Origin of the sequence: Xanthomonas sp. LMG 8993, assembly GCF_009835065.2 — a bacterium.
GTDB classification, from domain to species: Bacteria; Pseudomonadota; Gammaproteobacteria; order Xanthomonadales; family Xanthomonadaceae; genus Xanthomonas; species Xanthomonas arboricola.
This window is the reverse complement of the sequence record NZ_QVIF02000003.1, coordinates 222,464-453,149: the sequence shown is the minus strand read 5'-3', so window position 1 is coordinate 453,149 and position 230,686 is coordinate 222,464. Positions and strand designations below refer to the sequence as shown.

Annotated in this window: 181 protein-coding genes, 1 other RNA gene, 3 pseudogenes and 1 riboswitch (2 of these 186 cut by a window edge); of the genes and pseudogenes, 127 read left to right on the top strand and 58 right to left on the bottom strand. The window is 66.8% G+C overall.

Translation table 11 applies throughout. The annotated features are described in order from the left end of the window. On the top strand, positions 1-2,358 hold the 3' portion of the coding sequence (locus DYQ94_RS08305) for a TonB-dependent receptor (protein ID WP_126965490.1). 27 nt of this gene lie to the left of the window's left edge; the window shows 2,358 of its 2,385 coding nt (coding positions 28-2,385); its start codon lies off the left edge, out of view; its stop codon occupies positions 2,356-2,358. 577 nt (positions 2,359-2,935) lie between these two features. Here DYQ94_RS08305 and DYQ94_RS08300 read toward each other — a convergent pair. Further along, a complete protein-coding gene (locus DYQ94_RS08300; RefSeq protein ID WP_065032118.1) occupies positions 2,936-4,909 on the bottom strand; it encodes a sigma-54-dependent Fis family transcriptional regulator in 1,974 nt (657 codons plus the stop codon). Between the two features lie 248 nt (positions 4,910-5,157). Then, positions 5,158-6,090: a carbohydrate kinase family protein gene (locus tag DYQ94_RS08295; protein WP_003482735.1), complete on the bottom strand. Its 933-nt coding sequence runs from the start codon at positions 6,088-6,090 to the stop codon at positions 5,158-5,160. 276 nt (positions 6,091-6,366) lie between these two features. Between DYQ94_RS08295 and DYQ94_RS08290 the strand changes: the two genes are divergently transcribed. From DYQ94_RS08290 to DYQ94_RS08250, 9 genes are all read left to right on the top strand, one after another. Next, positions 6,367-7,413: a rod shape-determining protein gene (locus tag DYQ94_RS08290; protein WP_003482734.1), complete on the top strand. Its 1,047-nt coding sequence runs from the start codon at positions 6,367-6,369 to the stop codon at positions 7,411-7,413. A gap of 172 nt (positions 7,414-7,585) precedes the next feature. Then, positions 7,586-8,875 carry a rod shape-determining protein MreC gene (gene mreC / locus DYQ94_RS08285; RefSeq protein ID WP_160955231.1) on the top strand — a complete coding sequence of 430 codons (1,290 nt, stop codon included), beginning with the start codon at positions 7,586-7,588 and terminating at the stop codon, positions 8,873-8,875. Then, positions 8,872-9,357 (top strand): rod shape-determining protein MreD, encoded by a 486-nt coding sequence (gene mreD / locus DYQ94_RS08280; RefSeq protein ID WP_016900812.1) that lies wholly within the window; start codon positions 8,872-8,874, stop codon positions 9,355-9,357. Before mreC ends, mreD begins: the two co-directional genes overlap by 4 nt. A 3-nt stretch (positions 9,358-9,360) precedes the next feature. Next, complete coding sequence (mrdA, locus tag DYQ94_RS08275) at positions 9,361-11,421, top strand: penicillin-binding protein 2 (protein ID WP_039523408.1); 2,061 nt, start codon at positions 9,361-9,363, stop codon at positions 11,419-11,421. Continuing rightward, on the top strand, positions 11,418-12,536 hold the full coding sequence (gene rodA, locus DYQ94_RS08270) for a rod shape-determining protein RodA (RefSeq protein WP_054591925.1): 1,119 nt from the start codon (positions 11,418-11,420) through the stop codon (positions 12,534-12,536). The genes mrdA and rodA overlap by 4 nt, the downstream gene beginning before the upstream one ends. Before the next feature lie 321 nt (positions 12,537-12,857). After that, positions 12,858-14,258: a glycoside hydrolase family 28 protein gene (locus DYQ94_RS08265; protein WP_126965488.1), complete on the top strand. Its 1,401-nt coding sequence runs from the start codon at positions 12,858-12,860 to the stop codon at positions 14,256-14,258. A gap of 405 nt (positions 14,259-14,663) precedes the next feature. Continuing rightward, positions 14,664-15,803, top strand: coding sequence for a lytic murein transglycosylase B (gene mltB / locus DYQ94_RS08260; RefSeq protein ID WP_024940725.1), 1,140 nt, complete (start codon positions 14,664-14,666; stop codon positions 15,801-15,803). Further along, positions 15,800-17,215, top strand: coding sequence for a septal ring lytic transglycosylase RlpA family protein (locus DYQ94_RS08255; protein WP_126965103.1), 1,416 nt, complete (start codon positions 15,800-15,802; stop codon positions 17,213-17,215). Before mltB ends, DYQ94_RS08255 begins: the two co-directional genes overlap by 4 nt. A gap of 259 nt (positions 17,216-17,474) precedes the next feature. Next, a complete protein-coding gene (locus tag DYQ94_RS08250; RefSeq protein WP_016900824.1) occupies positions 17,475-18,680 on the top strand; it encodes a D-alanyl-D-alanine carboxypeptidase family protein in 1,206 nt (401 codons plus the stop codon). A 145-nt stretch (positions 18,681-18,825) separates the two neighbouring features. Here the strand turns inward: DYQ94_RS08250 and DYQ94_RS08245 are convergent, their stop codons facing one another. Further along, complete coding sequence (locus DYQ94_RS08245) at positions 18,826-19,887, bottom strand: lipid A deacylase LpxR family protein (protein ID WP_024939686.1); 1,062 nt, start codon at positions 19,885-19,887, stop codon at positions 18,826-18,828. 290 nt (positions 19,888-20,177) lie between these two features. Here DYQ94_RS08245 and DYQ94_RS08240 point away from each other — a divergent pair, with 290 nt between their 5' ends. The 5 genes from DYQ94_RS08240 to DYQ94_RS08220 all read left to right on the top strand — a co-directional run bounded on the left by DYQ94_RS08240 (position 20,178) and on the right by DYQ94_RS08220 (position 25,826). Continuing rightward, a complete protein-coding gene (locus tag DYQ94_RS08240) occupies positions 20,178-21,161 on the top strand; it encodes a CsgG/HfaB family protein (protein WP_024939685.1) in 984 nt (327 codons plus the stop codon). Positions 21,162-21,288: 127 nt separating this feature from the next. Next, entirely contained in the window at positions 21,289-21,567 is a 279-nt protein-coding gene (locus DYQ94_RS08235; RefSeq protein ID WP_016900827.1) for a YbeD family protein, read from the top strand. Further along, positions 21,555-22,253, top strand: a complete 699-nt coding sequence (gene lipB, locus DYQ94_RS08230) for a lipoyl(octanoyl) transferase LipB (protein WP_126965104.1) — start codon at positions 21,555-21,557, stop codon at positions 22,251-22,253. The genes DYQ94_RS08235 and lipB overlap by 13 nt, the downstream gene beginning before the upstream one ends. A 15-nt stretch (positions 22,254-22,268) precedes the next feature. Further along, on the top strand, positions 22,269-23,282 hold the full coding sequence (gene lipA / locus DYQ94_RS08225; protein ID WP_024939683.1) for a lipoyl synthase: 1,014 nt from the start codon (positions 22,269-22,271) through the stop codon (positions 23,280-23,282). 384 nt (positions 23,283-23,666) lie between these two features. Beyond that, complete coding sequence (locus DYQ94_RS08220) at positions 23,667-25,826, top strand: carboxy terminal-processing peptidase (RefSeq protein ID WP_184429024.1); 2,160 nt, start codon at positions 23,667-23,669, stop codon at positions 25,824-25,826. A 174-nt stretch (positions 25,827-26,000) separates the two neighbouring features. Here the strand turns inward: DYQ94_RS08220 and DYQ94_RS08215 are convergent, their stop codons facing one another. Then, entirely contained in the window at positions 26,001-26,744 is a 744-nt protein-coding gene (locus tag DYQ94_RS08215) for a sulfite exporter TauE/SafE family protein (RefSeq protein ID WP_126965106.1), read from the bottom strand. 175 nt (positions 26,745-26,919) lie between these two features. Between DYQ94_RS08215 and DYQ94_RS08210 the strand changes: the two genes are divergently transcribed. After that, positions 26,920-27,804: a LysR substrate-binding domain-containing protein gene (locus DYQ94_RS08210; RefSeq protein ID WP_126965107.1), complete on the top strand. Its 885-nt coding sequence runs from the start codon at positions 26,920-26,922 to the stop codon at positions 27,802-27,804. A 54-nt stretch (positions 27,805-27,858) separates the two neighbouring features. Here the strand turns inward: DYQ94_RS08210 and DYQ94_RS08205 are convergent, their stop codons facing one another. Beyond that, positions 27,859-28,731, bottom strand: a complete 873-nt coding sequence (locus tag DYQ94_RS08205; RefSeq protein ID WP_126965108.1) for an endonuclease/exonuclease/phosphatase family protein — start codon at positions 28,729-28,731, stop codon at positions 27,859-27,861. Between the two features lie 163 nt (positions 28,732-28,894). Between DYQ94_RS08205 and DYQ94_RS08200 the strand changes: the two genes are divergently transcribed. From DYQ94_RS08200 to gnd, 8 genes are all read left to right on the top strand, one after another. Further along, the gene (locus tag DYQ94_RS08200) at positions 28,895-29,950 is read left to right on the top strand and encodes a bifunctional nicotinamide-nucleotide adenylyltransferase/Nudix hydroxylase (RefSeq protein WP_047124615.1); all 1,056 of its coding nucleotides are present in this window, start codon (positions 28,895-28,897) and stop codon (positions 29,948-29,950) included. A 126-nt stretch (positions 29,951-30,076) separates the two neighbouring features. Next, a complete protein-coding gene (locus DYQ94_RS08195; RefSeq protein ID WP_160955173.1) occupies positions 30,077-31,480 on the top strand; it encodes a nicotinate phosphoribosyltransferase in 1,404 nt (467 codons plus the stop codon). 22 nt (positions 31,481-31,502) lie between these two features. Continuing rightward, entirely contained in the window at positions 31,503-32,603 is a 1,101-nt protein-coding gene (locus tag DYQ94_RS08190; protein WP_065032113.1) for a radical SAM family protein, read from the top strand. Then, complete coding sequence (locus tag DYQ94_RS08185) at positions 32,596-33,660, top strand: DNA methyltransferase (RefSeq protein ID WP_160955174.1); 1,065 nt, start codon at positions 32,596-32,598, stop codon at positions 33,658-33,660. The genes DYQ94_RS08190 and DYQ94_RS08185 overlap by 8 nt, the downstream gene beginning before the upstream one ends. A 73-nt stretch (positions 33,661-33,733) precedes the next feature. Continuing rightward, entirely contained in the window at positions 33,734-34,519 is a 786-nt protein-coding gene (locus DYQ94_RS08180; RefSeq protein WP_160955175.1) for a DUF2242 domain-containing protein, read from the top strand. Between the two features lie 120 nt (positions 34,520-34,639). Beyond that, positions 34,640-35,020, top strand: a complete 381-nt coding sequence (locus tag DYQ94_RS08175) for a glycine zipper 2TM domain-containing protein (protein WP_024939674.1) — start codon at positions 34,640-34,642, stop codon at positions 35,018-35,020. Positions 35,021-35,233: 213 nt separating this feature from the next. Beyond that, on the top strand, positions 35,234-36,526 hold the full coding sequence (locus DYQ94_RS08170) for a hypothetical protein (protein ID WP_160955176.1): 1,293 nt from the start codon (positions 35,234-35,236) through the stop codon (positions 36,524-36,526). 20 nt (positions 36,527-36,546) lie between these two features. Next, complete coding sequence (gene gnd / locus DYQ94_RS08165; protein ID WP_039514966.1) at positions 36,547-37,488, top strand: phosphogluconate dehydrogenase (NAD(+)-dependent, decarboxylating); 942 nt, start codon at positions 36,547-36,549, stop codon at positions 37,486-37,488. A 201-nt stretch (positions 37,489-37,689) separates the two neighbouring features. On the opposite strand, the gene DYQ94_RS08160 is transcribed toward gnd, so the two are convergent. After that, the gene (locus tag DYQ94_RS08160; protein WP_104556025.1) at positions 37,690-38,757 is read right to left on the bottom strand and encodes an oxidoreductase; all 1,068 of its coding nucleotides are present in this window, start codon (positions 38,755-38,757) and stop codon (positions 37,690-37,692) included. A gap of 150 nt (positions 38,758-38,907) precedes the next feature. On the opposite strand from DYQ94_RS08160, the gene DYQ94_RS08155 reads away from it, so the two are divergent. The 5 genes and pseudogenes from DYQ94_RS08155 (at position 38,908) to folK (ending at position 43,927) form a co-directional block, all read left to right on the top strand. Beyond that, complete coding sequence (locus DYQ94_RS08155) at positions 38,908-39,282, top strand: BON domain-containing protein (RefSeq protein WP_024939670.1); 375 nt, start codon at positions 38,908-38,910, stop codon at positions 39,280-39,282. Positions 39,283-39,568: 286 nt separating this feature from the next. After that, entirely contained in the window at positions 39,569-41,380 is a 1,812-nt protein-coding gene (locus DYQ94_RS08150; RefSeq protein WP_065032099.1) for a sensor histidine kinase, read from the top strand. Further along, positions 41,377-41,817 carry a response regulator gene (locus tag DYQ94_RS08145; RefSeq protein ID WP_016900854.1) on the top strand — a complete coding sequence of 147 codons (441 nt, stop codon included), beginning with the start codon at positions 41,377-41,379 and terminating at the stop codon, positions 41,815-41,817. Before DYQ94_RS08150 ends, DYQ94_RS08145 begins: the two co-directional genes overlap by 4 nt. A 3-nt stretch (positions 41,818-41,820) precedes the next feature. Continuing rightward, positions 41,821-43,322 (top strand): annotated as a pseudogene (locus DYQ94_RS08140) (two-component system sensor histidine kinase NtrB). Positions 43,323-43,414: 92 nt separating this feature from the next. Then, positions 43,415-43,927 carry a 2-amino-4-hydroxy-6-hydroxymethyldihydropteridine diphosphokinase gene (gene folK, locus DYQ94_RS08135; protein WP_160955177.1) on the top strand — a complete coding sequence of 171 codons (513 nt, stop codon included), beginning with the start codon at positions 43,415-43,417 and terminating at the stop codon, positions 43,925-43,927. A gap of 12 nt (positions 43,928-43,939) precedes the next feature. Here the strand turns inward: folK and DYQ94_RS08130 are convergent, their stop codons facing one another. Then, entirely contained in the window at positions 43,940-44,677 is a 738-nt protein-coding gene (locus tag DYQ94_RS08130; RefSeq protein ID WP_160955178.1) for a pteridine reductase, read from the bottom strand. On the opposite strand from DYQ94_RS08130, the gene DYQ94_RS08125 reads away from it, so the two are divergent. Continuing rightward, positions 44,676-45,929, top strand: a complete 1,254-nt coding sequence (locus DYQ94_RS08125) for a class I SAM-dependent methyltransferase (RefSeq protein ID WP_184428954.1) — start codon at positions 44,676-44,678, stop codon at positions 45,927-45,929. The two genes, DYQ94_RS08130 and DYQ94_RS08125, sit on opposite strands and share 2 nt — an antisense overlap. Before the next feature lie 32 nt (positions 45,930-45,961). Beyond that, on the top strand, positions 45,962-46,330 hold the full coding sequence (locus DYQ94_RS08120; RefSeq protein WP_202397592.1) for a VanZ family protein: 369 nt from the start codon (positions 45,962-45,964) through the stop codon (positions 46,328-46,330). 224 nt (positions 46,331-46,554) lie between these two features. On the opposite strand, the gene DYQ94_RS08115 is transcribed toward DYQ94_RS08120, so the two are convergent. Further along, on the bottom strand, positions 46,555-48,600 hold the full coding sequence (locus DYQ94_RS08115) for a TonB-dependent receptor (RefSeq protein ID WP_160955180.1): 2,046 nt from the start codon (positions 48,598-48,600) through the stop codon (positions 46,555-46,557). Between the two features lie 313 nt (positions 48,601-48,913). Next, the gene (locus DYQ94_RS08110) at positions 48,914-49,774 is read right to left on the bottom strand and encodes a 2OG-Fe(II) oxygenase (RefSeq protein ID WP_160955181.1); all 861 of its coding nucleotides are present in this window, start codon (positions 49,772-49,774) and stop codon (positions 48,914-48,916) included. 189 nt (positions 49,775-49,963) lie between these two features. On the opposite strand from DYQ94_RS08110, the gene DYQ94_RS08105 reads away from it, so the two are divergent. The 24 genes from DYQ94_RS08105 to DYQ94_RS07990 all read left to right on the top strand — a co-directional run bounded on the left by DYQ94_RS08105 (position 49,964) and on the right by DYQ94_RS07990 (position 84,390). Next, positions 49,964-51,442 (top strand): beta-helix domain-containing protein, encoded by a 1,479-nt coding sequence (locus DYQ94_RS08105; protein ID WP_160955182.1) that lies wholly within the window; start codon positions 49,964-49,966, stop codon positions 51,440-51,442. Positions 51,443-51,521: 79 nt separating this feature from the next. Beyond that, entirely contained in the window at positions 51,522-54,176 is a 2,655-nt protein-coding gene (locus DYQ94_RS08100) for a TonB-dependent receptor domain-containing protein (RefSeq protein ID WP_054591904.1), read from the top strand. A gap of 158 nt (positions 54,177-54,334) precedes the next feature. Beyond that, the gene (locus tag DYQ94_RS08095; RefSeq protein ID WP_160955183.1) at positions 54,335-55,147 is read left to right on the top strand and encodes a type II secretion system protein N; all 813 of its coding nucleotides are present in this window, start codon (positions 54,335-54,337) and stop codon (positions 55,145-55,147) included. Further along, positions 55,144-57,225, top strand: coding sequence for a type II secretion system secretin GspD (gene gspD, locus DYQ94_RS08090; protein ID WP_160955184.1), 2,082 nt, complete (start codon positions 55,144-55,146; stop codon positions 57,223-57,225). Before DYQ94_RS08095 ends, gspD begins: the two co-directional genes overlap by 4 nt. A gap of 4 nt (positions 57,226-57,229) precedes the next feature. Further along, positions 57,230-58,717, top strand: a complete 1,488-nt coding sequence (gene gspE / locus DYQ94_RS08085; RefSeq protein ID WP_237475013.1) for a type II secretion system ATPase GspE — start codon at positions 57,230-57,232, stop codon at positions 58,715-58,717. Beyond that, a complete protein-coding gene (gene gspF / locus DYQ94_RS08080; RefSeq protein ID WP_160955186.1) occupies positions 58,704-59,900 on the top strand; it encodes a type II secretion system inner membrane protein GspF in 1,197 nt (398 codons plus the stop codon). Before gspE ends, gspF begins: the two co-directional genes overlap by 14 nt. A gap of 28 nt (positions 59,901-59,928) precedes the next feature. Then, the gene (gspG, locus tag DYQ94_RS08075; protein ID WP_102583436.1) at positions 59,929-60,393 is read left to right on the top strand and encodes a type II secretion system major pseudopilin GspG; all 465 of its coding nucleotides are present in this window, start codon (positions 59,929-59,931) and stop codon (positions 60,391-60,393) included. A gap of 27 nt (positions 60,394-60,420) precedes the next feature. Continuing rightward, positions 60,421-60,903: a GspH/FimT family pseudopilin gene (locus DYQ94_RS08070; RefSeq protein ID WP_160955187.1), complete on the top strand. Its 483-nt coding sequence runs from the start codon at positions 60,421-60,423 to the stop codon at positions 60,901-60,903. Next, positions 60,887-61,267 carry a type II secretion system minor pseudopilin GspI gene (gspI, locus tag DYQ94_RS08065; RefSeq protein ID WP_160955188.1) on the top strand — a complete coding sequence of 127 codons (381 nt, stop codon included), beginning with the start codon at positions 60,887-60,889 and terminating at the stop codon, positions 61,265-61,267. The genes DYQ94_RS08070 and gspI overlap by 17 nt, the downstream gene beginning before the upstream one ends. Further along, on the top strand, positions 61,264-61,887 hold the full coding sequence (gene gspJ, locus DYQ94_RS08060; protein ID WP_126965125.1) for a type II secretion system minor pseudopilin GspJ: 624 nt from the start codon (positions 61,264-61,266) through the stop codon (positions 61,885-61,887). Before gspI ends, gspJ begins: the two co-directional genes overlap by 4 nt. After that, positions 61,884-62,876 carry a type II secretion system minor pseudopilin GspK gene (gene gspK, locus DYQ94_RS08055; protein ID WP_126965126.1) on the top strand — a complete coding sequence of 331 codons (993 nt, stop codon included), beginning with the start codon at positions 61,884-61,886 and terminating at the stop codon, positions 62,874-62,876. The genes gspJ and gspK overlap by 4 nt, the downstream gene beginning before the upstream one ends. Beyond that, complete coding sequence (gene gspL, locus DYQ94_RS08050) at positions 62,873-63,961, top strand: type II secretion system protein GspL (protein ID WP_126965127.1); 1,089 nt, start codon at positions 62,873-62,875, stop codon at positions 63,959-63,961. Before gspK ends, gspL begins: the two co-directional genes overlap by 4 nt. Continuing rightward, positions 63,958-64,434, top strand: coding sequence for a type II secretion system protein M (locus tag DYQ94_RS08045; RefSeq protein ID WP_126965128.1), 477 nt, complete (start codon positions 63,958-63,960; stop codon positions 64,432-64,434). The genes gspL and DYQ94_RS08045 overlap by 4 nt, the downstream gene beginning before the upstream one ends. Positions 64,435-64,466: 32 nt before the next feature. Continuing rightward, positions 64,467-65,150 carry a type II secretion system protein N gene (gene gspN / locus DYQ94_RS08040; protein WP_102255680.1) on the top strand — a complete coding sequence of 228 codons (684 nt, stop codon included), beginning with the start codon at positions 64,467-64,469 and terminating at the stop codon, positions 65,148-65,150. A 724-nt stretch (positions 65,151-65,874) separates the two neighbouring features. Continuing rightward, on the top strand, positions 65,875-68,583 hold the full coding sequence (locus tag DYQ94_RS08035; RefSeq protein WP_126965129.1) for a TonB-dependent receptor: 2,709 nt from the start codon (positions 65,875-65,877) through the stop codon (positions 68,581-68,583). Positions 68,584-68,742: 159 nt separating this feature from the next. Next, on the top strand, positions 68,743-71,637 hold the full coding sequence (gene galA, locus DYQ94_RS08030) for a beta-galactosidase GalA (protein WP_126965130.1): 2,895 nt from the start codon (positions 68,743-68,745) through the stop codon (positions 71,635-71,637). Continuing rightward, positions 71,634-74,069: an alpha-N-acetylglucosaminidase gene (locus tag DYQ94_RS08025; protein ID WP_160955189.1), complete on the top strand. Its 2,436-nt coding sequence runs from the start codon at positions 71,634-71,636 to the stop codon at positions 74,067-74,069. Before galA ends, DYQ94_RS08025 begins: the two co-directional genes overlap by 4 nt. 109 nt (positions 74,070-74,178) lie before the next feature. Continuing rightward, positions 74,179-75,345, top strand: coding sequence for an acyltransferase family protein (locus tag DYQ94_RS08020; protein ID WP_126965132.1), 1,167 nt, complete (start codon positions 74,179-74,181; stop codon positions 75,343-75,345). 258 nt (positions 75,346-75,603) lie between these two features. After that, a complete protein-coding gene (locus tag DYQ94_RS08015; protein ID WP_016900882.1) occupies positions 75,604-76,326 on the top strand; it encodes a GntR family transcriptional regulator in 723 nt (240 codons plus the stop codon). Positions 76,327-76,372: 46 nt separating this feature from the next. Beyond that, entirely contained in the window at positions 76,373-77,650 is a 1,278-nt protein-coding gene (locus DYQ94_RS08010; protein WP_024940299.1) for a sugar MFS transporter, read from the top strand. Between the two features lie 40 nt (positions 77,651-77,690). Further along, positions 77,691-78,758 carry a LacI family DNA-binding transcriptional regulator gene (locus DYQ94_RS08005; protein WP_024940298.1) on the top strand — a complete coding sequence of 356 codons (1,068 nt, stop codon included), beginning with the start codon at positions 77,691-77,693 and terminating at the stop codon, positions 78,756-78,758. Positions 78,759-78,763: 5 nt separating this feature from the next. Further along, positions 78,764-79,792, top strand: a complete 1,029-nt coding sequence (locus DYQ94_RS08000) for an SIS domain-containing protein (RefSeq protein ID WP_016900885.1) — start codon at positions 78,764-78,766, stop codon at positions 79,790-79,792. Between the two features lie 2 nt (positions 79,793-79,794). Then, positions 79,795-80,949 (top strand): N-acetylglucosamine-6-phosphate deacetylase, encoded by a 1,155-nt coding sequence (gene nagA / locus DYQ94_RS07995; protein ID WP_126965133.1) that lies wholly within the window; start codon positions 79,795-79,797, stop codon positions 80,947-80,949. A 777-nt stretch (positions 80,950-81,726) separates the two neighbouring features. After that, the gene (locus DYQ94_RS07990; protein WP_184428956.1) at positions 81,727-84,390 is read left to right on the top strand and encodes a TonB-dependent receptor; all 2,664 of its coding nucleotides are present in this window, start codon (positions 81,727-81,729) and stop codon (positions 84,388-84,390) included. A gap of 169 nt (positions 84,391-84,559) precedes the next feature. Here the strand turns inward: DYQ94_RS07990 and DYQ94_RS07985 are convergent, their stop codons facing one another. Both DYQ94_RS07985 and DYQ94_RS07980 read right to left on the bottom strand, forming a co-directional pair. Beyond that, positions 84,560-85,792, bottom strand: a complete 1,233-nt coding sequence (locus DYQ94_RS07985; RefSeq protein WP_160955190.1) for a multifunctional CCA addition/repair protein — start codon at positions 85,790-85,792, stop codon at positions 84,560-84,562. Positions 85,793-86,756: 964 nt separating this feature from the next. Then, positions 86,757-88,730, bottom strand: a complete 1,974-nt coding sequence (locus tag DYQ94_RS07980) for a transglycosylase SLT domain-containing protein (protein ID WP_167708423.1) — start codon at positions 88,728-88,730, stop codon at positions 86,757-86,759. 271 nt (positions 88,731-89,001) lie between these two features. Between DYQ94_RS07980 and DYQ94_RS07975 the strand changes: the two genes are divergently transcribed. Then, complete coding sequence (locus DYQ94_RS07975) at positions 89,002-91,881, top strand: TonB-dependent receptor (RefSeq protein ID WP_154831455.1); 2,880 nt, start codon at positions 89,002-89,004, stop codon at positions 91,879-91,881. A 914-nt stretch (positions 91,882-92,795) separates the two neighbouring features. On the opposite strand, the gene betA is transcribed toward DYQ94_RS07975, so the two are convergent. From betA to DYQ94_RS07940, 7 genes are all read right to left on the bottom strand, one after another. Continuing rightward, positions 92,796-94,466 (bottom strand): choline dehydrogenase, encoded by a 1,671-nt coding sequence (gene betA / locus DYQ94_RS07970; RefSeq protein WP_126965079.1) that lies wholly within the window; start codon positions 94,464-94,466, stop codon positions 92,796-92,798. A 156-nt stretch (positions 94,467-94,622) separates the two neighbouring features. After that, positions 94,623-96,095 carry a betaine-aldehyde dehydrogenase gene (betB, locus tag DYQ94_RS07965; protein ID WP_104553707.1) on the bottom strand — a complete coding sequence of 491 codons (1,473 nt, stop codon included), beginning with the start codon at positions 96,093-96,095 and terminating at the stop codon, positions 94,623-94,625. A 40-nt stretch (positions 96,096-96,135) separates the two neighbouring features. Continuing rightward, positions 96,136-98,115 carry a choline BCCT transporter BetT gene (betT, locus tag DYQ94_RS07960; RefSeq protein ID WP_104590627.1) on the bottom strand — a complete coding sequence of 660 codons (1,980 nt, stop codon included), beginning with the start codon at positions 98,113-98,115 and terminating at the stop codon, positions 96,136-96,138. Between the two features lie 136 nt (positions 98,116-98,251). Further along, positions 98,252-98,989, bottom strand: a complete 738-nt coding sequence (locus DYQ94_RS07955) for an endonuclease/exonuclease/phosphatase family protein (protein WP_024940789.1) — start codon at positions 98,987-98,989, stop codon at positions 98,252-98,254. A gap of 49 nt (positions 98,990-99,038) precedes the next feature. After that, positions 99,039-99,854 (bottom strand): thiol:disulfide interchange protein DsbA/DsbL, encoded by an 816-nt coding sequence (locus DYQ94_RS07950; RefSeq protein WP_016902612.1) that lies wholly within the window; start codon positions 99,852-99,854, stop codon positions 99,039-99,041. 91 nt (positions 99,855-99,945) lie between these two features. Further along, positions 99,946-100,596 carry a thiol:disulfide interchange protein DsbA/DsbL gene (locus DYQ94_RS07945; RefSeq protein WP_160955284.1) on the bottom strand — a complete coding sequence of 217 codons (651 nt, stop codon included), beginning with the start codon at positions 100,594-100,596 and terminating at the stop codon, positions 99,946-99,948. 97 nt (positions 100,597-100,693) lie between these two features. Next, positions 100,694-101,491 carry a c-type cytochrome gene (locus tag DYQ94_RS07940; protein ID WP_024939455.1) on the bottom strand — a complete coding sequence of 266 codons (798 nt, stop codon included), beginning with the start codon at positions 101,489-101,491 and terminating at the stop codon, positions 100,694-100,696. Between the two features lie 144 nt (positions 101,492-101,635). Between DYQ94_RS07940 and yihA the strand changes: the two genes are divergently transcribed. Next, complete coding sequence (yihA, locus tag DYQ94_RS07935; protein ID WP_024939454.1) at positions 101,636-102,259, top strand: ribosome biogenesis GTP-binding protein YihA/YsxC; 624 nt, start codon at positions 101,636-101,638, stop codon at positions 102,257-102,259. A 70-nt stretch (positions 102,260-102,329) separates the two neighbouring features. Here yihA and DYQ94_RS07930 read toward each other — a convergent pair whose 3' ends face one another. Together DYQ94_RS07930 and DYQ94_RS07925 are read right to left on the bottom strand one after the other, a co-directional pair. Further along, entirely contained in the window at positions 102,330-103,307 is a 978-nt protein-coding gene (locus DYQ94_RS07930) for an MBL fold metallo-hydrolase (RefSeq protein ID WP_160954916.1), read from the bottom strand. 104 nt (positions 103,308-103,411) lie between these two features. Then, entirely contained in the window at positions 103,412-104,248 is an 837-nt protein-coding gene (locus DYQ94_RS07925; protein WP_102254812.1) for a helix-turn-helix transcriptional regulator, read from the bottom strand. A 291-nt stretch (positions 104,249-104,539) separates the two neighbouring features. On the opposite strand from DYQ94_RS07925, the gene DYQ94_RS07920 reads away from it, so the two are divergent. After that, positions 104,540-105,904: a glutamate--cysteine ligase gene (locus DYQ94_RS07920; RefSeq protein WP_160954915.1), complete on the top strand. Its 1,365-nt coding sequence runs from the start codon at positions 104,540-104,542 to the stop codon at positions 105,902-105,904. Positions 105,905-106,039: 135 nt separating this feature from the next. Here the strand turns inward: DYQ94_RS07920 and DYQ94_RS07915 are convergent, their stop codons facing one another. Both DYQ94_RS07915 and DYQ94_RS07910 read right to left on the bottom strand, forming a co-directional pair. Beyond that, the gene (locus DYQ94_RS07915) at positions 106,040-107,563 is read right to left on the bottom strand and encodes an ATP-binding protein (RefSeq protein ID WP_104608531.1); all 1,524 of its coding nucleotides are present in this window, start codon (positions 107,561-107,563) and stop codon (positions 106,040-106,042) included. After that, positions 107,560-108,279 (bottom strand): response regulator, encoded by a 720-nt coding sequence (locus DYQ94_RS07910; protein WP_087962308.1) that lies wholly within the window; start codon positions 108,277-108,279, stop codon positions 107,560-107,562. Before DYQ94_RS07910 ends, DYQ94_RS07915 begins: the two co-directional genes overlap by 4 nt. Before the next feature lie 137 nt (positions 108,280-108,416). Here DYQ94_RS07910 and DYQ94_RS07905 point away from each other — a divergent pair, with 137 nt between their 5' ends. The 7 genes from DYQ94_RS07905 (at position 108,417) to fghA (ending at position 117,515) form a co-directional block, all read left to right on the top strand. Beyond that, positions 108,417-109,517, top strand: coding sequence for a glycosyltransferase (locus tag DYQ94_RS07905; protein WP_126965286.1), 1,101 nt, complete (start codon positions 108,417-108,419; stop codon positions 109,515-109,517). A 1,123-nt stretch (positions 109,518-110,640) separates the two neighbouring features. Beyond that, positions 110,641-110,946: a hypothetical protein gene (locus DYQ94_RS07900; protein ID WP_237474936.1), complete on the top strand. Its 306-nt coding sequence runs from the start codon at positions 110,641-110,643 to the stop codon at positions 110,944-110,946. Further along, entirely contained in the window at positions 110,886-114,257 is a 3,372-nt protein-coding gene (locus DYQ94_RS07895; RefSeq protein WP_237474935.1) for a PAS domain-containing sensor histidine kinase, read from the top strand. The genes DYQ94_RS07900 and DYQ94_RS07895 overlap by 61 nt, the downstream gene beginning before the upstream one ends. 275 nt (positions 114,258-114,532) lie before the next feature. Beyond that, a complete protein-coding gene (frmR, locus tag DYQ94_RS07890) occupies positions 114,533-114,808 on the top strand; it encodes a formaldehyde-responsive transcriptional repressor FrmR (RefSeq protein ID WP_016902624.1) in 276 nt (91 codons plus the stop codon). A 63-nt stretch (positions 114,809-114,871) separates the two neighbouring features. Further along, positions 114,872-115,981, top strand: coding sequence for an S-(hydroxymethyl)glutathione dehydrogenase/class III alcohol dehydrogenase (locus DYQ94_RS07885; RefSeq protein WP_054591879.1), 1,110 nt, complete (start codon positions 114,872-114,874; stop codon positions 115,979-115,981). Positions 115,982-116,049: 68 nt separating this feature from the next. Further along, on the top strand, positions 116,050-116,625 hold the full coding sequence (gene gfa / locus DYQ94_RS07880; RefSeq protein WP_160954914.1) for an S-(hydroxymethyl)glutathione synthase: 576 nt from the start codon (positions 116,050-116,052) through the stop codon (positions 116,623-116,625). Between the two features lie 59 nt (positions 116,626-116,684). Next, positions 116,685-117,515: an S-formylglutathione hydrolase gene (fghA, locus tag DYQ94_RS07875; RefSeq protein WP_160954913.1), complete on the top strand. Its 831-nt coding sequence runs from the start codon at positions 116,685-116,687 to the stop codon at positions 117,513-117,515. Positions 117,516-118,119: 604 nt separating this feature from the next. On the opposite strand, the gene DYQ94_RS07870 is transcribed toward fghA, so the two are convergent. Beyond that, positions 118,120-119,529 (bottom strand): aminotransferase-like domain-containing protein, encoded by a 1,410-nt coding sequence (locus DYQ94_RS07870; RefSeq protein WP_126965288.1) that lies wholly within the window; start codon positions 119,527-119,529, stop codon positions 118,120-118,122. 128 nt (positions 119,530-119,657) lie between these two features. On the opposite strand from DYQ94_RS07870, the gene DYQ94_RS07865 reads away from it, so the two are divergent. After that, positions 119,658-120,449, top strand: coding sequence for a PhzF family protein (locus DYQ94_RS07865; protein WP_126965289.1), 792 nt, complete (start codon positions 119,658-119,660; stop codon positions 120,447-120,449). Beyond that, positions 120,446-121,372 carry a DMT family transporter gene (locus DYQ94_RS07860; protein ID WP_126965290.1) on the top strand — a complete coding sequence of 309 codons (927 nt, stop codon included), beginning with the start codon at positions 120,446-120,448 and terminating at the stop codon, positions 121,370-121,372. Before DYQ94_RS07865 ends, DYQ94_RS07860 begins: the two co-directional genes overlap by 4 nt. A 40-nt stretch (positions 121,373-121,412) precedes the next feature. Here the strand turns inward: DYQ94_RS07860 and DYQ94_RS07855 are convergent, their stop codons facing one another. Next, a complete protein-coding gene (locus DYQ94_RS07855; RefSeq protein WP_039509881.1) occupies positions 121,413-121,751 on the bottom strand; it encodes a hypothetical protein in 339 nt (112 codons plus the stop codon). 1,007 nt (positions 121,752-122,758) lie between these two features. Here DYQ94_RS07855 and DYQ94_RS07850 point away from each other — a divergent pair. The 6 genes from DYQ94_RS07850 (at position 122,759) to DYQ94_RS07825 (ending at position 130,826) form a co-directional block, all read left to right on the top strand. Beyond that, positions 122,759-122,851 carry a potassium-transporting ATPase subunit F gene (locus DYQ94_RS07850; protein ID WP_006452907.1) on the top strand — a complete coding sequence of 31 codons (93 nt, stop codon included), beginning with the start codon at positions 122,759-122,761 and terminating at the stop codon, positions 122,849-122,851. A 15-nt stretch (positions 122,852-122,866) separates the two neighbouring features. After that, positions 122,867-124,681, top strand: a complete 1,815-nt coding sequence (gene kdpA, locus DYQ94_RS07845; RefSeq protein WP_126965291.1) for a potassium-transporting ATPase subunit KdpA — start codon at positions 122,867-122,869, stop codon at positions 124,679-124,681. 11 nt (positions 124,682-124,692) lie between these two features. Continuing rightward, positions 124,693-126,741: a potassium-transporting ATPase subunit KdpB gene (gene kdpB / locus DYQ94_RS07840; protein WP_024939439.1), complete on the top strand. Its 2,049-nt coding sequence runs from the start codon at positions 124,693-124,695 to the stop codon at positions 126,739-126,741. A 3-nt stretch (positions 126,742-126,744) separates the two neighbouring features. After that, positions 126,745-127,398, top strand: coding sequence for a potassium-transporting ATPase subunit KdpC (gene kdpC, locus DYQ94_RS07835; protein ID WP_126965292.1), 654 nt, complete (start codon positions 126,745-126,747; stop codon positions 127,396-127,398). Between the two features lie 61 nt (positions 127,399-127,459). After that, positions 127,460-130,120 (top strand): DUF4118 domain-containing protein, encoded by a 2,661-nt coding sequence (locus DYQ94_RS07830; RefSeq protein ID WP_039523533.1) that lies wholly within the window; start codon positions 127,460-127,462, stop codon positions 130,118-130,120. Next, positions 130,110-130,826 carry a response regulator gene (locus DYQ94_RS07825; protein WP_016903095.1) on the top strand — a complete coding sequence of 239 codons (717 nt, stop codon included), beginning with the start codon at positions 130,110-130,112 and terminating at the stop codon, positions 130,824-130,826. Before DYQ94_RS07830 ends, DYQ94_RS07825 begins: the two co-directional genes overlap by 11 nt. Positions 130,827-130,839: 13 nt before the next feature. Here DYQ94_RS07825 and DYQ94_RS07820 read toward each other — a convergent pair whose 3' ends face one another. Genes DYQ94_RS07820 through DYQ94_RS07805 form a run of 4 tightly spaced genes read right to left on the bottom strand, consistent with a single transcriptional unit; the run spans position 130,840 to position 134,881 of the window. Further along, entirely contained in the window at positions 130,840-132,225 is a 1,386-nt protein-coding gene (locus DYQ94_RS07820; RefSeq protein WP_126965294.1) for an FAD-binding oxidoreductase, read from the bottom strand. Beyond that, positions 132,222-132,761: a metal-dependent hydrolase gene (locus DYQ94_RS07815; protein WP_024939435.1), complete on the bottom strand. Its 540-nt coding sequence runs from the start codon at positions 132,759-132,761 to the stop codon at positions 132,222-132,224. Before DYQ94_RS07815 ends, DYQ94_RS07820 begins: the two co-directional genes overlap by 4 nt. Before the next feature lie 16 nt (positions 132,762-132,777). Further along, on the bottom strand, positions 132,778-133,146 hold the full coding sequence (locus tag DYQ94_RS07810; RefSeq protein ID WP_046345708.1) for a YraN family protein: 369 nt from the start codon (positions 133,144-133,146) through the stop codon (positions 132,778-132,780). 4 nt (positions 133,147-133,150) lie between these two features. Then, positions 133,151-134,881: a penicillin-binding protein activator gene (locus DYQ94_RS07805; RefSeq protein ID WP_039530705.1), complete on the bottom strand. Its 1,731-nt coding sequence runs from the start codon at positions 134,879-134,881 to the stop codon at positions 133,151-133,153. Between the two features lie 82 nt (positions 134,882-134,963). Here DYQ94_RS07805 and rsmI point away from each other — a divergent pair, with 82 nt between their 5' ends. Both rsmI and rnpB read left to right on the top strand, forming a co-directional pair. Then, complete coding sequence (rsmI, locus tag DYQ94_RS07800; protein WP_039523544.1) at positions 134,964-135,785, top strand: 16S rRNA (cytidine(1402)-2'-O)-methyltransferase; 822 nt, start codon at positions 134,964-134,966, stop codon at positions 135,783-135,785. 164 nt (positions 135,786-135,949) lie between these two features. Then, positions 135,950-136,379, top strand: an RNA gene (gene rnpB, locus DYQ94_RS07795) — RNase P RNA component class A. A 380-nt stretch (positions 136,380-136,759) separates the two neighbouring features. Here the strand turns inward: rnpB and DYQ94_RS07790 are convergent. Beyond that, the gene (locus DYQ94_RS07790; protein WP_126965295.1) at positions 136,760-137,533 is read right to left on the bottom strand and encodes an NRDE family protein; all 774 of its coding nucleotides are present in this window, start codon (positions 137,531-137,533) and stop codon (positions 136,760-136,762) included. 323 nt (positions 137,534-137,856) lie between these two features. Between DYQ94_RS07790 and mraZ the strand changes: the two genes are divergently transcribed. The 15 genes from mraZ (at position 137,857) to lpxC (ending at position 155,616) form a co-directional block, all read left to right on the top strand. Further along, positions 137,857-138,303 carry a division/cell wall cluster transcriptional repressor MraZ gene (mraZ, locus tag DYQ94_RS07785; protein WP_033006748.1) on the top strand — a complete coding sequence of 149 codons (447 nt, stop codon included), beginning with the start codon at positions 137,857-137,859 and terminating at the stop codon, positions 138,301-138,303. Positions 138,304-138,317: 14 nt separating this feature from the next. Further along, the gene (rsmH, locus tag DYQ94_RS07780; RefSeq protein WP_160954919.1) at positions 138,318-139,361 is read left to right on the top strand and encodes a 16S rRNA (cytosine(1402)-N(4))-methyltransferase RsmH; all 1,044 of its coding nucleotides are present in this window, start codon (positions 138,318-138,320) and stop codon (positions 139,359-139,361) included. Next, positions 139,358-139,621, top strand: coding sequence for a cell division protein FtsL (gene ftsL, locus DYQ94_RS07775; protein WP_005991913.1), 264 nt, complete (start codon positions 139,358-139,360; stop codon positions 139,619-139,621). Before rsmH ends, ftsL begins: the two co-directional genes overlap by 4 nt. Positions 139,622-139,760: 139 nt before the next feature. Next, on the top strand, positions 139,761-141,629 hold the full coding sequence (locus DYQ94_RS07770; protein ID WP_160954912.1) for a peptidoglycan D,D-transpeptidase FtsI family protein: 1,869 nt from the start codon (positions 139,761-139,763) through the stop codon (positions 141,627-141,629). An 8-nt stretch (positions 141,630-141,637) separates the two neighbouring features. After that, complete coding sequence (locus tag DYQ94_RS07765) at positions 141,638-143,113, top strand: UDP-N-acetylmuramoyl-L-alanyl-D-glutamate--2,6-diaminopimelate ligase (RefSeq protein WP_160954918.1); 1,476 nt, start codon at positions 141,638-141,640, stop codon at positions 143,111-143,113. Then, positions 143,110-144,603: a UDP-N-acetylmuramoyl-tripeptide--D-alanyl-D-alanine ligase gene (locus DYQ94_RS07760; RefSeq protein WP_160954911.1), complete on the top strand. Its 1,494-nt coding sequence runs from the start codon at positions 143,110-143,112 to the stop codon at positions 144,601-144,603. Before DYQ94_RS07765 ends, DYQ94_RS07760 begins: the two co-directional genes overlap by 4 nt. Then, positions 144,593-145,678 (top strand): phospho-N-acetylmuramoyl-pentapeptide-transferase, encoded by a 1,086-nt coding sequence (gene mraY, locus DYQ94_RS07755; protein WP_016903082.1) that lies wholly within the window; start codon positions 144,593-144,595, stop codon positions 145,676-145,678. The genes DYQ94_RS07760 and mraY overlap by 11 nt, the downstream gene beginning before the upstream one ends. Then, a complete protein-coding gene (gene ftsW, locus DYQ94_RS07750; protein ID WP_016903081.1) occupies positions 145,678-147,057 on the top strand; it encodes a putative lipid II flippase FtsW in 1,380 nt (459 codons plus the stop codon). The genes mraY and ftsW overlap by 1 nt, the downstream gene beginning before the upstream one ends. Then, a complete protein-coding gene (murG, locus tag DYQ94_RS07745; protein WP_160954910.1) occupies positions 147,054-148,319 on the top strand; it encodes an undecaprenyldiphospho-muramoylpentapeptide beta-N-acetylglucosaminyltransferase in 1,266 nt (421 codons plus the stop codon). The genes ftsW and murG overlap by 4 nt, the downstream gene beginning before the upstream one ends. Further along, positions 148,316-149,749, top strand: a complete 1,434-nt coding sequence (murC, locus tag DYQ94_RS07740; RefSeq protein WP_016902185.1) for a UDP-N-acetylmuramate--L-alanine ligase — start codon at positions 148,316-148,318, stop codon at positions 149,747-149,749. The genes murG and murC overlap by 4 nt, the downstream gene beginning before the upstream one ends. Beyond that, positions 149,746-150,702, top strand: coding sequence for a D-alanine--D-alanine ligase (locus tag DYQ94_RS07735; protein WP_160954909.1), 957 nt, complete (start codon positions 149,746-149,748; stop codon positions 150,700-150,702). The genes murC and DYQ94_RS07735 overlap by 4 nt, the downstream gene beginning before the upstream one ends. Before the next feature lie 169 nt (positions 150,703-150,871). Next, a complete protein-coding gene (locus DYQ94_RS07730) occupies positions 150,872-151,708 on the top strand; it encodes a cell division protein FtsQ/DivIB (protein ID WP_102581980.1) in 837 nt (278 codons plus the stop codon). Continuing rightward, the gene (ftsA, locus tag DYQ94_RS07725; protein WP_003485272.1) at positions 151,705-152,940 is read left to right on the top strand and encodes a cell division protein FtsA; all 1,236 of its coding nucleotides are present in this window, start codon (positions 151,705-151,707) and stop codon (positions 152,938-152,940) included. The genes DYQ94_RS07730 and ftsA overlap by 4 nt, the downstream gene beginning before the upstream one ends. Before the next feature lie 293 nt (positions 152,941-153,233). After that, complete coding sequence (gene ftsZ, locus DYQ94_RS07720; protein ID WP_126965299.1) at positions 153,234-154,472, top strand: cell division protein FtsZ; 1,239 nt, start codon at positions 153,234-153,236, stop codon at positions 154,470-154,472. A gap of 232 nt (positions 154,473-154,704) precedes the next feature. Next, entirely contained in the window at positions 154,705-155,616 is a 912-nt protein-coding gene (gene lpxC / locus DYQ94_RS07715; RefSeq protein WP_024938333.1) for a UDP-3-O-acyl-N-acetylglucosamine deacetylase, read from the top strand. A gap of 186 nt (positions 155,617-155,802) precedes the next feature. Here lpxC and DYQ94_RS07710 read toward each other — a convergent pair whose 3' ends face one another. Then, positions 155,803-156,249 carry a DciA family protein gene (locus DYQ94_RS07710; protein ID WP_024938332.1) on the bottom strand — a complete coding sequence of 149 codons (447 nt, stop codon included), beginning with the start codon at positions 156,247-156,249 and terminating at the stop codon, positions 155,803-155,805. Here DYQ94_RS07710 and DYQ94_RS07705 point away from each other — a divergent pair, their 5' ends adjacent. From DYQ94_RS07705 to DYQ94_RS07685, 5 genes are all read left to right on the top strand, one after another. Next, complete coding sequence (locus DYQ94_RS07705; RefSeq protein ID WP_024938331.1) at positions 156,250-157,194, top strand: M23 family metallopeptidase; 945 nt, start codon at positions 156,250-156,252, stop codon at positions 157,192-157,194. Positions 157,195-157,349: 155 nt separating this feature from the next. After that, positions 157,350-160,088, top strand: a complete 2,739-nt coding sequence (gene secA, locus DYQ94_RS07700; RefSeq protein ID WP_126965300.1) for a preprotein translocase subunit SecA — start codon at positions 157,350-157,352, stop codon at positions 160,086-160,088. Between the two features lie 450 nt (positions 160,089-160,538). Beyond that, the gene (locus DYQ94_RS07695; RefSeq protein WP_054591399.1) at positions 160,539-160,907 is read left to right on the top strand and encodes a VOC family protein; all 369 of its coding nucleotides are present in this window, start codon (positions 160,539-160,541) and stop codon (positions 160,905-160,907) included. A gap of 137 nt (positions 160,908-161,044) precedes the next feature. Next, entirely contained in the window at positions 161,045-161,992 is a 948-nt protein-coding gene (locus DYQ94_RS07690) for a Nudix family hydrolase (protein WP_126965301.1), read from the top strand. After that, complete coding sequence (locus DYQ94_RS07685; RefSeq protein ID WP_425518991.1) at positions 161,980-162,507, top strand: P-loop nucleotide/nucleoside kinase family protein; 528 nt, start codon at positions 161,980-161,982, stop codon at positions 162,505-162,507. The genes DYQ94_RS07690 and DYQ94_RS07685 overlap by 13 nt, the downstream gene beginning before the upstream one ends. A gap of 159 nt (positions 162,508-162,666) precedes the next feature. Here DYQ94_RS07685 and DYQ94_RS07680 read toward each other — a convergent pair whose 3' ends face one another. After that, positions 162,667-163,338 carry a hypothetical protein gene (locus tag DYQ94_RS07680; RefSeq protein WP_126965302.1) on the bottom strand — a complete coding sequence of 224 codons (672 nt, stop codon included), beginning with the start codon at positions 163,336-163,338 and terminating at the stop codon, positions 162,667-162,669. Positions 163,339-163,408: 70 nt separating this feature from the next. Beyond that, entirely contained in the window at positions 163,409-164,236 is an 828-nt protein-coding gene (metF, locus tag DYQ94_RS07675) for a methylenetetrahydrofolate reductase [NAD(P)H] (protein ID WP_024938327.1), read from the bottom strand. A 364-nt stretch (positions 164,237-164,600) separates the two neighbouring features. On the opposite strand from metF, the gene DYQ94_RS07670 reads away from it, so the two are divergent. Continuing rightward, positions 164,601-165,578, top strand: coding sequence for an NAD(P)H-quinone oxidoreductase (locus DYQ94_RS07670; protein ID WP_126965303.1), 978 nt, complete (start codon positions 164,601-164,603; stop codon positions 165,576-165,578). Between the two features lie 370 nt (positions 165,579-165,948). Further along, positions 165,949-166,884: a Gfo/Idh/MocA family protein gene (locus DYQ94_RS07665; RefSeq protein WP_126965304.1), complete on the top strand. Its 936-nt coding sequence runs from the start codon at positions 165,949-165,951 to the stop codon at positions 166,882-166,884. 131 nt (positions 166,885-167,015) lie between these two features. Here the strand turns inward: DYQ94_RS07665 and DYQ94_RS07660 are convergent, their stop codons facing one another. Beyond that, entirely contained in the window at positions 167,016-168,386 is a 1,371-nt protein-coding gene (locus tag DYQ94_RS07660; protein WP_024938324.1) for an alpha-amylase family protein, read from the bottom strand. Between the two features lie 382 nt (positions 168,387-168,768). On the opposite strand from DYQ94_RS07660, the gene DYQ94_RS07655 reads away from it, so the two are divergent. Further along, positions 168,769-169,314 (top strand): DUF2058 domain-containing protein, encoded by a 546-nt coding sequence (locus DYQ94_RS07655; protein WP_126965305.1) that lies wholly within the window; start codon positions 168,769-168,771, stop codon positions 169,312-169,314. Between the two features lie 57 nt (positions 169,315-169,371). Then, positions 169,372-169,929: a DUF3228 family protein gene (locus DYQ94_RS07650; protein ID WP_054591395.1), complete on the top strand. Its 558-nt coding sequence runs from the start codon at positions 169,372-169,374 to the stop codon at positions 169,927-169,929. Positions 169,930-170,192: 263 nt separating this feature from the next. Here the strand turns inward: DYQ94_RS07650 and DYQ94_RS07645 are convergent, their stop codons facing one another. The 3 genes from DYQ94_RS07645 to ahcY form a co-directional block, all read right to left on the bottom strand. Continuing rightward, on the bottom strand, positions 170,193-170,498 hold the full coding sequence (locus DYQ94_RS07645; protein WP_126965306.1) for a hypothetical protein: 306 nt from the start codon (positions 170,496-170,498) through the stop codon (positions 170,193-170,195). Positions 170,499-170,514: 16 nt separating this feature from the next. Further along, a complete protein-coding gene (locus DYQ94_RS07640; RefSeq protein ID WP_065032054.1) occupies positions 170,515-170,763 on the bottom strand; it encodes an SHOCT domain-containing protein in 249 nt (82 codons plus the stop codon). 328 nt (positions 170,764-171,091) lie between these two features. After that, on the bottom strand, positions 171,092-172,534 hold the full coding sequence (ahcY, locus tag DYQ94_RS07635; protein ID WP_024938318.1) for an adenosylhomocysteinase: 1,443 nt from the start codon (positions 172,532-172,534) through the stop codon (positions 171,092-171,094). A 31-nt stretch (positions 172,535-172,565) separates the two neighbouring features. Further along, positions 172,566-172,679, bottom strand: a riboswitch (S-adenosyl-L-homocysteine riboswitch). A gap of 190 nt (positions 172,680-172,869) precedes the next feature. On the opposite strand from ahcY, the gene DYQ94_RS07630 reads away from it, so the two are divergent. The 7 genes from DYQ94_RS07630 (at position 172,870) to DYQ94_RS07600 (ending at position 185,660) form a co-directional block, all read left to right on the top strand. Further along, positions 172,870-175,344 (top strand): S9 family peptidase, encoded by a 2,475-nt coding sequence (locus DYQ94_RS07630; protein WP_425518992.1) that lies wholly within the window; start codon positions 172,870-172,872, stop codon positions 175,342-175,344. 399 nt (positions 175,345-175,743) lie between these two features. Continuing rightward, positions 175,744-178,458, top strand: a complete 2,715-nt coding sequence (gene ppc / locus DYQ94_RS07625) for a phosphoenolpyruvate carboxylase (protein ID WP_126965308.1) — start codon at positions 175,744-175,746, stop codon at positions 178,456-178,458. A 124-nt stretch (positions 178,459-178,582) separates the two neighbouring features. Then, positions 178,583-179,155 (top strand): TetR/AcrR family transcriptional regulator, encoded by a 573-nt coding sequence (locus DYQ94_RS07620; RefSeq protein ID WP_102581988.1) that lies wholly within the window; start codon positions 178,583-178,585, stop codon positions 179,153-179,155. Beyond that, positions 179,152-180,189 carry a DUF4105 domain-containing protein gene (locus DYQ94_RS07615; RefSeq protein WP_054591390.1) on the top strand — a complete coding sequence of 346 codons (1,038 nt, stop codon included), beginning with the start codon at positions 179,152-179,154 and terminating at the stop codon, positions 180,187-180,189. Before DYQ94_RS07620 ends, DYQ94_RS07615 begins: the two co-directional genes overlap by 4 nt. Positions 180,190-180,233: 44 nt before the next feature. Next, positions 180,234-182,210, top strand: a complete 1,977-nt coding sequence (locus tag DYQ94_RS07610) for an esterase/lipase family protein (RefSeq protein ID WP_202397511.1) — start codon at positions 180,234-180,236, stop codon at positions 182,208-182,210. A gap of 325 nt (positions 182,211-182,535) precedes the next feature. Then, positions 182,536-183,738, top strand: a complete 1,203-nt coding sequence (locus DYQ94_RS07605) for an OmpA family protein (RefSeq protein ID WP_160954907.1) — start codon at positions 182,536-182,538, stop codon at positions 183,736-183,738. Between the two features lie 695 nt (positions 183,739-184,433). Next, positions 184,434-185,660, top strand: coding sequence for a histidine-type phosphatase (locus DYQ94_RS07600; RefSeq protein ID WP_160954906.1), 1,227 nt, complete (start codon positions 184,434-184,436; stop codon positions 185,658-185,660). 691 nt (positions 185,661-186,351) lie between these two features. On the opposite strand, the gene metK is transcribed toward DYQ94_RS07600, so the two are convergent. Then, positions 186,352-187,563, bottom strand: coding sequence for a methionine adenosyltransferase (gene metK, locus DYQ94_RS07595; RefSeq protein WP_024938312.1), 1,212 nt, complete (start codon positions 187,561-187,563; stop codon positions 186,352-186,354). Between the two features lie 431 nt (positions 187,564-187,994). On the opposite strand from metK, the gene DYQ94_RS07590 reads away from it, so the two are divergent. Then, entirely contained in the window at positions 187,995-188,801 is an 807-nt protein-coding gene (locus DYQ94_RS07590) for a UDP-2,3-diacylglucosamine diphosphatase (protein ID WP_160954905.1), read from the top strand. Positions 188,802-189,034: 233 nt separating this feature from the next. Then, positions 189,035-190,123 carry a metal-dependent hydrolase gene (locus DYQ94_RS07585; protein WP_160954904.1) on the top strand — a complete coding sequence of 363 codons (1,089 nt, stop codon included), beginning with the start codon at positions 189,035-189,037 and terminating at the stop codon, positions 190,121-190,123. 59 nt (positions 190,124-190,182) lie between these two features. On the opposite strand, the gene DYQ94_RS07580 is transcribed toward DYQ94_RS07585, so the two are convergent. The 4 genes from DYQ94_RS07580 to DYQ94_RS07565 form a co-directional block, all read right to left on the bottom strand. Continuing rightward, complete coding sequence (locus tag DYQ94_RS07580) at positions 190,183-191,010, bottom strand: class I SAM-dependent methyltransferase (protein ID WP_160954903.1); 828 nt, start codon at positions 191,008-191,010, stop codon at positions 190,183-190,185. Positions 191,011-191,038: 28 nt separating this feature from the next. Then, entirely contained in the window at positions 191,039-192,037 is a 999-nt protein-coding gene (gene dusB / locus DYQ94_RS07575) for a tRNA dihydrouridine synthase DusB (protein WP_016903835.1), read from the bottom strand. Between the two features lie 466 nt (positions 192,038-192,503). Next, on the bottom strand, positions 192,504-193,460 hold the full coding sequence (locus DYQ94_RS07570) for a ribokinase (protein WP_016903834.1): 957 nt from the start codon (positions 193,458-193,460) through the stop codon (positions 192,504-192,506). 78 nt (positions 193,461-193,538) lie between these two features. Then, positions 193,539-194,837, bottom strand: a complete 1,299-nt coding sequence (locus DYQ94_RS07565; protein ID WP_016903833.1) for a NupC/NupG family nucleoside CNT transporter — start codon at positions 194,835-194,837, stop codon at positions 193,539-193,541. An 869-nt stretch (positions 194,838-195,706) separates the two neighbouring features. Between DYQ94_RS07565 and DYQ94_RS07560 the strand changes: the two genes are divergently transcribed. The 7 genes and pseudogenes from DYQ94_RS07560 to DYQ94_RS07530 all read left to right on the top strand — a co-directional run. Continuing rightward, positions 195,707-196,675, top strand: coding sequence for a potassium channel beta subunit family protein (locus tag DYQ94_RS07560; protein WP_046345736.1), 969 nt, complete (start codon positions 195,707-195,709; stop codon positions 196,673-196,675). Positions 196,676-197,005: 330 nt separating this feature from the next. Further along, positions 197,006-197,245, top strand: coding sequence for a hemin uptake protein HemP (gene hemP / locus DYQ94_RS07555; RefSeq protein WP_024938306.1), 240 nt, complete (start codon positions 197,006-197,008; stop codon positions 197,243-197,245). Between the two features lie 155 nt (positions 197,246-197,400). Further along, on the top strand, positions 197,401-199,632 hold the full coding sequence (locus DYQ94_RS07550; RefSeq protein WP_184428958.1) for a TonB-dependent hemoglobin/transferrin/lactoferrin family receptor: 2,232 nt from the start codon (positions 197,401-197,403) through the stop codon (positions 199,630-199,632). A gap of 5 nt (positions 199,633-199,637) precedes the next feature. Continuing rightward, the gene (locus DYQ94_RS07545; protein WP_160954901.1) at positions 199,638-200,270 is read left to right on the top strand and encodes a ChuX/HutX family heme-like substrate-binding protein; all 633 of its coding nucleotides are present in this window, start codon (positions 199,638-199,640) and stop codon (positions 200,268-200,270) included. 27 nt (positions 200,271-200,297) lie between these two features. Then, positions 200,298-201,221, top strand: a complete 924-nt coding sequence (locus DYQ94_RS07540) for a DUF6607 family protein (RefSeq protein WP_160954900.1) — start codon at positions 200,298-200,300, stop codon at positions 201,219-201,221. A 117-nt stretch (positions 201,222-201,338) separates the two neighbouring features. Then, positions 201,339-201,467: pseudogene (locus tag DYQ94_RS07535) on the top strand (DUF6607 family protein); the annotation flags it as partial. Positions 201,468-201,584: 117 nt separating this feature from the next. After that, positions 201,585-201,713 (top strand): annotated as a pseudogene (locus DYQ94_RS07530) (DUF6607 family protein); the annotation flags it as partial. Between the two features lie 126 nt (positions 201,714-201,839). On the opposite strand, the gene DYQ94_RS07525 reads toward DYQ94_RS07530, so the two are convergent. The 7 genes from DYQ94_RS07525 to DYQ94_RS07495 form a co-directional block, all read right to left on the bottom strand. After that, positions 201,840-202,193: a DMT family protein gene (locus tag DYQ94_RS07525; protein ID WP_160954899.1), complete on the bottom strand. Its 354-nt coding sequence runs from the start codon at positions 202,191-202,193 to the stop codon at positions 201,840-201,842. A 186-nt stretch (positions 202,194-202,379) separates the two neighbouring features. After that, complete coding sequence (locus DYQ94_RS07520; RefSeq protein WP_126965322.1) at positions 202,380-203,264, bottom strand: ABC transporter permease; 885 nt, start codon at positions 203,262-203,264, stop codon at positions 202,380-202,382. Beyond that, positions 203,261-204,100, bottom strand: a complete 840-nt coding sequence (locus DYQ94_RS07515) for an ABC transporter ATP-binding protein (RefSeq protein ID WP_039530624.1) — start codon at positions 204,098-204,100, stop codon at positions 203,261-203,263. The genes DYQ94_RS07520 and DYQ94_RS07515 overlap by 4 nt, the downstream gene beginning before the upstream one ends. Positions 204,101-204,103: 3 nt before the next feature. Next, positions 204,104-205,150, bottom strand: coding sequence for an ABC transporter substrate-binding protein (locus tag DYQ94_RS07510; protein WP_126965323.1), 1,047 nt, complete (start codon positions 205,148-205,150; stop codon positions 204,104-204,106). A gap of 85 nt (positions 205,151-205,235) precedes the next feature. After that, complete coding sequence (locus DYQ94_RS07505) at positions 205,236-206,153, bottom strand: TauD/TfdA dioxygenase family protein (RefSeq protein WP_126965324.1); 918 nt, start codon at positions 206,151-206,153, stop codon at positions 205,236-205,238. A 193-nt stretch (positions 206,154-206,346) separates the two neighbouring features. Then, positions 206,347-208,830 carry an ABC transporter permease gene (locus tag DYQ94_RS07500; RefSeq protein WP_126965325.1) on the bottom strand — a complete coding sequence of 828 codons (2,484 nt, stop codon included), beginning with the start codon at positions 208,828-208,830 and terminating at the stop codon, positions 206,347-206,349. Next, on the bottom strand, positions 208,827-209,432 hold the full coding sequence (locus DYQ94_RS07495) for an ABC transporter ATP-binding protein (protein WP_257998620.1): 606 nt from the start codon (positions 209,430-209,432) through the stop codon (positions 208,827-208,829). The genes DYQ94_RS07500 and DYQ94_RS07495 overlap by 4 nt, the downstream gene beginning before the upstream one ends. A gap of 103 nt (positions 209,433-209,535) precedes the next feature. On the opposite strand from DYQ94_RS07495, the gene DYQ94_RS07490 reads away from it, so the two are divergent. The 3 genes from DYQ94_RS07490 (at position 209,536) to DYQ94_RS07480 (ending at position 212,438) form a co-directional block, all read left to right on the top strand. Beyond that, positions 209,536-210,204: an arylesterase gene (locus DYQ94_RS07490; RefSeq protein ID WP_184428960.1), complete on the top strand. Its 669-nt coding sequence runs from the start codon at positions 209,536-209,538 to the stop codon at positions 210,202-210,204. A gap of 104 nt (positions 210,205-210,308) precedes the next feature. Further along, the gene (locus tag DYQ94_RS07485) at positions 210,309-211,022 is read left to right on the top strand and encodes a response regulator transcription factor (RefSeq protein WP_002811889.1); all 714 of its coding nucleotides are present in this window, start codon (positions 210,309-210,311) and stop codon (positions 211,020-211,022) included. A gap of 144 nt (positions 211,023-211,166) precedes the next feature. Continuing rightward, positions 211,167-212,438 carry a sensor histidine kinase gene (locus DYQ94_RS07480; RefSeq protein WP_065032031.1) on the top strand — a complete coding sequence of 424 codons (1,272 nt, stop codon included), beginning with the start codon at positions 211,167-211,169 and terminating at the stop codon, positions 212,436-212,438. A 235-nt stretch (positions 212,439-212,673) separates the two neighbouring features. Here the strand turns inward: DYQ94_RS07480 and DYQ94_RS07475 are convergent, their stop codons facing one another. Further along, positions 212,674-213,375 (bottom strand): SGNH/GDSL hydrolase family protein, encoded by a 702-nt coding sequence (locus DYQ94_RS07475; protein ID WP_126965326.1) that lies wholly within the window; start codon positions 213,373-213,375, stop codon positions 212,674-212,676. Between the two features lie 318 nt (positions 213,376-213,693). On the opposite strand from DYQ94_RS07475, the gene DYQ94_RS07470 reads away from it, so the two are divergent. The 7 genes from DYQ94_RS07470 to DYQ94_RS07440 all read left to right on the top strand — a co-directional run bounded on the left by DYQ94_RS07470 (position 213,694) and on the right by DYQ94_RS07440 (position 219,039). Then, the gene (locus DYQ94_RS07470; RefSeq protein ID WP_046345747.1) at positions 213,694-214,074 is read left to right on the top strand and encodes a diacylglycerol kinase; all 381 of its coding nucleotides are present in this window, start codon (positions 213,694-213,696) and stop codon (positions 214,072-214,074) included. Positions 214,075-214,337: 263 nt separating this feature from the next. Beyond that, positions 214,338-214,970 (top strand): LemA family protein, encoded by a 633-nt coding sequence (locus DYQ94_RS07465; RefSeq protein WP_046346231.1) that lies wholly within the window; start codon positions 214,338-214,340, stop codon positions 214,968-214,970. A gap of 385 nt (positions 214,971-215,355) precedes the next feature. Further along, complete coding sequence (locus DYQ94_RS07460) at positions 215,356-216,252, top strand: TPM domain-containing protein (RefSeq protein ID WP_184428962.1); 897 nt, start codon at positions 215,356-215,358, stop codon at positions 216,250-216,252. Beyond that, the gene (locus DYQ94_RS07455) at positions 216,252-216,743 is read left to right on the top strand and encodes a TPM domain-containing protein (protein ID WP_126967011.1); all 492 of its coding nucleotides are present in this window, start codon (positions 216,252-216,254) and stop codon (positions 216,741-216,743) included. Before DYQ94_RS07460 ends, DYQ94_RS07455 begins: the two co-directional genes overlap by 1 nt. Positions 216,744-216,797: 54 nt before the next feature. Then, on the top strand, positions 216,798-217,688 hold the full coding sequence (lgt, locus tag DYQ94_RS07450; RefSeq protein ID WP_126967010.1) for a prolipoprotein diacylglyceryl transferase: 891 nt from the start codon (positions 216,798-216,800) through the stop codon (positions 217,686-217,688). Beyond that, complete coding sequence (locus DYQ94_RS07445) at positions 217,685-218,479, top strand: thymidylate synthase (RefSeq protein ID WP_039530607.1); 795 nt, start codon at positions 217,685-217,687, stop codon at positions 218,477-218,479. The genes lgt and DYQ94_RS07445 overlap by 4 nt, the downstream gene beginning before the upstream one ends. Positions 218,480-218,544: 65 nt before the next feature. Next, positions 218,545-219,039: a dihydrofolate reductase gene (locus tag DYQ94_RS07440; RefSeq protein WP_126967009.1), complete on the top strand. Its 495-nt coding sequence runs from the start codon at positions 218,545-218,547 to the stop codon at positions 219,037-219,039. A gap of 207 nt (positions 219,040-219,246) precedes the next feature. Here DYQ94_RS07440 and DYQ94_RS07435 read toward each other — a convergent pair whose 3' ends face one another. From DYQ94_RS07435 to DYQ94_RS07395, 9 genes are all read right to left on the bottom strand, one after another. Further along, complete coding sequence (locus DYQ94_RS07435; protein WP_160955087.1) at positions 219,247-220,200, bottom strand: symmetrical bis(5'-nucleosyl)-tetraphosphatase; 954 nt, start codon at positions 220,198-220,200, stop codon at positions 219,247-219,249. A 28-nt stretch (positions 220,201-220,228) separates the two neighbouring features. After that, positions 220,229-220,612, bottom strand: coding sequence for a Co2+/Mg2+ efflux facilitator ApaG/CorD (apaG, locus tag DYQ94_RS07430; protein ID WP_024938284.1), 384 nt, complete (start codon positions 220,610-220,612; stop codon positions 220,229-220,231). 36 nt (positions 220,613-220,648) lie between these two features. Beyond that, positions 220,649-221,437 carry a 16S rRNA (adenine(1518)-N(6)/adenine(1519)-N(6))-dimethyltransferase RsmA gene (rsmA, locus tag DYQ94_RS07425; RefSeq protein WP_024938283.1) on the bottom strand — a complete coding sequence of 263 codons (789 nt, stop codon included), beginning with the start codon at positions 221,435-221,437 and terminating at the stop codon, positions 220,649-220,651. Positions 221,438-221,552: 115 nt separating this feature from the next. Further along, positions 221,553-222,521: a 4-hydroxythreonine-4-phosphate dehydrogenase PdxA gene (gene pdxA, locus DYQ94_RS07420; protein ID WP_054591371.1), complete on the bottom strand. Its 969-nt coding sequence runs from the start codon at positions 222,519-222,521 to the stop codon at positions 221,553-221,555. A 4-nt stretch (positions 222,522-222,525) separates the two neighbouring features. After that, positions 222,526-223,926: a peptidylprolyl isomerase gene (locus DYQ94_RS07415; protein WP_046345755.1), complete on the bottom strand. Its 1,401-nt coding sequence runs from the start codon at positions 223,924-223,926 to the stop codon at positions 222,526-222,528. Further along, positions 223,923-226,355, bottom strand: a complete 2,433-nt coding sequence (gene lptD, locus DYQ94_RS07410) for an LPS-assembly protein LptD (RefSeq protein ID WP_024938280.1) — start codon at positions 226,353-226,355, stop codon at positions 223,923-223,925. The genes DYQ94_RS07415 and lptD overlap by 4 nt, the downstream gene beginning before the upstream one ends. 126 nt (positions 226,356-226,481) lie before the next feature. Further along, positions 226,482-227,390: a histone deacetylase family protein gene (locus tag DYQ94_RS07405; RefSeq protein ID WP_046345757.1), complete on the bottom strand. Its 909-nt coding sequence runs from the start codon at positions 227,388-227,390 to the stop codon at positions 226,482-226,484. A 37-nt stretch (positions 227,391-227,427) separates the two neighbouring features. Then, the gene (locus DYQ94_RS07400) at positions 227,428-227,985 is read right to left on the bottom strand and encodes a cob(I)yrinic acid a,c-diamide adenosyltransferase (RefSeq protein WP_024938278.1); all 558 of its coding nucleotides are present in this window, start codon (positions 227,983-227,985) and stop codon (positions 227,428-227,430) included. A 1-nt stretch (position 227,986) separates the two neighbouring features. After that, positions 227,987-228,565: a hypothetical protein gene (locus tag DYQ94_RS07395; protein ID WP_104608410.1), complete on the bottom strand. Its 579-nt coding sequence runs from the start codon at positions 228,563-228,565 to the stop codon at positions 227,987-227,989. Positions 228,566-228,834: 269 nt separating this feature from the next. Here DYQ94_RS07395 and ubiH point away from each other — a divergent pair, with 269 nt between their 5' ends. Next, complete coding sequence (gene ubiH / locus DYQ94_RS07390; RefSeq protein ID WP_104608411.1) at positions 228,835-230,043, top strand: 2-octaprenyl-6-methoxyphenyl hydroxylase; 1,209 nt, start codon at positions 228,835-228,837, stop codon at positions 230,041-230,043. Beyond that, positions 230,040-230,686 carry the 5' portion of a UbiH/UbiF family hydroxylase gene (locus DYQ94_RS07385; RefSeq protein WP_160955086.1) on the top strand. Its footprint extends 535 nt past the window's final position, so the window shows 647 of its 1,182 coding nt (coding positions 1-647); the start codon lies at positions 230,040-230,042; the stop codon falls past the right edge of the window. Before ubiH ends, DYQ94_RS07385 begins: the two co-directional genes overlap by 4 nt.

The following is a 230,686-nucleotide window of genomic DNA, read 5'->3' as shown; positions in this document are numbered from 1 at the left end:
AGGTTGCACCATCACGCACTGGCAGGCGCCTGCGCCAGCGCCTTGCTCGCAAGCAGCGCGCTGGCAGTGGCGGCCGATGCGCCGCAGGTGACCTGGCTGGACCGCATCGAGGTCACCGCCACGCCGATCCCCGGCACCACCATCGATGCGGCGCAACTGCCGTACATGGTGCAATCGGCCACCAACAGCGAGCTGTCGCGCGCGCGCAGCAACAACCTCGGCGATCTGTTGCAGCGGCGCTTCGTCGGCGTGGATGGCAACGATGTGCAGGGCAGCGCGTTCCAGAACGACCTCACCTTCCACGGGTTTCGCGCCTCCGCCTTGCCCGGCGCCTCGCAAGGCGTGTCGGTGTATCTGGACGGCGTGCGTTTCAACGAACCATTCGCCGACATCGTCAGCTGGGACATGCTGCCCGAGTCGGCAATCAATGCAGTGACCCTGATGCCCGGCTCCAATCCCTTGTTCGGGCCGAACACGCTCGGTGGCGCGGTGGTGTTGTCTACCGCATCAGGCCTCACCTCACCAGGAGTGCAGGGCGAGCTGAGCATCGGCAGCGGTGCGCGCAAGCGCCTGGATGCCAGTTACGGTCTCGCCAGCCAGGACGGCTGGCATGGCTTCGTCGCGGTGACCGGTTTCGACGAGAACGGCTGGCGCGATGCCTCCGAGGGCCGCCTGGGCACCGTGTTCGGCAAGGTCGGCAAGCAGGGCGAGCAGACCGACTGGAGCCTGTCGGTGCTGCACGGGCGCAGCCGCCTGATCGGCAATGGCCTGCTGCCGGATACGCGCTACACCGACGATGGCCCCGAGCCCGGCCTGTATCGCGCCGACCGCCGCGCGGTGTACACCTCGCCCGATCTCACCCGCAATCGCAATACGCTGTTCACCGCGCAACTGGACCATCGCTTTGATGCGGACACCGCATTGCATGCACTGGCCTACGCGCGCGTGGGCCGCCGCGACACCGTCAATGGCGATATCGGCGAGGACTACGAAGAATTCGTCGAAGAATGCGCCTCCGGCTACGCCGCCGACGGCAGCGCGCTGGATGCCGATTGCGATGTCGCGCGCGCCGATGCCGATGCATTGCCCACCGGCGCGCTCAACACCACCCAGATGCGCCAGGAGGCGCAAGGTCTGGCAGTCAACCTGAGCAGTCAGTGGGGTGCGCATGCGCTCAGCACCGGCGTCACCTTCGATCGTGGTCACGTGCGCTATCAGCAATTCGCCCGCGACGGCTGGGTGCAACCGGACCGCTCGGTCGCTGCCGATCCGGATGCCGAGCGCGCGTTCTTTTCCGGCGTGCGCGGCAGCACCAAGACGCTGGGCGTGTTCGTCGCCGACACCTGGGCGCTGGACGCTGCCACCCATCTCAGTGCCGCAGTGCGCTGGAATCGCGTGGTGGTGGACAACATCCTTTCCACCGCCGACGACGGCGACCGCCCACGCGAGCGCTTCGTCTATGCCAAGGCCAATCCGTCCCTGGGTCTGACCCATCGGCTCGATTCGGGGCTGACGTTGTACGGCTCGGTCGCGCAAAACAGCCGCGCACCGACCGCGATCGAACTGGGTTGCGCCGATCCCACCCAGCCGTGTCGGTTGCCGACCGGCCTGCAGGCCGACCCGCGCCTGGAGCAGATCGTCTCCCGCACGTACGAGCTCGGCGCGCGCTGGGCGCCGTCGGCCAACAGCAACGCCAGCCTGTCGGTGTACCGCGCCGACAATCGCGACGACATTTTGTTCCTGCGTGCACCGGACACCCAGCTGGGTTACTTCGACAACGTCGGCCGCACCCGCTACCAGGGCGCGGATCTGGCGCTGCGTCTGCGCAGCGGCGACTGGCAATGGTCGGCCGGCTACAGCTTCCTGGATGCGACCTACCGCAGCAATGGCGAGCTGCTGTCCGGCGAGCGCGTGATCGCCTTGCGTCCAGGCCTGCGCATCGCCGCATTGCCGCGCCACAACCTCAAGCTCGGCGTGGAATGGCAGCACGATGCGCTGACCCTGGGCGCCGGGGTGCGTGCGGTGTCCGGGCGCGTGGCCAGCGGCAACGAGGATGGCCAGGTCGACAATGCCGACGACGACGAGCCCGCACCCGAGCGCATCGACATCGGCACCGCCGGCTACGCGCTGGTGGATCTGCAGGCGCGTTGGCAACTGGGCGCGCGGCTGTCGCTGTTCGCCCGCATCGACAACGTCTTCAACCGCCGCTACGCGACCTACGCGGCCGTGGCCGAAGACGTGTTCCCCGATGGCGAACTCGCGCGTCCGCAGGATGCGCCGGTGGAAACCGGCCCGGCAAGGTTCCTCGCGCCGGGTGTGCCGCGGCAGTATCTGATCGGGTTGCGTTGGGCGTTATGAGGCTGGGGATTCGGGATTGGAGATTAGGGATTCGCAAGGCGCAAAGTGCAATCGCCAGTCGCCCGCAGCGTTATCTGGATGGTGCCGAGCTGCGCTAGTCGAGGGTGCGGTGTCCTCACCGCTCGCGGGACACGCCGTAAACCCATCCCTGGGGGCTCGGTGGCGGCATCCATGCCGCCACACGGTCCCGCAAGCGGTGAGGACACCGCACCAGACAGTTGATTGGTTGCCTTGTTTAAAACCATGCACACCGACCATCTTGACTGGCCCTTGCCCGCCCACCGTCGCGGGACCTTACGCGGCATGGATGCCGCGTAAGAGCGTACAAGGACGTACTTGCGGCGTGTCCTGCGATGGTGGGCGGGCAAGGGCCCTGCAACCAATCTCGCAGCCAAGCCCCAAATCATCCGCTCCACAATCGCGGCATCGACACGTGGTGCATGCCGCACCAAACAACAGCGGCACCCACCTGATGGTCAAGAAGTGCTCTTGATAAATCGCTCCAAATACCAGCGCCAAGACCCCGCCTTGGCTCTAACGAATCCCCAATTCCGAATCCCAAATCCCCGCCCTCCAATCACCCGGTATCCAGGCCATGCTTGCGCAGCTTGCGATACAGCGTGTTGCGACTGATGCCCAGGGCATCGGCGGTGCGGCTGACATTCCAGCGGTGGCGTTCGAGTTGTTGCTGCAGCACCAGGCGTTCGGCCTGGTCGAGTGCGACGCGGCCGGGCATGTCGTCGGCGGCCACCGCGCCGCCATCGACCAGGCACGGTGCGCTGCCGGCATCGACGATTTCCTGCGGCAGATTCGGCAGGCGGATCACTCCGTCGCTGCACAATACCGCCGCCGTGCGCAGCACATTACGCAACTGGCGCAGGTTGCCCGGCCATGCGTAGCTCAGCAGCTTGTGCATCGCTTCCTCGCTGATGCGCACGCTGTGCTCGCTGGTTTCCTCGCGCAGCAGCGTGCGAATCAGCTCGGCCTTGTCGCTGCGCTCGCGCAGCGGTGGCAGGTGCAGCACCACGCCATTGAGCCGGTAATACAAATCCTCGCGAAACTCGCCGGCCGCCACCCGCTGCGCCAGATCGCGATGGCTGGCGCTGATCACGTGCAGCTCCAGCGGCACTGCGCGTTCGCTGCCCAGCGGGGTGACGCATTGTTCTTCCAGCACGCGTAGCAGGCGGCTCTGCAAGGGCAGCGGCATGTCGCCGATTTCATCCAGAAACAGGGTGCCTCCGCTGGCCTGCAGCAATTTGCCATGGCGGCCTTCGCGCGCGGCATCGGTGAACGCGCCGCGCGCATACCCAAACAATTCGCTCTCGATCAATGCCTCGGGAATTGCCGCGCAGTTGATCGCCACGAACGCGCCGCCAGCCCACGGCGAGCCGCGGTGCACCGCCTTGGCGAATTCCTCCTTGCCGGTGCCGGTGTCGCCGCACAGCAGAATCGACACCCGATGCGCAGCCAGCTTCAAGGCATTGGCCAGGTTGTGGCGCATGCGCGAATCCGAGCCGACATGCTCACCGGGTTGCAGCTCGGTATCCGGTGCCAGCTGCGCCGGCCCACCCACCGCCGGCAGCGCAGCGCGCGCGCGCGGCGGGCGCACCAGTGCGTAGAACCGCCGCCCATGGCAGGCGCAGCGGATCGACCACAAGGTGCCGGCATCGCTGCCGGCGCGATGCTCGAGGGTGTCGAAATCCAGCTGCATCACCTGCGCGATGTTGCGGCCCACCAGCTGGCTGCGATCGATCTTGCCCAGTTGCTCCAGCACCGCCTCGTTGACTGCCAGCACGCGGCCATCGGTATCGATCGCGATCAGTGCCTCGTGCAGCAGGCCGGCGAACTCGGGCCGGCTATGGAAGCGCAGGATGAAGGCATGGCCGAACTGGTTGAGGAAATGCGAGCGCGAGATCTGCGCCGCCGACATGCTCACCAGGGCCACGGTGTGGCGCTGGATCTGCTTGCCGTCCTGCGCGTTGGGGGTGGACGCATCCAGCACCGCCAGCAGCCCGCCATGCGGGTCCAGGATCGGCGCGCCGCTGCACGACAGCGGCAGATGGCGGGTCAGGTAATGTTCGCCGCGGTGCACGCTGACTGCGGTGCGTTCGGCGGCGCAGGTGCCCAGGCCGTTGGTGCCCTGGTGACACTCGGCCCAGCTGGCGCCGCAGAACAGACCGGCCTGGCGGAATTCGCGCAGCAGGGTCGGGTCGTGCACGCTGTGCAGCACGGTCGCCTCGGCATCGGCAAAGATCACGGCGTAGCCGCTGCCGGCGATCTGCTCGTAGAGGTTTTCCATCTCCACCTTGGCAATGCGCAGCACATCGCCCAGACGTTGCTGGCGCTCGCGCACGTGCAGCGCATCGTGCACCAGCGGCTCGGGGGCTGCCTCGGGCAACAACGCGTAATCGTCCAGGCAGCGCCGCCACGAGCGCGACAGTGGTGCGGCAAGCGGCGCGATGTCGCGCAACCGGCGGATCTGCCGGAGCGCATCCGGTTCGATCTCCGGCAGGGCGATGGACGTGGCGGCGACAACGCTTGGCTCGGACATGGGCCAGCGTTCCTCAGTGAGCGCGAAGCGTCAGTAGAGGCACAGATCGGGCCGATGCTCAAACTGCATTGCAGCAATTGCGGTGCCGACGCGCCCCTTTCCTGCGGGAGCGGGGGTGCGGTGAGGGGGCGGTGCGAAGCGTCGTGCTGTTCACACTGCACTGGGCTTCGTCCGTTCCCTCATCCGCCCTGTGGGGCACCTGCTCCCGAGGGGAGAAGGGCACAGCGCTGATCAGCGGTGGTGCCGCGTCAGAGCGCGTAGCCGAACTGCTGCTTGAACTGGTCGTTGAACTCGGCAAAGTCGAACCGCTGGTTCTGCGTGCCCGGGTGCTCCACCTTCAGCGCGCCCATCAGGTTGCCCATCCGCCCGATCGTCAGCCAGTCGTAGCCGCCCTGGATGCCGTAGATCAGGCCGGCGCGGAAGGCGTCACCGCAGCCGGTCGGGTCGACCACGCGGCGCTCGTGCGCCGGCGGGATGTCGTAGGTCTTTTCCGGCGTATGCACCAGTGCGCCCTTGGGGCCCTGCGTGGTGATGTAGGCCTGCACGCGCGAGACGATGTCCTTCTCGTCCCAGCCGGTGCGTTCCTGCAGCAGGTTGGATTCGTAGTCGTTGACCACCACGTACTGGGCCTGCTCGATGAACTGGCGCAGTTCCGGGCCGTTGAACAAGGGCATCGCCTGGCCGGGGTCGAAGATGAAGGGGATGCCGGCGGCAGCGAACTCTTCCGCATTCTGGATCATGCCCTCGCGCCCATCCGGGCCGACCAGGCCCAGGGTCACGCCCGGCACATCCTTCACGTGGTTCTCGTAGCTGCGCATCATCGCGCCCGGATGGAAGGCGGTGATCTGGTTGTTGTCGTGGTCGGTGGTGATGAAGGCCTGCGGGGTGAACAGGTCGTCGATGATCTTCACCCGCGACAGGTCGATCCCCAGCGTTTCGAAGTGTTCGCGGTACGGGCCGAAGTCCTGGCCCACGGTGCCCATCGGGATCGGCGCGCCGCCGAGCAGATGCAGGTTGTAGGCGATATTGCCGGCGCAACCGCCGAACTCGCGGCGCATGCGCGGGACCAGGAACGACACATTCAGGATGTGCACCTTGTCCGGCAGGATGTGGTTCTTGAACTGGTCCGGAAACACCATGATGGTGTCGTAGGCGAGGGAACCACAGATCAGTGCGGACATCGAGTCAGGCCTTTGCGTTGGGAAATACCCGCCAGTTGCCGGGCATGGCAGCGGGACGGCGCGCGCGCCGCGGCGCAAAGGGTAACGGCTGCGACCGATCAGGGCCACAACCGCATGCCATGCCCGGCGTGACCGGCACATGAAAACGACGCCGAAACGGCCGATTTTTCCTTGCCCGCACCGGGGGGGATTGCTAGGCTAGTGGACTTCGTTTTCTGCCCAAAATTTCGCCAGTCTGGCGGCGGGCACGCGACTTACCCAGGAACAACTCCCTCGATGTTCAAGAAACTCCGCGGCATGTTCTCCAACGACCTGTCCATCGACCTGGGCACGGCCAATACGCTGATATACGTACGCGGGCAGGGCATCGTACTGAACGAACCTTCGGTGGTGGCGGTGCGTCAGGACCGCGCAATCGGCGGCACGCGCTCGGTGGCCGCCGTCGGCGCCGAGGCCAAGCAGATGCTCGGCCGCACCCCGGGTCACATCACCACGATCCGCCCGATGAAGGACGGCGTCATCGCCGACTTCACCTACACCGAGGCAATGCTGAAGCACTTCATCAAGAAGGTGCACAAGTCGCGCTTCCTGCGCCCGAGCCCGCGCGTGCTGGTGTGCGTGCCGGCCGGTTCCACCCAGGTCGAGCGCCGCGCCATCAAGGAATCGGCGGAAGAAGCCGGTGCGCGCGATGTGTATCTGATCGAGGAACCCATGGCCGCGGCGATCGGTGCCGGCATGCCGGTGACCGAGGCGCGCGGTTCGATGGTCATCGACATCGGCGGCGGCACCACCGAAGTGGCGGTCATCTCGCTCAACGGCATCGTCTACTCGCAGTCGGTGCGCGTGGGCGGCGACCGCTTCGACGAGTCGATCACCAACTACGTGCGCCGCAACCACGGCATGCTGATCGGCGAAGCCACCGCCGAGCGCATCAAGCTGCAGATCGGCTGCGCCTACCCGCAGGACGAGGTGCAGGAGATGGAAATCTCCGGCCGCAATCTTGCCGAAGGCGTGCCGAAGATGATCAAGATCAACTCCAACGAAGTGCTCGAGGCATTGCACGAGCCGCTGTCGGGCATCGTCTCGGCGGTCAAGCTGGCGCTGGAACAGACCCCGCCGGAACTGTGTGCCGACGTGGCCGAGCGCGGCATCGTGCTCACCGGCGGCGGCGCACTGCTGCGCGACCTAGACCGCCTGATCTCCGAAGAAACCGGCCTGCACGTACAGGTCGCCGACGACCCGCTGACCTGCGTGGCCCGCGGTGGCGGTCGCGCGCTGGAGCTGGTGGACATGCACGGCAACGAGTTCTTCGCGCCGGAGTGAAGCGTTCGGGATTGGGGAGTCGGCATTCGGGATTCGCAAAAGCGGTTCCGGCCCACGGCCCGGTAGGACTGCTCCGCAGTTCCGCGAGTTCACGTTTTAGCCGCATCCGTATCGGGGGCAGCCAACCGCTCCCCGAATCCCCAATTCCGAATCTCCAATCCCGGCCCTGACAGTGCCCTCCTACGCCGGTCCTCCCGTCGCCTCCCGTCCGGGCGAAGTCACCTCCACGCTGCGGCTGCTGGTCTATCTGGTGCTGGCGATCGTGCTGATCGCGCTCGATAGCCGGGGGGGCTGGCTGAGCCAGGTACGTCTGCAGGCCAACCTGCTGATCCAGCCGATCTGGGCGGTGGCCGGGTTGCCGGGGCGGATCGGCTCGCAGGTGCGCGACAACGCCGCCACCCATGCGCAGCTGGTGGAAGAAACCCGCACCCTGCGCAATCAGTTGCTGGTAGCCAATGCGCGCCTGACCCGGCTGCAGACCGCTGCGCTGGACAATGCGCAGCTGCGCGAACTGCTCAACGTCGCCGAGCGCCGCGGGCTGGACGTGCAGCTGGCGCCGATCCTGGATATCGACCTGGACCCGACCCGGCAGCGCCTGCTGTTGGACGCCGGCAGCCGCGATGGCGTGCTGCTGGGCCAGGCGGTGATCGATGCCGGCGGGCTGATGGGCCAGGTGATCGAAGTGACCCCGCTGCATTCGACCGTGCTGCTGCTGACCGACCCCGACCACGCGGTGCCGGTCAGCGTGGCGCGCAACGGCGTGCGCCTGATCGTCTACGGCCGCGGCGACCGGCTGGAACTGCGCGACATCCCGCTCAGTGCCGGCGTGCAGGTGGGCGACGAAATCGTCACCTCCGGCCTCGGTGGCCGCTTCCCGGCCGGCTTCCCGGTCGGCAAGGTCTCCGAACTGCACCCGGACGACACCCACGCCTTCCTGGTCGGCGAACTGACCCCGGCCGCCAAGCTTGATCGCGGCCGCGATGTGCTGCTGCTGCGCGCCGGCAAGCCATTGCGGGTGGTGCCTGGGGCCGGGATTGGGGATTCGGGAGTTGGGATTGGTAACAGCAACAGCAACAGCAACAGCAACAGCAACGGCAACGGCAACAGCAACGGCGTAGCGGCGGCGGCCGGCGCGCCGGTGACTGCAACACCGCGCACGTCTGCGGGCGGTGTTTCCAACGCAGCGACTGATACCGCGCGCCCGACGGCCGCCGCGGCATCGGGCACCGGTACCTCGGCGCCTACCCAGTCCGCAGCGACACCTGCCGCGCCCGGCGCGCAGCCGTCCAGTGCGCCAGCGTCCGGCCGCCCGGCCAGCATGCCCGCCCGCCGTCCCGCATCGACCGCATCCAACGGCCCGAATCCCGATTCCCGTTCGTCCCCGCCACAGGGCGCTGCTTCCAGCCAATCCCCAATCCCCACTCCCCAATCCCGTCCGGCTCCGCAGGAGACGGACCAATGACCCGCATGCGCAACACCTGGATCCTGCCGGCGAGCATCGTCATCGCGCTGGTGCTGGGCCTGCTGCCGCTGCCGGTGGTGGTGCAGCCGCTGCGTCCGTACTGGCTGGCGCTGGTGCTGGCGTACTGGGTGATCGAGGAGCCGGACCGGGTCGGGCTGGGCATCGCCTTCGTGGCCGGCGTGCTGGCCGACCTGCTGTATGGCGGGCTGCTCGGCGAGCAGGCGCTGCGGCTGGTGATCATGACCTTCATCCTGCAGCGCTTCCGCGCGCGGATGCGCTTCTTCCCGGTCTCGCAGCAGGCGCTGGCGATCGGCGGGCTGCTGCTCAACGACCGCATCGTCTCCTCGGCCGTGCATCTGGCGGTGGGCGAGCCGACCCTGCCGTGGAGCTACTGGTGGGCGCCGCTGCTGGGCATGGCGCTATGGCCGCCGCTGTTCGTGTTGCTGGATGCGGTGCGGCTGGGCAAGCGGAGCAAGAAGTAAGCCATGCACGGGCGCCGTCATCCCAAGAACCCGCATGCGGAGGCCGAGCAGTTCCGCCGGCGCGCGGTGCTGGGCTTTGTGATGGTGGTGATCTGCCTGGTCGGGCTGGGCGGCTGGTATTTCAAGCTGCAGGTGCTCGACCACGAGGTCTATGCCACGCGCTCAGAAGCCAACCGCATCAAGCCCAAGCCGGTGGTGCCCGGGCGCGGCATGATCTACGACCGCACCGGCCGGCTGCTGGCCGAGAACGTGCCGGCCTTCCGCCTGGACGTGACCCCGGACAAGGTCGCCGACATGGACGCCATGCTGGCCGCGCTGGGCAAGGTGATCCCGATCGCGCCGGAGGATCTGGAGCGCTTCAACCGCGAGCGGCGCGCGCGCCGCAGCTTCCTGCCGGTCACCCTCAAGCTGCGCATGAGCGATGAGGAAATGGCGCGCTTTGCGGTGGAGCGCTGGCGCTTCCCCGGCGTGGAGCTGGAGCCCTACCTGACCCGGCGCTACCCGTACGGGCCGCTGTTCGCGCACATCATTGGCTACGTCGGCCGTATCGACGAGAAGGACCTGGCGGTGCTGGGCGAGGGCAATGCCGCGCTCACCCACATGGGCAAGTCCGGGCTGGAGCGCTACTACGAGCAGGACCTGCGCGGCCAGGTCGGTTACGAGCAGGTCGAAACCAACGTGCAGGGGCGGGCGATCCGCACCGTCGGCCGGGTCGCGCCGCAGTCGGGCGCGGACCTGCGGCTGTCGGTGGATGCCGACCTGCAGCGCGCGATGGTGGCCGCGTTCGGCGAGCACGAGGGCGCGGCGATCGCGATGGACCCGCGCACCGGCGAGATCCTGGGCATGGTCAGCCTGCCCAGCTACGACCCCAACCTGTTCGTCAACGGCATCTCGCATACCGACTTCAAGATGCTCAACGACAACCCGTCGCGGCCGCAGTTCAACCGGCTGGTGCTGGGCGGCGTGGCGCCGGGCTCCACGCTCAAGCCGCTGATCGCGCTGGCCGGCCTGGACAGCGGCCTGCGCCGGCCGGAAGACCGGGTCCTGTCCACCGGCATGTTCTACCTGCCCGGGGTCAGCCGTGGCTGGGGCGACTCGCACCGCGGCGGCCATGGCTGGACCGATCTGCGCAAGTCCATCGCCCAGTCGGTCAATACCTATTACTACCGGCTGGCGGTGGACATGGGCATCGAGCGCTTCGACCACTACCTGGGCGAGTACGGCTTCGGCCAGCCGACCGGGGTGGACCTGCTCGGCGAGATCGGCGGCATCCTGCCGTCGCCGGCCTACAAGTACAAAACCCGCAAGGAGCGCTGGTATCCCGGCGACACCGTCAACATCGCCATCGGCCAGGGCGACTGGAAGGTGACCCCGCTGCAACTGGTGCGCGGGGTGTCGGCGATCGCCAGCGGGCTGCTGCTGCGCCCGCACCTGGTGCTGGAGCAGCGCACCGGCTTCGATCACCCCTGGCAGCCGATGATCCAGCCGCCGGGCAAGCCGATCAGCCCGAGCGCGGCGCACCTGCAGGTGGTGCGCGAGGGCATGATGGACACCATGCGCCCGGGCGGCACCGGCTATGCGATCACGCCGGGCGCGCCGTATCAGATGGCCGGCAAGACCGGCACCGCGCAGGTGGTCAGCCGCAAGGGCGTGGCCGCGGTGGACCCGCGCAGCCTGCCGCTGCACCTGCGCCACCGTGGCCTGTTCGTCGGCTTCGCGCCGGCCGACAACCCGGTCATCGCAGTGGCGGTGGCGGTGGAGGGCGGTGGTTTCGGTACCAGCTCGGCAGCGCCGATCGCACGCAAGATCTTCGACGCCTGGTTGCTCGGCAAGCTGCCCGCCGGCCTGGAGCCGCTGGACAGCGAGCTTGGCATGACTGCGGTGGGCGTCAACCAGTTCGAAGCCGGCGCCACCGATGCGCGCCAAGCCGGCGATGCGGCCGCGGCCACGCTGGACGAGCTGCCGGTGGTGATCGGCCAGACTGCGGTGGCGTTGGACCCCAACACGCCGGCGCAGCCCGTGGTGCCGGATGTGCCCGATGCGGTCCAGGAGACCGACCATTGAGTGACATCCTGCGCTGGCTGGTGGACATGGTTGCGCGTTTCACGCGCAGCCTGGACTGGGTGCTGTGCCTGGCGCTGGGTGCGCTGATGGTGATCGGCCTGTCGGTGCTCAAGAGCGCGGGCGGCGCAGCCAACGGCGATCATCTGGTGATGGCGCAAGCCGTGCGCTTCGTCATCGGCCTGGCTGCGATGTGGGGCATTTCGCGCATGTCGGTGCTACGCCTGCGCGCCTGGACGCCGTGGGTATACGGCCTGTCGATGCTGCCGCTGCTGGCGGTGTTCGCGCTGGGCACCGGCAAGTACGGACGCCAGTGGCTAGACCTGAAACTGTTCTACCTGCAGCCGGCCGAACTGCTCAAGATCAGCCTGCCGATGATGGCCGCCTGGTATCTGCACCGCATGCCGTTGCCGCCGCGCATCTCCACCGTGCTGGTGACCGGCGTGATCATCGGCGTGCCGACCGCGCTGATCATGCTGCAGCCGGACTTCGGCACCGGCGTGCTGATCGCCGCCAGCGGTGTGTTCGTGCTGCTGCTGGCCGGCCTGCCGTGGTGGTGGGTGGCGGTGGGCGTGGGCGGCGTCTCGGCGGCCGCGCCGGTGGCCTGGTTCTGGCTGCTGCGGCCGTACCAGAAGGACCGCATCATGATGTTCCTCAACCCGGAAAACGATGCGCTGGGCGCCGGCTGGAACATCATCCAGTCCAAGATCGCGATTGGCTCGGGCGGTTTCGACGGCAAGGGCTGGGGGTTGGGCTCGCAGTCGCATCTGAACTTCATTCCCGAACAGACCACCGACTTTGCGTTCTCGGTGCTCAGCGAGGAGTTCGGTTGGATCGGCGTGGCGACCGTGCTCAGCCTGTACCTGATCGTGATCGCGCGCTGCCTGTGGATCGCCGCGCAGGCGCGCGACACCTATTCGCGCCTGGTCGCCGGTGCCACCGGCCTGGCCTTCTTCGTTTACGTGCTGGTCAATGGCGGCATGATTTCCGGGCTGCTGCCGGTGGTGGGCGTGCCGATGCCGCTGATGAGTTACGGCGGTACCTCGGCGGTGTCGCTGCTGGCCGGGCTGGGCCTGGTGATGGCGGTCAAGGCGCACCGCCCGGTGCACGGCTACTGAGCCGGCGCGTTCTGCAGCCGACGCTGACAGGCACTCACCCGTGTCGAAAGAACCAATCACACCTGGCCAGGCGCACTACGCCGCTGGCGACAGGGGCATGACACGCAGCTGACGCTGCGCAAGGCGCGCGCGGTTCTGCGCGCTGCGTTGCAATGACGACCTCCCGGCACGGGGCCGCTTCGCGCATGCGGTATCGGGTTCGCTCGCCTTCTGTGAATGGGCGCGTTGCTCCGTAGAGTCCGATGCGCCGCCGTCCTGCGCGCGGCCGGGTCGCGTTGCAGCTGCAGGTACGCGCCATTCCTCTTCCAGGTGAGCTCTTCCATGAAACTGCCAACCGCCGCGATCGGCGGTGTCTGTCTTACGTTCGCCGCACACGCCGGCGCCATCAACCTTGCCACCGGCGATACGCGCGCGGTCTCCGAGCCGGCGATTCCCGCCACCTGCCAGCCGGTGAGCGCCAGCCACACGCCAAGCGGGCGGCTGTTCGACGCCGCGCTGGAAAGCGCGCCGCCCGACACCAAAGCCATCCAGGCCGCGCTGACTGCCTGCACCGGCAAGAACGGCAGCGTGCTGCTCAAGGCCGGTACCGGCAACGCGTTTCTCAGCGGCCCGCTGACCATTCCCACCGGCGTCACCCTGGTCGTCGATCAGGGCGTGACCCTGTACGGCTCGCGCAATCCGGCCGACTACGGCAGCGGTTGCGGTGTCGCAGGCGCCAAGAGCGGCGGCTGCCTGCCGCTGATCAGCGTCAAGGGCACCAGGTCGGGCGTGATGGGCGTACGCACCGGCGGGCGTCAGGGCACGATCGACGGGCGCGGCGATCTGCCCATGCTCGGCAAGAGCACCACCTGGTGGGAGTTCGGCGAAAACGCCAAGGCTGCCGGCCAGGTGCAGAACAGCCCGGACCTGATCAAGGTGCAGAACTCCAACACGTTCACCCTCTACAACATCAATCTGATCAATGCGGCGTACTTCCATTTCTTCGCGCATATCGTCGATGGCCTGACCATCTGGGGCGTGCGGGTGAAGTCGCCGGCGACCAGCCCCAATACCGATGGCCTGGACCTGGACAGCGTGGTCAACGCCAGCCTGGTCGACAACGATGTAATGGGCGGCGACGACTGCGTGGCGATCAAGACCATTGCGTCCAGGTCCGGCAACATCAGCGTGCGCGACAACCGCTGCTACGGCACCCACGGCATCTCGATCGGCAGCGAGGTGATGTCCGGGGTCAACAACGTGCTGGTCGACAACAACGCCATCACCGCCACCGACGATGCCGGCAACCGCAGTACCGACAACGCCGGGCTGCGCATCAAGACCAGCCTCGCCAAGGGCGGCCCAGTCAGCCTGGTCACCTATCGCAATACCTGCCTATACGGGGTGACCAGCCCGCTGGTGATCAACCCGTTCTATTCGGTGGGCGGCAGCGGCACCAAGCCCAGCTTCGCCGGGGTCGTCGTCAACGGCCTGCGTACCACCGGCGATGTCGGCCTCAAGGGCAAGGGCTGGATCCTGAAAGGATTCGACGCGCAGACGCCGCTGGACCTGACGCTGGCCAATGTGGCCACCGGCAATACCGCGGTCTCCGCCAGCGATGCGCAGATCGGGCTGAGCAACAGCGCGCTCACCCCGACCGGCAGCAACGTCACCACGTCCAGCGTGCAACTTGGCGGCAGCGTACCCACCTGCTCGACTGCGCCACGCTTCCCGGCCCTGTGATCGACCAGGCGCGGCCACCCGGCCGCGCCTGACGGCCGGAGTGACATCAAAGGAAGCAAAACCTGCCACTCATGCGGTCAGATGAAGAGGCCAGAAGCAGGCCCACGGCATGCCGCAAAAACGCAAAGCCTCGCCAGCGCCTGGCCCGGTCCACCAGACAACCCCAGTCGGCACACGAGCACCCCGCACCCCACAATTCCCGAATCCCGAATCCCGAATCCCGAATCCCGAATCCCCATTCCCCATTCCCCATTCCCCATTCCCCATTCCCCATTCCCGCGCAGCGCCCAAACCAATCCCCAATCCCCCCTCCCAAATCCCCGCCGCCCAGAGCGGCAAGTTAAAGCTCTTTCCTTTCATGGTCTTATTGCCAGAAGTTCATCTGTTCTCTGTTACCCTCGGCCGATGATTCGACGCACTCTGACCTGCCTGCTCACCCTCGGCCTTGTCGCCTGCGCGACTCAGCCCAGCCCTCCGACCCCGCCGCCGGCCGCCAGCGCGCCCCCGGCCAAGCCGCCGAGCGCCCCGGTCGCGCCCGTCAGTGCCGCCGCCGAAGCGCCCGCGCTGCCGCCGGTGGACCTGACCCCGGTGCCGTTCGAGATCGCCCGCGCCAACTTCGTGCGCGACACCGCCGCCAAGTACGGCATCGACGCCGCACAGATCGAAGCAGTGCTGGCGCAGGCGCAATTCAAGGACGCCATCGTCACCGCGATGTCGCGCCCGGCCGAGCGGGTCAAACCGTGGAACGAATACCGCCCGATGTTCATCACCCAGGCGCGGATCGATGGCGGCCGCAAGTTCCTGGCCGAGCATCGTGCCGAGCTCAGCAAGGTCGAAGCGGCCACCGGCGTGCCGGCGCAGGTGATCGTGGCCATCATCGGGGTGGAGACCAGTTACGGCAGCAATGCCGGCAAGTACCGCGTGCTGGACGCGCTGTACACGCTGGCGTTTCGCTACCCGCGCAGCGGCGACCCGGCCAAGCTCGAACGCGAAGTGCGCCGCGAGCTGTTCTTCCGCGATGAACTCGGCCAGCTGTTCGCGCTTGGCAAGGAAGAGCAGCTCGATGTCACCACGCTGATCGGCAGCTATGCCGGCGCGATGGGCATGGGCCAGTTCATGCCGTCCAGCTACCGCCAGTTCGCCGTCGACGGCGATGCCGACGGCAAGCGCAACCTGTTCACCGACCACAACGACGTGTTCGCCTCGGTCGCCAACTACTTCGTCAAGAAGGGCGGTTGGGTGCGCGGTGGCCAGGTCGCGGTGCCGGCCACGCTGGCCGCCGGCCACGAGGAATTCAATCCCACCGACTGGTCGCCGGTGTACACGCTGGCCGACCTGTCTGCGCGCGGCTATCACCCGAATGCGCCGGTGGTGGCTGGCAGCACCGCCACCCCGATCACCCTGGACGATGCCAACGGCAAGCAGTACTGGCTGGGCTTCCAGAATTTCTACGCGATCACCCGTTACAACATTTCCAAGATGTACGCGATGGCCGTGTTCCAGCTGTCCGAGGCCATCGCCGGCAAGGAGTTACCCCCGGCATGAACAGCACGACAGGCCCCAAGTGGCTGATCCCGATGGCGCTGATGCTCGGCCTGGCGGCCTGTAGCAGTGCACCGAAGAAAAGCGCCGGCACCGGCGGCAGCGGCGCGATCAAGGGCGTCAAGGTCGACGGCAAGGGGCCGGCGTATGTGGCCACCGGTTGCCCCTCGACCTCGCCCTACGCACCCGCCAAGGAAGACCCGTCCACGCGCGGCGACTACACCGCCGGCGGCCTGTACAAGCCCGGCGTCAAGGACACCACGCCGGACCACGTGCCCAACGTGGCCTGCATCCCCGAACCGCTGGTCACCAACGAGCCGCGCTCGGCGGTGGGCAACCGCTCGCCGTATGAGGTGCTGGGCAAACGCTACGTGGTGATGGACAACCCCGGCGACTATGTCGAACGCGGGACCGCCTCGTATTACGGCAGCAAATTCCACGGCCGGCTGACCTCCAACAAGGAGGTCTACGACATGTACGCCTTCACTGCCGCCCACAAGACCTTGCCGTTGCCCAGCTTCGCCCTGGTGACCAACACCGACACCGGCGACTCGGTGGTGGTGCGCGTCAACGACCGCGGCCCGTTCCACGATGGCCGCGTGATCGATCTGAGCTACGCCGCAGCGGTCAAGCTGGGCATCACCGGCAAGGGCACCGGCAACGTCGAGGTACGCGGTCTGACCGAAGCCGACAACGGCAATCTGCTGGCCAAGCGCCGCAGCGGCCGCGCGCCGGTCAGCACTGCGGTGGCCGCCGCACGGCCGGCCGCCAGCGCCAGCCAGATCGATGGGTTGGTGCAGCGCCTGCCCACCCGCACCGTGCCGGCCGCCGCCCCGCGCGCAGTGGCCGCCAGTGCCGCCGCTCCGGTGGCCGCCGCAGCGGCAGGCAGTGCAGGGGCTGCTGCGGTTCCCGCGGGCGAGCGTTGGCGCTACCGCGTGGCCGATTCGCGCCAGCCCGGCAACGCCGACAACTTCGATGCCTGGATGAAGTCGCAGGGCGTGCGCGTGGCCACCGGCAAGCCGGCTGCCGCCGCGCCGCGGCCTGCCTCGGCTGTCCCGGTGGCGGTCGCGCCAGCCGCCCCGGTCGCGGTGGCGGCAATCAAGCCTGCCGACAGCGCGCCGGCACGTCCGCTCAGGAGCGAACCGGTACCGGTCAAGGCGCCGAGCGTGGCCGAGGCGGCACTGGGCGACATTCTGTTGCAGGTGGCCAGTTTCGCCAGCCGCGAAAACGCCAACCGCGCGCTGTCGCAGCTTGCCTCGGCCGGGATCGCCGGTGCCAGCGTCAGCGACATCGTCAGCGGCGGTCGCACCTTGTGGCGGCTGCGCGTCAATGCGCGCGATCACGCCAATGCCTCGGAAATCGCGCAGCGCATCGCCGGCCTGGGCTTCGGGCGCCCGCAGATCGTCGCCAACTAGCCACGATCGATCCGGCAGCCAAGGCGTCGGTGGGTAGGCCGGCGCCCGCTATCGACAGGTAGTGTCGGGCAGCCGCGATCACGACGCGCCCCATGCAGCTTGCTCGATCGCCCAGTGCGTCAGCCACGTTCGGCGCGTCGTCTGCCCCCATCGCTGAACTGCGCAGGCGCGCGCAGCATCGCGTGCGTCGCCCTGATCGCCGTGGCGCCTTACAATTTCGCATTACCCAGCCTTCGGGCCCGTCAGGAGTCGTTCTTCAATGAAATTCCGCTTCGCCGCCGCTGCGGTGGCCACGTTTGCCTTTGGCCTGGTCTGCGCGCAGACCCCTGCGCCGCAGCCGACGCCTGCCGTTGCCGCTGCGCCGGCCGCCGTCCCGGTTCCGCCCGCACCCGCGCCGGCGGTGTCCAAGTCCTGGATCCTGATGGATTACGCCACCGGGCAGGTGCTGGCCGGTGAAAACATCCACCAGCAGCTGGCGCCGGCCAGCATCACCAAGGTGATGACGTCCTACGTGGTCGCTGCCGAAATCAAGAATGGCAAGGTCAAGCGCGACGACCAGGTCATGATGAGCGAGCGCGCCTGGCGCGAGGGCGGTGCCGGCACCGACGGCAGCTACAGCGGCTTCCCGGTCAACCAGACCGCGCGTCTGGAAGACATGGAAAAGGGCATGGCGATCCAGTCCGGCAACGATGCCGCGATCGCACTGGCCGAGCATGTGGCCGGCAGCGAAGAAGCCTTCGCCTCGCTGATGAACAGCTACGCCGCCAAGATCGGCATGAAGGACTCCTACTTCGTCAACGCGCACGGCCTCAGCGCCGAAGGTCACCATTCCACCGCCTACGACCTGGCGATGCTGGGCCGCGCGATGGTGCGCGATTACCCGGAGACCTATGCCTACAACAAGATCAAGGAATTCCAGGTCGGCAGCATCAAGCAGAACAACCGCAACCTGCTGTTGTGGCGCGACCCGGCGGTGGACGGCATCAAGACCGGCCACACCTCCGAGGCCGGCTACTGCCTGCTGAGCTCGGCCAAGCGCGGCGACCAGCGCCTGGTGGCGGTGGTGATGGGCGATTCGTCCGAGCGCCAGCGCGCCGACGACAGCCTGGCCCTGCTCAACTGGGGCTTCCGCTTCTTCGAAACCCACAGCCTGTACGCGCCTGGCAAGGTCGTGACCAAGCAGAAGGTCTGGAAGGGCCAGCAGGACGAAGTGCAGCTCGGCGTGGCCCAGCCATTGCTGGTCAGCCTGCAGCGCGGCCGCTACAACGACCTCAAGCCCAGCATGGAAGTGGCCAAGAACCTGCAGGCCCCGATCAAGCAGGGCCAGCAGATCGGCACCGTCAAGGTCAGCCTGGACGGCAAGATCATCGCCCAGGCCCCGCTGGTCGCCATCAACGCAGTCGAGGAGGGCGGCTTCTTCAAGCGCCTCTGGGATGCGTTCTGGATGTGGTGGGAATCGGAGTGATCCAAAGAAAAAGCCGGCGAAAGCCGGCTTTTTCTTTGCGGGGATTGGGAATTGGAGATTCGGGATTGGCAAAGGCGAGAGCAGCAGCGAAGCATCAGCAGCCCGCTGTTGCGAATCCCCAATCCCGACTCCCCAATCCCAGCCCTCAAAGCATCCGACTGATCGTGAAACTGCCATACACCGGCGTTTCGCGCTGGGTGTCGAATTCGCGGGTGCGGTGGTAGCGGGCGATGGCGAACTTCCAGCGGCCGTACATCACCGCCAGGCCGTAGCCGACGTCGCCCACGAACGGGCGCTTGTCTACGCTGTGGCTGTTGCGGAAGGTGTTGCCGTCCAGGGTGATGTCGCGCAGCACCCAGCGCGCATCGGTGGTCAGGAACAGATGGCCCGACCAGCCGCTGGCGCGTCCGAGCCGGCTGGGGGCGGTGTTCTCGCCGGCCGGGCGGGTCGGGGTGCTGCCGAAGTCGTCCGGCAGCTTCCAGCCGAAGCGCACCTCGCCACCGGCATTCAGATGCGTGGCCATGTTGCCGACCGCGCCGCCCCAATGCGAGATGAAATCCCAGCCGAAGCCGTCCGCATTGACTGCCGCATCGCCCGGCCAGCGGCGCATGCGCTCGTGCACCAAGTTGATCAGCGGCTCGTTGTGCAGCTGGTTGTCCCAGCCCTGGAATTTTTCGTCGCCCAGGACATCGTGGATCGCATCCTGCGCTTCCTGCGCAAATGCCCACGGGCCGACTACGCCGACCTGCAGCTGGGTGGTGCGCAGATGCGCATCGTTGCGCGCGTTGTAGCCGAAGCTCGCCAGCAGGATGCCCGCATACGGGCGATCGTCCGGGATCACATCGCGGCGGGTGGGATCGGTGGGAGTGAAAATCGCCTGGCCGATCGAGAACACCATGTTCTGCTGGTCGAACTCGCCCGGATGCAGACGCTCCAGATAGCCGTTGACCCAGCGCGCGGTGCGCGGCAGGCAGGGGTCGTCGGTGTAGTCGACCAGGTTGGGCGACACCAGCGTCAGCACCGCGCCGTTGGAATAGCCCTGGTCCTGATCCTCTCCGCCGAACAGGTCGTTGTCGACCCGGAAGTTCACCGCCGGCGGCGTCCGGCTCATTCTGCTGGAATCGCACTGGTCGGCAGCCACGGCCGGCATCGACAGTGCGGAAAGAGAGAGCAGCAGGGCAGCGGACAAGGCGCGCGGTCGAAGCATGGAGGGCCTGGAAAGGTAAGGAGGGGCGATGTTCAGCAAAGGTGCCTGCGGCCGCTGCTGCGCCGCGTGAATGTGCTCCGGGATCATGCCCGAGCCGCCCGGATGCAGCGGCAGAGCCTGGAACACCAGTCCGTTCCATTTGCGGTACGGCGGCCATGAAAAGCCCGCGCGAATCGCATATGATCCGCCTCCGGGGGAACTAGCCCCAAGGAACGGCGGCCTTTCTCAGGCCGTTTCATCACCAACGGATCGCGTTTGCCGACGGCAGCGCAGGTGTCAGGGGAACAAATATGAGCAAGACGATTTCTGTGAGCGCAGCGCTGTTGTCCAGCGTGTTGGGTGTTGCACTGGTCAGTGTCAGCGCGCCGGCCTCGGCCGGACTGAAGGATGCCTTCAAGGGGTCTGCACAGGATCAGCGCAAGGAGGCCGTCGCGCAGATCCCGGTGTGCGCCAAACCGCTGGGCAGCCTGTCGGTGCTCGAGCCGGAGGATGCAGTCAACTGGTGGTCGGGTCAGCAGTTGCCGGCGCCGTCCAAGCTGATCAAGGTATTCGTCAACCGTTCGCGCTGCTTCACCCTGGTAGACCGTGGCGCGGGCATGGCGGCATCGCAGCGCGAGCGCGACATGGCGGCAAACGGCGACCTGCGCGCCCGCTCCAACGTCGGCAAGGGCCAGATCCGCGCAGCCGACTATGTGATGACGCCGGACCTCATTTCGCAGAACCACAATGCCGGCGGCAGCGCCATTGCCGGCATGCTGGGCGGCCTGATGGGCGGCAATGCCGGCAACCTGGTCGGTGGCCTGAACCTCAACAAGAAGACCGCCGACGTGGTGCTGACCATCACCGATGTGCGTTCCTCCGAACAGGTCGCCATGGCCGAAGGCAACGCCAAGAAGACCGACCTGGGCTGGGGCGCGCGTGGCAACGTCTTCAGCGGCGGCGACTACGGCGCCGCCGGTGCCGGCGGTTATGCCAATACCGAGATCGGACAGGTGATTACCCTGGCCTATCTGCAGGCTTACACCGACGTCGTCACCCAGCTCGGCGGTCTGTCCGGCAATGCGGCTGCATCCAATGTGCAGCAGGCTGTGACCGTGACCCGCGCGGGGCGTCTGTTGGGCAATGCCAAGGGCACTGGCGCGGCCGTGCGTACGCTGGAGCCGGGCATGATGCTGTACCCGACTGGCACCAAGGAAGGCGTCATGTGGGAAGTCGAAGACGAAATGGGCAACCGCGGCTGGGTGTCGTCGGCCATGCTGGAACTGTCCAAGTAAGCAGTTGGCCAGACCCACGCTGGGCATGACGCGTACGGCGTGAAACAACGGGGCCCCTGCGGCCCCGTTGTGTTGTCCCGCGCGCGGCGGGCTTGGGTTTGTCCACCATCGTCCCGATAATGGGCGGATGGAAATCAGCACCGACAACCCCGATCACGGCTTCCAGTTTCCCGGTACCTTCGAGCTCAGCGCAATGGGCGCGGCCGAGCGCGGGCTGGAAAGCGAACTTCCGCGCCTGCTCGCCGCCACCGGTGTGGAGCTGCTGGAGGAAAGCATCAGCTGGAAGCATTCGTCCAGCGGCAAATATGTCTCGGTCAAGATCGGCTTCCGTGCCGAGAGCCGCGAGCAGTTCGACGCTGCGCACCAGGCGCTGCGCGACCACCCGGAAGTGAAGTGGACGCTGTAGCGATCCAGGCTGCGGAAAGCCCTGTCCCCGTCCTGCCGGCGCAGTTGCGCGATCTCGGCCGACAGGCGTACGCGCCAGTTTGGCGTGCGATGCAGCGTTTCACCGATGCGCGTGATGAGGCCACGGCCGACGAAGTGTGGGTGGTCGAGCATGCGCCGGTGTTTACGCTGGGCCAGGCCGGCAAGCCCGAGCATGTGCTGGCGCCGGGCGAGATTCCGGTGCTGCAGGTCGATCGCGGTGGCCAGGTCACCTATCACGGCCCCGGCCAGCTGGTGGTGTATCCGCTGCTGGACCTGCGTCGGCTCAAGATCGGCGTGCGCGATTACGTGTGCAAGATCGAGCAGGCGCTGATCGACACGCTGGACGAATGGAATATCGTCGCCGAGCGCCGCGAGGGCGCGCCGGGCGTGTACGTGGGCGGCGCCAAGATCGCCGCGCTCGGGATCCGGGTGCGGCGCGGCTGCACCTTCCACGGCCTGTCGTTCAACGTGGCGATGGACCTGGAGCCGTTCCACCGCATCAACCCCTGTGGCTATCAGGGCCTGCAGGTGACCTCGGTGCTAGACTTGGGCGGCCCCTCCGGGATGGACGCCGTCAAGGCGGTGCTGCTCGATCAGCTGGCGCGCCAGTTCGGTCTCGTCTTGCAGCCTGTCTCCGCGTTGCCCGACCTTTCGCTTCCGGCCTGAGCGCCCGTTACTGCCATGACCCAGCCTATCGCCCGTTCCATCCCCTTGCAGGTCGTCTCCGGCGACACCGCCGCACCTGCGCCGCTGCAGACCGGCGTCAAGCAGATCGGTGGCGACAAGATCAACCGCTCGCCGGTGCAGTTCGTCGATGCGCCGGTGTTGCGCAAGCCGTCGTGGATCCGGGTGCGGATTCCGTCCGGCAATGCAGTGCAGAACCTCAAGGCCAAGCTGCGCGAAAACCGCCTGGTCACGGTCTGCGAGGAAGCCAGCTGCCCGAACATCCACGAGTGCTTCAGCCACGGCACCGCCACCTTCATGATCCTGGGCGAGGTCTGCACGCGGCGCTGCTCGTTCTGCGATGTGGCGCATGGCCGGCCCAAGCCGCCGGATGCAAACGAGCCGGCCAGCCTGGCCACCACCGTGGCCGACATGGGCCTGAAGTATGTGGTGGTGACCAGCGTGGATCGCGACGACCTGCGCGACGGCGGTGCCCAGCATTTCGTCGACTGCATTTCGGCCATCCGGGTCAGCTCACCCAAGACCCGCATCGAGATCCTGACCCCGGACTTCCGCGGCAAGGGCCGCATGGACCGCGCGCTGGAGATCCTGGCGCTCAGCCCGCCGGACGTGTTCAACCACAACATAGAAACCGTGCCGGACCTGTACCCGAACGTGCGTCCGGGTGCTGACTACCAGTGGTCGCTGACCCTGCTGCAGCGTTTCAAGGCGCAGCATCCGTCCATCGCCACCAAGTCCGGCATCATGCTCGGCCTGGGCGAGACGATGGAGCAGGTGCAGGCCACGTTGCGCGACCTGCGCGCGCACGATGTGGACATGATCACCATCGGCCAGTATCTGCAGCCGACGCCGCATCACCATCCGGTGATGCGCTACTGGACGCCGGAGGAATACAAGGCGCTGGAGGACTACGGCAATGCGCTGGGCTTCAGCCACGTCGCCTCCGGGCCGATGGTGCGCTCCTCGTATCACGCCGATCGTCAGGCCGCCGGCGCGGGCGTCGCTGCTTAAGCCAGCCGATCACGCCTGCGCCCACGCTCAGGCGGGCGCGGCCGCCGGTGCTGGCGTCATCTGATGCCGCAGCCGGCCGCATGCCGATTGCATGTCGGCGCGAACTGCTCGCGACCGCCCGCGAGTAGCTCCGATGATTTCGAGCTAGAACGACCCACACGACCCCGCACACCGCGGGGTCGTGTCGTCTCCGGCCGCTGCTCTCGGCTTGCAGGGTACGGTCGCGTTCACAATCCGCTACAGGCCCGGCGCTAGGCTGATTCAGCCAGCGGATGACAACGCCAGCAACTTTCGGCACTGTCATGCTGTCTGATCCGTTCACCGCCTTTCTTTCGTCGGCCCTGTGCCGAGAGCCATTCGATGACCTACAACGTTTCTGCGTCCATGAAGGCCGGCCTGCTGGCGCTGGTGTTGACCACTCCGATGGCATTGCTCGCACGCGCCGACACGGCGTTGCCGGCGGCAGCCACGCCCGATCAGGCCACAGCGACCAAGCTGGTCTATGGCCTGCTCTCCGACAGCCGCTACGCCTACCGTCCGCGCACGCTGGACGAGGCCATGACCAAGGATGTGTTCAAGCGCTATCTGGAAACCCTGGACGGCAGCAAACAGTTCTTTACCCAGACCGACATCACCGGCTTCGCACCGTTGGAAGCGGGCGTGGGCGACGCGCTGCGCGGGGGCAAGCTGGATCCGGCGTTCCAGGTGTTCTCGGTCTACAAGAAGCGCGTCGACCAGCGCGTCAAGTACGCGCGCGACCTGCTCAAGCAGGACTTCGATTTCACCGGCAGCGACAAGTTCGAGTACGACCGCAAGGACGTGCCGTGGGCTGCCGACGACAAGCAGCTGGACGTGCTGTGGCGCCAGTCGGTGATGAACGACTGGCTGCGCCTGAAGCTGGCCGGCAAGAAGCCCGAAGACATCCGCAAGACGCTGGACAAGCGCTATGCGGCGCTGGCCGATTCGGTCAACGAGTTGAAGGCCGAGGACGTGTTCCAGTTCTTCGTCAACGCCTACACCAACGCAGTCGATCCGCATACCGACTACTTCACGCCGCGCACGGCCGAAAACTTCAATCAGCAGATGTCGCTGTCGTTGGAAGGTATCGGTGCGCAGCTGCAGAAGCAGGACGACATGGTGGTGATCCGCGAGGTCATCCCGGGCGGTCCGGCGGCGGTGGATGGCACGCTCAAGCCGGGCGATCGCATCGTCGGCGTGGGCCAGGCCAAGAACGGCGCGATCGAGGATGTGATCGGCTGGCGCATCGACGACGTGGTCGCCAAGATCCGCGGCAGCAAGGACACCCAGGTGCGCCTGGAATACATCCCGGCCGAGTCGGGCATTGACGGCAAGCACCGCACCGTGACGCTGACCCGGCAGAAGGTGCGTCTGGCCGAGCAGGCCGCCAAGGGCGAGACCATCACCCTGCCGGCCAAGGGCGGCGAGCCGGAGCGCCGCATCGGCATCATCAAGCTGCCGGGCTTCTATCAGGATTTCGAAGGCCGTCGCCGCAACGCGACCGACTATGCCTCGGCAACGCGCGACGTCGCCAAGCTGCTGGCCGGCTTCAAGACCGACAAGGTCGACGGCGTGGTGCTGGACCTGCGCAACAACGGCGGCGGTTCGCTGGACGAGGCGATCGAGCTCACCGGCCTGTTCATCGAGCAGGGCCCGGTGGTGCAGGTGCGCGAATCCGGCGGCCGGGTCACCGTCAATGGCGACAGCAATCCCAAGGTGGCCTGGGATGGTCCGCTGGGCGTGCTGATCAACCGCGGCTCGGCATCCGCCTCGGAGATCTTTGCCGGTGCCATCCAGGACTACGGCCGCGGCCTGGTGATCGGTGAAACCAGCTTCGGCAAGGGCACGGTGCAGAACATCGTCGACCTGGACCGCTGGCCGGCGGCGGAAGGCCAGCGCTACGGGCAGGTCAAGCTGACGATCGCGCAGTTCTTCCGCGTCAGCGGCTCCAGCACCCAGCACAAGGGCGTGGTGCCGGACATCGCATTCCCGGCCAGCGTGGATGCCACCGAGTTCGGCGAGAGCACCTACGACAACGCGCTGCCCTGGACGCGCATCGCCGCCGCACCACACACCCAGTACGGCAACTTCGCGCCACTGCTGCCCAAATTGCAGGGCCTGCACACCGCGCGTATCGCCACCGACAAGGAATTCCAGTGGTGGGAAGAGGACGTCAAGCAGTTCCGCGATGAGAAGGCCAAGAAGTACATCTCGTTGAATGAAGCCGAGCGCGTCGCCGAGCGTCAGAAGCAGGATCAGCAGCGCAAGGATCGCCAGCAGGTGCGCAAGCAGCTGGGCCTGCCGCTGGACCCGCTTGCCGAAGACAGCGACGACGGCCTGACCGGCAACGAGCGCGATATCGTCAAGGACACCGCGCGTGAGAAGGCCGCAGAAAAGCGCCCGGATCCGTTGCTGCACGAATCGGCCGCCATTCTTGCCGATGCGCTGGGCCTGCTGTCGCAGGACCAGCCGCTGTCGGCGCAGGTGCTGCCGCAGTCGACCGCGCCGGGACGTTGGGCCGACTGATCGTTCGTCGAACAGCTGGCGACGACATCAGCGTTAAGTACAAGAAACGCCACCGCATCGCGGTGGCGTTTTTATTGGCCGACCCTTTCATGTCTGGCACGACGTCGCGAGCGGATTTGACTGACGATCGATTGCCGGCTGCCGTGCCTGCGTGTCGTGCGACGCCCGTTGTACTTACGCCAGTGCCTGCCAGACACCTTGCAGACCGAGCACCAGCAAGGTGGTGAAAAAGAAACGTCGAAACGTCTCGGCAGAAATGCGGTTGCGCACCCAGGCGCCCAGCCACATGCCGATGGCGGTGGGTAGCAGTGCCCACAACGACGGAGCGATCGCCGCGCGGGGTAGTGCGCCGTGCCAGGCCAGTGCACTGGCAAGCGCCAACGTCGCCACGCCGAAACACCAGCCCAGGGAGCGGATCAACAGCTCGCGCGGTAGTTGCAGGGCGGTGAGGTAGGGCAGTGATGGCAGCACGAACATGCCGGTGGCGCCACTCAGCAGACCGGTGGCCAGCCCGGCCAGTGGCCCTGCCCACGGTTCGTGACGTGCCTGCATCGTCCAGTGTCGACGGGCCAGCCCAAGCAAGGCGTACAGCGCCAGCAGTGCGCCCAACCCGGCGCGGACCAGGCTAGGGTCGGCGCCTGTCAGCACCCCAGCACTCAGCCAGGTGCCCAGCGTCACGGCGGCCAGCAATGGCCACAGACGTCGCAACAGGGGCGCCGTGTCCGGTCCCCAGGCTTGCTGCACGTTCGTCACAAGCGAAGGCAGAACCAGTAAGGTCGCTGCCTCGGCAGGCGTCAGCCACAGACCCAGCAGCCCCATCGCAACGGTCGGCAAGCCCATCCCGGCCACGCCCTTGACCCAGCCTGCCAGCAAAAACACGCCTGCGATCAGATACCAGTGGGTGTGCAATGTCTCCATGCAGCCAAGGATCCGGGCTTGTTCCGCGGCAGACAATGCGTGATTGTTTGATGCAGGCTTCGGCAGCGCCGAAGGCTAAGGCGGGATGCCGCGCGTGCAGAGGCCCCTGGCTTGGCTGGCCTGTCCTGTCGGTGGCGAGCGCATGTCGATGACTGCACGTGCTTGTGGAGCGCTCATGCATCTGGAATTTGTCGATTTACGGTTGTTCATCGCAGTGGTCGAGACCGGCAGCATTACTGCCGGTGCACAACGCGCGGCGTTGTCGCTGGCCGCTGCCAGTGCGCGGATTCGTGCGCTGGAGCTGCAGGTGGGCGCCGTACTGCTGGAACGCGGGCGCCGCGGCGTCAGTCTGACTCCGGCCGGCGGCGTGTTGCTGCGGCACGCACGGCAATTGCAGCGGCAGGCCGAGGTGCTGCAGCTGGAGCTGGGCGGCTACGGTGGCGGTGGCCAGGTGACGCTGCGGCTGGCGGCCAATACCGCGGCGCTGTCGGCATGGTTGCCCGAACGGTTGGCGGATTTTCTCATCGCACATCCGCAGCTGGATCTGGCATTGACCGAGCAGGGCAGCGACGAAGCTGCCGATGCGGTGCGCGAGGAACGCGCCGACATCGCCGTGGTCGCGGGTCATGCCGATCTCAGTGGGCTGCAGGTGCTGCCGTTCCGTGAGGATCGACTGGTGCTGGTGATGGCTGCAGCGCATCCACTGGCCGGTGCCGCGACGCTGCAATTGAGCGAGCTCGCGGGAATGGACATGCTGGGGCTGGCCGGCGACAGCGCCTTGCAACGGCATCTGCGCGTGCACATGAACCGCGCCGGCGTGCAGGTGCGCATGCGTGCAAAGGTACAAGGCATCGACGTGTTGTGCCGCATGCTCGCACAAGGCATGGGCGTGGCGATTCTCCCGCACGCCGCAGTGCAACGCTCATGCGTGCGCGATCAACTGGCCACGGTGCCCCTGGATGCAGCCTGGGCACCGCGGCAACTTTCGATCGTGCTGCGTTGCGAGCCTGCGCCGTCGACCATGCTGCAAGCGCTGGTGGATTGGCTGCAACACGACTGAGCTGCGTAGCGTCAGAGCGGCCGGCATCGTGACAGCGTCACGTCGCCGGCGCGCTCAACGCGGCCAGGCGAATTCGGCCAGCACCGGATAGTGGTCGGACGGCACTACACCGCCGGGACGCTGATCCAGCGTGGAAAAACGTGTCGGTGTCAGGCCACGGAACAGGATCCAGTCGATGCGACGGGTCGGTTGCGTGGTGAAGTCCTGGAAGGTTTTTTCCGGGCCTTGCGGCTCGGGAACACGAGCGCGTGCATCGCCAAGCGTGGCGGTGAGCACGCGGTAGGTGCCCTGGTCAGGATCGCTGTTGAAGTCGCCGGTCAGCACCACCGGAATGTTTGCCGGCAGCGCCGCGATGCGCGACAGGATCAGGCGCGCGCTGTGCTCGCGGGCGGCCTCGTCCTGGTCGCGGTGGGCGAAGTGCGTGTTGAGCAGATAGAAGCGGCGCTTGTCGCTGCGGCGCTCGAACAGGGCCCAGGTCACCATGCGCGGCAGGTCGGTGTTCCAGCTGCTGCTGCCGGGGACCTGTGGCGTTTCCGACAGCCAGAAATCGCCCGATTCCACCAACGACACCGCGCGGCTGTCGTAGAACACGCCCATGTGCTCGTCGCCGTCGTCGCCGCGGCGGCCCTTGCCGAACCAGCGGTAACCAGGCAGTTGCGCAGCCAGATATTGCGCCTGCTCCTGCACCAATTCCTGCGTGCCGAAGACATCCGGGTGCACTTGTTCGACCAATGCCGCCATCGCCGCGCGGCGCACGCTCCAACGCTTGTCGCCATCGGTATCCACCGGCACGCGCACATTGAACGACATCACCCGCAAGGGCGCAGGCGCAGGTGCAGGTGCAGACAACGCAGGCAAGGCGATGCACAGCAGCGCGAGTGCGGCGAACAGGGAACGTGAGATGGCGCGAACGGACAGGCGTGACATGCAGGCGGATTCCTCAAGGACCGATCGGCGAGTCTAATCGGCATGCATGACCGAAATGTCATCGACATACCGCGCCCGCTTGACGTCGTCGCACATCGGCGTAGCATTTGCACCAAGCCATCGGATAGACCGATGGCTGCCTACTCAACCGTGAGGGATTCTCATGGCACCGCAGTACGACTATCTCGTGTTTATCGGGCGTTTCGAGCCCTTTCACAACGGCCACGCCGCCGTCGCCCGCCACGCGCTGGGCAAGGCGAACAAGCTCATCGTGTTGATCGGCTCTGCCGACACGCCTCGCACCATTCGTAATCCGTGGACCGTCGCCGAACGTGCGGTGATGATCGAGTCCGCGTTGCCGGGCGAGAGCCAGCGGCTGATCCTGCGCCCGTTGCGCGACCATCTGTACAACGAAAGCCTGTGGATTGCCGAGGTGCAGCGCCAGGTCGCCGAGGCCGTACAGGCCGATGGCGGCACGCCCGATGCGCGCATCGGGCTGATCGGCATGGACAAGGACGCCAGCAGCTACTACTTGCGCGAGTTTCCGCAGTGGCCGCTGGAAGATGTGCAACATACCGCCACGCTGTCGGCCACCGAGTTGCGCCGCTATCTGTTCGAGGCCGGCGAGATCGGTTTCCACGGTGGGTTGCTGATGCTGCGCGGCAATGTGCCGGCGCCGGTGTACGACATGCTGGAAGCGTTCCGGCGCAACTCGCCGAGCTATGCGCAGCTGGTGGCCGAATACCGTTTCATCGAGCAGTATCGCGCCGCCTGGAAGGATGCGCCGTATCCGCCGACCTTCGTCACCACCGATGCGGTGGTGGTGCATTCGGGCCACGTGCTGCTGGTGCGTCGTCGCGCCGAGCCGGGCAAGGGCTTGTGGGCATTGCCGGGCGGTTTCGTCGGCCAGGACGAAGGGCTGCTGGACGGCTGCCTGCGCGAGCTGCGCGAGGAAACACGGCTGAAGGTGCCGGTGCCGGTGCTCAAGGGCTCGTTGCGCGGGCGCCAGGTGTTCGACCACCCCGAGCGCAGCCTGCGCGGGCGCACCATCACCCATGCATTCCATTTCGAATTTCCGGCCGGTGAGTTGCCCGCGGTGCGCGGCGGCGACGATGCCGACAAGGCGCGCTGGATTCCGCTTGCCGAAGTCATGGCGATGGGTCCGCGCCTGTACGAAGATCATCTGCATATCCTCGAATTCTTCCTGGGTCGCGGCTGAGGCCGACAACGATTGCGTGCCGTCATCCACCAAATGCGTCCGCGCGCAATCCAAGATCGGCTTGAACCGTAGCCTCCCCGCCGGCGGACAGACCGCTGGTTCATTCGACGCGAAGGAGCTTCCGTCATGTATTACCTCGATAACCTGCTGCTCAACACCGACAGCTACAAGGCCAGCCACTGGCTGCAGTATCCACCCGGCACCGATGCGGCGTTTTTCTATGTCGAATCGCGCGGTGGCGTCTACGACCAGACCGTATTCTTCGGCCTGCAGTCGATCCTGAAAGAGGCCATCAACCGGCCGGTGACGCATGCCGACATCGACGATGCGAAGGCCTTGCTGGCCGCGCATGGCGAGCCGTTCAACGAGGCCGGCTGGCGTGACATCGTCGATCGTCTCGGCGGGCAACTGCCGATCCGCATCCGTGCCGTGCCCGAAGGCACGGTCGTGCCCACGCACAATGTGCTGATGACGATCGAATCCACCGATCCCAAGGCGTTCTGGGTGCCGTCGTACCTGGAAACGCTGCTGTTGCGCGTGTGGTATCCGGTGACGGTGGCAACGGTGAGCTGGCAGGTGAAGCAGGTGGTACGCGATTACCTGCAGCGCACCAGCGACGATCCGGAAGGGCAGTTGCCGTTCAAGCTGCATGACTTCGGCGCGCGTGGGGTGTCCAGCCTTGGTTCGGCCGCGCTGGGCGGTGCCGCGCATCTGGTGAACTTCCTCGGCACCGATACCGTGTCGGCGTTGCTGCTGGCGCGTGCGCATTACCACACTCCGGTAGCCGGCTATTCGATTCCCGCTGCCGAGCACAGCACCATCACCAGCTGGGGCCGCGAGCGCGAGGCCGATGCGTATCGCAACATGCTGGCGCAGTTCGCGCGCCCCGGTTCGCTGGTGGCGGTGGTATCGGACAGCTACGACATCTACCGCGCGATCCGCGAGCATTGGGGCACCACCTTGCGCGAGGAGGTGATTGCCTCAGGTGCGACGGTGGTGATCCGTCCGGATTCGGGCGACCCGGTGGATGTGGTCGAGCAATGCCTGCTGCTGCTGGACGAGGCGTTCGGCCATCAGCGCAATGGCAAGGGCTACAAGGTGCTCAACCATGTGCGGGTGATCCAGGGCGATGGCATCAACCCGCAGTCGCTGCGCGCGATTCTCGAACGCATCACTGCTGCCGGCTATGCCGCCGACAACGTCGCCTTCGGCATGGGCGGTGCGCTGTTGCAGAAGGTGGATCGCGACACCCAGAAGTTCGCGTTGAAGTGCTCGGCCGTGCGCGTGGACGGGCAATGGATCGATGTCTACAAGGACCCGATCACCGACAAGGGCAAGCAGAGCAAGCGCGGTCGGCTGACCCTGCTGCGCGACCGTGCCGATGGCAGCTATCGCAGCGCGTTGCTGGATGAAGTCGACGCGCATGCCGACAGCGAAGATGCGCTGGTGACGGTGTGGGAGAACGGCGTCATGCAGCAGGAGTGGACCCTGGAGCAGGTGCGCGCACGTGCCGACGTCGCGCGCCGCTGACGTTCGCCGCGCGGATAGCGGCATGCACGCCTCCCTCGACGAAGACTCGTTGCTGTCTGCATCGCCGCTGTTGGCCGGGTTGCGCGCGGCCGCGCCCAGCCTGCGGCGGCGTGTGCCGCAGCAGGACGAGAGCAGCCGATGGCATGCATTGCGCATCGGCGAGCGCGCGTATCGGGCAGCGTTGCCGATCACCTTGACCCCGTATGCCTCGGTACGGCCATGTTCGGCGCGCTGCGGCTTCTGTTCGGAAAACCTGCGTCAACACCGTGGTGGCCCGGCGGCAGCGATGTTGCGGCCAGGGCCGGACTACTTTGCGCAGTTGCGCGCTGCGTTGCAGCTGCTGCACGGGGTGCCGTTGTCGTACTCCTTGTCCGGCCTGGAGATGACCGACGACCCGGACTGGTTGCAGGACTTGCTGCAGACCCTGGCGACGACGCCCGACGGCCCGTGCGTGGAGCAGCGTGTGCTGTACAGCAATGGTGCCGGCCTGGCGCGCGCGCAGGGGGCACAGTTGCTCGATGCCCTGGTCGACTTCGGCCTGTCGTGGATCGAGCTGTCGCGTCACCACCCGCTGCAGGCCGGCAACGACGCGATCATGCGCTTTCGTCCAGACGAGCCCATTGCCGATGCGGCCATTTTCGCGCGGACGGCGCAACGCATCGCAGCGCGCCTGCCGGTGCGGCTGGTCTGCATCGTGCAGCGGGGCGGCGTGGACTGTGCCGATGGCGTGGCGCAGTACCTCGCGTGGGCGCGTCGCTGTGGCGCCACGCAGGTGATCTTCCGCGAGTTGTCGCGTCTGGACGATGCGTACCGCAACAATGGCACCTGGCGCTATATCGCGCAGCATCGCATCGGCATGGAAAGCCTGTTGGCGGACTGCATGCAGCAGCCGTGGTGGTCGCATTGGCAAGCCGACGGCATGACCGAGGGTTATTACTTCTGGAATCTGCGCATGCGCAGCGAGGACGGCCTGGAAGTGGTGTTCGAAAGCGCCGACTACGCGGCCATGCACGCACGCCACGCCACCGGCGACCTCTACAAGCTGGTGTTCTTCGCCAATGGCCGCCTGTGTGCGGGCTGGGACCCGGATGCCGATGTGCTGTGGGAGCCGGCCGATGGATGAACTCGATCAGCGCAGCTGGTGGACGCCGGCACCGGATGAGCCGTCCTGGGCATTGCCCGAGGATCTGCGCGCAGCCGATCCGCTTGGCGGGCGCGACTGCGGCTGGGTGAATCAAATGCGCCCGTTCGTGCGGCACTTCAGCGTGCCGGGCGCACAGGTGTTCGATCCGTTCTGTGGATTCGGCAGCACGCTGCTGGCGGCGACGCTGGAAGGGCGTGGCGCGCATGGCATGGAGATCGATGCCGCACGTGCGCAACTGGCACGCACGCGCCTGCAGCGGCACGGCGTGCAGGCGCCGGTCGTGGTCGGCACGCTGGTCGACACCGCGCCTGCGGCGGCGATCGATCTGTGCCTGACCAACGTGCCGTATTTCGGTTGCCACTGGCGCGGTGCGGCACTGCCGGGGCAGTTGTATGCCAGTGCCGATTACGCAGGCTATCTGTCCGGCATGCGGGCGGTATTGCATGCCTTGCGCAAGCGGATGCGAGTGGATGGCTTCGGTGTGGCGATGGTGGAAAACGTCGTCGTCGGCGGGCGGGTGATTCCGCAGGCGTGGGATCTGGGGCGGATCCTTGCCAGCCTGTTCACCCTGCGCGAGGAGCGGGTGCTGTGCTACCGGCGGCCGGGCGCAGCGCTGGCGCCTGCAGGCACGCACAGCAATCGCAGCCACGAGTACGCGCTGATCTTCCAGCACTGCCGTGCGCAGTTGGACCTGCAGCAGGCAGCGCTGCTGCTGCAGGCGCTACGCGCAGACGGCCTGCCGGTGCAGGTGCACGGCAGCTACGCGCGCTGGCTGCAGGCACCCGAGTCGGTGCCGGAGGGGCCGGCGGATCTGGACCTGATCCTGCAGGCGGAGCAGCCGCTCTGGGACCGCCTCACCGTCTGGCTGCAGGCGCAGGGATTCGCCTTGAGCCTGTGGGGCGAGCCATGCCGGGCGCCGGTCGCGTTGGCGGCGGTGCGTGCCCACCACTATCTGCGCGCCGAGCGCATCGGCGCAGACGGCGGCCGCCTGCAGCTGGACCTGCAACTGCCAGCGGATGAACCGCCGTTGCCCTGATCGGCCAAGCGACGCCGCGCGCACACCGGTTGCGGCTATGCTCTGTGCCGGTTTTGGATGCCGGAATGTCTCCATGTCTTGTTCTTCCCTGATTGCGCGCGGTGCCCTGCTTGGCGCGCTGGCAACCCTGGCTGGTTGCGGTGGCAGCAAGGGCGACACCATGCTGATGCGTGAGTCGTTCAATTCCGACGACACCTACTCGCGCAGTGTGGCCTCCACCTCGCCGCAGGCCTGCGAGGCCGCGCGCCGGGTGTTGTTGAGCCAGGGCTATGCGGTGACGCGTGCCGATGCCGCTGCGGTGGAAGGCAGCAAGAACTTCCAGCTCAAGGAAGCCGACCAGAGCGAACAACTCAATCTGCGCATTTCCTGCGCCACGCAGGACGGCGGCAAGGCGCAGGTGTTCGTCAGCGCATTGCAGGACCGTTACGCGCTGAAGAAGAGTTCGACCTCGGCCAGCGTCGGTGTCGGTGTGCTTGGTTCGTTGTCGTTGCCGGTCGGCAGCAGCGGCGATTCGCTGGTGCGCGTGTCCAGCACCACGGTGCAGGACGCGGCCTTCTACAAACGCTTCTTCGACCGTCTGAATTCGTACCTGCCCAAGGTCACCGAAGCGGTGCCTGCACCTGCAACTGCTGCTCCGCCACCGCCACCGCATGCGATATCACAAGCACCGGCTCCGGTGCCTGCGGCCGCTCAGGCCAGCGAGGCGGCCACTGCTCCCGCCACGCCAGCAACAGCTGCGCCGCAACCTGCTGCAACGCCTGTCGCACAGCAGCCGGTGGCGCCATTGCCGGTGGAGGCGCAGGACCCACCGCCGACACCAGCCGAGCTGCCGCAAACCGAGCCAGCAAGCCAACCGTGACGAAGCGATTCAGGCTCTGCTCCAGAGCCTGAATAGCCGGTTGCACGCTTCACGTCGCGTTCTCGACCAAGTGGCGAAAGTGCAGCCATGACTCGCCAAGGGGCGAGATGGAGACAGACGATGAAGATGCGCAATTCCCTCGTGGGTATGTCCCTGATCGCGTTGATGGCAACCAGCACACTGGCGCAGGCGCAGACGCGTTCGTACCAGCAGCGTTACACCGAAGCAGATGAGGGCCGCAAGTTCGGCGATGGCACGCGCGTGCGCTGCCGCAATGTCGAAGTGCAGAAGAACTCGACCGATCCCAATCGCATCGGCGGGACAGTTGCCGGCGCGGCCATTGGTGGCCTGCTCGGCAACCAGGTTGGTGGCGGCAACGGCAAGAAGCTGGCAACCGTGGCCGGTGCAGTTGCCGGCGGCGCAGCGGGCCGCACCATCCAGGGCAACCGCCAGCAAGCCAACGGTAACCGTCAGGTCGAGCGCGTCTGCGAACGCCGCTGAACTTGATGCAGTGAATCCTACGAGCCCCGGTCCTGCCGGGGCTTTCTACGTCTGAGGATGCAGCAGCTTGCTGCCGATCTACACCACCTTGTACCGATGAGTGCGTTCCAGAAGCCCCGCCCGCAGCGGTGGACGGGAGTGATGCGGCCTGCGTCAGTATCAGTATTCGCGCCGCACCGACCGCGCCGCCGCCTCTCCGTGCGTCTATGCGCGATGGCGCTGCTCGGTGTGCAGCTGTTGCAGGCTGCCGCGGCCGCGCCGAGCGAGACCGCACGCAAGGCGTCCGTTGACTGTGTGGATGCCTTGCTGCAGAAGCTGGGCTGGAGCATTCGCAGCGCCGCAGTGGGTGCGCCGGTGATCCAGCGCGGCGAGCCGTGTACGCGCGGTTCGCTTGCGCAGGCGCGTGCGGCCGGCGATCTGCAGCTGACGCTGCCGGCCAGCTGGAACGCGCAGCAACGCGGCGCCGCGCTCAGGGCCTTGCTGGACGACAGCGCCACCCAATGCGCATACGCGTTCGAACTCGGTGCGGCGACGCGGCGTGCCACCACGCAGCTACAGGACAACCCGGGCTACCGGTTTTCGGCGCTGCAGCTGGGCTGGATCGGATTCGGCTGGCGTGGCGCGGCCTCGCAGGGCTGGAGCGGCTTTCGCAGTTTCGGGCGCGGCTATCAACCGCGCGGCAGCAATGCGCAGGCGCTGGATGCGTTCTATCGCGGCCAGGTGCGCTCCGAATGCGGAGTGGGGCGGCAGGTGGCCCAGCTGGCCACCCAGCGTGAGTTGTATGGCGATGCCGGATTCGATCAGGTGTTCACCTCGGGCGAGTTGTCGATCGGCACGTTTCTGACCCTGCACGACACCGACAGCATCCTGCTGGGTGCGAATGCCGGCGAGTTTTTCGCCGACGGCAAGGCGGCCAGGACCGCGCAGCTGGGGCGGCAGGCATTTGTCGGCGCGCCGGGGTTTATCGCGCATGTGTTCGACAAATCCTTTCTGGACGACATCCACAACCAGGCCGAAAACTTCGTGGTGGTGGACGTCAGCGATGCGGCGGCGCAGGCGCTGGCGCAGCACGGCGGCTTTGCGCATTACGACGCGCGCAACCGGCAGATCTGGGAGCTGGCCAGGGAGCTGCGCGGGCCGGGCAAGCGTCGCTTCGAGCGGTTGCTGTACGAGCGCGATGCCGCGCTGCGTGCCACGCTCGACCCGCAGCAACAGGCACGCCTGCAAACGCTGCAAGGCCTGCTGGATGACCCGTTCTACCAGGGCTTTCTGGTGTACGTGCATCCCAAGGGCATCAAACCGATCGGGTACCACGTGGCGCGCCTGCTCGATCGCAATCCGCGCACGCCGTATGCCATCGACCTGACCCTGCACAATCTGCGAAGCACCTTGTACTGGCGTTGGATCGACTGGCAGCTGCAACAGTGCGGCGCCGGCACCGCGGCGGAACAATCCATTGAGAATTCCGCCACGCCAGCGTACGCCGGGCGTGGCACCCTGCACTGATCAGATCATGAGGAGCGATTATGGAACTGGGTATGGTGGGTTTGGGCCGCATGGGCGCCAACATGGCCGAGCGCCTGGTGCACGGCGGACACCGCGTGCATGGCTACGATCCTGGCGAAGGTGCGCGTAGCAGTGCGCAGGCCAAGGGCATTGTCACCGCCGATGCGCTGGCTGCACTGGTGTCCGCGCTGCCGAGCCCGCGCGTGGTGTGGTTGATGGTGCCGGCGGGCAAGATCGTCGACGACACCCTGGCGCAGCTGCTGCCGCTGTTGCAGGCCGGCGACATCGTCATCGACGGCGGCAATTCGTACTACAAGGATTCGCAACGCCGCGCCGCGCTGCTGCATGCCAGTGGGATCGCCTTTGTCGATTGCGGCACCAGCGGCGGCGTCTGGGGCCTGCAGGAAGGCTACAGCTTGATGGTCGGCGGCGACGAAGCGGCGGTGACCACGCTGCATCCGGTCCTGGCCACGCTGGCGCCGGCAGCGGACAAGGGCTGGGGCCGCGTCGGCCCGAGCGGCGCCGGCCACTTCACCAAGATGGTCCACAACGGCATCGAGTACGGAATGATGCAGGCCTATGCCGAGGGCTTCGCGCTGATGCAGCACAAGACCGACTTTGCGCTGGATCTGCACCAGGTCGCGGAGATCTGGCGCGATGGCAGCGTGGTGCGTTCGTGGCTGCTGGATCTCACCGCCGATGCGCTGGCGCACAATCCGACCATGGCCGGTATCGCACCGTTCGTGGCCGATTCGGGCGAAGGGCGCTGGACGGTGGCCGAGGCGATCGACCTGGAAGTGTCGGCGCCGATCATCACCTTGTCGCTGATGGAGCGGCTGCGCTCGCGCGACAAGGATTCGTTCACCGACAAGCTGCTGGCCGCAATGCGCAACCAGTTCGGTGGTCACGCGGTCAAGACCACCACGGAAGCCGCGCCGACGATCGGCAGCAAGGACGTCTGAGCGATGCCGATTCCTGCGCGTCTGCATGGCGCGCAGTGCAGGTCTGTTCCATCACGTCTGTGTCTGGCGACTGCCGGCGTGCCCGCTGACTGATGGCAGTGCGCATCGATGCAGTGCCTGGGCGTGGCAGCGCAGAACGCGAGCGCGCCATTGCAGATGCCAAATGTCGGCTGGGCGCCTGCACCGGCGCCCGGCCGTGCATCAGTCGCGTGAAGCTGCGTTCGCGCCTTCCAGCCATTGCACCTGGCCCGAGGCGGCGCTGCGTTGCGCGAGCTCCAGCAGCTCCATCACCTGCACCGCGTCGGCAGCGCTGACCGGTGCCGGGCCGGCGCCGGCCAGGGCATCGCGAAACGCGGCGTAGCACTGGCGGTAGTCGCCCGGCGTGGTGTCGGGTTGATGGGTATGCACGCGGCCTTCGTCGTCGACGCGGGTCAGCGTGCCCGGAAGCGGGTCCACGCCCCAACCGGCGGTACCGGGGCGGCGCCCGGCGCGTAGCTGGTCTTCCTGGGTATCCAGCCCATGCTTGAGGTAACTGCCACGGGTGCCGTGCACGGCAAAGCGCAGGCCGCTGTCGGCCACCAGCGAGCCGGCGTGCAGGATCACGCGCAGCCGCGGGTAACGCAGGGTGACGTGGAAATAGTCGTCGCTGCGCGCCTGGTTGCGCTGGCGCTGCAGGTCCGCGCCGATCGCCTGTGGCGTGCCGAACAGCTGCAGCGCCTGATCGAGCAGATGCGGCCCCAGGTCGTACCAGAGACCGGCGCCGGGAATGTCGCTTTCGCGCCATCGGTCGCGCACCTGCGGCCGGAAGCGGTCGAAGTGCGAATGGAATTCCACCACCTCGCCCAACTGGCCTTCGTCGATCAGCCGGCGCACGGTGAGGAAGTCCGCATCCCAGCGCCGGTTCTGGAACACGCTGACGATGCGCCCGGCCGCCGCCGCCGCAGCGACCACTTCGCGTGCCTGTGCGGCGTCCAGTGCAAAGGGCTTGTCCACCAGCACATGCTTGCCGGCGGCCAGGGCCTGCAACGCGAACGGTGCGTGGGTCTGGTTGGGGGTGGCCAGGACCACCGCATCCAGCGCCGGGTCGGCCAGTGCCGTTTCCAGATCGGCCAGCACGGCGACATCGGGGAAGTCGGCCTGCACCTGCTGCGGCTTGGACGACACCACGCTGTGCAGGGCCAGGCCGGGGGTGCCGGCGATCAGCGGGGCATGGAAGGTGCGGCCGACATAGCCATAGCCGACGACGGCCAGATTGAACGGTTTAGGCATTGAAAACGGTTCATCGCAACGACGGAGGAGGCCTGCATGGTATTGCACCCACCCGTGTGCGCCGGGTTCACAACCCCTGCATCCGGCAGTCACGTGTGCACGACGAGCGCCACTGCAGACTGCGGCCACATTCACAGGAGGGTACATCCGATGAAGAACATCACACATGCACGCAAGTTGCTGGCCCTGGCGCTGTCGCTCGGTCTGACGCTGGGTGCCTCGCAGGCATTCGCTGCGCCGCAGGAGCACGCCGCGCACAAGGATCACGCTGCCGACAACATGAACGAATCCAAGAAGCCGGTGACCGACACCTGGATCACCACCAAGGTGAAGGCCGATCTGCTGGCCACCGACAATGTGTCGGGCACCGACGTCAAGGTCGAGACCAAGAACGGCATCGTCACCCTGACCGGCACGGTTGCCACCAAGGCCGAGCACGACAAGGCCGTGGCAGTTGCCAAGGGCATTGAAGGCGTCAAGAGCGTCAAGTCCACCGGCCTGAAGGTCGTCGCTGCAAAGATGTAACTGCAGCGGTAGCGAATGCCGGGCCAGCCGAGGCGAGGCGGCTGAACCGAGCACAAGGCGCACTCCATGGGGTGCGCCTTTTTTGTTGCCTGCGCGCACGACGGGCACGCCGACGGGCGGCCGGGCGCTCGCGCCATTTTCACGTTTACTGCACTTATGATATGCCCATTCAGCTATGTCGCCGTGGGAGTGATCAGGCTGAATCGTTAATCTCATCCCGAGCCTGATCGGAGACAATGCCGACTTGCCTTCGGGGCCTTGGCAGCGAGCGGATACAGACCTAGCAATGCAGACAACGGTCCAAGAAGACAGATGGGATCGCTGGCGCCTGCCATTACTGGCGGTTGCCGTGTTTCTGATTGTGGTGGTGCCGTCGCTGCTGCTGCAGCAGATGGCGCACAACGCCAACCAGGCCGCGGTGTGGGTGTCGCATAGCCAGGAGGTGCAGGAGACCGCCCAGCGCCTGGAAGCGGCGATGCGCGATACCGAATCTGCGGCCTTGATGCGCTCGCATGGCGTGCAGCGCCCGGCCCTGCTGGAGCGCATGCGGCGCGGCCGGCGCGAGTCGCTCGCGGCGGTGCAGCGGCTGATCGTGCTGACCAAGGACAACCCCGCACAGCAGGTGCGGATGGGGCGTATCCAGAGCACCATCGAGCGGCGCCTGTTGCTGGCCGAGCGGATTGCCGTGACCACCGCGCCGGAGCAGATCCGTCTGCTGATCAACGACATGACCCTGAACAACCCGATCCGCGTGCTGATCGACGAGTTGCAGGACGCCGAGGGCAAGCTGCTGGAGTTGCGCAGTGCGCGCGCCGACACCGAACGCACGCATTACGCGGTGTTGAGCTGGGGCACGCTGGTGGTGCAGTTGCTGCTGCTGGGCACGGTGACCTGGTTGCTGCAGCGGCAGATCCGTCGCCGCCTGGCGGCCGAGCAGGAATACCTGCGCGCCAACGGCCGCGCGTCGTCGGTGCTGCAGACCGTGCGCGAGCCGATCGTGCTGCTGGATTCCGACCAGCGCATCCTGCTGCACAACCCGGCGTTTGCCGAGTTGTACGGGCTGGACGAGCGCGGCAACGAATCGATGCCGCTAGAGGACGTGGGCGATGGCGTCTGGCGCGATGCGCAGATCCATCAGCGGCTGGCCGACGTGTTGCTGCGCGGCCGCGAGTTGTGGGACTACGAACACGAGCAGCGCGCCGCCGATGGCGTGCAGCGCACCATGCTGATCAACGCGCGGCGCATGCCGCTGCCGGACACCAGCGACGAAGACGTGGTGCTGATGACGGTTAGCGACATCAGCCTGCAGAAGGCCTCGCAGCTGCGCATCCAGGAGCTCAACCGGCAGATGGAGGGCAAGGTGGAGCAGGTGTCGGAGGTCAATCGCGAGCTGGAAGCCTTCAGCTATTCGGTCTCGCACGACCTGCGCGCGCCGCTGCGCCATGTGGCCGGATTCTCCGACAAGCTGGCGCGCCACCTGGGCGATGCGGCGGACGAGAAATCGCGTCACTACATGGAAGTGATCAGCAGCTCGGCGCGGCGCATGGCGTCGTTGATCGACGATCTGCTGGTGTACTCGCGCCTGGGCCGCAGCGCGCTGCGGTTGCAGGCGGTGGACATGCAGTCGCTGGTGTCGGAAACCCGCGCGATCCTGGATTCCAACGTGCAGAGCGAGAACACTGGTCACCGTGTGGACTGGCATATCGCGCCGTTGCCGGTGCTGGTGGCCGACGAGAACATGATGCGCCAGCTGTGGATGAACCTGCTCGGCAACGCGGTGAAATACAGCACCAAGCGCGAGGTGGCCAGGATCGAGGTCACCTACACGCCGATGGCCGACGGCGGCCACCAGTTCAGCGTGCGCGACAATGGCGCCGGCTTCGACATGGAATACAGCGCCAAGTTGTTTGGCGTGTTCCAGCGCCTGCACAAGGCCAGCGAATATCCCGGGACCGGTATCGGCCTGGCCAGCGTGCGGCGTGTGCTGACGCGTCACGGCGGCCGGGTCTGGGCCGAAGGCGCGGTCGACGAAGGCGCCACGTTCTATTTTGTGCTTCCTCCTGCGCTTGAAGCGCCCAACCAAGAGTTCAATGTATGACCGCCATCCGTACCATTCTTCTGGCAGAAGACAGCCCGGCCGATGCGGAAATGGCCGTTGACGCGCTGCGCGAAGCCCGCCTGGCCAACCCCATCGTGCACGTCGAGGACGGCGTGGAGACCATGGACTACCTGTTGCGTCGGGGCATCTTCGCCGATCGCGAGGAAGGCCTGCCGGCGGTGTTGCTGCTGGACATCAAGATGCCGCGCCTGGACGGGCTGGAAGTGCTCAAGCAGATCCGCAGCGAGGAGTCGCTCAAGCGCCTGCCGGTGGTGATCCTGTCGTCCTCGCGCGAGGAGAGCGATCTTGCCCGCAGCTGGGACCTGGGCGTGAATGCCTACGTGGTCAAGCCGGTGGACGTGGATCAGTTCTTCAACGCAGTCAAGACGCTCGGCACCTTCTGGGCGGTCATCAATCAGGCACCGGAGCTGGACTGACCCATGCTGCAAGAGGGGGGCAAACTGGAGCAGCTGAAGATCCTTCTGGTGGAAGATTCACCGGAAGACGCCGAGCTGTTGTCCGATCAGCTGCTCGATGCCGGGCTGGATGCGGCGTTCGAGCGTGTGGACAGCGAGCCGTCGCTGCGTGCCGCACTGGATGAATTCCAGCCGGACATCGTGCTGTCGGACCTGAGCATGCCCGGTTTTCCGGCCATCAGGCGCTGCGCCTGGTGCGCCAGAGCGGCGCCACGCCCTTCATTTTCGTCTCCGGCACCATGGGCGAGGAGACCGCGGTCAAGGCGCTGCAGGACGGCGCCAACGACTACATCATCAAGCACAACCCGACCCGTCTGCCGAGCGCGGTGATTCGTGCGATCCGCGAGGCGCGCGCCGACCTGGAACGCCAGCGCGTGGAGAGCGAGCTGATGCGCGCGCAGCGGCTGGAAAGCCTGGCAATGCTGGCGGCCGGGTTGAGCCACGACCTGCGCAACATCCTGCAGCCGTTGCTGATCGTGCCCGACCTGCTGGCCGGACGCACCGACGATCCGCAGCTGCGCCAGCTGGCCAACGTGGTGGCCGAGTGCGGCCGGCGCGGGCACGAGATGGCCGAGTCGATGCTCTCGTTCGTGCGTGGCTCCAACAAGCCGCGCGAGCAGGTGTCGATCGCCAGCCTGTTCCAGGCCGTGCAGATGTTGCTCAAGAGCAGCCTGCCCGACGGCGTGCGCCTGCAGATGGACACGATCCCGCTGGATCTGACCATCGAGGCCAACTACACCGAGTTGCAGCAATGCCTGCTCAACCTGGGCCTGAATGCGATCCAGGCGATGCCGGGCGGCGGGATGCTGACCCTGTCGGCCGATCGCCACGACGGCACGCGCGTGCGCATGAGCGTGGCCGACACCGGCGTGGGCATGAACGAGGATACCCGCGCACGCCTGTTCAGTCCGTTCTTCACCACCAAGGCCGATGGCACCGGCCTGGGGCTGATTTCCTGCAAGCGCATCGTCGAAAGCTACGGCGGCAGCATCGTGGTCGACAGCCGCCTGGGCGAGGGCACGCGGTTCGACATGATCGTGCCGATGCGTGCGGCCGCGGTGACGATTGCCGACACCGAGCCGCCGCTGGCGTTGGGGCATGGGCAGCGCATCCTGCTGGTGGATGGCGAGGCCACGCGTCTGTCGCTGCTGGGCAATGCCTTGTCCAGCCAGGGCTATCAACCGCAGCTGGCCACCGATGGCGCGGCGGCGCTGCAACTGGTGCAGCAGCACGCGATGCCGGACCTGGTGATCATCGACAGCGACATCATCCAGCTCTCGGCGGTGAGCGTGTTGTTGAGCATGCAGGAGCTGGGCTACCACGGCCCGGCGATCGTGCTCGAGGATGTCGGCGCGCCGCTGCAACGTTCGCACTTCCCACCGGATATCCCGGTGCATGTGCTGCGCAAACCGCTGGAAATGCGCCGGGTGTTCCGCGCGGTGGCGCATGCGCTGGAAGCGGCCTGAGGCCAGGGTCTGGCGCGCTGCGGGCGGGCAGGCTCAGATGCGGCACGATTGCAACAGTTGACGCCCACGCTGGCCGCATGCGCGAATAACGCATGACCACCGTGCTTCTCAGCCTAGGCAGCAACGTCCAGCCGACCCACTACCTGCGCCTGGCCGTCGACGCCTTGCGCGCACGCTTCGGCCAGCTTGCCGTCTCGCCGGCGTACCGCACGCCGGCGGTGGGCTTCGACGGGCCGGACTTCGTCAACAACGCCGTGGCGCTGGACACGGACATGGAGCTGGCTGCGCTGGACCACTGGCTGCATGCGCTGGAAGATGCGCACGGCCGCGATCGCAGCGGCCCGCGTTTCAGCGACCGCACACTGGACGTGGATGTGGTGTTCTTCGGCGATTGCATCATCGAAGGCCCCGGCCATCTGCGCATCCCGCGGCCCGAGCTCAAGCATGCCTTCGTGTTGAAGCCGCTGGCCGATATCGCACCCGACTTTGTCGATCCGCTCAGCGGGCAGACCCTGGCCGCGCTGTGGCAGGCGCACCCGCAGCACGGCATCGCGTTCATGACGGTGGCGCTGGACGCGGTCCCGGCGCTGGACGTGGCGCGCTAGCGCCGTTGCAGCTCAACTGAGCCGGCGGCCGCCGTCCACATGCAGGGTGTGGCCGGTGACGAAGCCGGCGTCGTCCAGCAGCCAGCGCACCGCCTCGGCGATTTCCTCCGGCGTGCCGATGCGGGCCAGCGGCGTGCGTGCGAGCAGCGCCTGCCTGGCCGCTGCGGATTTGCCCTCCTCCGGCCACAGGATCGCGCCGGGCGCGACCGCGTTGACGCGTACCTCCGGTGCCAGCTCCAGCGCGAGCGAGCGGGTCAGCATTTCCAGCGCACTCTTGGACGCGCCGTACAGCGGGTGATTGCGCATCGGCTGCTGCGCGTGCAGGTCGGTGATGTTGACGATGGCGCCGCGGTGCTGGCGCAGCTGCGCGGCGGCAGCCTGGGCGATGAAGAACGGTGCGCGTGCATTGACTGCGAACAGCTCGTCCCATTGCGCGGCTGTCGCTGCGCCGAGCGCGGTGGGGTAGAACGCGGAGGCATTGTTGACCACGCCATCCAGGCGGCCGAACGCGGTGATGCAGTCGGCGACCAGCTGCGCCGGCGCCTCCGGCAGGCGCAGGTCGGCGTGCAGGGCCTGCGCGCTGCCGGCGCGCAGGGCGCACAGCTCCGCTACGCGCGCGCCGAGCGCCGCGCCGGAGCGGTGCGCATGCAGGGCAACGCGGTAGCCGGCCGCATGCAGCGTGGTGGCGATCTGCGCGCCAATCCGGCGACCTGCACCGGTGATCAACACCACCTTGGAACTGTCTGTCATGGCGTACTCGCTCGGCGTTGCAAAGGGCTCGGCTATCCTGTGCATTGTCCCCGCAACCGGTGCCCGCATGCACGCCGACCTTCCTACTCCCGATCCGGACGCCCTGGCGCATAGCGATCGGCTGGCCGCGCATCTGCGCGCCGAGATCGCCGCCGCCGGTGGTGCAATTCCGTTCTCGCGTTTCATGGAGCTGGCGTTGTACGTGCCGGGTCTGGGCTATTACAGCGCCGGCTCCAGCAAGTTCGGCGAGGCTGGCGATTTCGTCACCGCACCGGAGCTGGGGCCGTTGTTCGCGGCCACCGTGTCCGGTGCGCTGGCACCGGTGCTGCAGCAGCTCGGGCCGCAGGCGCGCGTGCTGGAAGTGGGCGGCGGCAGCGGTGCATTTGCCGAAGTCACGCTCAAGCGCCTGCTTGAGCTGGATGCGCTGCCGGAGCGCTACGCGATCCTGGAGCCCAGTGCCGACCTGCGCGAGCGTCAGCGCGAGCGGTTGGGACGCAGCCTGATCCCGCCGGTGTTCGATCTTGTGGAGTGGCTGGACGGGCCGTTCCCGGACGATTGGGACGGGGTGCTGTTCGCCAACGAAGTGATCGACGCATTGCCCACGCCGCGCTTCACGCTGCGCGACGGCGAGGTGTATGAAGAAACCGTGGTGCTGGATGCGCAGCAGCAATTCGCGCGCGGCGAGCAGCCGGCCGATGCCTTGCTGGGCGCGGCGGTGCGGCATCTGGAACGTTATCTGGAGCAGCCCTTCGCCGATGGTTATCGCTCCGAGCTGCTGCCGCAGCTGCCTTACTGGATCCAGGCGGTGGCTGGCGGTCTGAAGCGCGGCGCGATGTTGTTTGTCGACTACGGTTATCCGCGTGGCGAGTTCTATCGTGCGCAGCGCGAAGATGGCACCCTGCGCGCGTTCTATCGCCACCGCATGCATGAGGATTTGTATCGCTGGCCGGGCCTGCAGGATCTGACTGCGTCGGTGGACTTCACCGCGTTGGCCGAGGCCGGCACCGGAGCCGGTTTCGAGTTGGCCGGCTACTGCACGCAGGCGAGTTTTCTGCTCGGCAATGGCCTGGATGCGTTGTTGGCGCAGGCCGACACGCGCACCGACGAAGTAGGGCGCATGCGGCTGCGCGAGCAAATCAAGCGGCTGACCTTGCCCAGCGAAATGGGCGAGCGCTTCCAGGTGATGGGTTTTGCGCGCGACGTCGATTTTGCGCCGGCATTCCTGGCGGGCGATCTCACGTGGCGGCTGTGACGCAGACGCTGCGCCCGTTTCATCGGCCGCGGTTGTGGGTGGGGTTATGGATCGCTGCGATCGTGGTGGTGATCGCGGTCTGCCTGGGGCCGCCGCCGGAGATTCCGGAGCTGCCGGATAACAGCGACAAGGCCGAGCACTTTTTGACCTTCGCGCTATTGTGCTGGGGCGCGGTGCAGTTGTTTGCCACGCGCCGCGCGCAGCTTGGTGCGGCCATCGGTCTGGTGGCTTTAGGCGTTGGCATCGAGATCGCGCAAGGCGCACTGACCACCAACCGAAGCGCCGACCCATACGATGCGCTGGCCGACACGCTGGGCATTGCTGCAGGCCTGTGCCTGGCGTGGACGCCGTTGTGTCTTGTGATGTTGCGGATCGACCAGCGCCTGTTCGCGCGGGGTTGAGTTGCGTGTGCGCATGCGTGTACGAATGCGCGTGTGCGCCAGGCACTGCCGTTATCGGGCGGTTTACTTGCGATGGCGCATTGACGCATCGGCAGCGGGTAGCGGGATGTCGTGGCAGCTGCCTGCAGTGTGTGGAGTCCCGGATCCGGCGCATGGCTGCATCGGGTAGCAGCCACGCGTACATCATCGGATGAGACGTCGATCGCAGCCTGTGGATGCGCGGGTTACAGCTTCATGTTCAGGCCAAGATAGAGCTGGCGCCCTGACGCTGGCGAAAACATCGGCTGCGCCTGCGTCCAGAAGAAGCTGTCGTACCACACGTAGGCATACTCGCGGCCGGTGGCATTGCGGACCTGCAGATCCACGCTCCAGGCGGGGTTGATGGTGTATCTGGCGGTGAGATCCAGGATGGCGAAGCCGCCGTATTTGCCGGCCAGGTTGCGCTCCTCCAGATAGTAGTCGCCTTGCGCGCGGCCCTGCATTCCCAAGCGCAGCGCAGCGGTCGGGCGGTACTCGACGCCGACGTTGCTGATGTAACGCGGCGTTGCGGCCACTTCGCGGCCGACCAGCGACACGCTGGCATCGCGGTCGTCGCGTTCGATCTTTGCCTCCTGGTATGCGTGCGATGCCCATAGCGTCCACCTGTCGCCCAGCTGCGCATTGATCTGCGCATCCACCCCACGCCTGCGTGTCTTGCCCAGGGTGACGGTGGTGCCGGTGGCGGGCATGTTGGAGACTTCGTTGGCCGCATCCTGTTGCCACACCGCAATGCGCGCCTGGCCGCCCTGGAACGGGCTGAATTTCATGCCCAGCTCCACGCCGGTATTGGTGGACGGGCGGACGTCCGCCTGCCCGGCGGTGAGGTAAGCCGGCGCCGTGGAGCCGGTCAGCACCTGGAAGCTGCGGCCCCAGTTGGCATAGACGTTGGTGGTCGGGGTGAAGGCGTAGACCAGGCTCAGTTTGGGCTGCTCGATGGTGCCGTAGCGCTGCAGCGGCGCGCGAACGCCGCCGGGCAGTTGGGTGTCGCCGTCGAAGCGGTCCACACGGTAGGCCGGCACGATCTTCAGCGCCTCGGTCGGCTGATAGATCGCCTGCACGTAGGCGCCCCAGTTGTCGAAGGTATGGCGGTCGTCGTTCTGGATGCGTGCCGGCGTGGCATTGAAATTAGTGGGCTCGGCGTAGCTGAAGCGCTCGCGTCGGTAGGCGTTGTCCTGATGCTCGTAGTTGATGCCGCCTTCCAGGGTGAGCGTGTCGCTGCTGCGCCAGGTCAGCGTGTTGAGCATGCCGACCTGGGTCTCGTCCCAGATGCGGCGCTGGCGTGGCGCATTGCCGGTGGGCAGGTCGCTGAAGGTCACCCGGCGGTCGTCGTGATAGCGGTTGGAGTAAAGCTTGGTGCCGAAAAACAGCCCGTCTGCCAGCTTTAGATCCAGATGGACGCCGAACTGGCGCATGTCGCGGTCGTCGCCGTCGTTGCGGTTGCGCAGGTCCGAACTGCGACGGTCTGCCTGCATTTCCGCTGCGGTCATGAAGCCGGGTTCGTCGGCCTGGTTGTGATAGACGCGTGCGGTCAGGCCGATGCGCATGCCGTCGTCGAGGTTGCCGTAGAACCATTTGCCGCCCAACGAATACTTGCTGGAGGTGTCGTGGTCGCGGTAGCCATCGGAGGCCTGCACGCCGACGAAATAGTTCTGCGCAAACCCGTCGCGTTCGCGTCCCACGGCCAGCTGCGCATCGCGGGTGTTGAAGCTGCCGTAGGTCAGGCGCGCGTCGGTGTAACTGCCGCCCTGGCGCGTGCCGAAATTGATGTTGCCGCCGATATTGTGCAGGCCGTAGCGCGGATCATTGGTGCCGCGCACCACTTCGATGTAATTGATTTCCAGCGGGAACAGCATGTCGATGAAGCGCTGGTTGCCACTGTTGACGTTGCTGGGGATGCCGTCGATCAGCGTCTTGATCGCATTGAGGTAACCCTCGCCGTTGAAGGCGCGAAAGCTGACCTTGCCCGATTCGGCGCCTTGCCGGGTTTCGGTGAGCTGGATGCCGGGCATCTGCCCGAGCAGCTCCCAGCTATAGGACACGTTCTTGTCCTCGATCTGATCGGCCCCCAGCACGTCCACCGAGGTCAGTACCTGATGCGCGGTGAGTTGGCCTTCGCCATGCTGGTGGACATCGACCTTGCCGAGCGTCAGCGCTGAATCGGACGACTGTGCGCGTGCCTCAGGGAGCAGCAGAACGGCGCCGACGGCCGCCGCGAGAATGTGGATCTTCATGGATCGGACAGCACCAATGCGAAGTGGGAAACCGAATGTGGCATCTTTTGCAATATTATAACATAAATGACAAATCTTCGATCCGAGCCGCAGGGCGCTCGCGGTGCGCGTGCGCTGCCGGGGGCTGGATCGCGGCAGCCAGAGCGCTTCGCACCGCGCTCAGCGGTGGCTGCGATCAGCAGGATTGGAGGCCGGCAGCAGCTCCGGTGACCAGGCGTGGCTGGCCTGGTGCAACAGGCTTGGGTGGCAGGCGGCAGGGGGGGGCGGTCGCGTCGGTACGTGCCGGCCGCTGATGCCGGTGTTCTGCAGAGCGTTAGCCGGGCATGCGTACCGCGCGTTCGCGTAACCACTTGGTCGCCACCCACTTTTCGCCGGCCAGGACCGGTGCGCCGGCATGCAGGCTGCGTGTCATTGGATGCGGGCGGTCGTAGCTGAAGAACACCGCATTGCCTTTGACGGCGGCAACGTCCAGGTGCGCATCGGGAAAGCGCGTGGCGCCGCCGCGTTCCGGCGTGTTGAGATACATCACCAGCGATGCGACGCGTTGGCCGCCGGCCTGCAGCAACACCGGCGTGCCGGCGGCCGCGGGGTCGAAGTAATCGTAGTGCGGTTGATACTCGGCGCCGGTGGCATAGCGCAACACCTGCAGTCCTTCGCCGTGGTCCACGGGCCAGTCGAGCAGGCGGGCGATGCGTGCTTCGATGCGTTGGCACAGCGCATCCTGCCCCAGCTGCAGGCACATGCTGTGGCTGGTGCGTGCGGCATGCACGATCTGCGCGCCGTTGTCGTTGTCCACCGTGCGCGAACGCGCCAGGCGTGGCTGCGCCAGTGCGATCAATGCCTCGCATTCGGCATCGGACAGGAAATCGTCCAGCACCACCACGCGCGGCAGCAACAGGCTGACCAGCACGCGCACCTGGCGATCGCCCAGGTCCAGCAACGAGGCATCGTTGTGCTGCAGCACTGCCGGCACGCGCACCGGCACCGGCAGGCCATGCGTCTGCGCGTGCTGGTGGATGTGGTCGCGCAGCAGGGCCTCGACTGCATCGATGGCGTCCTGTTCGTTCCAGCCCTGATCCAGGAGCGGCTGTAGCGCTTGTTCGGGCGGCTGGCCGGCCATTGCCTGCGCAATGATCCAGTCGCCCAGGGCAGCGGGGATGGGAGGCGGAGTCATCCTCCTACAGTGCATGTCAATGTGTGGCAGGCATGTGTCAATTGTGTCGTCGTAAGACAAATGAAACAGACAGCCCCTATAAAAGTGACGGGGATCTTGAACGTGCTCGCCACTGCAGTGAGCGGAACGCAACCAATTCTTGACGACTCCTCTTCATACCGGACCTTCCTTGACCTGGAGATCAGCCGCATGTCCGTTCGCAATAGCAGCAAGACACTTCTCATGACCTTTGGTACCGCGCTGGCCTTGTCGGCCTGCGGTGGTGGTGCCGATCGTGTCGCCTCGCCCGGCGAGGGCGCATTTCCGCCGGCACCGACGCCGGCTCCCGCACCGACCCCGGCGCCCACGCCTGCACCGACGCCCGCTCCGGCACCGACCGGCCCGGCCGCCGATTGCCCGACCGGTTTCTCCAACGTCGGCACCATCGCCAACAACACGCTGCGCGCCTGCCAGCTGCCGGACACCATCAACGGCAACCTGGTGGTGCCGGCACGTGCGGGCACGGCGTATTCGATCAGCGGACGCGTCAACGTGGGCACCGACCGCGGCGGCAACGCCATCGCACCGGCCGCCGGCAGCACGCAGGGCATCCTGACCATCGAGCCGGGCGTGACCCTGTTCGGTTCGGCGGGTAGCGACTACATCGTGGTCAACCGCGGTTCGCAGATCTTTGCCGAAGGCAGCGCCACCGCCCCGATCGTGTTCACCGCGCGCCAGGCGCTGGAGGGCCAGGTCAGCGCCAACACCATCGGCTTGTGGGGCGGCATCGTGGTGCTGGGCCGTGCGGCCATCAACAACTGCCCGGGCACCACGGTCTCCGGTACGCCGGAATGCCAGGCGCAGGTGGAAGGTACCAATGCGTTCTACGGCGGCAACAGCGCCACCGACAACAGCGGCTCCATGCGCTACCTGCGGGTGATGTATTCGGGCTTCGAAATTTCGCCCAACAACGAGCTGCAGGGCATCACCCTGGCCGGCGTGGGCAGCGGCACGCGCCTGGATCATGTGCAGATCCACAATAGCTCCGACGACGGTATCGAATGGTTCGGTGGCACCGTCAACGGCAGCCACATCGTGATCACCGGCGCCGACGACGATTCGCTGGATACCGACGCCGGCTGGAACGGCGCCCTGCAGTTCGGCATCGTGGTGCAGCGCGCCGGTGGCGGCGACCGCATGAACGAGTGGAGCAGCCTGCGCCGTCAGCCGTATTCGCGCCCGAAGGTGGCCAACTTCACCTACGTGGGCAATGCGCGCGCCGGTGCGGCGATCATGCTCAACCAGGGCACGCAGGCCGCGTTCTACAACTCGGTCGTCACGCGTACGGCCGGTGGCAGCGGTGATGGCCTGGTGTGCTTCAACCTGGCCGATGCCGACACGCTCGGGACCTTCAACTCGGTGTTCTTCGCCTGCCCGACGGCCTTCGGCAGCGACGCGCGTGCGGCCACCCAGTTCGCGGCCGGCACCAACAACGTCACCAACGGCGTGTCCACGTTGCAGAACACCTTCGTCAATGGCGCCAACGAAAGCGCCGTGCCGGCCTTCCAGGGCTTGAACGGGGTGAGCAGCTTCTTCCAGCAGGTGAACTACATCGGTGGCGTGCGCGATGCCAACGACACCTGGTGGCAGGGCTGGACCTGCGGCCTGACCGCCGATCGTCCCTGCTGAGGCACAGCATCGCAAGGCAGCCAACGCGGCTGCCTTGCGATGCGTCCAGCTTCATTCTTCAGTTGCCAGGGCTCCCACGATGCGAACCTCCGCTGTCGCCCGTCTCTCGCGGACGGGCCTGTCTCTTTCCATTTCCACCTTGCTGTTTTCCGGCGCTGCGCTGGCGCAGTCGACCACCACCGATGCCGGCTCTGCCAGCGGCAGTAGCAGCACCGCCACCAGTGCGCCCAAGCAACTCGACCAGGTCGTGGTGCGCGGCGAGTACATTCCCGAGCCGATGCTGCAGACCTCGGAGGTGGCATCGTTCGTCACCCGTGAGGACATGGAGCGCACCGGCGACAGCAGCGCGGCGGTAGCGCTGACGCGTGTCACCGGGCTGAGCCTGTCGCGCGGCAAGTATGTGTATGTGCGCGGCCTGGGCGAGCGTTATTCGTCGGCATTGTTCAACGGCTCGCCGTTGCCCAGCCCCGAGCCGATGCAGCGCGTGGTGCCGCTGGATCTGTTCCCCAGCGACGTGCTGGCCAGCGTGACTGTGCAGAAAACCTATTCGGCCGATTATCCGGGCGAATTTGGCGGTGGCGTGATCGATCTGCAGTCGATGGCGGTGCCGGACAAACCGTTCCTGTCGCTGACTGTAGGTGGCGGCGTCAACAGTGTCAGCACCGGCGAAAAAGGCCTGACCTATTACGGCTCCGGCGATGACGAATGGGGCTACGACGATGGCACCCGCAAGCAGCCTGCCGCGTTGCGCGATGCGATCCAGAGCGGCCGGCGCGTGGATCTGGGCAGTTTCTCGCGCGAGGACATCCGCCGTATCGGCCGCAGCTTGAACGACGCCAACCTGTATGTGCTGCAGGAAAAGGACAGCATCGCCCCGGACGTCAATGTCGGCGGCAGTGCTGGTTACAGCATGGACGTGGGCGAGGCCAAGCTGGGCATCATCGCGGTGGCCAGCTACGACAACGAGTGGCGCACGCGCACCGGCAAGCAGCAGGACGGCATCTTTGTCGGCGATACGGTCGAGTTCAATTCCAACTACGACTTCGCCACCACCCGCAACAACGTGCGCACCAACGGCATGCTGGGCCTGGGCTGGGAGTACGGCCGCCACACCATCGGCTGGACCACCTTGTATGTGCACGATGCTTTGAAGGTGGCGCGCAGCCGTGCCGGCCGCGATGAGCTGGCCGGTTTCGATGTGCGCGACGACAACACCGAGTGGTACGAGCGCCAGCTGATCAACAACCAGCTGCGCGGCACGCACGCGTTCGGCGAGTACGACGATCTCAAGATCGAATGGCGCGCAGCGGTGGCCAATGCCAGCCGCGATGTGCCGTACGAGACCGGCATCCGCTACGAGTTGCTCGATGGCTATTGGGCGCACGATGCCTCGCGCGTGCAGAACTACACCCGCTTCAGCAAGGTCGACGACAAGGTGGCCAGCGGCGGGGTGGATGTGACCTGGCGTTTGCCGATCGAGCACGACTTCACCGTCAAGGGCGGTCTGGCCTATCTGGACAACGATCGCAGCGCGTGGAGCCGCGAGTTCCGCTTCCTGGCGCTGGACGGCCCGCTGCCGTTCTACAACCAGTTCCAGCGTGTGGATTACCTGATCTCCGATTACAACCTCAGCAACGATCTGCTGCGCCTGCGCGAGACCACCGGCAGCTTCGGTGCGGCCGCGTACGATGCGACCCTGAAGGTCAAGGCGGCGTATCTGCAGGCCGAGGGCGAGATCGTGCCGACCCTGCGCGCCACCGTCGGTGTGCGCTACGAAGACGCCACCCAGGCGGTGCATCCGTACGACATCTTCACTGGCGTACGCCAGGACAGCGTGGCACCGCTGGAGAACAGCTACGCGCTGCCATCGGCCACGGTGACCTGGAACTTTGCCGAGAACCAGCAGCTGCGCTTTGGTGCGTCCAAGACCATCGCGCGCCCGCAGTTCCGCGAGATGGCGCCGCAGCAGTATCTGGACCCGGATATCGATCGCCAGTTCTTCGGCAACCCGTTCCTGGTCGATAGCGAGCTGGTCAACCTGGATGCGCGGTACGAGTGGTTCTTCGAGCCGGGCGAGTATTTCACCGTCGGCGCGTTCTACAAGAGCATCGACAAGCCGATCGAAGCCATCGTCAACGATGCGCCCGGCGGCGGCATCGTGCAGAGCTTCATCAATGCGCCCGAGGCCACCTTGTACGGCATCGAGCTGGAGGCCAAGAAATATCTGGACCTGCCGATCGCGGCCGACTGGTGGGGCGACAAGCGGGTGTTCGTGTCCGGCAACTACACGCGCACCAAGTCGGAGGTGAGTGCCAGCGATGGCGACACCGTGCAGCCGTTCGGCTTCACCGCACCGGTGCAGGCGACCTTGTTCATCCGCGATGGCTCGGCCTTGCAGGGGCAGTCCGATGACATCGCCAACCTGCAGATCGGTGTGGAAAGCGAGAGCACCCATAGCCAGGCCACCTTGATCGCCAACTATGTCGGCGAGCGGGTGTCCGCGCGTGGCCGGCCGGGGCAACCGGATTACATCGACAAGCCCGGCACCTCGCTGGATCTGGTGATCAAGAAGGGCCTGGTGTGGTCGGGCAATACGCTGTCGTTGAACTTTGCCGCACGCAACCTGCTCAAGACCAAGTACCAGGAATATCAGAGCCTGGGCAGCAATCGGGTGGACCTGTACGAGTACCAGCCCGGCGTGACGTATGACCTGAGTGTGACAGCGCGCTTCTGATTCGACGCCCGCTGCCGGTATCGCAAACGCCCGCCCTGCCTCGCATGGCGGGCGTTTGCATCTGGGTCTGTGTCGCCGTGTGTCGGCCTGTGTCATCACTTTCTTCGAACTGACACATTGCTGCCGCATTCTGTCATCCGACCGCAATCCTGAGACGGATGTCCGCTTTGCAGCGCGCTTTGCCCTCCTTGAAACCCCTGATGTCGGCGCGCGGCCGCAGTGCACTGGCCTGCGTGCTGCTGGCCTTGCTCGCGCTGCAGTGTGCGCGCGTGGTGTGGGTGATGATCACCCCGATCGGTCCGTTGGGCACCGCCCAGGTCGCCACGCCTGCACAGGCGGAATTGCCGGCACTGCGCCGCGATGTGTTCTATCGCAGCGTTGCGGAGGCGAATAGCGACGGCATCGTGTTGCATGGCGTACGCGCGGGTGGCGCGCAAGCGGCTGCGTTCCTGAGCAACGGCGACGGCAGGCAGGGGGCGTATCGCATTGGCGATGGCGTGGTGGCTGGGGTGACGGTGCAGGCGATCGCGAGCGATCACGTGCTGCTGCGTACCGGTAGCGGCGTGCGACGTCTGGCCTTGGTGGAATCCACCGCGTCTGCGGCGGCCACATCGCCGGCAACGACCACGACTGCAGCAGCGGGCGGCGCACCTGCGGTGACGTCGAATGTCGGCACTGCGGCTGGCACGGCCACGGCGGCGGCCGTTGACCCGCAACAACTGCTCACCACCGCCGGGCTGCGTGCAAGCGAAGACGGCAGCGGCTTCACCGTGATGCCGCGCGGCGATGGTGCGCTGCTGCGCCAGGCCGGCCTGGCGCCGGGCGATGTATTGACCCAACTCAATGGCCGCACGCTCGATGCCGAACACCTGCGCGAGCTGCAGGACGAACTGCGCGATGGCCAGGCGGCCACGCTGACCTACCGCCGCGACGGCCAGACCCACACCATGACCTTGAAGCGCCCGCAATGACTGCTGCCCGCCCCAGATGGCTGTTTTCGGCCACGTTGTTGCTTGCCCTGCCGGCGGTGCCGATGCTGTCGCTGCATGCCGCCGATGCGCCGGCCGTACGCCTGCAGGATGTGGACCTGCGCGCCTTCATCCAGGATGTGTCGCGTGCCACCGGCATCACCTTCATCGTGGACACGCGCGTGCAGGGCACGGTCAACGTGGCGCGTGCGCAGGCGATGTCGGAACAGGATCTGCTCGGCATGCTGCTGGCGGTCTTGCGTGCCAATGGCTTGATCGCGGTGTCCAGTGGGCCGTCGACCTATCGCATCATTCCCGACGATACCGCTGCACAGCAGCCGGCCAGCGCCGCCAACGGCAACCTGGGATTTGCCACGCAGGTGTTCACCCTGCAACGCGTGGATGCGCGCAGTGCCGCGGAGATCCTCAAGCCCTTGATCGGGCGCGGCGGCGTGATCATGGCGATGCCGCAGGGCAACAGCCTGTTGATTGCCGACTACGCCGATAACCTGCGCCGCGTGCGCGGCCTGGTCGCGCAGATCGACACCGACCGCGCGGCGATCGACACGGTGAGCTTGCGCAATAGCTCCGCGCAGGAACTGGCGCGCACGCTGACCTCGCTGTTCGGGCAGGCGGGCGAGCGCAGCAACGTGCTGTCGGTGCTGCCGGTGGAAAGCAGCAATTCGCTGATCGTGCGCGGCGACCCGGCGCTGGTGCAGCGGGTGGTGCGCACCGCGGTGGATCTGGACGGGCGCGCCGAACGTCGCGGTGATGTCAGCGTGGTGCGGCTGCAGCATGCCAGCGCCGAGCAGTTGTTGCCGGTGTTGCAGCAGCTGGTCGGGCAGACCCCGGGCAACGAGGCACAGCCCGGGCAGGACACGCGCTCCAGCGCGGTGGATGTGGCCGCCGGCGCTACGGGCGCTGCACAGACGCAGGTGATCACACCGGCCGCCGGCAAGCGCCCGGTGATCGTGCGCTACCCCGGCTCCAACGCCTTGATCATCAATGCCGACCCGGAAACCCAGCGTGCCTTGATGGATGTGATCCGTCAGCTGGACGTGCATCGCGAGCAGGTGCTGGTCGAAGCGATCGTGGTGGAGATCTCCGACACCGCCGCCAAGCGTCTGGGTGTGCAGCTGCTGTTGGCCGGGCGCAATGGCACGGTGCCGTTGATTGCCACGCAGTACAGCGGCGCCTCGCCGGGCATCGTGCCATTGGCCGCGGCAGCGGCCGGCACGCGCAGCAACAACGGCGACGACGATTCGGTGCTGGAACAGGCGCGCAATGTGGCCGCGCAATCGCTGCTGGGCCTGAGCGGCGGCCTGATCGGGCTGGCCGGCCAGAGCAACGATGCGGTGTTCGGCATGATCATCGATGCGGTCAAGAGCGACACCGGCTCCAACCTGTTGTCGACCCCGTCGATCATGACCCTGGACAACGAGCAGGCGCGCATCCTGGTCGGGCAGGAAGTGCCGATCACCACCGGTGAAGTGCTGGGCGCGGCCAACGACAACCCGTTCCGCACCATCCAGCGCCAGGACGTGGGCGTGGAGCTGGAAGTGCGCCCGCAGATCAATACCGCCGGCGGCATCACTCTGGCGATCAAGCAGGAAGTCTCGGCGATTGCCGGGCCGGTCAGCGCGCAGTCGTCGGAGCTGGTGTTCAACAAGCGCCAGATCGAAACCCGCGTGGTGGTGGAAAACGGCGCCATCGTCGCGCTCGGCGGCCTGCTCGACCAGAACGACCGGCAGACCGTGGAGAAGGTGCCGCTGCTGGGCGATGTGCCTGGGCTGGGAGCGCTGTTCCGGCACAAGTCGCGCAATCGCGACAAGACCAATCTGATGGTATTCATCCGCCCGACCATCATCCGCGACGCGGCCGATGCGCAGCGCATGACCGCGCCGCGCTACACCTATCTGCGCGATCGCCAGTTGGCCGATGGCGACCCGGAAGCCGCGCTCGATGCGCTGGTGCGCGACTACCTGCGTGCGCAGCCGCCGCAGCTGCCGGCCGCGCCATCGTCGGCCGTACCCGCACCGGCAACAACGCCTGCGCCCGGCGCGCGTCCCGCGCAGCGCTGATGCCATGAACACCGCGCGCGCCAGCATTTCCTACGCGTTTGCCAAGCGCCACGGCGTGGTGCTGCTCGGCAGCGACAGCGCCGCGCAGATCGGCCTGCGCGAAGGCGGCGACGTGCAGGCGCTGATCGAGCTGCGGCGTGCGCTGGGCATGCCGTTGCAGGTGCGCACGCTGGCGCCGTCGGTGTTCGACCGGCATGTGTCGGAGATCTACGCCGATGCCGGCATGGAGCAGGGAGTGCAGGTCGAGGCGCTGGACCTGCACGGCAGCCTGGATTCGTTGATCGACGACATCCCCACCGCCGATCTGCTCGACAGCCAGGACGATGCGCCGATCATCCGCCTGATCAACGGCATCATCGCCGAGGCCGCGCGCCTGGGCGCCTCGGACGTACATCTGGAATCCTACGAATCGCGGCTGCGCGTGCGCCTGCGCGTGGATGGGGTGATGCGCGAGGCGGCCACCTTGCCCGGACGCATCGCGCCGTTGCTGGTGTCGCGGGTCAAGGTGATGGCGCGGTTGGATATCGCCGAAAAACGCATCCCGCAGGATGGCCGCGTGTCGCTGGTGATGGGCGCCAAGGCGCTGGACGTGCGCGTGTCCACGCTGCCGACGCGCAGCAGCGAGCGGGTGGTGCTGCGCATCCTGGACAAGGAGCAGGGCACCTTGTCGCTGGCCCAGCTGGGCATGCCACCGGCGGTGATGCACACCGTGCAGCGCGCCCTGCAGGTGCCCAACGGCATCGTGCTGGTGACCGGGCCGACCGGCTCGGGCAAGACCACCACGCTGTATGCGGCGCTGAGCCTGCTCAACGATGGCTCGCGCAACATCCTCACGGTGGAGGACCCGGTGGAATACGCCATCGACGGCGTCGGCCAGACCCAGGTCAATGCACGTGTCGGCATGACCTTCGCGGCCGGCTTGCGCGCGATCCTGCGCCAGGATCCGGACGTGGTCATGATCGGCGAGATCCGCGACGCCGAGACCGCGCAGATCGCCGTGCAGGCCAGCCTCACCGGCCACTTGGTGCTGTCCACCGTGCACACCAACGATGCGGTGGGCGCAGTCACGCGGCTGCGCGACATGGGCATCGAACCGTTCCTGCTCGCGTCGAGCCTGCGGCTGATTCTGGCGCAGCGCCTGGTCCGTCGCCTGTGCACGCAGTGCCGCGCACCGCGCCTGATGGATGCCAGCACGCGGCAGATGTTGCAGGCGCCCGACGATGCAACCATCTACGCCGCCGTGGGCTGCGCGGCCTGCCACCACAGCGGTTATGCCGGGCGCGTGGGCATCTACGAAGCCATCGCGGTGGACGATGCGATGCGCCGCCTGATCGGCGACAACGCCGACGAGGATGCCCTGGCGGCAGCGGCCTTCGCACGCGCAGCGCGCCTGGGTGATGCCGCGCGCGCCGCTGTGCTGCAAGGCCTCACCACGCTGGAAGAAGCGCTGCGGGTGACCCGCCAGCAGGACGATGCGCATGCCAAGGTTTGACTACACCGTGCTCGACCTGCATGGGCACAGCCGTCAGGGCGTGATCAGCGCGGACACGGTACATGCTGCGCGTGCGCAACTGGAGCAGCGGCAGTGGGTGCCGGTACGCGTGGAGGCGGCGGTGGCGGCCAGCAGCGTGCGTCCGGCGCGTTTCAGTGGCAAGGATCTGGTGCTGTTCACCCGTCAACTCGCCACGCTGGTGGAAACCGCGCCGCTGGAAGAAGCGCTGCGCACCATCGGCACGCAATCCGAACGGCGCGGCGTGCGCCGGGTCACCGGCCAGACGCACGGGCTGGTGGTCGAGGGCTTCCGCCTGTCCGATGCGATGGCGCGCCAGGGCACTGCGTTTCCGCCGCTGTACCGCGCGATGGTGGCCGCGGGCGAGAGTGCCGGGGCGCTGCCGCAGGTGCTGGAGCGCCTGGCCGACCTGTTGGAGCGGCAGGCGCAGGTGCGCAGCAAGCTGCAGTCTGCGTTGGTGTATCCGGCGGCGTTGGCCCTGACTGCCGGTGCGGTGGTCATCGTGCTGATGACCTTCGTGGTGCCCAAGGTGGTGGACCAGTTTGATTCGATGGGCCGCGCATTGCCATGGCTGACCCGCGCAGTGATCGGCGTGTCGAATTTCCTGTTGCATGCAGGCATTCCGTTGCTGGTGGCACTGGTCATTGCGGTGATCGCAGCGCTGCGCCTGCTCAAGCGCCCGGAGGTACGCCTGGCGGCCGACCGTGCGGTGCTGCGCGCGCCCTTGCTCGGCCGGCTGATTCGCGATCTGCACGCCGCACGCATGGCGCGCACGCTGGCCATCATGGTCAACAGCGGGCTGCCGTTGATGGAAGGCCTGATGATCGCCGCGCGCACCGTCGACAACCGCGCCTTGCGGATGGCCACCGACAACATGGTCACGGCAATCCGCGAAGGCGGCAGCCTGGCTGCGGCGATGAAGCGCGCCGGCGTGTTTCCACCGACGCTGCTGTACATGGCCTCCAGCGGCGAAAACAGCGGGCGCCTGGCGCCGATGCTGGAGCGCGCCGCCGATTATCTGGAGCGCGAGTTCGAGTCGTTCACCACCGCGGCGATGAGCCTGCTGGAGCCGGCCATCATCGTGCTGCTCGGCGGCGTGGTGGCGGTGATCGTGCTGTCGATCCTGCTGCCCATCCTGCAATTCAACACCCTCGCGCTTGGTTGAGCGCGGACGCTTATCCCTGGAGATCCTCATGCAGTCCATCCCTTCTCGCGCACGTCCTGGCTCGCTCACTGCGCGCGCGCGCCTGCGCGGCTTCACCCTTGTCGAGTTGATGGTGGTCATCGTCATCATCGGCCTGCTGGCCACGGTGGTGATGATCAACGTAATGCCCAGCCAGGACCGCGCCATGGTTGAGAAGGCGCGTGCCGACGTGGCGGTGCTGGAGCAGGCGCTGGAGACCTATCGCCTGGACAACCTCAGCTACCCGAGCACCGAACAGGGCCTGCAGGCCTTGCTCAATGCGCCGAGCGGATTGACCCGGCCCGAGCGCTATCGCCAGGGCGGCTATATCCGCCGCCTGCCGGAAGATCCGTGGGGCCATGCGTATCAATACCGCCGCCCGGGCCGCAGTGGTGGCTTCGACGTCTACTCGTTCGGTGCCGATGGTGCCGAAGGCGGCGACGCCGACAATGCCGATATCGGCAACTGGCGCTGAGTCGCAACAGTGCTCGCGCAAACGGACATGGCAAGGCGAGCACGGGCATGTGCGTCGCGGGCGCAGGCGCGCGGCTTCACCCTGCTCGAACTGCTCGCCGTCCTGGTGATCACCGCACTGGCCAGTACGCTGGTGGTGCTGACCTTGCCCGATGCGCGGCGCGACCTGCACGACCAGGCCGATGCATTGGCCAGTGCCTTGCTGCACGCACGCGACGAAGCCATCCTGAGCCTGCGCATGGTCGAGGTGACCGTGGATGCAGGTGGCTACAGGTTCCGCCGCCAGGCGCAGCAACGCTGGGTGCCGCTGGATGAAAAGCCGTTCGCCGCGATGCGCTGGCCTGTCGGCGTGCAGACGCAGTTGCCGGTGGGCGGGACGCAGTTGAGCGTGCGCTTCGACCCCACCGGTGCGGCCACGCCGCAACGCATCGCGCTGGCCGACGGCCAGCAACAGCTGCAGGTGGTGGTGGACGCCGCCGGCGTGGTGCGGGTCGATGCGCCCCTGCGGTAAGCCCCATGCCTGCGGCGGGTTTTCGCTGCTCGAACTGATGGTCGCGCTGGCGATCTTCGGCATGGCCGTGGTTGGCCTGCTGAACCTGTCCGGCGAAAGCACGCGCACCGCGGTGGTGCTGGAAGAGCGTGCACTGGCTGCGGTGGTTGCGGAGAATCAGGCGATCGACGCGATGCTGGCGCCCACCGCCGCAGCAGTGGGGCCGGCGAACGGGCAGGAAAGGCTGGGCGGACGCAGCTGGGACTGGCAGCGCACGTCAATGCCGGCCGGCAGTACCGGCATCGTGCGCATCCAGGTGCAGGTGCGCGCCGCAGCGCAGGCGCAGGAAATCGCCAGCCTCAGCGTCTTGCGGAGCGCCGAATGATCCGCACACCTCGCAGCGCAGCGGGCAGCCGTGGCAGCGCGGGCTTTACCTTGATCGAACTGTTGGTCGCCCTGGCGGTGTTCGCGCTGGTGGCGGTCGCCGCGGTGGTGGTGATGCGCCAGAGCATCGACCAGCGCGATGCGGTGCGTGCACGTTTGCAGCAGGTCCGCGAGTTCCAGCTTGCACATGGCCTGTTGCGCAGCGACCTGCAGCAGGCCGCAGTGCGGCGCACGCGCAACAGCGAGGGCGGCGCTGCACGCACCGCGTTCGTCGCCAGCCCGCCCGGTGTGCCGGGGCCGCTGTTCGGTTTTGCGCGACGCGGCTGGAGCAATCCGGATCAGGCGCCGCGCGCGTCGCTGCAATACGTGGAATACCGGGTGGTCGATGGACGCCTGGAGCGCAGTGCACGCCCCGCACTCGACGGTGCAGTCGCCGGTCCGCCGCAGGTGGTGTTGCGTGGCGTGCGCTCGGCGGTGGTCGGGTTCCATTATCGCGCGCAGTGGAGCGATGGCTGGAGCGGCGGGCTCGACGCACTGCCGGATGCGATCTCGCTGGAGCTGGACCTGGAGCAATGGGGCCGCGTGCGCCAGTTGTTCCTGCTACCGGAGGGGCGCGGATGAAGGCCTTGAACGCACGCAGGCAGCAACGCGGCGTCGCACTGCTGACGGTGCTGTTGCTGGTGGCGGTGATGACGTTGCTGATGGTCGCAGTGCTGGACGATCTGCGCTTTGGCCTGCGCCGCAGCGGCAATGGCGAGGCGATGACGCAGGCGCAGTGGTATGCGCTGGGCACCGAAACCATCGCCCGGCAACGCCTGCAGGCACTGGCCAGGCGCGACCCGATGCGCACCACGCTGGAGGGTGGCTGGAACGATCAACCGGTGACCTTCCCGCTGGACGACGGCGCAGTGAGCGTGCGGCTGCGCGACCGCGGCGGCTGCTTCAATCTCAACAGCGTGGTCGCCGGTGCGCCCGAGCAATGGCAGCGCAGCGACGACGGCGCAGCGCAGTACCGCGCCTTGCTGGAGGTGCTGGGCATCGCACCGCAACAGGCGCAGGCGCTGACCGATGCACTGGTGGACTGGATCGACAGCGACAGCCAGCCCGGCGCGCAGGGCGCCGAAGACGATCGCTACCTGCAATCGGCAGTGCCGTTGCGCAGCGGGGCGACCCTGCTGGCGGGCGTCAGCGAGCTGCGCGCCATCGCCGGCTACACGCCGCAGGTGATCGCGCAGTTGCGGCCGCATGTGTGCGCACTGCCGGAGGCGCGGCTGTCGCCGGTCAACATCAATACGTTGCGTCTGCAGGATGCGCCGGTGCTGGTGGCGCTGACCGAAGGCGCCCTGGAATTGCCGGCCGCGCGCCGCGTCATCGCCGCGCGGCCGGCCGGCGGATGGCGGGACGTCAAGACCTTCCTGAGCCAGCCAGCGCTGATCCAGGCCGAGCTTTCCAATGCAGTGCTGGAACAGATCGAATTACGTAGCCGTTATTTCTCCCTCTACAGCCAGGTCGACCATGCCGGCGCGCAGGTCGTGCTGGACGCCTTGCTGCAGCAGGATCCTGCCGGGCGCGTGCGGCTGGTGGCGCGCCAATGGAGTTCCGACGAATGAGTACCACCTTGCTGTTGCTGCCCGCCGATGCCACCGCGCACGCGATCGCCGTGCGTGTGGACGCGCATGGCCAGGTACTGTCGCAGCGCGTGGCCAGCGCGCCGTACGAACCGTCCGCACGCAGCGTGCTGGTGGTGCCGGGCGTGGATGTGCATCTGCGCTGGCTGAGCCTGCCCGGCCGCAGCATCGCGCAGTCGGTCGCGGCCGCGCGCCTGCAACTGGCCGAACATCTGGCTGTGGAGACGCCGGCCCTGCATGTGGTGATCGCCGATCGCAGCGAGGCTGATGGCACGCGCCTGGTCGCTGCGGTGGATGGCGCAACGATGCAGCAGTGGTTGGCGCGCGCAGCGCAGCTGGGCGTCGTCCCCGATGCGGTGGTGCCCGATTGCCTGTTGCTGGAGCCCGGCGCGGACGCTGCGGCGGCAGTGGTGGACTGGGACGGTCGCTGGCTGATCCGTGGCGCAGGCCTGGCCTGCAGCCTGGAGCCGGAGGCCGCGCGCATGCTGCTGGGCGCGCGCGCGCCGGCACAGCCGCCAGCGCAGGACACCGCGCACGCCATTGCCTGCCTTGCGCAAGGCGCCACGCGCGCACCGATCAACCTGCTGCAACACGCGTTCGCTGCGCGGCCGGCCGCTGCGCGCACGGTCACTACGCGCCGTCTTGCGGCGCTGGCCGCGCTGGTGCTGCTGTCGCCGCTGGTGCTGGTGCTGGCACAGACACTGCGCTACGAAATCGGCGCGCGCCTGCTGCAATCGCGCGCCGCCGCGCAGTTGGGCGTGCGCGATGCGGCGGCGGTGCCGGCCGCGCTGCAGGCACGCCGGCATACCGGGGCAGCGGCCGATCGCCTGGCCATGCAGCTCGGCGACTTGTTCGCAGCGGTCGATGCCATGCCGGCGGCGGAACTGGATCAGATCGACTATCACGCCACACAGCCGCTGCGCGGCACCCTGCTGCACGCCGATGGCGCCAGCCTGCAACAGTTGTCCACGCGTCTGGCCGGGGAGGGGTGGCAACTGCAGCCCGGCAGCAGCCAGGGCGAGGACGATCGCCTGCGGACGTCATTCGTGCTGGAGCCATTGCGATGACTGCACCTATGCAACGCGGCGCGCAGTGGTGGCAGGCACGTGCGCCGCGCGAGCGGCTGATGCTGGGCGTGATGTGCGCCGCCGTGGCTGCGTTCGTCGCCTGGTATGCGCTCTACACCCCGTTGCGGCACTGGCGTGCCCAGGCGCAGGCGCGCTATGCCGCTGCGGCGCAGCTCGTGCTCGATGCATCTGCGCATGCATCGGCGAGCAGGCGTACGGCTGCTCCTGGTACGGCGGCACTGAACGAGCTCATCGCAAGCAGCGCACGCGATGCCGGCGTCGGCATCACCGCCCAGCAGCGCAACGCAGCGGGCGGGGTGGACGTGCAGATCGATGCGGTCAGCGCCGCCAGCCTGTTCGGCTGGCTGGAGCGGCTGCGCCAGGCGCATGACCTGGCGCCGACGCAGCTGAGCATCGTGCGCGACCAGGGCCAACTGCAGGTACGCTGCGGGTTTACGGAGCCTGCACCGTGACGCGCCTGCGTTGGATCCTGGTCTTTTTGTTGATGGTGGGCGTTGCGCTGCTGGCATGGCTGCCCCTGCGCCTGGTGTTGCCACGCGAGGGCTTGCCGTTCTCGGCGCTGGACGTGGAGGGGCCGGTATGGGCAGGCACCTTGCGGCAGGTGCAATGGCAAGGCATCGCCTTCGGCGATGTCATGGTGCGGCCGCGCATCTGGCCGCTGTTGCGTGGACAGCGCCAGGTGCACCTGCAGGCCCCGCAGCTGCAACTGCTACTGGTGGATGGCGCGCAACACGGTATCGGCGATGCGCAGGGCCAGCTGCTGTTGCGCCAGCCGGCGGGCATGGCCTTGATCGATCTGGCGGTGGAGCTGCAGCAGGTGGATCTGCTGTTCGATGCCACCGGTTGCGTGCAGGCAGGTGGCCGGGTCGGCCTGCAACTGCTGGCGAGCGGGGCGGGCGAGCTGCCCGGTCTGCCGCCGTTGCGCTTGTCCGGGCAGCCGCGGTGCGTGGATGACAGCGCCGTGCTGAGTCTGCTGCCCGATGCACCGTTGCCTGCCGGCGTGCAGGCCGATGCACAGCTGCAAGTGTGGCGCGATGGGCGTTGGCAATTGCAGTCACGCATCGATCCGGGGCAGGACGCAGTGTTGGGCGTGGGCCTGCAGTTGCTGGGCTTTGCCGCCACCCCGGAGCGCAGCTTGTTGCGCATCGACCAGGGGCAATTGCGCTAGGACTGCTGTTACGCGGGGCGCGGCGAGAAATCTTTCGTCTGCACCATTAGCGTGCATGCCTGGTGGCTGGTGTCTTCATCGTGGCCGCTGCGAAGGCACAGTTCATTGATCCGTTGACAACGTTGTCGACGTAGGACCCTGCGTAGTCATTGCGCCAGTTGCTGGATTGCTTCGATAAGGCAGAAGTGCTGCTTCCGATACACGGGAGCGTGCGGTATGGACTGTGATCCAGCCCGCAACGCGTGCGCTGCGGCCCACACATTCCGGATCCACCGGAATTGGTCTGGTCACCGGGGATTGGTCAGCGACTGGTCCTGTGACAACGATGCCCGCCACGCACCCGAATGATCCTTTGTGCACCGTCGAAGGTCTTGAAAATCAGGGCTTAGACGCGTTCGCAGCCGCCGGTCAAACACTTTCGGCAGTGACTGTTGACAGGATCTTTTAAAGACCATAAGAATCAAATCCACTGAATTGGTATTTGCCAGTCAGGGCCGTTGATCAGCAATGGCATGCGATGTCCGTCCTGGGAGGGAGGCGGCATCGGCACCCACGGGGGGCCGTACGGGGTGCTCGCAGACAACAGATCGCAGGCGGTTCCGCACGTCCGGAACTGGTGGCCTGTGCGCGTGTGGGTGGGTTGCCCAGCGTCGTGATCTGTCTTTGCTGATCGATCGGAATGCCAGCCGCGTCGTCGTCCAGCCATTCCACCTCAGGATCTCCCATGTCACCTGTCCCGCGTGCCTCGTTGTGTTGTTGTTCGCCCTCCTCGCTGTCCGTCGCCATCGCGATGTCGCTGCTTGCCTGCGGTGCCAGTGCGCAGACGCAGCAATCGCCGCCGCCGGCATCGGCGCAGATCTCCCAGCTCGATACCGTCAAGGTCACCAGCTCCTACCAGAAGAGCCTGATCACCGCGATGGACAACAAGCGCGACGACGTGCGCATGACCGATGGCATCTCCGCACAGGACATCGGCAAGTTTCCTGCCGAGAACATCGCCGAAGCGATCCAGCGCATCCCCGGCGTGCAGATCTCCACCATCAACGGGCGCGGCTCCACCATCAGCGTGCGTGGTCTGGGCCCGCAGTACTCGGCCACCACCATCAACGGCCAGGTAATCAAGAGCGCCGACTTCACCGACGGGTTCCGCTACGACATCATCCAGCCGGAAGTGGCCGCCGGGATCGAGGTGATCAAGTCGCCGTCGGCGGACATGGATGCCGGCGGCCTGTCCGGCACGGTCAACATCAACACCACCAAACCGCTGGACTACCAGCAGACCAAGCTGCTGTTCTCGGCCAAGACCCAATATGCGGAGTTCGCCGGTGGCTCGCCCACGCCCAAGGGCGTGCTGACCTATATCGACCAGTTCAAGTTCGGCGGTGGCGATCTGGGCGTGTTCCTCAGTGCCGGCTACCAAAAGCTCAAGGACCGCGCCGATTATCTGTGGATCGACCGCTGGTACACGCAGGATACCGACGCCGGCACCTTGTACATCCCGCGTCGTCCGCGCTATCGCTCGATCGAGCGCGAGACCACGCGCAAGATGTTCAATGGCGGCCTGCAATGGAAGCCCAACGACCAGCTGGAGATGAACCTCACTGCGCTGTATTCGCAGGACAAGACCGCCAACGACATGAACCAGCTGGTGTACTCGTTCGAGCGCACTCCGCTGACGGTGCTGCAGACCAACGGGTTGACCGCCACGCAGGTGTCGGCATCGGACTACTGGCTGGAGAACAACCGCCAGATCGAACAACACGATCTGTCCACACAGTTGCTCACCTACGACTTCAAATGGAAGCGCGATGCCTGGACGCTCAGTGGCGCGGCCAATTACACCCAGGGCAAGACCGACGAGAACGAACGCGCCGCGATCCTGGGCCGGATCCCCTCGGCGACGCTGCTGGATACCTCCAATCCCGACGCGATCTCGCTGACCACCGATGCCGACGCCACCGATGCCAGCGCCTGGGACAAGCGCAATCTGGTGCGTAGCGAGTACCCCAACGGTTCCATCCAGTCGCTCAGCAACAAGGAATGGTCGCTGCAGCTGGATGCCGAACGGTATCTGGAGCTGGGTGCGTTGAATGCGGTGCGCTTCGGTGCCAAATACCGCCGCGAAACCTTCGAGCGCGACGTGCGCCGGCGCGACTTCCTGTACCTGCTCAGGACCGGTGCGGTGTCGGGCTTCGACATGTTCCCGGAGCTGTCGGCCGCCAACAGCACGGTCAGCAACTTCCTCGACGGGCAGCTGGCCTCGCAGGACAGCTGGGTCACCCCGGACATCGCCGCCTACGCACGCTCGCTGGCGGCCGCCGGCATCAGCGTGCCGGTGCTGTTCGCACCGCAGAGCAGCTACAGCATCGAGAACGACATTTCCTCGGCCTATGCGATGGCGCGCATCGATACCGACATCGGCAGCATGCGCCTGCGCGGCAACCTCGGCCTGCGCTACGAAAACACCAAGCGCACCACCGACACCTACCTGACCCAGGCGCAGGCCGCCAGCGACGATGCCAATGTGGTGATCGGCACCGCGCGCGCGCCGTACGAGTATTCCAACTGGCTGCCCAGCCTGAATCTGGTGCTGGACATGCGCGACGATCTGCTGCTGCGCTTTGCCGCCGCCAAGGTGCTGGTGCGGCCGATCCTGGACAGCAACACCGCCATCGCCTCGACCATCTCCACCGGCACCAATACCGGCGGCACCACCACCTATCTCGTCACCCAGGGCCAGACCGATCTGAAGGCACTGACCGCCGACCAGGCCGACCTGAGCCTGGAGTGGTACTACGGCAACGGCGGCGCGCTGACCGTGGCTGGCTTCTGGAAAAACATCAAGAACGGCACCTTCAACAGCATCGTCTGCCCGGCCGCCTTCAACGGCACCGCGCTGTCCAGCAACGCGGCCGGCGACTGCGTGGACAGCGGTGGCGATATCTACGAGATCACCGCCACCACCAACGACCCGAGCAAGGTCAAGATCCGCGGTTACGAGCTGGGCTGGACGCAATCGCTGGATGCCTGGCTGCCGATCGACGGCTTCGGGGTGACCACCAACTTCACCCGGGTGATTCCGCAGCGCGATACCGATTTCCAGATCCGCAACCTGTCCGAGCAGACCTGGAACGCCACCGCGTACTGGGAGAGCGCGCATTATTCGGCGCGCGTTTCGCTCAACCATCGCAGCGAGTACGAACAGGACAGCAGCGACAGCTTCTTCGCGCGCGAAGGCCACACCATGAAGGCGCGCACCCAGCTGGATGCAGTGCTCGGCTACCAGGTCAACGACAGGCTGAGCTTCCAGCTCGGTGGCCTGAATCTCACCAACCGCACCGAGGAGGCGTACAAGGACATCGCCAGCCGCTGGCAGATGACCGGCGTCACCGGCCGCAGCTACTACCTGTCGATGCAGTGGGACATGCTGTGATGCCGGGCCAGCGAGCACTGCGCCGGCAGGCACCGCTGCGGGTGGCAGCCAGCAGCGCAGGCAATGCCGCAGGTGTGATGGACGCGCGCCATGCAGTGGTCACGCGCGCGCCGCGTGCGTCACGGAGCGCGCCTGCGGTGCAGGCTGGCGGGCGCCATCATGCGCAGGCGTGAGTTCCTTGCCGGCAGCGTCTGCGCCTCGTCGCTGCTTGGCGTGCCGGCGCTGCTGCCGGGCGCGGCGAACGCTGTAGCGACACGCGCGGGCAGTGGCGGCACGCCGCGTCCCGCGCCACCGCCAGCGGGCACCGATGGCGCAGGCCAGTGGCTGGACCTGGACGAGGGCTGGCGCTTCCATGCCGGCGATCTGCCGCCGCCGCGCCTGCTTGCGCAGGACGAGACTTACGACAACGCCAAGGCCGGCCGCGCCTGGGGCGCAGCGGCGCCGGACTACGACGACACCGGCTGGCGACAGCTGCAACTGCCGCACGACTTCGTGGTGGAGCAGGCGGTGCGCGCCGACGCCAACATCGCGCAGGGCTATCGCCCGCGCGGCATTGCCTGGTACCGGCGCACGCTACGGCTGGACGAGTCCGTGCGCGGCCAGGCGGTGGAACTACGTCTGGACGGCATCGCCAGCCATGCCACCGTGTGGGTCAACGGCATGCTGATGGCGCGCAGCTGGAGCGGCTACAACGGGCTGGTCATCGATCTCACGCCGGTCGCGCGCTACGGCAATGCCGTGAACAGCATCGCCATCCGCGTCGATGCCGAGGCGATGGACGGCTGGTGGTACGAAGGCGGCGGCATCTACCGGCACACCTGGCTGGTGCTGCGTGCGCCCTTGCATATCGCCGGCGATGGCCTGGCGGCGGTGCCGCGCGAAGGCCCGGGCGATCTCTGGCAGCTGACGGTGCAACTGGACCTGGTCAACAGCGGCGAACAGCCTGCCGAGGCGTGGGTGGATGTGGCGCTGCGCGACCCAGACGGTGCTGTCGTGGCGAGTGGCGAGACGCAACTGCGCGTGGCTGCATTCGGTACCGTGCAGGCGGCCATCAGCATGTCGGTGCCGCAACCGCAGCGCTGGAGCGTGGACACGCCGGTGCTGTACCGCGTGCAGGCCAGCATGCGTGGCGCGGACGGCCGCAGCGACCATGCCGAGTGCGAGATCGGCTTTCGCAGCCTGCGCTTCGATGCCGACCACGGCTTCTTCCTCAATGGCCGCCCGCTCAAGATCAAGGGCGTATGCCTGCATCAGGACCATGCCGGCGTCGGGGTGGCGCTGCCCGATGCCTTGCACGCGTTTCGCCTGCAGCGCTTGAAGTCGATGGGCTGCAATGCCATCCGCCTGCATCACGCGGTGGCACCGGAACTGCTGCAGGCCTGCGACCGGCTCGGCATGCTGGTGATGGCCGAGAACAGGCTGTTCAATCCCGCACCCGAGTATGTGGCGCTGCTGCAGAACATGGTGCGGCGCCAGCGCAACCATCCCAGCGTGTTCCTGTGGTCGCTGCTCAACGAGGAGCCGCTGCAGGGCACCGCCACCGGTTACGCGATCATGGCGCGCGCCGCCAGCGCCGTGCGCGCGCTCGACGACAGCCGCCCGATCACCGCCGGCATGAACGACGGCATGTTCGCCACCCGTGGCGCGGCCGATGTGGTGGACGTGCTCGGCTTCAACTACCGCCAGTTCAACTACGACCGCGTGCATGCGGCGCGGCCGCGCACGCCGATGCTGTCCAGCGAGGACACCAGCGCGTTCCAGACCCGCGGCGCGTGGTTCACCGACCTGGACGCGCACGTGGTGGCCGAAGACGACAGCCTGGCCGCGGACTGGGGCAATACCCACCGCCGTGCCTGGCAGCTGATTGCCGAACGCCCGTTCGTCGCCGGCAGCTTCGTCTGGACCGGCTTCGATTATCGCGGCGAACCCACGCCGTTCGAATGGCCGTCGGTGGGCGCGTTCTTCGGCATCATGGATCAATGCGGATTTGCCAAGGGGGCCTACTGGTTGCGCCGCGCGCTGTGGATCGACGACGCGCCGGTGCTGCACCTGTTGCCGCACTGGAACTGGCCCGGCCGCGAAGGCCGGCCGATCAAGGTGATGGCGTTCTGCAATGCCGCGCAGGTGGAGCTGTGGCTCAATGGCCGCTCGCTGGGCAAACAGGCGGTGGATCGCGCGCAGATGAATCAGTGGCAGGTGGACTATGCGCCGGGCGTGCTGGAAGCGGTGGCCTGGCGCGACGGCCGCGAGGTGGCGCGTACGCGGGTGGAAACCACCGGCGCAGCGGTTGCGCTGCGGCTCACGCCCGACCGCCCCCAGCTACGCGGCGATGGCCGCGATGCGCAGCCGGTGACGTTGGAAGCGGTGGACGCGCAGGGTCGCCACGTGCCCGATTGCAATGCAATGCTGACGCTGCAGATCAGCGGCGGCCGCTTGCTGGGGGTTGGCAATGGCGACCCGAATGCACACGCCGCCGATCGGGGCATGCAAGTGGCCCTGTTCAACGGGCTGGCGCAGGCGATCGTGCAGGCCGAGCGTGGCGCAGGCGTATTACGGCTGCAGGCGCGCAGCGCAGGCGTGCGCGATGCGGTGATCGAGATCGCGTGCGTGGCGGTGCCGCTGCCGGCCGCGGTGCCGATCGTGGCGCCGGTGATGGTGGTCGAGAGCTGGCGCCACACCGCCGCCTTCGCGCAGCCGCCGGCACCGGATCTCTCGCGCCGCCCCAACGACAACAACAGCTGGAGCAACACGTTGCCCGGCACCCTGGAAACCGCGCCCGAACGCGCCGGCTACGTGTTGTACCGCACCCGGTTCACGCCGTGGCAGGGCGTGCAGGCCCACGGCGGCATGCTCGACCTGGGCCGCCTCAGCGGGCCGGCGCAGGTGTTTCTGGATGGCCGTGCAGTGACACAGGCGGCGGCCGGCACACCGATCAAGTTGGCGCTTGCACCCGCGACCGGCGCGCGCACGCTGGCGGTGATCCTGCAGGTCGCTGCGGATCAACCGTTTGGATTCCACGACGTCGTCACCGTGCAGTATCGGAACTCGCCATGATTACCTCATCGTTTTTCCCGTCGTCGCCCGCGCGGCTGTTCGCCGGCGCAGTGCTGGGCGCCTTGCTCGCCATTCCCCTCACCGTGCTGGCTACACCGCCCGCACAGGCGGTGCTGCAACGCCTGATCGGCGCACGCGCCACCCAGTTCGAGATGCGCGTGGCACCGCGCGGCGACGGCGCGGACTGGTATCGCATCGATGCCGGCGGCGACACGGTGCGCATTGCCGGCTCCTCGCAGGTGGCCTTGGCGCGTGGCGCCTACGCTTATCTGGGCCAGGCCGGTGCGGCCTCGATGAGCTGGGAAGGCGACCGCGTGGCGCTGCCGGCGCAATGGCCGGCCTACAGCAGCGGCCAGGTGCGCACGCCGTTTGCCCATCGCGCCTATCTCAACACCTGCACCTACGGCTACACCACGCCGTTCTGGGACTGGCCGCGCTGGCAGCGCGAGATCGACTGGATGGCGCTGCACGGCATCGACATGCCGCTGGCGATGGAAGGGCAGGAGGCGATCTGGCAGGCGCTGTGGCGCGAGTTCGACGTGGGCGATGACGCGCTGGCGGAGTATTTCTCCGGCCCCGCCTTCACCCCGTGGCAGCGCATGGGCAATATCGAAGGTTATCGTGCACCGTTGCCGCAGCAATGGATCGACAGCAAGCGCGTGCTGCAGACGCAGATCCTCACCCGCATGCGCGAGCTGGGCATGCAGCCGGTGCTGCCGGCGTTTGCCGGCTACGTGCCCAAGGCATTCGCGCAGGCGCATCCCAACGCGCGCATCTACCGCATGCGCGCCTGGGAAGGCTTCCACGAAACCTACTGGCTGGATCCACGCGATCCGTTGTTCGCCCAGGTCGCGCGCCGGTTCCTGGAGCTGTACACGCAGGCCTACGGTGCAGGCGAGTTCTATCTGGCCGACGCCTTCAACGAGATGCTGCCGCCGGTGGCCGACGACGGCAGCGACGTGGCCGCCGCCAAGTACGGCGACAGCATCGCCAACTCCGATGCCGCACGTGCCAAGGCGGTGCCGGCGGCGCAACGCGATGCACGCCTGGCCGAATACGGGCAGGCCTTGTATCGCTCCATCGCGCAGGTCAATCCGCAGGCCACCTGGGTGATGCAGGGCTGGCTGTTCGGTGCCGACCGCGAGTTCTGGCAACCGCAGGCGATCGCCGCGTTTCTCGGCAAGGTACCCGACGCGCGATTGATGGTGCTGGACATCGGCAACGACCGCTATCCCGGCACCTGGAAGGCGGCGCAGGCCTTCGACAACAAGCAGTGGATCTATGGCTACGTGCACAACTACGGCGCCAGCAATCCGTTGTACGGCGACTTCGCGTTCTATCGACACGATCTGCAGGCTTTGCTGGCCGATCCGGACAAACGCAACCTGCGCGGCTTTGGCGTGTTTCCGGAAGGGCTGCACAGCAACTCGGTGGTCTACGACTATCTCTACGCGCTGGCCTGGGAGGGCCCGCAACAATCCTGGTCGCAATGGCTCACGCAATACACCCGCGCGCGCTACGGCCGCAGCGATGCGGCCTTGCTGCAGGCCTGGTCGGATCTGGAAGCGGGCATCTACCAGACCCGCTACTGGTCGCCGCGCTGGTGGAACAAGCGCGCCGGCGCGTATCTGCTGTTCAAGCGGCCGACCGCCGACATCATTGGCTTCGACGACCGCCCCGGCGATCCGCAACGCTTGCGCCGCGCCATCGACGCGTTGCTGCAGCAGGCCGACCGCTATGCCGACGCGCCGCTATACCGTTACGACCTGATCGAAGACGCACGGCATTACCTGAGCCTGCACGCCGACCGTCAATTGCAGGCGGTGGTGCAGGCCTACGACGCCGGCGAGTTCGCACGCGGCGATGCGCTGCTGGCGCGCACCACGCAAGTGGTGCAGGGGCTGGATGCACTGGTCGGCGGCCAGCACGAAACCCTGGCCGACTGGAGCGGCCAGGCCGCTGCGGCCGCCGGCAACGATGCCGCACTGCGGCGTGCCTATGTCGGCAATGCACGTGCGCAGGTCAGCATCTGGGGCGGCGACGGCAACCTGGCCGATTACGCGTCCAAGGCATGGCAGGGCATGTACGCGGATTTCTATCTGCAGCGCTGGACGCGCTTTCTCGGCGCATACCGCGCCGCACGCAAGGCGGGCACACCGTTCGACGCAGCGGCAGTCAACGCGCAGCTTGCCGCGTGGGAGCGCCAATGGGCCGCGCAGGACGAAGTGCCGAAGCGACAGCCACCCCGCGACCCACTGACCTTGCTGCGCGGCTTGCTGGCGCAGGTGGACGCGCAAGAGGGTTTGCAAAGCGCCATGCAACGCAATGTGCAAGGCAGTACGCACAGTGCAACGCAAGGCATTGCCCAAGGCGACGTGCACGGCATGGCGCACGGTGCCATTCGCGGCACCACGCAAGGTACTGCCCAATGAGCAGATCCATATTGCACATCGCGGCCCTCCATGAGCGCTTCCGTACCGAAGCAGCGACACTCGCCACGGGCAGCACGCTTCCCCTGCAGTCGCTGGGCAAGGAACTGCAATGAGCGCACAAACACTCCCTGCTGCAGCTGGTGCCGCAACCGCAGCACCCAGGCGCGAACGCTTCCTGTCGCTGGACGTGTTCCGCGGCCTGACCATCTTCCTGATGATCCTGGTCAACACCGCCGGGCCCGGCGCGCAGCCATATGCGCAGCTGACCCACGCGGCCTGGTTCGGCTTCACGCTTGCCGATCTGGTGTTTCCCTCGTTCCTGTTCGCCGTCGGCAGCGCGATGAGTTTTGCGCTGGCCACCGGCACGCCGCACCGGCAGTTCCTCGCCCGCGTGAGCAAGCGCGCCGCGCTGATCGTGATGTGCGGCGTGCTGATGTACTGGTTTCCGTTCTTCCACCCGCAGCCCGATGGTGGATGGGCGTTCACTGCAGTCGATCAACTCCGCCTGACCGGCGTGCTGCAGCGGATCGGCCTGTGCTATCTGCTCGCAGCGCTGCTGGTGCGCTATCTGCCGCCACGCGCTATCGCGCCGGTTTGCGTCGCGCTGCTGCTGGGCTACTGGGCATTGCTGTACGTCTTTGGCGAGCCCGGTGCGGAGCTGAGCAAGACCGGCAACGCCGGCACCCGGCTGGACCTGTGGCTGTACGGGCATGCGCATCTGTATCGCAAGGATGGCGGCTTCGACCCCGAGGGCCTGCTTGGCACGCTGTCGGCCACGGTCAACGTGCTGGCCGGCTATCTGGGCGGGCGCTTCATGCAGCGGCACGGCAAGACCGGTGCCGCCACGCGCAGCCTGTTGCTGGCGGGCGCGGGGCTGGTGCTGCTGGCGTTGCTCTGGCACCCGGCCTGGCCGCTGTCGAAGAAGCTCTGGAGCGGGTCGTTCGTCGCTTGCACGGTAGGCCTGGATCTGCTGGCGCTGGGCGTCCTGGTCTACCTGCTGGAGTTGCGCGGCTGGAGCGGCGGCAGCGGCTTCTTCACCGTACTGGGGCGCAACCCGCTGGCGATCTACCTGTTCTCCGAACTGTTCGTGGTGGTGCTGCGGCTGCTCCCGGCCGGCAGTTCCGGGCTGGACCTGTACGCCTGGGCCGGCATCCGCGTGTTCCAGAGCATCGCGCCGGGCCCGCTCGGGTCGCTGCTGTGCGCGCTGAGCTACACGCTGCTGTGTTGGTGCGTGGGCTGGTGGATGGATCGGCGGCGCTGGTATCTGCGGCTGTGATTGCCCGACCCGGCAACCGGTGACGCAGCCCCGGGGCGCGGACAGTGCCGCACCGGCCTGATCATCGGCATGCATCCCGCCCTTGAGCGCGGTGGACGCCTGCGTCAGCCAGGGCCTGTCACCGCTCCCGACGATCCACAGCCGCTAATGCGCTGCAGGCAAATTGGTACTATATTGGACCTAACGAATCCAAGTCGGTCCGGAGGACAGGCAATGGCCAAACCGAAAACCGAAGCCAGGACGGACACCGACCCCCGGATGGACGCGCTGACGCTGGACGCCTCCGCGCCGACGCCGCTGTATCTGCAACTGGCGAGCAAGCTGGACGAGCAGATCCGCGGCGCGCAGTGGAAGGCCGGCGAGGCGCTGCCGGCCGAGCGCCAGCTGTGCGAGCGGCTGCAGATCTCGCGGGTGACGCTGCGCCAGGCCGTGGACGTGCTGGTCGAACAGGGTTTGGTCTCGCGCCGGCAGGGCGCCGGCACCTTCGTCACCACGCAGATCCAGCACCAGCTCAGCGGCCTGACCAGTTTCAGCGAGACGCTGCGCATCAAGGGCTACGAGCCCGGCACGCGCTGGCTGGAGCGGCGGCTGCGCCCGGCGCATGGCGAAGAGATCCTGCGGCTGGGCCTGTCGCCGGACGCGGCGGTGGCCTCGCTGACCCGCCTGCGCAGCGCCGACGACCGGGTCATGGCCTACGAGCATGCAGTGTTGCCGCAGCGCATCGTCGCCGACCCGCAGCAGATCGGCGATTCGCTCTACAGCTACCTGGATGCGCAGGGCACCCCGGTGGTGCGCGCGCTGCAGTACTTCCGCGCGATCAATCTGCCCGCGCGGCTGGCCGAACACCTGCGCATGAAGACCGGCGAGGCGATTCTGCATGTGGTGCGCGTGGGCTATGCGCGCGACGGCAGCGCGATCGAATTGACCGACACCTATTGCCACAACGATTTCTACGATTTCGTCGCCGAACTGCGTCGCTGATCCAGCGCGGCGCCCCCCAACCGACAACTCAAGAGCCAGCCGATCCATGACTACCGCCAGGCCCGCAAATCCCGTTGTCTCGATCGCCATCGTCGGCGTGCTGTTCTTCATCATCGGCTTCTTCACCTGGATCAACGGGCCGCTGATCACCTTCGTGCGGCTGGCGTTCGACCTCAACGAGGTCAACGCCTTCCTAGTGCTGATGGTGTTCTACCTGTCGTATTTCTTCCTGGCGCTGCCGGCGTCGTGGATCCTCAAGCGCACCGGTATGAAGAAGGGGCTGGCGCTGAGCCTGGTGGTGATGGCGGTGGGCGCGGCCGGCTTCGGCCAGTTCGCCACCCAGCGCTGGTATCCGGGCGCCTTGGGCGGCCTGTTCGTGATCGGCAGCGGCCTGGCGCTGCTGCAGACCGCGATCAACCCGTACATCAGCATCCTCGGGCCGATCGAGAGCGCGGCGCGGCGGATCGCGCTGATGGGCATCTGCAACAAGATCGCCGGCATCCTGGCGCCGATCCTGATTGGCTCGCTGGTGTTGCACGGCATCGGCGATCTGTCCGCGCAGGTGGCCAGCGCCGATGCGGCGACCAAGCAGCAGTTGCTCACGGCCTTCGCCGCCAAGATCCACGCACCGTATCTGGTGATGTCCGGGGTGCTGCTGTTGCTGGCGATCGGCGTGCTGTTCTCGCCGCTGCCGGAGCTGCGGGCCTCCGAGGCCAATGCCACGCCCGGCAGCGCGGTTGGCGTGCAGAAGTCCAGCATCTTCCAGTTCCCGCACCTGTGGCTGGGCGTGTTGTGCCTGTTCGTCTACGTGGGCGTGGAAGTAATGGCCGGCGATGCGATCGGCACCTACGGCCACGGCTTCAATCTGCCGCTGGACAGCACCAAGATCTTCACCTCCTACACGCTAGGCGCGATGCTGGTTGGCTACATCGTCGGCCTGGCGTTGATTCCGGGTGTGATCTCGCAGGCGCGCTACCTGAGCGTGTCGGCGGTGCTGGGCGTGCTGTTTTCGCTGGGCGCGCTGCTGACCCACGGCTATGTGTCGGTGGGCTTCGTGGCCGCGCTCGGTTTTGCCAACGCGATGATGTGGCCGGCGATCTTTCCGCTGGCCATCCGCGGGCTCGGCCGCTTCACCGAGATCGGTTCGGCCTTGCTGGTCATGGGCATTGCCGGCGGCGCGATCATTCCGCAGCTGTTCGCCATTCTCAAACAGCACTACGACTTCCAGGTCGTGTTCGCTGCGCTGATGGTGCCGTGCTATCTGTACATCCTGTTCTATTCGCTGCGCGGTTACCGTGTGGGCCTGCCGGCCCAGGCCAAGTGAACCAGGCAGCATGATGCGTTCCGACGAACAAGGCATACCCATGCGCAGGCCCACCATCAAAGATGTCGCCGAGCGCGCCAAGGTCTCGTTGAAGACCGTGTCGCGCGTGATCAACAACGAACCGTCGGTGATGCAGGCCACGCGCGCGCGCGTGCTGCGCGCCATCGCCGATCTCGACTACGAACCCGATCCGTCCGCGCGCAACCTGCGCAGCGGCACGCCGTTCGTGATCGGCCTGGTCTACGACAATCCCAACCCGTATCACATCATCGGCATCCAGAACGGCGTGCTGGCGGCCTGCCGCGAAACCGGCTTCGGCCTGCAGATCCATCCGTGCGATTCCACCTCGCCATTGCTGGCCGAAGAACTGGCCGAATGGGTGCAGCGCTCGCGGCTGGCCGGCGTGGTGCTGACCGCACCGATGTCCGAGCGCCCCGAGTTGATGGCCGGCCTGGCTGCGCGCGGCATCAAGAGCGTGCGCATCATCGCCGCCACCGACGATCCGGGCGACGGCCCCTGCGTCTATATCGACGACCGCGCTGCCGCCTACGAGATCACCGAGCATCTGGTCCAGTTGGGCCATCAGCGCATCGGGTTCCTGTGGGGTGGCCCGCAGCACCGCTCCAGCGGCGAGCGCTACGCCGGTTACGAGGCGGCGTTGAAGGACTACGGCATCACCCTGGACAAGCACCTGGTGATTCCCGGCGATTACACCTTCGACGACGGCTTCCGTGGCGCGCGCCGGCTGCTGTCGTTGCGCGAGCCGCCCACCGCCATCTTCGGCAGCAACGATGAAATCGCCGCGGGCGTGCTGGCCGCAGCCAAGTCCACCGGCATGAACGTGCCGTATCAATTGTCGATCGCCGGTTTCGAGGACAGCCCGTTCTCGCGCCAGTCCTGGCCGGCGCTGACCACCGCCAAGCAGGCCACCGACGACATCGCGCGGCATGCCGCACGCCTGTTGATCAGCCAGCTGCGCAGCGATGCCTACGACGACCAGCCCGCGCAATTGCAGAACCGCGGCTTCGTGCCGCAGCTGGTGGTGCGCGGTTCCACTGCACCGGCGCAGACGCCGTCCGCCAAATCCCTTCCTCCCGAATCCGCCTGAGCACGATGAGCCTTCCCACCGAAACCGAGACCTTGATGTTCCGCGAGGCGGCGCAGACCGCTGACGTGGTCGCCGCACAGTTCGCCCGCAATGCCGACACCGTCGCCGCCCTCGCGCAGTCGCTGCGCGATACGCCGCCGCCGTTCGTGGTGACCTGCGCACGCGGCAGTTCCGATCACGCAGCGACCTACGCCAAGTATCTGTTCGAAACACAACTGGGCATCGTGACCGCCTCTGCATCGCCGTCGGTGGGCTCGGTCTACGCATCGCCGCTGCAGTTGCGCGGTGCGCTGTACATCGTGATTTCGCAATCGGGCAAGAGCCCGGACCTGCTGCGCAATGCCGAGGCCGCCAAGGCGGCCGGCGCGCGCGTGGTCGCGCTGGTCAACGTCGAGGATTCACCGCTGGCGCAGCTGGCCGAGGTGGTGATTCCGCTGGGCGCAGGCCCGGAAAAAAGCGTTGCCGCCACCAAGAGTTATCTCGCCTCGCTGGCTGCGCTGCTGCACCTGGGCGCGGTGTGGAAGAACGACCCGGCCCTGCTCGCGGCGGTAGAGGCACTGCCGCAGCAGTTGCGCGCCGCCTGGCAGGCCGACTGGTCCGCGCTCACTGCCGGCCTGGTGCCGGCACACAACCTGTTCGTGCTCGGTCGCGGCCTGGGCCTGGGCGCGGCGCAGGAAGCGGCGCTGAAGTTCAAGGAAACCTGCGGCCTGCATGCCGAGGCGTACAGCTCGGCCGAGGTCAAACACGGCCCGATGGCGCTGGTGGGGCCGGGCTTCCCGGTGCTGGTGTTCGCCCAGCCCGACGAAACCGGCGCCGGCACGCGTGCGCTCGCGGCCGAATTCCGCGCGCGTGGCGCGCAGGTGTGGCTGGCCGCCCCCGACGGCGACCTGCCGCTCGTGGATGCGGCGCACCCGGCCAGCGCGCCGCTGCTGACCGTGCAGAGCTTCTACCGCGCGATCAACGCGCTGGCCCTGCAACGTGGCAACAATCCCGATCTGCCGCCGCACTTGAACAAGGTCACGGAAACCGTTTGAACATGGATGCTTCCCCGATTCAAGCGTTGTGCAATGCACGCGTGCTCACCGACGATGGCTTGCAGGATGGGCTGGTGGTCCTGCTGGCCGGCACGCAGATCCAGGCGGTGGTGGCGGCCGACGATGCGCGCGTTGCGCAGGCGCATACGCGCGTGGATCTGGGCGGCGCCACCTTGCTGCCCGGCTTCATCGACATCCAGGTCAACGGCGGTGGTGGCGTGTTGTTCAACAATGCGCGCGACCCGCAGGCGCTGGCCACGATCGCGGCGGCGCATCGCCGCTACGGCACCACCGGCATGCTGCCGACATTGATCAGCGACACCGCCGAGGTGATGGCCGAGGCGATCGCCGCCACGCGCCAGGCCATCGCGCAAGGCGTGCCCGGCGTGCTCGGCATTCATCTGGAAGGCCCGTACCTGAGCCCGGCCCGCAAGGGCACGCACGACGCGCACAAGTTCCGCCTGCCCGACGCGCACGAGATTGCCGTCGATACCTCGTTGGACAACGGCGTCACCCTGATCACGCTCGCACCCGAGCGCGTGCCGCTGGACGACATCCGCGCCTTTGTCGCCGGCGGCGCGACCGTGTTTGCCGGCCACACTGCGGCCAGCTACGAGCAGGCGCGCGACGGCATTGCCGCCGGCGTCAGTGGTTTCACCCATCTGTACAACGCGATGTCGCAGCTGACCGGGCGCGAGCCCAGCGCGGTCGGCGCCGCGTTGGAAGACCCCGATGTGTGGTGCGGCATCATCGTCGATGGCGTGCACGTGCACCCGGCCAGCCTGCGCGTGGCGCTGGCCGCCAAACCGCGCGGCAAGCTGTTGCTGGTCACCGACGCCATGCCGATGGTCGGTGCCGACAGCCCCAGTTTCGACCTGTACGGCGAAACCATCACCGCCGTGGACGGCGTGGTACGCAATGCCGACGGCGCACTGGCCGGCTCGGCGCTGGACATGGCCACGGCCGTGCGCAACAGCGTGCAGTGGCTGGGCGTGGACCTGGCCGAAGCCGCGCGCATGGCGTCCACCTATCCGGCGCAATGCATCGGCCTGGGCCAGCGCCTGGGCCGCATTGCACCCGGCTATCAGGCCGACCTGGTGCTGGTGGATGCCGACGTGCAGGTACTTGCCACCTGGGTGGCCGGTCAGCGCGAGTAAGTCCGCGCGCCGCCGCACGAACCCGTTCGTGCGGCGCGATGCGCTTGAAACCTTGTTTGCAGTCGTGTCTTCGGTGAACCGCCATCGTCGGTACGCTGCAGCATGAGCGTGCGTGCGTGCGCGAGTGCAGGGCGTGCTTTCGCCAAGCTCCGGAAAGGCATCAGTGTTGAACGCTGGAGCAGCCAAGCAGAACCCGGGCGCTTTCGGCGTCACGCGACACGTAGTGCAACCGACGCGCTTTCCGTTGCAGTAGACGCTCGACGATGACTGCAGCCGCATGCGCTTGCCGCAGGTCAGCAATGCGATCGCGGTAGTTTGGCAATGCACTGCGTACACCATCCACCACAACAAAGCCTGCAACACACTCTGCATCGCAACATCCGGCTGCGCAGCCTTGTGGCATCAGGCCGCTACGCGCAGTGGTCTGCATCGTCGATGCATATGAGTGCGAACACGATCACGCTGTCATTCCAATATCTGCGTCGTCGGTGCGGTTTCAGGCATGAAACTGGGCTTTTGTGGCAGCGAGTTGACAGCCCCGGCTGCGAAAGGCACCTTCGCTGATAACGTTGTCAGCGAGCAGGAGCCACTTCTGAATTCTTGAAAGCGTTGTCGTCCGGCCGCTGGTCGGACTGGCGCTGACCCGCACGCCGCTACGGCAGTGCGGGACGCTGCTCGCATCCGGCACAGGGGACGGAGTGCGGGCATGTCACGCGCATCGCGCGTTGTCGTGCAACCACATGGTTGCCACCTGACATCCGTCAAGAGGTCTACGCAATGCCGTCTTCCCGTGTGTTCGAGTTGTCCCGTCACCTGTTCTGTCATGCGCACCCGCTGCGTCGTACCCCATTGAGCACTGCAGTCCGCGGCCTGTTGATCGGTGGCGCTACCCTGGCAGGTCTTGCCGCGTTGCCCGCAGGTGCGCAGGAGCAGGCTGCAGCCCCGCAGGAACAGGCGCCCGCGCAAACCAATCCCTCGGTATCCACGCTGGACGAGGTCAAGGTCGTCGGCTATCAGGCCAGCCTCGGCAAGGCACTCAACGTCAAGCGCAATGCCGATGCGATCGTCGATGCGATCAGCGCCGAAGACATCGGCAAATTCCCAGACACCAACGTCGCCGAGTCGCTGTCGCGCCTGTCCGGCATCACCGTGGATCGCCAGTTCGGCGAAGGCGAGAAGGTCAGCATCCTCGGTACCGACCCGGCACTCAATCGCGTGCTGCTCAACGGCCAGACCATTGCCTCCACCAGTTGGGGCGGCGATCCCAACGACCCGGATAGCCGCTCGTTCAACTACAGCACGCTGGCGCCGGAAGTGGTCGGCCTGATGGAGGTCTACAAGACACCGGAGGCACGCATCGACGAGGGCTCCATCGGTGGCACCGTGATCGTGCACACGCGCAAGCCGCTGGACCTTGAGCGCAACACGCTGACCGGCACGCTGAGCTACGGCTACAACGATCGTTCCGAGGAGGGCAAGCCGAATGCCTCGGCGCTGTACAGCTGGAAAAACCAGGATGAAACGCTCGGTGTGCTCACCTCGGTGATGCATTCGCAGCGCGTGTTGCGCCGCGATGGCGTGGAGATCTTCGGCTACGACAATGTGCAAGGCGCAGGGTTCCCGGCGTCTGTGGTCGGCAACAACACCGGCGTGTTTCCAACCTCGATCAACACCGCGTTGTTCCAGCAGACGCGCAAGCGCGACGGCGTCAGCGCGGCGTTGCAGTGGAAGCCGGATGCCGATTTCGAGCTCAACCTGACCGGTTTGTACGTCAAGGAGAGTTTCGACAACTACAACCAGAGCCGCTACGGCTACTGGGGTTCCACCCCCGGCGATGCGCAGGCGCTGGGCTTCGAGAACGGCGTGGCGACCTCGGGTACGTTCGGCGACCAGTCCAACACCTACCTGGACGGCTACCTGCGCAACAGCGAGGTCAGCACCGGCAGCATCCATCTACGCACCGACTGGCATGGCGATGGTTGGAATGCGTCCAGCCAGGTGGGCTACACCAGTTCACAGGGCGGTGCCGAGCGCATCTACGGCATCCAGTTCCGCAACCTCGCCGGTTACAGCTACAACATCGACGGGCGTCGTACCGCGATGGACTACAGCACCGACCCCACCAACGCGGCGGCGATGCAACTCAACAACGCCTCGGCCAGCCACAGCCCGCAATACGACAAGGAACGCTACCTGCAGCTGGACTTCGACCATGCGGTGGAGTGGGGGCCGTTCACCCAGATCCTGACCGGCATCAAGCTGACCAATCACGCCACCGGGCAGTCCTCCTACAGCCGCACCTGGACCCCGAACGACGGCAGCACGCTGGCCGCGTTCTCGCCGGGCACCACGCCGTCGGGCTATCTGGACGGCTTGTCGACCAGCGCCGACATGCAGCGCTGGTCGACCATCAACAGCGGCGCCATCAGCCAGTACATCGGTGGCCTTGAAGGCGATGACGGCTTGCCGATCAGCTACGCCGGCAACTACAGCATCGAAGAACAGAACCGCGCCTGGTTCCTGCAGGGCAACTTTTCCGGCGAGCGCTATCGCGGCAACGTTGGCGTGCGTTACGTGCACACCCGCGATTCCACCGATGGTTTCAGCTATGCGCCCGGTGGCGGCTATACGCCGGTCAACTTCCTCAACAGCTACGGCAAGTGGTTGCCGTCCTTCAACATCGCCTACGACCTGCGCGACGATCTGATGCTGCGCTTTGCTGCGTCCAAGGTGATCGCACGGCCGCGCTACACCAACATGACCCCGTACGTGGCCACCGACGACACCACGCTCACCGCGTCCACGGGCAATCCTGGATTGAGTCCGTACGAGTCCACCAACCTGGGCACATCGCTGGAGTGGTACTTCTCCGACAGCAGTCTGCTCAGCGGCGAGTTCTTCTCGCGCGATATCTCCAACTACATCCTGACCACCGTGGAAGACCGGGTGTTCTTCAACAACGCCACCGGCGGCTCGAGCACCTATCAGACCTCCGTGCCGACCAACGCCGGCGATGCCACGGTGCGCGGCGTTGCGCTCAACCTGCAGCACAACTTTGGCAACGGGTTCGGCGTGGTGGCCAACTACACCTATTCCGATTCCAAGACCGACGGCGATTACAGCCTGCCGTACAACTCGCGCAACGCCTACAACATCAGCCCGTACTACGAGCAGGGCAAATGGAGCGCGCGGGTGAATCTGGGCTGGCGCTCGGAATACTTCACCCAGATCGGCCGCCTCAACGGCCAGCAGATGACCGATGCATTCACCCAGGTCGATGCCTCGTTCGGCTACCAGGCCACCGAGCGCCTGCGCGTGGCGCTGGAAGCCACCAATCTGCTGGACGAAACCTACTTCAGCTATATCGGCAACAAGAACCAGCCGTACTACATCTACAAGAACGGCCGCTCCTTCATGCTGAGCCTGAATTTCAAGCTGTGACGTCGGCCGGGCGGCTGCTCTCGGGCAGCCGCCTTGTTGCAATGGCGGCGGCTCGCGGTTGCAATTTCGACCCGGGGATCTTTCGCTAGTCAGGATCTGAGCGGCAACGCTTTGCTTGGCACGGCTACATCCCTGTCGTGTTGCGACAACGGTATGCGCGATGCATCGGCTATGTGCCGGCCTTTCTTGCGGCCGCAATCGCCGCAATCCGCGCCTTCGCCAATGCCTCGCCGATCTGCGGGCCTTGCAGGCCTTGTGCGGCTAGGTCGCGCGCATTGATGGCCAGCGCAGCGGCGTGCAGGTGCTTGAACTGTTCGCCCTGCGGATATGCGGCGTCTTCGCTGCCCAGCCGGCCACGCTTGTCGGCTTCGCAGACCAGCGCGAGTTGCGCGATGCGCTCGGGGCGGCGAAACGCGTCGCAGCGCACCAGCAGCTCGTGCACGGTGCGGTCGCGCAGTTCGGCCAGGCGATGCACGTTCAAGTGTTCGCGGCAGGCGGTGATGGCGAGCTGGCGATAATCCTGTGGCACCTTGAGCCGCTCGCACAATGTCTGCAGCGGGGCAACGCCGCGCTGTTCGTGCATGATGTGGCGCGGCCATTCTTCCGCCGGCGTGAGCGCCTTGCCCAGGTCGTGGGTCAATGCGGCAAAGCCCACCAGCGCGTCGCCGGGCGCAAGTCGCGCGGCCATGTCGCTGACCATTTCCTGGTGAATGCCGGTATCCACCTCCGGATGAAACTCGGCACGTTGCGGCACGCCATACAGCGCATTGATCTCGGGCAGGATGACGCGCAGCGCATCGGTGTCGTGCAGCGTGCGCAGGAATGCCGACGGCTGTGCACTCTCCAGCACGCGGCGCAATTCCTGCCACACACGTTCGGGCACCAGGCTGTCCAGCTCGCCGCTGGCGGCCATCTCGCGCATCAGTGCTGCGGTCTCTGGCGCGACTGTGAAACCAAGCGGTGCCAGGCGTGCCATGAAGCGGGCAGCGCGCAATACGCGCACGGGATCTTCGACAAAGGCCGGCCCCACGTGCCGCAGCACGCGCGCCTGCAGATCGCGCGCGCCGCCATAAGGATCGAACAGCTCGCCAGTGTCCTCGTCACGTGCGATCGCATTGATGGTGAAGTCGCGGCGCAGCAGATCCTCTTCCAGCGTCACCGAAGGATCGGCATCCACCACGAAGCCGCGATAGCCGCGCCCGGACTTGCGTTCGGTACGCGCCAACGCATACTCCTCACCGCTGCGCGGATGCAGGAACACCGGGAAGTCCTTCCCCACCGGTTTGAAGCCCAGGCGTTCCATCTGCGCCTGATCGGCACCGACCACCACCCAGTCGCGGTCGCCAGCGGGCTGGCCAAGCAGGGCATCGCGGACTGCGCCGCCAACAAGATAGATCTTCATCGCGACATGATGCCCGATGCGGTGCGTGCGTCGTAGGGCGACTGATCCAAGGCTTGGCTGCAGGGCCTCTGCCCGCCCATCATCGCGGACATGCCGTAAGGCACAGCGGACGACCTACGGCTTTGCGGATAGATCAGCCGTAGAGCCGGTGCGGTGTGGCTTTGCTGCAGGGTCCTTGCCCGTCCACCATCGCGGGACATGCCGCAAGGCAGTACGGCTTTGCGGATAGATCAGCTGTAGAGCGGGGTGATGTGTGGTTTTGCTGCAGGGCCCTTGCCCGCCCACCCTCGCGGGACACGCCGCAAGTACGTCCCTGTAGGCTCTTACGCGGCATCCATGCCGCGTAAGGTCCCGCGACGATGGGCGGGCAAGGACCAGTCGAGATGGTCGGTGTGCACAGCTAAGCGCAATGCTTGATGCGCGTTGCTTGATGCCGATGCGCCGGCTCAATGCGCGATGCACTTCGAGCGGCAACCAGTCGGGACGTCTGCTGCGCACGGGTAAGAGCAGCGCGTGATGTGCATTTCGGATAGTGATGTACTTGCCCGGCCCAACGGCCAACGTCCAATGCACGTCGTGTAACAAGCTACTTTCACGTGACTACCGACCAACTTTCTGGTGCGGTGTCCTTGCCGGTTGCGGGACCGTGTGGCGGCACGGATGCCGCCACCGAGCCTCCACGGACGGATTCACGGCGTGTCCCGCAAGCGGTGAGGGCACCGCGCCCTCGACGACCCGAGCCTTCGATCCACCGAAACAACGCAAGGAAGGGAAAGGCTTGGTTGGCCTCACAGCCTCACAGCCTCACAGCCACAGAGCCACAGAGCTTCAAGCCTAGGAGCGAACGAAAGGCAAGTACCAGAGCGGCATCGCCTAGCTTGCGCCCCAGGCCAAGACAACCACGCGCAACCGCGCAAGCACGATCACCTCATCCGGCCGCCATGTTCGGCGGCTGACTGGGAGCTCAGTCCTGCGCCGCGTTATTGGTCGCCTGGCCTGGCGTGCACACCGGTTTCAGGCGCTTGTCCACCAGCTTGCCCATCAGGCGATCGCTCAGCGGCAGCATGTCGCCGTTGAGCCGCCAGTCGTAGATCACGCTGAAAGCCAGCACACGCGCGACGTACTCACGGGTTTCCTTGTAGCTGATGGTCTCGATCCAGAAGTCCGGCTCGAAGTTAGGCCGTTGCGATTGCCAGCGCCCGGTCGGCCCCGGGCCGGCGTTGTAGGCGGCGATGGTGAGGTAGGGCAGGCCGTAGGTATTGAGCAACTGGCGCAGATAGGCGGTGCCGATGGCGATGTTGGTGTCCGGCTCGTACAGGCTGGTGGCGCCCGCATAACCGGGCAGGGCGATGCCCTTGGCCACGGCCGCGCCGGTGCCCGGCAATACCTGCATCAGGCCCATCGCGTTGGCAGGCGAGCGCGCGCGTGGATTGAAGATGCTTTCGGCACGGATCTCCGCTGCCACCCAGGCCGGGTCGATCGCGTTCTTGGCCGCTTCACGGCGAATGCTGTCGTCGTGATGCAGCGGAAAGCGCAATGCATACAGGCGTTGTTCGTCCGGCTGCTTGCCGAGCGCGAACACTGCGCGATCGAACCAGCCATTCTCGCTGGCCACCTGCACCGCCAGCCGGCGCTGGGTGTCGTCGAAGCGGCTCGCGGCATCGTTCCACTCGGCCACGGCCCAACCGGGGCGGTCGATCTGGAACAAGGCGATGGCGCGGAGCAACGCCGGATCGCGCGCGACGGCGGCCTTGGCCTGCGGGGTGTCCTTGGGCTCCCACGGACACAGGCGATATGGCTGCTGCAGACGATCGGCGGCCAGGAAGCCGTGGAAGGTCGGCGATTGCGCGGCTGCGCGATACAGCGGCTGCGCAGCCGCGGCCGCGCCGGTCTTCTCGGCCAGGCGCGCCTCGAAATACTGCCAGCGCGAATCGCTGCGCTGGGTGGCGGGCATCTTGCGGATCGCCGCCAAGGCGGCCGGCCAGTCGCCGCGCGCCATCGCCTCGCGCGCACGCCATTCGTGCAGGCGCTCGTCGTACGAGGCATCGGGCACTGCATTGAGGCGACGCGCCGAATCCGGCAGGTACGACGCCACCGTCCACAGCGCGATCTGGTACAGCACCTGGCCGCGCTGCGCCTCGCTGAAACCGAGCGCGCTGGCCAGCTGCGGCAACTGCTGCTCGGCCGCATCCGGGTCGCTCTTGGCTAGCTTGGCCAGGCCATCGACCGCGATGCGCCGGCTGCGCTCGGTTCTGGGCCAGCTCGATGCACGCGGATGCACCTTGTCCAGAAACGCGGCGTAGTCGTTGGCCAGGGCCAGATCGGCTGCCGGCAGACCGCGTGCGGCCGTGCGCATCACCGCGGGCAGTTGTGCATCGGCGGCCGCCTCCACGCGCTCCCAGCGCAGCGCCGGAATGAGCTCGCCGCGCGACTCCAGCCCGGCGACCACCGGATCGCAGGCATCGGGCAGGCCCTTGCCGGTACGCCATAACGTCAACGCATCGCGACTCCACTGCGCATCCAGCTTGCCGGTTGCCTGTCGCGCGGTCAGCTGCGCACAGCGCAGGCCGACGTTGTCGGTGGGTTTCCAGTTGGCCAGCAACGTGGTCCAGTCCTGGCGCCGCGCCACCGCCGGCAACCAGGTGCTGCGGAAGCTTTCGGCCACCGGCTGGCCTGCATAACGCTGCAAAAATCCCTGCGCCTGCGTGTTGGAGACGTTGTCGATGTTGCGCTTGAGCGTGGCAAATTCCAGCCAGCCATAGAGCGGGTGACGGCTCAGGGCACCGAGCTGACCGGCATCGGACTGGCCGCGCTCTGCAGCGGCGATGGCATCGCGCATGGCGGTCAGTTGCGGGTCGAGGCTTTGGGCATGCAGCGTGGTGCTGCCAAGGCACAGCAGGCCGACGAAAACAGTGGCAAGACGGGGGGCATAAGTCATTGCGCGATGATACCGAAGCGCGCCCGCGCGCCTGAGTGAATACGTGCAGGATCGACGCCCGTCAGCGCTGTCGGCAGCGACCTGCGCCGCGAGGCGCAGATGCGTCCCGTTGGCGCGCGGTCTTGGTCTGCGGCCCGGCGCGCAATGGGAAGCGTCTCTCACTGCCTGCATGGTTGGCTTGCGGGGCGTTAAGGTTTCGTTTAAAAGTTGGGGCGGACCGCAGGGCACGGGGGCGTGCGGACACTTAGCAGTCCTTCTGGAGAGAGAAAGGATGAAGCGTCTGATTGGCTCCCCGCGGTCATGCCTGGCCGTGCAGTTGTCGTTGTGTCTGGTTCCCACACTCGCCTGGGCGCAACAGCCCGAGGCCGCCCCGAGTACGCGCACGCTCGACAGCGTGCAGGTCACCGGCACCCGCATCAAGACCGCAGAATTGCAGGGCCAGGTGCCGATCCAGACGCTCAACCGCGCCGACATCGAACGCACCGGCCTGACCTCGATCGGCGAGGTGCTGCAGGAACTCACCGCGTCGGGTTCGGCGCTCAACGCCAAATTCAATTCGTCCGGCAACTTCGGCTTCCCGCCCGATGGCGGCGGTGTGGGCGCCGGCTCGGCGCAGGTGGATCTGCGCCATCTCGGCTCCAAGCGCGTGCTGGTGCTGGTCGATGGCATCCGCTGGGTCAACGAGTCTTCGGCCTCCGGCGTGGGCTCGTCGACCGATCTCAACACCATTCCGCTGGCCATCGTGGAGCGGATCGAGGTACTCGAAGACGGCGCCTCGTCGCTGTACGGCTCGGATGCGATTGCCGGCGTGGTCAACATCATCACCCGGCGCAGCTTCGACGGTGCGCAGGTCACGCTCAACTACGGGCAGTACGGCAAGGGCGACGGCGCCAACCAGGGCATGGACCTGGCCTGGGGCACCAGTGGCGAGGATTTCAGCCTGTTTCTGGGCGCCAGCTACGTCAAGCAGGATCCGATCTACGCACGCGACCGCGCGCAGGCCCGCTTCCCGATCCCGGGCACCGGGCTGACCTTTGCCAGCTCGGCAACGCCCGATGGTCGCTTCCAGTTCGTCGACCCCAACACCGGCGTGCGCCAGAACCTCACGCCCAACGCCGGCGTCGGCACGCCGCAATACGATGGCAGCGCCGGCTGTACGCGCAGCGACGACTACCACTGCTTCGGCACCGCAGACCGCTACAACTTTGCAGAACAGAACCTGTTGCTGACACCGTCCGAGCGCAAGGGCGTGTTCGCGCAATTCCGCTATTACTTCAACGACGACGTGCAGTGGTACGTCAAGGCGCTGGGCAACCGGCGCGAGTCGACCAACCAGGCGGCGCCCGAGCCGATCTTTCTCGGCCCCGATGCCGGCACCGGCAATCCGCTGGCCGACAACATCGTGATTTCCGCGCTCAATCCGTTCAATCCGTTCGGCTTCGAGCTGAACTCGGCTACCAACCTGATCCAGATCGGCCGCCGCCCGGTGGAAGGCGGGGCGCGCCGTTTCGAGCAGCAGGTCGACACGCAATACTTCGGCACCGGTCTGGTGGGCACCTTCGAAGGTGCGGCGCGCACCTGGTTCTGGGACATCAACGGCATGTACAGCAAGAACAAGGCCGAACAGACCAACTACGGCAGCTACAACCTCTACAACATCAACCTTGGCCTGGGCGATCCGGCCGCGTGCGCGGCGGTGGCCGGCTGCGTGCCACTGGATATCTTCAGCGGCGCCGGCAGCATCACGCCGGAGATGTTGCGCTGGATCCAGCCGGTGGTGCGCGACCGCAGCCAGAACGAGTTGAGCCTGTTCACCGCCAATCTGAGCAGCGAGCTGTTCCAGCTGCCCGGTGGTGCGGTGTCGTTCGCCACCGGCTACGAATACCGCAAATACGAAGGGTCCTACCAACCCGATCCGCTCACCGTGGCGGGGCGCTACAACGGTGTGCCGTCGTTGCCGACGTCAGGCAGCTACGACGTCAACGAGGCCTATCTCGAACTCAATATCCCGATCTTCGCCAATTCGTCGTTGGGCGACAAACTCGACCTGAATATCGCCGGTCGTTATTCGGATTACTCCACTTTCGGTGGTGAGTTCACGCCAAAGTACGGCTTGCGTTGGCAGGTCACCGATGAGCTGGTGCTGCGCACCAGTTATGCAGAGGGCTTCCGTGCGCCGACCATCGGCGAGCTGTTCGGTTCGGCCGCGCGCGCCGATCTGCAGTTGTCCGATCCGTGTTCGATCGGGCTGGGCGGCACCGCGCCGCGCGGCAGCGCCGCGAACTGCGCATCGCTCGGTGTGCCGGCCGGCTATCAACAGGCCAACCAGCAGATCTCGGTCACCACCGGCGGCAACGAGCAACTGGATCCGGAACGTTCGCGCAGCTTCAGTGCCGGCTTTGTGTTCAGTCCTGGCTTTGCCAGCAATGCCAGCTGGTCCGACCGCCTCGACCTGGAGATGACGTTCTATCGCCATCATGTCGATGGCGCGATCCAGGCGATCAATGCGCAAACCCAGCTGGATCTGTGCGTGGATACCCTGGACGCACTGTATTGCAATGGCATCGGGCGCGCCTCCACCGGCGGCATCAATGCGTTCAACAACCGGTTGACCAATCTGGGTTCGATCAAGACCGACGGTTGGGATGTGGACCTGTTCTGGACCTTGCCAGAGACGGCGCTTGGCCGTTTCAAGGTGTCCTGGCAGAACACCTTCGTGGGCCGCTACGAGGCACTCGGTGCAGCAGGGCAGCGCCAGCCGCAGGGGCCAGGTATCGAAGTGGTGGACAGCGCGATCCCCGAATGGACCAGCAACGCGGTACTGGACTGGTCGCTGGGCAACTGGACCGCGTCGTGGACGGCGCGCCACATCTCCAAACTCACCGAGCAATGCGGCGATGCAGTGGAATTTGCGGTGTGTTCCGATCCTGCAGTAGGCACCAATCGCCTGGATGCGATCACCTACCACGATGCACAGCTGGGCTATCGCGTCGACTGGCTCAAGGGGCTGCAGCTCACGGCCGGCTTGAACAACGTCTTCGACAAGGACCCGCCGCTCTGCCTGTCGTGCTCACTCAATGGCTACGACGCCTCTACCTACGACATCCCCGGTGGACGCTTCTGGTATGCGCGGGTCGACTTGAAGTTTTAGTCCATCAGGTCGGGTCGGGCGTAAAGCGGAGAGCGGCTGATCTGCGGCTTGGCTGCAGGGCCCTTGCCCGCCCACCCTCGCGGGACACGCCGCAAGTACGTCCCTGTAGGCTCTTGCGCGGCATCCATGCCGCGTAAGGTCCCGCGACGGTGAACGGGCAAGGACCATCGAAGATGGTTGGTGTGCATGGTTGCAAGCAGTGCATGACGTGCGTTGCTCGGTAATGGCGCATCCGATCAGCTTCCCGATTCAACCCGAGTAACAAGCAGCTTTTCACACGACCACCGATCCACTCTCTAGTGCGGTGTCCTCGCCGATTGCGGGACCGTGTGGCGGCATGGATGCCGCCACCGAGCCTACAAGGACGTACTTGCGGCGTGTCCCGCGAGCGGTGAGGGCGCCGCGCACTCGACTAGCTAGCGTTGGACTGCATCTCAGGACGCTACTACCCGAAAATCTCGGTTGTCTTGAAGTGATTGGAGAGTGCGGATAGATCAATTGCAGAGCGGTTGATCTGTGACCTCGCTGCAGGGCCCTTTCCCGCCCACCCTCGCGGGACACGCCGCAAGTACGTCCCTGTAGGCTCTTACGCGGCATCCATGCCGCGTAAGGTCCCGCGACGGTGAGCGGGCAAGGACCAGTCGAGTTGGTCGGTGTGCATGGCTGCAAGCACTGCATGACGTGCGTTGTTCGGTAATGGCACATCCGATCAGCTTCGCAACGCAACGAGATCAGAACACGGTCTTCTAGCAAGCAACATGCAAATTTTCTGGTGCGGTGTGCTCACCGGTTGCGGGACCGTGTGGCGGCATGGATGCCGCCGCCGAGCCTACAAGGACGTACTTGCGGCGTATCCTGCTAGCGGTGAGGGCACCGCGCACTCGACCCAGGGTAGCGCACTGCGTTTTCTAGCATCACCCGCGCACAGGCGCATCGCCGGCCACGTAGTAGTCGGCGGTGCTGCGCGGCAGTGGCGTGCGGCCACGCATGCGGTCGGCGATCTTCTCGGCGATCATGATGGTGGTGGCGTTGAGGTTGCCGGTGATGATGCGCGGCATGATCGAGGCATCGATCACCCGCAGGCCCTCCATGCCGTGTACGCGGCCCTGTCCGTCGACCACCGCCATGTCATCGGTGCCCATCGCGCAGGAGCAGGACGGGTGATACGCCGTCTCTGCGCGTGCGCGCACGAAGGCATCCAGCTCGGCATCGGTCTTGCAGTCTGCGCTCGGGCTGATTTCGCGGCCACGATAGGCATCCAGTGCGGGCTGGGCGATGATCTCGCGGGTGATGCGGATCGCATCGCGAAATTCCTGCCAGTCCTGATCGGTGGACTGGTAGTTGAACAGGATCGACGGATGCTGGCGCGGGTCGCGCGACTTGGCATGCACGCGCCCGCGGCTGGGGGTGCGCATCGAACCCACATGCGCCTGAAACCCATGTTCCTTCACCGCATTGCTGCCGTTGTAATTGATTGCCACCGGCAGGAAGTGATACTGAATATTGGGCCAGTCGAATTCTTCGCGCGTGCGGATGAAGCCGCCGGCCTCGAACTGGTTGCTGGCCCCGGTGCCGGTGCCGGCGAACAACCACTGCGCGCCGATGGCGGGTTGATTCCACCATTGCAGCGCCGGATACAACGACACCGGCTTGGTGCAGGCGTACTGGATGTAGACCTCCAGGTGGTCCTGCAGGTTCTGGCCGACGCCGGGCAGGTCGTGCACCAGCTGCACGTCGAGTGCGCGCAGCAGATCCGGCGCGCCGACACCGGAGCGTTGCAGCAGCTGTGGCGAGGCAATTGCGCCAGCACACACCAGCACTTCGCGGCGTGCATGCGCGTCGATGCCCTCGCTGCTGTTGCCGACCAGGTAATGCACGCCGATCGCGCGCTTGCCGGCAAACAGGATGCGGTCGGTGGTGGCGTGGGTGACGATGTGCAGGCCATCGCGCGGACGTGCCATGTCCAGATAGCCGCGCGCGGTGCTTGCGCGACGCCCCCGCGGCGTCACCGTGCGGTCCATCGGCCCGAAGCCTTCCTGCTGATAGCCATTGAGATCGTCGGTGCGCGGGTAACCGGCCTGCACGCCGGCGTCGACCATGGCATGGAACAGCACGTTGTTGTCGTTCTTCGGCGTGGCCACGCTGACCGGGCCTTCGCCGCCGTGATAATCGTTGGCGCCGATGTCGCGTGTCTCGGCCTTGCGGAAGTACGGCAACACGTCGCGGTAGCTCCAGTCTTCCAGGCCCGGCCGCTTGGCCCAATGGTCGAAATCCAGTGCATTGCCGCGGATGTAGCACATGCCGTTGATCAACGACGAGCCGCCCAATCCCTTGCCGCGCCCGCATTCCATGCGTCGGTTGTCCATATGCGGCTCCGGCTCGGTCTCGTAGGCCCAGTTGTAGCGACGGCCCTGTAACGGGAACGCCAGCGCCGCCGGCATCTGGGTGCGGAAATCCAGCCGGTAATCCGGCCCGCCGGCTTCCAGCAGCAACACGCTGACGCCCGGATCTTCGGTCAGGCGCGCGGCCAGCACGTTACCTGCCGAGCCGGCGCCGATGATGATGTAGTCGTATTCGCGTTGCATGGGGTTCTCCTTGTTGCGGTGCCGGTGTGAAGCGGCTTTCAAGACGATTGCGCGGTGGGCGGCTGTTCTTGTTCGAAATGGCGGCGTGGTCTACAGGCTTCAGCTCGCGCAGCTCGCCGGTATCGCCGGCGACGGCTGCCAGGTGGCGGCGGCCGGTCAAAACACCGACGCGTAGCGTTCCAGTTCGACCTGGATGGATTTGGTGCGGGTATAGGCCTGCAGCGTGGCCAGGCCGTTTTCGCGACCCACGCCGGATTGCTTGTAGCCGCCCACCGGCATCGCTGCCGGCGACTCGCCCCAGGTGTTGATCCAGCAGATGCCCGCCTGCAGGCGATGGATCAGGCGATGCGCGCGCGCCAGGTCGGGCGTCACCACACCTGCGGCCAGACCGTAGGTGGTGGCATTGGCGCGCGCGATCGCTTCGTCTTCGTCGTCGTAGGTGAGCAGGCTCAGCACCGGTCCGAAGATCTCTTCGCGCACGATGGTCATCACGTCGGTGCAGTCGCTGAAGATGGTCGGTGCGACATAGCAACCTTGTGCCAGCGCGCCATCGCGCAGACGTTCGCCCCCGCACAGCAGGCGCGCTCCCTCGGCCTTGCCCTGTTCGATGTAGTCCAGCACGCGCTGCATGTGCGCGGCGCTGACTAGCGGGCCGAAGGTGGTGCGCGCGTCCAGCGGGTCGCCGATGTGGATGCGTTGCACGCGTGCCAGCAGCCGCGCCTCGAAGGCGTTGCGCAGCGCGCGCGGCACGAACACGCGGGTGCCGTTGGTGCAGACCTGCCCGGAGCTGTAGAAGTTGGCCATCATCGCGATGTCGGCGGCCAGATCCAGGTCGGCGTCGGCGCAGACGATCAGGGGCGACTTGCCGCCCAGTTCCATGGTCACGTCCTTCAGCGACGAACTCGAGGCACTGGCCATCACCTTGCGCCCGGTCGCGGTGCCGCCAGTGAAGCTGATCTTTTCGATCTGCGGGTGTTCGGTGAGCGCGGTGCCCACGCTGGCGCCGTCGCCGGGCAGCACGTTGAACACGCCATCGGGCAGGCCGGCCTCGGTGAAGAGTTCGGCCAGCTTGAGTGCGGTCAGTGGTGTCACTTCGCTGGGCTTGAAGATCATTGCGTTGCCGGCTGCCAACGCGGGCGCGGCCTTCCACAGCGCGATCTGGATCGGGTAATTCCACGCGCCGATCGCGCCGACCACGCCGAGCGGCTCGTGCCGCGTGTAGAAGAAGCTGCCTTCGCGCAGCGGCACCTGTGCGCCCTGCAGCGCCTGCGCCACCCCGGCGTAGTACTCCAGCACGTCTGCGCCGGTGACGATGTCCACGCTGCGGGTTTCGCTCAGCGGCTTGCCGGTGTTGAGCGTTTCCAGCTCGGCCAGCGCATCGTTGCGCTCGCGCAGCAGCGCCACCGCACGCAGCAGGATGCGCGCGCGTTCCACCGCGGTCAGTGCCGCCCATTGCTGCTGGCCGGCCGTGGCGCTGTCGACCGCGGCATCCAGGTCGTCGGCACCGGCGTTGTGCACATTGGCCAGCACCTCGCCGGTGGCGGGGTTGACCACCTCGAAGGTGTGGCCGCCGCGGGCGGGAACGTAACGGCCGCCGATATACAGCAACTGGTCGGGAAAACGTGGCATGAAAAACCTCCTGTGGGGCGCACGCGGCAGCGGCGGCACCTCAGCGAGTGAGATGCAGGAACTGCAGGTGACGCTCGTATTGATCGATGATGTCGTTGATGATCTGCTCGCGGCTGTAGCCGACCAGGTCGTAATCCTGGCTGCCTTCGTACAGATACACTTCGGCGCGGTAATAGCGTTGGTTGCGCAGGCGTTGCGCGGCGAAAGACGGCGTCAGGTAGCCGCGCATCACCACCTGGTAGCGGAAACTCTGCTGCTCGCCGTGGTCGACGCTGATTTCCATGTCGTCGTCGTCCAGCCGGCTGCTGACCTGCCAGCCTTCTTCCTGCAGCTGCGCGGTGACCGCTTCAATCGCCGGGCGCACCTGGTCGTGCATGAAGCGATAGACCTCATCGCGTGCCGGGAAATGCATCGCCTGGCCCAGGCGCTGACGCCAGCCGCGGTGATGCCGCGATTGCCCGATCAGCGGGCTGGGGCTGTAGAGCTGCGCACGTTTGCGTTGCGATTCTTCGCTGAGCGCGCGCGACAAGCCCCAGGCCATCAGCAACAACACCGCAGAGAACGGCAGCGAGGCCAGCACCACGGCCGATTTCAATGCGTCCATGCTGCCGGCCAGCAACAGGCCGCCGGTCACCACCGCGGTGAGCACGCCCCAGAACACGCGCAGCCAGCGCGGGCCATCGTCGTGCGGCTCGCCGCCGTGCGAGGACAGCGTGGACAACACCACCGTGCCGGAATCGGCGGAGGTGACGAAGAACACGAAGCTGATCGCCACCGTCACCGTAATCACCGTGCGGCTCCACGGGTAGCCCTGCAACAGCGAATACAGCACCGTCTGCGGCGCATCGATGGCCTGCTGCGCCAGCGCGCCCTGGCCGTGATGCAGCAGCTGGTCCAGCGCGCTGTTGCCGAAGATCGACAGCCACGCCAGGGTGAAACCGAGCGGTATCAGCAACACGCCGAGCACGAATTCGCGAATGGTGCGGCCGCGCGAAATGCGTGCGATGAACAGGCCCACGAACGGCGCCCAGCCGATCCACCACGCCCAGTAGAACACCGTCCAGTTGCCGAGCCAGTCACTGCGGCCGCCGTAGGCGTACACATCGAAACTCTTGTTGACCACACTGCCCAGGTAGTCGCCCAGGTTCTGGATCAGCGCGTTGAGCAGATACTGCGTGGGACCAGCGAACAGCATGAACAGCAGCAGCGCGATCGCCAGCAGCATGTTGATGTCCGACATCCAGCGCACGCCTTTCTCGACGCCGGACACCGCCACCACGATCGCCGCGCCCATCATCGCCACGATCAGCGCGACCTGCACCCAATGGGTATGCGGCACATCCATCAAGGTGCTCAAGCCGGCGTTGAGATGCAGCACGCCAAAGCCCATGTCCGCGCCCAGGCCGAACACGGTGGCCACGATGCCCAGCGCATCCACGGTGTAGCCGATCGGCCCGTTGATGCGCTTGCCGATCAGCGGATATAGCGCCGAGCGCAGGGCCAGCGGCAGGTTGTGGCGGAATGCGAAATACGCCAGCGCCATCGCTGCCAGCGCAAACACGCCCCAGCCATGCAGTCCCCAATGCAGGAACAGCAGCTGCATCGCCTGCCGCGCGGAAGCTTCGCCGCTGCCGGTGCCGCCCTGCGGCGGTTGCAGATAATGGGTGAGCGGTTCGGAGACGCAAAAGAAGAACAGCGTGATGCTGATGCCCGCGGCGAACAACATGCCGGCCCAGGAGAGATAGCTGAATTCCGGTTCGTCGTGATCGGCGCCGAGCTTGATGTTGCCGTAGCTGGACAAGGCCACGCCAAGCACAAACACCAGATACACCGTCATCGCCAGCAGGTAGTACCAGCCGACATTGCGCGAGGCCCAGGTCTGCGCGTCCAGCAGCACGCGGCCCGCTTCGAGCGGAAACAACGACACCAACAACGCAAACGTACACACCACCGTGGCCGCCAGCACGAACACCGGGCGCAGGGTGCGCACCGGCAACAGCTGCGGCTCAACCGCACTCATGCCGACACACTCATATGACGCGTATCACGTGCTGTGCTCCCAACGAAAAACCGCCTGCGTTATCGCACAGGCGGTGTCGAGGGGGTGTCATCGGTCGAGTCCGCCAGTGCGAACCCGTAGCCACTTTGCGTGGTGGCTAACGCAGCAGCTGCAGTGGCACGCGGATATCCATGCCCACCGCAAGATGGTCGGAGAACGCGGCGGGAATCGCTTCGATATGCTCGATGGTGAGGCTGTCGCTGACCAGGATATGGTCGATCGCCCGGTCCGGACGCCAGCTCGGAAACGTATGCACTTCGCAGCTCGGCGGCTGCAACCGCGTGTGCCGGTACAGCGCCTGCATTTCCGGCCGGTCGGCCATGCAGTTGAAATCGCCCATCAACATCGCGTTGGGATGCTCGGACAACAATTCGGCGATAAAGGCCAGCTGCGCCATGCGCGAATTGGCGCCCAGCGACAGATGCGCCACCGCCACCGCCAGGCCTTCGCGCCCCTGCCCGAACTTGGCCAGCAGGATGCCGCGCCCACCGATCCGGCCGGGCAGGGCGTGGTCCTGCACTTCCAGCGGTTCCAGCTTGCTGAGCAAACCATTCGCGCTGGAGGCCACCCCGCCCATGCGGCGGTTGGGCTGGTGGCTCCAGTAATGGAAGCCGGCGCGCTCGGCCAGATAGTGGGTCTGGTTGGTAAAACCCGAGCGCAGGCTGCCCGGGTCGGCCTCCTGCAGGCCGACGATGTCGCGCTCGCCGGCCAGCTTGGCAATGCTGTCCAGGCTGGTGCGCTTGCTGCCCAGCGGCAACGCGTGCGACCAGCTGCGGGTAACGTAATCGCTGTAACGGCGGGTGCTGGAGCCGGCCTGGATATTGGCCGTCAGCACCCGCAGGGTGCGCGAATCCGAAGCGTTCACAGGGCGGCGATCGACAGGGTCACTTGGCCAGCGTGGCGCGTTCGCGCGCAATCAGGTGATCGGCGATGCGCAGCATGTCCGGGAAGCTCTGGCCCTTGACCAGGTACTTGCCGTTGACGATCAGCGACGGGGTGCCGGTGAGCTTGCTGCGGGTGGCGAACTGCTTGGCGCGGTTGGTCTTGGCCGACACGCCGAAGCTGCTCATGGTGTCGATGAAGGTCTTCTGGTCCACGCCGTACTTGGCGTAGAACGCGGCGATGTCCTGCACCGAATCCTTGCCGCGCTCGCCCTTGAGGGTCTGCTCGGTGTGGATGGCCTTGTACAGCGCTTCGTGGGTCTTTTCCTGCACGCCCAGGGTTTCGGCGGCGTAGAACGCACGGCCGTAGTCGTCCCACGGGCCGCCGAACATCGCCGGCACGTAGACAAAGTGCACGTCCGACGGCAAGCCGGCCTTCCACGGCCCGATCAGCGGCTGGAACGCGTTGCAGGCGGGGCAGACATAGCCGAAGACCTCGGCCACTTCGATCTTGCCGGCGGCCTGCTGGTACGGCTGGCCGCCTTCGATATCCAGATAGTCGGTGCCGGCGACCGGCTCGGGGCCGTTCGGCGCGCGCGGTGCGGCGCTGGGGGCGGCGGCCGGCGGGGTGCTGGCGCTCTCGCCAACTGCAGGCGGTGCGGCGGGATCGGCGGCCGGCGTGGCAGCGGCCGGAGCAGGTGCCGTTTCGGCAGCCGGCGTGGTGGCGGCAGGTGCGGTGTCGGACGAGCCGTCCTGGGCCTTGCAGGCGACCAGGATCGGCAGCAGCGCCATCAGCGTCAGGGCGAAGCGGGTCTTCATCGGATTGGATCTCCAGCGTGGGGCGAGGAAAGGGCCGGACGGCCGCGGGGCGCATGATGCCACGGGCGGCCGTCGGTGGCGGTTACGCGGTTCAGCGCTTGGCAGGCGCAGCGTGTTCGCGGGCGATCAGGTAGTCGGCCACGCGCAGCATGTCCGGGTAGTTGCGCGCGCCGATCAGATAGCGCCCGTTGACGATGATCGCCGGGGTGCCGGGCAGCTTGCTGCGCTTGGCGAACTCGCGCGCGGCATCGAGCCTGGCGTCGACCGCCTGGCTCTTGTAGGTCTCGATGAAGCGCTGCTGCGGCACGCCGTAGCCGGCGTAGAAGGCGGCCAGTTCCTCCGGGGCGACGTTCTGGGTCGGCACGGTCTGCTTTTCGTGGATCGCCTCGAACATGGCGCGATGGCTGCGCTTGGCCACGCCCAGGACATCGGCGGCGAAGTAGGCACGCGCGAAGGCATCCCAGAACCCGCCGAAGGCCGCCGGCACCGGGGTGAAGCGCACATACGACGGCTGCTTGGCCACCCAGGCCTCCAGGGTTGGCTCGAAGTGCGCGCAGTGCGGGCAGGTGTAGCCGAACACCTCGACCACTTCCACCTTGCCGGCCAGCGGCGCGTACGGCTGGCCGCCGTCGATGACGATGTAGTCGTCGCCCTCGACCGGCGGGGCGTTCTTGTCGGCGGCACAGGCCGCCAGCGGCATCAACAGCAACAACAGCAGGGACAGGCGGGAAAGCAGATTCATGCAGGCTCCGTGGGGGTGGGAAGGGGGAGGGCGGGAAACGACGACGCCGGTCGCGGGACCGGCGTCGTGACACGCTGTGGCGGTTGCGGCGGTCAGCTCATGAGCGTGCGGGCGTTGCTGCGGGCAGTTGCGCGGCGGCGGCATCGTCGGCGCGGTCGTGCAGACCCTGCAGATAGCTGGCCAGCGCCTGGATCTCCTGCTCGGTCAGCGGGTGCGCCACCTGCGCCATGATATTGAACAGCGCCGGGTTGCGCTCCTGGGTGGTGCCGGCCTGGTATTCCTTCAGGCGCCGCGCCACGTACTCGGCATGCTGGCCGCCCAGGCGCGGATACGCCGGGCCCGGATTGCCGCTGCCGGACGGGCCATGGCAGGCCATGCAGGCCGGCACGCCGCGCGCGACATCGCCACTGCGGTAGAGCTTCTCGCCGACTTGGTAGAACTTCAGGCCCTGGTACGGCCCCTCGTTGACCACCGCATCGTCGGCCACCCCGGCAGCGGCTTTTTGCGTGGCGAAGTAGGCGCCCAGGTCGCGCATGTCCTGCGCGGTGAGGTCCTTGACGAACGGCACCATCACCGCCGACATGCCGGTATTGCGCTCGCCGCTGGCGATCAAGGCGACTTGGTGCGCCACGTAGCGCTCGGTCTGTCCGGCGATGCGCGGGTACATGGCCACCGCCGGATTGCCGTCCGGGCCATGGCAGGCCGCGCAGGCGGCGGCCTTGGTCTGGCCGGCCTTGGCATCGCCCCAGGTGGTCTTGGACAGGTCCACCTCCAGCGGGGCAATGCGCACCGGCGGCGGATCGGGGATCGGCGTGACCGCCGACTGCGCAAACGCCACGGCGGCGATGACCGGCACGGCGAGGGCGGCGAGGACTAGCACACGAGCATGGCGCATCAGCTAAAGCTCCGTATGGACCCGGCCCGCGCGCGTTGGGTGCTGGCTGTGGCAGGCGTGCTTCGATTATCGACACGCCTTTGCGCCAGGGTCAACGAACAGTGCAGCAAAACCGTCAGGCCCCGAACGTGCGATCCTAGGGAGATGTCGCTCCTTATCGAACAAGCCCGCTACCACCTGTCCGCCCATAACGCCCGGCAATTGCCCGACGATGGCGGCTACGAGGTCGCCTTTGCCGGCCGCTCCAACGCCGGAAAATCCAGCGCGCTCAACGCGCTGACCCGCCAGAACGCACTGGCGCGCGTGTCCAAGACCCCCGGCCGCACTCAGCAGCTGGTGTTCTTCCAGATCCAGCCCGAGCGCTATCTGGTGGATCTGCCCGGTTACGGCTACGCCAAGGTGCCGCAGGACCTGCAGGCGCACTGGCAGGCCTTCATCGACCGCTATTTCCGCACCCGCGAAGCCCTGCGCGGGCTGGTGGTGGTGATGGACATCCGCCATCCGCTCAAGGATTACGACCTGCAGATGCTCGGCTATGCGGCCGAGCGCGGCCTGCCCGCGCACGGTTTGCTGACCAAGGCCGACAAGCTCGGCCGTGGCCAGCAGATGCAGACGCTGCAGAAGGTCAAGAAGGAAGTGACCTCGCGCTTTGGCGACAGCGTGACCGTGCAGACCTATTCCGGCGAGTCGCGCCAGGGCGTGGACGAGTTGCGCGGCATCGTCGGCGGCTGGCTGGGCCTGGACGTCGCGGCGCCTGCCGCGGAGTGAGCCGGGCCGGGCCTGGCGCATGACGCCTGGCCTTCAGACCATCAGGACGGCGAGCCAGGGCTCGCCGATTTCATTGCGGCACCGCGCCGAATTCGGTCGGCACCCAGGCGAACGCCTGGCCCTCGCGGCGCACATGACCCAGCCCCGGGAACGGCAGATGCGCGCCGGCCACCCACCAGCGGCCGTCGGCGGCCTGCGCCAGCAGACGACGCCGTGAGGCGATCGCCTTGCTGCGGTCGCTGTCGGCCTCGAACGAGGCGTCCGGCCGGGCAAACTGCACCGCGTGGTAATGCAGCACATCGCCCCACACCAGCACCGTGTTGCCGGTGCCACCGTCGAAGCGGTACGAGACATGGCCGGGCGTGTGGCCCTGGCTGTCCAGCGCGCTGATGCCGGCCGGCAATGCGCTGATGCCGGGCTGGAAGCGGCGCAGCCGACCCTGGGCCTGATACGGCGCCACCGCTGCGCGTGCCAGCGGGAAGGCGAACTGCAGCGTCGGCGCGGCACCGGCCTCCGAGGCCGGGTCCAGCCAGTACGCGGCGTCGGCCTCGGACAGCCACACCGTGGCGTTGGGAAAGGCCGGCCTGCCCTGCGCATCGAGCAGCCCGCACAGGTGGTCCGGATGCGCGTGGGTGAGCAGCACATCGTCGATCTGGGCGGGGTCGTAACCGGCGGCGCGCAGGTTGCTCAGCACCTGACCCAGGCCGGGCCCCAGGCACTGCGCGGTGCCGGTATCGACCAGGCTGAGGTGGCTGCCGTCCTGGATCAGATAGGCGTTGACTGCCGTCTGCAGCCCCTTGCCGTCTTCGGGCACGTAGCCCTGCGCGAGCAGGCGGTCGCGCTCTGCCGGGGCCACGTTGGACAGCTGTTGCCGCGTCAACGCCACGCTGCCGTCGAACAAGGCGGTGACGCGCAGCGTGCCGATGCGCTGCAGGTAGAAGCCGGGGACCTGTGCGTGGGTGGATGCGGGCGCAGCGGCGTGCGCCAGCGTGGCGCTTGCGGCGAGCAACAGCGGCGCCAGCGAACGCAGGGCGGAAAAAACAGACATGGGCAACTCCAGGACAGGCGGCAAGCGCCGCGGTGTCGCCATGCTGGCGGCGGCGACCTGCGCGATTCGCTCATTGCGCTGCGCGAAGCGCTCGCGTCGGCGATCTAGCGGCTATTGCCGATGCTGGCCGGGTCCAGCCCGTAGCGCTGCTGGAAGCGCTGACTGAAGCTGCGGGTAGAGCGATAGCCGGCACGCGCGGCCACGGTCTTGAGCGGCCAGCGCGTGCTGTAGAGCAAGGCCATGGCGTGCGCCAGCCGCGCGTCGGTGATCAATTCGCGCAGCGAGCGGTGTTCGGCAGCCAGATGCCGGCGCAAGGTGGCGCCGCTGATGCCCAGGCTGTCTTCGATATCGCGCGAGCGCCACGCCCGCTGCGGTTGCGCGGTGATCAGCGTACGCACCTGCTCGGCAACGCTTGGCGCCGGCGGCAACAACAGGCCGCCGTGGCCGCGGCGGCAGAGGGTGACGACCAGTGCGGCCAGCGCCAGGCGTGCTTCGGTATACAGTCCGTGCTGCAGGGCATCGCGCCATTGCCGCAGCGTCAGCGCGAAATCGATCGCCGGCAGTTGTGCGATGTCGGCGCCGGCCTCGGGCAGCGGCTCGTTCCACAATGCGCGTGCAGCGGCCAGCGCCTCTTCGCAGAGGGGGACCACCACGCTCAGGTAGAGCCCGGTCTGCGGGTCGGGCGTGTTGATCACATCGATCCGGCAACGGCGCGTCACCAGGAACAGGTCGCCCGGCACGAACTGCAGCGATTGGGTCGCGCTGCGCACCTGCTTGCGGCCCTGCAACACAATTGCGAACTGCGCCTGGGTCAGATCTACCGAGCGCGCCCCGTGTTCGCGCCGCGCACTCACGCAGGCAAACCCCTCGGCGCGCTCGCAGTGCAGCAGGCTGGCCATCTGCGCGAGCAGGGCGTCGGTGGGTGTGGGCGCAACGGTCATGGCCGGGCGATGCTACAGGATCGCGGCTGCGCGGCTGCGGACGATCAAACGCCGTGCATCCGCGCCTGCGGGAAGTTGCGGGTGTCCAGTTTCAGCCTGGACGGTTGCGACCCACTGCGCCTCCGTCACGCCCGGCCTCGGCTACCGCGGCCACGCCGTGCGCATGGATGGAAATCTCAGACCCGGCCGATGGCAGCAATTCTTTCCATGCCCTGCGGTTATAGTGCGGGCCTTGCGGTGGCAGGGGAGGACCCCCACATCGTTCCCCTAAATTTTCCTGCGAGCCTGCCCTTGTCGAGTCCCAGCCACGTTGCCGAAACGCCGATCACCGAACGCGCGGAGCTGGTCCAGGTGCTGGCCTCCGGCGAGAAGCCCAGCGCTGACTGGCGGATCGGCACCGAGCACGAAAAGTTCGGCTTCCAGCTCGACGACCTGCGCGCGCCCACGTTCGAAGGCGAGCGCGGCATCCAGGCGCTGCTGACCGGGTTGACCCGCTTCGGCTGGGAGCCGGTGCAGGAAAATGGCCACACCATCGCGCTGCTGCGCGACGGCGCCTCGGTGACGCTGGAGCCGGCCGGCCAGCTGGAACTGTCGGGTGCGGCGGTGGAAACCCTGCATCACACCTGCGTGGAAACCGGCACCCATCTGGACGAAGTGGCGCAGGTGGCCGGTGAGTTGCAGCTGGGGTTCCTGGGCATGGGCTTCCAGCCCAAGTGGCGCCGCGATGAAATGCCGTGGATGCCCAAGGGCCGCTACCAGATCATGAAGAACTACATGCCCAAGGTCGGCTCGCTCGGCCTGGACATGATGACCCGCACCTGCACGGTGCAGGTCAACCTGGATTACGCCACCGAAGCGGACATGGTGAAGAAGTTCCGCGTGTCGCTGGCGTTGCAGCCGATCGCCACCGCGTTGTTCGCCGATTCGCCGTTCACCGAAGGCAAGCCGAACGGCTACCTGAGCTACCGCTCGCACATCTGGACCGATACCGACGCCGACCGCACCGGCATGCTGGACTTCGTGTTCGAGGACGGCTTCGGCTACGAGCGCTATGTCGATTACCTGCTCGATGTGCCGATGTATTTCTCCTACCGCGACGGTGTCTATGTCGATGCCAGTGGGCAGAGCTTCCGCGACTTCATGCAGGGCAAGTTGCCGGCATTGCCGGGTGCGTTGCCGACGCTGCGCGACTGGTCGGACCACATGACCACCGCATTCCCGGAAGTGCGCCTCAAGAAGTACCTGGAAATGCGCGGCGCCGACGCCGGCCCGTGGGACCGCCTGTGCGCGCTGTCGGCGTTCTGGGTGGGGTTGCTGTACGACGACACCGCGCTGGATGCGGCCTGGGATCTGGTCAAGGATTTCAGCACCACCGAGCGCCACGCGCTGCGCGACGGCGTGCCCAAGCATGCGCTCGGCCTGCCGTTCCGCAATGGCACGGTGCGCGACCTAGCGGTGGAAGCGGTCAAGATCGCCCGCGAGGGCCTGCGTCGGCGTGCGCGCCTGAATGCCGATGGTCAGGACGAAACCGGCTTTGTGGATGTGATCGCCGAGATCGCCGAGAGCGGTGTTACCGCCGCCGAGCGCAAGCTGGCGCTGTATCACGGTGCATGGAATGGCGACATCGATCGCGTGTTCCGCGAGTTTGCGTATTGAGCGCTTGCTGATCGCAGCAGTGGTCGCGCGCGGCTGATCGATCGCGCGGATCGTCGTGTGCAGGCGTGAATTCCCGGATACGCGCCGGTCTGCACCCCCGAGCTTGCGGGCGAGAGAACGTACTCCAACCCGGCCCTAGCGCCGCTCCGGCATGCACGGCAGGCGCACCGTCACCCGCAGGCCGCCACCTGTTGCACGGTTGTCCAGGCGCAGGTCGCCGCCATGCGCCAGCACGATGCTGTGCGCCACCGACAAACCCAGCCCGATGCCGCCGGTGTCGCGATTGCGCGAGGACTCGCCACGCACGAACGGCAACAGCAGCTGTTCGCGCTGGGTCGGGTCGATGCCGGGGCCGTCGTCGTCGATCCACAGCACGCCCTCTTCGCCGTCGCGCTGCAGTTGCAGGCGCGCGCGCTTGCCGTATTTCAGCGCGTTCTCCAGCAGGTTCATCACTGCGCGCCGCAAGGCCAGCGGGTCGCCATCCAGGGTGATCGCCGGGCCGGGCAGCAGTTCGGCATCGGCGCCGATGTCGGTGGCGTTGTCGACCACGCTTTCCACCAGCAGGCGCAGGTCCAGCGGCGCGCGCTTGCCGCGGTGGCGATCGTTCTGGATGAAGTCCAGCGCGGCGGAAATCATCGCCTTCATCTCGTCGATGTCGGCCAGCGCCTTGTCGCGCAACGGCGGCTGCAGGCCGTCCAGGCGGAACGACAGGCGCGCCAGCGGCGTGCGCAGGTCGTGCGCGATCGCCGCCACCATGTGGGTGCGTTCGTTGATCAGGCGGTTCAGGCGGGCCTGCATCGCATTGAACGAATCGGCCGCGCGCACGATCTCCGGCGGGCCGCTGCGTTGCAATGCGGCAGCATCCGGGTTGCGGCCCAGCCGGTCGGCGGCTTCGGCAAAGCGCTTGATCGGCGCCGACAGCGCGCGCGAGAACCACCACGCCAGCGGCACGTTGGCCAGCAGGCCGGCCAGGAACAGCAGCACCACATGGGTCTTGAACTCGGCCGACAGCCGCCGCGGTGGCGATTCGACCGTGCGCCAGCGGCCATCGGGCTGTTGCAGCGCGGCGGTGAAGCCGTCCAGCAAGGGCACGCCCGGGGTCAGGCGCTCGCTTTCCCAGGCGCCGGGGCTGTCGTCCGGACGCAGTCCATTGCCGAACGGCGGGGCACCGGGGGGGCGCTCGTGCGGCCAGTCGCCTGGCGCCGGCGGCGAGCGCTGCAAGGCCTCGTGGCGATTGCCGGCGTAACTGGCATCGCCATCATCGGCCCCGAATGCCTGCGATTGGCCGGGCATGCGCGGCGGTGGGGACATGCCGATGCGCGGGCCCTGACGATCGTCGGCGCTGCGGTAGAAGCGCACGCGCTGCTCGGGGACATCCAGCCAATGGGCCAGCAGCATTTCGGCGAACCCGTCGCGCACCTGGCCTGCCGGCGGCAGCGGGGCCTGGGCCGATTCGTGCACCGTCAGGGTCTGGGTGCCGGCCGGCATGCGCGTGGACAGCAGCGCCACCACCTCCGGCGGATGCACCGGCGGCTCGTAGACCGGGGTGCGCATCACCAGCAGGGCGATGCCGATGACCTGGGCGGTGAGCAGTGCCACCGCCAGCAGCACGAAGGTACGGGCAAAGATCGACAGCCCGCGACGTGCCGGTTTGCTCACAGACGCGAAACGCCCGGCAGCAGCATGTAGCCCTCGTTGCGCACGGTGCGGATCAACTCGGTATGCACGCGCTCGTTGATCTTGCGGCGCAGGCGGCTGATCTGGCTGTCGATGGCGCGGTCATAGACGTCGGTATCGCGGCCACGGGCGTAGTCCAGCAACTGGTCGCGGCTGAGCACCCGCTGCGGATGCTCGACGAAGGTACGCAGCAGCGCGAACTCACCGTCGGACAGGTTGATGAAGATGCCGGTGGGGTCACGCAGGTCGCGCCGCACCACGTCCAGCCGCCAACCGGCGAACTCGTAGACATTGCCACGGTGGTCGGCCTGCTCGCTGCTGGCCTGGCTGCGGCGCAGCAGGGCGCGTACCCGCGCCAGCAGTTCGCGCGGATTGCAGGGTTTGGCCAGGTAATCGTCGGCGCCCACTTCCAGGCCGATGATGCGGTCGGTGTCGTTGCCCAGCGCGCTGAGCATGATGACCGCAGGTGAACCGCGCTCGCTGGCCAGCGCCCGCGCCGCGCTCAGGCCGTCTTCTCCAGGCATCATCACGTCGAGTACGATGAGGTCCGGGCGGCGCTGGGCGATGCTCTTGCGCATCTCCGCCACGTTTTCGGCAACGTCCACCTGGTAGCCGTGGGCGCTGAGGAACTCGCCGATCAGCTTGCGCAGGTCCGGGTCGTCGTCGACCACAAGAACGCAGGGTTGTTGCATGTCCATGGAGATCATCGTCGGTGGCGCGGAGCTTGGCCCGCGCAGGGTGGTGGCGACCGGGTACATGGTGCTCGCAGTTGCAGGGCTGGAGCACGCATCATAATGATTGAATTTGTCAACCTTTGGCACACGTGTGACGCAACATGACAGAACGGGACATCGCGCAGGAAACCGGGCCATCGACACTGTGCCGCAGCAATGGCGAGTGTACGCATGACAAGGCGTTTCCGATGATGCGGGTGATCAGCCGCGACAACGGCGTGGGCCTGACCCGGGACATGGTGCTGATGGCGCAGACGCTGCGTGCCGGCGGCATACCGGTGCAGGAAGTGGGCTTCACCAGTCAGCGGCTGCACGACACCGCACGCGAAGCCCGTCTGTGGGCCAGTCGCGCGCTGTTCGGGCGGGTGCCGGTGCAGATCTTTTCCGAGCGCGTGTATGCGCGCTGCCTGCCGCTGGGCCAGACCAACCTGCTGGTGCCCAATCCGGAATGGTTGCTGCCCAAGTGGCTGCCGCGGCTGCCGCAGTTCGACGCGGTGTTGTGCAAGACCCATCACGCGGAGCGGATTTTCCGCAGTCTGGGCTGCACCACGCGGTTCATCGGCTTCACCAGCCCGGATCGCTACGACGCACAGGTCGTGCGTCAGCGTGCGTTCTTCCATCTGGCCGGGCGCAGCACCGCCAAGGGCACCCGTGTGCTGCTGGAGACCTGGCAGCGGCATCCGGAATGGCCGCTGCTGACGGTGGTGCAGAATCCGCGCACGGCCGGCAAGCCGGTGGTGTCGCCGAACATCGACCACCGCGTCCGTTATCTCGACGACGCCGAACTGCGCCGCCTGCAGAACGCGCACCTGTTCCATCTGTGCCCATCCGAGGCCGAAGGCTTCGGGCATTACCTGATGGAAGCGCTGAGCGTGGGCGCGGTGACGCTGGCCACCGACGGTGAGCCGATGAACGAACTGGTCAGGCCCGAGCACGGCGTGCTGATTCCGGTGGCCGAGGTGCACCAGCGGCGTCTGGCGTCGTACTACTTCGTGGACGCGGCGGGCATTGCGCAGGCGGTGGAAACCGCGCTGGCCTTGTCGCAGGCGCAGCTGGATCAGCTGTCTGCCAACGCGCGGGCGTTCTACCAGGCCAACGATGCCGCGTTCGCCGCGCGCTTCCGCAATGCGGTGTTGGCGTCGTTGCCGGCAGATGCGGCGGAGGTCACCACGGACGTGGCCCAGGCGGTCGTCGAAAATTGATGCGTTAGCCCCTGGCTTGGCCGGGTCACCGCTCTGACAAAGCCCTGCGTGTTGGATGCAGCACGGTGCTGGCGTGGTCCCAGGTCTTGCACGCTGCATGACGGCGCACGCCAGCGATCGGCGCGCAGCGGCAAATGCACGACATATCGCGATGCAACGCTCTCCCTGACCAAGCGGGTACAGCCCGCCATTGCCATGTGCGTGCGGTAAGCGCATGCGCCATCCAGCCAGGGAGATTGACGATGGTCCAGACACGTTCCACAGCCGTTGCCATCAGTGCAGTGCTCGCAGTGATCGGCCTGGGCGGCTGCGCCAGTTTCTGCGGCGCACCTTCCGGCGGGCCACCGCCGCCGCCCGCGCCACCACAGGCACAGCGTGGTCCGCCACCACCACCGCCACCGAGTGCGAGCGATCTGGCCGCGATGCAGGCCTGTGCTCAAGAGCAGGGAGTGGCCTTGCCCCCGCCAGTTGCGGCCACGCCGCATCCCGATGCGCCCACGCAGGGCATGGACCGCAGTGCGTTTGAGCGCTGTCTGGCCAGCAACGGCGTGCGGCGGCCAATGCCGTTGCCCGGCGGGCCCTGGCGCGACGGCCCGGCGCCAGATCGCCCGCACGGGCCTGGCGAACCACATGGTCCGCCACCCCACGATCCCGACTTCGACGCCGCGTTGCAGGCCTGTGCCACCGCGCAAGGCATCGCGTTGCCTGCGCCTGACGCGTCGCCCCTTGGCCCGCCTCCGCCCGCGCTGTCGCAATGCCTGGAGGCCGAAGGTTTCGCGCCACTGCCGCGGCATGGCTGATCGTGCTGATCACGCCGCCCGTCGGTTCTAGCTGCTGGCGGCGACGCTGCAGCTGGAGTGAGTTGCGCAGGAGCGGCGGTCGCCCTGCACGATGCATTGCGGGATCCGGACGAAGCGGACACTGGCCGCGCTTGGCGGCCTCTACCTGGATCCTCTGACAATCGCCAAGCAGTCGCGAGGCCGACTGAAGCGATTTTCCTCCGTGATGCTTCAGCCGGGTCCTATCCGTATGCCAGGCACTCGACGACACTCTGCAGTGTCGAGCACGCTACTGACAAGCTCTTCGCCATCGATTGCGCACTGTGTGGGCTCACCCGGTACGAATGATCGACGACGATGCGCGCAGGCAAGAGCCGGCCACGATGAGTGCCGTGCCCGACGACACCATGCAGGACAACGCGGCGCTGCGGGACGAGCTTTCCGGCATGCGTCGCCTGCATGCCCTGCAGGTCAGCCTGGCGGCACAGGCCGATGCGCGCATCGCGCTGCAGGAGATCACCCGCTTGCCTGTGCCTTCGCGCGTACCGACTGCGGCTGCGTGCAACTGGTCAGTGCACACAACAGCGAGATGGAGCTGCGTGTCTATCGCGGACATGACGAACGCAGCGCATTCGTCCAGCAGTTCCTGAAGGACGGCTTCCAGGCGACCTGCGACACCGTGCGGCGCGAACGTCGGCAGTTGGTGATCGAGGACATCGAAACCTTCACCCCGTTGAAGGGAACGCCCGATTATGAGGCCGCGCTGTGCAGCGGCATCCGTGCTGCCCAGTTCACTCCGTTGTTCAATCGTGCCGGTGGCCTGCTGGGATTGCTCGGGACCCAGTTCACGGTGCCGTATCGGCCTGCGGAGCACGAACTCAGATTGCTCGAACTGCTCGCATGGACGGCTGCCGACTACATCGAGCGCCATCGCGGCGAGCTGGCCTTGCGCATGAGCGAGTCGCGGCTGGCCGCGCTGTCGGCGGCAAGTTCCGAGGTGCATTACCGCATGAGCGCCGACTGGGACGAGATGCACCAGCTGACCGCCGGCGCACGCACTGCCGATGCGATGGCGACCAGCCGTTCCTGGATCATGGATTACATCCCTGCAGAGGATCAGGCGCTGGTGCGGAGCAGGATCGATGCAGGGATCCGCGCGCGCAGCGCGATCGTGTTCGAGCACCGGGTGCGACGCGCCGATGGCAGCATTGCGTGGATGGCGACCAAGGCGGTACCGGCACTGGATGCGGACGGGCGCATCACCGAGTGGTTCGGTGCCGGCGCCGACGTTACCGCGCGCAAGCAGGCCGAGGAACATCTACGCGAAAGCGAGGCGCGGCTGACCTATGTGCTCGATCAGGTTCCGATCGGAATCGGCCTGTTCGATACGCAAGGCCGCTTCACCTACCGTAATCCACAACTGCGTGAGCAGCTGGCAGAGCGGGTGCCCTCGCGCGAGTCATTGCAGGAGCAACCGTGGGCCGGGGTCGACCAGCAGGGGCGGGCGGTTGCGATCGAGGAATTTCCCTGCGCCCGTGCGCTGCGTGGCGAAGATGCGACCATGCCGGTGGATTTCCTCGATCCCCGTGACACTGCGCAGCGCTGGTTGCGCATCACCGCGGTGGCGCTGCGCGAAGAGGATGGTGTGACCGGTGGCGTTGCGGTGGTGCAGGACGTCACGGTGCAGCGCCAGGTGCAGACGGAAGTGGGCGCGCTTGCCGAGCGCAATCGCGACATCCTCGAAAGTATTTCCGACGCCTTCTATGGCGTCGACGCGCAGGGGCGCTTCACCTACATCAACCAGAAAGCCGAGCTGCTGTGGGGGCGTTCGCGCGACCAACTGCTGGGAAACCTGCTGTGGGAGCAGTTTCCCGACTCGATCGGGTCGCTTCCGTATCAGGCGCATGTGCGCGCGGCACAGACACGCCAGGTGGTCAGACTGGAAGCCTTGTCGCCGGCGTTGGGGTACTGGGTGGATATCAGCATCTATCCCACCAACGATGGCGGCATGTCGGTGTACTTCCGCGACATCTCCGACAAGAAACGCGCCGACGCGCGGCTGCGTGCCAGCGAAGAACGCTTCCGCACCGCATTGACGATCGAAACCGTCGGTGCGACCTACTTCGACATGGGCGGCCGCCTCACCGATGCCAACGACACCTTCCTGAAAATGAGCGGCTACAGCCGTGCCGACGTGGAAGCGGGCACGCTCTCCTGGCAGGCGCTGACCCCACCCGAAGCCAGGGACCTGTGCGAGCGGGCGTTCGAGGAACTCAGGACCAAGGGCAGTGCCACACCGTATGAGCGCCAATACCTGTGCAAGGACGGAACCCGGCGCTGGGCCCTGTTTGCGTCCAAGCGCTTGCCCGACGGCACCGGCTTCGAGTTCGTGCTCGACATCACCGACCGCAAGCTCACCGAAGCGGCGCTGCGCGAGGTGCAGGACCGCAATGCCTTCCTGTTGAAACTCTCCGACGCGCTGCGGCCGCTGTCCGATCCGGCTGCGATCCAGGGCGAGGCCGCGCGCGTGCTGGGCGAGCATCTGGCCGCCGGCCGCGCCTACTACGTCGAGGTGGATGCCAGGGCGCAGCAGTACGTGGTCGAGCGCGACTGGCATCAGCCTGATGAAACCAGTCATGCACGTCGTTTCGCGTTGACCGACTGGCCGATGCCCTGGCTGCTCGACGCGCAGACCTGGGTGGTGCGCGATGCCGCCACCGATCGCGCATTGCCCGACGATCAGCGCGCGGCCTATCTGGGCAACCAGATCGCTGCGCTGATCGTAGTGCCGCTGATCAGGGGCGGCCAGGTGGTGGCGACCTTCGTGGTCAATCAACGCAGCGCACGCAACTGGAATGCCGCCGAGATCCGTCTGGCAGAGGAAACAGCCGAGCGCACCGGGGCGGCGCTGGAGCGTGCGCGTGCACAGGGCGCGCTGCTCGAAAGCGAGGAGCGCTACCGGGTGATCCTGGAGAGCGCGCTCGACTACGCAATCTTTACCACCGATACGCGCGGACACATCCAGACCTGGCCGCCGGGTGCGGAGGCGGTGTTCGGCTGGACCGCGGAAGAGGCGATCGGCCAACACATCGCGATGACCTTCGTTGCCGAAGATCGCCTGACCGGCGTGCCGCAGCGCGAGATCGAGCAGGCGCATTACACAGGCGGCGCGCCGAATGTGCGCTGGCATCGGTGCAAGGATGGCCGGCACGTCTTCATCGAAGGCGCAACGCGGCCGCTGCGCAATGGCAGCGCCGAGCCGCTGGGCTATCTCAAGATCGGCCAGGACGTGACCCGACGACGGCAGTGGGAAGATCGCCAGCAGGTGTTGCTGGCCGAGTTGCAGCACCGCACGCGTAATCTGATGGGTGTGGTGCGTGTGGTCTTCAATCGCACGCAGCGCAGCAGCAAGACCATCGCCGAGCTGGCGCTGATCTACAACGATCGCCTGGATGCCCTGGCGCGCGTGCAGGGCCTGCTGTCGCGCCTGAACGAGGGCGATCGCCTTCTGTTCGATGAATTGATCCAGGTCGAGCTGTCGGCCATGGGCGCGATCGATGCGCAAGGCCAAGGCGACCGCGTGACACTGGACGGCCCCGCCGGCGTGCGTCTGCGCTCCAGCACCGTGCAGACCTTTGCGCTGGCCCTGCATGAGCTGGCGACCAATGCCAACAAGTACGGCGCGCTTGCACAGGCCGGCGGCCAGTTGCGGGTGCGCTGGCGCCTGCTGGGTACCGCCAAGGGCACCCGCCTGCATATCGAGTGGAGCGAGACCGGTGTGCATATGCCGGCGCCTGGCGAAGCGGCGCAGGGCTCCGGCTATGGGCGCGAGCTGATCGAACGTGCGTTGCCGTACCAACTGCAGGCCGAGACGACTTACGCGCTGGGGCCGGACGGCGTGCGCTGCACCATCGAGCTGCCGGTATCGCAGAGCATGCGTCTGGACAGCGACGACAGCTGACGGGCGCGTGTTGCGCCTGCAAACGCCCGCCAATGGCGTGCTGCAGTGCGACGGAGGCGGCCGGCGGGCCGAATCTGCCGCCATGCAGCAGCAAGGGGCGAGGAGCTGCGGACGCCTGGATGGACCTTCAACGCCATGGCTGGCGTGGTGGTGTCGCAGCTGGACTCCGATCCAGGCCACAACCGTCAGCAGCCTCCTTGCGCCGACATGCTCATGGGCATGGATTTTTTCGGGCGAATCCATATACTGCCCCCCAGTATCTGGCCGGAGCCGTCATGCCGCATTCGCCGCAGGAAAAAAAGCGGGCGCTAGCACGCGTGCGACGTCTGCGCGGGCAATGCGACGCGCTTGAGCGCGCGCTGGAGGCGGGCGCAGACTGTGCGCCTGTGCTGCAGCAGATCGCCGCAATCCGGGGTGCCGTCAATGGGCTGATGTCGCAGGTGCTCGAAGCGCATATCCGCGAGGACTTCGGCCACGCCGCCGCTTCCGACGCGCAGCGCGCCGAGCGGGTGCAGGAGCTGCTCGGGCTGGTCCGGTCCTATCTCAAATGAACTCCCACCGGGCCGGCGCCTGCCGTGCCCGTCCTTGAACCCCATCGTCAGGAGCGCCACCACATGAAATCCCGTGCAGCAGTTGCATTCGGACCCGGCAAGCCGCTGGAAATCGTCGAGATCGACGTCGCACCGCCACAGGCCGGCGAAGTGCTGGTCCGCATCACCCACACCGGTGTGTGCCACACCGACGCGTTCACGCTGTCCGGCGACGACCCGGAAGGCATCTTCCCGTCCGTGCTGGGCCACGAGGGCGGCGGCATCGTCGAGCAGGTCGGCGAGGGCGTGACCAGCGTCAAGGTCGGCGACCACGTGATCCCGCTGTACACCGCCGAATGCCGCAAGTGCAAGTTCTGTCTGTCGGGCAAGACCAACCTGTGCCAGGCCGTGCGCGCCACCCAGGGCAAGGGCCTGATGCCCGACGGCACCACGCGCTTCTCCTACAACGGCGAGCCGATCTACCACTACATGGGCTGCAGCACCTTCAGCGAGTACACCGTGGTGCCGGAGATCTCGCTGGCGGTGGTGAACCCGGAAGCGCCGCTGGAAAAGGTCTGCCTGCTCGGTTGCGGCGTCACCACCGGCATCGGCGCGGTGCACAACACCGCCAAGGTCAAGCCGGGCGAAAGCGTGGCGGTGTTCGGCCTGGGCGGCATCGGGCTGGCGGTGATCCAGGGCGCGGTGCAGGCCAAGGCCGGGCGCATCCTGGCCATCGACACCAACCCGGGCAAGTTCGATCTGGCGCGCAGCATGGGCGCCACCGATTGCATCAACCCCAAGGACTACGACAAGCCGATCCAGGAGGTCATCGTCGAGCTGACCGATGGCGGCGTGGACTTCAGCTTCGAGTGCATCGGCAACGTCAACGTGATGCGTTCGGCGCTGGAGTGTTGCCACAAGGGCTGGGGCGAGAGCGTCATCATCGGCGTGGCCGGCGCCGGCCAGGAAATCAGCACCCGTCCGTTCCAGCTGGTGACCGGCCGCGTATGGCGCGGGTCGGCCTTCGGCGGCGTCAAGGGACGGACCCAGTTGCCGGGCATGGTGGAGCAATCGATGAACGGCGAGATCGATCTCGATCCGTTCATCACCCACACCATGCCGCTGGAAGAGATCAACGAGGCCTTCCACCTGATGCACGAAGGCAAGTCGATCCGCACCGTGATCCATTTCTGACCGTACGGCCAGGAGCGGCGCGCGGCCGCTTCCGCGCACGTGGTACCCGATACTCCGGGAGGGGCATGATGACCAGCGTCTCGATTCATCCTTCGGTAGACAGTGGTATAGCGCGTGGCGGTGCGGAGAGCTTTCAGGGCGGAACCCTTGAATGCCACTGCGCCAGCGACAAGGTGACCGTGGACGTGGCTGCGCAGACCGCGCACAACCACGCCTGCGGCTGCAGTAAATGCTGGAAGCCGGAAGGCGCGACCTTTTCGGTGATTGCGGTGGCGCCGCGCGACAAGGTCACGGTGACCGCGCATGCGGAAAAGCTCAAGGTCGTCGACGAAAGCGCGGCGATCCAGCGGCATGCGTGCACCGGCTGCGGTGTGCATATGTTCGGTCGCATCGAAGACAAGGGGCACGCGTTTTACGGTCTGGACTTCATCCATACCGAGTTGTCGCAGCAGTCAGGCTGGTCGCCGCCGGGCTTTGCGGCGTTCGTGTCCTCCATCATCGAAACCGGCACGCCGCCGGCGGACATGGACGGCGTGCGTGCGCGTCTCAACGAGCTCGGGCTGACCCCGTACGACTGCCTGTCGCCGGGATTGATGGATGCGCTGGCCGCCAATGTGGCACGCAAGAAAGGTTTGCTGCACTGACCGTCCAACCCCGCGGCCGGCGCTCGTGCCGGCCGCGGGTTTTTTATCGAAGGAATCTCATGGAACGTATCGAACACCATGCCTGCTTCGGCGGCTGGCAAGACGTCTACCGGCATCAGTCGCAGAGCTTGAACTGCAGCATGCAGGTCGGCGTCTATCTGCCCCCGCAGGCCGCCGATGGTCCGTTACCGGTGCTGTACTGGCTGAGCGGGCTGACCTGCACCGAGCAGAACTTCATCAACAAGGCCGGCGCGCAGCGGTATGCGGCCGAGCATGGCGTGATCCTCGTCGCCCCCGACACCAGCCCGCGTGGCGACGATGTGGCCGACGCGGATGGCTACGACATCGGCAAGGGCGCCGGCTTCTATGTGGATGCCACCGAGCAGCCGTGGGCAGCGCACTACCGCATGTACGACTATGTGGTGAACGAATTGCCGGCGTTGATCGAAGCGCAGTTCGCCACCACCGGCGCGCGCGCGATCAGCGGCCACTCGATGGGCGGCCACGGCGCCTTGACCATCGCGTTGAAGAATCCGGGCCGCTATCGCAGCGTGTCGGCATTCTCGCCGATCGTGGCGCCCAGCCAGGTGCCGTGGGGCGAGAAGGCGTTCGGCCAGTACCTGGGGGCGGACCGTGCAGCGTGGCAAGCGTACGACGCCACTGCGTTGATCGCACAGGCGCAGGAACGCCTGCCGCTGTTGATCGATCAGGGCGATGGCGACGAATTTTTGGAAAGCCAGCTGAAGACGTCGCTGTTTGAACAGGCTGCCAAGGCCGCCGATTATCCGGTCACGGTGCGGCTGCAGCCCGGTTACGACCATAGCTACTACTTCATCGCCAGCTTTATCGGCGAACACATCGCACACCATGCCGCGGCATTGCGTGGTTGATCGGCTGGTCGAGTGCGCAGTAGATGCGTGGTATGCGATGGTGGATGGTGGTGCGCATTGCCTTACCTTGCATTGCCGCGCTGCCGCGCTGCCGCGCTGCCGCGCTGCCGTGTTGCGTGGGCCGTGGCATGAATAAAGCCTCGAATTGACCTCCCTTCTCCCCTCCGGAGAAGGTGCCCCGCAGGGGCGGATGAGGATACGGCGAAGCTTGGTAGAGCGCGTAGGTCGGCCGGTAGAGCAGCCTATCTGCGGCGTGGCTGCAGGGCCCTTGCCCGCCCACCATCGCGGGACACGCCGCAAGTACGTCCGTGTAGGCTCTTACGCGGCATCCATGCCGCGTAAGGTCCCGCGACGGTGAGCGGGCAAGGACCAAGCGAGATGGTCGGTGTGCTGGTGCAAGCAGAGCATGGCGTGCCATTGTTTGGATAACGGCGTCCTGTCAGCTTTTCAATACAGCGCATTCAACAGGCAGGCTTCAACACAACGCCCTGCAAACTTCCTGGTAAGGCGCGCAAGCAGCCTTCTCGCATCTGAAGTCTGCGTCGACCAGCTGCGTCACATCATTATCTTGTCGGCTATAGCCATTGCCACAAACCAAGAACGGCTAACGCACTACCTGCGCCGCAAGCTTGCCCAATCGGCGCATCGCGCGCTCCAGGGTGTCGCTCCATGGCTGGCCGCAGGTCAGCCGCAGGTGATCTGCGTAGTCGCCACGGCTGGAGTACAGATGACCGGGCGAGGTGCCGATGCGTTCTGCCAGCGCGGCCTCGAACACGGCCTGGCCGCTACCGCCGTCGGGCAATTGCAGCCATAGCGATAACCCGCCTGCCGGGTCGCCCACGCGCGTGCCTTCCGGCCAATGCCGCACGATGGCACCGCGCAGCCGCTGCCCGTTGTCGGCCAGGGTGCGGCGTAGCTTGCGCAGATGCCGTTCCAGATCGTGTTGCGCCAGGTAGTCGGCCAGTGCCAGTTGCGGCAGGCTGGCGCTGCCGACGGTGGAAAAGTACTTGGCGCGCACCAGGGCGTCGGTCCAGTCGCCACCCAGCAACCACCCCACCCGCAGGCCGGGCGAGAGCACCTTGGAGAACGAGCCGCAGGTGATCACGTTGGCATGGGTATCGAAATGGCGCAGCGGGCGTGGACGTTGCCCCGACCAATCCAGTTCGCCGTAGATATCGTCTTCGATCACCACGGTGCCATGGCGTGCGCAGCTGTCGAGCAATACGCGCTTGGCGCTGTCGGGCGTGAGGCTGCCGCTTGGGTTGTTGAAGTTGGGAATCAGCACTGCCGCACGCACCGGCGTGCGCTGCAACAGCGTATCCAGACGCGCGACATCGATACCCTGGCCGGGACGGTTGGGTACCTCCAGCACCTTCAGGCGCAGTGCCGCCACCGCCTGCAGGATGCCGTGATACGTGGGCGTTTCCACCAGCACCACATCGCCTGGTGCGGTGAGCGTGCGCAGCGCCAGGCTGATCGCCTCCATCGCGCCGGCGGTGATCACCACCTCTTCTGCGTCGACGGTGGTTGCGCAGTGTGCATAACGTTGTGCGATCTGACGGCGCAGTGCGGCATGCCCTTGCGGCGGTGCGTAATCCAGCGCCGCCGTGCGCTGGCGACGCAGCTGCCGCGACAGGGCCGCGGCCAGTTGCGCGGTGGGCAATAACGCAGGCGCGGGGGTGGCAGTGTGCAGCGGCACCAGGTCGGTACGCGCCAAGGTGTCGAGTACGCGCTGCAAGGCGGGGTTGTCGACCATGCCCGGTTTGCGCCGACGTGGGACGGGTGCGGCAGCCGGCAATGCAGGCGCCGCGCTGCGCACGAAGTAGCCCGAGCGCGGGCGCGCTTGCACGCGCCCCTCGCGTTCCAGTTGCAGGCAGGCCTGCACGGCGGTGGCGGTGCTGATGCCATGGTTGGCGGCCAGTTGCCGGATCGAGGGCAGGCGCTCGCCGGCACGCAAGGTGCCGCCTTCGATCTGCTGCCGCAGCTGCGTGGCCAGCGATTCGTACAGCAGCATCTGCGGGCGCCTTCCATCTGTATTGGTCGATTTGCAGCGTATCTGAATCTGTGATGGTCGGGTAGCACGTTGCAGACTGGCCGTGCCCGGTGAGTACGCCAGGTATCTTCCCTTCTGTGAGGTTGGCCGTGCTGCTTCCTGTGTTTATCGTCGATGCGTTCACCACGCTGCGTTTCAAGGGCAATCCGGCAGCCGTGGTGCCATTGCAGGCCTGGTTGCCGGAGCCGGTGATGCAGGCCATCGCCAGCGAACACAATCTTTCGGAGACCGCCTTCTTCGTTCGCGACGACAGCGGGGTGTTCGATATCCGCTGGTTTTCTCCGCTCAAGGAGGTCGGCTTCTGCGGGCATGCGACCTTGGCCAGCGCGTTCGTGATCGCGACGCACCAGCTGGCGGCGTTTCCACTGCGCTTGCGTGCGCCGGCTGTCGGTGAGATCGCCGTTGCCAGGATGGATGAGCGCAGCTTCGAGCTGCGCTTCCCCAACCAGGAGCCGTCGCTGCTGCAAATGGTGCCGCACGCGTTGTCTGAGTCGTTATCGATCGCGCCCCACGCTGTCTATGCGAACGCGCAGGCGTATATCGCCGTCTACGCCGACCAAGCACAGGTGCGTGCGGTGACGCCGGATCTGGGCCGGATGCTGGCGCTGGCGCCGCGCGATGTGGCGGTCACCGCACCAGGCCTTGAGCATGATTTTGTCTCCCGCTATTTCTGGCCCTGCAACGGCGGTAGCGAAGATCCGGTCACCGGATCGATTCATGCCGCGCTTGCGCCGCTGTGGGCGCAGCGGCTGGGCAAGACGCAGCTCACCGCGCTGCAGGTCTCCGCGCGTGGCGGCGAACTGCAGTGCCGGGTCGAGCCGCGGCATGTCTACGTGCGCGGCAGCGCTGTCCAGTATCTGCAGGGAACCATTGCGCTATGAACACTCCCCTATCTGTGCATGCAGTATCGGCCGGCGCTGGGCGACGGGCGGTCTGGCAATTGCTGGTTGCCGAAGTCCTGGTCGGTTCGGTCGGCGTATTCGTCCACGAAAGCGGGCAGGATCCGGTGACGGCGGTGTTCTATCGTTGCCTGTTCGGGGCGCTGTTTCTTACCGTATGCGGCTTGGTCGGTGGACAGCTACGAGGGCTATGGCGCGAGCGTGCGCTGTTGCGCGATGCCATCGTCAGCGGTGTGCTGCTGGTGTTGAATTGGGTGGCGTTGTTCGCCGGCATGGCGCGCTCGTCGATCGGCGTGGCGACCATGGTCTACCACGTGTTTCCGTTCGTGATGTTGCTGCTGGCCGCGTTGTTGCAAGGCGAGCGCGCGCGGCGTGCCGATCTGGGCTGGACGTTGCTGGCATTCGTCGGCGTGGCCTGCTCGGCAAATCCGGCGCGGTTGTGGCAGGCGGCCGACCGTGGCTATCTGATCGGCATCGCACTCACGCTGTTGGCGGCGCTGCTATGCGGTGCGTCGCTGCTGATGTCGCGCCGTATCAGCCGCGAGCGGCCGCTTGCGGTGGTGACGGTGCAGTGTTGGGTCGGCACGTTCCTGCTGGCCGGGTTTTCCAGCAGTGCGGCGTTGCATCCGGGTGTGCACTGGCTATGGCTGGCGGGCCTGGGCGTGATCCACAGCGGTATCGTCTATGTGCTGTTCTATTCGTCCTATCGCCATCTGCATGTGGCCACGATTGCGGTGCTGGCGTTCGTGTACCCGCTGGTGACGCTACTGCTGGACTATCTGCTCTATGGCCACGCATTGGTGCCGGCGCAGTGGCTGGGCCTGGCGCTGATCGTGGTGGGCACACTGGCGGTGAATCTGAAATGGCGCTGGACGCGGCGTGTGGCAGACAGCGCACCGGCCTGAGCAAAGTGCCGCCGCGCAGTGCACGCGGCAGCCGTGGAACTCAACGCACGTCGCGCAGTTCCCAGTGGTGCCCGGCCAGGGCCTGCATGCGCTGCTTGAGCAGGTCGCCGGGGATGCTGGTGGTGGCGACCAGGTCGACACGCAGGTCGCCCTGCTTGCCGGTAACCGTGGCCGACGGATCGGTCACGCCCAGGCTGGGGTCCACCGCGTCCGGGTCGGCCTGCAGCTGGCGCCAGCGATCGAACCAGGCCGGATCGCGCAAGGCGGCCTGCAACTGTTCGGCAAAGGCCTCGGCACCATGGGCACTAAAGCTCACGCTCGCATCGCCGCCGCGGGCGAGCTTGGGGTCGGGCAGGCTGATCGAGTAGCTGACAGGCATGTGCAAGGACTCTGATGGATGACGCCGGTACGTTATTGCAGCGACGGTGATCGCTCCGTCGACAGGTGGGGACACGTGGGGAGCCTCCAGCTGCGGCGTCACGGCCTGTTCCGCGAGCGAAGAGGTGCTGTGCGCTCGTCCCGCCAGGTTTTGACGGCATCTGGTGAGCGAGGCTGCGACTCGGAATCCCGGTTGTCTTTGTGTCCTTGTGTATTAGGGATGAGGTCGCGCGGCTAGGTCAGTTGTAGAGCGGCTGATCTGCGGCTCCACTGCAGGGTCCTTGCCCGCCCACCATCGCAGGACACGCCGCAAGTACGTCCTTGTAGGCTCTTACGCGGCATCCATGCCGCGTAAGGTCCCGCGACGGTGGGCGGGCAAGGACCAGTCCAGATAGTCGGTGTGCACGGGCGAGCAGGGCGTGGCATGCAGTGTTTGCAGCATGGCCAATCAGTTGCCAAGACGAGCCGAGCAATCAGCAGGCTTTCGATAAAGCAATCTCAGAACGTCCTGGTGCGGTGACCTTGCCGGTTCCGGGACCCTTGGCGGCATGGATGCCGCCAAGGAGCCTCCATGGACGGATCTACGGCGTGTCCCGGAAGTGGTGAGGGCACCGCGCCCTCGACCAACGCGGCTTTGCTACCACCTCATAACGTCCTGACTCAAAACCTGGTCGTCCTGAGTTGGGGACTAGAGGCAGAAGTTGCCCGGAAACGGCTGCATAGCGTGGAGACGTGACTGCAGACCGTCGCCACACAGCATTTATGCGGAATTTACGCGGCGGCTGTTGCAGGTCCATAGCGACTTTACGCAGCCCGGGAAGACACTGCGCAGGTTGGCGGAGCGGTTCCGCCGTGGACGATCCCGATGCATCCCTTGACCTGTCTGCTCCATCGCCGCTGCGCGCGCGGTGCGGCAGCGCTTTGCCTTGTCGGCCTGCAGACGCTGCATGCGCCGTCGCATCTCGCATCCATCGCGCCGCGTTGCGCGCGCCTCGGGGAGTAGCCGACATGCCTGCCTGGTTGTCCCTGTTGTGCGGCGTGGCCGTACTCGTTGCCGCCGCGTACCTGTTGTACGTGGTCCTGCGCCCCGAAGACTTCTGATGCGAGTGCGCTCCAATGATTGAAACTCTCCTTGTCTACGCGCTGGCCATCGTGCTGGCCTGGCCCCTGGGCCGCTACCTGGCAGCGGTGATGCGCGGCGCCCCGATGCGTGGCGACGTGCTGTTCGGCTGGATCGAACGGCCGTTGTATGCGTTGCTCGGTACCCGCCCGCAGCAGGGGATGTCGTGGCGTGGGTATGCGGTAGCGTTCCTGCTCAGCAACCTGGTTGTCGGCCTGCTCACCTGGGCAGTGTTCATGACCCAGGCGTGGCTGCCGTTCAACCCGGACGCCATCCCGAACATGCGTTGGGACACCGCGCTGCACACCATGGTGTCGTTCGTCACCAACACCAATCAGCAGCACTACTCGGGCCAGGCGCAATTGTCGTACCTGGCGCAGATGACCGGCATCGTCGGCCTGCAGGTGGTCACGCCGATGATGGGTCTGGCATTGGCGGTGGCAACCTTGCGCGCATTGTTCGGTGGGCGTGCCGTTGCAACTGTGTCCGACGCCTTGCCGGCATCCAATGCGACGGCCAGCGCCAAGCCACGGGTGGCCGGGCTGGAGGAGCCGGAGATCGTCACGCCGCGCCCGGGGCGGCAGCAGTCGGCTACCGGATTGGAGGCATTGCCGGACGCAGACGTCGGCAATTACTGGGCGGATGTGATCCGCGCCAGCGTGCGTGTGTTGCTGCCGCTGTGCCTGCTGTGGACCGTGCTGCTCGGCTGGCAGGGCGTGCCCTCCACGCTGCAGGGTGCGGCTACCGCCGCACCGCTGGACAGCAGCGCCGGCATGTTCAAGCAGACCATTCCGGTCGGGCCGGTTGCGGCGATGGTCGCCGTCAAGCAGCTCGGCACCAACGGTGGCGGCTGGTACGGCCCCAACAGTTCGGTGGCGCTGGAAAATCCCACGCCGCTGAGCAACCTGCTGGAGACCTTGGCACTGGTGCTGTTGCCGATGAGCGTGGTGTTCATGGTCGGCTATCTGACCGGGCGCAAGCGCCTCACCGCGCTGGTGTTCGGCACCATGCTGACGATGTCGGTCGCGTCCACCGCGCTGTTGCTGTGGTCCGAAGCGCATTCGGCCAGCGCCAGCTCGGCTGCCTTGATGGAAGGCAAGGAGGTGCGTGTCGGCGCAGATGCGTCTGCGTTGTGGGCGGCCTTGACCACGCAGACCTCCAACGGCTCGGTCAATGCGATGCACGATTCGCTGGCGCCGTTGAGCGGCCTGGTCACGCTGGTGGACATGCTGATCAACGCGATCTGGGGCGGCATCGGCTGCGGCCTGCAGCAGTTCGTGGTGTATCTGCTGCTGAGCGTGTTCCTGGCCGGTTTGATGACCGGGCGCACGCCGGAGTTGTTCGGCCGCAAGATCGAAGCGCGCGAGGTGCAGTTGCTTGCGCTGCTGATCCTGCTGCAGCCATTGGTGGTGCTGGGCTTCACCGCAGTGGCGCTGGCGGTGCCGGCATTTACCGCCAATTCCAATCCCGGCTTCCACGGCATCAGCCAGGTGTTCTACGAGTACACCTCGGCCTTTGCCAACAACGGCTCGGGTTTCGAAGGCCTGGGCGATGCGACGTACTGGTGGAACCTGAGTTGCTCGGCGGTGCTGGCACTGGGCCGCTATCCCGCGCTGATCCTGCCGCTGATGGTTGCCGCGCGCATGGCGGTGAAGCGGCGCGCGCCGGAATCGGCCGGCAGCCTGCAGGTCGAAACGCCAACCTTCGCGCTGACGCTGATGGCGATCGTGCTGGTGCTCACCGTGCTGCAGTTCATGCCGGCACTGGTGCTGGGTCCTATCGCTGAACACCTCGCCCTGGCGGCGTCCTGAGAGTTTGAGCAATGTCTACGATCGATACGACTGAAAAACGCGCGCGCGGTGACGCGGCGTTGTTCGACGCCGCCGTGCTGGTGGCGGCAATGCGCGCGGCCTTCCTCAAGTTGGCGCCGCGGCATCTGCTGCGCAGCCCGGTGATGGCGGTGGTGATGGGCGGCACGCTACTGGCGGCGGTGATCACCGCCAGCGGGTATGGCAATGCCGGGTTCGGCTGGGCGGTGACGGCGATCCTGTTCGTCACCGTACTGTTCGGCAATTTCGCCGAGGCCATCGCCGAGGCGCGCGGGCGTGGGCAGGCCGCATCGTTGCGCCGTGCGCGCAAGGATTTGGTCGCCCGCCGGGTGGAAACCGCACTTGGCGGCCGCGAGACCCGCGTGCCGGCGGCAGAGCTGCGCCCGGGCGACTACGTGATGGTGTCCGAAGGAGAATTCGTCCCGGCCGATGGCGAGATCGTGCGCGGCGTTGCAACGATCAATGAAGCGGCGGTCACCGGCGAATCGGCACCGGTACTGCGCGAGGCCGGCACCGATCGCAGTGGCGTGATCGGTGGAACGCGCGTGCTCTCCGACGAGATCGTGTTCAAGGTCACCGCCGAGCCGGGGCATAGTTTCCTGGATCGCATGATCGCCTTGGTGGAAGGCGCCAACCGGCAGAAGACGCCGAACGAAATCGCGCTGACCCTGCTGCTGGCGGCGATGACGCTGACCTTCCTGATCGTGGTGGCCTCGCTGCCGGCGATCGCCGGCTTCGTCGGCGTCACGCTGGACCCGCTGTTGCTGATCGCGCTGCTGGTGTGCCTGATCCCGACCACCATCGGCGGGCTGTTGCCGGCGATCGGCATCGCCGGCATGAACCGCGCGCTGTCTGCCAATGTGCTGGCCAAATCCGGCAAGGCGGTGGAAGTGGCCGGCGACGTGGACGTGCTGTTGCTCGACAAGACCGGCACCATCACCTACGGCGACCGGCAGGCCACCGCGTTCCATCCGCTGGCCGGCATCGACCGTACGCAGCTGCGCGATGCGGCAATGCTGGCCTCGCTGGCCGACCCGACACCGGAAGGCAAGTCCATCGTCAAGCTGGCACGCCAGCAGGGCGCGGTGGCGGTCGAGCCGGAGGGCGCGCATTTCATCGGCTTCACCGCGCAGACCCGCATGTCTGGCGTGGATCTGGCCGGGCGCAGCATCCGCAAGGGTGCCGGCGATGCGATCGTGGCCTATGTGCAGGCGCAGGGCGCCACGGTGTCGCCGGAATTGAACGGCCGCATCGAAGAAGTCGCGCGTGGCGGCGCCACCCCGCTGGTGGTGGCCGAAGGCCGGCATGTGCTGGGCGTGGTCGAGCTGAGCGATGTGGTCAAGCAAGGCATCAAGGAAAAGTTCGCGCAGCTGCGTGCGATGGGCATCAAGACGGTGATGATCACCGGCGACAACCCGCTCACGGCCGCCGCGATTGCCGCCGAAGCCGGCGTGGACGACTACATCGCCCAGGCGCGCCCGGAAGACAAGCTGGCCCGCATCCGTGCCGAGCAGGCCGGCGGGCGGCTGGTGGCGATGGTCGGCGACGGCACCAACGATGCGCCGGCGCTTGCCCAGGCCGACGTGGGCCTGGCGATGAACTCCGGCACGCAGGCGGCCAAGGAGGCCGGCAACATGGTCGATCTGGATTCGGATCCGGCCAAACTGCTGGCGGTGGTCGAAGTGGGCAAGCAGCAGCTGATCACGCGCGGTGCGTTGACCACGTTCTCGTTGGCCAACGATGTGTCCAAATATTTCGCGATCCTGCCGGCGCTGTTTGCCGCGGCGATTCCGTCGATGGCCGCGCTCAACGTGATGCAGTTGTCCAACCCGCGGCATGCGGTGCTGGCGGCGTTGATCTTCAATGCGCTGATCATCCCGGCATTGATTCCGCTGGCGTTGCGCGGCGTCCGCTTTCGTCCGTCCAGCGCCACGGCCCTGCTGCGCCGGAACATGCTGATGTACGGCGTGGGTGGCGTGTTGCTGCCGTTTGCCGCGATCAAGTTGATCGACCTGGCGCTTGTCGCCACTTTGGGGAACTGAGTCATGACGATTTCTTCGAAAGCCGGTCCGTCCACGGCGCAGCCGTTGCGCGACGATGGCGCCCTGCGCGGGGCGGTGATGCTGGCGTTGTTCATCCTGCTGGGCCTGGGCCTGAGCTATTCGCTGGTCGCCACTGGCATCACCGGCGCGCTGTTCCCCGCGCAGGCGCACGGCTCGCTGCTGCGCGATGACGCGCGCGTGGTGGGCTCGACCCTGGTGGCGCAGCCGTTTGCCAATGCGCGCTATTTCCAGCCACGCCCCTCGGCGGCCAAGTACGACCCGAGCGCGGCGGCCGGCAGCAACCAGGCGCGCTCCAATCCCGACCTGCAGAGCCGCATCGCCGCCACGCGCGCCGAGGTGGCTGCACGCGACGGCATCGCACCGGAGGCGGTCCCCGCCGAGCTGGTCACCCAATCCGGCAGTGGCCTGGATCCACACCTGAGCCCGGCCGGCGCACAGGTCCAGGTGCGCCGGGTCGCCGCCGCGCGCGGCTGGCCGGAACAGCGCGTGGCCGCGCTGGTAAGGGCCGCCACCGAACAGCCACAGTTCGGCCTGCTCGGGCAGCCGCGGGTGAATGTGCTGGCACTGAACCTGGCGCTGGATCGCGCGGGGAATGGGGAGTCGGGAATCGGGAATGGGCCAAGGCAACAGCACTAGAGCTGTCAGCTCGCGGTAGGCTGCACCAATCCTCAATCCCGCTTCCCCAATCCCGGCCTCCATGATTGACGCCCGCACCCAACAAGCCGACGCGCTGATCGGCGAACTGCAGCGCGAACATGGCGGGCGCCTGACCGTGTTTCTGGGCGCAGCGCCCGGGGTGGGCAAGACCTACGCCATGCTGTCGCGGGCGCGCGAGCGCCTGCGCCAGGGCATGGACGTGGTGGCCGGGGTGGTGGAAACCCATGGCCGCAGCGAGACCGCGGCACTGCTGGATGGCTTGCCGCTGCTGCCGCGCACCCGCATCAACTACCAGGGCCGGGAGCTGGAAGAACTCGACCTGGACGCGTTGCTGGCGCGCAAGCCGAAGCTGGCGCTGATCGACGAGCTGGCCCATCGCAACGTGCCGGGCAGCCGGCACGAGCGGCGCTGGCAGGACATCGTCGAACTGCTCGATGCCGGCATCGATGTCTACACCACGGTCAACATCCAGCACCTGGAAAGCCTCAACGACATCGTGCTGCGCATCACCGGCGTGCGCGTGTCCGAAACCGTGCCCGATGCGGTGTTCGACCGTTTGCGCGACATCGTGCTGGTGGACCTGCCGCCGCGCGAACTGATCGAGCGCCTGCAGCAGGGCAAGGTGTATCTGCCCGAGCAGGCGACACAGGCCTTGCAGGCGTTCTTTTCGCCTTCCAACCTTACCGCGCTACGCGAGCTGGCGATGCAGACCGCGGCCGACCGCGTCGACAGCGATCTGCGCGACACCCAGGCCGCACGCGGTTTGCCGGGCACTGCCGCCTTGCGCCGCCGCGTGGTGGTGGCCATCGATGGCCGTGGCAGCTCGGATTACCTGGTGCGGGTGGCGCGGCGGTTGTCCGAACGACGCGATGCACCGTGGACGGTGGTCACCGTGCAGACGCGCACCGTGGCCGACGCCGCCTGGCAGCTGGAGATCGACCGCGCCTTCGCACTGACACGCCGCCTGGGGGGCGATACCGCGCTGCTGCACGGCGCCAACGTCGCCGAGGCGTTGCTGGATTTCGCCGCGCAAAACGGCGTGTCCACGCTGGTGCTGGGGCGCACGCGCGAACGCCCGCTGGCGCGCATGTTCAACCGCACGCTGACCCAGCAACTGCTGCAGCGTGGCGCGCATTACGAACTGGTCATCGTCAGCTCCGCGGACGCGCGTGCACGCGCACGCCAGCGTTGGCGCAATCCGCGCCAGTGGCTGCAGCGTTACGACCTGGCCTTCGCGGCGATCGCCGCCGCTGCCGCGGTTGCAGTGGCGTGGGTGATCCAGCGCTGGACCGACATCGACGACCTGTCGATGGTGTTCATCGTCGCGGTGGTGCTGGTGGCCTCGCGCACGCGCATGGCCGCCGCGGTGATCGCCGCGCTGCTGAGTTTTGTCGCCTACAACTTCTTCTTCATCGAACCGCGCTTCACCCTGCACATCAGCGCGCGCCAGGGCGTGGTGACGGTATGCCTGTTCCTGATCGCCGCCCTGGTCGCCGGCCGCCTGGCCTCGCGCCTGCGCAGCCAGGTGCTGGCCTTGCGCGCTGCCAATGCGCATGCCAATGCGCTGCAGACGCTGGCCCGCGAGCTCAGCACCGCCGCCGACCTGGGGCAGGTGCTGGAAGCCGGCCGTCGCGCGCTGGCCACGGCCCTGGATGCCGAGGCCTGGTTGCGTCTGGAGCAGCGCGAAAGCGATGCACCGGCCAGCTTCGGTGCACTCGATCGCAGCGCGGCGGACTGGACCCAGCGCCACGGTCAGCCGGCCGGCCGCTTCACCGATACGCTGGCCGGTGCGCAGTGGTGGTGCCTGCCGGTGCGGCACGAACGCGGCAGCCTCGGGGTGGCCGCGCTGCGCTTCCGTCAGAGCGTGCAGCGGCCCGGCCTGGAGGAGCGTCGGCTGGCCGAAGCGATGGTGGAGGACATCGGCCAGGCGGCGCTGCGCACGCGCCTGGTCGCCGATCTGGAAGGAGCGCGTGTCAGTGGCGAAACCGAGCGCCTGCGCTCGGCATTGCTGTCCTCGGTCTCGCACGATCTGCGCTCGCCGCTGGCCTCGATGATCGGCTCGGCCAGCAGCCTGGCCAGCTACGGCGATGCGATGGACGCGCAGGACCGCCACAGCCTGCTCGACACCATCCAGCTCGAAGGCGAGCGGCTGGATCGCTACATCCAGAACCTGCTCGACATGACCCGGCTCGGCCACACCGGGCTGACCTTGAAGCGCGACTGGATCGGTGTGGACGAGCTGATCGGCTCGGCCACGCGGCGGCTGCAGCGCTACCAGCCGGCGGTGCGCCTGCAACTGGATCTGGCCGCCGACCTGCCGGCGATCTGGGTGCACCCGGCGCTGGTGGAACAGGCCATCTTCAACGTGCTGGAGAATGCGGCAAAATTTTCGCCAGCCGGTGTGGCCGTCACCGTGCAGGCACGGCTGCAGGCCGGCGCTCTGCAGATCGATATCGGCGACCAGGGTCCCGGCATTCCCGAGGACGAGCGTGCGCGCATTTTCGACATGTTCTACAGCGTGGAGCGTGGCGACCGCGGCCGTCATGGCACCGGGCTGGGCCTGACCATCTGCCAGGGCATGATCGGCGCGCATGGCGGCAGCGTGGAGGCGCTGGCCGGCGCCGATGGTCACGGCACCACGATCCGCATTACGCTGCCGTTGCTCGTTCCCGCCGCGCCACCTCGCCCCGATGCCGACTGACCCCACTGCCATCCCGCCTGCCCGCGTGCTGATCGTCGACGACGAGCCGCAGATCCGCCGCTTTCTCGACATCAGCCTGCGTGCGCAGGGCTACCGCGTGCTGCAGGCCGGCACCGCCGAGGAAGGCCTGGCCACGCTGGCCGGGCAGGGCGCCGAACTGGTGGTGCTGGACATCGGCCTGCCCGATCGCGACGGCCACGAGGTGCTGCGCGAGATCCGCCAGTGGTCCAACGTGCCGGTGATCATGCTCACCGTGCGCGCCGGCGAAACCGAAAAGGTCGCCGCGCTCGATGCCGGCGCCAACGATTACGTCACCAAGCCGTTCGGCGTGCAGGAACTGATGGCGCGCATCCGCGCACTGCTGCGCCAGGCCGGCGCCGGCAGCACGGTGGAAGAGAGCGTGTTCGACGACGGCCGCCTGCACATCCACCTGGGCCTGCGCGAGGTCACCCTCGATGGCGAAGCGGTGCCCTTGAGCCGCAAGGAATACGCCTTGCTCGCGCTGCTGCTCAAGCACGCCGGCCGCGTGGTCACCCAGCCGCAACTGCTGCGCGAGGTGTGGGGTCCCACCCATGAAGAAGACACCCATTACCTGCGCATCCTGGTCGGCAAACTGCGTCAGAAACTGCACGACGATGCTGCCGACCCGCATTACATCGTCACCGAACCGGGGGTGGGTTTGCGCTTTATCGGGGTGACGCGCTGAGGCGACAACGCCACTAGCGCGGTGGCAGCACCTTGCCCGGATTCAGGATCCCGTCCGGATCCAGCGCGGCCTTGATCGCGTGCATCGCCGCCAGCGTCGCTGCGCTGAAGGCCTGGGCCATGAAGTCGCGCTTGGCCACGCCGATGCCGTGCTCGCCGGAGAGTGTGCCTTCCAGCGACAGCACCAGTGCGAACAGACGCGGCAATGCGGCATGTGCGCGCGCGTCTTCGTCGGCATCGGCCGGGTCGTACATGATGTTGACGTGCAGGTTGCCGTTGCCGGCATGGCCGAAGGCCACGATCGGCAACGCGAATTCGGCGGCAAGCGCTTCCACGCCGGCCACCAGTTCGGGGATGCGCGAGACCGGCACCACCACGTCCTCGTTGATCTTGCCCGGCTTGATCGTGCGCAATGCCGGCGACAGCGCACGCCGCGCGGCCCACAACCTGTCGCGCGCGCTGCCATCGGCGGCCACGTCCAGGCTCACCACGCCCTCGCCATCGGCGGCATCGTGCAAGGCCTGCAATGCGTAGGGCAGGGTGTCGTGATCGCCATCGGCTTCGATCAGCAGCATCGCGCCGGCCTCGGGCACATCGCTGCCGTTGCGGCGCAGTAATGCGATCGCACTGGCATCCATGAATTCCAGCATCCTCGGCGTGGTCGGTTGCGCCATGATGCGCGACACCGCCGCCGCGGCGCTGGCCGCATCGCGATACAGCGCGCGCACGCCGGCTTGCGCGATCGCGCGCGGCGTCAGCTTCAAGGTCGCTTCGACGATGATCGCCAGGGTGCCTTCGCTGCCGACCAGCAGATGCGTCAGGTCGTAGCCGGTGGAATTCTTCGTGTACGCGCCGCCGCAGCGGATCACCTCGCCGGTGCCGGTCACAGCGACCAGGCCGAGCACGTTGTCGCGGGTGGCGCCGTATTTCACCGCGCGCGGGCCGCCGGCATTGGTGGCCAGGTTGCCGCCGACGCTGCAGATGTCCGCGCTGGACGGATCCGGCGGCCAGAACAGGCCATGCGGCTGCAAGGCCTGCTGCAATTGGCCGTTGAGCAGGCCCGGTTGCACGATGGCGCAGCGATCGGCCGGACGCAGCGCAAGGATGCGATCCATGCGTGCCATCGACATCACCACGCCGCCGGAAAACGGCACCGCCGCACCGGTGGTGCCGGTGCCGGCGCCGCGCGCGACGATCGGCACGCCATGCGCGCGGCAGGCCTGCACGATCGCCACCACATCCTCGGTATCGCCCGGCAAGGCGACGGCGGCGGGCAATGCCCAGCGGCGCGAATCGTCCTCGCCATAGCGGCGCCGCGCGTCGTCGCCGGTCAACCAGCCATCGGGGCCAAGCCGCGCGGCCAGTAACGCGGCCAAGGCAGTGGGAAGCACATCGGTCATGAAGTGTGATCCTGTGGTGCCGCGCGCTGGATGCATTTCCATCCCAGCACCGCGACGGTGAGCGGCAGCCAGACCCAGCGCAGCTCGGAGAGCAGCGTGGCAAGGCCGCGCGCATTGAAGAAACCGTTGGCGAAAGGCGACACGCGAATCGGCCGCCATGGCGCGAACCAGCGCGCCTCGCTCCAGGGCCAGGTCAGTGCAACGCCCAGGCCACCGGAGGTCATCGCATCCAGCAATGGATGCGATGCGGCGCAGACGAACAAGAACGCTGCTGCCTGCAGCGCGTCCGCACGCAACAGGCGATGCGCAACACCACCCAGCAGCGCGATCAGCCCGGCAAACAGCAACGAGTGGCTGGCACCGCGATGGCCGAACGCATCCGCATACGGAACATGCAACGCGAACGCCAGCACATCGGCATCGGGCAACATCGCCGCGACGATGCCGGCACCGAGCAGGCGCGGCGACAGGCGGCCGCGTTCACTGGCGCACCAGAGCGCCAGCGGCACCGCGGCATGGGTGATGATGGTCGGCATCGCGCGTGGGTCGTCGTCAGCAATCGTCGGCGCGGAAGGCGTCGCGGATCCAGTTCAGCACCACCGGCTCGCCGCTGGCTTCCACTACATCGAAGCGGCACGGCAAGGTCGCCAGCGCCGGGTGATAGGCAAGGAACAACTGCGCGGCCAGCACCAGCTTGCGGCGCTTGCGCGCATCCACCGATGCCGCGCCGCCGCCGAAGCGGTTGTCGCGGCGATAGCGCACTTCCACGAACACCAGTGCCTGGCCGTCGCGCATCACCAGATCCAGTTCGCCGCCGCGGTAGTTGGCATTGCCCACCACCAGCTGCAACCCGGCCTGCTCCAGCAGCGTGCGTGCGGCCGCTTCCACCGCCGCACCCCGCTGCTGGCGCGCTGCCGGCATGGCGTCAACGGCCGTCGGCGATCGGCACCGGGCGGCCACCGTTGAAGGTGGACCAGGCCGGGGTGCGCAGCACGTTGCCGAAGCCATCCAGATGCAGCGTGCCGGTGGCGCCACGCAGGCCGCCGTCGGTGCCGGTGGCGAGTTTTTCCAGATAGGCGCTGATCTTCCAGGCGTCGTAGCCGAACGCGAACAGGCGCGCGCCGGGTCCGCGTGCGCTGGGCAGCGTGCTGGCAACCTGGGTGGAGGCCGGCAGCCCGGACACGCCCAGCGCGGTCCAGGTTTCGCTGGGGTAGATGATGCCGTCCAGGGCCAGGTCGTCTTCGACCTTGCCGGTGCCGGCCACCAGCTGCGAGGTGCCCACGCGCGATTTGCCGGCGAATCCGCTCAAGGCCAGTTGCGGCGCCAGCGCGCGCGCGGTGTTGCCGCGCACCGCCAGGAATACCGCATCGGCAGCACCGTAGTTGCGCAGCTGCGCACCGATGTCGCCCGGTACCTCGGCCACGCTGATGCTGCCGGCGACGCTGCCGCCGCGTTCGGTGAAACGGTCGCGGAAGGCCTTGATGGTGCGCTTGCCGTTGTCGTCGCTGGTGCCGACGATCAGCACGTTGCGGCGCTCGCGCGAGAGCAGGTATTCGGCGGCCATGATGCCGTCGTCTTCCGGCGCCAGCGAGAAGCCGGCGCTGCCGCTGGGCGGTGCCTTGTTGTCGGTGGGGCGGTTGAGCGCCAGCACCGGCACTGCCAATTGGCCGCGCGCGAACACGGCGCTGACCTCGTCGCGACCCAGCGGGCCGACCACGTAGTCGACCCCGGCGCTCACCGCCTTGTCGTAGGCGGCATTGGCGCCGGCGGCAGTGCCGGCGGTATCGAAGAAGCGCAGTTCCGGGCGGCGGCGGGTTTCGGCGTAGTAACCGGCCAGCAGGCCGTCGCGCACCGGCGCCGAGGCGGTCGCCAGGCTGCCGCTGAGCGGCAGCAGCACGCCCAGCTTGACCGGCGGGCGGTAGCCGTCGCGTTCGGCCGGCGGGCGCTTGCTGGTGTCAAAGCCCCATTGCGCGTCGCGATCGAACGCGCGTGGCAGCGCCAGCCCGCGGCTGATCAAGGCGCGCCCGGCAAAGTTGTACAGCGGGTCGCCCGCCGGCAGCGCCGCAGTGCGGCCCTTCAGCGTGGCGTCGTCGAGTGCGGCGAGCAGGCGCACGATCGCGCGCTGGTTTTCGCTGCGCGGGGTGCCGGTCAGGCTGGCGTCGGCGCGTGCGCGGTCCGCGGCGGCCCCGAACAGGTCGCCGGTGCCTTCCAGTGCGGCGGCGCGTGCCAGCAGCCAGCGGGTCTGCAGCGGCTGCGGCAGGCCTTGCGGGCTGTCGCCCAGCGCCTGCAGCGCCTGCGCGGCCTGCTTGTCGATCACCGCCAGCTCGCCGGTCAGCAGCGCGAAGCGGGCGCGGTCTTCGCCGCTGAGATGGCGCGGGGTGACCTGCGCTAGCAGCGTGCGCGCACGCGCGTCATCGCCGGCGTCGTGCCAGCCGAATGCAGATGCGGCCAGCAGGCGGCTGCGCTGCGCACCGCTGGCGCTGGCCGCCTCGGCTTCCAGTTGCTGCGCCGCCTCGCGCGGCTTGCCCTGGTCCAGCAACGCCAGCGCCGCGCTCTGGGTCGGCGAGGCGGTCTGGGTCACGCTGCTGGTGGCGCAACCGGCGGCCAGCATCACCATCAGCGACAGGGCGGAGATCCTTGCAACACGCTTGTTCATTTCAGATCCATTGGACGGGGCCCGCCGGGGCGGACCGTTAAAAACGCTACGATTCTACCCTTTGCCCTACGGAATACCGTTGATGACCTCCCCCGGAACCCTGCACGTGGTCGCCACGCCGATCGGCAACCTGGCCGACCTGTCGCCGCGTGCGCAGGAGGTGCTGCGTGGCGTGGCCGCGATCTGCGCCGAAGACACCCGCCATACCCGCCAGCTGCTCGGCCATTTCGGCATCGACCGCCCGCTGCTGGCCCTGCACGACCACAACGAAGAGGCGATGTCCGAGCGCATCGTCGCGCGCCTGCGCGAGGGCGAGTCGCTGGCCATCGTCAGTGACGCCGGCACCCCGCTGGTCAGCGACCCCGGCTTCAAGCTGGTGCGCGCCGCCCGCGCGGCCGGGATCCGGGTCAGCCCGGTGCCGGGTGCCTGCGCCGCCATCGCCGCGCTCAGCGTGGCCGGCCTGCCCAGCGACCGTTTCGGCTTCGAGGGCTTTCTGCCGGCCAAAAGCGCCGCCCGCCGCGAGCGCCTGGCGCACCTGGCCGGCGAAACCCGCACCCTGGTGTTCTACGAGTCCTCGCACCGCATCGTCGAGTCGCTGGCCGACCTGCGCGGGGCCTTCGGCGACGAGCGCCCGGCGGTGATCGCCCGCGAGCTGACCAAGCTGTTCGAAACCGTGCTCGACGGCACCCTGGCCGAGCTGCAGGCCAGGGTCGAAGCCGACGACAACCAGCGCAAGGGCGAGTTCGTGGTGATGGTGCAGGGCGCCGCCGACGCCGCCGAAGGCCAGCTGGCCGAAGGCCGCCGCGTCTACGCCAAGCTGGCCGAACACCTGCCGCCGTCCACCGCCGCCAAGCTGGCCGCCGAGCTGACCGGTGCGCCGCGCAAGGCCTTGTATGGCGGCTAGGTGTGTTGTTGCAGGAGCACGTTGACATGCACCGGGATTTTTCTCGGTAAGGCCTCTCGCGCCCGGGTGCGCTCCTACGGGCAATTGCGGGCCTGCCGGCGATGGCGGGGCTGGCAGCGTTGCGCCGTTCTGCACGGTGGCGATAGCGTATAGTGCGCCCCGGCGGAGTCGGCCAGACAGTCGCGTCACTCGCAAGAGTGCCGAGGAAAGTCCGGGCTCCATAGGGCAAGGTGCCAGGTAACGCCTGGGCGGCGCAAGCCGACGGAAAGTGCAACAGAAAGATACCGCCTACGTCCCTCGTCACCCCTCTGCCGCCACTGAAGCGTGTCGGCGATGCATATAGGTATCGCCAAGTGCGTTCGGAGGCCGCAGAGGGGTGGCGAGGGGCCGGTAAGGGTGAAATGGTGCGGTAAGAGCGCACCGCGAGTCCGGTAACGGACCGGCACGGCAAACCCCACCTGGAGCAAGACCAAATAGGGATCCATTGGCGTGGCCCGCGCTGGATCCGGGTAGGTTGCTTGAGCGCTGCGGTGACGTAGCGCCTAGACGAATGACTGTCCACGACAGAACCCGGCTTACCGGCCGGCTCCGCCACCTTACTTTCGGGCGTTCGCCCTTCTCAACGCGGGGCCCCTCTGGGGGCCAGAACCTCCGCGGCTGTGTCGCTGCCTTCTTTGGGCGTTCGCCCCAAGACCACACCCACGCTTGGTACCGCCTTCGGTATTGCAAAACGCGGGCCCCGCTGCGGGCATGCCAGAACGCCCGCGGCTGTCTCGCTGCCTTCTTTGGGCGTTCGCCCCAAGAAGACACCCGCGCTTCGTACCGCCTTCGCCAGTACAAAACCCGGGCCCCGCTCCGGGCACGCCAGAACCCTGCGGCTGTCGCCGCGCCCCCTTGACTCAAGGGGGCTTGCACTTGGGTGCGTTGGTGGGCGCCTTGCCTTGGCTGCGATCACTGTGCGCTGGTTGCGGCAGTCATTGTCGACGCGTCCCGACGATGTCCAGCCGCGTTTCGCCCTGGAAGATCCCGGCGGGGCCGAAGCGGCGTTCGTGGATGAAGCCGCTGCCCTGGTGGTCCACCGCGACGATGGTGCTGGCGCGGGTGCCGTAGCTGGAGCCGTTGATGAAGGCGGCCGAGAGCAGGCGTTCGGTGGGCAGGTCCACGCCGGTGTGGGGCAGGGCGGCGTCGGGCGCGATGGCGGGGTTGCCCAGGGCGGTCCACAGCGGTTGCAGGTCGTCGCTGCCGGCGGCACACCAGTCGCGCAGGACTGCAGTCAGCGCGGCGGTCTTGGGCCAGTGCGCGTCCAGCGGGCCGTTGGACATGCCGTGGATGCCCGGCGCCAGCGTGCGTGCCAACGGCGGGTGGTTGCTGAGGTGTTCGCAGCGCTCGGCGTCGCACAGCAATAGATTGAATGGCGGGAATTCGTGCGCAGCCGCTGCCAGGTCGCCGGCGTACACGGCCCCGTCCAGGCTGCCGGCCAGGTAGTCGGCAATGAGATGTCCGCGCGAGCGGCCGGACGCGGTGGCGAGCGGGTCGCGCACATTGGTCACCACTGCGGCGCGGCCGTCGCTGCCCAACCCCACCCAGCTGCCGCCCGAGCGCAGGTCGCGGCCCGCCAGCACGCCGTCGGCGGGTGCCGGCCAGCGCGCCAGTGCAGCGGTCGGCCGGTCGTGGAATTCATCGCGGTTGCCCGCCAGCAGCAGGCGCCAACGCGGGTGGGTTTTCCAGGCAAGAGCGACCAGGCACATGGCGCCGATTGTCGCCTGTTTGCGCAACGACCATGTGCAGCTGGCGCAGTGTGAAGTGAGACTGCGGTCGGGTTTACATGGCCTTCACGCCCCTGAATTTTTGTTCAATCTCAAAATCTGAGATGAAACAGCAACTTGTGGATAACCTTTGAACAAGTCTCTAAAGAGTGCTGCAACTCATTGATGCGACTGGCGATTTGTGACCTTCAAAGTTGTTGACAACCTTTGACGCGCTGCTAAGGTGGGCAACGGAGGGAAAACCAGGTGTTTTGTGGTTTTTCGTGGTTCAATGATCCCCCAGCGGGTATTCGAGGTTGTATTCGGTGTTTCAGGGCGAGACTGCCATCACGGTGGACGACAAGGGGCGTATGGCGGTGCCAACCGCGTACCGCGACCTGGTCACGCGCGTGAGCGGCAATCGCCTGGTGCTCACCTACAACCCGTTCGAAGCCGGGTGCCTGTGGCTGTACGCGGAAAAGGAGTGGGAGCGGGTGCGTGACGATGTGATGTCCAAGCCCAATACCCAACGCGTGGTCCGCACGCTGCAGCAGAAACTGGTGGGTTCTTCCGCAGTGCTGGAGCTGGACGCCAATGGCCGTCTGAGCATCCCGGCCAGCCACCGCAATGCGGTCGGCATCGAGAAGAAGGCCGTGCTGCTGGGCATGGGCGACAAATTCGAACTCTGGAGCGAGCAGGCACATCGCGCACTGATCCAGCAGACATTGTCTGACGGGGATCTGGGCGATGAATTGCTCGATCTCAGGTTGTGAGCCGGGGTGCCCGGATGCGCGGTGAAGCGCAGCCCGGTCACCCGGTGTCGCAGCCACCGGCGGCCCATGTGCCGGTGCTGTACACGCAGGTTCTGGACGGCCTGCAGGTGATCGAAAACGGAACCTATCTCGATGGCACGTTCGGACGTGGCGGACACGCCCGTGGCGTGCTGCAACATCTTGGCCCGGGAGGTCGACTGCTGGTGATGGACAAGGACCCCGACGCGATTGCCGTGGCCGAACAGTCGTTCGGTGACGATGCGCGCGTGTCCATCCATCGCGGCAGCTTTGCCGGCCTCGGCCAGGTGGTCGCTGCGGCAACCGTCGACGGCATCCTGCTGGATCTGGGCGTGTCCTCGCCGCAGCTGGACGTGGCCGGGCGCGGTTTCAGTTTCGGCAAGGACGGCCCGCTGGACATGCGCATGGATCCGGACGCCGGCCAGAGCGCGGCCGAGTGGCTGGCGCATGCCAGCGACCGCGAGATCGCTGACGTGCTGTGGACCTATGGCGAAGAGCGCCAGAGCCGCCGCATCGCGCGCGCCATCGTGGCCCGCCGCGCCGAACAGCCGCTGCTGCGCACCGCGCAACTGGCCGAGCTGATCGCCTCGGTGATGCCGCGCGGCGACAGCAAGACCCATCCGGCCACGCGCAGCTTTCAGGCGATCCGCATCTACATCAACCGCGAGCTGGACGATCTGGAAGCCGGCCTGGACGCCGCCCTGGGCGCGCTCAAGCCCGGCGGCCGCCTGGCGGTGATCAGCTTCCATTCGCTGGAAGACCGCATCGTCAAGCAGTTCATGGCCCGCTACGCCAAGGCCCCGCCGAGCAACCGCCGCCTGCCCGAAGCGCAGCCGTTCGTGCCGACGCTGCAGCTGATCAGCGGCGCCATCAAGGCCGACGACGCCGAACTGAGCGTCAACCCGCGCGCCCGCAGCGCCGTGTTGCGGGTGGCTGAGAAGCTGGGATTCGGGAGTAGGGATTCGGGATTGGAAAAGCGCTCTGAGCGAATCTCGAATCCCGAATCCCCAATCCCGGCGTCTCAAGGAGACGCCGCATGAGCCGCCTGCTGCTCATCGTGCTGCTTGCCTGCAGCATCGCCTCGGCGATCGGGGTCGTGTACATGCGCCACATGCATCGCAAGCTGTTCGTGCAGTTGTCCAAGCTCGAGCACACGCGCGATGAATTGAATATCGAATTCGGCCGGCTGCAGCTGGAGCAGGCCACCTGGGCGGAAAGCAATCGCGTGGATCAGGTTGCGCGTGCGCGCATCGGGATGAAGTTCCCGGAGACCAACGACATCGTGGTGGTGCGCCCATGAGCGAACGCCAGGACAGCCGTTTTGCACGGCACAGCCGCCCGCAGGGTGGCGCACACACAGGTACGCCCATGACAAAACGGCAGGACAGCCGTTTTGCACGGCGTAGCCGCCCGCAGGGTGGCGCACACGGAGGTGCGCCATGAAGGCCGGCCGCAACCGCGCGCGCAGCAACTTCAACCTGCGTGGCCGCCTGACGCTGGTCGGCATCGCGCTGGGCCTGTGCTCGGTGACGCTGATCGGCCGGGCGGCGTTCGTGCAGCTGGTCAACCGCGATTTCTACCAGCGCCAGGGCGAAGCGCGCTATCTGCGCGAACTGCCGATCGCCACCTCGCGCGGCATGATCACCGACCGCAACGGCGAGCCGCTGGCAGTGTCCACGCCGGTGGAATCGATCTGGGTCAATCCGCAGGAACTGTTGCGCAACCCGGACCGCATCCCCGAGCTGGCCAAGGCGCTCGGCCAGCCGCTGGACGAGTTGAACGCCAAGCTGGCGCAGAAGGCCGGCAAGGAATTCATGTACCTGCAGCGCCGGATCAACCCGGACAAGGCACATGCCATTGTCGACCTGAAGATCCCTGGTGTGTTCTCGCAGCGCGAGTTCCGGCGCTTCTATCCGCAAGGCGAGGCGATGGCCCACGTGCTGGGCTTCACCAATATCGACGACCGCGGCCAGGAAGGCCTGGAGCTGGCCTTCGACGAATGGCTGCGCGGCAAGCCAGGCTCCAAGAAGGTGGTGCGCGATGCGCGCGGCGCGATCGTGGAGAGCGTGGATCTGGTACGTCCGGCGCAGCCGGGCAAGGACCTGACGCTGAGCATCGACCGCCGCATCCAGTTCCTGGCTTACAAGGAGCTGCGCAACGCACTGGTCGAAAACAATGCGGCCGGCGGTTCGATGGTGGTGATGGATGTGGCCACCGGCGAAGTGCTGGCGATGGTCAACCTGCCCACCTACAACCCCAACGCGGTCACCGGCATCAACCCGTCGGCGCGCCGCAACCGTGCGGTCACCGATCTGGTCGAGCCGGGCTCGACGATGAAGCCGCTGACCGTGGCCACCGCGCTGACCGCCGGTGTGGTGACCAAGGACACCGTCATCGACACCAACCCCGGCTACATGTCGGTGGGGCGCTTCACCATCCGCGATGTGCCGCGCAACAACGGCGTGCTCAACGTCACCGGCGTGATCACCCGCAGCTCCAACATCGGCGCGGCCAAGATCGCCGCCAAGGTGCCGGACCAGACCTTCTATCAGTCGATCCGCAACTTCGGTTACGGCGCTGCCCCGCACAGCGGTTTTCCCGGCGAATCGGCCGGCGTGGTGCTGCAGCCGGCGCGCTGGAGCGGCCCGTCCAAGACCACCATGTCCTACGGCTACGGCCTGTCGGTGACGCCGCTGCAGATCGCGCAGGCCTACGCCACGCTGGGCAACGGCGGCAAGCTGACCCCGCCGACCTTCGTGCGCGGCCAGCACAACGAAACCCGCCAGGTGGTCACTCCGGAAGTGGCGCGCCAGGTCATCGACATGATGGAAACCGTGGTCACCCAGGGCGGCGCCAAGGGCGCGGCGATCCTGGGCTATCACGTGGCCGGCAAGACCGGTACCGCGCGCAAGAACGGCGCCAACGGGTACGAGCGCGGGCATTACAACGCGCTGTTCGCCGGCCTGGTGCCGGCCACGCGGCCGCGCTTTGCCACCGTCATCGTGATCAACGATCCGCAGGGCAAGGTGTATTACGGCGGCCTGGTATCGGCGCCGGTGTTCCACAGGGTGATGGAAGGCGCGCTGCGGCTGATGGACGTGCCGCCGGACGACATCCAGTCGTGGCTGGCCGCGCAGGCCGCCGGCAAGACCGGGCAGCCGGTGGTCAAGCCGCAGCCGGCCGATCTGGACCCGGCGTTGGTGCCGGATCCGGTGGATGAAGTGTCTGCGGGTATTCCCACCGCACTCGCGCCGGCTACATTGCCCGCACCCGCCCAGCCTGCACCGTTGCAGGAGAGCCGCCAGTGAGCCGCAGCATGCCGCTGTCGCAGTTGTTGCCGGACGTGCCGCTTGCGCACAAGGTGCAGGTCTCGGGCCTGGTGATGGACAGCCGTGCGGTGCGTGCGGGCGATGCCTTCGTGGCGATCGCCGGGTTTGGTGCGCATGGCCTGGGCTTCGTCGACGAGGCGCGCGCCAATGGCTCGGCGGCGGTGTTGTTCGAGCCGCCGGCGCCGGCCGATCTGCCGGCACCGGCCGACGCGATCGCGGTGCCGGGCCTGCGTGCGCGCCTGGGCGCGATGGCCGATCAGTTCCACGGCCAGCCCTCGCGGGCGATGCGCATGGTCGGTGTCACCGGCACCAACGGCAAGACCTCCACCGTGCAATTGCTGGCGCAGGCCCTGACGCTGCTCGGCACCCCGGCCGGCACGCTCGGCACGCTGGGCGTCGGCCTGTACGGCAGCGCCGTGCCGACCGGTTTCACCACGCCGCTGGTGCTGCAGACGCATGCCTTGCTGGCGCAGTTGCGCGACGCGGGCGCGCAGGCGGTGGCGATGGAAGTCAGCTCGCATGCGCTGGACCAGGGCCGCGTGGATGCGGTGCATTTCGACGTGGCGGTGTTCACCAATCTCACCCGCGACCATCTCGATTACCACGGCGACATGGCGCAGTACGGCGCGGCCAAGGCCAGGCTGTTCACGCGCGCCGGATTGAAAGCCGCGGTGGTGAACCTGGATGATGAATTCGGCCGCACGCTGCTGGCCTCGCTCGACCCCGCGCTGCGCGCGATCGGCGTGAGCTCGCGCGCGCAGGCCCAGGCAGGCGTGCGTGCGCAGGCACTGCAGCTGGACCACAACGGCATCAATTTCGCGCTGCATCTCGACGGCCAGGTGCATCCGGTGCACTCGCCGCTGCTGGGCCGCTTCAATGTGGACAACCTGCTGGTCGTGGCCGGTGCGTTGTCTGCGCTGGAGATCGCGCCGGCGCAGATCGCCGAAGTGCTCGGTCGGTTGCAACCGATCCACGGCCGCATGAATCGCCTGGGTGGTGCGCATGGCGCACCGCTGGTGGTCGTCGACTACGCACACACGCCCGACGCGCTGGAACAGGCATTGGCCAGCCTGCGCGCGCATGCACAGGATCGGCTGATCTGCGTGTTCGGCTGCGGTGGTGAGCGCGATACCGGCAAGCGCCCGCAGATGGCGGCCATTGCCGAGGTCAATGCCGACGTGGCGATCGTCACCGACGACAACCCGCGCGGCGAAGATGGCGATGTGATCGTGGCCGATATCCTGCGCGGCTTCGCGCGCCCGGATGCGGCCATCGTGCAGCGCGACCGCGCCGCGGCGATCCATCAGGCCATCAGCATGGCCAGTGCCTCCGACATCGTGCTGATCGCCGGCAAGGGCCACGAACCGTACCAGGAAGTCGCCGGCGTGCGGCATGCCTTCGACGACGCCATCGTGGCGGCGCAGGCCCTGTTGCCGCGTACCGTGCTGGGAGTGCGCGCATGAAGCTCACGCCGCTGTCGTTGATCGCCCACTGGGCCGGTGGCGAGCTGCATGGCGACGACGCCATGATCGACACCTTCGGCAACGACACCCGCACGCTGGCCAACGGCAGCCTGTACGTGGCGCTGCGCGGCGAGCGTTTCGACGGACACGACTTTGCCGCAGACGCGGTGGCGCACGGCGCCAGCGGTGTGCTGGTCGATCGCCTGCTGCCGGAGCTGAGCGTGCCGCAGGTGCTGGTGGAAAATACCGAACTGGCGCTGGCGCGTATCGCCGCCGGCATGCAGCGCGACCGCGCCACGCGGGTGATCGCCTTGACCGGCTCCAACGGCAAGACCAGCGTCAAGGCGCTGCTGCTGGCCATCCTGACCGAGGCTGGGCGTGTCGACGGCACCACCGTGTACGCCACGCCGGGCAACCGTAACAACGAGATCGGCCTGCCGCTGGCGGTGATCGCGGCGCCGGACGATGCGGACCTGGCGATCTACGAAATGGGCGCCGGCAAGCCGGGCGATATCGCCTATCTCACCGAGATCGCCCAGCCGCACGTGGCCCTGGTCAACAACATTGCGCCTGCCCATCTGGAACGCCTGGGCAGCCTGCTCGGCGTCGCCCGCACCAAGGGCGCCATCTACGCCGCATTGCCGGCCGATGGCGTGGCGGTGATCAATGCCGACGATGCCTTCGGTGCCTGGTTCGAGCAGCAACTGCATGCGCAGCCGGTGCAGGGCCGCCGCGTGTTGCGCTACGGCCTGCAGGCCAGTGCCGACATCACCGCGCATGGCTTGCGGCTGCAGGCCAGTGGCGCGCAATTCACCCTGGTGACCCCGCAAGGCCAGGCGCAGATCGCGCTGCCGTTGCCGGGCCGCCACAACGTGCTCAACGCGCTGGCGGCGGCCGGCCTGGCCTTGGGTGCGGGCATCGCCTTGCCGATCATTGCCGCCGGTCTGGCGCAGGTGCGTCCGGTGGCCGGCCGTCAGATCACCCACGCCCTGCCTGGCGGCGCGGTGCTGATCGACGACAGCTACAACGCCAACCCCGGCTCGCTGGATGCCGCCATCGACACCCTGGCCGCTGCGCCTGGCGAAGGCTGGCTGGTGCTCGGCGACATGCGCGAACTCGGCCCGGAAGGCGCGGCCCTGCATGCCGCCGCCGGCCGTCGCGCGCGCGCGGCCAAGCTGCAGCGCCTGTACGCGCTGGGCGAGCTCAGTGCCGCCGCCGCACAGGCGTTCGGCGAGGGCGGCCGCGTGTTCGCCACCCATGCCGCGTTGATCGCGGCCTTGCAGGCGGATCTGGCGCAGCTCGCCGTTTCGCCGACCCAAACGCAGGAATCTTCTTCGATGTACGAACACACCGGTGCGGCGGCGCAGACTGCCGCCACCACGGCGCAAACCCCGCCCACGCTGCTGGTGAAAGGCTCCCGTGGCAGCGCCATGGACCGCATCGTCGCCGCGCTGCTCGCACCGGCGGAGGACGCATCCCATGCTGCTTGAGCTGGCGCGTTGGCTGCAGCAACTGGAGAGCCTGTTCGGGCTGTTCAACTATCTGACCTTCCGCGGCATCCTGGCCGCGCTGACCGCGTTGTTCCTGTCGCTGTGGATGGGCCCGGCGGTGATCCGCAAGCTGGCACAGTTCAAGGGTGGCCAGCCGATCCGCCAGGACGGCCCGCAGACGCATTTTTCCAAGGCCGGCACCCCGACCATGGGCGGCTCGCTGATCCTGCTGACGGTGACCTTGTCGGTGCTGCTGTGGGGCGACCTGCGCAACCGTTACGTGTGGTTGGTGCTGGCGGTGATGGTCTGTTTCGGTGCGATCGGCTGGTACGACGACTGGATCAAGATCGTGCGACGCGATCCCAATGGCCTGAAGTCGCGCTGGAAGTATCTGCTGCAGTCGATCTTCGGCCTGGCCGCGGGCCTGTTCCTGTACTACACCGCCGACGTGCCGGCCGCGATCACCTTCTACATCCCGATGTTCAAGTCGATCGCGCTGCCGCTGGCCGGCGTGAGCTTCGTGGTGATCGCCTATTTCTGGATCGTCGGCTTCTCCAACGCGGTCAATCTGACCGACGGTCTGGACGGCCTGGCGATCATGCCGACCGTGCTGGTGGCCTGTGCGCTGGGCGTGTTCGCCTACGCCTCGGGCAACGTGGTGTTTGCCGAATACCTGAAGATCCCGCTGATTCCCGGGGCCGGCGAGCTGATCATCATCTGCTCGGCGATCGCCGGCGCAGGCTTGGGCTTTCTGTGGTTCAACACCTATCCGGCCATGGTGTTCATGGGTGATATCGGCGCGCTGTCGCTGGGCGCGGTGCTCGGCACCATCGCGGTGATCGTGCGCCAGGAGCTGGTGCTGGTGATCATGGGCGGGGTGTTCGTGATCGAAACGCTGTCGGTGATGATCCAGGTCGCCAGCTTCAAGCTGACCGGCAAGCGCGTGTTCCGCATGGCGCCGATCCATCACCACTTCGAACTCAAGGGCTGGCCGGAGCCGCGCGTGATCGTGCGCTTCTGGATCATTTCGGTGGTGCTGGTGCTGATCGGCCTTGCCACGTTGAAGGTGCGCTGATGAACGACATGTCCCGCCAGGCCACGCGACTGGACGCCATCGGCGGCCGCTACGACCCGTGGCTGCTCGGGGCCGCGGCCACGCTCGCCTCGCTGGGCGTGGTGATGGTGGCGTCCAGCTCGATCGAGCTGTCCGACAATCCGTTCTATTACCTGACCCGCCATCTGCTGTTCCTGGGCATCGGCGTGGGTTTGGCGTTCTGGGCGATGCGTACCGAGCTCAAGACCATCGAACAGTACAACCAGGTGCTGCTGCTGGCCTGCTTCGGCCTGCTGATGGTGGTGTTCGTGCCCGGCCTGGGCAGCAGCGTCAACGGCGCCAAGCGCTGGATCAACCTGGGCGTGTCGAAATTCCAGACCGTCGAAGCGGTCAAGGTGCTCTACATCGTGTGGCTGTCCAGCTACCTGGTGCGCTTTCGCGACGAGGTCAATGCGACCTGGCCGGCGATGCTCAAGCCGCTGGGCGTGGCGATCGCACTGGTCGGCCTGCTGCTGATGCAGCCGGACTTCGGCTCGTCCACGCTGCTGCTGGCGATCACCGCCGGCATGCTGGTGCTGGGCGGGGTGAACCTGCCGCGCATGTCGATGCCGATCGTGTTCGGCCTGCCGGTATTCGCCTTCATCGCGATCCTGGAGCCGTACCGGCTGCGTCGCATCACCTCGTTCCTGGACCCGTGGGCCGACCAGCTTGGCTCCGGCTATCAGCTGTCCAACGCCTTGATGGCAGTCGGCCGTGGCCAGTGGACCGGCGTGGGCCTGGGCGCCTCGGTACAGAAGCTCAACTACCTGCCCGAAGCGCATACCGACTTCATCTTCTCGGTCATCGCCGAAGAGCTCGGCTTTGTCGGCGTGTGCGGGGTGATTTCGCTGTACGCGCTGCTGGTCGGCCGCGCGTTCTGGCTGGGCATGCGCTGCGTGGAAATGAAGCGTCACTTCTCCGGCTACATCGCCTTCGGCATCGGCTTGTGGATCAGCCTGCAGAGCTTCGTCTCGGTAGGCGTGAACCTGGGCATCCTGCCGACCAAGGGCCTGACCCTGCCGCTGATTTCCTCCGGCGGTTCGTCGGTGCTGATGACCTGCGTGGCGATGGGCCTGCTGCTGCGCGTGTCCTACGAAATGGATCGTGCCGAGCGCCTGCGCAGCAAGTTGTCGCCGCAGGGTGCGGGCGCGCCGTCGGCCGAGCCGGCCGAACCGGTGGTCGAGTCGGCCACGCCGGCCTACGCGCCCGCGCGCAAGCCGCAGCGCGAGCCGGTTGCCGCCGCACCTGCGCCGGCACCGGTTGCTGCAGCCTCGGCGACGTCTGCGCATGCGTCCGAGTTCCTGCGCGGCACCAGCCGCATGCAGCCGCGCGTGGAACCGACCTTCGGGAGGATTGCATGAGCGCTCATGCAAATCCCGCGCATACGCCCGCATATCCAGGTGCGGGGATCCGACCAGTGATGATTCTGGCTGGCGGCACCGGCGGGCACATCTTCCCGGGTCTGGCCGTGGCCAAGGTGCTGCGCGCGCGTGGCGTGCCGGTGACCTGGCTGGGCGCCGACGGCGCGATGGAAACCCGGCTGGTGCCGCAGCACGATATTCAACTCGACACGCTGGCCATCAGCGGCCTGCGCGGCAAGGGCCTGGTGAAATTGCTCGGTGCACCGGTGCGGGTGATGCGCGCAGTGCGCGCCGCCGGCTTCGTGCTGCGCAAGCGCCAGCCGCGTGCGGTGATCAGTTTCGGCGGCTTTGCGGCCGGCCCGGGCGGCCTGGCAGCGCGGCTGCTCGGCGTGCCGTTGCTGGTGCACGAACAGAACCGCGCGCCCGGCATGACCAACAAGGTGTTGTCGCGGTTTGCGCGCCGTGTGCTGACCGGTTTCCCGGGCAGCTTCGCTGGCGAAGAAGCGGTGGGCAATCCGGTGCGTGCGGAAATCGCAGCGCTTCCCGCGCCGGCCACGCGTCTGCTCGGCCGTGGCAATGCCGTACGCGTGCTGGTGCTCGGTGGCAGCCAGGGCGCACGCGCATTGAACCAGGCCGTGCCGGCGGCACTGGCTGCGCTCGGTCACCCGGATGTGGACGTGCGCCACCAGTGCGGCGAAAAGCTGCGTGCCGAAGCCGAGGCCGCGTACGCGCAGGCGGGCGCCAACGCCAGCGTCGAACCCTTCATCGCCGACATGGCCGCCGCCTACGCCTGGGCCGACCTGGTCGTGTGCCGCGCCGGTGCCTCCACGCTGGCCGAACTATGCGCCGCCGGCATCGGCAGCGTGCTGGTGCCCTTCGCCGCAGCGGTGGACGACCACCAGACCCGCAATGCCGAATACCTGGTCGGCGCCGATGCCGCCGTGCTGCTCAAGCAGGACGACACCCTGGCCGCGCGCTTGCAGCAGGTCTTGCAGACCCTGCTCGCCGACCCCGCCCGCCGCCTGGCGATGGCACAGGCCGCCCGCACCCTGGCCAAGCCGGACGCCGCCGAACGCATCGCCGACATCATTCTTCAGGAAGCCGGGAGTGGGGATTCGGGATTTGGGATTCGTAAAGAGCAACAGCACAAGCAGGACAGCATGCAGACATCCGTTAATGGCGACCGCTCCGCGCAATTGATCGCCACCAATCTCCAATCCCGAATTCCCAATCCCGGCACCTCCACCGGAGGTGCTGCGTGATCCGCCGTCTGCAGGACAGTGGCGATCTGGTGCGTGCATTTCCGCGCGTGCATTTCGTCGGTATCGGTGGCACTGGCATGAGCGGCATTGCCGAGGTGATGCTGACGCTGGGCTATGAAGTCTCCGGCTCGGACAACTCCGATAACGTGGCGACGCGGCGGCTGGCCAAGCTGGGTGCGCGGGTGATGCGCGGGCATTCGGCGGCCAACGTGCTCGGCACCGATTGCGTGGTGGTGTCCAGCGCGATCCGCGAAGACAACCCCGAGCTGATGGAAGCGCGCAGCCAGCGCATTCCGATCATGCCGCGTGCGGCGATGCTGGCCGAGCTGATGCGGTTCCGTCGCGGCATCGCGGTGGCCGGCACGCATGGCAAGACCACCACCACCAGCCTGGCCGCAGCGGTGCTGAGCGAGGGCGGGCTGGATCCGACCTTCGTCATCGGCGGGCAGTTGCTGGCCGCCGGCGCCAACGCCAAGCTGGGCGGCGGCCAGTGGCTGGTGGCCGAGGCCGACGAAAGCGACGGCAGCTTCCTGCGCCTGAATCCGCTGATGGCGGTGATCACCAACATCGATTCGGATCACCTGGAAAACTACGGCAACGATTTCGCACGCATCCAGGCCGCCTTCGCCGAGTTCCTGCAGCGCCTGCCGTTCTACGGCCTGGCATTGCTGTGCATCGACGACCCGGAAGTGGCCGCGCTGGCCGGCAAGACGCCGCGCCACGTGATGAGCTACGGCATGAGCGAAAACGCCGACGTACGCGCCGAAGACGTGGTGCAGGACGGCCCGCGCATGCGCTTCACGCTGCGTCTGCCCGAAGGCACCACCACCCCGGTGACGCTGGCCTTGCCGGGCCGCCACAACGTGCTCAACGCACTGGCGGCCGCTGCGATCGGCTGGCAGCTGGGTGTGGCGCCGGAGACCATTGCGCGTGCGCTGGAAAACTTCGCCGGCATCGGCCGCCGCTTCAACGACCTGGGCGAAGTCACCACCAGCACCGGTGCGCGCGTGCGCGTGGTCGACGATTACGGCCACCATCCGCGCGAGCTGGAAGCGGTGTTCGCTGCTGCCCGTGGCGGCTGGCCGGACAAGCGCCTGGTGGTCGCATTCCAGCCGCATCGCTACAGCCGTACCCGCGATCAATTCGATGCCTTCGCCGCGGTGCTGAGCACCGTCGATGCGCTGGTGCTGAGCGAGGTCTATCCGGCCGGCGAAGCACCGATTCCAGGCGCCGATGCGCGCGCGCTGGCGCGTGCGATCCGTGCGCGCGGCCGCAGCGAACCGGTGGTGGTCGGGCAGATTTCCGGCCTGGCCGAAGTGCTGCCGGACGTGCTGCAGGACGGCGATCTGCTGCTGATGATGGGCGCCGGCGATATCGGCTATGTCGCGCAGCACATCATCAACAACGGTTTCACCGGAGCGAGCGCATGAGCACGGTGATTCCCAACGCACGTACCAGCGATCCGGCCGCGTTCGGACGCGTCGCCGTGCTGCTCGGCGGTACCTCGTCCGAGCGCGAAGTGTCGTTGAACTCCGGCAGCAACGTGCTTGACGCACTGCGCGCGCGCGGTGTCGACGCGCAGCCGGTCGACGGCATTCCGGCCCTGGCGCAGGCCCTGGTCGAAAAACGCTTCGATCGCGTCTTCAACGTGCTGCACGGCCATAACGGCGGCGGCGAAGACGGCATCGTGCAAGGCCTGATGGAAGCCTTCAAGGTGCCGTACACCGGCTCCAACGTGCTGGGTTCGGCGTTGAGCATGGACAAGATCCGCACCAAGCAGGTGTGGCTGTCACTGGGCCTGTCCACGCCGCGCTATGCGCGCCTGGCCGCCGGTGCCAGCGCCGACGACATCCATGCCGCCGCCCGGCAGATCGGCTTGCCGGTGATCGTCAAGCCGGCCAACGAAGGCTCCAGCGTCGGCATCAGCCGCGTGTTCGACCAGGCCCAGCTCGAACAAGCCGTGCTGCTGGCGGCGCGCTACGACGGCGCGCTGCTGATGGAGCAGCTGATCGAAGGCGACGAACTCACCGTGGCCGTGCTCGGCGAGGTCGCGCTGCCGTCGATCCGCATCGTGCCCAAGGGCCAGTGGTACGACTACAACGCCAAGTACCTGGCCGACGACACCCAGTACCTGTGCCCGGGCCTGGACGGCGATGCCGAGACGCAACTGCGCCAGCTCGCCCTGGACGCCTTCCGCGCTGCCGGTGCCCGCGGCTGGGGCCGCGTCGACGTGATGCGCGACCGCACCAGCGGCCAGCTGTATCTGCTGGAGGTCAACACCGCCCCGGGCATGACCAGCCACTCGCTGGTGCCCAAGGCCGCGCGCCAGCTCGGCATCGATTTCGAAGAACTGGTCTGGCGCGTGCTGGAGCAGACGCTATGACGCGGGGATTGGGGATTCGGGATTCGGGATTGGCCAACAGCGACGCCATGCGCGCCGTTGCTGTTGCCGTGGCGAATCCCCAATCCCTAATCCCCAATCCCGCGCGCGCAGCGCGCGCCGTTGCGATTCCCTATTCCCGATTCCCCATTCCCGCGCGCGGAGCGCGCGCATGAACGCCACCCTGCGCATCCTGGCGTGGTTGCTCGCGGTGGCGCTGGTCGCGTTGCCGGTGGTGGCTGTGCTCAATGGCTGGGTCGGTGCCGAGCGTTGGCCGTTGGCGCGCTTGCGGGTGTCGGGCGACTTCAAGCGGGTGCCGGCCGAAGAGTTGCGCGCGGTGGTCCTGCCGTATGCGCGCGCGGGCTTTTTCGCGGTGAAGTTGCAGAACGCGCAGGACGCCATCGCGCGCTTGCCGTGGGTAGAAAGTGCGCAGGTGCGCAAGCGCTGGCCGGACGTGCTGGAAGTGCACGTCACCGAGCACAAGCCGTTCGCGCGCTGGGGCACCGACCGCATGTTGTCCGAGCAGGGCCGGTTGTTCCGCACCCCGCCGTTGTTGAAGGATTTCAAGCTGCCGCAACTCGGTGGCCCGGACAGCAAGACCCAGGACGTGGTGGCGCTCTACAACGAATCGCGCGCGTTGTTCGCGCCAACCGGGCTGGATGTGGAGCGTCTGGAAATGGACGCGCGCGGCAGCTGGTCGCTGGGCCTGAGCAACGGCGTGCAGATCGTGATCGGCCGCGACGACGCGCGCGCGCGCCTGCAGCGCTTCGCCCGCGTGCTGCCGCAACTGGCAGACCCGCAACGCCCGATCGCCCGCGCCGACCTGCGCTACACCAACGGCTTCACGGTCGAGCGGCGAATGGAGAGTGGGGAATCGGGAATGGATAAAAAACCCAAGCCGGTGTCGCCCGCTGCGCCTCACGCACTCGTCCTCAATTCTCCTCGCCTCCGTGCACCGCTGTTGACCATTCCCCATTCGCTATTCCCTATTCCCGGCTTTAAGACATGAACCGCAAAGGCGACAAATCCCTCATCGTTGGACTGGACATCGGCACCTCCAAGGTCGTCGCGCTGGTCGGCGAGTACTCGCCCGGCAATCCGATCGAAGTGATCGGCATCGGTTCGCATGAATCGCGCGGTCTCAAGCGCGGCGTGGTGGTGGACATCGAGTCCACCGTGCAGTCGATCCAGCGCGCGGTGGAAGAGGCCGAGCTGATGGCCGGTTGCGAAATCCGCTCGGTGTACGCGTCGATTTCCGGCAACCACGTGCAGTGCAAGAACTCGCCCGGCATCGTGCCGATCCGCGACGGCGAAGTGACCTGGAGCGATCTGGAGCGCGTGCTGGATGCGGCCAAGGCCGTGGCCATTCCTGCCGACCAGCGCATCCTGCATGCGATCCCGCGCGAGTACGTGCTGGACGATTCGCAGGAAGGCATCCGCAATCCGGTCGGCATGACCGGCGTGCGCCTGGAGGTGCACGCGCATCTGGTGGTGTGCGCGCAGTCGGCAGCGGCCAACATCACCAAGTGCGTGCAGAAGTGCGGCCTGCAGGTGGACGATCTGGTGCTGTCGTCGCTGGCCTCCAGCGTGGCGGTCCTGACCGCCGACGAGCGCGAACTGGGCGTGGTGCTGGTGGATATCGGCGCCGGCACCACCGACCTTGCGGTCTACGTGCAGGGCGCGATCTGCCACACCGCCTCGCTGCCGATCGCCGGCGACCACGTCACCAACGACATCGCGCACATGCTGCGCACGCCCACCCCGGAAGCCGAACAGATCAAGGTGCGCTACGCCTGTGCGCTGGCGCAGCTGGCCACCGCCGAAGAAAGCATCCAGGTGCCGTCGGTCGGCGACCGCCCGCCGCGTCGCATGCCGCGGCATGCGCTCGCGCAGGCAGTGCAGGGCCGTTACGAGGAAATCTTCGAAATGGTGCAGGCCGAACTGCGCCGCTCCGGTTTCGAGGAAATGGTGCGCGCCGGCATGGTGCTCACCGGCGGTGCGTCGAAGATGGAAGGCGTGGTCGAACTGGCCGAAGAGATGTTGCAGATGCCGGTGCGCGTGGGCATTCCCCAGCACGTCACCGGCCTGGGCGAAGTCGTCGGCAACCCGGTGCACGCCTCCGGCGTGGGCCTGTTGCTGATGGGCAGCCAGATCGAACACCCGCGCCGCCCGTCGATCCCGACCGGTCGCGCCGGGAGCTTGTTCAAGAAATTGAAGAACTGGTATCGCGGGGAATTCTGAGGGGCCGGGATTTGGAATTCGGAATTTGGGATTGGCAAGGGCGAAAAAAAGCAGAGTGGTAGCAACGATTAAGTGGAGAGCGGCGAGCGGGTAGGCGGTAAAATTTTTTGCAGGCATTGCGTCGAGGAGTAGGTGCTATGAGTCGTAGAGCGCAACAGCGCATCCATGGCCCAGGCACACGAATCCCGACTTTCAAACAACAACACTCGCCGTGATGCGGAGTGGGACAGGGACCAGCGCGTTTGCGACTCCCCAATCCCCACCCCCCAATCCCGGCTCAAGAGGACACTGACATGGCACATTTTGAACTGATCGAAAAGATGGCTCCCAACGCGGTAATCAAGGTCGTTGGCGTGGGCGGCGGCGGCGGCAACGCGGTTGCGCACATGGTCAACACCAATGTCGATGGCGTGGAGTTCATCACCGCCAACACCGACTCGCAGGCGATCAAGAACTGCGGCGCCAAGCTGCAGCTGCAGCTCGGCACCAACGTCACCAAGGGCCTGGGCGCGGGCGCCAATCCGGAAGTCGGCCGCCAGGCCGCGCTGGAAGACCGCGAGCGCATCATGGACGCGCTGCAGGGTGCGGACATGGTGTTCATCACCGCCGGCATGGGCGGCGGCACCGGCACCGGCGCCGCCCCGGTGGTTGCACAGCTGGCCAAGGAAATGGGCATCCTGACCGTGGCCGTGGTCACCAAGCCGTTCCCGTTCGAAGGCCGTCGCCGCATGCAGGTTGCGCTCAAGGGCATCGAGGAGCTGAGCCAGCATTGCGACTCGCTGATCACCATCCCCAATGAAAAGCTGATCACCGTGCTCGGCCGCAACGCCACCATGATCCAGGCCTTCCGCGCCGCCAACGACGTGCTGCAGGGCGCCGTGCAGGGCATCGCCGACCTGATCGTGCGTCCGGGTCTGATCAACGTCGACTTCGCCGACGTGCGCACCGTGATGTCGGAAATGGGCCTGGCCATGATGGGCACCGGCTCGGCACGCGGCGACGATCGCGCGCAGGCCGCTGCCGAAGCCGCCATCCAGAACCCGCTGCTGGACGACGTCAACCTGGCCGGTGCCAACGGCATCCTGGTCAACATCACCGCCGGCCCGGACTTCACCATGTCCGAGTTCGACGAGATCGGCCGCACCATCGAAGCGTTCGCCTCGGAAGATGCGACCGTGGTCGTCGGCACCGTGCTCGACCCGGACATGCAGGACGAAGTGCGCGTCACCGTGGTGGCCACCGGCCTGAACCGTGCGGTTGCCCGCCAGACCCAGCGTCCGGACCAGCGCGCGCCGATCAAGCTGGTGCGCAATGCCACCACCGGCCAGCCGGAGTTCGGCGATTTCGACACCAGCGGCGGCGATGCGGTGTCCAAGGCCGTCGGCGGCAGCATGGGCCTGGGCCTGCGTCGTCCGAGCAGCGACTCGGTCGGCAGCGGCGGCAACAACGGCGGCGGTTCGGCTACGCCGGCCGCAGACCTGCCCAACGACTACCTGGATATCCCGGCGTTCCTGCGCCGCCAGGCCGACTGAGGATCGTCGACCGCGTCGCTACGGCGGCGTGGTCCGTTCCGCCCCGGGGTTCGCCTCGGGGGTGAAGTGCCATGTCCTTTCTGCCGGATCGGCCACGATCCGGCAGCTTTTGCAGTGGCGTGACCCGGGGATTACAGTTCCCGTCACGCGCGACTTGTTAAAATTCAGATAATCTCTACGGATTAGACAGCCGGTTCAGCGTCTGTCTGCATTGTTCATCCAGACTTCGCATATGACCCAGCAACGCACTCTCAAGAACACCATTCGCGCCACCGGCGTCGGCCTGCACAGCGGCGACAAGGTGTACATGACGCTACGGCCGGCTCCGGTCGATCATGGCGTGGTGTTCCGGCGTGTGGACCTGGAGCCGATCGTCGAAGTCCCGGCCGATGCCGAACTGGTCACCGAGACCACGCTGTGCACCGGCCTGACCTGCAATGGCGCCAAGATCCAGACCGTCGAGCACCTGATGTCGGCACTGGCCGGCCTGGGTGTGGACAATGTCATCGTCGAACTGTCCTCGGCCGAGTTGCCGATCATGGACGGTTCGTCCGGCCCGTTCGTGTTCCTGCTGCAGTCGGCAGGCATCGTCGAGCAGAACAAGGCCAAGCGCTTCATCCGCATCAAGCAGACGGTGGAAGTGCGCGAGGGCGACAAGGTCGCGCGCTTCGAGCCGTACGAGGGCTACAAGCTCGGCTTCACCATCGAATTCAATCACCCGATGATCCCGGCCAAGCAGTCGCGCCAGGAAATCGAGTTCTCCACCTCGGCCTACGTCAAGGAAATCTCGCGCGCCCGCACCTTCGGCTTCATGCGCGACCTTGAATACATGCGCGAGCGCAATCTGGGCCTGGGCGGTTCGATGGACAACGCCATCGTGCTGGACGAGTTCCGCGTGCTCAACGAGGACGGCCTCCGCTATACCAACGAATTCGTGCGGCACAAGATCCTGGACGCCATCGGCGACCTGTACCTGGCCGGCGGCGCCATTCTGGGCGCCTACGAAGGCTTCAAGTCCGGCCACGCGCTCAACAACAAGCTGGTGCGTGCGCTGCTGGCGGATCAGGCCGCCTGGGAATGGGTCAGCTTCCCGGAAGGCACCGTGCAACCGCCGGTCACCTACGCCAGCCCCGTCTACGCCTGATGTCGGGGAATGCCGCAGTCGGCGTTCAAAGTGTGAACTGCGTCGGATTACCGGCCCGTTCTTAACTTTTATTTAAGACTTCTCTAACTCCTGCGTGGCTGAGGCCCGCTAGGATGCGTCGGGTCGTGCGCGGTCTTCGCAATTCTTTCACGCTGCGGCGGCCGCTTCGCACCAGCGGCGCGGTGCTCACCGTTTGGTGGGTGGAACATCCTGCAGGGAGGCCAGCGCATCGCGCAGACCTCTGTGCGTGGCCTCCGAGACGGGGCGCGGACGCTCGCGATTCTGCTGCATTGGGGAATGCAGCGGGGTGGTAGTGGTCTTGATGGTCACTGCGGTGGCCTTCAGTCCGATGGATCGGGCGGCATCCAGTAATTGGGTCTCGGCAAGTCGCAACTTGGCATGCCAGACAGGTGAATCAACCAGAAAAACGAGCTGTTCGTCTCTGACATTGGCCAGCCGGCAACGGGTGGCCAGATGAGGCGGTAACAGGGGGCGCAACTGTCGGTCCAGCGCATCGAGCCACAACGCTCGGCGCAAGGGGTCGCCAGCCTTTTCACCCAACGCGGCCTCGATGGCCGGTTGTGGGACGGAAGGGTTGCGTGCGTTGGACTTGGGCTTGGACATGACACTCATATGGCGTTGAAGAAAGTTGTAATCAAATCTCGCGAAACCCGGGCGCAGCGGTTGGCCCGCCAGTTCCAGGGCTTTGCCGCGGATCGACCGATGGTAGTCCTCGGCGCCGTGCTTGGGCTGGGCATGTTGATCGGCATCGGTGCCAGCACCGCCACCGGCATGGTGACCAATTCCGCGTTGCAGGCCAAGGTTGCCCGGCAGCAGGCCGAGCTGGCCCAGGCGCAGCGCGCCTCGCAGGCGCAGGTCAACGCACTGGCCGCGCGCATGGGCGAGCTGCAGGCGCAGGCCACCCGTCTCAATGCATTGGGCGAGCGGCTGACCGAAATGGGCAAGCTGAAGGACGGCGAGTTCGACTTCGACGCCCCGGTCGGCGTCGGTGGCGGCGACGAGCCGGTCAGCGACATGCCGGTCGAGTCGCTCAAGCAGACGCTGGGGCAGGTCGAACAGCAGTTCTCCGCCTCCGGCCAGCAACTGAACGTGCTGGCCGCGCTGATGTTCGATCATCAGCTCGAACAGAATTCGGTGCCCTCGCGGATGCCGATCCGCAACACCTACATCACCTCCGGCTTCGGCGGCCGCGCCGATCCGTTCGACGGTGGTTCGGCCTTCCACAAGGGCGTGGACTTCCACGCCAACGTGGGCGACCCGGTGATGTCGGTCGCCGACGGCGTGGTCAGCTATGCCGGCGTGCGCGGCGGCTACGGCAACGTGGTGGAAGTGGACCACGGCAACGGCTATGTGACCCGCTATGCGCACAACTCGCGCCTGGTGGTGAAGGTGGGCGACCTGGTCCGCGCCGGCCAGCAGGTGGCCCGGGCCGGATCCAGCGGCCGCTCCACCGGCGCCCACGTGCATTTCGAGGTGTGGGCGGACGGGCGGGTGGTCAATCCGCGCAAGTTCCTGGGCGATACCAACACGCCGGTGGGCCGCCGCGGGCGCGGTTGACGACGGCGCGGGCGGCGCTTGATTCGTGAAGGCCCGCCCCAAGCTACAATAGGGTGTTGCCATCGACAGGGCGCAGTGCGCCCTGTTTCGTTTACGGCGGCCGGGTCTTGGGGACCGGCGTCGGTCAAACCGTTCCTTTTCAACCGGTTTCTTCAATGATCAACAGTCTGCTTACCCGTGTCTTTGGCAGTCGTAACGAACGCCAGCTGCGCCAGCTCAACCGCCTCGTCACCCAGATCAATGCGCTGGAGCCGACGATCGAGAAGCTCTCCGACGCCGAGCTGCAAGCCAAGACTCCGGAGTTCAAGCAGCGACTTGCCGCCGGCGAGTCCCTGGACAAGATTCTTCCCGAAGCCTTTGCGGTGTGCCGCGAGGCCAGCCGCCGCGTGCTCGGCATGCGCCATTACGACGTGCAGCTGATCGGCGGCATGGTGCTGCACCTGGGCAAGATCGCCGAGATGCGCACCGGTGAAGGCAAGACCCTGGTCGCCACGCTGCCGGTGTACCTCAACGCGCTGCAGGGCGAGGGCGTGCATGTGGTCACGGTCAACGACTACCTGGCGCGCCGCGACGCCGCGCAGATGGGCAAGCTGTACAACTGGCTGGGCCTGAGCGTGGGCGTGGTGTATCCGGGCATGCCGCATAGCGACAAGCGCGAGGCCTACGGCAGCGACATCACCTACGGCACCAACAACGAGTTCGGTTTCGACTACCTGCGCGACAACATGGCGCTGTCCAAGGCCGACCGTTACCAGCGCAACCTGCATTACGCGATCGTCGACGAAGTCGACTCGATCCTGATCGACGAGGCGCGTACCCCGCTGATCATCTCCGGCCCGGCCGACGAGTCGCCGGAGCTGTACATCCGCGTCAACCGCATCGTGCCGCAGCTGACCAGGCAGGAAAGCGAAGAGGGCGAGGGCGACTTCTGGATCGACGAGAAGGGCAAGCAGGTGCATCTGTCCGAGGCGGGCATGGGCCACGCCGAAGAACTGCTGATGCAGGCCGGCATCCTGGAAAATGCCGACGACGGCCTGTACGCCGCGCAGAACCTGAGCGTGGTGCATCACCTCAATGCCGCGCTGCGCGCGCATGCGATCTATCAGCGCGACGTGGACTACATCGTGCGCGATGGCGAGGTGGTGATCGTCGACGAATTCACTGGCCGCACGTTGAGCGGGCGCCGTTGGTCCGACGGCCTGCACCAGGCGGTCGAGGCCAAGGAAGGCGTGCCGGTGCAGCGCGAGAACCAGACGCTGGCCAGCATCACCTTCCAGAACCTGTTCCGCATGTACAAGAAGCTGTCCGGCATGACCGGTACGGCCGACACCGAGGCCTACGAATTCCAGAGCATCTACGGCCTGGAAGTGGTGGTGATCCCGACCAACCGCCCGACCGTGCGCAAGGACCATCCGGACCAGGTGTTCCTCAACCGCAAGGGCAAGTTCAACGCGGTGCTGGCCGACATCGAAGACTGCGCCAAGCGCGGCCAGCCGGTGCTGGTGGGTACCACCTCGATCGAGACTTCGGAGATGCTGTCCGAGCACCTGCGCAAGGCCGGGGTCAAGCACGAAGTGCTCAACGCCAAGCAGCACGAGCGCGAAGCCACCATCGTGGCCAACGCAGGCCAGCCAGGCGCGGTGACCATCGCCACCAACATGGCCGGCCGCGGTACCGACATCGTGCTGGGCGGTTCGCTGGAAACCGAGCTGCATGCCATGGGCGACGACATCAGCGACGAGCAGCGCCTTGCGGCCAAGACCGAATGGCAGCGTCGTCACGATGCGGTCAAGGCGGCCGGCGGCCTGCACATCATCGGTACCGAGCGGCACGAGTCGCGTCGTATCGACAATCAGCTGCGTGGCCGTGCCGGTCGTCAGGGCGACCCGGGTTCCTCGCGCTTCTATCTGTCGCTGGAAGACAACCTGATGCGCATCTTCGCCTCGGACTGGGTCCAGAAGGCGATGCGCATGATGGGCATGAAGGAAGACGACGTCATCGAAGACCGCCTGGTCAGCCGGCAGATCGAAAAGGCGCAGCGCAAGGTGGAAGCGCACAACTTCGACATCCGCAAGAACCTGCTGGACTTCGACGACGTCAACAACGACCAGCGCAAGGTGATCTACGCCCAGCGCGACGAATTGCTGGATGCCGAATCGGTCAAGGACAACGTCGACGGCATCCGTGGCGATGTGATCTACGACCTGGTCGCACGCTTCGTGCCGCCCAACTCTGTCGATGAGCAGTGGGACCTGAAGGGTCTGGAAGCCACGCTGGAATCGGAGCTGGGCATGCCGCTGGCGCTGAGCGAGATGGCACGCACGCAGGAAGAACTGGACGCCGAGCAGATTGCGGCCAAGGTGCAGGCAGCGGTGGATGCGCACTTTGCCGAGAAGGAAGCGGCGGTGGGCAACGACACCATGCGCGCGTTGGAGAAGCACGTGATGCTGACCGTGCTCGACCAGGGCTGGAAGGAGCATCTGGCCAAGATGGATTACCTGCGCCAGGGCATCTATCTGCGTGGCTATGCGCAGAAGCAGCCCAAGCAGGAATACAAGAAGGAAGCCTTCGAGCTGTTCTCCGAGATGCTGGAGAACGTCAAGCGCGAAGTGATCAACCTGCTGGCGCGCGTGCGCATCCGCAGCGAAGAGGAAGTGGCCGAGCTGGAAGAGCAGGAGCGTCTGCAGGCGCAGGCGCGCTTGATGGCCTCGCAGTTCCAGCATCAGGACGCCGGCGGCTATGGTGCCGACGAGGAAGTGGAACAGATGCAGGGCGGCAACGCCCCGGTGCCGGTGTCGCAGGTGACCCGCGACGAGCCCAAGGTGGGCCGTAACGATCCGTGCCCCTGCGGCAGCGGCAAGAAGTACAAGCACTGCCACGGTCAACTCAGCTGAGCTGAGTTGACCGTGGTGCAGCCCGCTTGGCGGGCTGCACACCAGGCATCCGCGTAGCGGACGCCTGGTGCACGGTCCTTGCTTCCGATCCCCGCGCCTTTGGCGCGCCCCCTTACCAAGGGGGCTCTGCTTACGAATGGGATTCGCTGGAGCTGCTGATGAGCAGGTCATGGAGTGTCGGAGGCTGGGTGCAATGCCCCGCCGGGACCTCGCACCCTTGTCCAGCTCCGCCAATGGCATTGCCTGCATCGTTGCCAGGCAAGGTCGACAAGCACGGCATAGACGCTGGAAGCGTCCGGCGAGCTGTCTTGCGGCGGGCCTCGGCACGGCAGGTCCGCCACACGCTGTCCATCTCTCGCGGCGCCAACGCGGTGCCTTTTGTATGTAGGCCTCTCCGCCGGTGCCACTGCGGGGCGTATGCTCGATCCACATCCTGCGTGGAGTGCGGTCATGGCGCTGCTGTCCAGCCAGCAATTGAAGGTGTTCGTGCCTGCACGCGACTACGCGCTGTCGCAGCGGTTCTATCGCGCGCTGGGCTTCGTGCAGGAGGACGAGGTAGGCAATGTGACCTGCTTCCGGCATGGCACGCATTGCGCATTCCTGCTGCAGGATTTCTATCTGCGCGAACTGGCCGAGAACCTGATGCTGCACCTGTGGGTAGACGATGCCGACAGCTGGTGGCAGCACGTGCACGACACCGGCCTGGGCGCGCAGTTCGGGGTGAGCTGCAGCGCGCCGGAAGATCGGCCGTGGGGCGCACGCGATTTTACCTTGCACGATCCCAGCGGCGTGCTCTGGCGCATCGGGCATCCGCTGTAGGCGTGAATCGGGAATCGGGAATGGGGAATTGCAAAGGCGGGCATGGTGCCTGCTTCAACCGATTCCCGATTCCCGAATCTCCATTCCCCGCCGCCAAGCGATTGCACTGAACGGCTCACTCGCGGCACTCTTGTGCCATGCCTGATTCTCTAAGATCCATCCACGTCGTTGCCGGCGTGATCACTGACGCCCGCGGCCGCATCCTGCTGACCCGCCGTACCGAAACCCGCGACATGCCCGGCCTGTGGGAGTTTCCGGGTGGCAAGCGCGAACCTGGCGAAACCTCCGAACAGGCATTGGTGCGCGAACTCAACGAAGAGCTCGGTATCGAGGCGCAGGTCGGCGAGTGGCTGATGGACGTGCCGCAGTTGTACCCGGACAAGCGGCTGCGCCTGGAAGTGCGCCACATCACCGCATGGAAAGGCAGCCCGCGCGGCCGCGAAGGCCAGGCGATGACCTGGGTGGCCGCCGACAAGCTGGCCCGTTATTCGATGCCGCCGGCCGATGTGCCGGTGGTCGGTGTGCTGCGCCAGCCCGACCGCTATCTGATCACGCCCGAGCCGGACGATGACGCGCTGTGGCTGGAAGGTTTGGAGCGTGCGCTGCAGGACGGCATCACGCGCATCCAGTTGCGTGCGCGGCAGGCCGAACCGGCGCGCTGGCAGGCCTTGCTGCAGCAGGTGATGCGCCTGCGCGGCCGTGCGCGCGCGCAACTGCTGCTCAACCGCGACATCGCACTGGCCAGCGAACTCGGCATCGGCGTGCATCTGGGTTCGGAGCAACTGGCCAGCCTGCAGCAGCGCCCGTTGCCGGCCGAGCAGCCGGTCGCCGCATCCTGTCACGGACTGGAAGACCTGCGCCACGCCCAGCGTCTTGGCTGCGATTTTGCGGTGCTGGGTCCGGTGCAGGCGACCGCGTCGCATCCAGGTGCGACACCCTTGGGGTGGGAAGGATTCGAACGCTTGCGCGAGCAGGTCTCCTTGCCGATCTACGCACTCGGTGGCATGCAGGTCGACGACCTGCGCGAAGCCCGTTCGCATGGCGCGCAAGGCATCGCGGCGATTCGTGCGCTGTGGCCGCAGTGACCCTGCAGTCAGCGATCTTGGTGGTGTTCGGCGGATTGCCGGGCGTCGGCAAGAGTTCCATTGCCCAGGCGCTACTGACGCAATGCACTGCGTTTTATTTGCGTATCGATACGATCGAGCAGTCACTACGCGAAAGTGGTGTACTCGCCAACGACGTCGGAGCAGCCGGCTACATGACCGCCTACGCACTTGCCGAGGCCAATCTGCAGCAGGGTCACGTGGTGGTCGCCGATTGCGTGAACCCGTTGCCGGTCACCCGTGAAGCGTGGCGCGATGTAGCTCGTCGCACACGGAGCCGCTTGCTGGAGATCGAGGTAGTGTGCAGCGATCGCAACGTGCATCGGCAGCGCGTGGAATCGCGGCAAAGCGACGTGGTCGGATTGCGCGTGCCGGGGTGGGCCTCCGTGCTCGCGCATGATTATGAGGCCTGGACCGAGCCGCACTGGGTGATCGACAGCGCCGTGCTGAGCCCGCAGCAGGCGGTCACGCAGATCATGGGCCGGCTTGTCGTATAGCCTGCAAGCGTCACCTATGAGGCATGAGGTTCGGAGTCTCTGAGCCGATACGCTCACTGCCTAGCAGCCAATACCACCATCGTCACCATCACCGATTGCCGGGGCAATGCGCCGTCGCATGTACTTGGCCGCTGCAATCCGCTCACGCCGGGCGCTGCGCTAAAACGTCACCCAGAAGCAGTTGTACTGCCGGCGCAGCCGCAACACGCTGCTTGCCGGCGCACCGCTGGCGAGGTTCTGTTCCAGGCGCAGGCCCCAGGGGCGTGGGCGGCTTGGCGGTGCCGGGAGTGGGGCGTCGATGGCGCTGCCGTCCAGGGATGGAGCCGCTGCCGTGCCGGCATCGGCTTCCCAGGTCGGCGGATCGCGTTGCGGGTACATCGGCACGATGTCGAGCAATGGGCGTTGCACGATCGCCTCCAGCCGGCTCAGCACCTGGTTGGCAGCGGCGTCGGACTGGCCGCTCCACAGGTAGAGGCTGGAGAGCCGATTGACGTCGCGGCTGTCCACCGCCAGTTGCAGCAACGACACCAGTTCGCTCAGCCGGCGCGGGCAGCCGTAGCGATGCAGGCCGGTGTTGCCCTGCGCGCGCGCGGCCGGCGGCGGGCGCGCCGCGGCGCCGACATCTTCGCAGCGGCGGTCGGTGAACATGGTCTGCCCGTCCGCTGTCACGCAGCGACGGATCTCCTGCGCCTGCACGCGCGTGGCCGGGCACAGGCAGAACAACAGCAGCAACGGCAGCAGGAGGCGAGGCATTGGCGCAGCGTAACGGGGCCTGCGTGAGCCGGCGAGCAACGCGCCGGGACCGTGGCAGCTTGCACGGCGGTTGCGCATCACGCGCGCGTTTGCCGATGATGTGCCCGCGTGGAGATGCCCGCCGAGGGTATGGCTTCGACCGGCTGGCTCAGCGCCCGAGCAGCTGCAGCACCTGCGTGGTCGGTTTGGCCAGGTTGAGCGTGTAGAAGTGCAGGGCAGGCGCGCCGCCGGCGATCAGGCGCTCGCACACGGTGGCCACCACTTCCGCACCGAAGGCGCGCACCGCATCGGCATCGTCGCCGTAGGACTGCATCTTCTTGCTGATCCAGCGCGGAATTTCCGCACCGCATTGCTCGGAAAAGCGCCGCAACTGCGAGAAATTGGAGATCGGCATGATGCCGGGGATGATCGGGATCTCCACGCCCATGCGCTGCACGGCGTCGCGGAAATGAAAGTACGCGTCGGCGTTGTAGAAATACTGGGTGATCGCGGCATCGGCGCCGGCATCCACCTTGGCCTTGAAGTAACGCAGATCGCTGAGCGCGTCGGTCGCCTGTGGATGGGTTTCCGGATACGCACCCACCTCGATCCGGAACGCATCGCCGTGCTCGGCGCGGATGAAGGCGATCAGGTCCGAGGCGTAACGCAGGTCGCCCGGATGGCCCATGCCCGAGGGCAGGTCGCCGCGCAGCGCGACGATGCGGGTACAGCCGATCGCGCGATACAGCTTGAGCAGCTCGCGGATCTCCTGGCGGCTGCCGCCGACGCAGGACAGATGCGGGGCGGCTTCGAAACCGTGCTTCTGCTTGAGGTGACGCACCGTCTCGGAGGTGTAGCTGAGCGTGGAGCCGCCGGCACCGAAGGTGCACGACACGTATTCCGGCGCATAGCCCTTCAGCCTGGCCGCCGTGCGGTCCAGCTGGGCGCGCTGGTCGTCGGTCTTGGGCGGGTAGAACTCGAAACTGAGATGCGTCATCGCGGCAGGTCCGGCGGATCGTGCCAGCATAATATCGCTTCATCGCGATGAATGCATATTTGGTTGCGGGTGTCCTGCATCCGGTTACCTCGCGTGCTGTCAGCGGAATGACGGCGCGATCTGCGGGGACCTGCAGGCGCTTGCCGCGCGGCGGCGAGCGAAGCCTTGCCTTGCAGCGGGCAGGCGAATCGCGTTTGTCGCCGCACTGGTTTCACGCGTGATGCCGGTCATCGCGTGGTTGCTTGCCGTGACTTGGCGGAGACAGTGGTTGCGCTGCGCCTGCGTGCCATGTCGCGAGCGGGCTTGCGCCGGACGTTGACGCGGGCAGCTCTACACTGGGTGCACTTTCTACGGAGTGCTGCGCATGAGCGATACCACGATGACTGCAATCGCCATTCGCGATGGCAAGGGCGATGCGGATGCACTGTACGCCAGTGAAATGCCGCGCCCGCGTCCTGCGCCGGGGCAGGTGCTGATCCGCGTGCATGCGGCCGGGATCAATCGTCCCGATCTGCTGCAGCGTGCCGGCCACTATCCGCCGCCGCCCGGCGCGCCGCAGACGCTCGGGCTGGAAATCGCCGGCGAGATCGTGGAGCCGGCCGGTCGCTGGAAGGTCGGCGATCGGGTGTGTGCACTGCTGGGCGGTGGCGGATACGCACAGTACGCAGCGGTCGACGCGCGGCATGTGCTGCCGATTCCGCCGGGCATGGATCTGGCGCATGCCGCGGCGCTACCGGAAACCATCTTCACCGCGTACACCAACCTGTTCGAGCATGGCCGGCTGGCGGCCGGGGAATGGCTGCTGCTGCATGGCGCCACGTCCGGGATCGGCGTGACTGCGATCCAGATGGCCAAGGCCGCCGGTGCGCATGTGCTGGCGACTGCGCGTTCGGCGGGCAAGGCGACGCAGGCGCGCGAACTGGGCGCCGATGTGGCGATCGACTCCACCACCGAATCGTTTGTCGACGTGGCCAAGGCGCACGGCGGGGTGGATGTGTCGCTGGACATGGTAGGCGCTGCGGTATTCGCCGACACCCTGGAGGCGCTCAACCCGCGCGGGCGCATCGTCTATATCGCCTCGCAGGCCGGCTCGACCATCGAGGTGCCGATCCCGCTGCTGATGCGCAAGCAGGCCATCCTCACCGGCTCGACGCTGCGCCCGCGCAGTGCCGACGAAAAGGCGCGCCTGGCCGCGGAAGTGGAGCGCGTGGTGTGGCCGTGGATCGCGCAGGGCAAGCTGCGCGTGCTGCTCGACAAGCGCTTCCCGCTCGGCGAAGCCGCTGCAGCGCACCGCTATCTTGAGCAGGGCAGCCACCTGGGCAAGGTCGTGCTGGAGATGTGAGCGCATCGCAATGCGCATGCAGGTAGCTCTGTCTGCAGCCGGCGTCGCAGGCCTGGCCATACATCGGCCGCAGGCCGGGCGCCCCACCGCAGCCGCCGCCGTACTCCAGCGCAACCAGGTGGAAGGCCACGAACGGCAAGGCGTGCCGTGCAGTTGCACCGATGCAGCATGGCGGCTCTTGCACGGCCACCGGGCGGCGCAGGTATAGCAAAACAAGCAGGAGCGATGTCTCGCAGCGAACCGCAGCCTGACCTTACACTGCGCCGTTGCGTGCGCTGGTGCAGCGCGCCGCTGCACCAGTCTCCGTGCATGCGCCTGAAACGGGCGATCGCGCGGGTCCCGCCACGTCCCTATCAGCCCGAAGGTTTCGATGAAGCATCCAGACGCATTGCGCATTGCCCTTGTCGGCATCGGCAAGATCGCCCGCGACCAGCACGTGCCCACCATCGCCGCGCGTGCCGATGTGCAGCTGATGGCCACGGTGAGCCGGCATGGCACGGTCGATGGAGTGCCGGCCTATCACAGCCTGGAAGAGGCCTTCGCGGCGCATCCGCAGATTGAAGCGGTGGCGCTGTGCACGCCACCGGTCGGGCGGCACGCGCAGGCACAGGCCGCGCTGGCCGCCGGGCGCCATGTGTTCCTGGAAAAACCCCCGGCCGCCACCCTGGCCGAGATCGACGATCTGCGCGCGTTGGCGCAGCGTGCGCAACGCAGCCTGTTCACCAGCTGGCATTCGCGCTGCGCCGCTGCCGTCGAGCCTGCGCGGGCGTGGCTGGCCGACAAGCAGATCCTGCGCGCGCATATCACCTGGAAGGAGGACATTCGCCATTGGCACCCGGGCCAGGACTGGATCCTGGAGCCGGGCGGCATGGGCGTGTTCGACCCCGGCATCAATGCGCTGTCCATCGTCACGCATCTGTTGCCGCGCCCCTTCGCGCTGCGCGAAGCGGAGTTGCACACGCCCGAAAATCGCCAGGCACCGCTGTACGCCAGGCTCGGTTTTGTCGATACCGCAGGGGTGCCGGTAACGGCGGAACTGGATTTTCTGCAGACCGGCCATCAGCGCTGGGATATCGAAGTGGACACCACCGACGGCCTGCTCATGCTCAGTGAGGGCGGTGCCAGGCTCAGTATCGATGGCCAGCCGCAGCCAGTGGAAGCCGCCGGCGAATACGACGGTTTGTACCGGCGTTTCGTGCAGCTGGTGCGCGCCGGCGAATCGGAGGTGGATGTCACCCCGTTCGTGCATGTGGCCGATGCGTTCATGCTCGGCGCGCGCAAGGTCACCGCGCCGTTCGCCTGGTAGCCGGTCGCACCATCCAACGTGTTGCAGCATCCAGAACACCGGCGATAAGCCGGTGTTTTTTGTGTCAAAGGCTGGGTGTCTCTGCGACGTGCTTCAACCACGCAGCGGACGCCTCGTGCTGGCCAGACAGCTCAGCGGCGCCACATGCGTGCACCGCGCGCCGGCAGCGTGAAGGTGTAGGAGCCGCTGGAAATGCGCACCACGCTGCCCGAGCCCAGTGCATCCACATAATCCGCATTCCAGTACAGCACGCTGCCATTCATCGCCACGGTGGTGGTGACCGGATTGCCGCACTTGTTGATGCCGACGATGCCCAGGCTGCCGCGCCGGAACAGCACATGGCAGGAGCTGGACGACAGCACCTGCATGTCGCTGCCTTGCACGCCGTTGTGGAAGCCGATCATGCGGCGCAGGTCGTCGCGCAGATAGGCGTTGACCCAGCGGTTGTCGCCGCTTTCGTTGTTGTCGGTGTAGACCATCGGCATGCCGCCATTGCGGCCGATCAGATACGCGTATGCCAGCGTCTCGTCGACGGGGTCGAGGATGGCGTAGCGGAAGCCGGCATTGTTGGGGATGTCGTGGGTGACGGCGAAGGTCACCGCGCGATTGCCCGGCAACGCCTGTCCGGTGGACGCGGGATCCACCAGCTGCTGCAGGCTGGCGCCAATGGCGAATGCATTGCGCACCGCGTTGAACAACGGGAAATCGTAGGCCGCATGCGGCGTGGACTGCAGGTACGGCGCCAGGAACTGGTCGTAATCGCCATTGCCGCTGCCGCCGCCGGTGATCACTTCGCCGAACACATACACGCCGGAACGAATGCCCGCATCGAAGACCCGATTGAGATGGTCGAAGCTCATATGCTTGGCCGCATCGACACGGAAGCCGGTCACACCCAGGCCCTTCAGCGCTTGCAGATAGGCGCGCTGCTGCTGCACCACCCAATCGTTGCCGACCAGGTCGGGCAGGCCCGGATCGCTGCCGCCACCGCAAATGCGATAGGTGCGCACCTGGTAGGCGTCGTTGTAGTTGGTGATGCACTGGGCCGGGCCGAAATCGCTGGCGCTCAGGAAATTCGATTGCAAGGTGCCGAACAGACGCAAGGTGTCGTAACGGCCTGGATTCGCAGCGTATTGCGCGAGCACGGCGCTGCCGGGGTAGTTGAGATCCGAGCGTGTCGCGGCCTCGTTGGCCATGTGGTTGAGCACCACGTCGGCATAGGTTTCCACGCCGTTATTGGCCAGCGCCTGCACCATGCGCGAGAACGCGGCGGTGTCGCCCAGCGGGCCATCGATTACGCGCAGATCCTGCGGCTGGTAGCGTGCCCACCACGCGCTGCCTTGCGAGCGATACGCGGGAGCGACCAACACCTTGCGATAGCCGGCATCGGCAATCTGCTTGGCACGTGCTTCCACGGTGGCATACGGCCAATTGAAGGCGTGCAGGATCACATCGGCCTGCACATTGGCGGTGGTCAGCAGCAGCACCAGCGCGGCGAGCAGCAGCCGCGAGCTGCGTTGAAGCCGTGAGGGTGGGGGTGGAGTGTGCGTATCGCGCATCGGATGGATCTCCAGTCGGTAAGCGCGAGCACACGCATGCTGTGCGATGCCCGCATCAAGGCCTCCGGCCCCTGTTCCGGAAAGCGCGCGCACGGCGTGCAGCGCGCGGTGATGCTAAGCGTGCATCGCGGCGCAACATCGCTGTTGTGCATACGTATTCAATGCGAGTACCCGCGAAAACCCCGATGCAGGTCGCGCTTTGCGCGGTGCGGGTGGATCGCGGTACCGCGGTACGGTGCGGTGCTGCAGCCGGGGCGGCTTGGGCAGTCAGGCTGGGTGGCGCGGGGCGCGGTAAACTGGGCGCACATTCACCGGTTCCCCTCCCATGCGCAATCCGCTGCAAGAACAACTGCTCAAGGCCGGCCTGGTCAAGAAGGCCCAGGTGGACAAGGTCGCGCGCGAGCAGAACAAGCAGCGTCATGCCAAGGGCGCGGCCGTGGTGCCGGCCGAGGTCGACAAGGTGGACGCAGCGCGGCTACAGGCCGAGCGCGCCGAGCGCGATCGCGCGCTGGCCGAGGAACGCAAGCTGCAGCTGCGGCGGCAGGAAGTGCTGGCCCAGGTCCGGCAGATCGTGGAGACCAACAAGGTCAAGCGCGATGGCGAGATCGACTACCGCTTCAACGACGGCCGCGTCATCCGCAGCGTGCTGGTCAATCCCACGCTGCGCAGCCAGCTGGCCAGCGGGGCGCTGGTGATCGTGCGGCATGGCGATGGCTTCGAGCTGATTCCGCGCGCGGCCGCCGACAAGGTCTACAGCCGCGATGCGGACGCTGTGGTGCTGGATCATGGCCGTAGCAGCACGCCATCGGCGCCGGACAGCGACGACGACTATTACAGCCAGTTCAAGGTACCGGACGATCTGATCTGGTAAGTGGTCGCATGGCAGGGCTGCAGGCTACCCTGGCGTTCTTTGCCACTCACCGCCGTCATGTCCATCGTTCTCACACCGTTTGCCCGCACCCGTCTGTTTCCCCGCGATGGTCGTCGCAACGCCATCCAGGACTGCACGCCCGAGCAGTTCATCCAGCGGCTCAATGAACAGACGCCGGTGCGCGTGATCGAAGGCTATGCGCCGTTCTGCCAGCTGCATGTGCACCGCAACTGGACCTCGACGCGCTGCCTCACTGCACCGATCACCGACGACAACCGCCACCAGCTGCGCTCCGGCTACGAGGCACGCAGCACGCAGGAGTTGCCGGTGCTGGTGCGCTGGTTCGAAGGTGTGGAGCCACCGGTGGCGACGTATCTGCTGCCGATCCTCTACAGCCGCGATCAGCTGGCCAAGGAGGGCGCGCCGATCGACGCCGACTGGGGCGTGGTCGGTTGCCTCTACACCACCGAGCCGGAAGAAATTCCGATGGCGCCCATCACCATGCTGCGCAATGCACTGGGCGTGGACGAAGGCGGCTCCGGTGTGGCACTGGACCGCGATGCGTACCGGCGCAGCGTGGCGTTCTGGGAACACAATGCGAACTGGCGGCCGTAGCGGGCGGATAGCCACGGCGTGTCGTGCAATTCTTCCGCGCGGCAGGGAACGCAGCGCTGCTCTTGAACTCTGGCGTGGCGGTGCGGTGCCGCTCGCCACCGCGAGCGCTTGCTTTCGTCGAGCATAAAAACGTAGCTGCAGGTGGGACTGCAGAGCCGAGCTGCGTCTGCAGTTTTCGGACTTGCCGCAGCGCGACATTCTCAAGCGCGGCATTGCGTGGATTGCACCGGATCAGCTGCCGGCACCCCTGGCGCAGATGCGTGCTAGCCGACGCCGAGCACGGGCATGTCCGGGGCGACCCATACGACGGTAGTAATCGCGCCTTGCACCAGTCCCTGATCCCTGAGCTGCGCAAAGACGGCCGCCGGCGGCCAGCCCGCAGGTGCGTCGGCGAAGGGAAGCTGCAGTGATTGCAGCAGGCCGAGGATTTCGGCAAGTTCTTCAGAGCTCTTGAAGCTCAGACTGATGCGGTCTTGCATCGAAGTGCCACGCGTCAGCAATCGCTGGCGCATGGCACTGTCGCAGATCACATGGACATGTTGATCCAGGACAGCGGAAACATGGTTCATGCGTTGCAGCCGCTGCTCAGATCTCGCTGAGGATATGGCTGCGGCGCTGTTGGTACTCCGCATCCGTGATCAATTGCTGAGACCTCAGCGTGTCCAGCTCCAGCAGTCTGGCTTGAGCGCTCTTTGGCGCTGCTGACCCTGTCGTTGCCACAGTCGATTTGCGCGACGCGCGCTTTGCGACCCAGACGATCAGGCTGATCACGGCAGCGATGCTGCAGAAGAAGAAAAGAACGATGATCCAGTGCCAGATGCTGAAGCCGCCCATGTTGGTTCCTTTTGACGATGGGTGTTACGTAGTGGTTGACCGGTCTTGCTGCCACGCAGGTAAGCCGCAAGCCTTGCCCGAGTATCGCATACGGCAACAGCTGCCATGCCGACGGCAAAGCTGTCCGGCGTGCTGGATTCCATGGTGTCTTGCTCGAGGCGTTGCATCCATGCGATGCATGTCGATGCCGCATGGCACGAACGCAAATTGGTCGCCATGTGGGGCCGCTTGCACGCGGGGCCATCCAGCATCCTGCAAAGAAAACGGGCGCCTTGCGGCGCCCGTTCTGTTCAAGCGGTGACATGCGGGCAATCAACCGCCCGATTGATCAGTAGCGGTAATGATCCGGCTTGTACGGGCCGGCCACGTCCACGCCGAGGTAGTCGGCCTGGTCCTTGGTCAGGGTGGTCAGCTTGACGCCGATCTTTTCCAGGTGCAGACGTGCCACTTCTTCGTCCAGGTGCTTGGGCAGGATGTAGACCTTCTTCTCGTAGCTGTCGCGCTTTTCCCACAGGTCGATCTGCGCCAGGGTCTGGTTGGCGAACGAGTTGGACATCACGAAGCTCGGGTGGCCGGTGGCGCAGCCCAGGTTGACCAGGCGGCCATCGGCCAGCAGGAAGATCGCATTGCCGTTGCCGAACACGTACTTGTCGACCTGCGGCTTGATGTTGATCTTTTCCACGCCCTTGAGTGCGTTCAGCGCATCGACCTGGATCTCGTTGTCGAAGTGGCCGATGTTGCAGACGATGGCCTGGTCCTTCATCGCCTGCAGGTGCTCGACGGTGATGATGTCCTTGTTGCCGGTGGTGGTGACGTAGATGTCGCCGCGGCCGAGGGTGGATTCGATGGTGTTGACCTCGAAGCCTTCCATCGACGCCTGCAGGGCGCAGATCGGGTCGATCTCGGTGACGATCACGCGGGCACCGTAGGCACGCAGCGAGGCGGCACTGCCCTTGCCGACGTCGCCATAGCCGCAGACCACCGCGACCTTGCCGGCCAGCATCACGTCCATCGCGCGCTTGAGGCCATCGGCCAGCGACTCGCGGCAGCCGTACAGGTTGTCGAACTTGCTCTTGGTGACCGAGTCGTTGACGTTGATGGCCGGGATCAGCAGCTTGCCGGCTTCGGCGATCTGGTACAGGCGGTGCACGCCGGTGGTGGTCTCTTCGGAGACACCCTTCCAGTCCTTGACCACGCGGGTCCAGTAACCCGGACGCTCGACGGCCACGCGCTTGAGCAGCGCCTTGATCACGCCTTCCTCGTGCGAGGAGGCCGGCTCGTCGACCCAGGTGCTGCCGTTTTCGAGCTCATAGCCCTTGTGGATCAGCAGGGTGACGTCGCCGCCGTCGTCCACCACCAGCTCCGGGCCGGTCTGGGTGCCGTCGGGCAGGGTGAAGGTCAGCGCGTCCAGGGTGCAATCCCAGTACTCTTCCAGCGTCTCGCCCTTCCAGGCGAACACCGGCGTGCCGGAGGCGGCGATCGCGGCGGCCGCGTGGTCCTGGGTGGAGAAGATGTTGCACGAGGCCCAGCGCACGTTGGCGCCGATGTCCTTGAGCGTTTCGATCAGCACCGCGGTCTGGATGGTCATGTGCAGCGAGCCGGTGATGCGTACATCCTTCAGCGGCTTGGTCTGCGCATGCTTGCGGCGGATCGACATCAGACCCGGCATCTCGTGCTCGGCGATGTCCAGCTCCTTGCGGCCCCAATCGGCCAGGGAGAGGTCGGCGATCTTGTAATCGGCATGTGGGGCGATTTTCGTGACAGCGTTCATGCAATAGCTCCGGTAAGCAGACCAATGTCTGCAATGCGGGGCGCCGTTGAACGATGAATGCTTGTCGAGCCTGGCCGTATTTCCTGCACTTTTCGTGCAGTTGGCGGATCAGTCCGCCATACCGGTCGCAGCGCCCCTCGACGAGAGCGTTGATTATATCGGCAGCACCCCCCTCCGGCATGAATTGGCCGGCTTGAAGTGGCACGCGCCCCAACCAACGGCAGGGGAGCGGGGGGAGCGTGTGGCTGCTATGGTCCGGAGTCGATCGACACTGGGGATGGACAATGCAGGCGACACCCGATGCACGGCACGGCAGGCGGCAGCAGCGATGGGCCCTGGCAGGCGTACTGGCGCTGAGCGCACCACTGGCTGCGGCCGCAGCCGTCGCGCCGGCTGGCCCACCTGCCGCTGCGGCAAGCACTGGCTACCAACTTCCCTCCAAGGCGCTGCAGGCAGTGGTGGATGCCCCGCGCGCGCCGCTGCTCCACCTGTCGCCCAAACGCGACCTGGGCGCGATGGTGCAGTTGCCGGCGTTGCCGGACATCGCCGAGGTGGCCCAGCCCGAACTCAAGCTGGCCGGCCTGCGCATCCATCCCAAAACCTTTGCCAGCAGCCGGTTCTCCTTTGCCGACAAGCTGTGGCTGCTGTCGGTGGCCGACGGCAGCGAGCGGCAGATCGCCGGGCTGCCATCACCACTGTCGCTGGCCGCGTTGAGCTGGTCGCCGGATCAGCGCTACCTGGCGTTCCGCCGCGAGGACGCGGCCAGCGGTGCCAACGAGCTGTGGCTGGTGGACGTGGCGGCCGGGCAGGCGCGGCGTCTGGTGGCCGGTTTGAACACCAGCGTCAACGACGATCTGCGCTGGTTGCCCGATGGCAGCGGCCTGCTGCTGCAGCAGCAAGTGGCCGGGCAGGGCGCGCCGCCCACCCGCGATGCGGTGCCGGACGGCCCGGCGATCCAGCAGACCAGCGCCGCTGCCGGCGTGCGCTCGCTGCCGACCTATCAGGACCTGCTGCGCAACGAGGCCGATGCGCGCGTGTTCGAGTATTACGCCACCGGCCAGCCCATCATCGTCAGCGTGAGCGGGCAGGTGCGCCCGATCGCCACGCCCGGCATCTATCTCAATCTGTCGGTGTCGCCGGATGGCCGTTACATCCTGAGCGAACGCAGCGAACGGCCGTTCTCGTATCTGGTGCCGGTGGACAACTTCGCACGCCGTATCGAGGTGCTGGACCTGCAGGGCAAGCTGGTGCGCCAGATCGCCCGGCTGCCATTGGTGGAAGGCCTGCCGACCGGCAACGATGCCGTGCCCACCGGCGTGCGCGACATCGCCTGGCGCGTCGATGCGCCGGCCACGCTGGTCTGGGCCGAGGCGCAGGACGGCGGCGACCCGGCACGCGAGAGCAAGATTCGTGATGCGGTGCTGATGCAGGCTGCGCCATTTACGCGTGCGCCGGTCACGCTGGCGCAACTGGGCAGCCGCTTCGAAGGCATCCAGTGGGGCCGCGGCGATCTGGCCATCCTCAGTGAAAGCTGGTGGAAGACCCGCCGCACCAAGCAGTGGCGCATTGCACCGGACCAGCTGCAGCGCGCGCCCGAACTGCTCTGGGATCGCTCCTCGCAGGACCGCTACAACGATCCCGGCACGCCGGCGACCGTGGCCGATGGCAAGGGCCGCACGCTGCTGCAGACCGGCGCCGATGGCAACAGCCTGTTCCTGCTCGGCAAGGGCGCCTCGCCGGAAGGCGACCGCCCGTTCGTGGATCGCTTCGATCTGCAGAGCAGGCGCGCCACGCGCCTGTTCCATTCGCAGGCGCCGAGCTATTCCGCACCGCTGGCATTGCTGGATGCGCAAGGCACGCAGTTGCTGCTCAGCCGCGAGTCGCCCGAGGAGCCGGCCAACTATGTGGTGCAGGCATTGGGCGATGCAGCGCCTGCGCCGCGGGCGTTGACGCATTTCGCCCATCCGCTGCCGCAGTTACGTGGCGTGCAGAAGGAGCAGATCCGCTACAAGCGCGCCGATGGCGTGGACCTCACCGCCACGCTGCTGCTGCCGCCCGGTTACGACCCCAAGCGCGACGGCCCGCGGCCGCTGCTGATGTGGGCCTATCCGGGCGAGTTCAAGAGTGCCGACACCGCCAGCCAGGTCACCGACTCGCCCTATCGCTTCAACGCGATCAGCTACTGGGGGCCGCAGGCGTTTCTGGCGATCGGCTATGTGGTGCTCAACAACCCGACCATGCCGATCGTCGGCGAAGGCGATGCCGAACCCAACGACACCTATGTGCCGCAACTGGTCGCCGATGCGCAGGCCGCGGTGGACGAAGTGGTGCGGCGCGGGGTCACCGACCGCGAGCACATCGCCATCGGCGGGCACTCCTACGGCGCCTTCATGACCGCCAATTTGCTCGCGCACACGCGGCTGTTCAAGGCCGGCATCGCACGCAGCGGTGCCTACAACCGCACGCTCACCCCGTTCGGCTTCCAGGCCGAGGAGCGCAACTACTGGCAGGCGCAATCGGTGTATCAGGCGATGTCGCCGTTCAACTACGCCGACAAGATCAAGGATCCGCTGCTGTTGATCCACGGCCAGGACGACAACAACACCGGCACCTTCCCGATCCAGAGCGAGCGCATGTTCGCCGCGATCAAGGGCCTGGGCGGCAACGCGCGGCTGGTGCTGCTGCCCAACGAATCGCATGCGTATCGCGCGCGGCAGTCGATCCTGCAGATGTTGGCCGAGAGCGAGCAGTGGTTGAAGACCAATCTCGGCGAGCCGATGAAGGAGACCGGCGCGACGCGCACGCGGTGATCGGTGGCGCGCTGGCACCGATAGGAGCGCGCTTGCGCGCGATGCGGCTTTATCGATAACGCCTCGTCGCGCCCGGGTGCGCTCCTACGGCGAATGCGTCCGCCTCGCGTCCCGGGAAGATTCGCTGCGCCGTCCACGCGATTGCCGCGATCACCGGTAGGAGCGCACCCGGGCGCGACGCAGCATGACCAGGACAGCCACCTCGCGTAGCAGCGGACCTGCCCGCGATGGGGCATCACCGGGAAAGCCCCATCGCGCGCCAGCGCGCTCCTACGAGATTCATCGCGACGTGCGCCAGCACACGATGGTTGGTGTTGAAACCGTCGTGCCGGTCGCGATCATCTAATCCTTTTGGGTTAGTCTTCGACGACTTTGCGCTTGAGAGGGTGTGCGTTTCCGATGAACGAGTACCGCAGCAGTCTTGTGTTCGCTACCCCCGATCTTGCCTTGCGCGACGATGTGCGTCGGCTCGGTGCACTGGTCGGTGACCTGCTCGCCGAGCAGGTCTCTGCGGAATTTCTCGATGAGATCGAACGCGTCCGCACCACGGCGATTGCGCGCCGCGAGAGCGATGCCCCGCCGTCGACGCTGAGCGAGCAGCTGGCCGGGCGCGAGCCGCGCGAGGCCGAATCGCTGGTGCGCGCCTTCAGCACCTATTTCCAGGTGGTCAACATCGCCGAGCGCGTGCACCGCATCCGCCGCCGCCGCGAATACCAGCGCAGCGGCACCGACACGCCGCAGCCGGACGGGTTGCACGATGCCTTGCGCAGGCTCAAGGCGCAGGGCGTGACGCTGGACGAACTCAGCGAGTGGTTGCCGCGGATTGACGTGGAGCCGGTGTTCACCGCGCATCCCACCGAAGCGGTGCGCCGCGCGCTGCTGGAAAAAGAGCAGCTGATGGTCGCCAGCCTGGTCGACAACCTGGACGGCATGCGCACGCCCAACGAGCGCGCCACCGACGCGGCGCGCTTCCGCATGGCCTTGACCGCGTCCTGGCAGACCGCCGACTCCTCGCCGGTGCGCCCCACCGTGGAAGACGAGCGCGAGCATGTGGGCTTCTATCTCACCCAGGTGCTGTATCGCGTGGTCCCGGTGATGTATGAAACCCTCGAACACGCCATCGAAGAAACCTACGGTAGCGTGCCGACCCTGCCGCGGCTGCTGCGCTTCGGCACCTGGGTCGGCGGCGACATGGACGGCAACCCCAACGTGGATGCCGTCACCATCGCCGGCACGCTGGATGCGCAACGGCGTGCGGTGCTGGACCGTTATCAGAAGGAACTCTGGCAACTGGCCAGCCTGCTCAGCCAGTCGACCACGCTGGTGGCGGTGAGCCCGGCGTTGAGCGAGCAACTGCAGCGCTACCGCGCGCTGTTGCCGGAGGACGCCGCACGCTCGCGTCCGCGCCACGGCGACATGCCGTACCGGCTGCTCAACGATCTGATGCGCGCGCGCCTGCAGGCCACGCTGGACGATGCCGAGGGTGCCTACACCAGCCCGTCCGAGCTGGAACACGACCTGCAATTGATCCTGGACAGCCTGCAGGCCAACAAGGGCCTGCACGCCGGTTGGTTCGCGGTGCGCCGCCTGTTGTGGCGCGTGCGCACCTTCGGTTTCCATCTGGCGCGGCTGGATGTGCGCCAGGAATCGAGCGTGCATGCGCGTGCGGTGGCCGATGCACTCGGCCAGGCGGATTGGGACGAACAGGATGCCAGGCAGCGCGCTGCATTGCTCGGTCCGTATGCAGCCGGCGAGCAGGCATTGCCGCGCGTGGATGACGAAGGCAATGCGCGGCTGGACGCGGTGTTTGCCGCGCTTGCCGATGCGCGCAGCCGCCACGGCGCCGATGCGCTGGGCAGCTACATCATCTCGATGGCGCACAACCGCGCCGACGTGCTCACCGTGCTGGCGCTGGCGCGCCGTGGCGGCCTGGTCGACGACACCGGCGCAGTGCCGCTGGATATCGTGCCGCTGTTCGAAACCGTGGACGATCTGCGCGGCGGTACCGGCACCGTGCAGGATCTGCTGGCCGACCCGGTCTACCGCCAGCATCTGGCCGCGCGCGGCGATACGCAGATGGTGATGCTCGGGTATTCGGACAGCGGCAAGGACGGCGGCATCACCGCCTCGCGCTGGGGGCTGCAGCGCGCGCAGGTGGAACTGCTCGAAGCCGCCGCCGAGCTGGGCGTGCGGCTGACCTTCTTCCACGGCCGTGGCGGCTCGATCGCACGTGGCGGCGGCAAGACCAGCCGCGCGCTGGATGCCGCACCGCGCGGCAGTGTCGATGGCCGGCTGCGTGTGACCGAGCAGGGCGAGGTGATCCATCGCAAGTACGGCATCCGTGCCCTGGCGCTGCGCTCGCTGGAACAGATGACCGGCGCGGTGCTGCTGTCCAGCCTGCGCCCGCGTGCGCCCGAGCCGCGCGAGGATCGCTGGCGGCCGGTGATGGACCTGGTCGCCGAACGCAGCACCGTGGCGTATCGCGCCTTCGTCGGCGCGCCGGATTTCATGCAGTACTTCCGCCGCGCCACGCCGATCGACGTGATCGAACGCATGACGCTGGGCTCGCGCCCGTCGCGCCGGCTCGGCCAGGACGCGGCCTTGTCCAACCTGCGCGCGATTCCGTGGGTGTTCGCCTGGAGCCAGGCGCGTGCGGTGATCCCGGGCTGGTACGGCGTGGGCAGCGGCCTGCAGGCGGCAGTGGATGCCGGGCACGAAGACACCTTGCGCGAGATGGCGCAGGACTGGCCGTTCTTCCGCACCTTCCTCGACGACGTGGCGATGGTGCTGTCCAAGGGCGATCTCACCATCGCCGAGCTGTTCTCGCGGCTGTCGGGGGAACTGCACGAGCGGTTCTTCCCGGGCATCGGCGCCGAGCTGGCGCTGACCAAGGGCTGGGTGAAGGCGTTGACCGGCCAGCAGTCGCTGCTGCAGCACGACCCGCGGCTGGCCTTGTCGATCCGTCTGCGCAACCCCTACATCGACCCGATCAGCGTGCTGCAGGTGGACCTGCTGCAACGCTGGCGTGCCACCGATGGCGAGGACGACGAACTGCTGCGCGCGCTGGTCGCTTGCGTCAACGGCGTCTCGCAAGGCGTGCAGAACACCGGCTGATCCGGTTCGCTGATTGGACCGTCGGATTTGATGGTCCAATCCGATCCGACCGTTGGTCGGAGAGGGCGCGGAATCGACAAGCGGGCTCTGGCGTAACCGGACAAATCTGTCCGATAATGCCGCGATGACGACTTCCCGCCCTGATGCCGCGCTGCGCCGCCGGCAGATACTCGATGCCGCCGACGAAGTGTTCAGCGAACACGGCGTCAATGCCCCGCTGGAACTGGTGGTCGAGCGTGCCGGCCTTGGCCGCGCCACGCTGTACCGCAATTTCCCCGACCGGCTCGCGCTGATGACCGCGCTGATGACCCGCGGCCTGGACGGCCTGGAGCGGCTGGCCGCCGATCTGGCCGAGCGCCCGGACGGACTGGCCGTGCTGCTGCACGACGTGGCCGAGCACATCGCCCAGTCCGCGCCGCTGGTGGATTTCTGGCGGTCCATCGAACGCGCGCACCCGGCGGTGGAAACCGCCGACCGGCGTGTGGTGCGCATCTTCCTGCCATTCGTGCATCGCGCCCGCGACGCCGGCCTGTGCCGTGCCGATGTCGACGACGAACAGCTGCTGCTGGTGATCGACATGCTGGGCAGCTGCCTGCGCGGCAATGACGAGTCCGAACGCAAACGCCTCGCCCATCGTTCGGCTGATCTGTTGATGCACGCATTGGGCATGCAGGTGCCGGAAGGCGGCACCCGATGAAATCGGCCACGCGGTCGCGCATCGGGCGCTGGGCGTTGCGGGTGGCGCTGGTGCTGGCCGCGCTCTGGGGCGGGCTGGCGATCTATTTCGCACTGACCGGCAATGCGTTCGTGCGCGCGGCGTGGGTGGGCTCGTGGTGCGCGATGGCAATCGCGGCGTTGTGGGGCCTGCGCCGTGGCCGCGAGAACTGGGCCTTGGTGGGCATCTTCAGTGCGGCGTTTGCGGTGCTGGCGGTGTCGTGGTGGATGATGCAGCCCAGCCAGGACCGCGACTGGGCCGACGATGTCGCCCAGCGCCTGCAGCCCGAGGTGCACGGCAACATCGTCACGCTGCACAACGTGCGCAATTTCGACTGGCATAGCGAAACCGACTACCAGCCGCGCTGGGAAACCCGCCAGTACGATCTGGACCGTCTGGTCAGCGCCGATCTGGCGCTGTCGTACTGGATGGGCCCGGCGATCGCGCACACCCTGGTGTCGTTCGGTTTCGACGACGGCTCGCACGTGGTGTTCTCGCTGGAAATCCGCAAGGAGCGCGACGAGTCGTTCTCGGCATTGGGCGGGTTTTTCCGCAGTTTCGAAGAGACCCTGGTCGCCGCCGACGAGCGCGACATCCTGCGCGTGCGCACCAATGTGCGCGGCGAGGACATGTATCTGTATCGGCTGGCGATTCCCAAGGCCGGGCTGCGCCGCATGTTCATGGGCTACGTGGGCCTGGCCAACGACTTGAATCGCGCGCCGGCGTTCTACAACACGCTCACCAGCAACTGCACCACGATCGTGTTTGCGTTGGCGCGGCAATTGCAGCCCACATTGCCGCTGGATCATCGCCTGTTGCTGTCCGGCTACGCCGACGAATACGCCTACGATCACGATGGGCTGATGCCCGGCTACGACTTCGCCACACTGAAGCAGCGCGGGCATTTCACCGCACGTGCGATCGCCGCAGACAAGGCGGCCGACTTCTCCGAGCGCATCCGCGCCGGCATGCCGCAGGCACCGGCGCCTGGGGCCACCGCGAGCGCACCCCGGTGACGCCGCGCCTGCGTGGATGTCGTACCGCCGCGGTGCTGGCGGGCATGCTGGCGAGCCTGTGGCTGAGCGGCTGCGCCATGGTCACGGTGCAATCGCACAGCAGCGGCGACTTCATCGCGCGCACGCGTGGCGATGTGCTCAGCACTGGCGCGTTGAGCCAGGCCAGCGGCGAGACGGTGCAGGTGGCCGGTCTGCAACCCAAGGCCTGCCGCAGCGACCCGCTGCCCTGCCTGCAGCAACTCGCCACCGTCGCAGGCATCGGCGATGAGCGCCGGCTGGCAACGCAGGCCGAGCTATGGACCGCGCATGCGATTGCGCTGGGCGGGCGCGACCCGACAACCATGAGCGATGCCGCAGTCGACGCCTGGTTGGAGGCCGCGCGGCATGCGTACGCGTATCTGTTTTTCACCGATCGGGCGCCCAGCGCGCGTGCGTTCGAAAATCGCCAGACGCAGGTGCGCGACTACTACAACTACGCCGTGCAGCAGGTGATCGAACGCCTGTTCGCACGCGCGCAGCAGACCGGCCAGAGCGAGCGCGAACCGACCAGCATAGGCCGCTGGCAGGTCGGTATCGACATGTCTGCATATCGGTTGCCGGGCGGCGGCAACACGCCGCGCGCGATCTTCGCCGCCTCGGCATTGCGCTTCGATGGGCTGCGCAGCACGTATCGACGCGACGGCTTCGGCGCCGAACTGGTGGCCGAGGTGGACCCGCAGGTGGTCGGCGACCCTGCCGGACTGGCCTTGCAACAATCTGCTGCCGCTGTCGCGACACCTGAGCGTCCGCTGCCTACCTTCAGCGAGATGCCGTATGCACCGGCAACGCTGCTGCTGCGCTTCGAGGGCGATACGCTGGATGCGGTGCTGCGCGGTCGTGCCGTCACCGTGGTGCCTTACGACCCGTATCGCCAGAACGAAGTGGTACTGCATGGCCAGCGCGTGCCGCTGGCGGCCAACTTCACCGCCGCGTATGGCCTGTGGCTGGCCAGGTCCGGTTTTGCCGCGCAGTCCCTGCGCTCGATGCTGGGCAGCGCGCGCGGCATCGACCGCCCGCATCTGTATCTGATGCAGCCCTACGACCCGAACCGACGCGTGCTGCTGATGCTGCATGGCCTTGCCAGCAGCCCGGAAGCCTGGGTCAATGTCGCCAACGAAGTGATGGGCGATGAAGCGCTGCGCCAGCGCTACCAGATCTGGCAGGTGTACTACCCCACCAACGCGCCGGTGGCGGTCAACCGCGCCGAAATCCAGGCCCTGGTGGAGCGCAGCCTGCAGCACTTCGATCCGTCCGGCACGGCGATCGCATCGCACGACATGGTGTTGATCGGCCACAGCATGGGCGGGGTGATCGGGCGCCTGCTGGTGTCTTCGTCGGGCGAGCGCCTGTGGAATTCGCTGCTGGAAGACTACCGGCTGGACGGCGAGCGCGGCGCACGCATCCGCGCGAAGTTGTCGCCGCTGCTGCATTTTTCGCCAATGCCGCAGGTCGACCGCGCCATCTTCATCGCCGCGCCGCATCGCGGCACGCCCTTGGCCGAAGGTGGTCTCGGGCGCTTCGTCGGCCGCCTGGTGCGTTTGCCGATCGCCTTGCTGGATCGCTTCGGCGATGTGTTTCAGGACCTGGCCAGCAGCGAGCGTGGCGGCCAGGGCGACGACCCGCGACGCAAGCGGCGCCTGCTGCCGCCGACCAGCATCGACAACCTGCGCGATACCGACCCGTTCGTGCGCGCCAGCATGGACCTGCCGATCTCCCCGCAGGTGCATTACCACACCATTGTCGGGCGCGAAAAACCGCAGGTGCCGCTGGCCGAGTCCGACGATGGCCTGGTGCCGTATCGCAGCGCGCATCTGGACGGCGCCGAGTCGGAGCTGGTGGTGACCTCCTGGCATAGCGTGCAGGAAACCCCGCAGGCGATTCTGGAAATCCGCCGCATCCTGCACGAGCAGCTGCAATCCGAAGCGGCAGGCACAAACAAGGCGCAGGCCGCGCGTCCGGCTGCGGCGCCTGTGACGTTCTGAGTGCGCTGCACCCTCGCTGGAAGGTGTGGCTGCTAGTCACGCACCGCGGGGTGTGGAGTTTGTCCGCTGCCAATGCGCACCATTGTCCGGTACGTGTCCCGGCGTTGCGATCGCTCACGCCTGGGCCGGCAAACCTGGGCAACACGCGGTCATCCGGTGGGTGCGGACGACGCGCAGGAGCCGGAGTGCACGAGCATGCCGATCCCGGCACCGACCGCACTGCCTGACGGTCGCGCAGTCGTCGCGTTGGCCGCGTTTAGCGCGTTGTTTACCTGGCCCGTGCTATCAGGCGGTTCTCGAACACGCTCGAACCAGGGAAGACGCAATGCGCAAGACGCTGTCGGCAGTGATCTGGGTGCCCTTGCTGCTGGCCGGTTGCGGCCGCGGCGAAAGTCAACGCGAGGCAGCCGAACCTGCGGGCGCCACGCCGCCGGCAGCGCAGACCGCAGCGCCTCCATCCGCATCGCCACCGGTCGCCAATGAAGCGGTGCCCGAATTCCCGGCCATCCCGTCGATCGTGGTGCCGGAGATTGCCGGCGTGACCCCGGCGCAGCGCGCGCTGGAAGCCTCGCTGCAGGACATTCTTGACCCGATCGAAGGCGTCAGCGTGACGCCGGCACGCTGCGGCGATGGCGGCAGCCTGATCAACGACGCCGGCATCACCAGTGTCGATGCCAACGGCAATCTGCTGCGCAACGGCGACGGCGGGCTATTCGACCTCAAGGCCGATGGCAGCGGTAACGCCAACTTCGACGGCGGCCTGATCCGCGTCAATGCCGACGGCAGCGGCACCATCAACGCCAGCGGCGCCGGTGGCGACGACGCGATCATCCAGGTCCAGGCCAGCGGCGCCGGTACCTACAACGGCCCGGCCGGCCTGATCAGTCTGGATGGCAAGGGGGCAGGCACCTGGAACAGCGACAAGAGTGGCTTGGTCGACAACCACGGCGATGGCAGCGGTACCTGGAACGGCCCGCGCGGTCTGATCACCATCAACGCCGACGGCTCGGGAACCTGGAACGGCCCGGACGGACTGGTGCAGAACCGCGGCAATGGCACCGGCACCGTCGGTACCCCGCCGCGCGAAGTGCGCATGCCGCCGCTGCCGAAGGTGCCGCCGGCCGGGCGCTTCCCGCTGCTGCAGAAGTTCGCACTTCCCGGCGCACCGTGCGGCTATCTGATCACCTTGAACGAGCGCATCCTGTTCGACTTCGACAAGGCCGAGATCCGCCCCGACGCCGCGCGCGTGCTCGACGTGCTGGCGGCCGCACTCGGCAAGGTCAGCGCCAAGGACATGGAGGTTCGCGGGCATACCGATGCCAAGGGCAGCGACGCCTATAACCAGGCGCTGTCCGAGCGCCGCGCCGAGGCGGTGCTGGCCGCATTACGCACCCGCGGTGCCGCGCAGTCGGCCGGCGCAAAAGGCTATGGCGAATCGCAACCGGTGGCACCCAATACGCTGGATGGGCAGGACAACCCCGGCGGGCGACAACTCAACCGACGCGTGGAAATCTTCCTGCGCACCTGAGTGGGCCGATCTGTGTGGCATCACTCGCACGCATGCACAGGAGTACGACGATCCCGGATAGCTGACGCGGCGCGCAGGCGGTTCGGGCAGATGTGTGGATGGGCAGATGCCGGCCCATCTCATGTCAGCGCGGCGCGGCCTCGCGCAGTGCGTCCTGAGGGTCGGTGCGCGGGTGATCTACTCAAAGTGGCGCACCACGCGGTGAGTTGCGGGTGTACAAAACTGATGCCGCACTTAGGGCGGCCAACACACCGACTGAGCCGCCGTCAGGTGAGGCGCTGCCGATGCTGGGAAGCGGCACGGACCACTCGTACATGTCGATTTTGGGCGCGCGTCCGCACCCACCTGACGACCGCCAGCGTTCTTGTGTTGGCCGCTCTGGTACCGCAACCGTGCGACTGCTTCGGAGCATTCATCGCCGCGTGGTGGCTACCCGGACATGTTGGATAAGTTCCGCCAGGTGTCGTCTGCCTTGCACATTGGCCCGGTAAATTCCGCGATGAACAACGGGATGACTGACAGGTATGGGTTCCAGGCAAGCGAAGAAAATGGGGCAGGGCGGTGAACAGACGCCCGCAGGCGATGACGGCAGCGACGCGATGGGGATCGCGTCGTTGCCGTCGTGCGGGATCAATGCGCCGTTGCACGCAGGTGCCAGGCAACGTGCGACGACAGCGCTGCGGCCGCGATGGCGGATGCCGGCACTCGCACTCGGCGCGCTGTTGCTGATCGGCTGCACGCCGCGTCCGCCCGGGTCGCCGGCAATCGCGCAGACCGCACAACTGGAACGCGTGGTCGCTGTCTTCCGGCACGGCGTGCGCGCACCGCTGCAGGGCGAAGCCGCAGCAGCGCACTATGCCGACGCGCCATGGCCGCAATGGTCCACGCCGGCCAGCCTGCTGACGCCGCACGGGCGCATCGGTGTGCAGCTGAGTGGCGGCTATCTGCGTCAATGGCTGGCGCAGCAGGGCGTGCTGCCGCGTAGCGGGTGCCCGGCAGCAGGCAGCGTGTCGGTCTGGGCCAATACCGATCAGCGCACCATCGACAGCGGCGCCTTGCTGGCCGAGGCGCTGGCACCAGGCTGCGGGATCGTCGCCGCACATCGCCCGGCCGGCAGCAACGATCCGTTGTTCCGCCCGATCGAAGCCGGCGCGGTGCCGTTCGATGGCACGGCGGCGGTTGCGGCGATCGAAAGGCAAACCGGTGGCCCCGCCGCATTGCTGCGAGGGCACGCAGCCGAGTTGCAGGCAATGCAGCAGATCCTGGGTTGCACGCGCACGCCCTGCGACTTCGCGCAGATGCCGTCCACGCTGGCACCGTCGGCCAACGGGCGCGGCCTGGCCCTGGGTGGGCCGATCGACCTGACCTCCGGCACCGGCGAGGTGTTGCTGCTGCAATACGCCGAAGGCCTGCCGCTGTCGCAGGTTGGCTGGGGCCGCGCCACACCCGAGCGGCTGGCGCAGGTCTCGCGCCTGCACGCCTTGTTGTTCGACATCTACGCGCGCCCGCATTACATGGCCTCACGTTCGGGCGCACCGCTGGCGCGCGAAGTGCTGCAGCGCTTCGGCGATATGCAGGCGCCAAAGGTCTCGGTCTTCGTTGGCAGCGATACGCATATCGCTGCCTTGAGCGGTTTGCTGGGCGTGCACTTTCATCTCCCCGGCTACGGTGCCGACGATCCGCCGCCGGGCGGCGCGTTGCTGCTGGAGCTATGGCGCGAACCGAATGGGCAGCAGGTGGTGCGTGCGCGGTATCTTGCGCAATCGCTGGATCAACTGCGGACGCTGGCCCCATTGGATCTAGCGCACCCGCCGTTGCAGCAGGAACTGGCCTTGGGTCTATGCACGGACGAGCAACGGATGGCGTGTCCGTTGAAGGCGTTCGCTCAGGCGTTGGAGCAACAGTTGCAACGTGAGCCTTGAACGCAATGCCGGGGCTGCGATGTGCAGGCACCTTCAGCTCATCGAAGCATCCGCATGGAACCAATGGAACAAGATCCAGGCCACGACCAGTCAACCGAAGGCCGCTTTTCTCTCAGTTGCCGACAATGATCGGTGGTGCTTGCGCGGGTGCCGGCGTGGGACCTTGAGCGGCATGGATGCCGCGCCAGAGCCTACATGGACGTACTTGCGGCGTGTCCCACACCGGTACGCGCGCAAGCGCCCGCAGTAGACCGAAGCAGTCGCATGAAAACGCCAGATGTCGTGCGCAAGATCGATCGATGCGCGGAGTCGGCCGGCAGCGCGGCGGCGCACCCGGTGTCGGGACACGCCGTAAATCCGCCCCTGGAGGCCCGGTGGCGGCGTCCGTGCCGCCACACGGCCCCGCGCTCCCAGTATTGCCACTGCTGATCGGCAGACACTACGCGTGCAAGCGCCTTCAGTGGCCGAAGCCCTCAGTAACAAAGCATCAGTGACCGGAGCATTCGCACAACCCCACTAGACGTCCAACGCGGAGATTCGTCAGCAAGCGGTGGCCGCATCAAAAAACCGGACACGCAGTGAATCCATCCGTGGGACTCCGTTGGAAGCATCCATTCCGCCAAAACGCACATGGGCCGCATCAGCGGCCCATGTGAAATTCACTATATTCACTCCCGCAGGAGCAGCTGGCTTACTTCAGCTTGGCGTCGGCGCGCAGGGCGTCGGCGCGGTCGGTCTTTTCCCACGAGAACGCGGTGGCGGTGTGCTGCGCGCCGGTTGCGTCGGTGTAGGAGAAGTCCTTCGGCTTGCGGCCGAAGTGACCGTAGGACGCGGTCTGCTGATACATCGGGTGGATCAGGTCGAGCATCTGGATGATGCCGAACGGACGCAGGTCGAAGTGCTTGCGGATCAGCTTTTCGATCTGCTCGTCGGCGATCTTGCCGGTGCCGAAGGTGGTGACCGAAATCGAGGTCGGCTCGGCCACGCCGATGGCGTAGGAGACCTGCACTTCGCAACGGTCGGCCAGGCCGGCAGCCACCACATTCTTGGCCACATAGCGCGCAGCGTAGGCTGCCGAGCGATCGACCTTGGACGGATCCTTGCCGGAGAACGCACCGCCACCGTGACGCGCCCAGCCGCCGTAGGTGTCGACGATGATCTTGCGGCCGGTCAGGCCGCAATCGCCCACCGGCCCGCCGATCACGAACTTGCCGGTCGGGTTGATGTGGAACTTGGTGCCCTTGTGCAGCCACTTGGCCGGCAGCACCGGCTTGAGGATTTCCTCGCGCACGGCCTCGACCAGATCCTTCTGCTTGATGCCCGGATCGTGCTGGGTCGACAGCACCACCGCGTCGATCGCGGTCGCAACGCCGTCTTCGTAGCGCAGGGTGACCTGCGACTTGGCGTCCGGACGCAGCCACGACAGCGCCGAGTTCTTCTTCTTGCGGATCTTGGCCTGCTGCTCGACCAGGCGGTGCGCCAGGTGGATCGCGGCCGGCATGTGGCTGTCGGTCTCGTTGGTCGCGTAGCCGAACATCAGGCCCTGGTCGCCGGCGCCCTGCTGTTCCGGGTTCTTGCGATCCACGCCCTGGTTGATGTCCGGCGACTGCTTGCCGATCAGGTTGAGCACGCCACAGGTCTCGCCGTCGAAGCCGACGTCGGAGCTGTTGTAGCCGATGTCCAGAATGACCTTGCGGGTCAGCGCTTCCAGGTCGATCCAGGCACTGGTGGTCACTTCGCCGGCAACGATCGCCACGCCCGTCTTGACCATCGTCTCGCACGCCACGCGGGCGCGCTTGTCCTGGGCCAGGATGGCATCCAGCACTGCGTCGGAGATCTGGTCGGCGATCTTGTCCGGATGGCCTTCGGAGACCGATTCGGAGGTGAACAGGTAGCTGGACATCAGGCTTATATCCCTTAATTCGGATGAAAAGATGGGTGCGGATGATACACCGTCCGACAACCCTGTGCATTGTGCGCCTGAACAGCCCGCTGTGGCGTTAAACCCGTGTCGTGGCGGGGGTTTGCACGGTCATCCGGGTGTCGTCAGCTTGCCATGCAGCGGTCGTACTGACCGGTCAGCATGCGCGCGTGCCTGGCGGCATGGCTGCGTGCAGCCACGCCGCTGGAGGGGAATGAGCCATATCGTCGGACAGCGTGCCGGGGCGAGGGGCGCATGGCTGCCATGGCGACCACGCGCCGGGATGCGGGTATCCGATTGCAGCGCTACGCCGCGGCTTGCTGAAGGGCGCATCTGTGTCAGCGCGCTGCCGATGCCTGCGGGCTGCGCAGCGCCCGATCGCGGCCGACATTTTTTGCCCTGGAGATGTCCGCATGCAGGTGTCCACATTGCACCCTCCCGTCCGCGCCCTGTTCCTGTCCGACCTGCACCTGGGCTCGCGGCACTGCCATGCTGCCGAGATCGCCGCGTTCATCGGCCGCCAGCGTTGCCAGACCCTGTATCTGGTCGGCGACATCATCGACCTGTGGTGGATGTCGCAGCGGCGCGCGGTCTGGGATGCGGCGCATCAGCAGGTGATCGCCGCCCTGCATGCGCAGGCCAGGCGCGGCACCGAGATCATCTACGTGCCCGGCAACCACGACCGTGCCATCCGCCGCTTCTGCGGTCTGGTGATGCCGGCCATGCAGGTGCGCCGACGCAGCGTCCACACCTTGCTGGACGGGCGCCGGCTGCTGGTCACCCACGGCGACGATTACGACGCGCAAACCCATTTCGGCGGCTTGCAGGAACGATTTGGCGACTGGCTCTATTACCGCATCCTCACCGGCAATCAGCTGACCAATCGTCTGCGGCGGCGCCTGGGCATGCGCTACTGGTCGCTGGCCGAGTTTCTCAAGCGCCGCAGCGGTGCGGCCGAGCGCTACATCGGCCGCTTCGTGGCGGCCGGCCTGGCCGATGTGGTGCGCCGCGATCTGGATGGCATCGTCTGTGGGCACATCCATCGCGCCGCACTGCGCATGCAGGCCGGCCATCTCTACGCCAACACCGGCGACTGGGTGGAGAGCCTGACGGCGCTGCGCGAGACGCAGTCCGGCGCACTGCAACTGGTCAACCATCACGGCGACGTGCTGGCCGAGCTGGCGCCGCAACCTCATGCCGCGCAGCAGCGCGCGGCGTGAGGTTGGCCAGGCGCAGCAGCTGCCGGCAGACCGCAGCTGCCGGTATGTGCCATCGGACGTGCGCGGCGTGCAGCGTTCGCTGTCCTGGTGCAAGGACTGCGGACGGCGGCTGCAGCGCCGTTTTCGACCGCGAGCCGCAGCGCGATGCGAGCACTGCGGCTGCTGGCTGACTGCCGGCCGGCCGGAACGCACGTGATGGCACTGGACGATGCCCGGCCTGCTAGCATCGGCCGATGGATTCATTGACCCAGATCGTTCTTGGTGGCGCCGTCGCTGCCGCCATCGCACCGGCCGGACAGCGCCGTGCAGCCCTGTTGGCCGGCGCCGCCCTGGGCACCTTGCCCGATCTCGATGCGCTGGTATTGCTGCCGCTGACCGACGATCCGGTCACGCTGATGACGGTGCATCGCAGCGCCAGCCATTCGTTGTTTGTGCTGCCGTTGCTGGGCTGGCTGATCTGGTGGCTGTTTCGCCGTTACGGCAACGGGCGCGTGGCCGCTGCGCCCAAGCGCTGGTTCTGGGCGATCCAGCTGGCGTTGATCACGCATCCGCTGCTGGATGCCTTCACCGTCTACGGGACCCAGCTGTGGTGGCCGCTGCAGCCGCATCCGGCAATGTGGTCGAGCGTCTTCATCATCGACCCGGCCTACACGCTATGGCTGTTGCTGGCCTGCGTGGTGGCATGGTTTGCGCGCGCGCGGCCGCTCGCGCAGCACGCGCTGGTGATCGGGCTGGCGCTCAGCTCCGCCTACCTGGGCTGGTCGTTGCTGGCCAAGCACATGGTCGACCAGGAGGCGGACCGTGCGCTGGCCGCGCTCGGCTTGAAGGATGCGCCGCGCTTCTCGGTGCCGATGCCGCTCAACACCTTGCTGTGGCGCGTGGTGGCGATGACGCCCAACGGTTATGTGATCGGCGAACGCTCGCTGGTGGCCGACAAGGGCCCGATGCAGTTTCGCGGTTATTCCAGCAACACCCAGGCCCTGGGCGAGGTGGCCGGTTTCGACGCGGTGCGCCGGTTGACCTGGTTCAATCGCGGCTTCATGCGCGCACGCCTGGTCGACGACGAGCTGATGCTCAGCGACCTGCGCATGGGTCTGGAGCCGGACTACAACTTCAACTTCGTGGTGGCGCATCGCCAAGACGGGCAATGGCAACCGATTACGCCGCGACAGATCCAGGCCGCCTACCGCGCGCCTGTGGCGCGCGATCAAATCGGCGAGGTGCTGGCGCAGATGTGGCGCCGCATCTGGCACGAGCCCACCGGCACGGTACTGACCGGCGACCTGGAACACGCCACCACGCCTGCGCCGGCCGCTCGGTAGGTTAGCTCAGGCGGTTCGCCCAGCACTACGCACGCAGCAAGTCCGGGCAGCCCGCCGGCTCAATACACTGTCGCGCGCGCCTGCACGAACGAGTAGAAGAACACCGCGTTCGGGTCGCTGTGCACCTGCGCCAGTTCGCGGCGCATGCCGTCCACGGTGTCTGCGTCCACCGCACCGGCCTCGCGCAACTGGTCGGCCGCCGACAGCAGCACTTCTTCCCAGAACCCGATCATGGTCTTGCGCCGGCCCGGCTCACGGTTGTCCAGATGCAGCGTCTTGATCTCGGTGTGCACATCGCGAAAGCCGCCGGCCAGCAGCAGGTTGCCCAGCTTGGCGCCGACGAACGGGTCGCCGCCCTGGTCGTGCTGGAAATCGTTGAAGGCCATCCAGTAGCGCCACAGATTGGGCGAATACGGATGCAGCAGGAACGAGGCGTTCATCACCTCGGTGACATACACCGGCGAGCCCGGCAGCAGCACACGCCGCACCTCGTTGAGCACGCGCGCAGGCGAGGGCACATGCTCCAGCACCCAGCACAGGAACGCCGCATCGAACTGACGCGCCTCGAACGGCAGATCGCTGGCATCGGCCTGCTGCAGCGTGTAGCGCTCGCGGCACCATGCCAGCCGTTCCAGATTGGCGCGTGCCGCGCCCAACTGCGCCTTGCTCAGGTCCACGCCGGTGACATGCAGGTCGGGAAAGCGGCGCAGCAGGATTTCGGTCTGCGCGCCCACCCCGCTGCCTACTTCCAGCAGCCGGCGTGCGCCGCTGTAGTCGATCTGGTTGAACAGCGTGGCTTCCAGCAGGCGCGCCTGCTTGAGCAGGCGTGCCTGTTCGGTGGACGAAAACCCATGCAGATAGGTCGGGGTGTCGCTTGGTGCGGTCATGGCTGCAGCTCCAACAACGCAGGAAAACTCAGGCGGCAACCGACAACGCTGGCGGCACACCGGCGATCAAGGCGTCGAAATACGCGCGGGTCAGTTCCAGCTGCGCTTCCGGCGTTTCGGCGCGATTGACCACTGCACGGAAGTCGGCGCTCTGCGGGTGATCCTTGGCGTACCAGCCCAGATGCTTGCGCGCGATGCGCACGCCCTGCGGCTGCCCGTAGAACGCATGCAGCGCTTCCAGATGGCCGAGCAGGGTGTCGCGCACGAACGCCAACGACGGCGGCGGCAACAGCTCGCCGGTGGACAGATAGTGCGCCACTTCGCCGAAGATCCATGGGCGCCCCTGCGCGGCACGCCCGATCATCACCGCATCCACGCCGGTCTCGCGCAGCACCTGCGCCGCCTTCTGCGGCGAGTCGATATCGCCGTTGGCGATCACCGGAATCTGCAGCGCCGCCTTGATCTGCGCAATCGTGGCGTACTCGGCAGTGCCGGTGTAATGCTGATCGCGGGTACGCCCGTGCACGGCCAGCGCGGCGATCCCGCAGTCCTGCGCGATGCGCGCGATGGTCGGGCCGTTGCGGTGATCGCAGTCCCATCCGGTGCGGATCTTCAGGGTCACCGGCACATCCACCGCCTGCACCACCGCGCTGAGGATGCGTGCCACCAGGTCTTCGTCGCGCATCAGCGCCGAGCCGGCCCAGGCATTGCAGACCTTCTTGGCCGGGCAGCCCATGTTGATGTCGATCAGCTGCGCACCGTGGTCGACGTTGTAGCGCGCCGCCTCGGCCAGTTGCTGCGGCTCGGTGCCGGCAATCTGCACGCTGACCGGATCCGGCTCGCCGGCATGATCCATGCGGTGCAGCGATTTGCGCGTGCCCCAGAAGCGTGGATCAGAGATGGTCATCTCCGACACCGCCAGCCCGGCGCCCAGCCGCTTGCACAGCAGCCGGAACGGCTTGTCGGTGACGCCGGCCATCGGGGCCAGGATCACTTTCGGGTCGATGGAATAGGGGCCGATCTGCATGGTGGCATTGTAGCTGGGTGGGGATTCGGGAGTCGGGAATCGGGAATGGGGAATGGGGAATCGGGAATCGGGAATCGGGAATCGGGAATCGGGAGAGCAGTTCCGGCCTTCGGTCTTGTGCGGTTGCTGTGCGGGTCGCGTGGCTAGTAGAGCGAGGGCAGCGGCGAGATTGCTGGCTGACCGTACCCTCACCCCAACTCCTCTCCCGTCGGGAGACGGTGTCGCGTCAGCGCCGGATGAGGGTACGAGTGCCCGACGCGGCATCACCCCAGGTCCTGCCGCCCAGACTGCTATCCGATGAAGAAGATCGAAGCTCCGGCGCAGCGGGTCTGGCGGCGTCCGTCGATGGACAGGCCTCGACATGCCGTTCGCGGATCGAAGCAGTCCCATGGGATGCCGACGCCCTGAACGTAAAAGGCGACCGCATCGCTGCGGTCGCCTTCGTTGTTTGCTTGAAGTGTGCGGATCACACGGCCGGTTCGGGCACCATGCGCGGCATCGAGGTGGCGGCGCCTTCCACTTCGGTGGAGCGCGCGGCGTAGCGGGTGGCAAAGCGCACGTGAGTGATGAAGCTGGCAGTCGGCGCCTGCGCCAGCGAGGCGACCAGCGCGCCATTGAAGGCGTCGCCAGCGCCAGTGGTGTCCACCGTCTGCGCGCTTTCCGCGCCCACGCGGTAATGCGCGGCCGTGTCGCCGCGCAGCTGCTCTTCCGCATGCGAGATGAAGGCGCCCACCGATCCCAGCGTCACCACCACGGTACCGCCCGGCAGCAGCTTGCGGCACAGCGAATGCAGCGTGTTGCCGTCCAGCGCCGCCACATCGTCGGCATTGATGCGTTCGCCCACATGGCGGCCGAGCAGGGCCGCAAATTCGGTTTCGTTCGGCGTCAGCACATCCGACAGCTTGAGCAGGCCGATCGAGGTCGGCGCATTGGCCGGTGCGGCGTTGAGCACGGTCAGCACGCCACATTCGCGTGCCAGCGCCAGCGCCGATTCGATGGTCTCCGCCGGCGATTCCAGCTGCGCCAGCAACACGCCGGACGAGGCCACGAGCGCGCGCTGGTTGTCCACGAACGCTGCGCTCAGCACCGAGTTGGCACCGGCGCCGATCACGATGGTGTTGCGGCCGTGCGCGTCGACATAGATACCGCCGGTGCCGGTCGGCTCATTGCTGGGCTCGGCGATCAACGCAAAGCCGTCGTGCGCAGCCAGCGAGCGCGCCAGCGCGCCGCCGGCGTCGTCGCCCAGCGCGCACAGGAAGTGCGTCCTGGCACCGGCACGTGCGGCCGCGACCGCCTGGTTGAAGCCCTTGCCACCCGGGCCGGTGCTGTAGCGACCGGCGATGGTGGCACCCGGCGCAGGCAGGACATCACAGCGCCACACGTGATCGACATTGAAGGACCCGACAACGACGACCGAACTCATAAATACCCTTGACTTGAATGACTGAATGAAACGTGGCGTGCGGCGATTAGACCGTCACGCCGATGAACCCGCGCCGCCTCAACCGAAATGCGAGAGCACGCCGGCAATGGTAGCGGTCATGAACGTGGCGATCGAACCGCCCAGCACTGCGCGCAGGCCGAATTTGGCCAGATCGTGACGGCGTTCCGGTGCCAGCCCGCCGATGCCACCGATCTGGATCGCAATCGAGCTGAAGTTGGCAAAGCCGCACAGCGCATACGTGGCAATCAGCCGACCTTCCGCGCTCAGGCCAACGCCCGGCACTTCGCCCTTCACGATACGCGACAGCTCGCTGTAGGCGACGAACTCGTTGATCACCACCTTCTGCCCGATCAGCGAACCGACCGTGGTCGCGTCCACCCACGGGGTGCCGATCACCCAGGCGATCGGCGCCAGCACGTACCCGAAGATCGTCGACAGGTTGGTCGGCCGGCCCAGCAGTGCGGCGGCGCCGGTGATCTCGCCCAGCCAGGTCAGCGGTGCGTTGATCAAGGCGATCAGCGCAATGAAGGCCAGCAGCATCGCGCCGATGTTGAGCGCCAGCCGCAAACCGTCGCCGGCGCCGGCTGCCGCCGCATCGATGACGTTGCTGGTGGTCTTTTCCACTTCCATCTTGACCGTGCCGCGGGTCAGCGGGGTGCCGGTTTCCGGCACCAGCAGCTTGGCCACCACCAGGGTGGCGGGCGCGGCCATGATGCTGGCGGCGAGCAGATGCTTGGCATAGAACGCCTGCTGCGCGGGGTCGCTACCACCGAGCATGCCGACATAGGCGGCCAGCACGCCGCCGGCGATATGCGCCATGCCGCCGATCATCATCGTCAGCAGCTCGGACTGGGTCATCTTGGGGATGTACGGGCGCACCGTCAGCGGCGCTTCGGTCTGGCCGATGAACACACTGGCGCACACGCTGGTGGTTTCCGCGCCGGACACGCGCATCACCTTGGTGATCGCCCACGCCATCGCGCGGACCACCACCTGCATCACGCCCAGGTGGTAGAGCACGCCCATCAGCGCCGAGAAGAAGATGATGGTGGGTAGCACCTGGAACGCAAAGATGAAGCCGTAGCTGTCGATGTTCATCAGGTTGCCGAAAATGAAGGTGGACCCCTCATTGACGAAGCTCAGCACCTTGACGAAGCCCTTGCCCAGCGAGTCGAACACATCGCGTCCGCCCGGCACCAGCAATACCAGTGCGGCGAACGAAATCTGCAGCGCCAGACCGGTGGCGACCAGCCTCCAGTCAATCGCGCGGCGGTTGCTCGAAAACAGCCAGGTGATGCCGATGAGCACCGCCAGACCGAACAGGCCGAAACCGATCCTTCCCAAACCTTCGACCATTCCAATCCCCGGGGCTGCTGACGGCAAAACGAGAAGCCTAGAGCAGGGGGTGACCGTGGGCAAGGCGAGCAGCATTCAGGGCCCGCCCGTTGGCCCGCAGGCGAGCCGGGGCGGGCGCGGGCAGTTGCCTGCGCGCGGGCGGGCGAGCCGCGCTTGCGCAAGGTCATTGATCGGGGGGCGTCGATTCGCTGCCGAGCGTCGCCCGCAAAGACCTCGCCCCGAAGCGCGATCACCCGACCGGGTGCCGCTTTTCCCTTCAGCCGTCGACGAAAACCGGTGCTACTTGCGCGCGTAGCGGGGTGGGACCTTGAGCGGCATGGATGCCGCGCCAGAGCCTACATGGACGTACTTGCGGCGTGTCCCACGCCGGTACGCGTGCAAGCGCCCTCGGTAGACCGGAGCTTGCACTGAGAACCTGAAGATCTCATGCGCATGGTTGGTCGGCGGCGCGGCGCCGCATCCGGCGTCGGGACACGCCGTGAATCCGTCCCTGGAGGCTCGGTGGCGGCATCCATGCCGCCACACGGTCCCACCCCCGGACGCGACACCACGCTTCCAGCATTGCCACTGCTGATCGGCAAGCAATGCGTCAAGCACGTGTTGATCTCTGCGGACTCCGTGGCTGCTGTGATCGGTAAGCGATCCATCTGGCGTCACGCGCCAGGCATGGACGCTAGGAAGAACGTGCAGCTCATCTGGCTGTTCGCACTTCTTTCCGGAACCGATAGAACCGGTGGTACCTGCGCGTGCCGGCATGGGACCTTGAGCGGCATCGATGCCGCGCAACCCTGTCGCCCCGGCAGCACCACGTCCTACACTGCGCACGCCGATCCGGGGCAGGGCGCCGCGGAGGTTGTTGGAGTCTGCCAATGCAATACCGTCGTCTGGGGTCCACCGGGCTGCAGCTGTCGGCCCTGTCGTTCGGGGCCTGGGTCACCTTCGGCAAGCAGATCGGGCGCAGCGAAGCGCGCAACCTGATTGCCGCCGCCTGGGACAACGGCATCAATTTCTTCGACAACGCCGAGGTCTACGCACGCGGCCGCGCCGAAGAAGTGATGGGCGATGTGATCGCCGACCTGCGCCTGCCGCGCGATGGTTACTGCGTGTCGAGCAAGGTGTTCTTCGGCGCGGTGGACAGCCCGCGTCCGACCCAGCGCGGACTCTCGCGCAAGCATGTCACCGACGCCTGCCATGCCGCGCTCAAGCGCCTGCGCGTGGACTATCTGGACCTCTACTTCTGCCACCGGCCCGACCCGGACACGCCGATCCGCGAAACCGTGCGCAGCATGGATGCCCTGATCCGCCAGGGCAAAGTGTTGTACTGGGGCACCTCCGAGTGGAGCGCCGAGCAGTTGCGCGAGGCCATCAGCATCGCCGGGCAGGAACACCTGCACGCTCCGGCGATGGAGCAACCGCAGTACAACCTGCTGCACCGCGACCGGCTGGAGCGCGAATACGCGCCGCTGTGCGAGGGCGGGCTGGGTACCACGATCTGGTCGCCGCTGGCCTCTGGCCTGCTGACCGGTAAGTACAACGCCGGCGTGGACGCGGACAGCCGCCTCGGCCAGCCGGGCAATCAATGGCTGCAGGACGAAGTGCTGGGCGCACCGGAAGCGCGCCGCCTGGAACGCGCCCGCGCGTTCTGTGCGTTGGCCGCCGAGCTGGGCCAGTCGCCCGCACGCCTGGCCATCGCCTGGTGCCTGCGCAACCCGCACGTGTCCACGGTGATCCTGGGGGCCAGCCGGGTCGCGCAGCTGGAAGAAAATCTCGGCGCGCTGGAGACCCTGACCCAGGTCGATGCCGACGGTTGGGCACGGGTGGAGGGGGCGACGCGCTGAGGAGTGCCCTGTGCGGTGCATGCGTGCGGGACAGTCGACTGCGCTGCGTTGGTTTGTTGGTTCTCAACGCGAACAAGAGGCTGCACCTGGCAGGTCGTGCACGCCAGCCAAATCCATGCATCGCAAGGTGCTGCCGTCCGCTCAGTCCTCGCGCTTGCCCAGCGTAGTCCTCACCACCGATGTGATCAGCAAGGCCACGAGCTCTGCACGGAAAACCCCAATCAGAAATCGCGGCTGAATCTTTTCAATAGGATTGGTGAATCGAAATCGTCTGACCCATGCAAAGGTCGTGTCAAGAAGATGAGAATGGCTCTTGATCATTAAATGAGAATGGTTATTATTTGTCTGGCCAACCGACTGGAGATCCAGATCATGACCGCTCATCCCGTGCTGCTCCGCTCCGAACCGGTCAACCTGCGCGACCGCGCTGCTCCGCGTGCCGTCCCCGCAGAAGACCTCATCAGCAGCGAGGCGCTGCTCAAAGGCCGTCGCGAAGTGCTGATCCAGCATGGCGACCGCGTCTATCGCCTGCGCCATACCAGCAACGACAAGCTCATCCTGACCAAGTAAGTTCCACCTCCGATTCCGCGCATTGGCGCAGGGAATCGGGTTGCCTGCCGCGGGCGTTGCCGCCGCCGTCCGCGCACCCCACGCTCTCCCCCGGCGGCCGGTCGCGGCCTAGTCTGCAGCACACGCTGCCGGGAACTTCCCTTCAAAGGTTCCCGATGATTCGCCTGCATCCGCTGGTGGTCGCGCTATCGCTTGCGCTGCCCGCTCTTCCGTTGAGTGCCCACGCTGCCGACCTTGCCGCCAATGGTGACGCCGCGCGTGAGGTCCACGACTTCGACCGGTTGCAGGTGACCGCCACGCGCACCCAGCGTGCCCTGGTCGATGTGCCGAGCACCGTGGATGTGATCGATCGCGAACAACTGGACAACCAACTGGTGCGCGAGCTCAAGGATCTGTTCCGCTACACGCCCGGCGTGTCGGTGACCAGCACCAGCGGCCGCTTCACCGGCGCCAACGGCATCCGCATCCGCGGGCTGGACGGCAACCGTGTGGCGATCCTGGTCGACAACGTGCCGGTGTCGGACACCTTCAGTTTCGGCAGCTACCTCAACGCCAATCGCAACTTCGTCGATCTGGAAACGCTCAAGCGCGTCGAAGTAGTGCGCGGGCCGGCCAGCTCGCTGTACGGTTCCGACGCGCTGGGCGGCGTGGTGGCCTTCGTCACCAAGGATCCATCCGATTACCTGAGTGCCGACAAGCACAGCTATGTCGGCCTGAAGTTCGGCTACGAAGGCGACTGGAACGGCCTGTTCGCCGGTGCCACCGGCGCGTTCGGCGGCGAGCGCTGGAGCGGCATGGTGGCGGTCAGTCATCGCCAGGGCCAGGAAGCACAGAACCAGGGCGACAACCGCAGCCGCGATTTCACCCGTACTGCGGCCAACCCGCAGCGCATCGATGGCCGCAGCGTGCTGGCCAAGCTGGTGTACGCGCCCAGCGCGCAGCAGCGTTTCAAGCTCACCGTGGAAGGCAACGAAGACTACGGCAGCATCGATGCATTGACCGGCATCGACCCGCGTGTGACCACGCCATCGCAGCGTATCCTGTCGCAGGACGGACGCGACCATCAGACCCGCGCGCGCGTTTCGCTGCGCCACGAACTGGATGCACTGGATTGGGCGCTGGCCGACGATCTGCAGTGGCAGCTGTATCGCCAGGACAGCGAGAGCCTGCAGCGTACCGACGAGCTGCGCGGCAACAATACCCGCCGTCATAACGAACATAACTTCGATCAGCGCGTGTACGGCCTGCTGGTCAACGCACACAAAGCCATCGACACCGGAACGCTCAGCCACGACATCACCTACGGCCTGGACGGCACCTGGACCGACACCCGCGCCAAGCGCGATGGCTACTCGGTCAATCTGGCCAATGGCGCAATCACCAATCGCGTCGGTCAGGACGTGTTCCCGGTGCGCGATTTCCCCAAGAGCGAGACCACCAAGCTCGGGCTGTATGCGCAGGACGAGATCCGCCTGTTCGATGGAAAGCTGTCGCTGACGCCGGGCGTGCGCGTGGATTATTTCCGGCTATCGCCGCAGGTGGACGACATCTTCCGCGAAGACAATCCCGGCGTTGCCGCCGAGACCATCGATGAAACGCAGGTGTCTCCCAAGTTCGGTGCGGTGTGGCGGTTTTCGGATGCCTGGTCGGCGTATGCCAATTACGCGCACGGCTTCCGCGCGCCGCCATACAACGACGTCAATATCGGCTTCACCAATCTGCAGGCGCGCTACACCGCCATCGCCAATCCGGACCTGAAATCGGAGACCAGCCGTGGTGGCGAACTGGGGCTGCGTTTCAATGATGCAGTCGGCTATCTGGGCGTCAGCGTGTACTACACCGACTACCGCAACTTCATCGAATCGTATGCGCCGGCCGGCTTCAATGCCGAAGGGCTGATGCTGTTCCAGTCGCGCAACGTGGACGATGTGGTGATCAAGGGTGCCGAAGCGCGCGGCGGAATCGATCTGGGCGCGCTGGCCGGCTGGCAGGGTTGGTCGCTCAACAGCGCCGTGGCGTATGCGGAAGGCGACAATCTCACCGACGACACTCCGCTCAACTCGGTCGATCCGCTGCGCGGCACGCTCGGCGTGGCCTTCGACAGCGATGCCTGGGGGGCGGAACTGATCGGCACCTTCGTCGCGCGCAAGCGTCGCCCGCAGCTGGACAGCTATTACACCCCGGCCGGCTATGCCACGCTGGACCTGATGGGGCACTGGCAGTTCGCACCGGGTGCCAAGGTCACCGCAGGCATCTTCAATCTGGCCGACCGCCGCTATGTGGACTGGAATGCGCTGCCTAACGGCACGCTGGCCAGCAGCACGGTGATCGATCGCTTCACCGGCGCCGGGCGCACCGCCTCGGTCAGCCTGGCGGTGAGCTGGTAGCGGCCATGCCCATCGCCCGCCCGCTGCCGTCGTTGTCGCATGCACGTGCCACCCGCGCCGCGCTGCCGCGTCCGCAGCAGTTGGCGGCGTTGGGTACGGTGCTGTGCCTGTACCGGCCCGCATTGGGCAACGAACTGGATGGCTGGCAGCATGCTGTGGATGCGGCGGCGTGCCGGCAGGTCGACAGCGATGGCGTGCGCGAGAGCATCTGGTTCTTCGATGCCGAGGGGCAGTGCTGCTGGCGGATCTGCCTGCTGCCTGACAGCGATTTCCTGATCTGGGATCGCCTGGTCTCGCGGCTGCCGCCGTTGCCGATGGAAACCCATGAGCTGGGCGTCGGCGAGCGGCTGTGGCGTCGTCTGGCCGGGCGCATGCGTGGGGAGGCGTGGCGCTTGAGTGCGCTGCGCCTGCAGGCCGCCGCCACCCGCGAGCAGCCGTTTGTCGCCAGCCTGGCGACCGTGTCGGCGCTGGGTGCGGAGGTTGCCGCACGCCTGGCGCGCGAAGAGGGCATCGACGGCCGCGTGGCGGTGGACGATTGCTGCTGCGCGCGCGCTGCCGCCTTGCGCACGGTCTCCGCCACATCCAGCAACAACAACCCATCCGACATGACCACGTCGCTGGTGCGCCTGCGCCGCTGACGTCTCCCACCACTCCCGAGAGTTCCGATGAGCCGAACGTTTTCCTGTTGTATCGTACTGACGCTGAGCCTGTTGCCGTTGATTGCCGCCGCCGATGCCCAGCGCGATCGGCAGAGCATCCTGGCGATGCAGGGCGAATACGCGGTGGACTTTGCCTTCGACGAGACGGTGTTGCTCAAGCCCGGTTACGAGCGTGCATCGGCCATGCGCAGCGGCGCCAGCGAAGTGGTGATCGTGGTGGAGGATTCACCGCGCAAGCTGGTGTTGCAGCATTTGCTGGTCGACGAGAAGAGCAGGCATGTGACCAAGCATTGGCGGCAGGACTGGATCTACGAGGCGCCGCAGCGTTTCGAATTCAGCGCCGATCAGACCTGGACGGTGCATGCGCTGCCCCCGGCAGTCACCGCCGGCGCCTGGACCCAGTGCGTCTACGAGGTCAGCGACGCGCCGCGCTATTGCGGCACCGGTCGCTGGGACTATGCCGACGGCCATCCCACCTGGACCAGCGACCTGAGCTGGCGCCCGTTGCCGCGCCGCGAGTACACCAAGCGCAGCGACTACAACGCGCTCGCGGTGATCAATCGCCACACGCTTACGCCCAACGGCTGGACCCACGAACAGTTCAACACCAAGGTGCTGCGCAAGCCCGACGGCAGCCAGGAAGCGATCGCGCGCGAGTTCGGCTTCAATGATTACCGCAAGACCACCGAGGTCGACTTCGCCCCGGCCTATGCGTACTGGAAGGGCACCCAAGGCTACTGGGCCAAGGTGCGCACGCGCTGGGCAAGGTTCCTTGATACGCCCCCCGGCCTGCACCTGAAGACCAAACCGGACGGCATGGCGATGATCATGCCGATGTTCCAGCAGGCCGAGGCGGTGCAGAGCGGCAAGCGGGTCAAGGACGCGCAGCTTGACGCGGTGTTCGCGCAGTGGGTCGAACCGGCGAACTAGGCGCCCGTATGCCGTAGGAGCGCAGCCGGGCGCGACGTGGCATTCCCGAGAAGGTCCATCGCACCGCAGGACGCTTCTGCGAGGTCGCGCCCTGGTGCGCTCCTACGAGCGAGACGGCGGGGCGCCCAGAGCGATGGGGCCAAGGTGCGCACGCGCTGGGCCAGGTTGCTCGATACGCCCCCCGGCCTGCATCTGAAAACCAAACCGGACGCGGTGTTCGCGCAGTGGGTCGAACCGGCGAACTAAGCACCCGCATGCCGTAGGAGCGCACCCGGGCGCGACGTGGCATTCCCGAGAACGCCCATCGCGCCGCAGGACGCTCTTGCGAGGTCGCGCCCGGGTGCGCTCCTACGAGCGAGACGGCGGGGCGCCCAGAGCGATGGGGCCAAGGTGCGCACGCGCTGGGCCAGGCTGCTCGATACGCCCCCCGGCCTGCATCCGAAAACCAAGCAGGACGCGGTATTCGCGCAGTGGGTCGAACCGGCGAACTAAGCACCCGCATGCCGTAGGAGCGCACCCGGGCGCGACGTGGCATTCCCGAAAAGGCCCATCGCGCCCGGGACGCTCCTGCGAGGTCGCGCCCTGGTGCGCTCCTACCGGCGAGACGGCGCTTGGTCGTTATTCCTTGAACATCAGGAATGCCGCGACCAGGATCAAGCCGAATGCGGCCCAGTGATTCCACTTCAACGACTGGCCCAGGTAGAAGGTCGAGAAGCCGGCGAACACCAGCAGCGTGATCACTTCCTGCATGCCCTTGAGCTGCGGCGCCGAGTACACCGCGCTGCCCAGGCGGTTGCCCGGTACCTGCAGGCAGTATTCGAAGAACGCGATGCCCCAGCTGACCAGGATCGCGATCATCAGCGGCGTGCTCTTGTACTTCAGATGCCCGTACCAGGCAAAGGTCATGAACACGTTGCTGGCGATCAGCAACAGCACCGGATACAGATAGGGAGTGAAGGGGGCGGTAGGCATGACGGCAGACGGCAGCAAAGGGGCCGGCAGCATAAGCCAGCCCCGTTAAGCGCACGCGACCGTGCCGATGAGCCCGGCACGCGGGCTCAGGGCGTTGGTGGCCGGCGCAACACGTTCATCTGCAGCGTGGCCAGGCAAAACGCCTGGCCACGCATCGCTGCGCTCGCAGCGCCTGCGGTCATCCCGCTAACGCTGCATGCCCCAGCGGCGCACGGTCAGCCGCTCGATCGCCTGGAACACCACGCCCTCCACCAGCAGGCCCAGCACGATCACCATCGCCAGGCCGGCGAACACGCGGTCGGTATACAGCTCGTTGCGGTTCTGGAAGATGTACCAGCCCAGGCCGCCCTGGCCGGAGGTGGCGCCGAACACCAGCTCGGCGGCGATCAGGGTGCGCCAAGCGAAGGCCCAGCCGATCTTCAACCCGGACAGGATCGCCGGCAGCGCGGCGGGAATCAGCAGCTGCGCCACGTAGCGCGGCCCACGCAACCCGTAATTGCGCCCGGCCATGCGCAGCGTTTCCGGCACGGCCTGGAAACCGGCGTAGGTGGTCAGCGCCAGCGGCCACAGCACCGAATGCACCAGCACGAACACCAGGCTGCCGGTGCCCAGGCCGAACCACAGCAAGGCCAGCGGCAGCAGCGCGATCGCCGGCAGCGGATTGAACATGGCGGTCAGCGTGCCGAGCACGTCGCGGCCCCAGCGCGTGGAAGCGGCCAGCGCGGTCAGCACGAAGGCCAGCACCACGCCGAGCGCATAGCCCTGCGCCAGTACGCGCAGCGAAGCGCCCACGCGGCGCAGCAGCTCGCCGGACAGCAGCCCGTCGTAGAACGCGCGTGCGGTCTGCAGCGCGCTGGGCAGCATCAGATCGTCGCTGACCACGCGTGCGGCGATCTCCCACACCGCGACCAGCACCACCAGCACCAGCGCCTTGCGCAGCCATGGCGGTGCCTGCCAGCGCGTCGGCGCGGCGGCTGCAACCAATGCCGGGTCCAGCGGCTGCAGGGCGACTTCGTACTCGGCCCGCACCGGTGGCAGTGGCGGCAGCGCGGTGGCGTTGCTGCGGCTCATGGCAGCGCCTCGCGTTGGCGCTCGGCCGGGCGACGCAGCGGCGCCACCTTGGCATCATCCAGGGCGTCGTCGGGCAGGTCGAACAGCAGCCGATGAATGCGCTGCGCAGTCTGCTGGAATGCCACGCTACCGGCGCTGTGCGGGCCGAACGCATGCGCGTTGAGCTCGGCGCGCACCTGGCCCGGATGCGGCGACAACAGCAGCACGCGATTGCCTACCACCAACGCCTCCTCGATCGAATGGGTGACGAACAACAAGGTGAAGCGCGATTGCTCCCACAGCTCCAGCACCTGCTCCTGCATGCGCGAACGCGTCAGCGCATCGAGTGCGGCGAACGGCTCGTCCATCAGCAACACGCGCGGCCGCATCGCCAGCGCGCGTGCAATCGCCACGCGTTGCTTCATGCCGCCGGACAGGGTGTGCGGGTAGGCCTGGGCAAACGCGCTCAGCCCGACCTGCGCCAGGCTGTCGTCGGCACGTTCGCGCGCCTCGGCGCGCGACAGCTTGCGGGCTGCGCGCAGGCCGAACACCACGTTCTCGCGCACCGTCTTCCAGGGCGCCAGCTGGTCGAATTCCTGGAACACCACCACCCGGTCCGGTCCCGGCCCGGTGACCGCCTTGCCATCCAGACGGATCTGTCCCTCGCGCGGGGTGACGAAGCCGGCCACCGCCTTGAGCAGGGTGGATTTGCCGCAACCCGAGGGGCCCAGCAGCACGAAGCGATCGGCTTCATGCACATCAAAACGCACGCGATGGGTGGCGCGCACCACGCGTTGCGCCGAGGCGTATTCCAGGCTGACGTGATCGACCTGCAGCAAGGGTGTAGACGGACTCATCGCTCAGCTCCCGCCCGCAATCAGCGGATCGTCGAAGAAGTAGTCGCTCAGCTTGCTCGGGGTCTGCTTGATCGCGCCGCTGTGCTGCATGAACTTGCCCAGCCCCAGCGTGTTCTGCGGCACCACGGTGAACTGCACTTTCGGGTCCTTGAGGATCTGCAGCACCAGCGCGCGATCGATGCTCGAGCCATTGCGACGCAGGAAGATATCCGCTGCCTGCTCCGGATGCGCGGTGACGAAGCGTGCGGCCTGATCCAGCGCCGCGACGAAGGCGCGATAGGTCTTGGGATTGTCGCGGCGGAATTTCTCGGTGGCATACAGCACGGTGGCCGAGGAGGGACCGCCCTCGATCTCGTAGGAACTGGTCACGATGTGCGCGGCCGGGTTGCGCGCCAGTTCCTGCTCCTGGAATGGCGGGCTGGCGAAATGCGCGGTGATCTCGGTGCGGCCACGGATGATCGCGGCGGCCGCGTCCGGGTGCGGCAAGGCGACCTGCAGCGGATCCAGCTGGTGGGTGCCCTTGTCGCCCCAGCGTTGCTGGGAGGCATGCTGCAGGAAACGCGACTGCACCGACACGCCGGTGGCCGGCACCGCGATGCGGTCCTGCGGGGTGAAATCGCCGATGCTCCTGATGCGCGGATTGTTGCTGATCAGGTAGTACGGGAAGTTGCCCAGCGACGCCACGCCGCGCACGTTCTGGCGGCCATGCGTGCGGTCCCAGATGGTGAACAACGGCCCGACGCCGGCACCGGCGATATCGATCGAACCGGTCAGCAGGGCATCGTTGACGGCCGCGCCACCGGACAGCTGCAGGAACTGCACGTCGATGTCCACGCCGGCCGCCTTGCCCTGCTGCTCGATCAGTTTCTGATCCTGCGCCACGTCCAGCAACAGATAGACGATGCCGAACTGTTTGGCGATGCGCAGCTTTCCTTCGGCCTGCGCATGCGCGCTGTGCAGCAACGGCAATGCGGCCAGGAGCAGCAGCGCGACACGTCGGGAAAAACGTCGGCGCTGCGGACGTGCGTGAGAGGTGACGGTCAAACGCATGCGGCGCTCCAGTCGAGGGGGGAGGAAGAAGGCGCGTTTCCCAGCGCATTACGTGTTGCGAAACGCGCGCGAGGCAGCACCTTGGCTAGAACGGCGCATCGCCTTCGATGGTGGTGCGGTTGAGCCGGCGACGCAGATGATCGGGCGTGCCGGCGGCCAGATGCATGACCGAGCGGTTGTCCCAGAACACCATGTCGTGCGGCTGCCAGCGATGCCGATACACCAGCGCATCGCCGGTGCTGTGTGCGAACAGGGCCTGCAGCAGTGCAGCACTTTCGTCGTCGGGCAAGCCGACGATGCGGGTGGTGAAATGCTCGCTGACAAACAGCGCTTTCTGGCCGGTTTCCGGATGGGTGCGCACGATTGGATGCTGCACCGGCTTCACTTCGGCGATCTGCTCCGGCGTCAGCGCCGGGCGCCACGGATTGCGCGCGCGCAGTTCTTCGTACTTGGCCAGATAGCTGTGCTCGGCACGCAGGTCCCGCACCGCGTGCTTGAGCGCGTCGGGCAGGGTCTGCCAGGCCAGGTGCTGGTTGGCGAACAAGGTGTCGCCGCCTTCGCTGGGCAATTCCTGCGCATGCAACAGCGAGCCCAGGCTGGGGGTGTCCTTGTACGACAGGTCCGAGTGCCAGTAGTGGCCGGCATCACCCAGGCCGATCGGCTCGCCGTTCTCCTTGATGTTGGACACCACCAGCACTTCCGGATGTCCGCGCAACTGGAAGTTGCGCAGCACATGGATCTGCAACGGGCCGAAGCGACGGCTGAAAGCCACCTGCTGCGCCGGCGTGATGCGTTGCTCGCGGAACACCAGCACGTGGTAGTCCAGATGCGCCTGATGGATGCGCGCGAAGGTGTCTGCATCCAGTGGCTGTGACAGATCCAGGCCGATCACTTCGGCGCCCAGCGGGGCGTCGAACGGCACGATCCGGACGCTGGAAGAGTGCTGTGGGGAAACCGCATCGCGCGGCGGCTGCGCACGCGCAGCGGAAGTGATGCTGGCCATGACGGTGGCACCTCGACGGCAACGATGGCCGCCTGGGCCGGCGGCCGGACACACCACTGTAGGCAGTCCGGTCGCCGCTGCGAACGTACGATTGGCAAGGTGCTTATGCGCTGCCGGTATATGCAGCGGTGTGACGGAACGCGGACGGGCGACGCCTGCGCGCCGCCCGTCCGCGGGTTCAACCGACCCGGCCTTAGTCGGTCCGCAGTGCCAACGCCGGCGGCGTGGACAGGATGCGTCGCGTGCCCGACCAGCCGGCCAGCAGGCTCAGCGCAAGGCCAAACGCGCCGCCGAGCAGCAGGCGCGGCCAGTCCGGCGTCAATGCGATCTCGAACGCCTTTTGCCCGACCACCGCACCGATCACCGCGGCGGCGGTCACCGCCAGCGTCGCCGCCAGCAGACCGAGCGCGCCGAACTCCACCAGCACCGCACCACGCAACTGGCCGCGACGCGCGCCCAGCGTGCGCAGCACCGCGCTGTCATAGCGACGCTCGCCGGCGGTGGCCTGCAAGGCCGCCAGCAGCACCAGCACGCCGGCCAGCAGGCTGAAACCCATCACCAGTTGCACCGCCTGCGCCACCTGGTCGATCACCTCGCGCACGCGGCCGAGGATCGCATCGATATCCAGCACCGAAATGTTGGGGTAGTCGCGGCTCAGCGACGCCAGCTTGGGCGCGTTGCCGGGCGGCAGGTGGAAGCTGGAAATCAGGTTGTACGGCGCATCGCCGACCGAGCCCTGGTTGAGCAGCAGGAAGAAATTGACCCGGAACGAGTCCCAGTCGGCCTTGCGGATGCTGGTGACGGTGAAGCTGCGCTGCTGCTCGCCCAGCAGCAGGGTGATGCGGTCGCCCAGTTTGAGCTGATACCGCTGCGCCCAGCCTTCTTCCACCGAAGCCTCCGGCGCGGTGCTGTCGGCCGCCCAGAACTTGCCTTCCAGCAAGGTGTTTGCCGGCGGAAATGCATGCCGCCAGGAGAAATTGACCGGGCGGTTGTCGCCGTCGCCATCGTCGGCCGGATCGCGGTCGCCGCGCAGCGGTGGCTTGTCGTTGATCGCCACCAGGCGCCCGGTCGAAAACGGCTCCACGGCCGCATCCTGCACACCCAGGCCGCGCAGCGTCTGCAATACCGGTTCGGTCTGCTCGGGCTGGATATTCATCAGGAAATAGTTGGGCGTATCCACCGGCAGCCGATCGCGCCACTGCCCAAGCAGGCCGGGGCCGACCACCGCCAGCAGCAGCAGCGCGCACAACGACAGCGACAGCCCGACCAGCTGCACCACGCTCAGCCCGCGGCGCCGCGTCAGCGAGGCCAGGCCCAGCTTCCAGGCGCCGCGCAGGCGGTGCTGGATCGGCCGCAGCAGGGCCAGCAGACCCAGTCCCAGCGCCATCGCCACCAGCGCCAATGCGGCCAGGCCACCCAGCACCCAGCCGGCCAGCACCAGGTTGCCGGTCGCGTACACGGTCAGCGCCAACGTGGCCGCCAATGCCGCGGCGTAGACCAGCAAGGAACTCGGCGGCACCGCGGCAAAGCTGCGGTTGAGCACGCGCATCGGCGGCACGTTGCGCAGCCGCAGTAGCGGCGGCAGGCCGAAGCCCAGCAACAGCACCAGGCCGATGCCTGCGCCCGCCAGGGCAGGGGTGGCCTGCGGCAGCGGCAGCCGGTTCGGGATCAGGCTGCCCAGCGCCTGCACCAGGCCTTCCTGCGCGAGCATGCCTAAGCCGATACCGACCAGGCAGGCAGGGATCGCGGTCAACAGCAATTGCAGCGACAGCATCGCCAGGATGTCGCGCTGACGTGCGCCCAGGCAGCGCAACACCGCCACGGTGTCGATACGCCGCATCGCAAAGCGGTTGGCTGCCAAGGCAGTGGCCACACCTGACAACAGCACCGCCAGCAACGCCGACAGGGCCAGAAAGCGCCCCGCGCGATCGAACGCCGCGCGCATGCCGCGCTGGGTGTCCTCAATGCCGACCAGGCGGTATTCGCTGGCGCGCGGTTTCAGCCACGCACGCAAGTCGGCGATGGCAGCGGGCGCGCCGGAAAACATCAGCCGGTACGAGGCGCGGCTGCCCGGGCCGAGCAGGCCGGCACCATCAATATCGGCGCGATTGACCAGCAGCGGCGGCGACAGCTGCATCAGCTCGCCGGAGGCATCCGGTTCGGCACGCAACACGCCGGTGATGGTGAGATGGCCGGCGCCGAATTCCAGCTGTTCGCCCACGCGCAGGCCCAGGGCCTCCAGCAGGCGGGGATCGGCATAGGCCTGGCCCGGCGGTGGTGCGCCAGCCGGCTTGCCCTGCATGCCGGCACTGTCCGTGGACACCAGCAATTGCCCACGCAATGGGTAGCCCGCGCCGACCCCGCGGATATTGGCCATCTGGCTGGCGTCGCCATGGAACAGCACGCTGGGGAAGCTGACCATGCGCGTGCTCTGCAAGCCACGCCGCTGCGCTTCCGCGGCGAAGTCGGCCGGGATCTCCTGGCGGCCGGTCACGCCCAGATCGCCACCGAGTACTTCGGCCGCGCTGGAAGTCAACGCCAGGGTCACCCGATCGACCAGCGTGCCGACGGCCGTCATCACCGCCACGCCCAGCACCAGCGCGGCGAACACGGTCAGCAGGTCGCCGGCCAGGAATTCGCGGCGCACCGCGCGCGCGGCTTGGCGCAGCACGTTCATGCGGCCGAACCGGGCTGGGCGTGCAGGCGGCCGCTGTCGATGCGGTAGATGTGGTTGCAGCGCTGCGCCAGCGTCATGTCGTGGGTCACCAGCACCAGGGTGGTATCGCTGGTGGCATTGAGCGCAAACAGCAGGTCGCTGATCTGCGCGCCGGTGGCCTGGTCCAGGCTGCCGGTGGGCTCGTCGGCAAACAGGATGCGCGGTTTGGCCACGAAGGCGCGTGCCAGCGCCACACGTTGCTGCTCGCCGCCGGACAGCTGGCGCGGGTAGTGGCGCGCGCGCGCGCTCAGGCCCACCGCCTCCAGCACCTCGCGCACCCGCGCCGGGTCCTCGCGCCCGGCCAGTTCCAGCGGCAGCGCGATGTTTTCTTCGGCGGTGAGTGCCGGCAGCAGATGGAAGCTCTGGAACACGAAGCCCACCTCGCGCGCGCGCAAGGCGGCACGCGCCTCTTCGTCCAACTGGCCCAGCTGCTGGCCGGAGAGCGCGATGCTGCCGCGGCTAGGCAGGTCCAGCCCGGCCAGCAGGCCGAGCAGGGTGGTCTTGCCCGAGCCGGACGCGCCGACGATGGCGATACTGTCGCCTTCACTGACCGTCAAGCTGATGTTGTCGAGGATGTGGAGTGTTCCCTCCGGTCCGCTGACGGACTTGCCGACCTCGCGGACGTCGATGGCGGTGCGGGTGCTGGAGCGGGGGGCCAGACTGTCGATGAGGAATCTCCGAATGCGTGAAAGAACACTGCGATATGGCGCGCTGGTCCTGTGGCTGCTGACACTGTCCCTGCTTGCGCCGGGAATTGCCTCTGCCAAAAGTCCGGTGGCGACCGCACCGATCCTGGTGGTCGGCGACAGCCTGAGCGCTGCGCACAACATCCCGGTGCAGTCCGGCTGGGTCACCTTGCTGGACCAACGCCTCAAGCGTGACATGGCGACGCCACCGGCGGTCGTCAATGCCAGCATCAGCGGCGAAACCACCTCCGGTGCGCTGACGCGGCTGCCCGGCCTGCTGCAGAAGCACCGCCCCGGCGTGGTGGTGATCGAACTCGGCGGCAACGATGCGCTACGCGGCCTGACCCCGGCCCAGCTCAAGGGCAACCTGGAAAAGATGATCCAGCTCAGCCAGCAGGCCGGGGCGAAGGTGCTGTTGTTGGGCATCGATGTGCCGCCCAACTACGGCCCCGCCTACCGCGAGCGTCTGAAGGCGAGCTACGCCGACCTGTCCAGGCAGTACAAGACCGCCTTGGTGCCGTTTTTCCTGGAAAAGGTCGCGCTGCAGCCAGGCCTGATGCAGGCAGACGGCCTGCATCCCACTGCCGCTGCCCAGCCCAGGGTGCTGGAAACGGTGTGGCCGTCGCTGCGTCCGTTGCTCGGGCGCTGACAACCGGCGGCCACCGCGCGCCGTCACAGAACGTTAGTTGGTCTTCACGCCCTTTCCACTGCCGATCCGGCATGTTTCACAAAGCTGAAGACCGAGGAAAGTCCATGCGTCAGACCAAGGAAACGTCCGGCCTCGTGCTGGTCGTCGAAGACAACCGCAATATCTCTGAAATGATCGGCGAGTACCTGGAAGGCCGTGGCTTCGAGGTCGACTATGCGCAGGACGGACTCGACGGCTACCGTCTGGCCGCCGAGAACAGCTACGACGTGGTCGTGCTGGATCTCATGCTGCCACGTCTGGACGGCATCGAAGTGTGTCGCCGCCTGCGTAACGACGCACGCAAGTCCACCCCGGTACTGATGCTGACCGCCCGCGACACGCTGGACGACAAGCTCACCGGCCTGGGTTTCGGTGCCGACGACTACCTGACCAAGCCGTTTGCGATCCAGGAACTGGAAGCGCGCCTGCGTGCCCTGATCCGCCGCGAGCGCCGCCAGGTCGGTTCGGAAGTGCTCAAGGTCGCCGACCTGGTGCTCGATCCGGTCAGCATGCGCGCCACCCGCGCCGGCACCGAGCTGCAGCTCTCGCCGATCGGCCTGCGCCTGCTCACCATCCTGATGCGCGAGTCGCCGCGGGTGGTCACCCGCCAGGAAATCGAGCGCGAGATCTGGGGCAACGGGTTGCCGGATTCGGACACCCTGCGCAGCCATCTGTACAACCTGCGCAAGATCATCGACAAGCCGTTCGACCGTCCGTTGCTGCACACCGTGCAGAGCGCCGGCTATCGCATCGCCGACATCGCCCAGCCGATGGCCTGATGTCACCGGCCGGCCGCCGTTCTGGCGGCCGGTCACCTCCTCTAGGCGCCCACGCGCCTGTCGCTTCCGCGTGCTGCCGTCTGGCTGCACGACGGGCTTACGGAAGCGTTGCCTATAATCCGGCGCTCTCCCCTGGATGCAGCAATGCCGCACGGGCTTCCACGAAAAATACGTCTCGCCTTCCTGCTGCAGGTCGCCCTGGCGAGCCTGGCGATCGTGCTGGGCGGCTATCTGCTGTCCTTCGTGATCAAGTACAGCCTGGTGCGCACCGTGCTTGCCGACGAGGCAGTGCATTTCTGGCGCCTGCACAAGAGCGCGCCGAGCAATCCGCCGCCGAATACACGCAACATCCAGGGCTATTTTTCGCCCGCCGGCCAGGGCCGCGATCCTGCGCCCGCGGCGTTGCGGCAGTTGTCGCCGGGCTTCAGCGAAGTGGCCGCCGCCGACGCCCTGGTGTATGTCGACCAACGTCCGGAAGGGCGCTTGTACCTGGTGTTCCCACGCTCGCGCGCGGCGCACCTGACACTCTGGTTCGGGGTGGTGCCGGCGATGCTGGTGCTGCTGGCGATCTATGGCGTGTTCTGGGTGACCTACCGGATTTCCAAGCGGCTGGTCTCGCCGATCAGCTGGCTGGCGCGGCGCGTGTCGCAGTGGGATCCGCGCAATCCCGATGTCGACGAACTGGCGCCGGAGCGGTTGCCTGCCGATCTGCAGGGTGAGACGCGGCAATTGGCCGCCGCGCTGCATGCGCTGGGGCAGAGGGTCAGCGACCATGTCGCACGGGAGCGCAATTTCACGCGCGATGCCAGCCATGAGCTGCGCACACCGTTGACGGTGATCCGGGTGGCCAGCGACATGGCGCTGGCCGACGACGAACTGTCGCAGCGCACCCAGCGCAGCCTGCGCCGGATCCAGCGTGCCGGCCGCGACATGGAAGCGGTGATCGACGCCTTCCTGATCCTGGCGCGCGAGGCCGAGATCGACCCGCAAAGCGAAACCTTCGATGCCGCCGAACTGGCCAGCGAGGAAGTCGACAGCGCCCGCGAACTGCTGGGCGACAAGCCGGTGTCCCTGACGATGGTTGGCGACCGCAGCCTGCAGATGTTCGCCCCGCCGCGGGTGATGCGCGTGGTGCTCAGCAACCTGCTGCGCAATGCCTGCGCCTACACCGACACCGGCAGCATCGAGGTGGAAGTCACCCAGGACCGCATCATCGTGCGCGATACCGGCATCGGCATGAGCGAGGAAGCGCGCGCGCGCGCATTCGAGCCGTTCTTCCGCGCCGATCCCACCCGCCCGCAGGGCACCGGTCTGGGCCTGTCGATCGTGCGCCGCCTGTGCGATCGCTTCGGCTGGCGGATCGAGCTGCATAGCGAGTCCGGTGTCGGCACCTCGGTTGCAGTGGTGGTGGCCTGAGGTCGTGGTGGCGTTAGCGACATGCGGGTCGCCTGGAATCGTCTGCTGACGAGGCAGGCGCGCTGCATGCGCCTGGGGCGCTGTTTGCGGTTGCGATGATGGTGTTTTCGACTGCGCTGCATTGATCCCGCGCGCTGTGGCGATCCACCGCAGAGGCCAGCTGCATCTGCAGGATCGCTTGCCGCAATTGATCGACCGATCTGGCAAGCGCCTCGCCAGATCGATCCGCAGGGCGCTACTTCTGCTCCAACACCGGGGCCACCGCCTTGCGCCAGATGGCATAGCCATCGGCGGTCATATGCAGCATGTCCTGGCGAAACAGCTCGGCGCGCGGTTTGCCGTCGGCGTCGAGCATCGGCGTGTATACGTCCACGTAGTCCACGCGCGGCAGCGGCGCGAGTGCGTCCTTGATCAGGCGGTTGGCAGTGACGATCGAAGGCAGCAGATGCGCGCGCGACGGGCTGGGTTTGATCGACAGATAGCTGATGCGCGCGGTGGGCACATCACGGCGGATGCGCTGCACGAATGCCAGCACGTCGTCGCGCACCTGCTGCGGCGTGCGGCCGCTGTTGAGATCGTTGTCGCCGGCATACAGCACCACCTGGCGCGGCGCATACGGGACCACGATGCGATCGGCGTACCAGGTGCTGTCGCGCACTTCCGAACCGCCGAAGCCGCGATTGATCACCGGCATGCCGGGGAAATCCTGGGCCAGCGTGTCCCAGAAACGGATCGACGAACTGCCGACGAAGACGATGCCGTGCTTGGGCGGCGGTTGTTGCGCATCACTGTCGGAAAAGCGCCGCATGTCGTCTTCCCAGGCGGCGTTGGACACCTGCGCCGGTATCTGTGGCGCGGTGTGCGGGGCGGCGGCGTGGACGTGGCCGGACAACAAGGCAAGCGCGCACAGCAGCGTGCGCAAGGGATGTTTGGTCATGCGAAAGAACCTGCGACAGTGAAGCGGACCACCATGGTGCGACAGGCTGTAAGCCCAGGGCAAACCGGCGGGCGTCCAGCGCCTGCCACGGGTTGCTCGCAGAGCCTGCCGCCGGGCCTGCACCGGCAATGTGGAAAAGATTGCGCCATGCGGCAGCATCTGACGGCCTTGCAGGCCCAACGCCAGCTGTTGCGGCACCTGGTCACGCCCTGGCGGCGCGCTACACGACGGTGCAAGATTCGCACTTTCCCCAGCAGTGACCACGCCATGCGTTCGAGCCGTCCCCAGATATGCCCTTGCGGCCGGAAGCACTGACGCATGGCCGATCAACTGGGACACGTGCCACGCGGTCCGCGCCGCATGCTCAAGGCAGCGGTCTGGTCATGGCAGGGCCTGCGCGCGGCATGGCTGCACGAATCCTCGTTTCGGCTGGAGGTGTGCCTGGCGGTAGTGCTGCTGCCGCTGGGGCTGTGGCTTGGCCAGTCCGGCCTGGAACGCATTGCGCTGATCGCGCCGTTGCTGATCGTGCTGGCCGCCGAACTGCTGAACTCGGCCATCGAGGCGGTGATCGAACGTTACGGCCCCGAGCACCACGTGCTGGCCGGCCGCGCCAAGGACATGGGCTCGGCTGCGGTGTTCCTGCTGCTGATCAATGTGCTGCTGTGCTGGGGACTGATCCTGCTGCCGCGCTTGCTCTGAAGAGTGTGGGCTGCGCGACGCGCAGCCGCCAGTCGGCTTCTGTAGGCGACTGGATTGGCAGGTGCATGGAGACCTTCGTTGCGATGGGACGCACCGGATCGCGCCAGCTGACGTATCAACCTGTCACGCGGCATGCAGCGACTGCTTCTGCCGATGGCCGGGCGTCATCTTGCCTGGCCGAATCGCCTGCCAGGCGCACGCGTGCATGCCGGCTTGACTCGCCGCGTGGCATGCTGCGGCTCTCTTTCAACGGAATCGCCTGCATGCCCGTCCTGATTCGCGCCCTGGTGTTGCTGATCCTGACCGTCTCGCTGTCCGGTTGCGGCTACAACGCGATCCAGCAGAAGGAAGAAGGCGTCAAGGCAGGTTGGTCGGAGGTGCTGAATCAGTATCAGCGTCGCGCCGACCTGATTCCCAATCTGGTGCGCACCGTGCAGGGCTATGCCCAGCAGGAGCGCCAGGTGCTGACCGAGGTGACCAATGCGCGCTCGCGGGTCGGGCAGATCCAGGTCAATGCCGACGACGAAGCCTCGCTCAAGCAGTTCCAGCAGGCGCAGGGCGAACTCGGCAGCGCACTGTCGCGCCTGTTGGTGGTCAGCGAAAACTATCCGCAGCTGAAATCCGACCAGTCGTTCCGCGATCTGCAGGTGCAGCTGGAAGGCACCGAAAACCGCATCACCGTGGCGCGCGGTCGCTACATCCAGACGGTGCAGGAGTACAACACCTACATCCGTTCGTTTCCGCAGGTGATCACCGCCAAGATCTTCGGCTACCAGCCCAAGCCCAATTTCAGCGTGGAAAACGAGGCGCAGATTTCGCGCGCACCGCAGGTGGATTTCGGTAATCAGCAGGCGCCGCAGCAGCAACCTGCGCAGCAACCGCAGCCCGCGCAGTAAACACATGCACATTGCGCAGTACCAAATACTGCGCAATGTGCCGCACGGCATGTCGAGGCAATCGTTAGGTTTGCGATGGCAACCCATCGATCGTCAGTTGGATCAATGCCAACTTTCAGGAGCGGCACATCAAGCCTCTCTGCCTTGGGGGCGATAAGGCACGGCTTGCGCGCCGCTGGCGCACGTGCCTTGGAGCGGCCACGCTGCTAACGAGGGCTGGGGCGCGGTGCGGGGGAGGGTACTAGGCGAAACCTGTGCGTTATTCATTCACACGAGGCTTCGCTCGCATCCTCATCCGCCCCTTCGGGCAGCTTCTTCCGCAGGGAGAAGGATCAGTCAAGCCAGTGCCGATGACGTGTCAGTGCTAATCAGCCAGGAGTTGCGAATGCGGAAGAACTACATGCGGGTGTTCTGGATGTTGGCGCTGTTGCTGTTGCCGGCCTCGCTGCTGGCGCAGGATCTGGCAGCCATTCCGCCACTGCGTTCGCCCCTGGTCGATACCACCGGCACATTGGACGCCACGCAGACCCGGCAACTCGAGCAGCAGGCGCTGGCCTTGCAGCAGCGCAAGGGCGCGCAGTTGCAGGTCCTGATCGTGCCGACAACGCAGCCGGAGCCGATCGAGCAGTACACCCAGCGCGTGTTCGACCAGTGGAAGATCGGCCGCAAGGGCGTGGACGACGGTGTGTTGCTGCTGGTGGCCAAGGACGACCGCCGGGTGCGGATCCAGCCCGGCTACGGCCTGGAAGGCGCGATCCCCGACATCACGGCCAACCGCATCATCCAGGAGTATCTGGCGCCGCGCTTCCGTGAGGGCGACTACGCCGGTGGCATCAGTGCGGCGACTGCGACGCTGGCCGGCCTGATCGAGGGCGAGGCCTTGCCCGCGCCGGTCAGCGGGCACGCCGATGGCGGCGCGGGCAATGGCTCGGATGGCGGCGGCTGGATCATGGCCTTGTTCATCGGTTTTGTGGTCGCGATGGTGGCGCGCGGCATTCTTGGTGCCCTGCCACGGCCGCTGCGCGCGCTGCTGACCGGCGTCGCCGCCGGTGGCGCCGCCTTGCTGTTTACCTCGCTGCTGTTCGCCAGCGCCGGCGCTGCGGTGATCGGGCTGCTGGCCGGCCTGGCGTCCGGTTCGCCGGGGCGCTTTGTCGGCGGCGGTGGCTGGGGCGGTGGTGGATTCGGTGGCTTTGGAGGCGGTGGCCGCGGCGGTTTCGGTGGCGGCGGCTGGGGTGGTGGTGGCGGATCATCGGGAGGCGGTGGCGCCTCGGGGAGCTGGTAATGCGGTGGCTCAGGCATGTCTTCGCGCCCTCGGCGCAGCGCAGTTTCCCGGCCAGCTGCATGGACGCGATCGCCGCGGCGGTTGCCGCCAGCGAGCGCACCCATACCGGCCAGGTCATGGTGGCGGTGGAAGCCGACCTACCGCTGAGCGCGCTATGGCGCGGTCACACCGCGCGCCAGCGTGCCGAGCAGGCCTTCGCGCAATTGCGCACCTGGGACACCGAAGCCAACAACGGGGTGCTGCTGTATCTGCTGCTGGCCGACCACGCCATCGAAGTGGTCGCCGACCGTGGGCTGCGCAGCCGGGTGCCGGAGGCGCAGTGGGCCGAGGTGTGCCGGCGCATGCAGCAGTTCCTGCGCGAGGGCGAGCACGAGGCGGCGGTGCTGGCCGGAATCGAGGCGGTGACCGAACTGTTGACCGAGCATTTTCCTGCCGCTGCCGGCTCCCAGCATGAAGATGAGCTGCCCGATCGTCCCCAGCTCTTAGGCTGAACGCGTGCGAGGTGTCAGAATAGACGCCTCGCTTTTTTGTGATCCGCGGTCCGCATGATCTATCTGCACGCCATCGACCCCATCGCCTTCTCGCTTGGACCGGTGCAGGTGCACTGGTACGGGTTGATGTACCTGGCTGCGTTCTTCTCTGCCTGGGCACTGGGGCGCTCGCGTATCCTGCGCGGCCGCCTGCCGGGCGTGGACATGGACGGATTTTCCGACCTGTTGTTCTACGGCATGCTCGGCGTGGTGCTGGGCGGGCGCATCGGCTACATGCTGTTCTATGCGTTCGACAGCCTGCTGGCCAACCCGTTGATCCTGTTCAAGGTGTGGCAGGGCGGCATGAGCTTCCACGGCGGCCTGCTGGGCGTGCTGATTGCCTGCGGGCTGTGGGCGCGCAAGCACCGGCTGCACTTCTTCGACGTGATGGATTTCGTGGCGCCGTTGGTGCCGCTGGGCCTGGGCTTCGGGAGGCTTGGCAATTTCGTCGGCGGCGAGCTGTGGGGCAAGTTCACCGATGCCGGCTGGGGCGTGATCTTCCCGCTTGCGCCGGAACTGGCCGGCAGGTTGCCGGCAGAACTCCAGGCGCAGTACGCCGCCGGTGCGTTGAACCAGTTCGCGCGGCATCCTTCGCAGCTCTACGAGGCGGCGCTGGAAGGCGTGGTGATGTTCGTGGTGCTGTGGACCTTCTCGATGAAGCCGCGCGCACGCTATGCGGTGTCGGGGATGTTCGCGCTGCTGTACGGCGTGTTCCGTTTCATCGTGGAATTCGTGCGCGTGCCGGATGCACCGATCGGCTACCTGGCCTTCAACTGGCTGACGATGGGGCAGATCCTGAGCCTGCCGTTGATCATCGGCGGCCTGGTGTTGCTGGCGATGTCGCGCCGCGCGCCGGTGCTGCAGCCGATGCTGGCGCAGACCGCGGGCGCGGAGGCGGCCAAGTGAAGCCCTATCTGGACCTGCTGCAGCATGTGCTGGAACACGGCGCCGAGAAGTCCGATCGCACCGGTACCGGCACGCGCAGCGTGTTCGGCTGGCAGATGCGCTTCGACCTCAATGATGGCTTTCCGCTGGTCACCACCAAGAAGCTGCACCTGCGCTCGATCATCCATGAGCTGCTGTGGTTCCTGCAGGGCGACACCAACATCGGCTATCTCAAGGACCACCAGGTCCGCATCTGGGACGAATGGGCCGACGACAACGGCGATCTCGGCCCGGTTTACGGCAAGCAGTGGCGGCGCTGGACCGGCCCGGACGGCGTCGAGATCGACCAGATGCAATGGCTGGTGGACGAGATCAAGCGCAACCCGGATTCGCGCCGGCTGGTGATCAGCGCCTGGAATGTCGGCGAGCTGCCGCAGATGGCCTTGATGCCGTGCCACAGCCTGTTCCAGTTCTATGTGGTGAACGGCAAGCTCAGCTGCCAGCTGTATCAGCGCAGCGGCGACATCTTTCTCGGTGTGCCGTTCAATATCGCCAGCTATGCACTGCTGACGCACATGGTGGCGCAGGCCACCGGCCTGGGCGTGGGCGATTTCGTGCACACGCTGGGCGATGCGCACCTGTATTCGAATCACTTCGCGCAGGCGCGCGAGCAACTGACCCGCACACCGCGCGCGCTGCCGCGCCTGCGCCTGAATCCCGCCGTGACCGACCTGTTCGCGTTCCGCTTCGAGGACATCGCCATCGAGGGTTACGACCCGCATCCGGCAATCAAGGCGCCGGTGGCGGTGTGAGCGTCGCTTGGCTGGCGAGTGATGCCACACATTGATTTGATGTTCGAAGGGATATCGTCCGCTGCATGAAACTTATCCTGATCGTCGCCTTCGACCGCAACAATGCCATCGGCCGCGACAACGAATTGCCGTGGAAGTTGCCGGACGATCTCAAGCGCTTCAAGGCGCTGACCGTGGGCAAGCCGATCCTGATGGGGCGCAAGACCGCGCAGTCGCTGGGGCGTGCCTTGCCGGGGCGATTGAACCTGGTGCTGACGCGTTCGGGGCGGGTGCCGTTCGCAGACATGCAGGCGGTGGCGTCGCTCGATGAGGCGATTGCGCAGGCCGAGGCGGCAGGTGCACAGGAGCTGTGCGTGATCGGTGGCGGCGAGGTCTATCGCCTGACCATGGAGCGTGCGGACCTGCTGGCTGTCACCGAAGTGGACACCACCGTGGAACGGGCCGACACCTACTTTCCACCGATCGACCCGGCCGTGTGGGAACCGGTGCAACGCGCGTCGCATGCGGCCGATACGCGGCATGCCTTCGCATTCGATTACGTGGACTATCAGCGGCGCTGAGCTCACTTAGCCGCACATGCACGATGGTGCTGCCGAGGGCGTGCATTCCGGCGGTTTCGAGACAGCGATGCAAATCGATGCGCTTGCGTGCCGAAAGGCCCAATGTGCAAGCGTGCCAGTCACGTGGCGGATGCAGGATCAGGCTGATTCGCAAGCGCCGAGGCATTACCCCGGCATGCTGCGGCAGTGCGCCGCCACGCGCGTTACTTAGTCCGCAGCGGCAGCGGGCGGGGCGGCACTGGAAGTGGCGGAGCCGGTGCCTGCGTTCGCATTGTCTCCGCCACGCTGGCGTTGCCGGCGGCGCGGTGGCCGGCTGCGCTGTGCGGTCTTCGACGGCTGCGTGATCGGGATTCCCGGCACCTGCACCACGCGCAGTTCGTCGGTATCCAGCTGCAAGGCGGTGAGTTTGCCGCCCCATACCGCACCGGTATCGATGGCATGCACGCCCTGGGTGATGGTCAGCCCGAGTGCGGACCAATGCCCACAGACGATCTTGAGATCGCGCTCGACCCGGCCCGGTACTTCGAACCAGGGATACAGGCCCTGCGCCTGGGTACCCGGCGTGCCCTTGTCGTCGGTGGCAATGCGCCCGCGCGGGGTGCAATAGCGCATGCGCGTGAACAGGTTGATGATTGCGCGGCTGCGGTCGTACCCGCTCAGGCCCGGCGACCAGCCCGGCTGATCGCCGTACATGTTGCGCAGCAGTTTGCGATAGCCGCCGCCCTGCAGTTGCTGCTCGACCTCGCGCGCATGTTTCTCGGCCATCTGCGTGGTCCATTTCGGCGCCAGCCCGGCATGGATCATCATCCAGCCCAGTTCGCGGTCCACGTGCGCCAGCTTCTGCATCCGCAGCCAGTCGAGCAGCAGGTCGCGGTCCTCGGCCAGCACGATGCGCAGCAGATCCGGGTTGACCTTGCGCTGTTCCTCTTCCGAACGCGCGCCGATCGCCAGCAGCGACAGGTCATGGTTGCCCAGCACCACCACGCTATGCGCGCGCAGCGAATGCACCAGGCGCAGCGTTTCCAGCGATTGACCGCCACGGTTGACCAGGTCGCCACAGAACCACAGGGTGTCCTGCGCGGGGTCGAAGTTGATTTTTTCCAGCAGGCGCTGGGTGATGTCGTAACACCCCTGCAGGTCGCCAATTGCCCAGACGCTCATCGCGTGCGCTCCATCAGTCCAGCATCCATCAGTGCAGCGTCCTGGGTACGCTCAGCACGAAGGCGGCGATCGGGGCGGTGAATTCGGTGCCATCGTCGGCCACCATGTCGTAATGACCTTGCATCTGTCCCTGCTCGGTCTCCAGCAGCACGCCGGAGGTGTAACTGAACGCCTCGCCGGGACGCAGCCAGGGCTGTTCGCCGACCACGCCTTCGCCATCCACCCGTTCGGTGCGTCCGTTGGCGTCGGTGATCTGCCAATGGCGCGCGATCAGGCGCGCAGGCATGGCCCCCGCGTTCTGGATGCGGATGCTGTAGGCGAAGGCATAGCGGCCTTCGTCGGGGGTCGATTGATGGGCGAGGAAGCGGGGCGACACCTCGACCTCGACCCGGTAGCGCGGATCATCGTGCATGCGGAAAGTCTAAATAAAACCGTGTGGGAGCGGCGCTCAAGCCGGCTCGACATTGGCCAGGCGGATGAAATCCGCGACCTCGAGTTGTTCTGCGCGAGCATCCGGACGCACCTGCGCGGCCTCGAAGTGGGCGGGCTCGCAGACGTTGGACAAGGCATTGCGCAGGGTCTTGCGACGCTGGCCGAAGCCGGCGCGCACGACGTCGGCAAAGCGCCGCCGATCCCTGATCTGTACCGTGGCCGGATCGCGCGGCACCAGCCGTACCACCGCCGAGTCCACCTTCGGCGGCGGCCGGAATGCGCCCGGCGGCACCACGAACAGTGCGGTGACCTCGCAATACGCCTGCAGCATCACGCTCAAGCGCCCGTACACCTTGCTGCCGGGGCCGGCGGCCATGCGGTCGACCACTTCCTTTTGCAGCATGAAGTGCATGTCGGCTACCGCACCGGCATGGTCCAGCGCATGGAACAGGATCGGCGAGGAGATGTTGTAGGGCAGGTTGCCGACCAGCCGGATCGGCGTGCCATCGGCCAGTGCAGTGAAATCCACACTGAGCACATCGCGATGGATGATGCTCAGCGCGCCGATCGGTGCGGCCGCGTCGGTCAGTGGTGCGATCAGGTCGCGGTCGAATTCGATCACGGTCAGTGCGCCGTGCTTGCGCAGCAGCGGAAAGGTGATCGCGCCCTGACCAGGGCCGATTTCGACCAGGTGCTGGCCGGCGCGCGGGTCCACTGCCTGCACGATGCGGTCGATGTAATACCGGTCGGCAAGAAAGTGCTGGCCAAGCGACTTCTTGGCCGGTGCGCTGAAAGAATGATTCATGTGCGCAGTTTAACGTGGCAGCGCCTGCACGCGGTGCCGGTTCTGCGCATCGCCGGCACGCCAGACGGGCTGCGTGCACGCTGTGCCCCGTCGATTGTTGGCAATCAGGCCTCGCTCAGCCGCGTGCGGCCAGGCGCGCGCATAGCTCGGTCGCCGCCATCAGGCTGGACGGGTCGGCGATACCGCGCCCGGCCAGCTCCAGCGCGGTGCCGTGATCGACCGCCACGCGCGGATAGGGCAGGCCGAGCGTGATGTTGACCGCCTGCTCGAAGCCGCTGTACTTGAGCACCGGCAGGCCCTGGTCGTGATACATCGCCACCACCGCATCGAAGCCGCTGAGCTTTTGCGGCAAGAATGCGGTATCGGCGGGCAGCGGGCCGATCAGCTGCATGCCGTCGCCGCGCAGCTGCCCCAGTACCGGGATGATGACGTCCAGTTCCTCCCGGCCCAGGTGCCCATCTTCGCCGGCATGCGGATTGAGGCCCAGCACCGCGATGCGCGGGCGCTCCAGGCCGAAGTCGCGTCGCATCGCGGCGTCGGTGATGCGCAGGCAGCGCGCCACCGCGTCGGCAGTGATCGCATCGGCTACTGCGCGCAGCGGCAGATGGGTAGTCACCAGGGCGACGCGCACGATGGCATTGGCCAGCATCATCACCACCGGGCAGCCCGCCTGCTCGGCCAGCAGCTCGGTGGTGCCGGTGTAGGGAATGCCGCCGGCATTGATCACCGCCTTGTGCACCGGACCGGTCACGATGCCCTGCAGCTTGCCGGACAGGCAGTCGCCGGCAGCGCCACGCAGGCCGGCAATGACCGCCGCCGCATTGGCGGGGTCCGCGGTGCCGAAACGGGTCGGCACCGCCTGACGGATCGGATGCAGCGGCAGGTCACCGGGCGCGCGGGCGCGCTGGTCCGGATCGAGCAGCCGCACAGACAAAGACAGCGCCTTTGCGGCGCTGTGCAGGGTGTCCGGGTCGGCGTAGGCGATCAGGTGGGCATCCGAGCGCGGCCGCTGGGCGAGCCGGACGCACAGTTCCGGCCCGATCCCGGCCGGCTCGCCTGGCACCAGCGCGAGCGACGGGAGCATCGAATCAGCGCGTCGGCTGTGCCGGCGGCGGCGTCGGTGCGGCAGGCGCCGCAGGATCGGCTGGCTTGGCCGGAGCGGCACTGGCATCGCCGTCGGCGCGGTCGCCGGTGCGGAAGCTCACGTAGGCTTCGCCACGCAGTTCCTGCAGATAGCGGTTGTACTCTTCTTCCAGCTTGCGGCGGCCGATCGTTTCACGGATCTGCGCACGCTGGCTTTCGGCGCTGACGTCGGTCTGACGGCTGCCCACGCGCTGCACGATGTGCCAACCCGCCTGGGTGCGGAACGGCTCGGACACCGCGCCGTCGGCCAGGCCTTCGACCTGCTTGCCGAAGTCCGGGCCGAATGCGTCGGCCGGGAACCAGCCCAGATCACCACCCTGGCCACGGCTGTTGGTGTCTTCGGACGACTCCTTCGCGGTGGCCTGGAAATCGGCGCCACCGACGATGCGCGCACGCAGCGTGTCGATCTTGGCCTTGGCCTGCGCTTCGGTCTGGCTGTCGTTGATGCGCACCAGGATGTGACGTGCGTTGTATTCGGTGACCAGCTTCTTTTCGCCGCCGGCATTGGCGTCGCGCATTTCCACCAGCTTGAGCAACTGGAAACCGCTCGGGCCGCGCAACGGACCGGCGACCTGGCCGGGCTGCATGTCGCGGATCAGCTGGGCGAATGCGTTGGGGATCTCGTCCAGGCTGCGCCAGCCCAGGTCGCCGCCTTCCAGCGCGTTCGGGCTGTCGGAATACCGCACTGCCGCTGCCGAGAAGTCCAGCTCGCCCTTGTCGATCAATGCCTTCACGCCATCGACCTTTTTCTGGCCGGTGGCGATCTGATCGGCCGTCGCGCCTTCCGGCAGGCCGACCAGGATGTGCGCCAGGTGATATTGGCTGCCGGTGGTGGCCTGCTGCGCCAGCGCAGTGTCCACTTCACCTTCGCTCACGCTGATGCGGCTCTGCGCAAAGCTCTGACGCAAGCGCTGCACGATGATTTCGTCGCGCACCGAAGCACGGAAATCGCCATAGCCCATGCCGTCGGCCGCCAGTTTCTGGCGCAGGCCATCGACAGTGGTGCCGTTCTGCTGGGCGATGCTGGCAATGGCCCGGTTGAGTTCCTCGTCGCTGACGCGGATACCGCTGCCATCGGCGCGACCGACCTGCAATTTGACCAGAACCAGACGCTCCAGCACCTGGCGCTGCAGGACATCGTCCGGCGGCAGCTGGTTTTCCCGGCCGGCGTACTGCGACTTGACGTTGCGTACGGCGCGATCGAGCTCGCTCTGCAGCACCACGTCTTCATCGACGATGGCGGCAATGCGATCCAGCGGCTGGGATTGCTGTGCCGAGGCCAACGGCGAGAGCGTGCTGGTGAGTACCAGCAGCGAGGCAAGAACAACAGAGAAAGGCTTGGTCATGGAATCAAGTTCGGATCGTAATCGTCCGGATTAGTCGTGGTATTGCTGGGCGGGACCAGGTACAGGTCGTCGCGGTAATAGCCGAGAATAGCACGGCGCAAAGTGCGGTCCGTATTCTGCCCGAACGAGCTCAGGCCCTTCAGCACGAACTCCACCTGGATGGAGTTGTCCATCTCGCCATTGCGGTTGCGCACGAACCGGCGCACCAGCGCGCGTACCGCCAGGCAGCAGCTGTCCCACTGCACGCCACCGATGATTTCCAGCGGCTTGCGGTCCAGCAGCGAATAGTAATAACGGCCGACCGCACTCCAGCTGGGGTTGATCGGGTACAGGAAGGAGAAGTCGGCCTGCTTGAGCTGGTCGCTGTCATCGATCAGGTTGCGACGGTAGCGATACGCCAGATTGATGATGCCGTCGTTGTTGAGCAGGTAGCGCGTACGCAGGCTGGCTAGATCTTCCTTACGCGAATTCGGGTTCCATTGATAGGTGGCGCCCATCGACCAGCGGTCGTTGATCATGTAGTTGGCATCGGCCACCCAGGCGGACTTGCCCTGCTCGATCGGCTGCTCGCTGCCGCCGGTGGCAGTGTTGGTGCTGTTGTTGATGGTGACCAGCGAGTCGTTGAAGTACAGGATCTGGCCCGCACTCAGCGACAGTTTCTCGCGGCCATCGTCCTGGCGCAGCCAGCGCGAGGTCACTGCCAGGGTCAGCTGGTTGGCATCGTTCTGACGGTCGGCGCCGGTGTAGCGTGAGTCGCGGAACAACTGCCCGTAGCTGAAGGTGAACGGGCGGGTATCGAAGACCGGCAGATCGTCCTGGTCGCGGTACGGCACGTACAGGTAGTACATGCGCGGTTCCAGCGTATTGAGATAGTTGGTGCCGAATACCGAGGTCTCGCGGTCGAAATACAGACCGGCGTCCACCGATGCGATCGGCAGGCTGCGCGACGGAGAACGGTCGCCGGTCAGCGGCGCGGTGTTGGCCAGCGTCGAATCCAGCTGATACGCGGTGTAGCGCCATGCCACGGTCGGAGTGAAGAACCAGGCTGCGCCGGACAGCGGCATCGAGATATAGGGCTTGATGTCAAAGCGCGAACCGCTGCCGTATTCCTTGTTGCGGATGTTGGTGCGCACGTAATCATCGCCGTCGTCACCGTTGGTGTTCCCGTCGGTCGGAGGCCTGACAAAGTAAGAGTCGTCGTGGTTGAAACGCACCGCTTCGGCGTACACGCCGGCCTCGAAGATGCCGAATGGCTTGTCCCAGGTGAAATACGCGCGCGGCTGGCGGTTGTAGGGCAGTGCCTGCTCGTCCAGCGTGTAGTCGGTCAGCTGCCAGCGATCGGCCATCAGGCCGGCGGTCCAGGTTTCGCCGGTACCGTAGATGCCCACGGTGCTCTGCAGGCTGGAGGCCGAGCCCATGCCGTTCAGGCGGCTGGTGAAGTCTTCCACATAGCGGGTGTCGCTGACCCAGGAGATGCTGGCGCGCGCCTGCCAGTACTTGTTGACGTTGTGATAGCCGCTATAGAAGACGCTGCCGCGATCCTTGTCGCGCAACTTGTCGTTGGGCAGGTAGTTGCCGGTGATCTCGCCGCGACCGCCTTCGTACAGGTAGCGAAACTCGGTGCCGAACATGAAACCGCGCTTGCTCATGTAGCGCGGCAGCAGGGTCGCGTCGTAGTTCGGCGCCAGGTTCAGGTAGATCGGCTGCAGGTAGTCGAAGCCATTGCGGCCGGACAGGCCGAATTGCGGAAACAGCAGGCCGGTCTGGCGACGGTCGTCGATCGGGAACTTGAACCAGGGGAAGTACAGCACCGGCACCTTGCCGATCTGCAGCACGGCGTTGCGGGCGGTGCCGAAGCCTTCTTCGTTGTCGACGTCGATCTCCGGCGCGCGCACGCGCCAGATCGGCTGCGAGGGATCGCAGGTGGTATAGGTCGAGCGGTGCATCTGCCCGACCTGGCCCTGCAGGTCCACCGACTCGGCCGCGCCGTTGCCGCGCCGGTCCACCAGCTGGTACTGGATGTTGGTGACCTTGTGGGCGTCGGTGTCCTGATTGCCTTCGGCGCGGTCGGCCACCATGCGGAAGGAGGTGTCCTGGTAGCGGACATGGCCTTCGGCGATGTAGTTGCCGGTCTCGGTGTCCATGCGCAGGTTGTCGGCGCCCAGGAACTGGTCGCCGCGCTTGAGCGCCACATTGCCCTGGTACTGCGGGGTGGTGCTGGTGCCGGACAGCTGGTCGCCTTCGATGTCGGTCGGCAACTGCTGGCGCATTTCGGCGGCCTTGGCATCTGCGGCGGGCGCGCCGTCGAAGCCTGGCAGCGGATCCACGGCCGGGCACAGTCCCCAGTTCAACGGCTTGTCGGCAGCCATGGCCGGGAGGCAGATGGCGATGCTCAAAGGCAGGGGCAGCAGGCGGAGAACTCGGCGCACGCGTGATTCAACCAATAAAATGGCGACTAGCTTGCCGTATACCCCGCATAGGGGCAATGAAGAGCTCCCTGGTCGGGAGGGCGAGGTTCATCGCGATGGGGGGCGCGAGCAAGGCGCCGGTAGGGTTCAACGCAGCGCGGCCACGTGCGCCACGCTGCTTTCGCGCAAGGCCTGCAGGTCGTAGCCGCCTTCCAGCATGGACACCACCCGGCCACGGGCATGCCGCTCGGCCAGGGTGCGCAGCGCGCCGGTCAGCCAGGCGAAGTCGTCGGCATCGAGCATCAGATCGGCCAGCGGATCGCGCAGATGCGCATCGAAGCCGGCCGAGATCAGGATCAGCTGCGGGCGGAAGGCATCCACCAGCGGCAGCATCTCGTCTTCCCACACGTTGCGGAAGCGCAGCCCGTCGCTGCCTGGTTGCAGCAGCAGGTTGTGGATGTTGCCGATGCCGCGCTCGTAAACGCTGCCCGAGTGCGGATAGAGCCCGGACTGGTGGGTGCTGAGATACTGCACGCTCGGGTCGCGTTCGAAGATCGCCTGCGTGCCGTTGCCGTGGTGGACGTCGAAATCCACGATGCTGATCCGTTCCAGCCCATGCCGGTCGCGCGCGTGCGCGGCGGCCACGGCAATATTGTTGAACAGGCAAAAGCCCATCGACACCTGCGCGGTGGCATGGTGCCCGGGTGGGCGCACGGCGCAGAAGGCGGTGCGGGTGGCGTCCTGCATCACCGCGTCCACCGCGGCGATGCCGGCCCCGGCCGCGCGCAACGCCGCCGCGCGCGAGCCGGGCGACATCACGGTGTCCACGTCGAGCCGGTGGTGGCCTTCGAAGGCGGTTTCCAGCACCGCGTCGACTTGTTCGCGCTCATGCACCCGGCACAGGTCGCCGAGCTTGGCCAGCGGCGCCTCGCGCCAGTCCAGGTCCGGGAACGCGTCGCGCAGTGCCTCCACCACCGCTTCCAGGCGGGCGGGGCTTTCGGGATGCTCGGGGCCGGCGTCGTGCCCGAGGCAGGCGGGATGGGTAAAGACCAACATGGGGCAAATCTAGCCTGTCCGCCGTGCCATGTGCAGGTCAGCCGCGCCGGCGGTCGTGCCGCCACAGCACTTCCTGCTGGCCATCGGCGCGCGCCAGCACGCGCGCCAGCACGAACAGCAGGTCGGACAGCCGGTTCAGGTAACCGATCGCCTCGCTGCGCACGGTCTCCTGGCGCGACAGCGCAACGGTCTCGCGCTCGGCCCGGCGCACGATGGTGCGGGCCAGGTGGCAGCGCGCAGCGGCCTCGCCCCCGGCCGGCAGGATGAACTCCTTCAGCGGGGGCAGCGTGTCGTTGAAAAGGTCCAGCTGGCGCTCCAGCGCATCGATATCGGCGCTATCGATCGCGGCATGGCCGGGGATGCACAGCTCGCCGCCCAGATCGAACAACTGGTGCTGGATGGTGGTCAGCAGCCCGGCGATCGGTTCCGGCACGCCGGGGGCAGCCAGCAGCACGCCGATGGCCGAGTTGGCCTCGTCCACGGTGCCGTAGGCGTTGACCCGCAGCGCATCCTTGCCGGTACGGCTGCCGTCGCCCAACCCGGTGCTGCCGTCGTCGCCGGTGCGCGTATAGATCCGCGAGAGCCGGTTGCCCATCTCAGCCGGCCTGGGTCTGGCCGGGCGCGCTGGTCAGGCGCTCGGCGGCCACCTGGATCGCCGCGGCAGCGGCGACATACAGCGCGGCGCTGCGCAGATACGGCCCCAGCCAGTCGGTGTAGTTCTTGAACCAGCCGGTCACGGTCGGCTCGGCCACGCTGGCACTGATCCAGTAGAAGCTGCCCTGGGCGATCAACTGGCACAGCGCCACCGAGAGCAGCAGCGCCGGCACCAGCCGGGCCAGCGCGCTCCACTGCGCGCCGTGGTACTGCCGACGCAGCCACATGCCGCCGGCCCATAGCGCGAAATACGCCGGGATCAGGCACCAGTACGCCGGCGACACGCAGTAGTGCTGCCAGAAGCTCAGGCCCTGGCTGGTGATCACCAGCCAATCCACCGCCACTGCCAGCAGCATCAGCAGCGGGAACGCCAGCCTGGTGCGCTCGGCCAGATGGAAGCCGCCGATGAAGAACACCGCCCAGGACGCGTCCGGGATCGGCGCGAAGTGATTGATCCGCGTGGCCGCCATCAGGACGGCAAGCAGACTCAAAACCAGGGTGTCGTGCGAGCGAGGAGTCATGCGCGGAGGTGGCCGGATCACAGGCTGGCGAGTGTAGCGTGGAACCCGGCGCGCCCGCGCCATCGGCGGCCTTGCGGTGGCCCGCCTGGCCGCCCCCGTTGCTGGACACGACGGACGCAAATCGGTGGGTGCCCGGATGCGTCCTGCACCGGGCAGGGCCGGCAGCGCTCCCTGCGCGAGCAGCCGGCCGCGTCAGACCAGCTAGGGCGCGGCAAGCTGTCCCACCCGTTCGCGGCAACGGGTCATGGGCGAAGGCTTATCATGTGGCAATGACACATCCACATGACGTTCTGATCGTCGGCGGCGGCCTGGTCGGCTCCAGCCTGGCGATTGCGCTGGACCGCATCGGCCTGGATGTCGGGCTGGTGGAAGCCACCCCGGCCGGCACGCCGCCAGCGGTGTTCGACCAGCGCAATCTGAGTTTTGCCGCCGCCACCGTCAATGCGCTGAGCGTGCTGGGGGTGATGGCCAAGCTGCGCAGCGCCCCTGGGCCGATCCGGCGCATCCACGTCAGCCGGGCCGGCGACTTCGGCCGTGTGCAGTTGGACGCGGCCGATTACGGCCGCGACAGCTTCGGCCAGGTGGTGGTGGCGCGCGATTTCGGCGAGGCCTTGCAGGCACGCCTGGACGAGCTGACCCGGCTGCGCCGCTATCGCCCGGCACGCTGCATCGGGGTCGAGCCGGTACAGGACGGTCTGCGCGCGCTGCGGATCGCCACCGCTGATGGTGAGCAACGCCTGCAGGCGCGGCTGGTGGTGGGCGCCGACGGCACCCATAGCGCAGTGCGCGAGCTGCTGCATATCGGCAGCGATGCGCACGACTTCCTGCAGACCTTGTTCGTGGCGCGGGTGCGTGCCTCCCGCCCACCGGATGGCACCGCCTGGGAGCGCTTCGGCGAGCACGGGCCGACTGCGCTGTTGCCGCGCGGCGACCGCCATTACGGCGCGATCCACTGCGTGGCGCGCGCCGAGGCCGAGGCGGTGGCCGCGCTCGACGAGACCGGATGGCTGGCCAGGTTGCAGCGGGCGGCTGGATGGCGCGCCGGGCGCTTTGTCGCCAGCGGCGAGCGCAGCGCGTACCCGCTGGTGCAGGTGCTGGCCAACGAGTTGGTCGCCGAGCGCGTGGTGCTGCTCGGCAACGCCGCGCAGACGCTGCATCCGATCGGCGCGCAAGGCTTCAACCTCGGCTTGCGCGATGCACTGACGCTGGCCGAATTGATCGAGCACGATCGCAGCGATGCCGGGGCCGGCGCATTGCTGGCCGGTTACCTGGCACGCCGACGCGTGGACCGCGAGCAGACCATCGGGTTTTCCAGCGGGCTGGCGCGGCTTACCGGGAATCCGGCGCCGTTGCTGCGGCCGTTGCGCAGCCTCGGCCTGCTCGCCACCTCGCAGGCGGCGCCGCTGCAGTCGATGCTGGTCGGCGGGGCGATGGGTTTCCGGGGCGATGTGCCGCAGTTGTGCAGGGGCGTCGCATGAGCCGCCGTGGTAATCGTGATGCCTTGATCGTTGGCGGTGGCGTGGTCGGTGCCGCCTGCGCGCTGGCGCTGGCCGATGCCGGCCTGAGCGTGGCCCTGGTCGAAGGCCGCGAGCCCGCGCGTTGGCGGGCCGACCAGCCCGATCTACGCGTCTATGCCTTTGCCGCCGACAATGCCGCATTGCTCGACAGCTTGGGCGTCTGGGCGTTGGTACGCGCTGCCCGCGTGCAGCCGTACCGGCGCATGCGGGTCTGGGATGCGGCCGGTGGTGGCGAGCTGAGCTTCGATGCCGACACCCTGGGCCGCGAACAACTCGGCTGGATCATCGAACACGCGGTGCTGGTCGATCGCCTGTGGGCCGCCGTGCACGCGGCCGGCATCGAGGTGCATTGCCCGGCACGCGTGGTCGAGCTGGAGCAGGATGCACACAGCGTGCGCCTGCGCCTGGACGATGGCAGCCGCCTGGAAGCGGCGCTGGCCATCGCTGCCGATGGCGCCGCATCGACCTTGCGCGAGCTCGCCGGTCTGCCGGTGTCGCGGCATGCCTACGCGCAGCGCGGCGTGGTCGCCTTCGTGGAGACCGAACAGCCGCATCAGGCCACTGCCTGGCAGCGTTTCCTGACCACCGGCCCGCTGGCATTCCT

What these genes read in the sequence shown, in the direction of transcription:
- DYQ94_RS08300 (WP_065032118.1), bottom strand. Translation starts at nt 4,909, where the DNA reads ATGTCCGAGCCAAGCGTTGTCGCCGCCACGTCCATCGCCCTGCCGGAG.
- DYQ94_RS08295 (WP_003482735.1), bottom strand. Translation starts at nt 6,090, where the DNA reads ATGTCCGCACTGATCTGTGGTTCCCTCGCCTACGACACCATCATGGTG.
- DYQ94_RS08290 (WP_003482734.1), top strand. Translation starts at nt 6,367, where the DNA reads ATGTTCAAGAAACTCCGCGGCATGTTCTCCAACGACCTGTCCATCGAC.
- mreD (WP_016900812.1), top strand. Translation starts at nt 8,872, where the DNA reads ATGACCCGCATGCGCAACACCTGGATCCTGCCGGCGAGCATCGTCATC.
- mrdA (WP_039523408.1), top strand. Translation starts at nt 9,361, where the DNA reads ATGCACGGGCGCCGTCATCCCAAGAACCCGCATGCGGAGGCCGAGCAG.
- DYQ94_RS08265 (WP_126965488.1), top strand. Translation starts at nt 12,858, where the DNA reads ATGAAACTGCCAACCGCCGCGATCGGCGGTGTCTGTCTTACGTTCGCC.
- mltB (WP_024940725.1), top strand. Translation starts at nt 14,664, where the DNA reads ATGATTCGACGCACTCTGACCTGCCTGCTCACCCTCGGCCTTGTCGCC.
- DYQ94_RS08255 (WP_126965103.1), top strand. Translation starts at nt 15,800, where the DNA reads ATGAACAGCACGACAGGCCCCAAGTGGCTGATCCCGATGGCGCTGATG.
- DYQ94_RS08250 (WP_016900824.1), top strand. Translation starts at nt 17,475, where the DNA reads ATGAAATTCCGCTTCGCCGCCGCTGCGGTGGCCACGTTTGCCTTTGGC.
- DYQ94_RS08245 (WP_024939686.1), bottom strand. Translation starts at nt 19,887, where the DNA reads ATGCTTCGACCGCGCGCCTTGTCCGCTGCCCTGCTGCTCTCTCTTTCC.
- DYQ94_RS08240 (WP_024939685.1), top strand. Translation starts at nt 20,178, where the DNA reads ATGAGCAAGACGATTTCTGTGAGCGCAGCGCTGTTGTCCAGCGTGTTG.
- DYQ94_RS08235 (WP_016900827.1), top strand. Translation starts at nt 21,289, where the DNA reads ATGGAAATCAGCACCGACAACCCCGATCACGGCTTCCAGTTTCCCGGT.
- lipA (WP_024939683.1), top strand. Translation starts at nt 22,269, where the DNA reads ATGACCCAGCCTATCGCCCGTTCCATCCCCTTGCAGGTCGTCTCCGGC.
- DYQ94_RS08220 (WP_184429024.1), top strand. Translation starts at nt 23,667, where the DNA reads ATGAAGGCCGGCCTGCTGGCGCTGGTGTTGACCACTCCGATGGCATTG.
- DYQ94_RS08215 (WP_126965106.1), bottom strand. Translation starts at nt 26,744, where the DNA reads ATGGAGACATTGCACACCCACTGGTATCTGATCGCAGGCGTGTTTTTG.
- DYQ94_RS08210 (WP_126965107.1), top strand. Translation starts at nt 26,920, where the DNA reads ATGCATCTGGAATTTGTCGATTTACGGTTGTTCATCGCAGTGGTCGAG.
- DYQ94_RS08205 (WP_126965108.1), bottom strand. Translation starts at nt 28,731, where the DNA reads ATGTCACGCCTGTCCGTTCGCGCCATCTCACGTTCCCTGTTCGCCGCA.
- DYQ94_RS08200 (WP_047124615.1), top strand. Translation starts at nt 28,895, where the DNA reads ATGGCACCGCAGTACGACTATCTCGTGTTTATCGGGCGTTTCGAGCCC.
- DYQ94_RS08195 (WP_160955173.1), top strand. Translation starts at nt 30,077, where the DNA reads ATGTATTACCTCGATAACCTGCTGCTCAACACCGACAGCTACAAGGCC.
- DYQ94_RS08190 (WP_065032113.1), top strand. Translation starts at nt 31,503, where the DNA reads ATGCACGCCTCCCTCGACGAAGACTCGTTGCTGTCTGCATCGCCGCTG.
- DYQ94_RS08185 (WP_160955174.1), top strand. Translation starts at nt 32,596, where the DNA reads ATGGATGAACTCGATCAGCGCAGCTGGTGGACGCCGGCACCGGATGAG.
- DYQ94_RS08180 (WP_160955175.1), top strand. Translation starts at nt 33,734, where the DNA reads ATGTCTTGTTCTTCCCTGATTGCGCGCGGTGCCCTGCTTGGCGCGCTG.
- DYQ94_RS08175 (WP_024939674.1), top strand. Translation starts at nt 34,640, where the DNA reads ATGAAGATGCGCAATTCCCTCGTGGGTATGTCCCTGATCGCGTTGATG.
- DYQ94_RS08170 (WP_160955176.1), top strand. Translation starts at nt 35,234, where the DNA reads ATGGCGCTGCTCGGTGTGCAGCTGTTGCAGGCTGCCGCGGCCGCGCCG.
- gnd (WP_039514966.1), top strand. Translation starts at nt 36,547, where the DNA reads ATGGAACTGGGTATGGTGGGTTTGGGCCGCATGGGCGCCAACATGGCC.
- DYQ94_RS08160 (WP_104556025.1), bottom strand. Translation starts at nt 38,757, where the DNA reads ATGCCTAAACCGTTCAATCTGGCCGTCGTCGGCTATGGCTATGTCGGC.
- DYQ94_RS08155 (WP_024939670.1), top strand. Translation starts at nt 38,908, where the DNA reads ATGAAGAACATCACACATGCACGCAAGTTGCTGGCCCTGGCGCTGTCG.
- DYQ94_RS08150 (WP_065032099.1), top strand. Translation starts at nt 39,569, where the DNA reads ATGCAGACAACGGTCCAAGAAGACAGATGGGATCGCTGGCGCCTGCCA.
- DYQ94_RS08145 (WP_016900854.1), top strand. Translation starts at nt 41,377, where the DNA reads ATGACCGCCATCCGTACCATTCTTCTGGCAGAAGACAGCCCGGCCGAT.
- folK (WP_160955177.1), top strand. Translation starts at nt 43,415, where the DNA reads ATGACCACCGTGCTTCTCAGCCTAGGCAGCAACGTCCAGCCGACCCAC.
- DYQ94_RS08125 (WP_184428954.1), top strand. Translation starts at nt 44,676, where the DNA reads ATGGCGTACTCGCTCGGCGTTGCAAAGGGCTCGGCTATCCTGTGCATT.
- DYQ94_RS08130 (WP_160955178.1), bottom strand. Translation starts at nt 44,677, where the DNA reads ATGACAGACAGTTCCAAGGTGGTGTTGATCACCGGTGCAGGTCGCCGG.
- DYQ94_RS08115 (WP_160955180.1), bottom strand. Translation starts at nt 48,600, where the DNA reads ATGAAGATCCACATTCTCGCGGCGGCCGTCGGCGCCGTTCTGCTGCTC.
- DYQ94_RS08110 (WP_160955181.1), bottom strand. Translation starts at nt 49,774, where the DNA reads ATGACTCCGCCTCCCATCCCCGCTGCCCTGGGCGACTGGATCATTGCG.
- DYQ94_RS08105 (WP_160955182.1), top strand. Translation starts at nt 49,964, where the DNA reads ATGTCCGTTCGCAATAGCAGCAAGACACTTCTCATGACCTTTGGTACC.
- DYQ94_RS08100 (WP_054591904.1), top strand. Translation starts at nt 51,522, where the DNA reads ATGCGAACCTCCGCTGTCGCCCGTCTCTCGCGGACGGGCCTGTCTCTT.
- DYQ94_RS08095 (WP_160955183.1), top strand. Translation starts at nt 54,335, where the DNA reads ATGTCCGCTTTGCAGCGCGCTTTGCCCTCCTTGAAACCCCTGATGTCG.
- gspD (WP_160955184.1), top strand. Translation starts at nt 55,144, where the DNA reads ATGACTGCTGCCCGCCCCAGATGGCTGTTTTCGGCCACGTTGTTGCTT.
- gspE (WP_237475013.1), top strand. Translation starts at nt 57,230, where the DNA reads ATGAACACCGCGCGCGCCAGCATTTCCTACGCGTTTGCCAAGCGCCAC.
- gspF (WP_160955186.1), top strand. Translation starts at nt 58,704, where the DNA reads ATGCCAAGGTTTGACTACACCGTGCTCGACCTGCATGGGCACAGCCGT.
- gspG (WP_102583436.1), top strand. Translation starts at nt 59,929, where the DNA reads ATGCAGTCCATCCCTTCTCGCGCACGTCCTGGCTCGCTCACTGCGCGC.
- DYQ94_RS08070 (WP_160955187.1), top strand. Translation starts at nt 60,421, where the DNA reads ATGGCAAGGCGAGCACGGGCATGTGCGTCGCGGGCGCAGGCGCGCGGC.
- gspI (WP_160955188.1), top strand. Translation starts at nt 60,887, where the DNA reads ATGCGCCCCTGCGGTAAGCCCCATGCCTGCGGCGGGTTTTCGCTGCTC.
- gspJ (WP_126965125.1), top strand. Translation starts at nt 61,264, where the DNA reads ATGATCCGCACACCTCGCAGCGCAGCGGGCAGCCGTGGCAGCGCGGGC.
- gspK (WP_126965126.1), top strand. Translation starts at nt 61,884, where the DNA reads ATGAAGGCCTTGAACGCACGCAGGCAGCAACGCGGCGTCGCACTGCTG.
- gspL (WP_126965127.1), top strand. Translation starts at nt 62,873, where the DNA reads ATGAGTACCACCTTGCTGTTGCTGCCCGCCGATGCCACCGCGCACGCG.
- DYQ94_RS08045 (WP_126965128.1), top strand. Translation starts at nt 63,958, where the DNA reads ATGACTGCACCTATGCAACGCGGCGCGCAGTGGTGGCAGGCACGTGCG.
- gspN (WP_102255680.1), top strand. Translation starts at nt 64,467, where the DNA reads ATGGTGGGCGTTGCGCTGCTGGCATGGCTGCCCCTGCGCCTGGTGTTG.
- DYQ94_RS08035 (WP_126965129.1), top strand. Translation starts at nt 65,875, where the DNA reads ATGTCACCTGTCCCGCGTGCCTCGTTGTGTTGTTGTTCGCCCTCCTCG.
- galA (WP_126965130.1), top strand. Translation starts at nt 68,743, where the DNA reads ATGCGCAGGCGTGAGTTCCTTGCCGGCAGCGTCTGCGCCTCGTCGCTG.
- DYQ94_RS08025 (WP_160955189.1), top strand. Translation starts at nt 71,634, where the DNA reads ATGATTACCTCATCGTTTTTCCCGTCGTCGCCCGCGCGGCTGTTCGCC.
- DYQ94_RS08020 (WP_126965132.1), top strand. Translation starts at nt 74,179, where the DNA reads ATGAGCGCACAAACACTCCCTGCTGCAGCTGGTGCCGCAACCGCAGCA.
- DYQ94_RS08015 (WP_016900882.1), top strand. Translation starts at nt 75,604, where the DNA reads ATGGACGCGCTGACGCTGGACGCCTCCGCGCCGACGCCGCTGTATCTG.
- DYQ94_RS08010 (WP_024940299.1), top strand. Translation starts at nt 76,373, where the DNA reads ATGACTACCGCCAGGCCCGCAAATCCCGTTGTCTCGATCGCCATCGTC.
- DYQ94_RS08005 (WP_024940298.1), top strand. Translation starts at nt 77,691, where the DNA reads ATGCGCAGGCCCACCATCAAAGATGTCGCCGAGCGCGCCAAGGTCTCG.
- DYQ94_RS08000 (WP_016900885.1), top strand. Translation starts at nt 78,764, where the DNA reads ATGAGCCTTCCCACCGAAACCGAGACCTTGATGTTCCGCGAGGCGGCG.
- nagA (WP_126965133.1), top strand. Translation starts at nt 79,795, where the DNA reads ATGGATGCTTCCCCGATTCAAGCGTTGTGCAATGCACGCGTGCTCACC.
- DYQ94_RS07990 (WP_184428956.1), top strand. Translation starts at nt 81,727, where the DNA reads ATGCCGTCTTCCCGTGTGTTCGAGTTGTCCCGTCACCTGTTCTGTCAT.
- DYQ94_RS07985 (WP_160955190.1), bottom strand. Translation starts at nt 85,792, where the DNA reads ATGAAGATCTATCTTGTTGGCGGCGCAGTCCGCGATGCCCTGCTTGGC.
- DYQ94_RS07980 (WP_167708423.1), bottom strand. Translation starts at nt 88,730, where the DNA reads ATGACTTATGCCCCCCGTCTTGCCACTGTTTTCGTCGGCCTGCTGTGC.
- DYQ94_RS07975 (WP_154831455.1), top strand. Translation starts at nt 89,002, where the DNA reads ATGAAGCGTCTGATTGGCTCCCCGCGGTCATGCCTGGCCGTGCAGTTG.
- betA (WP_126965079.1), bottom strand. Translation starts at nt 94,466, where the DNA reads ATGCAACGCGAATACGACTACATCATCATCGGCGCCGGCTCGGCAGGT.
- betB (WP_104553707.1), bottom strand. Translation starts at nt 96,095, where the DNA reads ATGCCACGTTTTCCCGACCAGTTGCTGTATATCGGCGGCCGTTACGTT.
- betT (WP_104590627.1), bottom strand. Translation starts at nt 98,115, where the DNA reads ATGAGTGCGGTTGAGCCGCAGCTGTTGCCGGTGCGCACCCTGCGCCCG.
- DYQ94_RS07950 (WP_016902612.1), bottom strand. Translation starts at nt 99,854, where the DNA reads ATGAAGACCCGCTTCGCCCTGACGCTGATGGCGCTGCTGCCGATCCTG.
- DYQ94_RS07945 (WP_160955284.1), bottom strand. Translation starts at nt 100,596, where the DNA reads ATGAATCTGCTTTCCCGCCTGTCCCTGCTGTTGTTGCTGTTGATGCCG.
- DYQ94_RS07940 (WP_024939455.1), bottom strand. Translation starts at nt 101,491, where the DNA reads ATGCGCCATGCTCGTGTGCTAGTCCTCGCCGCCCTCGCCGTGCCGGTC.
- yihA (WP_024939454.1), top strand. Translation starts at nt 101,636, where the DNA reads ATGTCGCTCCTTATCGAACAAGCCCGCTACCACCTGTCCGCCCATAAC.
- DYQ94_RS07930 (WP_160954916.1), bottom strand. Translation starts at nt 103,307, where the DNA reads ATGTCTGTTTTTTCCGCCCTGCGTTCGCTGGCGCCGCTGTTGCTCGCC.
- DYQ94_RS07925 (WP_102254812.1), bottom strand. Translation starts at nt 104,248, where the DNA reads ATGACCGTTGCGCCCACACCCACCGACGCCCTGCTCGCGCAGATGGCC.
- DYQ94_RS07910 (WP_087962308.1), bottom strand. Translation starts at nt 108,279, where the DNA reads ATGGACATGCAACAACCCTGCGTTCTTGTGGTCGACGACGACCCGGAC.
- DYQ94_RS07905 (WP_126965286.1), top strand. Translation starts at nt 108,417, where the DNA reads ATGACAGAACGGGACATCGCGCAGGAAACCGGGCCATCGACACTGTGC.
- DYQ94_RS07900 (WP_237474936.1), top strand. Translation starts at nt 110,641, where the DNA reads ATGATCGACGACGATGCGCGCAGGCAAGAGCCGGCCACGATGAGTGCC.
- DYQ94_RS07895 (WP_237474935.1), top strand. Translation starts at nt 110,886, where the DNA reads ATGGAGCTGCGTGTCTATCGCGGACATGACGAACGCAGCGCATTCGTC.
- frmR (WP_016902624.1), top strand. Translation starts at nt 114,533, where the DNA reads ATGCCGCATTCGCCGCAGGAAAAAAAGCGGGCGCTAGCACGCGTGCGA.
- DYQ94_RS07885 (WP_054591879.1), top strand. Translation starts at nt 114,872, where the DNA reads ATGAAATCCCGTGCAGCAGTTGCATTCGGACCCGGCAAGCCGCTGGAA.
- gfa (WP_160954914.1), top strand. Translation starts at nt 116,050, where the DNA reads ATGACCAGCGTCTCGATTCATCCTTCGGTAGACAGTGGTATAGCGCGT.
- fghA (WP_160954913.1), top strand. Translation starts at nt 116,685, where the DNA reads ATGGAACGTATCGAACACCATGCCTGCTTCGGCGGCTGGCAAGACGTC.
- DYQ94_RS07870 (WP_126965288.1), bottom strand. Translation starts at nt 119,529, where the DNA reads ATGCTGCTGTACGAATCGCTGGCCACGCAGCTGCGGCAGCAGATCGAA.
- DYQ94_RS07860 (WP_126965290.1), top strand. Translation starts at nt 120,446, where the DNA reads ATGAACACTCCCCTATCTGTGCATGCAGTATCGGCCGGCGCTGGGCGA.
- DYQ94_RS07855 (WP_039509881.1), bottom strand. Translation starts at nt 121,751, where the DNA reads ATGCCTGTCAGCTACTCGATCAGCCTGCCCGACCCCAAGCTCGCCCGC.
- DYQ94_RS07850 (WP_006452907.1), top strand. Translation starts at nt 122,759, where the DNA reads ATGCCTGCCTGGTTGTCCCTGTTGTGCGGCGTGGCCGTACTCGTTGCC.
- kdpA (WP_126965291.1), top strand. Translation starts at nt 122,867, where the DNA reads ATGATTGAAACTCTCCTTGTCTACGCGCTGGCCATCGTGCTGGCCTGG.
- kdpB (WP_024939439.1), top strand. Translation starts at nt 124,693, where the DNA reads ATGTCTACGATCGATACGACTGAAAAACGCGCGCGCGGTGACGCGGCG.
- kdpC (WP_126965292.1), top strand. Translation starts at nt 126,745, where the DNA reads ATGACGATTTCTTCGAAAGCCGGTCCGTCCACGGCGCAGCCGTTGCGC.
- DYQ94_RS07830 (WP_039523533.1), top strand. Translation starts at nt 127,460, where the DNA reads ATGATTGACGCCCGCACCCAACAAGCCGACGCGCTGATCGGCGAACTG.
- DYQ94_RS07825 (WP_016903095.1), top strand. Translation starts at nt 130,110, where the DNA reads ATGCCGACTGACCCCACTGCCATCCCGCCTGCCCGCGTGCTGATCGTC.
- DYQ94_RS07820 (WP_126965294.1), bottom strand. Translation starts at nt 132,225, where the DNA reads ATGACCGATGTGCTTCCCACTGCCTTGGCCGCGTTACTGGCCGCGCGG.
- DYQ94_RS07815 (WP_024939435.1), bottom strand. Translation starts at nt 132,761, where the DNA reads ATGCCGACCATCATCACCCATGCCGCGGTGCCGCTGGCGCTCTGGTGC.
- DYQ94_RS07810 (WP_046345708.1), bottom strand. Translation starts at nt 133,146, where the DNA reads ATGCCGGCAGCGCGCCAGCAGCGGGGTGCGGCGGTGGAAGCGGCCGCA.
- DYQ94_RS07805 (WP_039530705.1), bottom strand. Translation starts at nt 134,881, where the DNA reads ATGAACAAGCGTGTTGCAAGGATCTCCGCCCTGTCGCTGATGGTGATG.
- rsmI (WP_039523544.1), top strand. Translation starts at nt 134,964, where the DNA reads ATGACCTCCCCCGGAACCCTGCACGTGGTCGCCACGCCGATCGGCAAC.
- DYQ94_RS07790 (WP_126965295.1), bottom strand. Translation starts at nt 137,533, where the DNA reads ATGTGCCTGGTCGCTCTTGCCTGGAAAACCCACCCGCGTTGGCGCCTG.
- rsmH (WP_160954919.1), top strand. Translation starts at nt 138,318, where the DNA reads ATGCGCGGTGAAGCGCAGCCCGGTCACCCGGTGTCGCAGCCACCGGCG.
- ftsL (WP_005991913.1), top strand. Translation starts at nt 139,358, where the DNA reads ATGAGCCGCCTGCTGCTCATCGTGCTGCTTGCCTGCAGCATCGCCTCG.
- DYQ94_RS07770 (WP_160954912.1), top strand. Translation starts at nt 139,761, where the DNA reads ATGAAGGCCGGCCGCAACCGCGCGCGCAGCAACTTCAACCTGCGTGGC.
- DYQ94_RS07765 (WP_160954918.1), top strand. Translation starts at nt 141,638, where the DNA reads ATGCCGCTGTCGCAGTTGTTGCCGGACGTGCCGCTTGCGCACAAGGTG.
- DYQ94_RS07760 (WP_160954911.1), top strand. Translation starts at nt 143,110, where the DNA reads ATGAAGCTCACGCCGCTGTCGTTGATCGCCCACTGGGCCGGTGGCGAG.
- mraY (WP_016903082.1), top strand. Translation starts at nt 144,593, where the DNA reads ATGCTGCTTGAGCTGGCGCGTTGGCTGCAGCAACTGGAGAGCCTGTTC.
- ftsW (WP_016903081.1), top strand. Translation starts at nt 145,678, where the DNA reads ATGAACGACATGTCCCGCCAGGCCACGCGACTGGACGCCATCGGCGGC.
- murG (WP_160954910.1), top strand. Translation starts at nt 147,054, where the DNA reads ATGAGCGCTCATGCAAATCCCGCGCATACGCCCGCATATCCAGGTGCG.
- DYQ94_RS07735 (WP_160954909.1), top strand. Translation starts at nt 149,746, where the DNA reads ATGAGCACGGTGATTCCCAACGCACGTACCAGCGATCCGGCCGCGTTC.
- DYQ94_RS07730 (WP_102581980.1), top strand. Translation starts at nt 150,872, where the DNA reads ATGAACGCCACCCTGCGCATCCTGGCGTGGTTGCTCGCGGTGGCGCTG.
- ftsA (WP_003485272.1), top strand. Translation starts at nt 151,705, where the DNA reads ATGAACCGCAAAGGCGACAAATCCCTCATCGTTGGACTGGACATCGGC.
- ftsZ (WP_126965299.1), top strand. Translation starts at nt 153,234, where the DNA reads ATGGCACATTTTGAACTGATCGAAAAGATGGCTCCCAACGCGGTAATC.
- lpxC (WP_024938333.1), top strand. Translation starts at nt 154,705, where the DNA reads ATGACCCAGCAACGCACTCTCAAGAACACCATTCGCGCCACCGGCGTC.
- DYQ94_RS07710 (WP_024938332.1), bottom strand. Translation starts at nt 156,249, where the DNA reads ATGAGTGTCATGTCCAAGCCCAAGTCCAACGCACGCAACCCTTCCGTC.
- DYQ94_RS07705 (WP_024938331.1), top strand. Translation starts at nt 156,250, where the DNA reads ATGGCGTTGAAGAAAGTTGTAATCAAATCTCGCGAAACCCGGGCGCAG.
- secA (WP_126965300.1), top strand. Translation starts at nt 157,350, where the DNA reads ATGATCAACAGTCTGCTTACCCGTGTCTTTGGCAGTCGTAACGAACGC.
- DYQ94_RS07695 (WP_054591399.1), top strand. Translation starts at nt 160,539, where the DNA reads ATGGCGCTGCTGTCCAGCCAGCAATTGAAGGTGTTCGTGCCTGCACGC.
- DYQ94_RS07690 (WP_126965301.1), top strand. Translation starts at nt 161,045, where the DNA reads ATGCCTGATTCTCTAAGATCCATCCACGTCGTTGCCGGCGTGATCACT.
- DYQ94_RS07680 (WP_126965302.1), bottom strand. Translation starts at nt 163,338, where the DNA reads ATGCGCAACCGCCGTGCAAGCTGCCACGGTCCCGGCGCGTTGCTCGCC.
- metF (WP_024938327.1), bottom strand. Translation starts at nt 164,236, where the DNA reads ATGACGCATCTCAGTTTCGAGTTCTACCCGCCCAAGACCGACGACCAG.
- DYQ94_RS07670 (WP_126965303.1), top strand. Translation starts at nt 164,601, where the DNA reads ATGAGCGATACCACGATGACTGCAATCGCCATTCGCGATGGCAAGGGC.
- DYQ94_RS07665 (WP_126965304.1), top strand. Translation starts at nt 165,949, where the DNA reads ATGAAGCATCCAGACGCATTGCGCATTGCCCTTGTCGGCATCGGCAAG.
- DYQ94_RS07655 (WP_126965305.1), top strand. Translation starts at nt 168,769, where the DNA reads ATGCGCAATCCGCTGCAAGAACAACTGCTCAAGGCCGGCCTGGTCAAG.
- DYQ94_RS07650 (WP_054591395.1), top strand. Translation starts at nt 169,372, where the DNA reads ATGTCCATCGTTCTCACACCGTTTGCCCGCACCCGTCTGTTTCCCCGC.
- DYQ94_RS07645 (WP_126965306.1), bottom strand. Translation starts at nt 170,498, where the DNA reads ATGAACCATGTTTCCGCTGTCCTGGATCAACATGTCCATGTGATCTGC.
- DYQ94_RS07640 (WP_065032054.1), bottom strand. Translation starts at nt 170,763, where the DNA reads ATGGGCGGCTTCAGCATCTGGCACTGGATCATCGTTCTTTTCTTCTTC.
- ahcY (WP_024938318.1), bottom strand. Translation starts at nt 172,534, where the DNA reads ATGAACGCTGTCACGAAAATCGCCCCACATGCCGATTACAAGATCGCC.
- ppc (WP_126965308.1), top strand. Translation starts at nt 175,744, where the DNA reads ATGAACGAGTACCGCAGCAGTCTTGTGTTCGCTACCCCCGATCTTGCC.
- DYQ94_RS07620 (WP_102581988.1), top strand. Translation starts at nt 178,583, where the DNA reads ATGACGACTTCCCGCCCTGATGCCGCGCTGCGCCGCCGGCAGATACTC.
- DYQ94_RS07615 (WP_054591390.1), top strand. Translation starts at nt 179,152, where the DNA reads ATGAAATCGGCCACGCGGTCGCGCATCGGGCGCTGGGCGTTGCGGGTG.
- DYQ94_RS07610 (WP_202397511.1), top strand. Translation starts at nt 180,234, where the DNA reads ATGCTGGCGAGCCTGTGGCTGAGCGGCTGCGCCATGGTCACGGTGCAA.
- DYQ94_RS07605 (WP_160954907.1), top strand. Translation starts at nt 182,536, where the DNA reads ATGCGCAAGACGCTGTCGGCAGTGATCTGGGTGCCCTTGCTGCTGGCC.
- DYQ94_RS07600 (WP_160954906.1), top strand. Translation starts at nt 184,434, where the DNA reads ATGCCGGCACTCGCACTCGGCGCGCTGTTGCTGATCGGCTGCACGCCG.
- metK (WP_024938312.1), bottom strand. Translation starts at nt 187,563, where the DNA reads ATGTCCAGCTACCTGTTCACCTCCGAATCGGTCTCCGAAGGCCATCCG.
- DYQ94_RS07590 (WP_160954905.1), top strand. Translation starts at nt 187,995, where the DNA reads ATGCAGGTGTCCACATTGCACCCTCCCGTCCGCGCCCTGTTCCTGTCC.
- DYQ94_RS07585 (WP_160954904.1), top strand. Translation starts at nt 189,035, where the DNA reads ATGGATTCATTGACCCAGATCGTTCTTGGTGGCGCCGTCGCTGCCGCC.
- DYQ94_RS07580 (WP_160954903.1), bottom strand. Translation starts at nt 191,010, where the DNA reads ATGACCGCACCAAGCGACACCCCGACCTATCTGCATGGGTTTTCGTCC.
- dusB (WP_016903835.1), bottom strand. Translation starts at nt 192,037, where the DNA reads ATGCAGATCGGCCCCTATTCCATCGACCCGAAAGTGATCCTGGCCCCG.
- DYQ94_RS07570 (WP_016903834.1), bottom strand. Translation starts at nt 193,460, where the DNA reads ATGAGTTCGGTCGTCGTTGTCGGGTCCTTCAATGTCGATCACGTGTGG.
- DYQ94_RS07565 (WP_016903833.1), bottom strand. Translation starts at nt 194,837, where the DNA reads ATGGTCGAAGGTTTGGGAAGGATCGGTTTCGGCCTGTTCGGTCTGGCG.
- DYQ94_RS07560 (WP_046345736.1), top strand. Translation starts at nt 195,707, where the DNA reads ATGCAATACCGTCGTCTGGGGTCCACCGGGCTGCAGCTGTCGGCCCTG.
- hemP (WP_024938306.1), top strand. Translation starts at nt 197,006, where the DNA reads ATGGTTATTATTTGTCTGGCCAACCGACTGGAGATCCAGATCATGACC.
- DYQ94_RS07550 (WP_184428958.1), top strand. Translation starts at nt 197,401, where the DNA reads ATGATTCGCCTGCATCCGCTGGTGGTCGCGCTATCGCTTGCGCTGCCC.
- DYQ94_RS07545 (WP_160954901.1), top strand. Translation starts at nt 199,638, where the DNA reads ATGCCCATCGCCCGCCCGCTGCCGTCGTTGTCGCATGCACGTGCCACC.
- DYQ94_RS07540 (WP_160954900.1), top strand. Translation starts at nt 200,298, where the DNA reads ATGAGCCGAACGTTTTCCTGTTGTATCGTACTGACGCTGAGCCTGTTG.
- DYQ94_RS07525 (WP_160954899.1), bottom strand. Translation starts at nt 202,193, where the DNA reads ATGCCTACCGCCCCCTTCACTCCCTATCTGTATCCGGTGCTGTTGCTG.
- DYQ94_RS07520 (WP_126965322.1), bottom strand. Translation starts at nt 203,264, where the DNA reads ATGAGCCGCAGCAACGCCACCGCGCTGCCGCCACTGCCACCGGTGCGG.
- DYQ94_RS07515 (WP_039530624.1), bottom strand. Translation starts at nt 204,100, where the DNA reads ATGAGTCCGTCTACACCCTTGCTGCAGGTCGATCACGTCAGCCTGGAA.
- DYQ94_RS07510 (WP_126965323.1), bottom strand. Translation starts at nt 205,150, where the DNA reads ATGCGTTTGACCGTCACCTCTCACGCACGTCCGCAGCGCCGACGTTTT.
- DYQ94_RS07505 (WP_126965324.1), bottom strand. Translation starts at nt 206,153, where the DNA reads ATGGCCAGCATCACTTCCGCTGCGCGTGCGCAGCCGCCGCGCGATGCG.
- DYQ94_RS07500 (WP_126965325.1), bottom strand. Translation starts at nt 208,830, where the DNA reads ATGAACGTGCTGCGCCAAGCCGCGCGCGCGGTGCGCCGCGAATTCCTG.
- DYQ94_RS07490 (WP_184428960.1), top strand. Translation starts at nt 209,536, where the DNA reads ATGAGGAATCTCCGAATGCGTGAAAGAACACTGCGATATGGCGCGCTG.
- DYQ94_RS07485 (WP_002811889.1), top strand. Translation starts at nt 210,309, where the DNA reads ATGCGTCAGACCAAGGAAACGTCCGGCCTCGTGCTGGTCGTCGAAGAC.
- DYQ94_RS07480 (WP_065032031.1), top strand. Translation starts at nt 211,167, where the DNA reads ATGCCGCACGGGCTTCCACGAAAAATACGTCTCGCCTTCCTGCTGCAG.
- DYQ94_RS07475 (WP_126965326.1), bottom strand. Translation starts at nt 213,375, where the DNA reads ATGACCAAACATCCCTTGCGCACGCTGCTGTGCGCGCTTGCCTTGTTG.
- DYQ94_RS07470 (WP_046345747.1), top strand. Translation starts at nt 213,694, where the DNA reads ATGGCCGATCAACTGGGACACGTGCCACGCGGTCCGCGCCGCATGCTC.
- DYQ94_RS07465 (WP_046346231.1), top strand. Translation starts at nt 214,338, where the DNA reads ATGCCCGTCCTGATTCGCGCCCTGGTGTTGCTGATCCTGACCGTCTCG.
- DYQ94_RS07460 (WP_184428962.1), top strand. Translation starts at nt 215,356, where the DNA reads ATGCGGAAGAACTACATGCGGGTGTTCTGGATGTTGGCGCTGTTGCTG.
- DYQ94_RS07455 (WP_126967011.1), top strand. Translation starts at nt 216,252, where the DNA reads ATGCGGTGGCTCAGGCATGTCTTCGCGCCCTCGGCGCAGCGCAGTTTC.
- lgt (WP_126967010.1), top strand. Translation starts at nt 216,798, where the DNA reads ATGATCTATCTGCACGCCATCGACCCCATCGCCTTCTCGCTTGGACCG.
- DYQ94_RS07440 (WP_126967009.1), top strand. Translation starts at nt 218,545, where the DNA reads ATGAAACTTATCCTGATCGTCGCCTTCGACCGCAACAATGCCATCGGC.
- DYQ94_RS07435 (WP_160955087.1), bottom strand. Translation starts at nt 220,200, where the DNA reads ATGAGCGTCTGGGCAATTGGCGACCTGCAGGGGTGTTACGACATCACC.
- apaG (WP_024938284.1), bottom strand. Translation starts at nt 220,612, where the DNA reads ATGCACGATGATCCGCGCTACCGGGTCGAGGTCGAGGTGTCGCCCCGC.
- rsmA (WP_024938283.1), bottom strand. Translation starts at nt 221,437, where the DNA reads ATGAATCATTCTTTCAGCGCACCGGCCAAGAAGTCGCTTGGCCAGCAC.
- pdxA (WP_054591371.1), bottom strand. Translation starts at nt 222,521, where the DNA reads ATGCTCCCGTCGCTCGCGCTGGTGCCAGGCGAGCCGGCCGGGATCGGG.
- DYQ94_RS07415 (WP_046345755.1), bottom strand. Translation starts at nt 223,926, where the DNA reads ATGACCAAGCCTTTCTCTGTTGTTCTTGCCTCGCTGCTGGTACTCACC.
- DYQ94_RS07405 (WP_046345757.1), bottom strand. Translation starts at nt 227,390, where the DNA reads ATGTTGGTCTTTACCCATCCCGCCTGCCTCGGGCACGACGCCGGCCCC.
- DYQ94_RS07400 (WP_024938278.1), bottom strand. Translation starts at nt 227,985, where the DNA reads ATGGGCAACCGGCTCTCGCGGATCTATACGCGCACCGGCGACGACGGC.
- DYQ94_RS07395 (WP_104608410.1), bottom strand. Translation starts at nt 228,565, where the DNA reads ATGACTCCTCGCTCGCACGACACCCTGGTTTTGAGTCTGCTTGCCGTC.
- ubiH (WP_104608411.1), top strand. Translation starts at nt 228,835, where the DNA reads ATGACACATCCACATGACGTTCTGATCGTCGGCGGCGGCCTGGTCGGC.